Source organism: Pseudomonas sp. LD120 (genome assembly GCF_009861525.1).
Lineage (GTDB): Bacteria > Pseudomonadota > Gammaproteobacteria > Pseudomonadales > Pseudomonadaceae > Aquipseudomonas.
In genome coordinates this window covers 1-226,046 of the sequence record NZ_WVHL01000001.1, presented here as the reverse complement: position 1 = coordinate 226,046, position 226,046 = coordinate 1, and the positions used below count along the sequence as shown (strand labels likewise).

Here is a 226,046-nt window from a genome sequence, read left to right as displayed (position 1 = left end):
CACCAGCCTGACGGTCAACGCGGTCAATGGCGCCGAGTTCGAGCTGACCATCGTGCCGCACACCCTGGCGCAAACCATCATGGCCGACTACCGGCCGGGTCGGCAGGTCAACCTCGAGGTTGACCTGCTGGCGCGTTACCTGGAGCGCCTGCTGTTGGGTGACAAGGCGGCGCAAGCCACCACCGGCGGCACCATTACCGAAAGTTTTCTGGCCGCTAACGGCTATCTCAAATCCTGACTCAAGGGGGTGCCGCGTGGCGCTCAACAGCATCGAAGAACTGGTTGAAGACATCCGCCAAGGCAAGATGGTCATTCTTATGGATGACGAAGACCGCGAGAACGAAGGCGACCTGATCATGGCCGCCGAGTGCTGCAAGGCCGAACACATCAACTTCATGGCCAAGCACGCCCGTGGCCTGATCTGCATGCCCATGAGCCGCGAGCGTTGCGAGTTGCTCAAGCTGCCGCTGATGGCGCCGCGCAACGGTTCCGGCTTCGGCACCAAATTCACCGTCTCCATCGAGGCCACCGAAGGCGTCACCACCGGCATCTCCGCCGCCGACCGTGCGCGTACCGTGCAAGCGGCAGCGGCCAAGGACGCCAAGGCCGAGGACATCGTCAGCCCGGGCCACATCTTCCCGCTGATGGCCCAGCCTGGCGGCACCCTGGCCCGTGCCGGCCACACTGAAGCCGCCTGCGATCTGGCGCGCATGGCCGGTTTCGAGCCAAGCGGGGTGATCTGCGAGGTGATGAACGACGACGGCACCATGTCCCGTCGCACTGAGCTGGAAGCCTTTGCCGCCGAACACAACATCAAGATCGGCACCATCGCCGACCTGATCCACTACCGGATGATCCACGAACGTACCGTTCAGCGGATTGCCGAGCAGCCTCTGGACAGCGAATTGGGCCAGTTCAACCTGGTGACCTATCGTGATTCCGTGGAAGGCGATGTACACATGGCCCTGACCCTGGGGGACATCTGTGCGGATGAGCCGACCCTGGTGCGGGTGCATAACATGGACCCGCTGCGCGACCTGTTGATGGTCAAGCAACCGGGTCGCTGGAGCCTGCGCGCGGCCATGGCCACCGTGGCCGAGGCCGGCAGCGGTGTGGTGCTGTTGCTCGGTCACCCACTGGATGGCGATGTACTGCTGGCGCACATTCGTGAAACCGCGGAACACCAGCCGGTGAAGAAACCCACCACCTACAGCATCGTCGGCGCCGGTTCGCAGATCCTCCGCGATCTGGGCGTACGCAAAATGCGCCTGATGAGTGCGCCGATGAAGTTTAATGCGATATCCGGTTTCGACCTGGAAGTTGTAGAATACGTGCCCTCCGAATAAAAGCCGGTCGTTTCTGGCTTGAAATTCGCGGTTCAAATATCACTGAAGAGCGTGTGCTAGACACGCTCTGGCTCTTTAAGAGATTTGTCGAATGACCCTGAAGACCATCGAAGGTACCTTCATCGCCCCTAAAGGCCGCTATGCCCTGGTGGTCGGCCGTTTCAACAGCTTCGTCGTCGAAAGCCTGGTCAGCGGCGCGGTTGATGCCCTGGTTCGCCACGGCGTGAGCGAAAGCGACATCACCATCATCCGTGCTCCTGGCGCCTTCGAAATTCCGTTGGTGGCACAGAAAGTCGCACAGAAGGGTGAATATGCGGCGATCGTTGCCCTGGGCGCGGTCATTCGTGGCGGTACTCCGCACTTCGAATACGTGGCCGGTGAGTGCACCAAGGGCCTGGCCCAGGTGTCCATGGAGTTCGGCGTGCCGGTGGCCTTCGGTGTGCTGACCGTTGACTCGATTGAACAAGCCATCGAACGTTCCGGCACCAAGGCCGGCAACAAAGGGGCTGAAGCGGCCTTGTCCGCCCTGGAAATGGTCAGCCTGCTGGCGCAGTTGGAGGCCAAGTGATTAGCGACGAAAGCGATCGTTTCAACCCGCGCGATCCCAAGCCTGCCAACGCCGGTAAGCCATCCAAGAGCGCCAAGCGTCGTGAAGCCCGTCAGCTCGCGACCCAGGCGCTGTACCAATGGCACATGGCCAAGCACTCGCTGAACGAGATCGAAGCGCAGTTCCGGGTCGACAACGATTTCACTGACATCGATGGCGCCTACTTCCGGGAGATCCTGCACGGGGTTCCGGCCAACAAGAACGAGATCGACACCGCGCTCGTGCCTTGCCTGGACCTGGCCATCGATGAGCTGGACCCGGTTGAACTGGCGGTTCTGCGCCTGTCCACCTGGGAGCTGCTCAAGCGCGTTGACGTGCCGTACCGCGTGGTGATCAACGAAGGTATCGAGCTGGCCAAGGTCTTCGGTTCCACCGACGGCCACAAGTTCGTCAACGGTGTTCTCGACAAGCTGGCCCCGCGCCTGCGCGAAGCTGAAGTGAAGGCGTTCAAGCGCTGATCCGCGCTTGCAGCTGCCATGGGCGAGTTTGAGCTGATCCGTAACTTCTTCGCTGCCGCGCCCTGTGCGCAAGGTGGCGAGGGCGTTGCCCTGGGGATCGGTGACGACTGTGCCTTGCTGGCGGTTGCTCCTGGCGAGCAGTTGGCGATTTCCACCGACACCCTGGTGGCCGGTGTGCATTTCGCCGATCCCTGCGAGCCCTTTCTTTTAGGCCAACGCTCCCTGGCGGTGGCTGTCAGCGACTTGGCGGCCATGGGCGCCACGCCGCTGGCCTTTACCCTGGCCCTGACCCTGCCGACGGTGAGCACCGATTGGCTGCAGGCCTATGCCCGCGGATTGAACCTCATGGCCCAGGACTGTGGCGTGCGTCTGATCGGCGGCGACACCACCCGTGGTCCGCTGACCTTGACCCTGACCGTGTTCGGCCGGGTTCCCGCCGGCCAGGCCCTGACCCGCAGCGGCGCCCGTGCCGGCGATCTGCTGTGTGTCGGTGGCGAGTTGGGCAATGCGGCTGGCGCCTTGCCGTTGGTGTTGGGGCAGCGCCGCGCTGAGGCGGCGGTGGCCGAGCCATTGCTGGCGCACTACTGGTCGCCGCCGCCACAACTGGCCCTTGGCCAGGCGCTGCGTGGCAAAGCCAGTGCCGCCCTGGATATTTCCGATGGTCTGCTGGCCGATTGTGGGCATATCGCACGGGCCTCGTCGGTCGGCGTGCAGGTGGAGCTGGACAAACTGCCCTTGTCCGCCGCGCTGCTGAGCTTTCTGGGCGAGCAGGGCGCCCGCGCCGCCGCGTTGAGTGGCGGCGATGATTACGTGCTGGCTTTCACCCTGCCGCCTGCCGAGTTGCCGCCGCTGCGGGCTGCGGGCTGGCCGGTGCACGTGGTGGGGCGAGTGGTGGCAGGACAAGGGGTGACGCTGCTGGATGCTGGCGGACAGGACATCACCCCCGGCATCCGGGGTTATCAACACTTTCCGGAGGCACAGTGACAGATCATCCCAAACAGGTTTCGGCGGAGTTCGTACCGCCGTCGGTCTGGCACAATCCTTGGCATTTCCTGGCTTTTGGTTTTGGCTCCGGTACTTTGCCCAAGGCGCCGGGCACCTGGGGTTCACTGGTTGCGCTACCCTTTATCCCGCTGTGGCAGATGTTGCCGGACTGGGGCTACTGGCTGATGCTCGGCGTCACCCTGCTGTTTGGCTTCTGGCTGTGTGGCAAGGTGGCCGATGATCTGCAGGTGCATGACCATGAAGGCATCGTCTGGGATGAAATGGTCGGCATGTGGATCACTTTGTGGCTGGTGCCCGAAGGTTGGTATTGGCTGCTGGCGGGCTTCCTGGCGTTCCGTTTCTTCGACATTCTCAAGCCTTGGCCGATTCGTTGGATCGACCGGCATGTTCATGGTGGTGTCGGCATCATGCTTGATGACGTTCTGGCCGGGATATTTGCCTGGTTGGCGATGCAAGGGCTGGTGTGGTGTTTTAGCTGAGGGGCAAGGTATGGATGTCCGTCGTGGCTTGTTGCCATTGCTGTTGTTGATCATCTGCAACTCTAGTGGCGTCCGAGCCAATGAGCTGTTGGTGCATCCCCAGCAGATCCGCATCGCCAGTGAAGAATGGAGTGGCTACACCGAGGCCAATGGTGAAGGTTTGGCTTGGGACATTCTGCGCGAAATCTTTGAGCCCCAGGGCGTCAAGATCGAGCGCTCCAGCGTGCCTTACACCCGCTCGGTGGGGTTGGTGCAGCGTGGTGAAGTGGACGCTCAGGTGGGTTCTTACCATAACGAGTCCCAGGGCGTTCTCTATCCGCGCTGGAACTACGACACCGATCACATCTACTCACTAGGCCTGGCCAGCGCTCCTGAACTGAGCCTGGCGAACCTTGACCATTACCGCTTGGTTTGGGTACGTGGCTACAAGTACCAGGATTACCTGCCCAATGTTCGCCGCTACAACGAAATCCGCCGCCGAGTGGGCATCTTGCCGATGCTGCTGTACGGCCGCGCGGACTATTACATCGATGCTCAGACCGAGATCCGCTACGTACTCGGGCAAGCCCAGGACCCGAGCCTGTTCAAGTGCACCCACTTGGCCGAGTTACCGCTGTACCTGGGATTTGCCGATAACCCACGGGGCCGAGCGCTGCTTTCTCTGTACGACCGGCGCATGGGGCACCTGGTGAAAACCGGCGCTTTACGGCCGATCTTTCTGCGTTGGAAGCAGCGCTATCCTTTTGATCGGCTAGGGCAGCCGGCAGTCCGTTGATCAGTCTTATCGATCTTTATCGCCGATAATTCAGCCTAAGCGTCCGGTGGAGCCTGCTGTTACAATGCCGCCTCTGCGAATCTCCAGTCCTCATACAGATCAGGAGCACAACAGTGCCCGTCGTTTTCGTTGCCGCTTCCAAGCTGCCTACGCCTTTTGCGCAATTCACCATGCATGGTTTTCTCGATGAAGCCACCGGTCGCGAGCACGTGGTGCTCAGTCTGGGGGACATCGCCGATGGCGCGCCGGTTCTCGGTCGCCTGCACTCCGAATGCCTGACCGGCGATGCGCTGTTCAGTCAGCGTTGTGACTGCGGTTCACAATTGGAAGCCGCTCTGCAGGCTATCGCCCGCGAAGGTCGCGGGGTCTTGCTGTATCTGCGTCAGGAAGGCCGCGGGATTGGCCTGTTGAACAAAATTCGTGCCTATGAGCTGCAAGATGGTGGCGCCGATACCGTGGAGGCCAACGAGCGTCTGGGCTTTGCCGCCGACCAGCGTGACTACGCCATGTGCCTGCCGATGCTTGAGCATCTGGGGGTCAAGGCGCTGCGGCTGATGACCAACAATCCGCGCAAGGTCAAGGCCCTGACCGAGATGGGCATCCAGGTCGCCGAGCGGGTGCCGCTGCACACTGGACACAATCCCCACAACAAACTGTACCTGGCGACCAAGGCCAGCAAGCTCGACCACATGATGGGTAACGAGCACCAGGGCGAGGTTGATCGCGCGTGACTCGGGGTCAAGTGCGGCGGCGCCTGGCCGTGAGTTGGTGGCAGTACCTGGCGCTGGCCTTGATACCGCTGTTTGTGATCAATGCGCTGTTTGGCCAGGGTGACGCGGTCTTGCCGGTGCTGGCCATGCCGCTGTTTATCACCGGCGTGGCCTCGATGTTTGTCAGCCTGCGCTTCTTCGGCGGCTATAAGCATGCCTTGATTGCCACGCAGAAGGCCCTCGACACGCCCGAAGAGCCTGCGGCCTGGATCGCTCTGGCGGCGCGTCGGCGTGTGGCTTTGCTGGTGGCGGCACTGCCGGCATGGGTCGGTGCCCTGGCTGTATTCGTAGGTTTGGAAGCGGTGCCGCTGATGCTGCTGGCTCTTTCTAGCGCGGTGCTGTTCTACCTTTACCGTATTCCTCGCCAGCTCGGCTGATGCTGCGCTGGCTGGCGGTCCTGGCCCTGCTTGTCAGTGGCCCTGCGCTGGCAGCGGAGCGGGTGGTCAGTCTGGCGCCCTCGCTTTCGGAAATTGTCGTTGAGCTGGGCGCCGCCGAGCTGTTGGTGGGTGTGCTGGATGCGGGTGAGCGTGCGCCGCCGTTGAATGGCCTGCCGTCGGTGGGGCGTTACGGCCAACTGGATATGGAGCGGCTGCTGAGTCTCAAGCCAGACCTGCTGTTACTTTGGCCAGGCAGTGTTGGTCCGGCCCAACGCGATCAACTGGTGCGCCTGGGCATTCCCACCTATGTCGCCGAACCCCATGATTTGCGGCAACTGACGGCGCAGATAGCCGAAATTGCCGAGCGTCTTGGCCGGCCAGCGGCTGGCCAGAAGCTGGCGGCAGCGTTGAGTGAGCAATTGGCGCGGTTACGTGAGCGCTATCACCGCGATCCACCCTTGCCAGTGTTCTATCAAGTCTGGGATCAGCCGCTGTACACCGTGGGTGGTGGGCAAATCATCAGTGACGCCTTGAGCGTCTGCGGTGCGCGTAATGTGTTTGCCGATCAACGGTTACCGGCGCCTCAGGTCAGTATCGAGTCAGTGTTGCAGCGCAATCCGCAGGTGATTCTGGCCACTGTCCAGGGGCAGTTGGACGCTTGGAAGGCCTGGCCGCAAGTCGCCGCGGTCCAGCAGGGGCGATTGTTGCTGGTGAGCGATAACGGCCTGGAGCGGCCCAGCGGGCAGATGATTGCGGCGACCGCCAAGCTGTGTGCGTTAATCGCGCCTGAGCGCTGAGCGCTGAGCGCTGGCAAGCGGGTTCCATTGGGGGGGCGGCGTGGCCGGCTTGCCGGCGAAGGCGACGGATCCTACAGCTCAGGCGTCCAGGTCACCCCGAACATCCAGGTGCGGCCTGCTTCGCGGTAGGCATAATCGTTTCCGTTGTACTCATACCGCGCGCGGGAATAGGACTTGTCGAAGGCATTGTCGAGTTTCAGGCCCAGCTTGAGTTCCTGATTGACTGCCCAGCTACTGCGCAGCCCGAATATGCCGTAGCCGCCCACGGGCACCTGTTTTTTCACGCTCAGGTCTTCATAACTCTTGCTCACCTGTTGCCAGCTGGCGCCGAACGCCAGTTTGTCGAACTGCCGATCCAGATCCAGGTTCAAGGTGCGGCGGGCACGGCGCGGCAGCTGATGGCCGTTCTGGCGATTGCGTGGATCAATGATCGCGGTGCCGATGCTGGTCTGCCAGCCGAACAACTCTTGTTTCAGGGCGGCCTCAAAACCATTGATCCTCGCTGCGCCGACGTTTTCCGGGCGTTGCGCTACCCGGTCATAAATAATCGCGTCTTTGAGGTCGGTGCGGTAGATCGAGGCTTCCAGGCGACTGCTGTCGCTCAGTTGGCTGCGCCATTGCAGTTCATAACTCTTGGAGTGTTCCGGCTTGAGTTGGGGGTTGCCGTTTTCCGGGTAGTACAGGTCCGTGAAGGTGGGGGCACGGAAACCTTCGCTGTAGGACAACAGAACATCGTTGTCCGGGTTCAGCGGCAGGGTGAAAGTGCCGCTCCAGGTGTTCTGGCTGCCATATTGCTGGTTCTGGTCGCGACGCAGTCCCAGTTCCGTGGAGAAGCTGTCGCCCTGGAAGCGGTGCTGGATAAAGGCCGCCCGGTTCCAGCGGCTGTTCTCGTCATAGGTGGTGCTGGCGTTGACTCGGTCTTCGTACCAGTCGGCCCCCAGAATCAGGCTGTTGCGTTCATCCAGGGTCAGGTCGTTTTGCCAGTTCAGCGAGTCCCGGTAGGTGTTGAAGATGGCGCGCTCGTCGCTGAGCTTGTCGTGCTTGAAGTCGCGGTTTTCGGCGTGACCCGCTTCCACTCGGGACTGCCAGCGTTCGTTGATTTGTGCGTCGATAAAGCTACCGACACTGCTGACGGTGAAGTCGGTATAGGGCTGCTGTCCGACGCTCTGACCGGTGCTTATGACGTACCGCCCGAATGGGTTGTCATATTCGCTCCGTCCACGGTTATCCAGCAGGTTCAGACCCGCCTCGACCTCCCCATTGAAGGTATGACTCAAGCTCAGGCTCAGGGACTGATTGCGATAGGCATCATGGTCCTGGTCGTTGGGGTAGGACTCCTGGGTCCAATCAATTCCAGCGGTTTCATCCAGGCTGGCGCCGAGGCTGAAACGGGTCTGGGCGTCGCCGCCGGAGAGGCCCAGGCTGCGTTCCCAGGTCTGGTTGCTGCCGACGCCCAGGTGCAGGCGTCCTTGCAGCCCCTGCTGGACGCCACGCCGGGTGAAGATCTGGATCACCCCGCCAATGGCATCGCTGCCGTAGATCACCGAGCGTGAGCCGCGCAATACTTCAACCCGCTCTATCTGCTCGACGCTGATGAATTGCAGGTTGCTGTCGCCGGAGGACGAGCTGCTGATGCGCTGGCCATCCACCAGCACCAGGCTCTGGGCCGAACCGGTGCCGCGTAGGTAAAGACCTGGCAGGCTGCCGCGCCCACCACTTCGCGCGACTTGCACGCCGGGCACCCGTTGCAGCAGGTCGGTCAGGCTGCTGGGTTGCAGGCGGTCGATGTCTTCCCGGGTGAACACGGTGTTGGCGGCGCTGCTGTCGTTACGTGCTTGCACCTGGCGGTTGGCGCTGATCAGCATCTGGGGCAGTTTCAGCGCCTGATCGCGCTCGGAGGTGTCGGCCAGCAGTTCGGCGCAGGGCAGGAGACATAGCGGCAGGGCCAGGCGAGAGAGTTTCATGGCTATTCCGTTAGCGCGGCTCGGCCTTCGCCGCAGTGTGTGAAGCCGGATAAGGAAGGGAGCAAAAGCGACGCCCGCATGGCGGGCGTGCAGCAGCGGCTACAGGTAGCCGCTGTGGATCAAGCCAGGCCCAGCAGTTCCAGGCGCTGGCGCACCGCCGTTTCGATACCGGCTTCGTCGAGGCCGCATTCGGCAAGCATCTGCGCCGGTTTGGCGTGCTCGACGTAGGCGTCGGGCAAGCCCAGGTGCAGGATCGGCTTGAGGATGCTTTCGCGGGCCAAAAACTCGCTGACCGCGCCCCCGGCGCCGCCCATGATGGCGTTCTCTTCGATGGTCACCAGCAGTTCATGGCTACCGGCGATCTCACGCACCAGGGCTTCGTCCAGGGGTTTGACGAAACGCATGTCGAGCACAGTGGCGTCGAGCTTCTCGGCCACTTGCAGGGCTTCGGCCAGTTGCACGCCGAACACCAGCAGCGCGACCTGTTTGCCCTGGCGACGGATCACGCCCTTGCCGATCTCGATCGGTTCCAGGTCCTTGTCGATCGGCGCGTTGGGGCCGGTACCGCGCGGGTAGCGAACGGCGGCGGGGCCGTTGTACAGGTGCCCGGTGCTGAGCATCTTGCGCAACTCGTTCTCGTCGCTCGGAGTCATCACCAGCATGCCAGGGATGCAGCGTAGAAAGGACAGGTCGAAGCTGCCAGCGTGGGTCGGGCCGTCTTCGCCCACCAGGCCGGCGCGGTCGATGGCGAACAGCACGTCGAGATTCTGCACTGCCACGTCGTGGATCAGTTGGTCATAAGCTCGCTGGAGGAAGGTGGAGTAGATCGCCACCACCGGCTTGGCGCCTTCACAGGCCATGCCAGCCGCCAGGGTCACCGCATGTTGTTCGGCAATTGCCACGTCGAAGTAGCGCAGCGGGAAACGCTCGCTGAAGGCCACCAGGTCGGAGCCTTCCTTCATCGCCGGGGTGATGCCCACCAGGCGCGGGTCGACCGCGGCCATGTCGCACAACCATTCGCCGAAGACGCCGGAGTACTTCGGTCCGCCGGCCTTTTTCGGCGCGGTGGCCGGGGCGTCCAGGGGTTCGAGCTTGGTGATGGCGTGGTAGCCGATCGGGTCGACTTCCGCCGGGGCGAAGCCCTTGCCCTTCTTGGTGACCACATGCAGGAACTGCGGGCCCTTGAGGTCACGCATGTTGCGCAGGGTGGCGATCAGGGTCGGCAGGTCGTGGCCATCGATAGGGCCGATGTAGTTCCAGCCCAGTTCCTCGAACAAGGTGCCGGGGACCAGCATGCCTTTGGCATATTCTTCGGTGCGGCGGGCGATTTCCCAGGCACCGGGCAGGCGCGACAGCACTTTCTTGCTGCCTTCGCGCATGCTGGCATAGGTGCGGCTGGAGAGAATCTTGGCCAGGTAGTTGGACAGCCCGCCGACATTGCGCGAGATCGACATGTCGTTGTCGTTGAGGATCACCAGCATATTGGCGTCCACTTCTGGCGCGTGGTTCAGCGCCTCGAAGGCCATGCCCGCGGTCAGGGCTCCGTCGCCGATCACCGCGATGGCCTTGCGCTCGCTGTGCTGCAGGCGGGCGGCGATGGCCATGCCCAGGGCGGCGCTGATGGAGGTGCTGGAGTGGCCGACGCCGAAGGTGTCGTACTCACTCTCGGAACGCCGCGGGAAGGCGGCCAGGCCGTCTTTCTGGCGCAGGGTGGCCATCTGCTCGCGACGCCCGGTAAGGATCTTGTGCGGATACGCCTGATGACCCACGTCCCACACCAGCCGGTCGTCCGGGGTGTCGAACACGTAATGCAACGCGATGGTCAGCTCGATGACGCCAAGGCCGGCACCGAAATGCCCGCCGGTCTGGCCGACCGTGTAGAGCAATTCCAGGCGCAATTCATCGGCCAGGGTTTCCAGCTCGGCTTCACCTAACCGGCGCAGGCCGTCCGGCGTCTGGGCACGGTCCAGCAGCGGCGTGGTCGGGCGTTTGCGGGGAATCTCATGAAACGTCGTGGGCATCAGGCGAATCGTTATAGGTATAGAAAGAGGCGGCAGTTTACCTTATGCATCGCAAGCTGCCCACGCAGAGCACCGAACTTGGCCGATATGCGGTCCGGCTATCGGGGGCTGATCAGTTGCGGCGCTCGACGATATACCGCGCCAGCTCGCGCAAGGGCTCAGCCGCTGCGTCAAACGGACGCAGCGCATGCAGCGCCTGGTCGCGCAGTTCCAGGGCGTAATCCTTGGCCGCGGCCAGCCCCAGCAGCGCCGGGTAGGTTGGTTTGTCCCGGGCGATGTCGGCGCCCTGGCGCTTGCCCAGGGTCGCGGTATCGCTTTCGACGTCGAGGATGTCGTCCTGCACCTGGAACGCCAGGCCGATGGCTCGCGCGTAGACCTGCAAGGACTTCAGTTCGTCTTTTTCTGCGCGGCCGCTGGCCAGGGCACCGAGGATCACGCTGGCTTCGATCAGCGCGCCGGTCTTGTGCCGGTGCATGTACTCCAGGGCCTGTTGGTCGAGCTTGAGGCCCACCGACCCGAGGTCGATGGCCTGACCACCCACCATGCCCGCCGGGCCTGCGGCCTGGGCCAGGGTGGTGACCATGCGCAACCGGACTTCGGCACTGGCGTCGCTCAGTTGCGGGTCCAGCAGGGCACTGAAGGCCAGGCTCTGCAGGCCGTCACCGGCGAGGATCGCGCAGGCTTCATCGAAGGCTTTGTGGGTAGTGGGCTGGCCGCGCCGCAGGTCGTCATCGTCCATGGCTGGCAGGTCATCGTGGACCAGGGAGTAGGCGTGAATCAGCTCCACCGCGCAGGCCGCGCCGTTGGCTTGCTCGGGCCTGCCACCCAGGGCCTCGCAGGCGGCATAGGCCAGTAGCGGGCGCACGCGTTTGCCGCCATTCATCACGCTGTAGCGCATGGCTTCATAAAGGCGGGCTAGTTCGGGGCTTGGCGCGGTGAACAGGGTGTGCATTGCAGCGTCGACGCGGGCCTGGCTGGTGGCCTGATAGGCAGCAATCATTCTGCTTGTTCCGCATCGAAGGGTTGCTCCGCCAGCTCGCCATCGCGTTCCAGAAGGATCTGCACCTTTTGTTCGGCCTGGGCCAGCGCGGCCTGGCAATCACGGGTCAGGCCGATGCCTTGTTCAAAGGCGGTCAATGAGTCTTCCAGCGACAGCTCGCCGTTCTCCAGGCGCTCAACCAGGGTTTGCAGGTCGGCGAGGGACTGTTCGAAATCTAAGGCAGCTTTTTTGCGGGCCATGGCGGCTATCCCGGTTGACGTTAAACCGGCGCGACACTAGCAGACACCAGGGGTTCGGGCAAATGAGAAGCGCTCGCTGGGGTGTGCCTCATCGCCTTTGGCGCAGGGGCTTGAGGGGCTTTTTCAACGACTCAGGCAGGCTCGCTAATGGTGTGTGCTGCGGGTAAGCGGTTGATCTAGCGTTCGACCAGGTATGGCAGGAGGCTCAAGCGCCGGTTTCGTGGGGTAGATGGGTGTGTTCCAGTAGCCAGTGGCGGAAGCGGCGCACGGCGGCTGGGGGATGGCGATGGTGCGGTTGCATCAGGTTCAGGCGCCCGCGGCTGGGCATGCGTTGCGGCAGCGCTCGTTGCAGGCGCCCGGCGGCCAATTCGGCCTGCAACAGGCTCTCCCAGCCCAAGGCTACGCCCTGACCCATCGCCGCCGACTGCATCAGCAGCTGGTAACTGTTGGTGCGCAGGGCGTGCTGCGGGGAGTGGTAGGTGGCGCCTACGGCGCTGAACCAATCGGACCAGGTCAACCAATCATGGTGATGGTCTTCGACGATCAACAACCGGTGTTCCTGCAGCAGATGTTGCGGGTCGCGAATCGGTCCTTTGCGACTCAGATACTCCGGGCTGCAGACGCAGATCACCTGTTCGCTGGGGAATACCGGGGTCAGCTCCAACCCCAGGGGCGGCGGTAGCTCGTCGAGGTGATAGAACAGCCCCAGGTCGTACTCGCTGACATCCAGGTGCAAGGGGCTTTCACTGCACAGGATGCGAATATCCAGGGTCGGGAACCGGCGCTGGAACTCCGGCAGCAAGCGCGCCAGCCAGATCGAGCTGATGCTAGGTGTACTGGCCAGGGTCAGTTGCCGTTCGGCACCGCGACGGCGCAGCTCCGCCGATTCACGGTCGAGTTCCCGCAGCAGGCGCTGGATGGTGCGAAAGTAGCGCTCGCCTGCCGGGGTCAGGCTGATGCCCAGGTTGTGTCGATGGAACAAGGGGCGGGCGAGGTTCTCTTCCAGCCGCTTGATCTGACGGCTCACCGCGCTTTGGGTCAGGTTCAGTTCCTGGGCGGCCCGGGTAAAGCTCAAATGACGGGCCACGGCCTCGAAAGGTTGCAGGCAGTTAAGGGGCGGAAGATCGACGTTTCGATGCGACATGCGGGTTCCAGTCTGCAGGGGGCGGGCGCTGCCTCCAGCCCCGCCGAGTCTTGGAGATTGGCTATCCTGCCACGCTTTACAGCGTGGTTCGGGCAATCCGTCGATGCCATTGGCGTTGATGAATCTGCTGGCCATCGAGTCGCGCTACCTGGGTGGCGTGCAGGTAGAACCACTGAGTGTCGGCGCGCAGCGCCAGGGTGCTGTCCACTTCCGCCCTCCAGGTCCCGCGGCCGACCCGGTAGTGCCATTGGATATCCGCCCGGGTCGACAGCGGGTCCCAGGGCAGGGTGCGGTACTGCTCGGTACAGCGCTGTTCGACCCACAGTCCGTGGTCGAGAAAACGCATGGCTCCAAGATCGTCGTCGATGCGCACGCAGACCTCACCGCTGCCTACATCCTCGCTGAGGGTGCGCAGGGGGGCCGCCTCACGGATGATCTCCAGGTGGGCCGGTGCCGCGCTTTGCGGGGGGGCGAACGGACACTCCACGGCTGCCCCCGTAAACACCGGCAGTTGCACGCTCTGCACTTCGGGCAGCAGGGTCAGGGTGGTCAGTTCCCGAGCCGGCCACAGCAGTGGGAAGCTGGCTGTGCTCAAGGCCAGGCGCAGGCGATAACCGGCTGGCAGGCGATAACCGACGTGGTCCAGGCTGAAGCGCACTTGCAGGGGCGCGCCAGGTTCGGGAGGCGTGGCGACGGCGAAGGGCGCGCGCAGGGAAAGATTCAGGGTGCCGTAGGTGATCTGCGCCACCTGGCCGTCCGGAGCGATGGCATTGAGCCGGGCGACGATCTGCCCGCAGGGTTTGTCCGATGTCAGGCGCAGGTCCAGGCGCACATCCCCCAGCAGGGCCATAGGCTCGCTCAGGGGAGCGCTGTCGAAGCAGAGTGAGTGAGCGTCATCCCGGCGCTGGTCGGTCGGGCCGTCCGGACCCAGCCAGATGGCGCAGTACCTGCCCTGATGCAGGCCGGTGGTCAGGGGAGAGCAGAAGCTGCGTTGCTCGCTCAAGCGCTGCTCGCCCGGGCTGAGCCCGGCATCACCGAGGCTGAAGGTCTGCCACTGGATCTGGGGATCGGGCCAGCCGGCAGTTTGGACCCAGACTCCCGGGCGTTCGCGGTAGCTGCTTTTGGGCGGCATGGCGTCCTGCAGGTAGAAGGTGCAGGCAGGGTCGTCCATCACTCCGTTGTCGATGCCCTTGAGCCAGTGATCCCACCAGCGCTTGGCTTCCTGGAGAAAACCAATGGCCGGTTGCGGCACGGCAAAGTGTGGGTACTTGTGAATCCACGGACCGAGCATGGCCTTCTTCGGGCAGGTCAGGTGCTGCATCAGGCGCGGCACACTGTTCTTGTAGGCATCACCCCAGCCGCCGATGCAATACACCGCGGCTTTGATCGCCGCGTAGTTCTCGCACACCGAGCCCTGGCGCCAGTAGTCGTCACGGGTCTGATGCTGCAGCCAGGTTTCGGCGAGCATCGGCATGGCATCCAGGCGCTGTTGCCAGAGCGCCTGCCAGTCATCCACCAGCAATGGGTCCGGCACGGCGGCGCTGAAATTGAGCATGGTGGCGGCCCAGCCCAGGTTTTCCATCAGCAGGTTGCCGCCTTTGTAGTGAATATCGTCGGCGTAGCGGTCGTCAGTGGAGCACAGGGTAATGATGGCTTTCAGTGCCGGGGGGCGATGGGCCGCCACTTGCAGACCATTGAAGCCGCCCCAGGAGATGCCCATCATCCCCAGGTTGCCGTCGCACCAGGGTTGGGCGCAGAGCCAGTCGAGCACTTCCAGGGCGTCCTGCTGTTCCTGGGGCAGGTATTCATCGGCCATCAACCCCTGGGACTCACCGTTGCCACGCATGTCCACGCGCACGCAGACGTAACCGTGACCGGCCATCCAAGGGTGGGTCAGGGCATCGCGCACCGCCGTGCCATCGCGCTTGCGGTAGGGCAGGTATTCGAGGATCGCCGGGTAGCGCTGGGTGCCGGCATCGGCTGGAAGCCAGATACGTGCGGCCAGATGGGTGCCGTCATGCAGTGGGATCAGGCAGTGCTCGATCTCGCGGATTGGATGGGGAAACTCGCGGATGACGTCCATGGAACACTCCTGTCGATCAAGGAATTGGCGCCGGGAAACTTCAGGAGGGGCGCGGTGACTTGGGCACGGCTGAAGGTGGATTCGTTGCTCAGGCCGATACCCGCGGCTGGGCCTTCGAACGGTGTGTTTGGATAAGGCCCCCGTGCCTGTATCGAGCCGGCGAGCTCCACGCTGGGCAGTCCGGCGCCAGTCTCTGGTTGCCTGAGGTCAACGGCCGCGTGTTCATGGGATGAGCCTTCTGGCCTCTCGGCGCCTTGACGCATGCCCCTTTGGTGTCGGTGGTGTCAGCAGGAGCGGGTTGTTCATCCAGATGATCAGTGCGCTGCTGGAGAGCAGAACGATGATCATCCCCGGCAGGCCGCCCAGGTTGGATAACATTTTGATCCCGTCGATGCCGACGTAGGCCACCATCACCCAGGACACGCAACCGATGATTACGCCCCAGACCACCTTGAGCTGTGGGTTGCCGTCCAGATCGGAGTCAGCGCTAACGTGACGGCTGCACAGGTTGCCGATGACGTCGGTACTGGAATCGGCTGCGGTGACGAAGGAGATGAAGGCGGTGAACAGCAGCAGTGCGATGATCAGACCGCTTGCCGGCAATTGCTGGAACATCCGGTACAGCACATGTTCCACCCCTTGCTCGTTGAGCACCTGGTTGAGCAGGCCGTCGCCCTGGGCGTCGAAGTACAGGCTGCTGCCGGAGAAGATGCAGATCCACAAGGCGGTGAACAGGGCGGGGTAGAGCAGGGTGGTGTGGATGAACTCGCGCACCGTGTAGCCGCGCCCGATCTTGCCGAGGAACATGGCGCTGACCGGGGCCCAGGCGAACCACACCGACCAGTAGAACACCGTCCAGCTTTGGGGCCAGTTGTCGCCACTGGCCGCTCCGGTGAACAGGCTGCGACTGAAGAAGGTCTGCAGGTAGATACCGAGTGATTCGACGCCGAGGCTGAGCATGTACAGGGTCGGTCCGCAGGTCAGTACGAACAGTCCCAGGGCCAGCATGATCCAGGTGTTGAAAGTGGAGAACTTGACGATGCCTTTATGCAGGCCGCTGGCGGCAGAGAAAACGAAGGTGGCGACGATCACGGCGATGATCAGCGCCAGGCGCAGCGGCGTGGTTTCACCGCCGATGTACTGGCTCAGGCCGCCAGACAGGGTCAGCGCGCCCGTGCCCAGGGAGGAGGCCATGCCCGCCACCAGGGCGAACAATGCCAGGGTGTCGATCAGCCCTGCGTAGCGCTTGACCCATTGCCCGCCGAGCAGGGGCTGCAGCATCGCGCCGATGGAGAAGTCGCTCCGCAGGTTGTAGAAGACCAGGGCGAACACCAGGGATGGCACCAGGTAGATGGCGTAGGGCGTCAGGGTCCAGTGCAGGAACATGGTGGACATGGCGAAGCGGGTAGCCTCGCTGCCGCCTGCCTCGAGTTGCAGGCTGGCGGGAGGGCCATACAGGTGGTAAAGCGGCTCGGCGGTGGTCCAGAACAGCACGCCGACCGCCAGCGTGGTGCACAGAGCCACCATGAACCAGCGTGGCTTGCTCAGCAGGGGCTTGGCATCCTCACCCCCGATGCGTATCCGTCCCAGAGGTGAAAAGTAGACGGTCACCGTCAGCATCAGGAGAAAGAAGCTGGCGGTGCTGAACAGCCAGGAAAAATTGTCGAGGATTAGCCGGTTGAGCTGCTTGCTCACGCTCAGGAAGGTTGGCAGGTCAAGGTGGCTGGCAATGACCGCTGCCAGTAGAACCAGAAAGCTTGGCCAGAAGACCAGTGGCCTTAACGGATACTTCATCAGTGAGGTGCTCCCGTTGTTTTTTTAGGCTTCGGTTGGGGCATCAACCACGTTGTGCGGCACACCTTCAGCGTGTCTGAGCAACCCTGCGGTATTCGTAGATAAGCGTTGTGACAGGGGCGAAAGCAATCGACTAATCGGTATGGGGTTATTCCTTGCGGGAATGCGCGATGACCTTGAAATACCGAGCGCCAAGCTCAGCGACGTGGGCTGAGAAGCCCTGTCGCAGGGGCTGCATTGGGGGGCAGGCGAGTGCGGACGGTTCCGGTTAGAGGCCTTGAGAGCGCTGGTGAGTCCGCATCCAGAACGGATTCCTACTAAAATCCAAGACTCTTCTCATCGAGAGGGGGCATTTGGCGAGATGGCTTGTGGCCAATTTTCTGCGCGGTCTGATATTGCGGTGATGGCACTTTTTCTCAGGCTGCTGTCGGCGTTTCGATGTCCGCGCAAAATCCCTGTTCGGCAATTGTGTAACAGGCGCCAAGTCGCTAATCTGCGGCCTTTCCAACGCCCGCCGTCGCTGGGCGACTTTCCGAATATTTGCAGCCGCGTCGAGGATCTGGCGCCGGGGTTTGTCCCATGCATGGCAGGACGCAATACATGCGCGCTCTATCCATCCTCTTGCTGACCTTGCTGCTGGCCGGAACGGTGTTCGCCGAACCTTCCGCCGAACTTCAGGAGCCGCTGGCCGGTTGGCGTTATGCCGGTTTGCTGGACCGTACCGAACAGGATCGGGTGGCTTACCCGACACCGCCCATCGATCGTGGCATTCAGCGCAATCGCACCCTGATCGAAGGTCAGCTCAAGGCCATCGGCCATCTGCGTCAGCCCCACAGTCTGTCGGTCAATGGCAATCCGCTGAACCTCTACACCGACGAGCAGGGCCGCTTCGCTCGTCCCTATGCATTCGGCGCCGGGTCCAACAGCGTTGAAGTGCGCAGTTCCGAAGGCCAATCCCTCAAGCGTGTGCAGTTCTACGAAGCCAACCGGAGCAAGACACCGGCACGCATTCGCGTGGTGCTGGGGTGGGACGATCCCAAGGCCGAGCTGGACATGCACATCGTGACCCCCGACGGTCAGCGAGCGTTCTTCGGCCACCCCGGGTTGAGCAACGGCGGCGGTCTGGATCCGGATGGGGTCGACGGCCCGGGCCCGGAAATGTTCACCATGACCGCGCCGCTGCGGGGCACCTACCTGATTTACGTCAACTACTGGGGCAACTTCGGCAGTGGCGGGTACAACTTCGACGAAGGCAGCAATCAGAACGAGGTGATTACCTCGCAGATCAACCTGATCCTTAACGAAAACACCGTCGATGAGAAACGCGAGACCTTTATCGTGCCCATGCGGGCCATCGGCGACCTGTTGCTGGTCAAGTCTTTCACCTATTGAACATCCCGCACCACGGATGAATTGGGCTTTGTGAATCATGAGCGAAAACAGCGCATCCCCGGCCGCCGGCGTCCCCGGTACTGAACAATCCGCCAGCAAGCGCCGCTGGCCGGCCCTGGTCGTTGGCCTGTGCCTGGTGGCAGCGGCAATCACCGGCGTGGGCTGCAAGCCCAAGACCTCGGTGGAGCAACTGGCGGGCGACAAACTGGGCCTGAGCCGGCCTGATGGCCTGCTGGAAACCCATTCCCTGGCCCAGTTGCCCAAGGACTTGCTGGCGGTGCCTTTTCTCAAGGAAACCCTGACCGAGGACTTCGTCTTCTATTACCAGAACCAGGCCGACCGCCTGGGGCTGATCGGTAGCCTGCGGCGGATCATCTACGAGCACGACCTGAAGCTGCAGGACAACCTGATCGAGCAACTCTTCGACCAACCAGCGGATGTGGCGTTGTGGCGCGGTACCGACGGGCGTCTCAAGGACTTTCTGCTGGTGATGGACCGTGGCGGCTTGGCCAAGCTGCTGGAGCCCTTGGCCAAGGTGGCTCTGGACGATACGCAACTGAGCAAGCTGGCGCAGCTTGAGGTCGGTGGCGATGCCGTGACCCTCTACCAGTTGAACTACAACGCCGGTAAATCCCTGGCGTTTGCCTCTCACGGCGACAAGCTGGTGGTGCTGTCCAACCCAGCCAAGCTGTATGACCCCAGCACCGGCGCGGACGATGAGCACGGCGCGGTTTCCACCAGCGCCCTGCAAGCGCTGTTGAACGGCGACAAGCTGTTCCCCGAGGCTTTTGGTCTGGAGGCACGCAAGCCTGAGGTGCAGCAGCGGTTGACGGTCAACGCCAGCGTCCTGGCCATGGGTTACCAGCGGTTTATCCCTAACTTCGCCGGCCTGCGTTTCGACATGGACGACAAGGGCTGGCACAGCTATCTGGCCATGGACGAGCAGGACAACCAGCCGAACTTCGACTTCCAGCCGATCTGGCAGGCCATGCCCATGGGCGCCAGCGCCTGCGTGGCGCTGCCATTGGCGGCGCAGCAGCAGAAGCCGCTGCTGGCCAAACTCGGCGCCGAAGAAGCGGTGGCCGCCGCCCTGACCGAGCACATGGCCGGCACCGCTGGTCTGTGCTGGTACGCCGATTCGCGGCTGTACACGCCGCTGCTGGTGGCCGGCCTCAAGGACAAGGACAACGCCGGGCTCGATGGGGACCTGGGCACGCTGTTCGGTTCCATGGTCGGGTCCAGGGAAAGCAAAGTGGCGGAGCGCATCTTTCCGGTGGTGGAACAGCACAACGGCGACGTGCACCAATGGCAACGCCAGGTCAGCTCCAACTTCGGCCAGTACCCGGCCAAGCAAGCCCCGGACCCGCAAGCCATCACCGGTCGTGCTTTCATGCAGGTCAGCCTGGCCCGCCACGGCTCGACCCTGGTGTTTTCCCTGGACGACAAGCTGGTGAGCAAGGCCCTGGACACCCTGGACAAGCGCTTCCCGCCCCTGGCTGACGTGGTGCCACAGGAAGCGCTGATGCCGGTGTATTTCGGGCCGCAATCGCTGGCGCAACTGATCCAGCAGGAAACCTTCGACAGCCTGCCCCAGGACATGGAACCGGTGTTCAACAACGCCGCGCAAACCTACCTGGTGCCCAAGCTGCGCAGCCTCGGGGGTTATGGCAAGTACGCCCTGACTTTGCCTGAAGGCAGTCAGCCTAACGGTCAATGGCAATGGTTGCCGCTGCAATGGCGCGCGCTGTGAGTGCATGGCGCAAAAGTCTGTCCAGCCTAGGCCTGTTGGCTTTGTTGCTGAGCAATGCCGTGGGCGCGACCCAGGTGCCGCCGTTGGACGTGCAGCAGTCCCAGGTGTTTCGCGCCTGGTTCGTGCGCATTGCCCAGGAGCAACTGAGTCAGGGCCCGAGCCCGCGCTGGTATCAGCAGGACTGTGCGGGGCTAGTGCGCTTTGCCGCCAACGAAGCGCTCAAGGCCCACGACAGCAAATGGCTGCGGGCCAACGGCTTGTCCAACCGCTACCTGCCGCCGGAGCTGCAACTGAGCGAAGGCCAACGCGGCCTGGCCCAGCAGTGGCAACAGGGCGGTGGCCGGACAGGTCCCTACGTCAATGCCATCAAGCTGATCCAGTTCAACAGCCATCTGGTCGGCCGTGATCTGGGGCAGGCGCGCCCTGGCGACCTGCTGTTCTTCGATCAGGGCGACGACCAGCACCTGATGATCTGGATGGGTCGCAACATTGCTTATCACACCGGCACCACCACCCCCACCGACAACGGCATGCGCTCGGCTAGCGTGCAGCAACTGATGACATGGAAGGACACCCGATGGATCCCCGACTCAGCCAACCCCAACTTCATCGGCATCTATCGACTGAACTTCCTCACCCAATGAGCGAATCGCGTATGTCCTGTTTTCTGTTTCGCCTGACCCTGGCCTTGACCCTGCTGGCCCCGGTGGCTCTGGTCAACGCCGACGATTCGGTACCGTCCAGCGATTATGCGGCGGTCTCCGGTGAGAGTTTCTTCCTCCTGGCCGACAGCAGTTTTGCCAGCGACGAGCAGGCCATGGTGCGCCTTGAAGCCCCGGGCCGTGATTACCGGCGCTTTCGCATGGAGCCTTATGGCGGCGCCGACATCCGGGTGTACCGGATCAACCAGCCGCTGGACTTTCTCAAGCGCCAGAAGAACCTGCACCGCGTGGTCAGCGATGGCCAGTTCAAGGGCGAGGGGTTGTCCAACACCCTGGCCTACCTGTGGGACAACTGGTACCGCAAGTCGCGGCGGGTGATGCAGCGCGCCTTTTCCTACGAGTCGCGCAAGCAGGTCATCGAGGAGGTGCCGGAGCTGAAGATGGGCAACGCCATGCTGGCGCCAACGCCGTACGACGCGCAGCCGCAGTTCGCCTTGATTCCGGGGTTGCCGCTGGTGACGCAGTTCCGTTATCCGCTGTGGCAGGCTAAACCGATCCAGCCGCCGGCCGGGGTTAATCTGTCCGGCTCGTCGAGCCAGTTCATCAGTGTTGCTCCGGGTAACGTCTACATTCCATTGGGGCAACTGAAGCCGGGCCTGTATCTGGTTGAAGCCCTGGTGGGCAAGTACCGCGCCACCACCATGGTTTTTGTTTCCAACACCGTGGCGGTGAGCAAGATCGCCGGCGACGAACTGTTGGTCTGGGCTGCGGGTAAGCATGAAGGCAACTCGGTGTCCAAGGTCAATGTGCTGTGGACCGACGGCCTCGGCGTGATGAACAGCGGCGCCACCGACGAGCAGGGCCTGGTACGCCTGAAACACGTCAGCCCCGAGCGCTCCTATGTGATTGGTGAAGACCAGGAAGGCGGGGTGTTCGTCTCCGAAAACTTCTACTACGACAGCGAAATCTACGACACCAAGCTCTACGCGTTCACCGACCGGCCGCTGTATCGCCCGGGAGACTGGGTGTCGCTGAAAATCGTCGGCCGCGAGTTCAAGAACGCTCGGGATTCGGTGCAGCCAGGCGCCGGTACGGTGAACGTCAGCGTACTGGATGCCGCCGGCACCGCGCTGCAGAACCTGACCCTGAATCTTGATTCCAAGTCCGGTACCCAAGGCCGTTTTCAACTGCCGGAAAACGCCGTTGCGGGCGGTTACGAATTGCGTTTCAGCTACAAGGATCAGGTCTACAGCAGTGCCTTTCGCGTGGCTGAGTACATCAAGCCGCACTTCGAGATCTCTTTGAGCCTGGCCAAGCCGGACTTCAAGACCGGCGAGCCAGTGAAGGGCAATCTGGTGCTGCTGTACCCGGACGGCAAGCCAGTGGCCGACGCGCGTCTGCAACTGAGCCTGCGGGCCCAGCAGTTGTCCATGGTCGATAACGAATTGCAGTACATGGGCCAGTTCCCGGTGGAACTGACCAGCACCGAGCTGACCACTGACGCCAAGGGCAACGCCACCCTCGACCTGCCGGCGGCAGACAAACCGAGCCGCTACATGCTCACCGTGTTCGCCAGCGATGGCGCGGCCTACCGGGTCAAGACCACCAAGGAAATCCTCATCGAGCGCGGCGCGGCCAGTTTCAGCCTCAGTGCCCCGCAGCGCTTCAGCGCCGCCGGCGACAAGGTGCAGTTCAGCTACGCCAACCAGAACACCAGCGGGCAGAGCAAGAACGTCAAACCGAGCCGCTACAGCTGGGTCCGCCTGGAAGACCAATCCACCGGCGATGGCCCGCTGGCTGCTGCCGACCAGGGATTTGCCCTGGCGTTCGAGCGCCCAGGCACCTACAACCTGACCCTGCGCGACGAGCATGATCGGGTATTGGGAGGTACCAGCCACTCGGTCACTGGCGAGGGCGTGAAAGCCGTTCCGGGCACCGTGGAAATCGTCCTCGACAAACCCGAGTACAAGGCCGGTGACGAAGCTCTGGCGTTGATCACCTTCCCCGAGCCGATCAACGATGCGCTGTTGTCGCTGGAGCGCGACAAGGTCGAGGCCACCGCGCTGCTGTCCAAGGGCGGTGACTGGCTGAAGGTGGAAAAACTCAGCCCTACCCAATACCGCGCGCGCGTCCCGGTGAAGGACAGCTTCGCGCCGAACCTGACCTTCTCCGTGCTCTATACCAAGGGCGGGGAATACAGCTTCCAGAATGCCGGGATCAAGGTGCTGACGCCGCAGATCGATGTGGCGATTCACACCGACAAGGACAAATACCAGCCGGGTGATCTGGTCACCGTGGACCTGTCCACCCAGCTCGCCGGCAAGCCGGTGCCGGCGCACCTGACGGTGAGCGTGGTGGACGAGATGGTCTACGCCCTGCAACCGGAAGTGGCGCCGAGCATCGACCAGTTCTTCTATCACCCACGGCGTAACAATGTGCGCACCAGCGCCAGCTTGTCGTTCATCAGCTACGACGTTGCCCTGCCGGGCAGTCCAACGGCGCCGGGCAAGGCCAACCGCAGCGAACGCGGGGTCAAGGTGCTGGAGCGGCCGCGCCGTGAAGACGTCGACACAGCGGCCTGGCAGCCGGAGCTGGTGACCGATGGCGACGGCAAGGCGCGGTTTACCTTCCGCATGCCTGATTCCCTGACCCGCTGGCGGATTACCGCCCGGGCCATCGCCGATGACGGGCACGTCGGGCAGAAGAAGCAGTTCGTTCGTTCCGACAAGCCGCTGTACCTGAAGTGGAGCGGCCCGACTCGCTTGCGCACGGGCGACAAGCCGGACCTGGGGGTGTTTGCCTTCAACCAGTCCGAGTTGCCGACCAAGGCCGAGTTGCTGGTGCATTACGCCGGCGAATCCCAGCGCCTGCCGCTGGCCTTGAACAGCGGTATCAACTACATCGCGCTACCGGCCATGGTCCCGGGCAAGGGTGAGTGGCGCGCTGAGTTGTTACAGGGCGGCAAGACCGTGGATGCGCTGGCCGTGCGCTTGGCGAGCAGCGCGGTCGGTTGGCAAGCGGTGCAGACCCAGAGCCTGGACGTGGTTACCACCAGCACGCCGCTGGGCTTGCCGAGCGATGCCGCGCAAATCCGCCTGCGTCTGGACGACAGCCCGCAAGCGTTGTTCCGTTCTGCCCTGGATGACTTGCTGGAGTACCCGTACGGCGGCGTCGAGCAGACTGCCAGCCAGTTGCTGCCGCTGAGCGTGGCTTACCCGGCGCTGGCCAGTAATCCGCAGATTCGTGATCGGCTGCGCCTGATCATGCAGAACAGCCGCCTGCGCCTGGTGCACATGGCGGGGCCGGACGCGGCGTTTACCTGGTGGGGCGAAGACGCTGAAGCGGATGCGTTCCTTACGGCCTATGCCTATTACGCTGACTGGAACGCGAGCAAAGTGCTGGACCTGAACCTGCCGCCGGAGCACTGGCAGCGGGTGCTGAATGTCTACGCCAAGCAGGCCGGCAATACGCCGCTGTTGCAGCGGGCGCTGATCCTGTCCTTCGCCCGTGAAATGAACCTGCCGATCAACACCCTGGTCAGGGGGCTGATGGAGGATCTGGCCAAGGCTGGTGCAGGTCCTGATGCCAGCATGAATGACAACGGCAGCGACAGCCTGGTGATGGAGGACCCGGATTCGGCCCTCGGCCTGGCCAGCGCCCGAGTGTTGACCGCGGCCCTGGCGCGGGACGCCAAGGTCACGCCTGCGCCTGCATTCGTGAGCCAGTTGGAGGAGGCGCAGCAGCAGTTGGATCTCAGTTCACAGCCGTTCGCCCAGGCGTTGAACCTGTCTTTGAAACCGTTTGACCAGGGTGCTGCACGGGCCTTGCTGCAGCGTTTGTTGCCGTCGCAGTCGACCCTGGAACGGGCCCTGGCCCTGACCTGGCTGCAACACAGCGTGGCGCAATCGGCACCGACCGTGGCCCTGAAACCGGGCCCTGGCTGGCAACAACAGCAAGGTGCCAGTGGCGAGAGCTACTGGCAGTGGCAGGGGCCGCAGATTCCCGCCGTGCTGAGCCTCAACAGCCTGCCGGAGCGTCCACTGCGGGCCTCGGTGAGCTACCTGAGCCAGCTGGATCCAGGCACGCCGTCGCCGGTGACGATCACTCGCCGCCTGCTGCGTCTGGTGCCGGGCGACGAGGCGTTCACCTTCAAGCTGGAGCCAGTGGGCAGCAAACCGATTGCCAGCGATGGCCTGTACCTGGATGAGCTGATCATCGCCAACGAGGGCAATCGACCGCTGCTGTACGGCATGCTTGAGGTGCCGTTGCCGCCGGGGGCTGATGTCGAGCGCACCACGTGGGGAATCAAGCTGGCCGGGGCTGCGGGCATGCAAGCGGCATCGTTGGAAAAGGCCCGCTTCGAGCCGGGGCAGATGAGCTATGCGGTGCCGCTGGATGCCTTGAATGAAGGCAGTGAAGTGCGTCTGCGGCACTTGATCCGCTTCTCGCAAAAAGGCCAGTTCAACTTGCCGCCGGCCCGCTACTACCAGGTCTACGCACCGGAGCATCAGGCTCAGGAGCGTAACCCGGCGCTGGGTCGGGTCTTGGTCAAATAACATGCCGCGGCGTTGGCTCTGGTTGTGCCTGTGTTTGCTACCTGGGTGGGTGATCGCCCAGGACGAGCCGCTGCGTCTGGCCTGGAAAGCCGCCCCGGACAGTGAGTTGGTGAGTCTCTCCAAGACTCAGGTACTGGCTCGCGAGCCGCTGCCGAGTGATCTGCAGGCGCCACTTGGCAGTGTCTGGAAGCTCTTCGTCTATGCCTGGCTGGTGGACACTGGCGCCCAGGAGCCGGCCTACGCCTGCCAGGGCAAGTCCAAAGAAGAGGTCTACTGCTGCTCGGTGGGCGGCAGTATCGCCAGGGACCAGGCGCTGGTGCGTTCCTGTGGTCTGTATTTCGAGCCTCAGCGCTTGCAGGTGTCCGCAGCTGATTGGCGGCAGTACTGGCAGGCCCGCAAGGCTCCGGACTGGTTGCAGGACCTGAACCGGCTGCAACCGCAAACCCGGGTACCGGTGGCGCAACTGTTGCAGACGCTGGCGTTGCTGCCGGCTCAGGACACTGCTCGCCGGGTGTTACTGGACGTGGTGCTCAAGGCCGGCGACGGCGCGGTGGTGGGCGCCCTGGGTTCACGCCTGCGGGTCAAGACCTGGAGCTGGCTGGGTGATCACGACCGACTGTCGCGCCAAGGCGGCTTTGCCGGCTGGCTGGCCGATGGCACGCCGCTGTGGGTGGGCGGCCGTGGCACCAGTCAACGGGTGTTGAAAGACTACGCTGAGGTGCTGAACCAAGTACTGCCGCAGCGTCCTGCGCCGGAAAAAGGCCGTTGCGTGGAAGTCAGCCTGTTCTCGCGTTATCCACTGAAAAGCGTCAGCCACAACGGGCAAATGGCTCAGCCGGGCGCTCTGCAAGGGGATTATCAGGTGGCGTTCGCCAACGGTAATCAGTTGGCTATCCATAGCGCCGGCGAACTCTTTCTGCAACGCGGTGCCTCGGCCCTGCAACTGGTGGCGCGCCTGGACCGTGAGGAATACGTGGCCCGGGTGCTGCAACGCGAAGCCAGGAGCGAGCCGGTGGAGGCAGCCAAGGCTCTGGCCGTGGCCATTCGCACTTACTTGTTGCAGAACGCAGGCCGCAGCGGTGAGTGCCTGAGCATTGATGACAGCAGCAACCGTCAGCGGGTCGCCCCGCGTCCGGCCAGCACCGAAGCCCGAGCCATTGCCGCCTGGACGGATGATCTGGTGCTGGCCGGCACCCAGGTCACTTATCACTCGGACTTGAGTGCGCCGGACAAGCTGTCCTGGCAGCAGGCGGTGGAGCAGGCCCGAGCCGGGCAGCGTTATGACGCCATCCTGCTGCACGCTTATCCCCGTGCCAGCCTCAGTCGCTGGGACAATCCACAGGCGTCATGCGAACCCTTGCCTGCGGCCCAGGACTGGCTGCTCAAACAGCGCCGAGGCTGGCGCCGGCCGTTGCAGCAAGAGGTGGGCTACAACGAAATCAGTCAGTTCGCGGTCTGCCGGCTGGGCTTCGGTCGGCCTTACGTCGACCGCGAGCGACAACGCATCTACGTGCGCGGCGTACTTTCGCTGCAAGACCGTCTCGACCTGACTCACGAATACCTGCACCTGGCCTTTGAAGCGCATCCCAATGGCCAGGATGAAACCTACATCGAAGGGCTCGCCCGCCACCTTATATTGGAATAGGCCATGAAACTTCCTGCTCCCCCGGTCCTCCTGTTCCTTTGCGGAATGTTCAGTCTGCCCGTGGCCCTGGCCGACAGTGGCATCCAGCTCGACACCCCCAAAGGTGGCTGGCGCACCCGCGCCGTTGATGGCGAACAATACCGTCAGACCGTCAACTATCCGGCCTCTTCGGTGAACACGCCCGAGGGCCAGGCCGATACCGCACGGATTCGCGGACAGATCAAAGGCACGCCCAAGGCCGAGAAACAGCCGGGCAAACTGATCGTCAATGGCGTCAGCATGCCGCTCAAGTTCGACCAGCAGGGCGGTTTCGATCGGCCGTATTCCTTCCCCAATGGCAGCAACAGCCTGGAAGTGCGCAGCCCCGATGGTCAATTGCGCAAGCGCGTGCAGTTCCTCAACACCGGTGGTGGCGTGACTCCGCCCAAGCTGCGGGTGCTGCTGTCCTGGGACAGCGATAACACCGACCTCGATTTGCACCTGGTCACCCCGGATGGCGCACGTGTCTGGTACGGCAATCGCGTGGCACCCAATGGTGCGGCCCTGGATGTGGACGTGACCACCGGTTACGGCCCGGAAATCTTCTCCATGCCAGCACCGCTCAAGGGCCAGTACCTGGTGTATGTGAACTACTACGGCGGTGGTTATCGTCGTGACGACGGACAAGAAGACGCTGTGCAAGCCCTGACCACCGCCCAAGTGACGGTGATCACCGAAGAAGGCACGCCGGATGAGAAGATCGAATCGTTCATCGTGCCAATGCGCGCACCGGGAGAACTGACCCTGGTGCGCAGCTTCAGCTATCCATGATCGAATCCGGTGTCTTGCGCCGCCGGGTGTTTGGCCAGATCAAAGATTCAGGACGAACTTCAGGTAGCCCGGATAGGCCTTGCGCCAGTCGCCCTGGAAGGTGTGGCCTTCGGCATGTTCATGGCTCTGGACCTGGTTTCCGGGTTCCAGGGCCTGCTGCGTGGTGGCGGTGAGCTTCTGGTTGCTCTCGTGCTCCTTGGCGCCATGGACAATGACGATGCGCTTGTCCCGGGCCTTGGTTTCGCCGAATGGAATCCGGTAGCCGCCGGGGGACAGCAGCAACGCGCCGCTGTACTGCTGAGGGTACTCGGCGATCAGGTGCGAGGCGTGCTCGGCGCCTTGAGAGAAACCCATCAGAGCAATGCGCGAGCGGTCGATACGAGTCTGTTTTTCCAGTGTCTTCAACGCCGCGTTGACCGCTTTCTGAGTGGGCGCTACAGAATGCTGCTGCCACATGAACTGGTGTTCATCGCGCTTGAGGGTACCGTTGATGCCCACCAGCACGGCCTTCTCGCCCACGAGGTCCGCGCGCATATCGATACCGTCGCTGCCCTCGGTACCGAATCCCGACAGCCAGACCACCACCGGCCAGCCTGCGGCTGGCGCCTTGCCCTGAGGAATGCTGAAGGCCGCCAGGCCCGCATCCTTGGCCTTGGCTGGGTAGTTTTTCTCGGCGGCCTGCAGCAGCTTCTGGTAGGCCGGATCCTGTTGCAGGTGTTGCAGTTCGTCATCCTCCTTGAGGATCACCCACTGCCAGAAACCGCGTTCGCGGGCCTGATCGAGGAATTCGGCGGCGCGTTTGTTCTTGTCCATGGCGGCCAGGCTGCCAGCTGCCTGGTAGGAGGCGTAGGCATTTTTCGGGTCCAGGCGCGCAGCGGTCAGGTAGTAGGCGAGAGCACCGGCATAGTTGTCGTGCTGGCTCTTTTCGTTATCCCCGGCTTCGATGAAATCCGCCGCACTGGCGTCGTCCAGGTACAGGTTGGCCATACCGGCCAGGCCTTGCCAACGGCCCTTGGCGACGTCCTGTTGTGCGTCGGCGTGGGCGCACACGCAGCTCAAGGACAGGGCGCTAAACAGGCAGAATAACGAGAGTGGCAGGCGTACGGCGGCCGGCAGCGGCATGACTGAGCGTCCTTTTTCAGTGAGATAGATCCCGGGCGATGCCCGAAGCGGCGCGCAGCTTAGCATGGGTAGTTCGTTGGTTTAGGCGCGTGCTGGATAGAAACCATGCCACCGCTGGTGATTGACACTCAATGTGCGCTGTTGAATGTCGTATATGCCCATGGGGATACCAGGTGAATTACTGAAACGACCCGCAGATCGCGTTGCCCCGGTAGCTGTGCATGATCGGTCCCAGAAACAGGAAGGGGCCGCAGGCGTAGAAGTCCGATGCCATCTTCTGGCTTGAATGCAGCAGCGGCGTTTCAACCCCGTTGATGTCGTTGCCGTATGCGGTCGCGCTGCTGTACGACTCGCAAACCGGCAGCTTAAGGGGAATGGGAATGATGACCGCCCATAGGGTGGTGCCGCACCAATGGCGCTCGGACGCGGTCTTTTCCGTCCGGGTGATGACGGGAGTCTTGCCACTGTCGATCAATTGCGTGTGAGCCGCGGTTCTCGACACTCGTTTATCGGGCATATCCACCCAGGCGCCGACGCAGCCGCATAGGCTAAGGGCGGTGAGCGTGGAAGCCAAGAGGCTTGTGATGGTCCGGCGCGATGAGCGGATGCATGTCAGGGCATGCGCCTTGCGAACGGGGGTGAAGGGGGTTGCTAGGTAGACTGGGGCGTGCATCCTGCACCTGCTGTCGGAGTGGCTGTGCCTTCCCGCACCCGGGTTTCAGGCATTAAAAAGCCGGCTTGTGGCCGGCTTCTCGGGGACTGGCTTGGTTCATTTTTGGTAAACCGCACCAGCCTTCAAAACGTACACCCAGCTCTTGCGGCTGGCTGTGGGACTGGGCAGGAAAGTCATCCGCTTCGTCGGGCGATCTGACCGCAGAAAGGGTCGATGCGCAAATGTGGGGCGCAGCATACGCATATTCGCCGGCAATTCCCAGTGCGAAGCGCTATCCGGAGGCCCTGGGGACGAAAATAGTGCGTGGGAATTTGTTGCCGGGTGCGTGTTTGGTGCGGCCTTGTTGGCTGGCAAGACGACTGCGATGGGGGGGAACAGGTACGAAAAAGCCCCGATCACTCGGGGCTTTCTCTTGAAGCTTGTCGCTCGAAGCTTAACGCTGCTTCTCAGCCTTTATAGGCGGCAACCGACTTCAGGATCTCGGCGCGGGCTGCATCGGCATTGCCCCAACCGTCGATCTTCACCCACTTGCCTTTTTCGAGGTCTTTGTAGTTCTCGAAGAAGTGCTTGATCTGTTCCAGCAGCAGGGCTGGCAGGTCGGTGTATTCCTTCACGTCGACATACAGCTGGGACAGCTTGTCGTGAGGAACCGCGATCACTTTGGCATCGCCGCCGCCGTCGTCGGTCATGTTCAGGATGCCCACTGGACGGGCACGGATCACCGAGCCTGGCGCTACTGGGTAGGGGGTCACGACCAGCACGTCGAGGGGGTCGCCGTCGTCAGCCAGGGTGTTGGGGATGAAACCGTAGTTGGCCGGGTAGAACATGGGGGTGGCCATGAAACGGTCAACGAACAGGCAGTCGCTGTCTTTGTCGATTTCGTACTTGATCGGCGCGTGGTTGGCCGGGATTTCGATCGCGACGTAGATGTCGTTCGGCAGGTCTTTGCCCGCCGGAATCTTGCTGTAGCTCATTGGGCGTTGCCCCCGTTAGTTGACCAAATGACTTGGTCGGATTGACCAAAAAGTGGCGGCGATTATAGACACACTCCGCTACCGATGCTACGTGCCAAGGGTCGTAGAACCTTGGTTGTACTGTCGCGCAGAGCTGTTCGGGCGGGCCGTGCGACCGGCGGTTTTGCCATCGGTCGGCAGGCGGGACAGTGGTCTTTCAACTGGCCTTCAGATGAACAACTTAAACAGCGCGACAGGACATTAGTGGTGCGTTTGATAGACCGGGTCTTGAGCTTGAAGTTGCTGTAGCCGGGCCAATGGATTCTGCCGATAAAACAACTGCAACTGTTCATAGACTTTCGGATAGGCCGCCACTAACAAGTCTGGTGCACTGAAGAAGTATTCGCTGGTGACGGCGAAGAATTCCGCCGGGTTTTCCGCTGCGTAGGGGTCGATGGCGGTTTCGGCGTTCGGGTCGTGGTCGAGTCGTCGGTTGAGGTCGTCGTAAGCGTGTTGCATGACCTGGGCCCAGTCGCTCACGCGCATGTCGCTGTGCAGCGGCGGCAGGCCATTGGCGTCGCCGTTGAGCATATCCAGCTTGTGGGCCAGTTCGTGGATCACCAGGTTGTAGGCTTCCCAGCCGCCACTGGCCAGCACCCCAGGCCAGGCGAGGATAATCGGGCCCTGCTGCCAGGCTTCACCGCTGTGCTCGCCGTCCCATTCATGCTCGATACCGCTGGCATCGCGGTGGCGCTGGGGGCTGAGGAAGTCGTCGGGGTAAAGAATGATTTCATGGAAACCCTGGTACCAGTTCAGGTCGCCCAGGTGCAGCAATGGCAGTTGCGCCTGGGCGGCCAGCAGCAGGCGTTGCTCCTGATGCAGCTCCACGCCGGGCAGGGCGGTGAGGTGCTTGTCGTCGAGAAACAGCACGCTGGCTTCCCGCAGCCAACGGTCCTCGGCGGCGTTGAGGCCGTCGAGGAAGGGCAGGTGCTGACGCACCCGTTGCCAGGTTTCATCACTGACCGGATGTTTGGCCAGCCGGCGCTTGCGGCGCCAGGCGCTGAGGGACCACATACGGCTTAGTGGGTTTCGGCTTTTTCAGCGCTGCGGCCAAAGCGGCTGCGCAGTACGCCAACGATCATTGGCACCAGGGACAGCAGGATGATGCCCACCACCAGCAGCGAGAGGTTCTTCTTGATGAACGGCACGTTGCCGAAGAAGTAGCCCAGGGTCACCAGGCCGCCGACCCAGAGGATGGTGCCGGCGACGCTAAAGGCGAAGAACCGTGGGTAGGGCATGCGGGCCACGCCGGCGACAAAGGGGGCGAAGGTACGGATGATCGGCAGGAAGCGCGCCAGGGTCACGGTCTTGCCGCCATGCTTTGCATAGAAATCGTGGGTTTTCTGCAGGTAGTCGCGGCGGAAGACCTTCGAGTTGGGGTTGCTGAACAGCCGTTCTCCCGCCGTTCGTCCGATCACGTAGTTGGTGCTGTCACCGAGGATCGCCGCCAGCATCAGCAGGCCTCCCAGCAGTACCGGGTCCATGCCGCCGCCAGCGGCTACCGCGCCGGCGATGAACAACAAGGAGTCGCCCGGGAGGAAAGGCATCACCACCAGGCCGGTTTCGCAGAAAATCACCAGAAACAGGATGGCGTAGATCCAGGGCCCGTAGTTGGTCACCAGCATGTCGAGGTAAACGTCGAGATGAAGGATTAGGTCGATCGGGTTGAAATCCATGGGGCACCTGTGGTGGCAGCCTGGCTCGGCAGGCCTGTGCGATGACTCGGAGAAAGGGACTACAAGGATGTGTAGATTTTCTTACGATTCGAAAGGGTCGGCATTATAAAGGCTGATAGGTGAAATGCGTGTTCAGATTGTAGCGGGGCGTTTCGGCGATTGATCGCGGCAGGCTAGGGGGGGCTACAGCCATGCCCGACAAAATGAAGCGGCCCGCAGGCCGCTGTCTGGCGGCTCAGTCGTCGCTGAGTGGCAGGATGTAGTTCTTGAACTCCGAGTCTTCGCGAAAGCCCATGGACTCATAGGTTTTCTGTGCCACTTCGTTGTTGCTGCTGGTGGATACCCGCAGACGCACGGCGTTGCTTTCCTTGGCCATTTTCTTCGCGGTACGCATCAGGTTATCGGCCACCAGTTGGCGACGGGCGTCTTCGGCGACGTAGATGTCGTTGAGAATCCACACGCGCTTGAGGGACAGGGAAGAGAAGCTTGGGTAGAGCTGGCAAAAGCCCAGCAGTTTGTTGCTGTCGTCATCGGCCAGGGCCAGGTAGATCACTGATTCCTTGCGGCGCAGGCGCTTTTCCAGAAACGCCCGGGACGAGTCCGGGTAAGGCAGGGCGCCATAGAATTCACGGTATTTGACGAATAACGGGGTCAACAGATCCAGGTGCTCGAGGGTTGCTTGAGTAATCCGCATGGGTGGCTCTCAACTTCAAGTGGATGTGACGGCACAGGGTGGATGACTCGGGCAGCCGTGTTGCGATGCTGCCCAAAGCGGCGAAAAAGCGCAATTGTCTTGCAGAATCACGCTTGAGGCGGCCCCAGAAGGAAGTTGCCCTTCATGTCCGCCGTTGTGTCGCTGTCCAGCGTCTGCACTTGCGCTTCATCTTTGAGGTTAACCCCTGACAGTTGTCGACGGCAGGCTTCACGCATCAAGTACAGCAGGCGATGGGCGGCCATGCCATAGCTCAGGCCTTCCAGGCGCACATTGGAGATGCAGTTGCGATAGGCGTCGGTGAGCCCGACTTTCGGCTGGTAGGTGAAGTACAGCCCCAGGCTGTCGGGGGAACTGAGCCCGGGACGCTCACCGATCAGGATCACGGTCATTTTCGCCCCCAGCAGCTCGCCAATCTCGTCGGCCACCGCCACCCGGCCCTGTTCCACCAGGATCACAGGCGACAGCGACCAGCCTTCGGCGGCGGTCTGTTCTTCCATGCGTGCCAGAAAGGGCAAGGTGTGGCGATGCACCGCCAGCGCCGATAGGCCGTCGGCCACCACCACCGCCAGGTCGACGCCGCCAGGATGAGCGCTGGCATAGTCGCGCAGGCTCTGTGCCGACTCATCGCTGAGGCGCCGCCCGAGGTCGGGGCGTTGCAGGTAACTGTGACGATCCGTGGCGGCGCTGTGGACCAGCAGGCTGTCGCGGCCGCGTTCCGCCAGTTGCGCGCTTAGGCTCGCGTGGTCGAAGGGCAGATGCACGGCGTCCCTGGCTTGGGCGTGGGCGAACTGGAAGTCCAGTTGTGCGTCGGTGGGCAGGCTGGTGCCAGTGCGGCCCAGGGCAATGCGTGCCGGGGTCAGGCGGCGCAGTTCCAGCCAGGGGTTTTGCGAGTCGGTCGGGTGTTTTTGCATGAACCTGTTCCTTATCCCAACTGGGCCAGTGCCTGGCGAAAGGCCGGCGGCAGGTTGTTGCCAAAATGCACCTTGCCGTCGGCCTGGGTGAAAATGCCGGTCCTGGCCAGCCATTGCTCGAACTCGGGCGCAGGTTTCAGGCCCAGGGTCTGGCGAGCGTAGAGCGCGTCGTGGAAGGACGTGGTCTGGTAGTTGAGCATGATGTCGTCGGACCCGGGGATGCCCATGATGAAGTTGATCCCGGCCACGCCCAGCAGGGTCAACAGGTTATCCATGTCGTCCTGGTCGGCTTCGGCGTGGTTGGTGTAGCAGATGTCGCAGCCCATGGGCACGCCCAGCAGCTTGCCGCAGAAGTGGTCTTCCAGCCCGGCGCGGATGATCTGCTTGCCGTTGTACAGGTACTCGGGGCCGATGAACCCCACCACGGTGTTCACCAGGAACGGTTTGAAATGCCGGGCCACGGCGTAGGCGCGGGTTTCGCAGGTCTGCTGGTCAATGCCGAAGTGGGCATTGGCCGACAGGGCGCTGCCCTGGCCGGTTTCGAAGTACATCAGGTTCTGCCCGAGGGTGCCGCGGTTCAGGCTCAAGCCGGCCTCGTAGCCTTCCTGGAGCACGTTGAGGTTGATGCCGAAGCTGGCGTTGGCCGCTTCGGTGCCGGCGATCGACTGGAACACCAGGTCCAGGGGCACGCCGCGGTTGATTGCCTCGATGGAGGTGGTGACGTGGGTCAGCACGCAGGCTTGGGTGGGGATCTCGTAGCGCTGGATGATGGCGTCGAGCATTTCCAGCATGGCGCAGATCGAGGCGATGCTGTCGGTGGCCGGGTTGATGCCGATCATCGCGTCGCCGTTGCCGTACAGCAGGCCGTCGAGAATGCTCGCGGCAATGCCCGCCGGCTCGTCGGTGGGGTGGTTGGGTTGCAGGCGGGTGGACAGGCGCCCGCGCAGGCCCAGGGTACCGCGAAACTGTGTCACCACGCGAATTTTCTGCGCCACCAGGATCAGGTCCTGCACGCGCATGATCTTCGACACGGCGGCGGCCATTTCCGGGGTCAGGCCCGGGGCCAGGGCCCGCAGGCTTTGCTCGTCGGCGGCGTCGCTGAGCAGCCAGTCGCGAAAGCCACCCACGGTCAGGTGGCTGACCGTGGCGAAGGCCTCGCGGTCATGGGTGTCGATGATCAGCCGGGTGACTTCGTCGGACTCATAGGGAATCAGCACCTCTTCGAGAAAGTGCTTGAGGGGGATATCCGCCAGGGTCATCTGGGCGGCGACCCGCTCGCCGTCGTTGAGGGCGGCGACCCCGGCCAGAAAGTCCCCGGAGCGGGCCGGGCTGGCCTTGGCCATGACGTCCTTGAGGCTGTCGAAGCGATAGGTCTGAGAACCTACGCTGTGGGAAAATTGGGCCATCTCAGTCTCCGTTTCAACGATGTAGGGGCGTTGCCGAGTGCTGGCGGATCATCAGGATGCCACCTTCTTCAGCAGGTTTTCCAGACGGTTGCCGGCAGCCCGGTGGTGGAGGATGGCAAAGGCCTTTTCCGCCACCAGGCTGCCGCCTTCCAGCGGCGGCAGGCCCCCGCTGTAGATGTTCGAGATCACGGTGTATTCGTAGCGAATGTCCGGGTTGCCGCTGAACTGGGCGGCGGCGCGGCGTGCCTGGTCGTCCGGCAGGCGGTAGCCCAGGTAGGCGGACATGCTGCGCGAGGCCAGGGCATCGCCGCCGGGACGCTCGCCGATCAGCACGATGATCAGTTGCGGTTGCAGGGCTTCGCCCACCGACTCCGCCAGCTTGACCCGGCCATAGGGCGCGAGGATCGGCTGGCCGATGCGCAGCTCGCGACTCTGCAGGCCATCCAGCAGCACCGGCAGCAGTTCGGGAATGTTGTGGTGGATGGCTTCGGCGCTGAGGCCGTCGGAAATCACGATCTGCACGTCGTTGTATTCCGGTTGCAGGCGCCGCAGCACCTCCTCGGTCAGCCGCGCGCCCAACTCCGGGTCTTGCAGGTGAGCCAGCTTGTCCGGGGCGGCGGTGCGCAGCTCGCGCAGGGCAATGGCGCCGATTTCGCTGGGGCGCAGGTCGACGTAGATCGCCTCTCGGGCCACCGCGAGGTTGGCGCGCACGGTGCGCGACACCGCGTTGGCCGGGCGTGGGCCGGCGTTGTCAAAGCCGTAGGTGGCCGGGGTGGACTCCAGCAGGCGCTGGAAGTCGATGTCCGACTCACAGAAAATCCGTGGGTTGCCCCAGTTCGGTCCGCGCTCCACGTTGCCGTGGGCATCCTCCTGGAAAATCCCCTTGCCCAGGGCCCAGCGCAGGTATTCCGGGGCCGGCGCCAGGTCGTGGACTTCGCGCAGGGTCTGGTTGTCGTGGGCGCTGGTGTCGAAGTAGGCGAGCATGCGGTCGGTGCTCAGGTACACGTCCATGAAGAAGTTGGCGCCGGCGGCGGTCAGCAGTTCGGTGGCCATCTGCTGGCCTTCCAGGGTCACCTGGGAATGCAGGGTGTAGCAGGGCGCCATGCCCATGGGCAGCCCCAGCAACTTGCCCATGAACTGGTCCTGCAGGCAGGAATAGGTCATCTCGAAGTTGTCGAGGTGGGTTTCCGGGCCGATGAAGCCGGTGACGTTGTTCACCATGTACGGCCGATAACGCCGGGCCAGCCCGTAGCACAGGGCTTCGCAGGTGGTCATGTCGATGCCTTCGTGCTTGCCGTAGGTCAGCTCGCTGCCCTGGCCGGTCTCGAAGTACATGAAGTTTTCTGCAACATCGCGCAGCGGGCCGCGCTCGGTCATGGTCTGCCAGGCCTGATCCAGCAACTGCACGGTGACGTCGAACTCGTCGGTCAGGGTGCGTTCGGTGCCGGCCAGGCTCTGGAACATGATTTCCACTGGCGCGCCCTGGTCGAGGCAGGCCAGTTGGGTCTTGATGTGAGAGAGCACGCAGATTTGCGTCGGCGCTCCGGTTTCCCTACGCAATTTATCCAGGTGACGCAGGGTGGCGCTGATGTTGTCCACGGTGTCGATGGCCGGGTTAAGGCCGATCAGCGCGTCCCCCGAGCCCATGCTCAGGCCGGTGTAGACCAGCAGCGTGATGCCGCTGAGGTTGTCGGTGGGATGGTTGGGCTGTAGCCGCGACGACAGAGTACCGGGCAGGCCCACCAGGGTCCTGGCCTTGGCCGCCGCGCCGCTCTTGAGCTTTTTCGACAGCAGGATCAGTTCATGCACGTCCAGCAGCTTGGCCAGGGCCGCCACCATCACCCCGGTCAGGGCCGTGCCGATGCGGCGTATTTCAGTGCCATGGCTGCGCAGCAGGCGATCTTTCAGGGCGCCCAGGGTCAGTTGGGCGATCTCGCCGAAGACCTGGTGGTCGATGTCGTAGTTGACCTGCATGACACTGTCGATGCGGCCGTGGCGGTCGGTCAGCGGGTGCTGGAAGTAGTGATCCAGGGTCAGCTCGGAAAGCACCTTGCGCGCCGCCTCGCGGGTGATTTCATCCACCGCCGCCAGTCCCGCTACGCGGTCGCCGGCCTTGCTGATATCGGCGGCGCCAAGCACCGCCTTGAGGCTGGTGAACTGGATCTCGCGGTCCAATACCCGGGTGCCATAGGCCCGTTCGGCAGGCACGTTGGGGAGGCGGATCTGCTGCAGTGCGGTGAGTGACATGGCAAGAAACTCCTTGGCCGACATCGGCATTTAATGCACCCCGTAAAAGGCGACGGGCACGATGTGCTGATGGGGTTTTCCCAGGTTGATGAAGTGCGCCGAACGCTCGCGCACTTCGTCGATGACGATCAGGTTGCAAGAACTGCGCCCCCAATCCGTGGCGTAGTTGCCCAGGACCTTGCCGACGTTGCTTTCCAGCAGCAGCACCAGCGGCCATTGAGGTTCGGGCTGGGCGGCGCCCAGGGCCCGGCACAGCAGGGCGCCCAATTGACGGATTTCCCCCAGGCCCGGCGCCTGGCCGCCGTCGAGCAATTGCAGGCAGGCGCCGTCGCGACTGCTCAAGGCCAGGGCCAGAGCGTCGTCCAGTTGTTGCTGGCTGGCGCTGACAGGCAGGCGAGCGACAATGGGCAGGTCCTTGAGGGGCAGTACCTCGGGCTGGGGTAGAAACAGGGTGCTGCCGGAAATTTCGGTGTTGTGCAGGGTCAGGCCGTAGACCGTGGCCCGGCCGCGGTTTTCCGGCACCAGGCGGCTGGCATCCCGGACCAGTCGCGGGTGGCGGGCGATAGCCAGGGCCAGATCGATGCCCAGGTCGCCGTAATAAGTGGTGCCAGGCATGGGTTCGCCTTGCAGGTGGCGATAGAGCAGTTCGCCCACACCACCGGAAAAGGTCAGGGCCGGGTGGGCCTTGTGTTCGGGAAGAATCAACGGCAGTTGTTCGGTCAGTTGGCCCAACGGGCCGGTAAAGAAGGTGCGATCACCTTCGGCAATGGCGACCAGGGCGTCGACGTACCAGTTGACCACCGCATCCCGCTCCGGGCGGTCGAGCGGGTGCCCAACGGTCTTATGGATCTGCAGGTGATCAAGCAGCGCCCGGCCGAATTCCGACAGCGCGCTGAGGCGATAACCACCCGGTTCGAACTGCAAGTGCCGGGCGCCGATGAAGTGGCAGCCGCTGGCCAGGACATTGCCGTCCAGGCCCCAGGCGGCGTTGGTGGTGCCGCCGCCGATATCCAGGTTGAGCAGCGGTTGCCATGGATGACAGCGGCTCAGGGTCGAACAACTGCCCATGAACGCCAGCCAGGACTCCAGCCCGCCATCGTCGGCGCGGGAGATCAGTACGTTGCCGATCAGTTGCTCCACTCGTCGTGTCAGGGCCTGGGCGTTGTGCCGCCGCGCCGCCAGGCCGGTAATGATCACGCCTGCGGAAAACAGCTGTTGCGCGCACACGCCGGCCTGCTCAAGCCAGCATTCGATCAGGCCCTGGATCGCCGTTTCATCGATGATCCGGTCCTTGAACGGGGTAAACACCGGCTCGCTGCGAAACAGCACCCGGGGCTCGTTGAGGGCCATGCGTCCGGTGACGCAATGGCTGCTCAGGCTGGCCTGGGCGATCAGCGCGCTGCTGGTGGTGGAGCCGAAGTCCAACCCCAGCAGCAAGACCGGTGCGCCGCCCGTAACGGTTTGCATGCAGGCTTCCTCGCCGCGCTGCGGTCAGGCCGTGGCTTTCTGGCCGCCAGGTTCCGGGGTTTCCAGCGTCGTGCCGCCCAGGTACTCACCTTCGGCGATGATTCCGGCGGCCCGATCCTCGGCTTCCAACTGCAAGGCCTTGGGCACCGACAACCAGTAGGCCAGGCCCACTGCGACAAAGCCGGCGCTGATCTTGCCGATCAGTACCGGCAGGATGATGGTGGGCTGGAAGTTGGCGGTGAACGACAGGTGATCCCCCAGCAGGAACGCGGCGCAGACCCCGAAGGCAATGTTGATCACCTTGTCCTTGGGGGCATGAAGCGCACCAGGCGGAACATGGCGAGGATGTTGGCGATGGTGGCCAGCATGCCGGCACTGCCTACGGCGCTGAGGCCGATCTTGCCGCCGAGGTTCTCCAGGGGTTTGCCCAGGTATTTGCGCAGCAGATAGACCATGGGGAAGGCACCGGCCAGCATGATGCCGATGTAGCCGGCGGTTTCCAGGGCGCGGGTCTGGTCTTCGGCGTCGGCAATGATCGGGTGGAAGCCCCAGCCGCCGAACACCGCGGAGAAGGCTCCGGTGAAATACTCGACGATGGAGAACACCAGCACCAGCTTGATCGCCGCATCCATGGCTCGGCCGAAGACGATGAAACCCTTGATCATCATGTCCGGCAAAAAGCGCAGGCCCAGGGCCAGGGCCACGACGAAGGTCAGGATCGGCAGCAGGTTGGCGAAGATGCTGCCCAGGCCCAGGGCCAATTGATAGCTGGCTTCGCCGTTGGTGCTCACCAGTTCGCGTACCACTGGGTTGCTGAAGGCCAGGATCAGGCTGGCGATCATCACCCCGATGGGGATGGTGAGGATGCCGGACATGATCCCCAGGGCCATGTACTTGTGGTCGCGTTTATCGAGCATCGCCAGGCCCATGGGAATCGAGAAGACGATGGTGGCGCCGCCCATGAAGCCGGTGATCAGCGCCATCACCAGGGCTTCCTTGCTGGCGGCCAGGGCCGAGGCCAACTGATAGCCACCCATGTCCGAGGCGATGATCATGGTCGCCGCCAGAGCCGGGTCGGCGCCCAGGGAATTGAAGAATGGCCCGAAGACGGTTTCGATGACCACGGTGAGATAGGGAATGGAAGCCATGATTCCCGCCGCCGGTACGAAGATGTAGCCGGTGGCATGGATGCCTTCCATGAATTCTTTGCCCAATCCTCGTTCGCTGTCATAGATAGCGGCGAAAGCGCCGAGTACCGCGCAGAGCATGATGAGGTAGAGCACGTAGTTGCCGATCTGATCCATTGCGTTGGTCCCTTTTTATTATTGTTCAGGCTCTCTTGAGTGAGCCAGGGGCTGTATGCACGACTGTTTTGGCGCAGAACTTCCGACAGCAGTGTCCCGTCCGGCTGGCCATCGGCAGCGGATCCGAGAAGGTGAGCGGGCGCGGCGCGGGCCGCAAAAGGCCTCCCGACGACCAGGGTCGCCGGGAGGATCGATCAGAAGAAGCCCAGTGGGTTGATGTCGTAGCTCACCAGCAGGTTCTTGGTCTGCTGGTAGTGGTCGAGCATCATCTTGTGGGTTTCACGGCCAACGCCGGACTTCTTGTAGCCACCGAACGCGGCGTGCGCCGGGTACAGGTGGTAGCAGTTGGTCCACACGCGGCCGGCCTTGATCCCGCGGCCCATGCGATAGGCGCGGTTGATGTCGCGGGTCCAGACCCCGGCACCCAGGCCGAACTCGGTGTCGTTGGCAATCGCCAGGGCTTCGGCTTCGTCCTTGAAGGTGGTGACGCTGACCACCGGGCCAAAGATCTCCTCCTGGAACACACGCATCTTGTTGGTGCCTTTGAGCAGGGTCGGCTGGATGTAGTAGCCGCTGGACAGGTCGCCTTCGAGTTTCTCCACCTTGCCGCCGGTGAGCAGCTGCGCGCCTTCGTTCTTGGCGATGTCGAGGTAGGAAAGGATCTTGTCGAACTGCTGCTCAGAGGCCTGGGCGCCGACCATGGTGTCGGTGTCCAGCGGGTCGCCACGCTTGATCTGTTCGATCTTCTTCATCACCACTTGCATGAATTCGTCGTAGATCGATTCCTGTACCAGAGCACGGGATGGGCAGGTGCAGACTTCACCTTGGTTGAAGAACGCCAGGACCAGGCCCTCGGCGGCCTTTTCGATGAACTTGGGTTCGGCCTGCATGATGTCTTCGAAGAAGATGTTCGGCGACTTGCCGCCCAGCTCCACGGTCGATGGAATGATGTTCTCGGCGGCGCATTTCATGATGTGCGAGCCCACCGGGGTCGAGCCGGTGAAGGCGATCTTGGCGATGCGCTTGCTGGTGGCCAGGGCCTCGCCGGCTTCGCGGCCGAAACCTTGCACCACGTTGAGCACGCCCGGTGGCAGCAGGTCGCCGATCACTTCCATCAACACGGTGATGCCCAGCGGGGTCTGTTCGGCGGGCTTGAGCACCACGCAGTTACCCGCGGCCAGGGCCGGGGCGAGTTTCCAGGCGGCCATCAGGATCGGGAAGTTCCACGGGATGATTTGCCCGACCACGCCCAGCGGTTCATGGATGTGGTAGGCGACGGTGTTGCCGTCGATTTCCGCGGCGCTGCCTTCCTGGGCCCGCAGGCAACCGGCGAAGTAGCGGAAGTGGTCGGCGGCCAGGGGGATGTCGGCGTTCAGTGTCTCGCGTACCGCTTTGCCGTTGTCCCAGGTTTCGGTGATGGCCAGCAGTTCCAGGTTCTGTTCGATGCGGTCGGCGATCTTCAGCAGGATCAGCGAGCGGGCCTGCACCGAGGTGGCGCCCCAGGCATCAGCGGCGGCATGGGCGGCGTCCAGCGCCTTGTCGATGTCTTCGGCGGTGGAGCGGGGGAATTCGGCAATGGGCTGGCCGTTGACCGGCGAAGTGTTGGTGAAGTACTGGCCTTTGACTGGCGCGACGAATTCGCCGCCGATGTAGTTACCGTACTGGCTCTTGAACGAAACGATAGCGCCTTCAGTACCGGGGTGTGCGTAACGCATGGTGGGTATCTCCTGGCTTTTATGCTTATGGGGGAGGACGCGCTGTCGCGCATATCAAGCGTAGAGCAAAGGTCGGGCCAGCGTGATGCGAGGCCCGTGTATCAGGGGGTTGCGGATGTTTCGATACCCCGCGGAGCCTGGCCTGTGACGGATCTGGTACAGCGCGTAGTGACAGTTTGTAACCTGGATGGCACAAGCTGTGACTCACGGGTCAAGCCACCATTGCAATGAAACGGCGGCTGGAGGATGCTGGTCCGCATGCCCAATCTGGTCAGATTTATCTGGCGAACTGCCTCCCGCTCTGAGGCGATTGCTGTCCGACAGCGGCGGCGGTGTTCCATCTGAGCGTGACCGCGCAGCAGGAGAATAATAAGAAATGCACAGCAGTAATCACTTGAGTCGGCATGCCCAGCAAGTGCTCACGGTGGCCCAGGGCAAAGCGCACCTGCAAGGGCCCGGCAGCGACCCTTCGATCGCCCGTTCCTGGTTGCGCTGCCTTAAGGACTATCACCTCGACCCGGCCCAGGTCATGGCGCCCACGGTGCTTGAGCATGGTCGTCTGCTGGAGAGCCGCGAACGTCTCAAGGATGTGTTGCAAATCGCCGGCACCGAGATGAACCACCTGCATCAGCAATTGTCTGGCGCCGGGCATGCGGTGCTGCTGACCGACGCCCGAGGGGTGATCCTCAACTGCATCACCGCTCCCAGCGAGCGCAAGATTTTCGAGCATGCCGGGCTGTGGCTTGGCGCCGACTGGAGCGAGGCCCGGGAGGGCACCAATGGCATCGGCACCTGCCTGGTGGAGCGTCAGTCGCTGACCATTCACCAGGGCGAGCACTTCCGTGGCCGGCACACCGGCCTGACCTGTTCCGCCAGCCCGGTGTTCGACCCTCATGGTGAATTGCTGGCGGTGCTGGATGTGTCGTCGGCGCGCCAGGACATGTCCCGCCAGAGTCAGTTCCACACCATGGCTTTGGTCAATCTCTCGGCGAAAATGATCGAGAGCTGTTATTTCCTGCGTTATTTCGAAAACCAATGGCTGCTGCGCTTTCATCTGCAGGCCGAGTCGGTGGGCCTGTTCAGCGAAGGGTTGCTGGCCTTTGACGGCGAGGGACGGATTTGTGCGGTCAACCAGAGTGCCTTGAATCTGCTGGGGCATGTTCGCGGCGGTTTATTGGGGCAACCGGTGGAGCACTTTTTCGACTGTTCCCTGGATGAACTGCTCAGCCGCGCCAGTATCAACGCCAGCGCCAGTTGGCCTTTGCGCACCCGTGATGGGCGGCGCCTGTTTGCCCTGTTGCGGGGGCAGCCGCAGCCGGTCTCGCCGCCAGTGCGGCAAGCGCCGATTGTGGTGGTGCAACCGAAGACCACGGGTATCTGCCTGGGGGATGAAGGGCTGCAGAACGATTTTCGCCGGGCATCCCGGGTGTTCGAGCGCGATGTGCCGCTGTTGATCAATGGCGAAACCGGCTCCGGCAAGGAAGCTTTTGCCAAGGCCGTGCACCAGGGCAGTGCCCGTTCGGATAAAACCTTTGTCGCCCTCAATTGCGCGGCGATTCCGGAGAGCCTGATCGAGAGCGAACTCTTCGGTTATCGCGGTGGCAGCTTTACCGGCGCGCGCAAGGAAGGCATGCGTGGCAAGTTGCAACAGGCCGATGGCGGCACCTTGTTCCTCGATGAAATCGGCGACATGCCCCTGGCCCTGCAGACGCGTTTGCTGCGGGTGCTGGAAGATCGCCTGGTGGTGCCGATTGGCGGTGAGCCGCAATCGGTCAACGTGCGGATCATCAGCGCCACCCACCGGGATCTGCTGGAGCGGGTACGTGATGGCCGTTTCCGCGAGGACTTGTATTACCGGCTCAATGGCCTGGAGATCGCCTTGCCGGCCTTGCGTGAACGCAGTGACAAGTCTCAGTTGCTGGATTTTCTTCTGCTCGAAGAGGCCGGCGGGCAGCAGGTGACGCTGGATGAGGCCGCGCGTCAGGCCCTGCTGGGTTATGAGTGGCCGGGCAATGTGCGGCAATTGCGCAACGTGCTGCGGACCCTCGCGGCGCTGTGCGAAAACGGCCGTATCGGTCTGGAGGATCTGCCGCCCTTGATCCGACAGAGTCGCACGGCGCCGGTTGGCGAGCCGGCTGCCGAAGCGCAGGAGCGCCCCCTGGACGACGCCGAGCGGGTTGCGCTACTGGCAGCCCTGGAGCAACAGCGCTGGCACATGACCCATACCGCCGAACAGTTGGGGGTCAGCCGCAACACCCTCTATAGAAAGCTGCGCAAACACGGTATTGCGCGTTAAACCGCACCTGTGACCGCCGGTACAGGGCCGCTTGCCTTGTGCCAGCAGCGGCAAGCTCAGCAGCCTCCCGGTCAGCTAATGGGTGCGATTTACAGCCCTCTAGGCTAACCTGCGCCGATGTTTTATGAGGTCGACTATGCACATCCATATTCTCGGTATCTGCGGCACTTTCATGGGGTCGATGGCGGTTCTGGCCAAAGAGTTGGGGCACCACGTCACCGGTTCCGACGCCAACGTCTATCCGCCGATGAGCACTCAACTGCAAGCTCAGGGCATCGAGCTGACGCAAGGCTATGATCCTGCTCAGTTGGACCCTGCGCCGGATCTGGTGGTGATCGGCAACGCCATGTCCCGGGGCAATCCAGCCGTGGAATATGTGCTGAACAAAGGGCTGCCTTATGTCTCGGGTCCGCAGTGGCTGGCCGACCATGTGTTGCAAGGGCGCTGGGTGCTGGCAGTGGCCGGAACCCACGGCAAGACCACCACCAGCAGCATGCTGGCCTGGGTGTTGGAACATGCGGGCATGAGCCCGGGCTTCCTGATCGGTGGGGTGCCGCAGAATTTCGCGGTTTCGGCGCGCCTGGGTGGCACGCCGTTTTTTGTGATCGAGGCCGATGAGTACGACAGCGCTTTCTTCGACAAGCGCTCGAAGTTTGTCCATTACCGTCCGCGCACGGCGATCCTCAATAACCTTGAGTTCGACCATGCCGATATCTTCCCTGACCTGGCAGCCATCGAGCGGCAGTTCCACCATCTGGTGCGGACCATCCCCAGCGAAGGCCTGGTGATTCACCCGACGACCGAGCCGGCGTTGCAGCGGGTGATCGAGATGGGCTGCTGGACGCCGGTGCAGACCACCGGTGTCGGTGGCCAGTGGCAGGTCAAGTTGCTCAGCGCGGATGGCTCGGCCTTTGAAGTGATGTTCGAAGGCGTGCGCCAGGGCGTGGTGGAGTGGGAGTTGACTGGCCAGCACAACGTCGCCAATGCCCTGGCAACCCTGGCGGCGGCTCGTCATGTCGGCGTGGTGCCGTCCATGGGGATTGCCGGCCTGAGTGCGTTCAAGAACGTGAAGCGGCGCATGGAGAAAGTCGCCGAAGTGCACGGTGTGACTATTTATGACGACTTCGCCCACCACCCGACGGCCATTGCCACCACCTTGGACGGTCTGCGTAAACGGGTGGGCGATGCGCCGGTGATTGCCATCATCGAGCCGCGCTCCAACTCGATGAAGCTCGGCGCGCACCGTGACGGGCTGCCGGAAAGCGTCAATCAGGCTGATCAGGTGATCTGGTACGCGCCGGCCAATCTGGGCTGGGATTTGGCGGCCACGGCCGCCTTGTGTTCGGTACCCTCGATTGTCAGTGACTCCCTGGAAGGCATCATCGCGCGGGTGAAAAGCCAGGCCAAACCCGGCACCCAGGTGGTGATCATGAGCAACGGCGGTTTCGGCGGACTACACGGCAAACTGGCTGAGGCGCTGCAATGAACAATGGCCCGGACCGCATTACCCTGGCCATGACCGGCGCCTCGGGCGCTCAGTACGGTTTGCGTCTGCTCGATTGCCTGGTGCGCGAGGATCGTGAGGTGCATTTCCTGATTTCCAAGGCCGCACAGTTGGTCATGGCCACGGAAACCGATGTCTCGCTGCCACCCAAACCACAGACGATGCAGGCTTTCCTTACCGAATACACCGGTGCGGCGGCGGGGCAGATCCGCGTTTATGGCAAGGAGGATTGGATGTCGCCGGTGGCTTCGGGCTCCGGCTCGCCAGCGGCGATGGTGGTGGTGCCGTGTTCCACCGGGACCTTGTCGGCGATCGCCACCGGAGCCTGCAACAACCTGATCGAACGCGCTGCGGATGTGACCCTCAAGGAGCGTCGGCAACTGATTCTGGTGCCCCGGGAAGCGCCGTATTCGAGCATCCACCTGGAGCACATGCTCAAGCTGTCAAACATGGGGGTGACCATCCTGCCGGCCTCGCCGGGTTTCTATCACCAGCCGCAAACCATCGATGACCTGGTGGATTTCGTCGTGGCGCGGATTCTCAACCTGCTGAATATTCCTCAGGACATGTTGCCGCGTTGGGGCGAGCATCACTTGAGCTGTGATGAATAAATCCCTGTTGATGCTGCTAGCGGTTCTGCAACTGAGCGGCTGTGCCTCGGTCCGCACCCTGAATGCTGCCAAGCCGGGGGCGCCGTTGGTGTACTCGGGAACGCGTCTGGATTGGTATGCGTTGCAGGGCGGCTGTTGCGCCATGGACCGTTTTGGTGCCGAGGCACCGCGCTATCCGGGGGTGGACCTGCCGGCCAGTGCCTTGCTCGACACGCTGTTACTGCCGTTGTCGGTGCTGACGGTGTTGGGGGTTGGGTTTCAGGCTACGGGCGGGTTGTAGTGCTTCGCCAGGCGGTCACGAGGTGTCTGCCTGGCGAGTTCATCATTTACCCAGTTTGCGCAGTTCGTCGGACTCCACAATCCGCGTACCGCTTTGCTCTTCCAGGGCCAGGCGCCACATGGCACGGGCCAGTTGGCAGGCCTCTATGCCGTGGTATTTACCTGGAATAAGCCGCGATAGCGGGCCGACCAGTTGTTCGCCCAGGCGTGGTTCAATTCGATCCCCCAGCAGCAGCGAAGGGCGGCAAATGGTCAATTGTGGCCAGCCCTGCTGTTTCAGGGCCTCTTCCATTTCGCCTTTGACCCGGTTGTAGAAGATCGACGATTTGGGGTCGGCACCCAGCGCGCTGACCACGATCAGGTGGCGTGCGCCCATCTCCAGTGCACGCTTGCCGAAGGCCACCACCAAGTCCAGGTCTACCGCGCGAAAGGCTGCCTCGGAACCGGCCTGCTTGATGGTCGTGCCCAGGCAGCAGAAGGCGATTTCCACCTCACCGCTCAGTTGCGGCAGAACGTTCGCAGGATCGCCCACGGGGTTTTCCAGGCGCGGATGCTCGCTCAATGGACGTCTGCTGGGTGCGAGGACGCGGACAATGGTAGGCTCGTTGAGCAGGCGGTCGAGCAGTTGTTCCCCGGTCAGCCCAGAGGCCCCGGCGAGCAAGATATGCTGAGGTGTCAAGTACATAGTCATTCCCCCTTGATACAGTTTCAGCTTAGTTGCTCTGTGTTTCCTTGCTGCCTATAGAGACACTTTGCAGCGCTTTTCGTGCCTGCTGCTTACGCAATTGTTGCCAGTGCGCAATGACACCTTTAGGTGCCCATATCTGGGGCTCCGAGGCTTCGAAGTTGTCGGCCTGTTCGCGTTCAGCCACGGTCGCCCTGGCGAGTTTGAATGCATGCTCCAGGTCGTCGGTCTGGTTCAGGGCCTGGGCGAACAGGGCATCGCCAAAGTAGGTGAAGTCGGCTTCTTCCGAGCAACCAAAAGACACTCGGTCGGCCTTGGAGGCGGTCATGATCAGGGTGCGCTGGTCCTTGAGTGCCGGGATGAAGCCTCCGGAATAGCACGACGAGATGACGATGATCTTGTCGCGATTTTTCAGCGGGTCCAGCGCGCTGGCCAGTTGGTCGGTGGGTAGGTCCGCCAGTTCCAGGCGCGGTTGGTCAAGCACCAGTTCGTGGGTGCTGCTGCCATGACTGGTGAGGTAGATGAATACCAGGTCTTCAGGCCCGGTGCGTTCGGCCAGCGTCACCGCAGCGCGATGCAGGTTTTCCCGGGTGGCCATGGGCCGGTTCATCATGTGGTCGCGGTGATTGACCAGGCGGATCTGGCCGTAAGCGCCGAAGCGACTGGCGAGCATATTGCTGACGTAGTCGGCTTCACGCAAGAACACGCTTTGCTTGCCGTCGCCAGCCAGGGTCAGGCTGTACAGCTCGATGGCCGGGGTGGACGCGGGCACGGCATCGAGGGCCTCCTTGAGCAGAGGCCCCTGGACCAGCAAGGCGGTTTCCAGTGGATCGGGTAGCAACCTGCCGTCAGCGTCGCGCACACGCAGGCCGTTCTCCCACTCACCGCTTTGCACAGTGCCGTCACGCAACACCAATACACCGTGGCCCTGATAGTTGTCGCTGTCGAAACCACCGATGTAGAAGCTGCCGTCACTGAGATTCAGACGGCCTTCGCCGCTGAAGCGCCAGTCGCTGAAGGTGCCGACATAATGGCTGCCGTCGGCTCCGATCAACTCGCCTTTGCCGCCCAGGGCGCCGTCCTTGAATTGGCCGATCCATACGTCGCCGTCGGCATTTTCGTAGCGGCCCTTGCCGTTGAGCTGGTTGTGTTTGAAGCCGCCGACGTAGATATCGCCTTCAGCACTGTTGAAGGTGCCAGTGCCTTCCAGTTGGCCGTTGACGAAGTGCCCGGTGAATTGATTGCCGCTGGCATCGCTGCGCTGGCCTTCGCCATTGGGCTTGCCTTTGGCGAACTGCCCCTGGTACTGGCTACCGTCGTCCAGTTCCAGGTGCCCCAAGCCCGAGTAGAGATCGGCCTTGAACTCGCCGCGGTAGAGCATGCCGTCTTCCTTGAGGGTGCCTTCGCCGTCCCGGCGGCCGAATTTGAAGCCGCCGCTGTAGTGGCTGTCCTTGGTGGTCAGGGTGCCCTGTCCGTGGAACAGCCCTTGCTGGAACTGGCCACGATAGGCCTCGCCGTTGCTGCCGTGCCATTCCCCTTGACCATGCCACTGACCCTTGTCGAACTGACCGGCATACCAACTGCCATTGGGGTAATCGATGCGTCCCTGCCCTTGCAGCAGCCCGTCGACCAGATCGCCACGATAACGCCCACCGTCCGGCAGGCGAGCATCGGGCGGCAACAGCGATTCGCCGTCGCCACAGGCGCTGAGTAAGAGGGCCAAAACCAAGGGTGCAAGTGGGCGCATATCAGGTTCCGAATAATTAGGGGACCGAGTATGCCGTAGCGGTGTGACTTATATATAGAGAGGTTGAGCGAAACAGCGTGAGCTGTTTCGCATCAGGGAACATTCAGACGAAGCAGAGCGAAAGAGGCTCGGCGATATAAGCGGGTTTTTCCTGGCCGTCGATTTCCAGGGTGGCGGTGGCCTTGAGCAGCCATTGGCCGGGTTTCTTCTCGGTGACTTCTGTCAGCTCGACTTTGAGACGCACTTTGGAGTCGACTTTCACCGGCTGGATGAAGCGCACGCTGTCCAGTCCATAGTTGACCACCATCTTCAGGCCTTCGGGCAATACGAGGATGTCTTCCATCAGTTTGGGGATCAGCGAGAGGGTCAGGAAACCGTGAGCGATGGTGCTGCCAAAGGGGGTTTTTGCCGCTTTGACCGGGTCGACGTGAATGAACTGAAAGTCGCCGGTGGCTTCGGCAAACAGGTTGATACGCTCCTGGTCAATGGTGAGCCATTCGGAACATCCGAGTTCCTTCCCGACATAATCTTTGAGCTCTGCAACAGGAACATAGGGCATTGAGACTCTCCTTGGTTCAACGATTTTTTAGTATTGGGCGCATTCTTGTGCGATCCGAAACTTCCACTTTAGATCATCATGGTGATCCTTCCCGGTAAACATCCATGCTTATGGCGAATGCCGGTTCATAGCGCCTGCGTGCTTATAATGCGCCATGGGATCTGGCGGGAGAGGCGGTATGTTGTTACGCGGTTTGACTTGGCTGGTGCTGTTCCAATTACTCGGGACGGCACTCAATCACCTGGTGTTGCCCGTGCTTCCCGGCCCGATTATCGGCCTGTTGCTGATGCTGGTTTTTCTGGTGGTGCGCGGTGAGGTCGGCGAACCGTTGAACCTGGCTGCCAGCAGCTTGTTGCGTTACTTGCCGCTGTTGTTGGTGCCGCCGGCTGTTGGGGTAATGGTTTATGCCCGGGATATTGCTGCGGATTTCTGGGCCATCGCTGGTGCGCTGGTGCTGTCGCTGGTGATCTCCATGGCCTTTGTCGGCGTGCTGATGCAGCGCCTGGTGAGGCGTCAGGCGGGTAGGGAGGACAGCCAATGAACTTAGATTGGCAGGGCGCCTGGGCGGCGGTCATTCATCATCCCCTGTTTGGCATTGGCATCACGCTTGGCGCTTATCAACTGGTGCTCGCCGCGTTCGAGAAGACCCGCTGGATGTTCCTGCAGCCGGTGCTGGTGTCCATGTTGTTGGTCATTGGTGTGCTGCTCGGCTGTGGGCTGAGTTACGCCGAGTACCGGAAAAGCACGGAGATCCTGAGCATTCTGTTGGGCCCGGCCACGGTGGCGTTGGCGGTGCCGCTGTACCTCAATCTGCGACGCATCCGCCAATTGTTCTGGCCGATATTGACTACGCTGGTGGTGGGTGGGGGATTGGCCACCAGCCTGGTGGTGCTCTTGGGGTGGTGGTTCGGCGCCGAGCCCATGATGCTCATGACCATGGCGCCCAAGTCGGTGACCTCGCCCATCGCCATGTTGGTGGCCGAGCAGATCGGTGGAGTCGCGGCGCTGGCGGCAGTGTTCGTTTTGATCACCGGTGTGATTGGGGCGATTTTTGGTCCTGGTATTCTCAATCGACTTGGGGTTCATGGACCCGAGGCGCGGGGCATGGCCTTGGGCATGACCGCTCATGCGGTGGGCACTTCGGTGGCGCTTCAGGAAAGTGAGGAGTGCGGCGCTTTCGCGGCGCTGGCAATGAGTCTGATGGGCGTGGCCACGGCGGTACTGCTGCCGTTGGCGGTGTCTTTGCTGGTTTAAGGATAGATGTATGAGCCTGGCGCTTTTCCCTCTTAATACGGTGCTGTTCCCCGATTGCATCCTCGATCTGCAGATTTTCGAGGCGCGTTACCTGGACATGATCGGCCGCTGCATGAAGCAGGGCAGTGGTTTTGGCGTGGTGTGCATTCTTCAGGGCGAGGAAGCTGGCACCGCTGCTACAGCTCACGCGCTGCTGGGCTGCGAGGCGCTGATCACCGACTTTCACCAGCAGGACAACGGGCTGCTGGGAATCAGAGTCAAGGGGGGACGACGTTTTCGTGTACTCAGCAGCGAGGTGCAGAAAGACCTGCTGACGGTGGCTGAGGTCCAGTGGCTGGAAGAGGCAGCCGAGCAACCATTGCAGGACGAGGATGGCGACCTGATTGCACTGCTCAAGGCCCTGGCCGAACACCCGATGGTCGAGGCTCTGGACATGGGCGGCGAGGCCTCAGGGCAGTTGTCCCTGGCCAATCAGCTGGCCTATCTGCTGCCTTTTTCCGAGTTGGATAAGCTCGATCTGTTGCAGTTGAACGATCCGCAGCAGCGCCTGGACGCGATCCAGCAATTACTGGATGAGCTGCAGGGCGAGCTATTCGCCTGAGCCGACAGGTGTGGCTACGCCTTAATAGGCGTAGCGCGTCAGCGCATGTGGCAGATGCCGCATGGCCATGAAGCTGCAAATGAACAGCATCGTCGGCAGTAACAGCCACCATGCCTTGGCGGGCATGGGCTGCAGCGGAGTGTGTCGCTGGATCAAGCTCAGGCTGGCTGCGCAGATACAAGCGGCGAGCATGGCTCCGGCAAGAATGTCAGTGGGCCAGTGAGCCCCCAGGTACACCCGTGATACGGCGATCGATGCCGCGGGCAAGCAGCCCAGCAGCAGCCAGGTCAGGCGCATGCGTAGCGGTTGGCCGCGTCCGGCTAGCACCGCCAGGGTCAGAAACAAAGCAAATGAGCCTGAGGAATGTCCACTGGGCATGCTGAAGCTGGTGAGCGGCTCGGTCAGGACTTCGGGGCGTATCCGGGCGAAAAACCATTTACTGCCAGTGTTGGCCAAGGCTGTGCACATCAGGGTCGTGCCGGCGAACAGAGCATGGCGCCACTGACGCAGTGCCAGCAAGAATAAGGTCAACGCGGCGCTGATGATGAACATGGCGCGAAACTCGCCGATCTGGGTGATCATTACCATGATCCTGTCCAGATCCGGATTTCGATGTTCTTGCACCAGGGCGATCAAGCCCTGGTCGAATTGGCTCAGGTACGGATAGCCGATAAACAGTCCGGACAACATCAGCAGGCTCAAGCCGGACATCAGCAAGGTCGCCTGGCGATGGCCGCGCAGGCTGCTGTTGATACTCAAGCCGATCAGCACTGCCAGGCTGCCCATCACCACGCCGGCCTGGGGCCAGAATCCTTCTGGGAGTGGCAAGCGAATGGCTGCGCCGGTGGCCCAGCCCGGCAAAATATAGGCCAGCGACCAGCCCGCTGCCGCCAGCAGGCTGACGGCGAAGAAGCGCACAAAGGGCATGTCGAACATCCCGGCGACCATGGGCAGCATCGGGCGCAACGGGCCGATGAAACGTCCTACCAACAGGCTGACGATGCCGTAGCGTTGGAAGTAGGTTTCGGCGCCGTTGAGCCATTCCGGATGATGGCGCAGTCCCGGCAGGCGGCGGATATTTTGGTGGAAGCGCCGCCCCAGCAGGTACGACATCACATCCCCCAGCACGCCACCGAAGAAGCCCAGCAGCAGGGTTTCGCCCAGTGATAGCGCGCCATTGCCAGCCAGGACGGCAATGGTGAACAGCAGCACCGTGCCCGGAACGATCAGGCCGGCAATGGCCAGGCATTCCACACACGCCACGACAAATACGGCAGCGGCCAGCCATTGTGGGTGGGTGGTCAGCCAGGCGGTCATGCTGTCGAGCCATGGGCCCATAAATTCAACTCCATCATTGTTTTTCGACGAGGTGTGGGGGTCGCGGTGTCAGTCGAGGATCAGATAGTCGCGGCCTTCGACCTGGCCGCGGCGCAGCGGGTTCCGTGTGCAGTAGGGCGCGTAGGCGGCGTCGACGAAGCGGTACATCAGGTGTTCGTCGCGCCCGTGGGGGATGCCCAGGCGAGTGGTCTGGATTATCTGCGGCACAACGGTGCCAACGTCTTCGACGAACAGGGCCTCATGATCGAAACGTTTTGCATCCCAATTCGGGACTTTAAGGCCCATGGCCTTGCACAGCAGGGTCTGGCCGGCGCAGAGCTTTTGCGGCGGGCGTGGATGGCCGCTGGCGTCCGGGTTGTTCAGCTGCATTTGCGCCAGGCTGGCCGGGCCGGAGAGTTTGTCGGTCCACGGGTAGGCGGACTTGATCAGTACCGCGTTGCCGGGGCCTTGGGCGCTGAAGTTCAGCGAGTCGCCGCCACGGGCGTAGTACATATAGATATGCCCGCCGTCCAGAAACAAAGCCTTACGTTTTTCTGTATAGCCGAGGGAGGCATGGCTGCCTTTTTCCTCGCAGTAATAGGCTTCGGTTTCAATAATCCGCGCGGACAACCACCGCTCGCCTACTTTATGGCGAATGACTTTGCCCAGCAGTTCGCGGGCCAGGCGTTGAGCATCACGGTCGAAAAAGCTGTCAGGCAGGGCGTTAGGCCGTTTCGCGGAGGGCAGAAGGGACATGATGGTGACGGGCGATGGCGGAAAAAGAGACGTAATGGTAACAACTCCAGGCTTAATTCAGGCTGAAGCACGAGTATTTACACTCCATTTCGACCATCCGCCCGTGACCGCTGTCCGTGGGCGGGCGCGACAGCTATAATCAGCCGCTTTCCTCTTTGCCAAGACCACACCAGACCATGACTGAGTCCGTTCTTGACTACATGACCCGTTTGGGTTGCGCTGCCCGCCAAGCTTCCCGGGTGATCGCCCGTGCCACCACCGCGCAGAAGAACCGTGCACTGCTGGCGGCTGCCGATGCGTTGGACGCAGCTCGACCGGAGCTGACTGCGGCCAACGAGCAGGACCTGGCCAACGGCCGGGCCAATGGTCTGGAACCGGCTTTGCTGGATCGTCTGGCGCTGACGCCCGCCCGTATCGACGAGATGATCGAAGGCCTGCGTCAGGTGGCCAAGCTGCCTGACCCCATCGGTGAAATTCGCGATATGCGCTACCTGCCTTCGGGCATCCAGGTGGGCAAGATGCGCGTGCCCCTGGGGGTGATCGGCATCATCTATGAGTCCCGTCCGAACGTGACCATCGATGCCGCCAGCCTGTGCCTGAAGTCGGGCAATGCCACCATCCTGCGCGGCGGCTCCGAGGCGATTCACTCCAACCGTGCCATCGCCACCTGCATTCAGCAGGGCCTGGCGGCGGCCGATCTGCCGCCCCACGTGGTGCAGGTGGTGGAAACCACCGATCGCGCAGCGGTGGGGGCGTTGATCACCATGCCCGAATTCGTCGACGTGATCGTGCCCCGTGGCGGCAAGAGCCTGATCGAGCGGGTCAGCCGTGACGCCAAGGTGCCGGTGATCAAGCACCTGGACGGCGTCTGCCACGTGTATATCGATGTGGCGGCGGACCTGGACAAGGCGATCCGCATTGCCGACAACGCCAAGACCCAGCGCTACGCCCCGTGCAACACCATGGAAACCCTGCTGGTTCATGCCGCCATTGCCGAGCGTGTATTGCCGCCGCTGGCCGCGATCTATCGCGACAAGGGTGTCGAACTGCGCGGCTGCGCGCAAACCCGCGCGATCCTGGGGGGCGACGTGCTGCAAGCCACCGAAGAAGACTGGCGCACCGAATACACCGCGCCGATCCTCTCGATCCGGGTGCTGGACAGCCTGGAGCAGGCCATCGAGCACATCAACACCTACGGTTCGCACCATACCGACTCGATCGTCACCGAGAACTTCAGTGATGCCCGGCGCTTCCTCAACGAAGTGGACTCCAGTTCGGTCATGGTCAATGCCTCGACGCGCTTTGCCGACGGTTTCGAGTACGGTCTTGGCGCTGAGATCGGCATCTCCACCGACAAGCTGCATGCCCGCGGCCCGGTGGGCCTGGAAGGCCTGACCAGCGAGAAGTACGTGGTCTTTGGCGACGGTCACGTGCGCACTTGATGGGTAAACGTATCGGTTTGCTGGGCGGCACCTTCGATCCAGTGCATATCGGCCACTTGCGTGGCGCGCTGGAGGTGGCGGAATCCATGCAACTCGACGAGCTGCGGCTGACCCCCAGTGCCAGGCCGCCGCATCGGGATACACCACAGGTGTCGGCGCTCGATCGTCTGGCGATGGTCGAATGTGCGGTGGCGGGCGTCTCTCCCTTGGTGGTGGATGACCGCGAGCTGAAGCGGGACAAACCGTCCTACACCCTCGACACCCTGGAACAGATGCGGGCCGAGTTGGCCGCGGATGACCAGTTGTTTCTGTTACTGGGCTGGGACGCGTTTTGCGGCCTGCCCACCTGGCATCGTTGGGAAGAATTACTCCAGCATTGCCACATCCTGGTGTTGCAACGCCCGGATGCCGATAGCGAACCGCCGGATGCCTTGCGCAACCTGCTGGCGGCGCGCTCGGTGAGCGACCCGCTGGCCCTGCAAGGGCCGGGGGGACACATTGCATTCGTCTGGCAGACGCCGCTTGCGGTGTCCGCCACCCAGATCCGTCAACTGCTGGCCAGCGGTAAGTCGGTACGTTTCCTGGTGCCTGACGCGGTCCTGGCCTACATCGATGCACACGGGCTTTACCGTGCGCCGAACTGAAGGAACGCTGCCGGCCTGTGCTGAGCGGCGCTCCAAACATACGAGCTGAACGAGTTTTATATGACTAACCAAGTAATGAAAGGCGAAGATCTGGTCAAAGTGGCTGTCGCCGCGCTGGAAGACGTCAAGGCCCTGGACGTCCTGGTGATCGATGTTCGCGACAAGCAGAGCATCACTGACTACATGATCATCGCCACCGGTACCTCCAACCGCCAGATCGGCGCGATGCTGGAAAAGGTCCGCGAAATGGTCAAGGCCCAGGGCGTGCGTCCACTCGGTGAAGAAGGCAAGGGCGACAGCGACTGGGTGCTGTTGGACCTGGACGATGTGATCGTGCACATGATGACCGCCTCGGCTCGTCAGTTCTATGACCTCGAGCGTCTGTGGCAAGGTGCTGAGCAGAGCCGCGCCGCTGATGGCAAGCACCACAGCCCTGAGCACGGTCACGAGCACTTCACCAAGCTCAATAAAGACCAGCAATAAGGGACCGCTGTGCGCCTGCGTCTGATCGCTGTCGGTTCACGCATGCCCAAGTGGGTGGAAGAGGGGTGGCATGAATATGCCAAGCGTCTGCCATCCGAGCTGGCGCTGGAACTGGTGGAAATACCGCTTAACACTCGGGGCAAGAACGCCGATGTGGCTCGCTTCATCCGTCAGGAAGGCGAAGCCATGTTGGCCAAGGTCGGGCACAACGAGCGCATCGTCACCCTTGAGGTGCATGGCAAGCCTTGGAGCACCGAGCAACTGGCGGTGGAGCTGGACCGCTGGCGCCTCGATTCGCGCACGGTGAACTTCATGGTTGGCGGCCCGGAAGGGCTGGCGCCGGAAGTGTGTGCGCGCGCGGATCAGCGCTGGTCGCTATCGCCGTTGACCTTGCCGCACCCGCTGGTGCGGATTCTCATCGGTGAACAGCTGTATCGCGCCTGGACCGTGCTGTCCGGGCACCCTTACCACAAGTAGCCCGCGCCCCTAATGTCCCAGCCGATCCGTATCAAGGACCACGAAAAAGACGCCCGTCTGGTGCGTGGCCGGGTCGTGTTCGGCGTCATTATGGTGGCCTGCATGTTTGGGGTACTGATTGCCCGTCTGTATTACCTGCAGGTGATCCAGTATGAGTATCACTCCACACTCTCGGAAAATAACCGGGTTCACGTGCAGCCGATTCCCCCGACTCGTGGGTTGATTTTCGACCGTAACGGGGTAGTGGTGGCCGACAACCGGCCCAGCTTCAGTCTGAGCATGACCCGTGAGCGCTCCGGCGACTGGCGGCAGGTGCTCGATGTGATTGTCGAGGTGCTGGAGCTGACCCCTGAAGACCGGGCATTGTTCGAAAAACGCATGAGACAGGGGCGGCGGCCATTCGAGCCGGTGCCGATCCTGTTTGAGCTGACGGAAGAGCAGATTGCTCGAATTGCGGTGAATCAGTTCCGTTTGCCCGGGGTGGAAGTGGTCGCGCAGTTGGTCCGACATTACCCTCAGGGTGCGCATTTTGCCCACTCGGTGGGGTACATGGGGCGGATCAACGAGAAAGAGCTGAAGTCCCTGGACCCGGTGAACTACAGCGGTACTCACCATATTGGCAAGACCGGCATCGAGCGTTTCTACGAGCCGGAACTGCATGGCCAGGTCGGTTACGAAGAAGTTGAGACCAACGCCCGCGGCCGCGTGCTGCGCGTGCTCAAGCGTACTGACCCGATTCCGGGCAAGGACATTGTCCTGAGCCTCGATATCAAATTGCAGGAAGCGGCGGAGCTGGCCCTGGGCGGACGCCGTGGAGCGGTGGTGGCGCTGGACCCGAATACCGGTGAGGTCCTGGCAATGGTCAGCCAGCCGAGCTTCGACCCCAACCTGTTTGTTACTGGCATCAGTTTCAAGGCTTATGCCGAGCTGCGTGATTCCATTGATCGGCCGCTGTTCAATCGAGTGCTGCGCGGCCTGTATCCGCCGGGGTCGACCATTAAGCCCGCCGTGGCCATTGCCGGGCTGGACGCTGGTGTGATCACGGCAGCGAGCCGCGTCTATGACCCGGGTTACTACCAATTGCCCAACTACGACCACAAGTACCGTAACTGGAACCGGAGTGGCGACGGTTATGTTGACTTGGACACCGCGATCATGCGTTCCAACGACACCTATTTCTATGACCTGGCCCACAAGCTGGGGATCGACCGGCTCTCGTCTTACATGAGCAAGTTCGGTATCGGTCAAAAAGTCTCCCTGGATATGTTCGAAGAGTCGTCTGGTTTGATGCCGACCCGCGAGTGGAAGCGCGCCACCCGGCGCCAGGCCTGGTTCCCGGGGGAAACCCTGATTCTGGGGATCGGTCAGGGCTACATGCAGGCCACTCCGCTGCAATTGGCCCAAGCGACGGCGTTGGTGGCCAGCAAGGGGCGCTGGAATCGTCCGCACCTGGCCAAGAGCATCGAAGGCGAGAAGCCGGTGGATCACAATCCGATGCCGGACATCGTCCTGCGTGATCCGGCTGACTGGATGAAGGTCAATCACGGTATGCAACAGGTGATGCACGGCGCCCGTGGTACTGCGCGCAAGGCGGCGATCGGCGCGCAATATCGCATCGCCGGCAAGAGCGGTACCGCTCAGGTGGTGGCGATCAAGCAGGGTGAGAGGTACGACCGCTCCAAGGTTCAGGAGCGACACCGCGACCACGCCTTGTTTGTCGCTTTTGCCCCGGCGGAAAACCCGAAGATCGTGGTGTCGGTAATGGTCGAGAACGGTGAGTCGGGCTCCGGTGTCGCGGCCCCAGTGGTGCGTCAGGTGATGGATGCCTGGCTTCTCGGCCCGGATGGCCTGCTCAAACCCGAGTTTGCCAGCCCTACCAGCGCGGAGGCTCCGGCCCGTGAAGAGTAAGTTTGACCGCATCCTCTCCAGCGAGGACGTAATGCGGCGTCGTGCGACGCTATTGCAACGCCTGCATATCGACGGCCCCCTGCTGATCCTGCTGCTGACCCTGGCCGCTGGCAGCCTGTTCGTTTTGTATTCGGCCAGTGGCAAGAGCTGGGATCTGTTGGCCAAGCAGGCGACCTCTTTCGGTATCGGCCTGGTGTCGATGATCGTCATCGCGCAGTTCGAGCCGCGATTCATGGCGCGCTGGGTACCGCTGGCCTATGTGTTTGGCGTGGTACTGCTGGTGGTGGTGGATGTCATGGGGCATAACGCCATGGGGGCGACCCGTTGGATCAACATTCCCGGGGTGGTCCGCTTCCAACCGTCTGAATTCATGAAGATCATCATGCCGGCGACCATCGCTTGGTACCTGTCCAAGCGCACGTTGCCGCCGCATCTCAAGCATGTTGGGATCAGCCTGGTACTGATCGGCATCCCCTTTATCTTGATCGTGCGCCAGCCGGACCTGGGCACGGCGTTGCTGATCCTCGCCGGCGGCACCTTCGTGTTGTTCATGGGCGGGTTGCGCTGGCGCTGGATTCTCAGTGTGCTGGCGGCTGCGGTACCGGTGGCAATCGCCATGTGGTTTTTCATCATGCATGACTATCAGAAGCAGCGGATCCTCACCTTCCTCGACCCGGAAAGCGATCCTTTGGGCACGGGGTGGAACATTATCCAGTCCAAGGCGGCTATCGGCTCGGGCGGGGTCTTTGGCAAAGGCTGGTTGCTGGGTACCCAGTCGCACCTGGACTTTTTGCCGGAGAGCCACACCGACTTCATTATTGCGGTCATGGGCGAAGAGTTCGGTCTGGTGGGTATTTGCGTGTTGCTGTTGATTTATCTGCTGCTGATCGGGCGTGGCTTGGTGATCACTGCTCAGGCCCAGACGCTGTTCGGAAAATTGCTGGCGGGCAGCCTGACCATGACGTTTTTTGTTTACGTTTTCGTCAACATCGGTATGGTCAGTGGCTTGTTGCCGGTGGTGGGGGTGCCGTTGCCGTTTATTAGCTACGGAGGAACTTCGTTGGTGACGCTACTGTCAGCGTTTGGGGTGTTGATGTCGATCCATACCCATCGCAAGTGGATCGCGCAGGTTTGATTAAGGTGAAGAATTCAATGCAATTAATGCGTGGCTGGGCCGCTCGGCAAGCGTCGTGGGTCGGTCTGGTAGGCATCCTGGGTACCGCGCAAGCTGCAGTTGCCGGTGATTACGAAGGTTCGCCCCAAGTGGCGGAGTTCGTCGGCGAAATGACTCGGGATTATGGTTTCGCTGGGGAGCAGCTGATGGGCGTGTTCCGCGAGGCCGAACGCAAGCAGTCGATTCTTGACGCCATTTCGCGGCCCGCCGAGCGGGTCAAGCAATGGAAGGAATACCGTCCGATGTTCATCACCGAGGCGCGGATAGCCCGGGGGGTGGACTTCTGGCGTCAGCACGAGGCAGTGCTGGCCCGGGCTGAGCAAGAGTACGGCGTGCCGGCCGAGGTCATCGTGTCGATTATCGGCGTGGAAACCTTTTTCGGGCGCAATACCGGTAATTATCGGGTGATCGATGCGCTTTCGACCCTGGGTTTCGATTACCCGCCGCGGGCCGAGTTTTTCCGCAAGGAACTGCGTGAGTTTTTGCTGCTGGCCCGTGAAGAACAGCTTGATCCGCTGAGCCTAAAGGGCTCTTACGCCGGTGCCATGGGCTTGCCGCAGTTCATGCCGAGCAGCTTTCGCGCCTACGCGGTGGATTTTGACAATGATGGGCACATCAATATCTGGACCAATCCGGATGATGCCATTGGCAGCGTGGCCAGCTATTTCAAGCGCCATGGCTGGGTTGCGGGCGAAGCGGTGGTCAGTCGCGCCGATGTACGTGGTGATCGGGTCGACGAAGGCTTGACCACGGGGATCGAACCGATCAAGACCGTCGGAGAGTTGCGGGCCTTGGGCTGGTCGAGTCATGATGCGTTGCGCGATGATCTGCCGGTTACCGCATTCCGTCTGGAAGGCGACAAAGGCCCGGAATACTGGCTGGGCCTGAAGAATTTTTACGCGATCACTCGTTATAACCGCAGCGTGATGTACGCCATGGCCGTACATCAGTTGTCTGAACAGTTGGTCCAAGCACGGGGCGTTAATTAATGCTGGTAATGCCAATCCGCAAACCCCTGAAGCTGGTGGCTTTTGCCACGTTGTCCTTATTGGTGGTCAGTTGCTCGACGAGTCGTTCGCCGCAGCAGAAGTCCTCCAGCGCCGTGCGTTCGATGCCCGGGCTGGACGTCAATCGTGCTCACAAGGATGGTGCTCCCTGGTGGGATGTCGACGTTTCGCGCATTCCCGACGCGACCCCGACCCTGCACACCGGCCCGTACAAGGCCAATCCCTATACGGTATTGGGCAAGACTTACTTCCCCATTCAGGATTCCAAGCACTACGTGGCTTCTGGCACGGCGTCTTGGTATGGCACCAAGTTCCATGGCCAGAACACCGCCAACGGCGAGGTCTATGACCTTTACGGCATGAGCGCGGCGCACAAGACCTTGCCTTTGCCCAGCTATGTACGGGTGACTAACCTGGACAACCACCGCAGCGTCATTTTGCGGGTCAACGACCGTGGTCCGTTCTATTCCGACCGGATCATCGATTTGTCCTACGCTGCGGCAAAGAAGCTTGGGTACGCCGAGACCGGCACCGCCCGGGTCAAGGTCGAAGGCATCGACCCGCAGCAATGGTGGGCCGAGCGTGGTCGTCCGGCGCCGTTGATGCTTAACGAGCCGCAAGTGGCGCAGAATAATGCGCCAGTGATCACCGCCTCGACCGGCCGCGTCGAGCAATGGACGCCGCCACCTCAGCAACACGCCGCCGCAGTGGTTCCGGTGCAAGTGGACACGAAAAAGAACACCGCTGCGCCAACCTCTGGTCAGTACCTTCAGGTGGGTGCCTTTGCCAACCCGGACGCTGCCGAGCTGTTGCGGTCGAAACTGAGTGGGATGGTGAGCGCGCCGGTGTTCATCAGCTCAATTGTGCGCAATCAACAGACGCTGCATCGAGTACGCCTGGGGCCGTTTGGCTCGTTGGGTGAGGCTCAGCAAGCGCAGAATAGCCTGCGTCTGGCCAATCTGGGTCAGTCGAGCGTGGTGACTGCCGAGTAAGAAGACTCAAGGATTGAAGGTCCGCTTGCGGTATTGGGGGGTGGATCTTGGTTGTTGGCTCGTCGAACAACAAAAACCCGGCAAGGGTCAGTGAGTGAACAACTGCACACGCGACAGCTCTTTAGAAAGCTGTCTGAAATAGTTTTGCCCTCAAGGGCAAGTTCCCATTAGCAACTTCGAGAGACGGATGAACATCACCACCTTTGCCAAACGCTTGTGCCTGCTTGTCCCGCTGATCATCACGCCCGCCGCCTGGGCGGTCGAAGCGGTGCCGTCGCCACCGCAACTGGCCGCCAAATCCTATGTGCTCATGGATGCCAGCAGTGGTAACGTGCTGGTGGAGAACAATGGTGATCAGCGTCTGCCGCCTGCCAGCTTGACCAAGCTGATGACCGCCTACATCGCGACCCTGGAAATCCGTCGTGGCCAGATCGGCGAGAGCGATCCGGTGACCGTGAGCGAAAACGCTTGGCGCACTGGTGGTTCGCGGATGTTCATCAAAGTGGGGTCGCAGGTCTCTGTCAGTGACCTGCTGCATGGCATCATCATTCAGTCGGGTAATGACGCCAGCGTCGCACTTTCCGAGCACATCGCCGGCAGCGAAGATGCGTTCGCCGACATGATGAACAAGACTGCCGCCGACCTGGGCATGATCAATAGCCACTTCATGAACCCGACGGGTCTGCCGAACCCGGATCATTACTCGTCGGCCCATGACATGGCGGTTTTGGCTCGCGCGATCATTCACGAAGATCCAGCACACTATGCGATCTATTCGCAGAAGGAGTTCTTCTGGAACGGTATCAAGCAACCTAACCGCAACCTGTTGCTGTGGCGCGACAAGACCGTTGATGGTCTGAAAACCGGCCACACCGACGAAGCCGGCTATTGCATGGTGTCCTCGGCGGTACGTGATGGCATGCGTCTGATCGCCGTGGTGTTCGGCACCAATAGCGAGCAGGCCCGCGCCGCTGAAACCCAGAAACTGCTGACCTATGGTTTCCGTTTCTTCGAAACCCAGACCTTCTACCAGAAGGGGGCGGAGCTGGCTCAGGCACCGGTGTGGAAAGGCACCGTTCATCAGGTCAAGGCCGGTCTGGCTGAAGACCTGACCATGACCATGCCTAAAGGCCAATTGAAAAAACTCGCGGCCAGCATGACCATGAATCCGCAACTGATCGCGCCAATCGCCAAAGGCGACGTGATTGGTAAAGTCGAAGTGAAACTGGACGACAAGGTGGTACACAGTGCCGACCTGATCGCCCTGGAAGCGGTCGACGAAGGTGGTATCTTCCGCCGCATGTGGGATAGCATCCGTCTATTCTTCTACGGCTTGTTCAACTGATATTGTCGACCTGCGTGGCCCTTGCTCTTAAGTAGAGTGAGGGTCATGTCCGTCGCCACGGCTTACGAGGCCGTTACTGCCATGACAGACACTGACGTTAAGTCGCACAAGATTGAATTTCCCGTCGATGACTATCCGATCAAGGTGATCGGTGACACGGTCGTCGGCTTCAAGGACACCGTGATCGAGATTCTTGCCAAGTACGCCAAGCTGGACATCAAGTCCCTGGCCGAGCGTCAAAGCAGCAACGGTAAGTACACCACGGTCCAACTGCACATCACCGCCACCGGCGAAGACCAACTGCGTGATATCAATAGTGCCCTGCGTGCTACCGGTGTCGTCCACATGGTGCTGTGATGCCACAAACGCTGGGCTTTCGTGAGCTCGGCCAGATGGCATACGAGCCGGTCTGGCAGGCCATGCAGCGCTTTACCAATGAACGCGGCACCAGCGCACCGGACGAAGTCTGGTTGGTGCAGCACGCTCCGGTCTTTACTCAGGGGCAGGCGGGCAAGGCCGAGCACCTGCTGGTTCCGGGGGATATCCCGGTGGTGCAGGCGGATCGTGGTGGTCAGGTGACCTATCACGGGCCCGGCCAACTGGTTGCCTATCTGCTGTTGGATGTGCGCAGGTTGGGTTTCGGTGTGCGTGATCTGGTCAGCCGCATGGAGCAATGCCTGATCGATCTGCTGGCCAGCTATGGCGTGTCAGCGGCGGCCAAGCCCGATGCACCGGGTGTCTACGTCAATGGGGCGAAAATCGCTTCCCTGGGCCTGCGTATCCGTCACGGATGCTCCTTTCACGGTCTGGCCCTGAATGTGGACATGGATTTGCAGCCGTTTCGACGGATTAACCCCTGCGGCTATGCCGGGTTGGCGATGACCCAACTGCGCGACCATGCAGGGCCGATTGAATTTGCCGAGGTAAGTGCCCGGCTGCGTGCGCAGCTCGTCAAACACCTCGACTATGCTGAGCAGACGACCCTAACGGGCGGAATCGACTGATATGACTACTGCGCAAGACGCTGTTGAAACCCTGATCCCGACGCTGGATGTTTCCGAGCGGGCGGCCCGTCCGAAAGTTGAAACCGGCGTCAAATTGCGCGGCGCGGAGAAGGTCGCGCGTATTCCGGTAAAGATCATTCCGACCACCGAACTGCCAAAGAAACCTGATTGGATTCGCGTGCGAATCCCGGTTTCCCCGGAAGTCGATCGGATCAAGCAGTTGCTGCGCAAGCACAAGCTACACAGCGTCTGCGAAGAAGCCTCCTGCCCGAACCTGGGTGAGTGCTTTTCCGGCGGCACCGCGACCTTCATGATCATGGGGGACATTTGCACCCGTCGTTGCCCGTTCTGTGACGTTGGTCATGGCCGTCCCAAGCCCCTGGATGTCGATGAGCCGATGAACCTGGCGGTGGCCATCGCCGACTTGCGCTTGAAGTATGTGGTGATCACTTCGGTGGACCGCGATGATCTGCGTGACGGTGGCGCCCAGCACTTTGCCGACTGCATCCGCGAGATCCGCAAGCTGTCGCCGAACGTCCAGCTGGAAACCCTGGTTCCCGACTATCGCGGTCGTATGGACGTTGCCCTGGAAATCACTGCCGCCACGCCTCCGGATGTGTTCAACCACAACCTGGAAACCGTGCCGCGCCTGTACAAGGCTGCGCGTCCGGGGTCGGACTACCAGTGGTCGCTGACGCTGTTGCAGACGTTCAAGCAACTGGTGCCTCATGTGCCGACCAAATCCGGCCTGATGCTGGGCCTGGGCGAAACCGACGACGAAGTCATCGAAGTCATGAAGCGTATGCGCGAGCACGACATCGATATGCTGACCCTTGGCCAGTACCTGCAGCCGTCCCGCAACCACTTGCCGGTGCAGCGTTTCGTGCACCCGGATACTTTCGCCTGGTTTGCCGAGGAAGGTTACAAGATGGGCTTCAAGAACGTCGCTTCCGGCCCGCTGGTACGTTCCTCGTACCATGCCGACGAACAAGCCAAACTGGCCAAAGAAGGCCTGGTTTCCTGATTCGCCTGCCCGCAAGGCTTGGGTCTTGCGGGCAACTTTCCGGCTCTTTCGAGCACCTCAGCAGTCTCAGTTGTTTTTTCGCCCATCCGGTCGAGCCATCCTCTTCTGTTTAACGAGATTCATGGCTACTGTGCCTGAGTGAATTCACACAGGGAGACTCTGCATGCCCATCCAACCGACTGCTGCCCTTCATGCTCACCTGCCGGTGCCAGCACTGACAGCGGAAGGCGTCATCGGCCTTATTGCCCCCGCCGGTCCCGCAGCGCTGGAAACCGACAAAGCCTTTCAATGGATGCGTTCCCGTGGCTACACGCTGCGTATTTTTCCCGGTGTCGGGCTGCAGGAGGGGTATCTGGCTGGCAGCGACGAGGTGCGTCTCGATGACTTACACAGCGCGTTTGCCGATAGCGACATCGATGCCATTGTGTGTCTGCGTGGGGGCTATGGCAGCCCGCGTTTGCTGGACAAGATCGACTTTGACTTGCTGCGACACCATCCCAAACCCTTTGTCGGCTACAGCGACATCACGGCCCTGCACCTGGCGATCAACCGCTATGCAGGGTTTGTGAGTTTTCACGGTCCCATGCTCAATGCCGACCTGCTGAGTGGCAAGCAACCGCCAACCGAAGCATCCTTTTTCAACCTGCTCCGGGGCCAGGTAAAGGCGGGCAGTCTGCTGCCTCATCCGGTGGCTTTCCCGTTGACCACTGTCGAGCCGGGCATTGCGTTGGGTGCGCTGTTGGGGGGGAATCTGTCGATGATTGCCTGCACCTTGGGCACGCCTTATGAAATCAATGCCGACGGCATCATCCTGTTCATCGAGGACGTCAACGAGCCGCTATATCGTATTGACCGTCTGCTTAATCACTTGCGGTTGGCCGGTAAGCTCGACAGGTTGCGTGGCGTTTTGGTGGGGGACGTGGCGGGGGTGGATTTCAGCGCGTTGTGCGCGTTGCTCAAGCAGACGTTTGCGCCGCTGCGAATTCCGGTTCTGGCGGGATGGCGCAGCGGTCACTGCGACCCGAACCTGACCTTGCCCATGGGGGCGTTGGTCAGGCTGGATGCCGGGGCCAAGGAGCTGACCCTGGCTCAGGACGTGGTGTTTAGGTAGAGAGAGGCGGGGGCGGCCGTTCACCGCTTAGCGGCTGCGCAGGCTATCCAGCAGTTTGTGGGTGGGATAGCCGTCTGCGGGCCAGCCCAGTGCTTGCTGAGCACTGCGGATAGCCTTGCGAGTATTGGCGCCGATGATGCCGTCAGGGGTGCCTGCGTCATAGTTGTGGGCACTGAGCAAGGTTTGCAACTCGATGCGCTCTGAGCGGCTCAGTGGCAGGTCGTCCGTGGGCCAACTGCCGCTGATCACGCCTGCGCCACTGAAGCGTTCGGACAACAGGTTGACCGCCAGGGCGTAAGACGATGAGTTGTTGTACTTGAGCACTGCCCGGAAGTTATCCAGGATCAGAAAGGCCGGGCCTCGGTAGCCTGCTGGTAGCAGTAATGACGCAGACAGCTGTTCCGAGCCATAAGGCAGCCGCTTGCCATTGGCCGGAGTCATTCCCAGGTGCATCCACTCGGCCACTGTCTTGCGAGTAGAGGCATCGGCCAGGGCGTAGTCGAAACCGCTATTGAGTTGGACTTCAAGGCCCCAGGGTTGGCCCTTCTGCCAGCCTGAGCTCTGCAGATAATGCGCGGTCGAGGCCAGGGCGTCTCCTGGGTTGTTCCAGATATCCCGGCGGCCATCACCGTCGAAATCCACGGCGTGGGTGTTGTAGGTGGTGGGGATGAACTGCGTCTGCCCCATGGCGCCAGCCCACGAACCGAGCATCTTCTCGGGTTGGATATCACCGTGTTGAATGATCTGCAGCGCGGCGATCAATTGGCTGTTGGCGAAGGCTGGGCGTCGACCCTCATAGGCCAGCGTGGCCAGCGAGCGGATCACTGACTTGTTGCCCTGAAAATCGCCGAAGTTGCTTTCCATGCCCCAGACGGCCACCAGGACCTGGCGATCGACGCCGTAGCGTTGTTCGATCCGTTGCAGGATATCGTCGTACTGCGCCAACAGGGCTTTGCCCTTGCGGACCCTTACCGGAGACAGCGCACCATTGAGGTATTCCCACACCGGGCGGGTGAACTCCGGTTGACTGCGGTCGGCTTTGATCACCCCCATATCGGGCGTGACTCCGGCAAAGGCGCGGTCAAATACCTCAGCATGGATGCCTGCGTTCAAGGCTTCGGTACGAAAAGCGCTCAACCATTCGTCAAAAGTTTGAGTGGGTTGGATGTTCAGGTTGTCGACCACCAGCGGGGCAACGGTGGCGGGGGCGGCAAGGGGGGCGGTCTTGAGGCTGGGCAGCGGCTGGGCGTCGGCGGCGGTGGGCTTTTCCGCACAGGCAACAAGCAGAATCAGGCTGGAGGCAGCAATCAGTTGGCGCATGTGCCAACGGCGGGAAAGACAAAAGGGCATGCACGGGTCCAGAGTGAATAACAATCAGGTGCAGACCTTATCATGCCAGTGGGGTTCTGGGCTTTAGGCGGCCAGAAAGTAAGAAGCCTCCCAGCTTTTAGACTGGAAGGCTTCGCGGCGGTAGCTGCCTTTGCCCTTGGCCGGGCGTTCCTGACGGCTGCGGAACAGTGGCTGGGCGATGATGGACTTGGCCTTATTGGGGCCATGCTTGGATGGCTTGCTCATGGTGCGTTCTCGCTTTGGGATAGGAATGTTGCGGCGCAAATCATCGGCCAGAGTGGGGCCGCTGTCCAGTCCTCTGAAGTGCAAGCCTGTAAATCGGTGTAGGCGGGCGGCTTACTCGGCTGGCAGTGTCAGGCGTTGGCCCGCCATCAGTAACGACAGGCGGCTTAGGCTGCTCCATGGCGAGCCGCTGGCCTGGCCCTTGATTTGCGCATCGATTCGTTGTGCATCCAAAAGCAGTTGGCTCCAGCGCTGTGCTGAGTAGCGCTGCAGTGCCTTGCTCATCAAGGGTTTGCGTTTATCCCAGACTGGAGGGCGGGCCTGGCTGAAGACCCTGTCCAGTGGCACTCCCTGGCTGAACTGCAGGGCCAGGTTGGCCAGCAGGCGTAACTCCCGCGACAGCGCCCAGAGAATGACCGGAGGTTCAACGCCTTCGCCCCTGAGTCCTTCAAGCATGCGCAAAGCGTGAGCAGCTTCACCGTTGAGGATGGCATCCACCAGGCCGAACACATCGAATCGGGCGCTGTCAGCCACGGCAGCCTGCACCGTTTCGACGGTAATTTGTCCGCCTTCAGCCATCAGTTTGAGCTTTTCGATTTCCTGGGCCGCGGCCAACAGGTTGCCTTCTACCCGGGCGGCAATCAGCTCCACGGCATCCTGACTGGCGGATAGCCCTGCTTGTGACAGGCGTTGACGAATCCACTGCGGGAGCTGATGGGCATCCACCGGCCAGATCTGCACGAACTGCGTCTGGGCTCCTTCAACCAGTGCCTTGCCCCACTTGGTCTTCTGCGCGCTGCCATCGAGCTTGGGCAGACTGATCAGCAGTACGGTGTCTTCGGCCGGGCGGGAACAGTACTCCATCAGGGCCGCAGCGCCTTTGTCCCCAGGCTTGCCTGAAGGGAGGCGCAGCTCCAGCAAGCGCTTTTGTGCGAACAGCGACATGCTGGCACCGGCTTGCAGCAGGGTGCCCCAGTCAAAACTGGCATCGGCGCTGAACACCTGGCGCTCGTCGAAGCCTTGCTGGCGTGCGGCGGCACGGATGGCGTCGGCGGCTTCCTGGCAGAGTAAAGGGTCATCGCCACTGATCACGTAGACCGGCGCGAGAGTGCCTTGCAGGTGTTTACCAAGTTGGGCAGGAGAAAGTTTCATAGGCGAGGGCCAGCGGGGCGCTAGAGCGCCCCTCAGGGCTTACTGGTTCGGCAGTTCCATAGGCGACTGCTGCGGGATTTGCGCCTCAGCCTTGCGTGCAGCTTCCATGGCGTCGGCTTCTGCCTTGGCTTTGGCTTCAGCGGTGGCCTGGAGTTGAGCGAGCTGTTCCGGGGTCAGCAGTTGCAGACGGATCAGCATGCGCTGGGTCAGGTCACGTTGCATTTCCTTGCGGGTTTCAGACGACTCCTGATCGGAGCCGGTGATGTTGTTGCCGTCGTGCAGGAAAACTCGCTGGACTTGCAGCTTGTCGCCGAGCAAGTGCAGGTTGTCGTGAGTCAGAATTTCATAATTGAGCGTTGTGCTGATTTCATATTCGGCAGAGCTGCCGCCGCCGGTGTAGCTGAGGGTGCGCTGGGATTTCTCTTCATTGAGCAAGACCAGCTTGTAGGGGGCGCCGGCATGAACCCGCACACCGCTGCTTTCCAGTTGTTGCTGGAGCATTTTTACGGTTGTGCCATAGGCATCCCGGGCACTCAGGTCGAGCTCTTTGATGGTCAGCTCTTGGGTCCCGGTGCCGCGCAACTGGAAGCCACAGGCACTCAACAGCACAGCCAGGCCCATCACCAGCAGGTTACGTTTGATCATGTATTGCTCCCCTTGAAACCATATGGGCCAACCTTGTGGCCCTGGAGGTTTTATTCGGCGCCCGATCCCGGATCGGGCGCCTGATCCAATTAGCTGGCGACGATGTTGACCAGTTTGCCCGGCACCACGATGACCTTGCGGATGGTCAGGCCTTCGGTGAAGCGCTGCACGTTTTCGTTGCTGCGTGCTGCGGCTTCGACTTCTTCACGGCTGGCGCTGGCTGGCATTTCGATCTGGCCACGCAGTTTGCCGTTGACTTGAATTACCAGTTGCAGACTGTCCTGAACCAGCGCGCTTTCGTCCAGTACAGGCCAACGGGCGTCGATCACCGGGTCGGCGTGACCCAGGCGACTCCACAGCTCGTGGCTGATGTGCGGGGTGATCGGCGCCAGCAGCAAGGTCACGGTTTCCAGGCCTTCCTGAACCAGTGCGCGATCCTGCTCGGTGCCTTGCGGGGCTTTTTCCAGCACGTTCATCAGCGTCATCACCTGGGCGATGGCAGTGTTGAATTTGTGGTTCTGGCCCACGTCGTGGCTGGCCTGCTTGATGGCCTGGTGGATCGAACGGCGAATGGCTTTCTGCTCGTCGTTGAGGCTGGCGATATCCAGTGTGCGCGGCAGACCCTGGGTGACATGGGCTTGAGCCAGGCGCCAGACGCGCTTGAGGAAACGGTGCGAGCCTTCCACGCCGGAGTCCGACCATTCGGCGCTCATGTCAGGTGGCGAGGCGAACATCATGAACAGGCGGCAGGTGTCCGCGCCGAACTGGTCAATCATCGACTGTGGGTCGACGCCGTTGTTCTTCGACTTGGCCATCTTCTCAGTGCCGCCGATTTCCACCGGCAGGCCGTCCGCGATCAGTTTGGCGCTGATGACCTTGGCCTTGCTATCGCGCTCAAGTTCGACGTCCGCCGGGTTGAACCAGGTGTAGGCACCGTTGGCTTCGCGACGATAGTAGGTCTCGGCGATCACCATGCCTTGGGTCAGCAGGTTCTTGAATGGCTCGTTGGAGCTCACCAGGCCTTCGTCGCGCATCAGCTTGTGGAAGAAGCGCGCGTAGAGCAGGTGCAGGATGGCGTGTTCAATACCGCCAATGTACTGGTCCACCGGCAGCCAATGGTCGGCCGCCGATTTTTCCACCAGGCCGCCTTCAAAGTGCGGTGAGGCGTAGCGGGCGTAGTACCACGACGACTCGACGAAGGTGTCCATGGTGTCGGTTTCACGCTTGGCCGGCTGGCCACATTTCGGGCAGTTGCACTCGTAGAACTCGGGCATGCGGGCCAGGGGTGAGCCGGCGCCATCGGGTACTACGTCTTCTGGCAGTACCACCGGCAGTTGGTTCTCCGGGACAGGAACGTCGCCGCAGTTGTCGCAATGGATGATCGGGATCGGGCAACCCCAGTAGCGCTGACGGCTGATACCCCAGTCGCGCAGACGGAACTGAGTGCGCGATTGGCCGAGGTTCTTCTTCAACAGGGCCACTTCGATGGCGTCGAACGCGCCGGGGAAGTCCAGACCATTGAACTCGCCGGAGTTGATCAACTCGCCGTGTTCGCCGTAGGCGTCCTGCCAGGGAGCGGGAGTCTCATCGCCCGCACTGGTACGGACCACGGCCTTGATCGGCAGGTGGTACTTGGTGGCGAATTCAAAATCCCGCTCATCGTGGGCGGGTACTGCCATGACCGCGCCGTCGCCATAATGCATCAGCACGTAGTTGGCCACCCAGACCGGCAGCTTCTCGCCAGTCAGTGGGTGCTCGACGAACAGCGAGGTCGGCAGGCCTTTCTTTTCCTGGGTCGCCATGTCGGCTTCGGCAACGCTGCCGCCTTTGCATTCAGCGATGAAGGCCTGCAGCTCGGGATCGTTCTGGGCCGCCAGGGTGGCCAGTGGGTGTTCGGCGGCGACGGCGACATAGGTCGCGCCCATCAGGGTGTCCGGACGGGTGGTGAAGACTTTCAGGGTGCCAGTTTCGCCGATCGACGCTTGGTCGTAGGGGAACTGCACTTCCATGCCGCGGGACTTGCCGATCCAGTTGCGTTGCATGGTTTTGACCTGCTCGGGCCAGCCCGGCAGTTCGTCGAGACTCTCCAGCAGTTCATCCGCGTAGGCGGTGATCTTGAAGTAGTACATCGGAATTTCGCGCTTCTCGATCAGCGCGCCGGAGCGCCAGCCGCGACCGTCGATCACCTGCTCGTTGGCCAGTACGGTCTGGTCGATCGGGTCCCAGTTCACAGTGCCGTTTTTACGGTAGATCACGCCTTTTTCGAACAGGCGAGTGAACAGCCATTGTTCCCAGCGGTAGTAATCCGGCTTGCAGGTGGTGACCTCGCGGGACCAGTCCACCGCCAGGCCCAGGCTGCGCAGTTGGGTCTTCATGTAGGCGATGTTTTCGTAGGTCCACTTGGCGGGAGCCACGTTGTTCTTCATCGCGGCGTTCTCCGCCGGCATGCCGAAGGCGTCCCAACCCATGGGTTGCAGGACGTTCTTGCCTTGCATGCGCTGGTAGCGGGAGATCACGTCGCCGATGGTGTAGTTACGCACATGCCCCATGTGTAGCTTGCCGCTGGGGTAAGGGAACATCGACAGGCAGTAGTAAGTCTCCTTGCCTGGTTGTTCACTGACTTCAAAGGACTTTTGCTCATCCCAGAATGATTGGGCGGCGGCTTCGATTTCGCGGGGCTGATAGTGTTCGTGCATGGCTACTTTTGTACTGAATAGGGGTGGCCTAATCCTCTTCAATGCAACGTCGGGTGGTGATGACGCCCAATACGGCGATTTTCAATGCCCGGTGGAGCTGGAAGTGGAGTTACAGGAAGCGCCGTAGCATACATGACCGCGCTCTGCCGAGGGAAACCCTGATTGTTCGGGCGGGCCGTTGGTCGCGGCGACGTATTGCTTTCAGCTGTCCGACTAAGCTCATAAAGGGGATTGAGTCTTATCTTCAATGAGGTGAGTGGATGCTTGAGTCGCAGCGAAAAGTAACCAAACCGCAGGTGTATGAAAGGCTGCTGAATCGACTGGCTCTGGCCCTGGATGTGGCAAAAACTGCAGATCGACTGCGCAATCAGCGCGATGTCGAGTTGGAGTTGCGGGGTTTGAGTCCTGCCGAGTTTGAATTGATCAAGGCTTACCTGGCCCACACTCAGGGTGAAGCGCAGATCAAGGTGTCGGGCCTCCTGCCAGACCAGGATGCCCCCGGTTCGGCCAAGGTTATTTGGCTGAAAGACCGGGTGCCCACCAGGGACTCGTTGAAAACCCGATCCCAGCAGCGCAAGTAGGTTTGAGGGCCCTTTATTGGGTGAATGAGGTCGCTGTCGAGGGCCTCGAAAGCAAAAGTGGCTGGCATCGGTTGTTGCCGCATGGGTATCCCCTTTAGGCTTCGGGCATCTTTTGGAGATGCTCGATGCCTTTTCGTTATTTCATCAAACAATTACTACTGCCTCCCGGCATTCTCTTGCTCCTGCTCTTGCTGGCCTGGGGCTTTAGGCGTTCCAGGCCCCGGCTGGCGGGATGTTGTTTTGCCCTGGGGCTGGGTGGCTTCTGGCTGATGAGCCTGCCGGTGATGGTGGAATGGGGGGCTGGCAGACTCGAACAGTTGCCTGCCTTGCCCCAGAGCCAGTGGGCGAGCCTGGCCCAACAGGCTGATGCGATTGTGGTGCTGGGCTCGGGGCGCGAGCGCGGCGATCCGGCTTGGGGAGCGGATCAACCGACGGGTGTTGGCCTGGAGCGCGAGCGATATGCCGCACGACTGGCCAAAGCCTCCGGCTTGCCAGTCTTGACCAGCGGTGGCCTGCATTACGGTACGCCGCCCACCGAAGCGGCCTTAATGGCTGAGTCAATGCTCAACGACTTTGGCGTGACGGTGCGTTGGCAGGAAGGTCGCAGCCGCACGACTTGGGAGAACGCGCAGTTCAGCGCCGAGGTGTTGCTGCCGTTGGGAATCAAGCGTGTTGTGGTGGTTACCCAGGCCTGGCACATGCCTCGCTCTGTCTGGAGCTTTGAGCACGCAGGGTTTGTCGTGGTGCCGGCGCCGGTCGGCTTTCTGGGGGTGGATAACGCCCGCCCATTGGGTGGCTGGATGCCCGAGTTCAAGGCGATCTGGCAGAGCGGCCAGTTGATCAACGAGGTGGTGGGTCAGTTGGGGTATCGGTTGTTTTATCGCTGATCGCCGGCCAGTCTGCTCCTCTGGGAGCGGGCTGGCCGGCCCAGGCCTTAAACGGTCTTGGCAATACGGCTGGCCAGCAACGCCCAGCCGAACAGCACGAAGCACAGCACTGCCAGCGGCCATGAGCGCCATTGCAAATACGGCGTCAAGTTGTGCATCGGCACCACTTCGCCATACAGGATGCCGCGCTCGAACTGTGGAATCTGCGCGGTGATCTTGCCAAACGGATCGATCAGGCCGGTGACGCCGTTGTTGGTGGCGCGGATCATCCAGCGTCCGGCTTCCAGGGCGCGCATCTGGGCCATTTGCAGGTGCTGCAAGGGGCCGATGGAGGTGCCGAACCAGGTGTCGTTGCTGATGGTCAGCAGCAGCTCGCTGCGGGCCGAGAGGCCGGCGGCGAACTCGGGATAGACCACTTCGTAGCAGATGAACGGTGCGATCTGATAGCCCTTGGCCTGCAGCAACGGCTGATCGGCCGGGCCGCGGGCAAAGTCCGACATTGGCAGGTTGAAGAAGTCGATCAGTCCGCGCAGCACCTCTTGCAGGGGAACGTACTCGCCGAAGGGCACCAGCTTTTGCTTCAGGTAGGTGCCGTCGCCTTCGCCGGTGACGGTGATGCCATTGAAGTAGCGCTTCTCATGGTGCACCTGTTGGCGCACCGGAACCCCGGTAATCAGCGCGGAATGACGGTCGGCGGCAAAATTGCCCATCATCGTCAGGTAGCCTTCGGCCGATTCCTTGAGTACCGGTATCGCGGTTTCCGGCCAGACCAGCAGGTCCACACGTTTGCTGCTGAAGCTCATGTCGCGATACAGAGCCAGTTGCGCGTTGAGCTGGGCCGGGTCCCATTTCATGTTTTGCTCGATGTTGCCCTGAATCGCCGCGACCGACAGTGGTTCACCCGCAGGGCTGGTCCAGGCGTGACCTTTGAGCGCCATGCCCACAACCCACGGTGCAGCCAGCAGCAGGCCGGCGACGATAAACCCCTTGCGTCCGCCTTTGATCAGGCGTGGCAGGTTGTAGAGCAGCGCGGCAGTCAGGGCCAGGGAGAAGGAGATCAGCCAGATGCCGCCCAACGGCGCGAGTCCGGCCAGAGGCGCGTCGAGCTGGCTGTAGCCGGAGTACAGCCAAGGGAAACCAGTGAGAAACCAGCCGCGAAAGGCTTCCTGGCCCAGCCACAGCGCGGCGAATGCCAGGGCGTCGGCCAGCGGTGCTTCGTTGCGCCGCAGCCAGCGTGTCCAGAGCCAGGCGGGCAGGGCGAAGAACCAGGCGATGGCGGCAATAAAGATCAGCAGCAGCAGGCCGGCGAGCAAGGCCGAAGCGCCGCCATAGGTATGGATACTGACGTAGATCCAACTGGTGCCTGCGCCGAACAGGCCGAAACCGAAGCACCAGCCACGGCCCAGAGCCTGGCGTGGTGTCAGCTCTCGCATGCCGGCGTAGAACACCCCCACCGCCAGCAACGCCAGCGGCCAGATGTTGTAAGGCGCCAGGGCCAGGGTGGTGATGGCACCAGCCGCCATGGCCAGCAGGTTGCCGGGCCAGCCGGGGCGGGTTGAGCGCTGCAAGAGGCGTTTCATCAGCTCTTTCCTGTTTCGTGCCGGGCGAGGCGCGAGAAAAATAGTTGGGTGGATGATGCAGCGAAGCGTCGAATCATGCGGCGCCGCGTGCCCCATCCGCAGTCAATCATCGCCTGGGGCCGGGGCGGCTCAAGGCGACAATTTGGTGCGCTGGGAGGGCTGATGACCCCAGTCCTTAGCGGGCGATGGGGGTCAAGCGCAGCAGATGAATCCGCCGGCTGTCGGCATTGAGCACACGGAAGCGATAGGTGCCGATTTCGGTGATTTCGTTGCGTTTTGGCAGGTGGCCGAACGCGCTCATCACCAGGCCTCCGACGGTGTCGAACTCATCATCGGAGAAGTTGCTGTCGAAAAATTCGTTGAAATTCTCGATCGGTGTCAGCGCCTTGATCAGGAAGTCACCGCTGGGCAGGGGCTTGATGTAGCTGTCTTCCTCGACGTCGTGCTCGTCTTCGATGTCGCCGACGATCTGCTCCAGCACGTCTTCGATGGTCACCAGACCGGCCACGCCGCCGTACTCGTCGATGACGATGGCCATGTGGTTGTGGTTGGCACGGAACTCGCGCAGCAGCACGTTCAGGCGCTTGGATTCAGGCACGAAGGTTGCCGGGCGCAGCAGGTCCTTGATGTTGAAACTGTCGCCGTTCTCTTTGAGGATCAGCGGAAGCAAATCCTTGGCCAGTAGGACGCCCATCACATCGTCATGGCTTTCGCCGATCACCGGGTAGCGCGAGTGCGCCGAATCGATGACGGCGGGGAGGAACTCGCGGGGCGTCTGGGTGGCCTTGATGCTGATCATCTGCGAGCGCGGGACCATGATGTCTCGGACTTGCAGGTCAGCGACCTGAATGGCGCCTTCGACGATAGCCAGCGCTTCGCTGTCCAGCAATTTATTCTGATGGGCTTCGCGCAGCAGCTCCAGCAGCTCCTGACGGTTTTTCGGCTCATGGGCAAAAGCCTGGGTCAGTTTACCCAGCCATGACTTTTGCCCGTTGCTCGATCGATCTTCGCTCATAGCGATTGCTCTGAATCCTTGGTGGTTACAGGTGGATGTTGATCAGTTTTCGTCGTCTGCATAAGGGTCAGGATGACCCAGCTCTGCAAGCAACGTTCGTTCCAGTGCTTCCATTTCTTGGGCTTCGTCATCATCTATATGGTCGTAACCCAGTAGATGCAAGCAGCCGTGAATCACCAGATGAGCCCAGTGGGCATTGGGTTCCTTGCCTTGTTCGGCCGCTTCACGTTCGACCACTGCGACGCAGATCACCAGATCCCCCAGCAGCGGGATATCCAGCAGCTCATCCGGCACATCGGCAGGGAATGACAGCACATTGGTGGCGTAATCTTTATGACGCCAGGTGTGATTCAGCTCGCGGCCTTCGTCTTCGTCCACCAGGCGGATGGTCAGTTCCGAGTCGGCAGTGCGCTGGCGCAGGGCCAGCTCGCACCACTGGCGGAATTGCTCATCGCTGGGGGCCGGCTGCTGGCTGGCGCGCTGCAGGTCAAGCTCAAGCATCGCGGCGGCTGCCCCTGTCGGCGGCGGCCTTGGCGGCTTCGTCGTCGGCCCGCTGTTCGAAGCGCTCGTAGGCTTCGACAATGCGTTGCACCAGCGGGTGGCGCACGACGTCCTTGGGCATGAAGTGAGTGAAGCTGATGCCGGGCACATCCTTGAGTACGTTGGTCACGTGAGCCAGCCCGGACTTGGTGCCCTTGGGCAGGTCGACCTGGGTGATATCGCCGGTGATCACCGCGGTGGAGCCGAAGCCAATCCGGGTGAGGAACATCTTCATCTGTTCCACGGTGGTGTTCTGGCTTTCGTCGAGGATGATGAAGCTGTTGTTCAGGGTGCGGCCGCGCATGTAAGCCAGTGGCGCGATCTCGATGACCTGGCGCTCGATCAGTTTGGCCACCTGTTCGAAGCCGAGCATCTCGTACAGTGCGTCATACAGTGGGCGCAAGTAAGGGTCGATCTTCTGGGCCAGGTCGCCGGGCAGGAAACCGAGTTTTTCACCGGCCTCCACGGCCGGGCGCACCAGCAGGATACGTCGTACCTGCTCGCGTTCCAGAGCGTCAACGGCGCAGGCCACGGCCAAGTAGGTCTTGCCTGTACCGGCCGGGCCGATGCCGAAGTTGATGTCGTTGCCGAGAATTTCTTTGACATAGCGCTGCTGATTCAGGCCGCGCGGGCGAATCATGCCTTTTTTGGTGCGCAGGGCCACAGCCGCGTCGGCCACCGATGGGTTGTCCAGCTCTTCCACGGCAGATTCCTGGAGGAACAGATGCACCAGGTCCGGCGACAACTCGGTGCCTTTGGTTTCCCGGTAGAGACGGCGCAGAAGATTTTCTGCGGAGTTGGTGTGCTTGGGTTCGCCGATCAGTTCGAACTGATTGCCGCGATTGCGGATCTCAATCGTCAGGCGCTGTTCGATCAAGCGCAAATGCTCGTCGAATTGCCCGCACAGATTGGCGAAGCGGCGAGCCTCGAAGGGCTCGAGGATGAAGCGATGAGGTTCTATGGGTGCGTTCAAGGTCGTTTTTGGCCGCCCAACGGCAATTAAGAAGAAATCAAGGATAACGCCAGCGGCTTGGGTGCGAAAGCTCTTATATGGAGCAAGGGCCGTTGGGGCTTTTTCTCGCGGAGCCGGCTTGCCGGCGAGGGCGGTGTTACGAGCCCATTTGCTGGCAAGCCTTCATCCGCATCAACCTGTTTTTACGATAGCAGCGAGCCGCGTAGCGAGTGAGGCTGCGCAGAGTCGATGCGCACGTCGGCGAATTGGCCGATCAGCGTGGGATTGTCGCAGCGGAAGTTGACGATACGGTTGTTCTCGGTCCGTCCTTGCAGCTCTCCCGGGTCTTTCTTGGAGTAGTCGGTGACCAGGATGCGTTGAGTGGATCCAACCATTTGTCGGCTGATCTCAAAGCCCTGTTGGTTGAGGCGGTGCTGCAGCGCGTTCAGGCGCTCCTTTTTCAGCGCCTCTGGCGTGTCGTCGGCCAGGTCGGCGGCCGGAGTGCCGGGGCGCTGGCTGTAGACAAACGAGTAGGAAAAGTCGAAGCCGACGTCCTCGATCAACTTCATGGTCTGCTCGAAGTCTTTTTCCGTTTCCCCGGGGAAACCAACGATAAAGTCCGAACTGATGCAGATGCCCGGCACTGCCGCTCGCAGTTTGCGCAGCTTGGACTTGTACTCCAGGGTGGTGTGGTTGCGTTTCATCGCCGCCAGGATGCGATCGGAACCTGACTGCACGGGCAGGTGCAGGTGCTTTACCAGCTCTGGCACTTCGGCATGGGCCTGAATCAGGCTGTCGGAGAACTCCAGCGGGTGCGAGGTGGTGTAGCGAATCCGCTCGATGCCGTCGACGGCCGCGACTACGCGGATCAGGTCGGCCAGGTCCGCCATGCGTCCATCGTGGGTTTGACCGCGGTAACCGTTGACGTTCTGGCCCAGCAGAGTGACTTCACGGACGCCGTTTTCCGCCAGGTGGATAATCTCGGCAAGCACATCGTCAAACGGCCGGCTGACTTCCTCGCCCCGGGTATAGGGCACGACGCAGAAGGTGCAGTACTTGCTGCAGCCTTCCATCACCGAGACGTAGGCGCTGGGGCCTTCGACGCGCGGCTCGGGCAGGTGGTCGAACTTCTCGATTTCCGGGAACGAGACGTCCACCTGCGGCAGTTTGCTGGTGCGTGCGGCGTCGATCATTTCCGGCAGGCGGTGCAAGGTCTGAGGGCCGAAAACCACGTCGACATAAGGCGCCCGATCACGGATCGCCGCGCCTTCCTGGCTCGCCACGCAGCCACCGACGGCGATGACCATTTCCGGGTTGGCCAGCTTCAGCTCACGCCAGCGTCCGAGTTGGGAATAAACCCGATCCTGGGCGCGTTCGCGAATGGAGCAGGTGTTGAGCAGAATGACGTCGGCATCTTCGGCGCGGGCGGTGACTTCCAGGGCCTGATGTTCACCCAGCAGATCGACCATGCGCGAGCTGTCGTACTCGTTCATCTGGCAACCGTGGGTTTCGATATAGAGCTTCTTGGCCATGGACCTCGGTCTCACGTGATTCAAAGAACCGCGCATTATAGGGGCCATGCCTACAGGATCCTAGCGTTGTGCATCGGGTAGCTATGCTATAGTTCGCGCCCTATTTTTGTCCCTCGATGTGTTACCTGCCCACCATGACCAAACGTGAAGCTCCAATCTATAAGGTGATTTTCCTCAACCAGGGGCAGGTGTTCGAAATGTACGCCAAGCAGATCTATCAAAGTGATCTGTGGGGCTTCCTGGAAGTGGAAGAGTTCGTCTTTGGCGAGCGCACGCAGGTGGTCGTCGACCCGAGCGAAGAGAAGCTCAAGGCTCAATTCGAAGGCGTGGTGCGCAGTTTTGTGCCGATGCATTCGATCGTGCGCATCGACGAAGTGGAGCGCCTCGGCACGCCAAAAATCAGCGAAGCCCGCGGCGTCAGCAACGTCATGCCGTTCCCAATGCCGATGCCCGAGAAATAGGCCCGGCTTGGGCTGGCGCCTTCTTGACAGGCGCTGATTTGTGTCTGACGGTGTTGCAAGGGCTGTCAGCGAATGGCGCCAAGGCCTGTCAGGGCAGGGGTGAAAAAGGCGAACGGCCGTCGGCGCTCTGCAGTTCCATCAAGTATTTGCGGAAAATCTGCCCCAACACCTGGGTGGCCACTTCCAGCTCGTCGCGCTGCATGTGTCCGGCAACTTCGTCGGCCGTGTCCAGCGCATCCTCGGCGCCGTTGACCGCAGCCATTTTCAGCACGATATAAGCCTGGACGTTGTTGGCAGGTACGCCTTCGCCGTGAAAGAACATCGTGCCGAGTTTGAACTGCGCCTGAGCATGACCTTGCAGCGAGGCCTTTTCGAAGTAACTCAGGGCTTGGTTGAAGTCGCGCTGCTCGGCTTGGCCTTCGTAGTAGAACTCACCCAGCTCGTATTGCGCCTCGGCATCCCCGTCATCGGCGGCCTTTTGGCAGGCGGCGAGCGCCTCGCCCTGATCGTGTGCCTGTGGGTCGAGGGTGCAGCGACCCTGCGCAGGGATCAACAACGAGTTGCCGCCTGCTTGTGCGTGCGCGAGCAGGGGCTGAAGGAGCAACAGGCAGCCCAATGTCAGGGCGCGGCCGGTGCGGTTCATGGGGATCGACTTACCTCTGAGGGGCGCGCGGACCCTGCGAGGGCCCAATAAGCGCGCATTATGAAATAAGCAGGGGCAACCTTACAAAGTCTTTGCTCGTTTTTCTGCTGCGTGGCTGCGATATCCGCAGATTTTGCCAGCGTTTTCCACTTCGATAGGAGAAAAGTCCGAGTAAAAGACGCGCCGGGCGTGGTTGATCACCACGCCCGGTGGCCTGGGCTCACTTCAACGCGGCAAATGCGCGCTCTGCTGCATCCAGGGTCAGTTGCAGCTCGGCCTCGCCATGGGCGATCGAGGTGAAACCGGCCTCGAAGGCACTGGGCGCCAGGTACACGCCGCCCTCCAGCATCAAGTGGAAGAAGCGCTTGAACAGGTTGGCATCGCTGGCCATCACGTCGTCGAAGGTGACGATGTCATCGGCGCCGCTGAAGTACAGGCCGAACATGCCGCCGGCTTGGGTGGTGACGAACGGAATACCCGCGGCATCCGCGCGTTGTTGCAAGCCTTCGAGCAGGCGGCTGGTGTAGTCGCTCAGTTCGGCATGGAAGCCGGGGCGACTGATCAGGCGCAGGGTGGTCAGGCCGGCGGCCATGGCCAGCGGATTGCCGGACAGTGTGCCAGCCTGGTAGACCGGGCCCAGGGGCGCGATGTGTTCCATGATCGTGCGTTTGCCGCCGAAGCAGCCCACCGGCATGCCGCCGCCGATGATCTTGCCGAAGGTCGACAGGTCCGGTGTCACGCCGTAATGAGCCTGGGCGCCGCCTAAAGCGACACGGAAGCCGGTCATCACTTCGTCGAAGATCAGCACTACGCCATGCTGGTCGCAGAGTCTGCGCAGACCTTCAAGAAAACCCGGTGCCGGCGGTACGCAGTTCATGTTGCCGGCCACCGGCTCGACGATGATGCAGGCCACTTCCTGGCCGACTTCCGCGAGCATTTTCTCCACGGCGGTGATGTCGTTGAAGGGCAGGGTCAGGGTGTGTTTGGCGAAGGCCGCAGGCACCCCGGCGGAGCTGGGAACGCCTTGGGTCAGGGCGCCAGAGCCGGCCTTGACCAGCAGGCTGTCGGAGTGACCGTGGTAGCAGCCCTCGAATTTGATGATGCTGTCGCGGCCGGTGAAACCTCGGGCCAGGCGAATCGCGCTCATGGTGGCTTCAGTGCCGGAGCTGACCATGCGCACCATTTCCATGGACGGCACGATGGCGCACACCAGATCGGCCATTTCGGTTTCCATGGCAGTCGGGGCGCCGTAGGACAGGCCATGCTCCAGCTGCTTGCGCACCGCATCCAGCACGTCTGGATGGCTGTGGCCGAGGATCATCGGGCCCCAGGAGCCGACATAGTCGACATAGCGCTTGTCGTCTTCGTCAGTGACATAGGCACCTTCGGCGTGCTTGAAGAACAGCGGGGTGCCGCCCACGCTTTTGAATGCGCGGACCGGCGAGTTGACGCCGCCTGGGATGTGTTTCTGGGCGTTGGCAAACAGAGTTTCGGAACGAGACATTATTCGGCTCTCAAAAAATCAGCGGTTGACTGTTTAAAGATGAAACATGGCGTTGAAGGCGCGAGCGCGGCGGGTCACTTCCTCGGCACTGTCGGCACCGAACAGGCCATGGACCACGGCCAGTAGATCAGCCCCGTGGCTGATCAGTGGCGCAGCGTTGTCCAGGGTGATACCGCCGATCACGCAAATCGGCAGGTTCAGGCGGGGCCGGGCGCGATCCAGCAGTTCAAGGCTGGCCGTAGGGGCGCCGGGCTTGGTGGTGGAATTGAAAAAACGGCCGAAGGCGACATAGCTTGCGCCTTCTTTTGCCGCTTGTTCGGCCAGGGGCAATTGGTCATGGCAGGTGGAACCAATGATTGCCTCACGACCTAGCAAGGCTCTGGCTGGGGTCAGGGGACCGTCAGTCTGGCCCAGATGCACGCCTGCGCCAATGCGTGCCGCCAGTTCGGCATCGTCATTGATGATCAAGCGGGTCTTGTAGCGCTCGCACAAGGTCAGCAGGGTTTCGGCTTCCCGCAGGCGGCGGGCCTGATCGTCGCTTTTGTCGCGGTACTGCAGCAGCGTGACGCCACCTTCCAGCGCCGCCTCCACGTATTTCAGAAACTTGCCAGCCAACAGTTGGCCGTCGGTGATGGCGTACAGACCACGTAGTTTCATTGAGCGGGCCTCATGACATTACGAGCAAAAGTCCAACGGCAAACGACGCGGGACGAACTGGCCTCGGCCCAGTTGTTCGGCATCGCGCAGGGTGCGCCAGGTGTAATCCAGGGCAGATTTCACCGCACTGTCCAGATGTTCGCCCTGCGCCAGACGACCGGCCAGGGCGCTGGCCAGGGTGCAGCCGGAGCCGTGATAGCTGCCCGGCAGGCGCTGGCAGGTGTAGGTTTCGCGCAGGCCGTCGCGGCTGTACAGGCGATTATGCACTTCGTGTTCATCGCCATGGCCGCCAGTGATCAGCAGGTGCTTGACGAACGGCAAGAGTTTTTCGGCGCATTGGTCGGCGCTGCCTTCGGGTAGTTCCGCAAGAATTTGGGCTTCGGGAAGGTTGGGAGTGGCAATGGTGGCCAGGGGCAGCAGGCGTTCGCGCATGGCGTAGCCCACGTCATCCTTGCCCAGACGGCCACCGCCGCCGGCGCGTAGCACCGGGTCGCAGACCAGGGGCAGGTGTGGGTGCGCCTGGAGCAGTTCGACCACGGTGTCGACCATCTCCAGGGAGCCGAGCATGCCCAGCTTGACTGCGGCGACTCTGGAGTCGTTGAGCACGGCATTGGCCTGGGCCAACACCCACTCGCGATCCAGGACGCGAAAGTCGCTGACATTGACCGTGTCTTGCACGGTCAGGGCGGTGACAGTCGGAGCTGCGTGACAACCCTGAGCCAGCAGGGCTTCGATATCTGCCTGCAAGCCGGCGCCACCACTGGGGTCGTGGCCGGAGAGACAGAGGACAACGGGGCGAGAGCTGTAGATATTCATGGGCGGCGAGCTTACCACCAAACGCTTTTTTACGCGGCGCTCGGCGTGGAATGGCGAGCTTTGCTTTTGAGTGGTCGACGGTCTTATTCGATGCAACCGCTCTAGCTCGCAGGATTGCGCTGAAAGGCCCGATCTAGAGCCTTTAGACTAAAATTTTCAATGGTGCTCAATGGCCATCAGCGGCTATGCTAGAGTGCACTCAAACCAATAACAGGCTATGCCGGTTTGACGTCTGCTCAACGGAAATGGGGGGACTTCCTGACACCGCCGGACAGGTCACGCTGGGGCTTTAATGCACTATTTGCTGATGTTGCTGTTGAGCTTGCCGCTGCTGGCTGGCGCCGCCGAGTTCGACGAGTTCACTCAACGCCTGCCCTTGGGCCGAGTGATGCAAGTCCTCGAAGACGTGAGTGGGCAGGCGACAATTGCCGATGTCAGTTCGGGGCCTTTGGCTCAGCACTTCAAGCGCCACGATAAAGATACCCTCAATGCCGGCTACTCTCGTTCGGCGTTCTGGCTGAAGATCGATCTTGAATACCGCCCCGGCAACCCTGCTGCGCAGCGCAACTGGCTGCTGGAGTTGGCCTATCCGCCGCTGGATCACCTGGATCTGTATGTCGCTGATGAAGCAGGTGGTTATCGGTTGGCAGAGCGCACTGGCGATGCCTTGCCGTTCGACAGTCGGCAGATCCGCCAGAACAACTACCTGTTCAATCTGAATTTCTCCCCTCACGAACACAAGACCATCTATCTGCGTCTGGCCAGCGAAGGTTCGATCCAGGCGCCGGTGAGCCTTTGGTCCAGCCAGGCGTACCTTGAAGCCCAGCCAGTGCGGCTTTATGTGTTGGGGCTGATCTACGGAGTGTTGCTGGGGATGCTGGTGTACAACCTGTTCATCTACCTCAGCGTGCGTGATACCAGCTACCTCTACTACATCTTCTATATTGCCTCCTTTGGCCTTTATCAGTTGTCGGTCAATGGTGCTGCGGTTGAGTACTTCTGGCCCAGCCACCCCTGGTGGGCCAATGCCGCGACGCCATTTTTCATTGGCTCGGCGGGCCTGTTCGGCAGCCAGTTCGCTCGTAGCTTCTTGCAGACGGCTCGCCACAGTCCCTGGGTTGACCGGATGTTGCTGGCACTGATGGCGTTCGGCGTCGTGGTCATGGTGTTATCACTGATGACCAGCTATGCCCTGGCACTGCGGCTGGCCACCGCGTTGGCGTTACTGTTCACCGTGGTGATCTACGTGGCGGGGATAGTGGCTTGGTGTCGTGGCTTGCGCGTGGCGCGCTATTTCATCATTGCCTGGTCGGCCTTTCTGTTTGGCGGGGTGATCAACACGCTGATGGTGCTGGGTTACCTGCCGAATGTATTCCTGACCATGTACGCCAGCCAGATCGGCTCGGCGATCGAGGTGGCGTTGCTGTCGCTGGCGCTGGCTGACCGGATCAACGCGATGCGCGAGCAGCAGGCCCAGACCCTGCAGGAGGCCGGGCAGAAGCTTGAAGTGCTGAACCAGCAACTGGCCCATAGCAACCGGCTCAAGGACGAGTTCCTGGCCACCTTGACCCATGAACTGCGAACCCCGATGAACGGCGTTATCGGCTCGCTGGAATTGATGCAGACCCTGGACCTGGACCCGGAACTGCAGCAGTACCAGCAAACGGCCGCCGGCTCGGCGCGGGACATGATGCGCATGGTCAACGGCATTCTTACGTTGACCGAGTTGCAGGCGGGCAAGCTCAGCGCGCAACGTCAGCCGTTCAGCCTGCGCTCGCTGTTGATCACGTTACAGAGCCAATTCGGCGCCAGTGCCGCAGCCAAGTCGCTGTCTTTCCAGGTCGATCTCGCTGCCGGATTGCCCGATCGCCTGCTGGGGGATCGCTGCAAACTCAGTCATTGCCTGGAGTGCCTGCTGGAAAACGCCATCAAGTTCACACACTCCGGCGCGGTGGTGTTGCGTGTCGTCACCCGCTCTGCGTCGGCCGAGCGCGTGAGCCTCAGCTTCGAAGTGATCGACAGCGGAGTCGGTTTCATCAATCTGGAGGAGTCGGCGGTGTATCAGCGTTTCTTCCAGCTCGATGGCTCCATGACCCGTGAATATGGCGGACTGGGTATCGGCCTGGCGATTTGCCGACAGTTGGTGGATTTGTTGGGTGGCCAATTGACCCATGAGTCCACGCTTGGCCAGGGCAGTTGCTTCCGCCTGCAGGTGGGGTTCGATCTTCAGGAGTCGCTTCAGCGTTCACCGGCAGCCCTTGATCGACGCTTGCCACAGGATTGCACCGTGCTGCTGGTCGATGACAACGACGTCAATCAGTTGGTGCTGCGGGGCATGCTGCTCAAGCTCGGCTATCGGGTACTTACTGCGCCAAGCCCCACCGATGCGCTGCAACTGCTGGGGCGTGAGTCCATCAGTGCGGTGCTGGTCGATGACGACATGTCCACCGCTCAATCAGAGGCTTTTCGCCTGCAGGCCCATGCATTACCGGGCTATGCGCGCTTGCCGATTTTTCAGGCGTGTGCACCCGGTGCCGAATGGGGCGTGGGGGCTGATGCACTGGGCAAGCCGGTTAAATTCGAGGCGTTGCAAGCGGTGCTGGCAAGGCGGGTGCTGCATGCGGAGCAGGGTGAAAGCGCCGACATTTAGGCGCGTATACCACTTTGTTCGAGGTGGGGTGGGTGATTAACTGGCGGCTTGGCATACCCTGAAGGAGCCCCGCGATGAACCTCCACCAGTTCGCTGAAACGCACGAAGTGACCAACCAGCCGCCCGCCCTGGACGGTACCAACCTTTATCGGATCGACCTGCCGTTGCAGCAGTGGATGCAGCGCTTCGATGCCGGCTGGGCCGAGTCCCGAGTCGATGCCTATGGCGCGTTGGCCGGTGGCCCGTTGATGGCGGCGGGATTTCTGGCCAATCAGAACAAGCCGGTATTTTCCAGTCATGACCGCTTTGGCCATCGGGTCGACCTGGTGGAGTTTCACCCGGCTTATCACCAGTTGATGCACGCTGCGATCGAAGGTGGCCTGACTTCGCTGCCCTGGACCGATCCGCAAGCAGGCGCTCACGTGGCCCGCGCCGCCATGACCTATCTGCACAGTCAGGCCGAGGCAGGCAGCGGCTGTCCATTGACCATGACGTTCGCCTGCGTTCCGGCGTTGAAGCGCCAGCCGGATATCGCGCAGTTGTGGCTGCCGAAGATCCTCTGCACTCAATACGATCCGCGCAATGTCGGCATGCAGCACAAGGCCGGGTTGACCATCGGTATGGCCATGACCGAGAAGCAGGGCGGCACAGATGTGCGCGCCAACACCACTCGGGCTTATCCGGTGGGCGCCACGGGACCGGGGCAGGCCTATGAGTTGGTGGGGCACAAATGGTTCTGCTCGGCACCGATGTGCGATGCCTTTCTGACCCTGGCCCAGACCGATAAAGGCCTGACCTGTTTCCTCCTGCCTCGCCACCGTCCCGATGACACGCGCAATCAGTTCTATATCCAGCGCTTGAAGAACAAGCTGGGCAACGTATCCAACGCTTCCAGTGAAGTGGAGTTTCGTGGCGCCCTGGCGTGGATGATCGGTGAAGAAGGGCGCGGTGTTCCCACCATCATCGAGATGGTGGCCATGACCCGCTTCGACTGCATGGTCGGCTCCAGCGCACTTATGCGCCAAGCCCTGACTCAGGCCAGCCATCATTGTGCCCATCGCTGCGTGGGCGCACGGCTGCTCAGCGAGCAGCCGCTGATGCAGAACGTATTGGCTGACCTGGCCCTGGAAAGCGAGGCGGCTCTGGCCCTGAGCATGCGCATGGGGCGTGCCCTGGACCATCAGGATGATGCCCAGGAAGCCAAGTTCAGTCGCCTGGTGACCGCAGTGGGCAAGTACTGGATCTGCAAACGCGCGCCGGCAATGATCAATGAGGCCGCTGAGTGCATGGGGGGCGCCGGTTATGTTGAAGACAGCATTTTGCCGCGGCTGTACCGCGAAGCGCCGGTGAATTCCACCTGGGAAGGTTCCGGCAATGTGCAGTGCCTGGACGTGCTGCGGGCCCTCTCGAAAGAGCCCGGTGTGCTGGATGCGCTGTTTGCCGAGCTTGGGGACGGGCATGGCGATCAGCGTCTGGCGGCGCATATCGCGACGCTTAAAGACAGCTTCAAGGACACTGCCGACATTCAGTACCGCGCCCGTCAGTTGACCGAGGACATTGCGCTGGGGTTGCAGGCCAAGCTGTTGCTGGAGGCCGGTAATGAGGTGGTCAGTGACGCCTTTATCGCCAGTCGCCTGGACGGCCAGGGCGGGCGAGTCTATGGCACCTTGCCCCGAGGACTGGATGTGGCGGCCATCGTCGCCCGCTCCACCCCGGGCATCTGAGTCGGCATGATTCCGCTGTTCCCGTCGGGCGGTGTTGCAGGCAAGATGAACCCCTGCAAGATCAGAACACAGGATGCTTATCGTGACCGAAGCTTTTATTGTCGTTCAAACCGCCGAGCAAGCCGTGGATCGGCTTGCTGCGTTGCATGAGCGGGCTACCACGGCGTTGAGCCAGGCGCTCAAGCGCTACCTCAAGGACCGGGTCGAACCGGATGCCGAGCAACGAGCGTTGTTTCGTTACCCCGAACTGCGTTTGACCTACCACTGCCACGGCGAAGTCCCACAAACCACCCGCGCTTATGCCAAGGTCCAGTTACCGGGCACCTACAGCGTCACCGTCACTCATCCCGCCGCTTTTCGTAATTATCTGCTCGAACAACTGGTGCCCCTGATGCACGACTTCACCGTCACGGTGGAGGTGGGCGTGAGCGAGCAGAACATTCCTTACCCCTACGTGGTGGAGCAGGGTGACGAACTGGCGGGCTCGGGAGTGACTGCCGCGGCTCTGGCCCGGGTTTTCCCCAGCACCGACCTGTCGGCTGCCACCGACGGCATCGCCGACGGGCTCTACGACTGGGAAAATACTCATCCGCTGCCTTTGGCGCTGTTCGATGCCGCGCGGGTGGATTTCTCTCTGCGTCGCCTGGTGCATTACACCGGCAGTGACTGGCGCCATGTACAGCCGTGGATCCTGCTGACCAACTATCACCGTTATGTTGACCAGTTCATCTTCCATGGTCTGGAGCAACTGCGCAGCGACCCGCGTTTTGTGCGCATGGTTTTGCCGGGCAACGTGATCATTGAAAAGAGCATGGATCATGGCGAAGCCTCGGCGATTGCCGCTGGCGTGGTCTGGCATCGTTACCAGATGCCGGCCTATCACCTGCAGGCCAGTGACGGTCATGGCGTGACGTTGGTGAACATCGGTGTCGGCCCGTCCAACGCCAAGAACATCACCGATCACCTGGCGGTACTGCGTCCTCATTGCTGGCTGATGATCGGTCACTGCGGTGGACTGCGCCAATCCCAGACCATTGGCGATTATGTGCTGGCCCACGCCTACATGCGCCGCGACGGCATTCTCGACCGTGTGGTGCCGCCGAACATTCCGATCCCGGCCCTGGCCGAGGTCCAGTTGGCGCTGCAACAGGCCGCGGCCAATGTCACTGGAGAAAAGGGCGAACAATTGAAGAAACGCCTGCGCACCGGCACCGTCCTGACGTATGACGATCGCAACTGGGAGCTGCGTTGGGCCGAGGAGCGGCCGCTCATCAACCTGTCCCGGGCTGTAGCGGTGGATATGGAAAGCGGCACCATTGCCGCACAGGGTTATCGCTTGCGCGTGCCTTACGGCACCTTGCTGTGTGTTTCGGACAAACCCCTGCACAGTGAAATCAAGTTGCCAGGGGCGGCCAATGCCTTCTATGAGCGTGCAGTCAGCCAGCATTTGAAGATCGGTATCGAAGCCGTGGACCTGATGCGCAGCGAACTCAACTCGCTGCACTCGCGCAAACTGCGCAGTTTCGACGAGCCGCCTTTCCGCTAAGCGTTTAATCCATGGTCATTTGGCGATCAGGCCACTAGCATTGTCGGTCCTGATCGCTGAATGTTCCTGACCTTATGTCCCGTCCGCCTCGTCCCGCTTCTCGTCGCCCCGGCGCGAAGCCGTTTTCCACTGCTCCCGCCAAGCGTGTGGCCAAGGCGCCACCGGCCGAGCCCAAGTTGATCTTGTTCAACAAACCATTCGACGTGCTGACTCAGTTCAGCGATGGCGAAGGGCGGGCGACGCTCAAGGACTTCATCGCGATCCCCGGGGTTTACCCGGCCGGGCGTCTTGACCGTGACAGCGAAGGGCTGCTGTTGTTGACCAATGATGGGCAACTGCAAGCGCGTATCGCCGATCCCAAGCACAAGCTGGCCAAGACCTACTGGGTGCAAGTCGAAGGTGAACCCAGCGCGGAGCAGTTGCAGCGTCTGCGCGATGGTGTGCAACTCAACGATGGCATGACCTTGCCGGCCCAGGCGCGCGAGCTCGATGAGCCGCCGTTGTGGCCGCGCAATCCACCGGTGCGGTTTCGCAAAAACGTGCCCACCCGTTGGCTGGAATTGGTCATTCGCGAAGGGCGCAACCGGCAAGTGCGGCGCATGACCGCCGCGGTGGGCTTGCCGACCTTGCGTCTGGTGCGGGTGAGAATTGGCGACTGGACCCTGGAAGGCCTGGATCAGGGGCAGTGGAAGGAAGTGCCAGCGCGTCTATAAGACGCCGGACTCGATCAAGCCGATGACCACGCTTTTGATGATGAACGCGGCCACGCCCAGGCCCAGCACGAAAAACAGGATGAACGAGCCGAAACGTCCGGCCTTGGACTTTTTGGCCAGGTCCCAAACGATGAAACCCATGAATATGATCAGGATGCTGACCAGGCCGGTCATCATCCACTCTTCTAATACGGCTGGGTCCATCGTTCATCTCCGGTGCAGGCAGGGCAAAAAATGCCGGGCGAGTATACGCCAAGGGATCAGGGGCGGGCATTGATCTGCATGCGTTACGTCGCCACAGCAGGCCTGTGGATCAACTGCGCAGGTGGGTCAGGGGCAGCTCAGTGCTGTTGAGCACCTGATTGAGCACGAAGCTTGAGCGCACGCTGGTCACGCCATCGATGCGGGTCAGGTGACCGAGCAGCAGCTTCTGGTAGTGGTCCATGTCCGGCACCACCACCTTGAGTTGGTAGTCGGCGTCGACCCCCGTCACCAGGCTGCACTCCAGCACTTGTGGCAGGCTGCGGATCGCGGCTTCGAAATTCTCAAAACGCTCCGGTGTGTGTCGATCCATGCCGATCAGCACGTAGGCGGTCAGGCTCAGGCCGAGCAGCTTGCGGTCCAGCAAGGCGACCTGGCGGGAAATGTAGCCGTCGTCTTCCAATTGCTTGACCCGGCGCGAGCAGGGTGAGGGGGACAGGCCGATGCGCTCGGCCAGTTCCTGGTTGGAGATGCGGGCGTCGCGTTGCAATTCCGCCAAAATACTCAGGTCATAGCGGTCGAGTTTGCTCATTGGTCAGGCCTTTGTCGTAACTATTGCGCAGGATTATCCGGCTTTAGTTAAAAATTGCGCAAGAGGTGTTTTTTCAAGCAATCTTCGCAATCCGCTGCCGGCGCCCCCGGCCTATTCTTATCACCAGAATCACTGCCCGGACATAGAGTCCACTGCGGCCCGCCGAATCAGGCCTGCCGCGGCCACCAATCCCACAGGGTTGAGTTGGCCCCCGGGCTACACACTGTCCAGAAGACGGCGTGAGGTGAGCCGGCGTCAAAAGCGTCGAGCACGGACAAAATCTCAAAGGGTGGCCGACGGGCCGCCTTTTTTTATTGCCTGCGAAATTAGTCTTGTGACTGATAATCTGCTGCAGAACCGCCCCGGGCTTTTTCAGTCTTAAGTACAGGCCCCCATCTGCAGTGAGGAATAGCATGAAGTCGCGCATCTGGCGTTTGGCAGGTGTTGGTGTGTTGTGCGTCAGCGTCACCGCGCAGGTGCTCGCCGATGAGCAGGGCGAGAGACGCCCACCCCAGCAGGGAGCGCCTTCGGGCGGGCAGCGTGAGCATGCCCCCGAAGGGCGTGGCGAGAGCAATCAGGGCCGCCCGGCGACCCCGCCCGAACGTGTACAGCCTGCCCCGCAGCAGCGTCCGCAGACTGAAATCATCCGTGGCGACAACAGCCGCCAGTTCGAGCACAACGGCCAGAATCCCGGCGGACAGTGGCAGAACCGTCCGCAGCACGATCCCAATCAGCAGCGTCGGCCGACTCCGCGACCGCCGCAGGCGGCGCCCGAGCTGCCGATCCAGGGGCGCCCTGATACTGTTCGCCAGACCCAGGAGCCCCAGCGCGGCTACTATCAGGACATTCCTCGGCGCAACGATTACAACCGGCATTGGCAAGCCGGTGGACCGGGCTCGCGTCCCGATAATGGTCGTCCCAATGATCATCGCTGGCCGGGTCGCCCGGATGGGCATGGCAATGGCTGGGGTTCAGCGCCGCACTATCGTCCCGGCTATGTGATCGACCGATTCCCCGAGCGCCATTACCGGGTTCCGTATCGGGGCCAGGATTACTTCTTTTCGGGCGGCTACTGGTATCGCCCGCAAGGCGCCCGCTATGTAGTGGTGCGGCCGCCATATGGGATACGGGTGGCTTATCTACCCGACTACGCGCGTGAAGTGTGGATCGGCAGCGCGCTGTTTTTTCTCGCCGCGGGCGCCTACTACGCCTACGAAGCGAGCACCCAGCAGTACGTGGTCGTCGAGCCACCGGTGGGGGGGCTGCCGCAGCAGCAGGGTGGCGCGGGTTATGACGTGTTGGCGTATCCGGTCAATGGCCAATCGCCACAGCAGATTGATCAGGATCGCTACGACTGTTATCGCTGGGCGGTGCAGCAAAGTGGCTTCGACCCGGCGAGCGCAACTTACGCGCCGGCCCCCGAAGTGGTCCAGGCTTACCGCCAGACTCAGGGCAGTTGCCTGAGCTCGCGGGGTTATCAGGTGACTGACTGAGCCCTGGCGGCCTTGACCACTTCTTGCGGGTCGGCGTGCACCAGCACTTCGGCCCGTGGATAGGCCTGGTGGATGGCATCGGCGGCTTGGTCGCTGATTTCGTGGGCCACCGATAGGGTCAAATCACCGGGTAGTTCCAGGTGCAACTGGACGAACCAGTGACTACCGGAAATGCGCGTGCGCAGATCATGCGCGCCCAGTACGCCCGGCACATTGCAGGCCAGCTCCAGCATGTGCTGGCTGACATCAGCAGGCAGTTCCTCATCCATCAGCACCGAGAAGCTTTCCCGGGCGATCTGGATTGCGCTCCAGAGGATGTAGGCAGCAATCCCCAGGCCGAACCAGGCATCCACTTGGTGCCAGCCAAAGGCGGCCAGCACCAGAGCCAGCAGAATACTGCCGTTGAGCAACAGGTCGGAGCGGTAGTGCAGCGAATCGGCGCGCACTGCATTTGAGCCGGTAACGCGGATTACCCGATGCTGCAGCACCAGCAGCGCCACAGTCAGGGCCAACGACAGTACGATCACGCCGATGCTCAGCCAGGGCGCACCCACCGGTTCCGGGTTGTGCAAGCGCTCGCTCGCCTGGAAGGCAATCAGAGTCGCACTGCCGGCGATGAACAGCGCCTGAGCCATGCCTGCCAGGGATTCTGCCTTGCCATGACCGTAGCGGTGGTCTTCATCGGCCGGGCGCAAGGCGTAATGCACTGCCAGCAGGTTGAGCAAGGATGTGAAACCGTCGAGCACCGAGTCGGTGAGCCCCGCCAGCATGCTCACCGAGCCGCTGAACCACCAGGCAATGGCCTTGGTCACAATCAGGATGCTTGCCACCGTGACCGAGGCGCGGGTGGCCAGGCGCAGCAGGCGAGCGTGTTCCGGGTGGGCGATCATCGACGGTGGTTTCCTTGAACGGGTTTATCAGGCCGCAGGTTGCAGGCCGTACAGCGCCAGTTGTTGCACGCTGCCCTTGTGCTGGATCAGGCGCGGGTCGTCCAGGGGGAAGCGGCCCCCCAGTTCGCTTTCCAGAATGGCCTGCAGTTTGCGGTTGTCGACTTTACCGTCAGCGCCTATGGCCTGCTGGAGTTTTTCTGGCGCGATTTGCGCGGTCTTGCCCGGTTCCAGGTAAATCGCTCCGGTGGCAAAGTCGACGCCAAAGGCGATCAGGCCGGGAATCACATAGAACAGCAGGCCCACGGCATTCAACGCTACGACCACAGGATCGATCTTGCCGTCGATCTGGCCGCGCCGATCGGGGAAGAAGATCGAACCGCAGGCGGTGAGTTGGCTCAGCAGTGTGGTCACCAGAATGCCGCCAATGACACGGTGGGGAATACGCATGGATATCTCCTAGCAAGCACGAAAGCAAAGGGGAGCGGGGCGGGGTGTTGAGGCTTGTCGATCAGCACTCAGACCATGATTAACCCCAGGCAGTTCGCCGTTATACTCGCGCCTCTGTTTTGGAGCCAGCATGAATTCTTTGCCAATTGATGAAGTTTTACCTGCACTGCGTGAAGCCCTGGCGGCCCGCCATGAAGCAGTGCTCGAAGCACCACCCGGTGCCGGTAAGACCACCCGTGTGCCCTTGGCGCTTTTGGATCAGGACTGGCTGGCCGGACAAACCATACTCATGCTCGAACCCCGGCGTTTGGCCGCTCGGGCCGCCGCAGAGCGCCTGGCCAGCGAACTGGGGGAAACAGTCGGTGAAACCGTGGGCTACCGCATCCGCCTGGACAGCAAGGTCGGCCCGCGTACCCGCATCGAAGTGGTGACCGAAGGCATCCTTACCCGACGCCTGCAGGATGACCCGGCCCTGGAAGGCGTCGGCTTGCTGATCTTCGATGAGTTCCACGAACGCAGCCTGGACGCTGATCTGGCCCTGGCCCTGAGCCTCAATGGCCGCGAGTTGTTCCGTGACGAACAGCCGTTGAAGATCCTCCTGATGTCAGCGACCCTGGAGGGCGAGCGTTTGTCTGCGCTGTTGGGCGAGGCGCCGATCGTGCGCAGCGAGGGTCGCATGTTCCCGGTGACTCAGCGCTGGGGACGGCCGTTTCAGCCCGGTGAGTTCATCGAGCCCAGGGTGGTCAATACCGTGTTGGAGGCCATCAACGATGAAAGCGGCAGCCTGTTGGTGTTCCTGCCCGGGCAGGCGGAGATTCGTCGGGTTCATCAGCAGTTGGCCGAATCCCTGGGCGAGCACAGCGAGATCCTGCTCTGTCCGTTGCACGGTGAGCTGGATCTGACGGCCCAGCGCGCCGCCATCGATCCGGCCCCCGCGGGCACGCGCAAAGTGGTACTGGCCACCAACATTGCCGAAACCAGCCTGACCATCGATGGCGTGCGAGTGGTGGTGGACGCGGGTCTGGCCCGTGTACCGCGCTTCGATCCCGGCAGCGGCATGACCCGGCTGGACACCCAGCGCATCTCCCGGGCCAGCGCCACCCAGCGTGCTGGCCGGGCCGGGCGTCTGGAACCCGGCGTTTGTTATCGCTTGTGGTCGGCCGATCAACAGGAACAACTGGCGGCCTATGCCAGCGCGGAGATCCTCCAAGCTGATCTGGCTGGCCTGGCCCTGCAACTGGCGCGCTGGGGCGTGACCCCGAACCAACTGGTCTGGCTGGACCCGCCGCCCAGCGCCGCTTATGCCCAGGCCCAGGATCTGCTGATGCGCCTTGGCGCGCTCAACGACGACGGCACGTTGACCCGTCACGGGCAGGCCATGGCCGAGCTGCCGGCCCATCCGCGGATTGCTCACCTGTTGCTGCGCGGCCAGTCCCTGGGGCTGGCGCAAATGGCCTGTGATGTTGCGGCCTTGCTCGGCGAGCGGGACATCCTGCGCGGCGCTGGCGCCGATCTGCACAGCCGCCTGGTACTGCTCTCGGGAGCTGAGCGCGCGGCCCGTGGCGCCCAGGGTGGCGTGCAACGAGCGCGACACCTGGCGCGCCAATACCGTGGCTATTTGCGCGGGCAGCCCGAGGCCGCCGTGGCCGATCCGGAACATCCTCGCTGGCTTGGGGCCTTGCTGGCCCTGGCTTATCCCGACCGCGTCGCCCAGCAGCGGCGCCCTGGCGGCGCTGAGTATCGTTTGGCCAACGGTCGTGCGGCACTGTTCAGCGAGACCGATAATTTGATGAAGCAGCCCTGGCTAGTGATTGCTGATCTCGGCAGTCGGCAGGGGCAGCGTGAGGAACGCATCTATCTGGCGGTGGATTTTGATCCGGGGTTGTTCGATACGGTACTGGCCGAACAGGTGCGTAGCGTCGACCAGTTGGATTGGGATGAGCGTGAAGGCGTGTTGCGCGCCGAGCGCCAGCGCAAGGTTGGTGAACTGGTGCTCAGCCGCGAGCCGCTCAGCGGCCTGGACGAATCCGCCCGCAGCCAGGCTCTGGTCAATCTGGTGCGGCGCAAGGGCCTGGAGCTGTTGCCCTGGACCCCGGAGCTGCGCCAGTGGCAGGCCCGGGTGATGTTGTTGCGGCAGCTCGATCTGGCGGACAAGGGCGAGAGCCAATGGCCGGATGTCAGCGATGCCGCCTTGCTCGAAAACCTGGAGCAGTGGTTGCAGCCGTACCTGGGCAAGGTCTCGCGCCTCAGCCACTTTGCCAACCTGGAGCTGGCCAGCATGGTCCACAACCTGCTGCCCTGGCCGTTGCCCCAGCGCCTGGATGAACTGGCCCCGCATCACCTGAGCGTGCCTTCGGGGTCTTCGATCCGCCTGGACTACAGCGAGCAACCGCCGATTCTGGCGGTGCGCCTGCAAGAGCTGTTCGGCCTGTCGGACACCCCGCGCATCGCCGGCGGTCGGCAGGTGGTCAAACTGCACCTGTTGTCCCCGGCGCGGCGTCCGGTGCAAGTCACCCAGGACCTGGCCAACTTCTGGCGCAGCACCTATGCCGAGGTGAAGAAAGACCTCAAGGGCCGTTATCCCAAGCATTACTGGCCGGATGACCCACTGATCGCGCAAGCCACGGCGCGGGTCAAACCGCGCAAATAATCGCGAATCCCGGTACTGCGCGGCAGCGGTTACTGGTTATGCGCCACTGGCGTGCGGTTTACAGCGCCGGCAACAGGAACCGCGCGAGCACCGGCAGATGGTCGGAGATGCGCAGGGTGTCATCCTGGCGCACCCGGGATTCGACGCGCTTCAAGCGCGGACTGTAGAACAGGTAGTCGACGGTGCGATCCGGGCCATTGAGGTTCGGGTCGTTGGGGTAGTGGGTCAGCCAGTGGGCGCGGTTGACCCCGCTGGCCTGGGTGTTGCTGGGGATCATCGGGTACTTCTCCCACAGCAAGTGCAGCGGGCTATCGGCGCCGTAGGGCGTGCGCTGCAGCTCGTCCAGGCGTTGGTACTGGCCCAGGGGCAGCAGGTTGAAATCGCCACCGATCAGCCAGGGCGTGCCTCGGCCCTCCAGTTTGTCCAACACTTTGCTAATGGCGGCCAACTGCTTGGGCTGGGTCTCATCGGGTTGGCGTGCGAGCTCTAAGTGTGTGTTCAGCACCACCAGTTGGCCGCCGTCGCTCAGCGGTAGGTAACTGAGCAGCAGGGCGTTCTGGGGTTGGAACCGACGGCTGATGAAGTTACCGGGGGCTACGGGCAGTTGCAGGCGTTCGGCGTGTTCGATGCGGTAGCGGCTGAGGGTCGCCAGTTGTCGGCCGACGCTGCCAAAAATGTGCGGGGAGGGAATGAAATCGGCTTTCCAGTCGTAAGCCTGGGTGCTGCAGCTATAGAGATCGGCGACCCGCTCTTGCAGCAGTTTGAGTTGATCCTGATAGGCACTGGCCTTGGCGCCGTTGTCCACTTCTTGCAGCAGCACCAGGTCCGGTTGCTCGTCGCGGATGACTCGGGCCACTTCGTCGAGGCTGAAGGCCATGTCTTCGAGCGTCGGGCGTTCATCCTCGCCCCGGGCTTGGTCGTTCCAGAACACGTAGCGTTTGCCCGCCAGGTACTGCAGGTTCCAGGTCATCACTTTCAGGGCCTGTCCGGGCACCAGCGGCAAGGCCTGGGCGTTGCAATTGACGGCCTGGGTCTGCTTGGCCGGCGCACGCCAGGTCAGGCTGTAGATCAGGCCGATCAGCAGGGCGCCGATCAGCAACAGGCTCAACAGGGTGACGCGAAGTAGACGGATCATCGGCTCGGCTTATGGCGTTGCAGGAGTGCGTCGGAGCATAACCGAGCGTGCGGCCGTTACCCAAGGGGCAGAGCGGCCGCGGGACGCATCAGCGCCGGTCCGGTTGTTCGCTGATAAGCATGAACAGGCGGAACAGCACCACACTGGTGAACAGTTGCAGGAAGTTGTAGGCGCTGTCGATGGTCAGGGACAGGATCGGGTTCAGTGGCTCGGGATAGGCCGTTTCGCTGGCGCCCTTGAGCAACCACAGCGGGGCCATCACCGCCAGGATGCACAGCAAAATCCGCAGGAAATGCCCACGGCTCAGACGCAGGCTTTCGCTGATGGCCGCCAGCGGCGTCATGCCCTTGAGCACCAGCAAGTACTCAGCGAAGGCCAGCACCACCATCAGCCACAGCCCGGGGATGAAATACAGCGACAGCCCCAGCAGGATCAGCAGCGTGCTGACGGCCGTCAGCAGGGCAAAACGCGGCCACAGGCTCAGGGACATGGCCAGCAGGTCGCGGGTGCGGGGCGACTCACCCCGGGTACGGGCATCGAGAAACAGAATCAGCGCGCCGGTGTACAGCGGATACAGCAACAGGCCTACCACCACGCCATAGCCAGGGAAGGCGTCCGCGCCCAAGGCGCTGCTCACACCCTGCTGCAGTAGCGCCTCAAGAACCACAAGGGGCAGGCACAACTGGGCGATCTGACCGAGATTACGGCGGAAGAAATAGAAGGCGTCGCGCAGAACATCTAACGGATTCATCGAAGGGGTCGCAGTGACGAAGCGGTTGCACACTTTAACCGATGCGGGCCCCTTCGGAGCAAACGTAAACCTTGGGTAAAGAGCATTGAAAGTTATGACCCCTGCCCCATTACTGGTGCGTACCGCAGCCCTGTGGCCGCGGAGCGGATTTTTACCGGCAATCTAAAGAGGTCGCCATGAACAGCGAAGAACAAACCCTGATCGATGGACTGTTTTCACGGTTGCAGCAAGCCGAAACGGATTCAGCCCCGCGTGATGCCCAGGCCGAAGCGCGGATCAAGGAACATCTGAACCGCCAGCCTGCGGCCGGGTATTTCATGACCCAGGCGATCCTGGTGCAGGAGGCTGCCCTCAAGAGCCTCGATGAGCAGAACAAACAATTGAGCCAGCACGTGCAGCAGTTGCAGGCCGAACTGCAGCAGGCTCGATCCCAGGCCGCCGCTCCGGCTCCGGCGGCCAGTGGTGGTTTTCTGTCGAGCATCTTCGGCGGTTCCCGCGAGTCGCAAGCGGCTCCCGCGCAGGCCCCGAGCGTGGCGCCATCCTCCGGCGGTGGCTGGCGTGAACCGTCCCGTTCTTCTTTCGGAGCGGCTCCCCAGCAGAACTTCGGCGCCCCGCAGCAGAACTATGCGCCGCAATCGGCACCGGCCGCCGGCAGCTTCCTCGCTGGCGCTTTGAAAACCGCCGCCGGCGTGGCCGGCGGGGTGATGCTGGCCCAGGGCATCAGCAGCCTGTTCCACAGCAACCAGCAACCGCAGGAAATCGTTGAAGTCATTCAGGAAGAACCAGCGCCGGTCAGCGATAACAGCGGTTGGGGCAATGACGATCAACGCCTGGCCAACAACGACGCCTGGGGCAACAACGACCAGGGCGGCTTGAGCAACGCCGACTACGACAACGACGACAGCTCGTTCTTTTCCGACGACGATTCCTTCGTCTGACGCTCCGTCGGTCCCGGGCAGACGTCTGCCCCGGACCGATAATTCGCGGAACATTCCTTGTGGCTGGCATACTGGGCGACTTTTTTCGGGTCTTGAGCCCCGTTCCAGCCCCCGCGCTGCTGCGCCATGAGGATTAGCGGTGAAAAAAATCGCGGTGTTCGCCGATGTCCAGAACCTCTATTACACCGTCCGCCAAGCCTACGGTTGTCACTTCAATTACGCGGCGCTGTGGGCAGACATCAGTAAAGAGGGGCAGATTGTCGAAGCCTATGCCTATGCCATCGATCGCGGTGACAGCAAGCAGCAGCAGTTTCAGCAGATCCTGCGCAACCTGGGCTTCACGGTAAAACTCAAACCCTACATCCAGCGCAGCGATGGCTCGGCCAAGGGCGACTGGGACGTGGGCATCACCATCGACATCATGGACGCTGCCGCCCAGGTCGACGAAGTGGTGCTGGCCTCCGGCGACGGCGACTTCGACCTGTTGCTTGAGCGTATCATCCACAAGCACGGGGTCAGTGCGGTGGCTTATGGTGTGCCGGGGTTGACCGCCAACTCGCTGATTCGCGCAGCCACGCGTTATGTGCCGATTGAAGGCGCCTTGCTGTTGAAAAACTGATCATTTTTTATACGGAGCTGCACAGGTTTGGAACGTATTGCGGTCATCGACTTTGAAACCACTGGGATCTCCCCAAGCAGCAGCTGCCGGGCCACGGAAATCGCCGTGGTGATCCTTGAGCAGGGGCGCATCGTCGAGCGTTACCAGAGCCTGATGAACGGCGGGGTGCGGGTGCCGGGCTTTATCGAACAACTGACCGGCATCAGCAACGCCATGCTGCGCAGTGCCCCGCCAGCGGAGCAGGTGATGAACGAGGTCAACGAGTTCGTCGGCACCACGCCGTTGCTGGCCCACAACGCGGCGTTCGACCAGAAATTCTGGGATTTCGAGCTGGGGCGGATCAAGCGTACCCGCCTGCAGAATTTTGCCTGTTCGCTGCTGTTGGCCCGGCGCCTGATGCCGGCGGCGCCCAATCACAAACTGGGTACCCTGACTCAGTACGCCGGCCTGCCCCACACTGGTCAGGCGCACCGGGCCATGGCCGACGCGGAAATGGCCGCCAACCTGGTGGCACACCTGGCCGGCGAGTTACGGCAGAAGCATGGCTTGCGCGAGCTGTCCCACGACTTTTTGTGCAAATTGCAGAAAGTCCCCGCCGCGAAAATTTCCGAGCACCTCAAGCGTCAGCGCGGTTTCTGACTGGGCGGGTGTTTAGCGTGACGCCTTTAGGGAGGGCGTGCACCGCTCTTGAATGTCGGGTGGTGGAAAGTGTACTGGCGTTAAAGACAGCTTTTGTAACTTAAGTTATCCGCAGCGGATTTCTAGAATGGCGCTTCCTCCCTGCCTGTTTTCGAGCTGCTCCCCATGCCTGGCCAAAGCCGTTTTCCCTTGCCGTTGATCGCTGCTTTTTTTGCCCTGTACGTAATCTGGGGCTCGACCTATCTAGTGATTCGCATTGGGGTTCAATACTGGCCGCCGCTGATGCTCGGCGGCGTGCGTTTCATCATCGCCGGCTGCCTGATGTACGGCTTTCTGCGCTGGCGTGGCGTACCGGCGCCGACCTGGGCGCAATGGAAGGCCGCCGGGATCATTGGCGTCTTGCTGCTCAGTTGCGGCAATGGAGCGGTGACGTTGGCCGAACACTCTGGGGTGACCTCCGGCGTGGCGGCGCTGGCGGTGGCCACGGTGCCCCTGTTCACCTTGCTTTGCGGCTATTTCTGGGGCGCTCGCAATACGCGCCTGGAGTGGGCCGGGATCATCCTCGGAATGATTGGCATTGGCATGCTCAATCTGGGGTCCAACCTGCAGTCCAGCCCGCTGGGGGCTGCGCTGTTGCTGTTCGCCGCGGCGGCTTGGGCCTTTGGCTCGGTGTGGAGCAGACATTTGCCGCTGCCCCAAGGCGCCATGGCCAGCGCTGCGGAAATGCTCGTCGGTGGTGTGGTGCTGATGATTGGCAGCGTCTTGAGCGGCGAACACCTGGAGGCCTTGCCGCCCCTGGAAGGCTGGCTGGCCCTGGCCTACTTGGCCGGCTTTGGCTCGATCATCGCTTTCAACGCCTATATGTACCTGCTCAAGCACGTGCGGCCGGCAGCGGCCACCAGCTATGCCTACGTCAATCCAGCGGTGGCGGTGCTGCTGGGGATTGTCTTTGTTGGCGAAACCATCGGTATCGAAGAAGCCCTGGCGATGCTGGTGATCATCAGCGCGGTGGTGCTGATCGGCCTGCCCCAGTGGCGCAAGCCGAAAGTCGCCCCTCAGCAAGAGGTGGCTTGATCAGTCGGCCGCTGGTTGGCCGGTAAGCCACTGATCCAGAAAGTCGCCGATCAGCTTTGCCACCTGCCGGTGGATGGCCTGACGATCACCAGCCTCGCCATCGCGGCAGATAATTTCATCCCCGGGTGCCTCTTTCTTGAGCAGGGCCACGGCGCCTGGCTTGCAGACTTGCATGAAGCTGAAGTGGCTGGCATCGGCCAGGACCTGAAAGCGCGAAGGCGGGGACGCCAGATGGGCGTTCAGATAGCCCGACTCCTCTTCCAGGGGCATGTCCGCGATGTTCTCCCCGGCTCCCAGGACCAGGATCGGTGTCTTCAGCGTCGACAAACTCTCGGGGGTGAACCCTTGGGCGAACCCCAGGTCCAGCGAGATGACCGCCTTGACCCGCGGGTCCCGCAGGTCTGCGCCGAGAGGGCCTTGGTGCTCCGGGGTGATCCCCAGCTCTGGCGCCAGTGCGCACAGGCGCGGGTTGGGATGCAGCCGACATTCCTCAAGGTAGCGTTGTGCGCTGTAGCGGGCACCGGCCAGCGCGGTAACCGTCCAACCGCCCAGGGAATGGCCAATGGCGGCAATGCGTTGCGAGTCGACGGTGCCGGCCAATGTGTGGTCGCTGGTGAGCCTGTCGATGACCCGGCTCAAGTCGTGCGGGCGCTCCCAGAGCTTGGCGGCTTCTACGGGGCGTTGGTCGAATGTGGTGGTGCCCGGATGGTCGGGAGCCGCGACTATGTAGCCTTGCTCCACCAGGCTCGATACCAGCCAGTTGAGATTGCGCCAGTTGCCGCGATAGCCATGGGACAGCAGCACCAGCGGATGGGCGGAGCCGGTTGGGGAGGCATCCTTGATGGTCGCGATACCCTGGAAAACCGGGTTTTCAGCAGATGTCTGGAGGGGGGCGGTGGCGGTAGTGGGGTACCAGAGCGCGACATGTAGAGGGCGTTGCTGACTGGTGTCCGTCAACGTTACTTCACGAAAGCCGATGAACTCGGCGGCCTGGGCCGGGGGCAGGAACAGGGCGAGTGGAAGGCCCGCTAGCATCCATGCGGACAGGACAAATTTGCGCATTGAGGTCTCCATTGGCAATGCATCGGTATTCTGCCAGTGGGGGCGCGCAATGGGGGATCGAACGGCGATCAATGGCAGCAGGTTGGCAACGGCGGATGGCCGTCGCCGCCAACCCTTTTAACTGAAATTGCCGGCAAAGGGTGACCGAGTCGCGATGTGATCGGTCACCCACTGGCATCAGTTACAGGCGCCGGCGTCGCGCCAGATCTTGCCGCTGCCATCTACGCCGACCGTAGCGGCGCTGGGTTCATTGCCTCGGGTCCACCAGCGGGCGATGTAGTAGCGACCCTTGTGGCTAACCCTGTCATTGGCCACGTAGGTGCCTTGACGGCTCCAGGCGCCCTGGCAGCTGGCCGGCGTTTCCACAGTGTCGGCCTGCACGGTCACGCGATGGTCACGGCTGACCGTGTGGCTGCCATTGCCCAGGCTCAGGGTGAAGCGGTAGCTGATGTCCTTGTCGCTTTTGGGGGCGACAAAACTCAGTTTCGAGCCCGAGGCCTGGAAGGCGACGCTGGGGATAACGCTCCACTTGTAACTCAGGGGCAGACCAGCGGGGTCGCTGGAGCCGGCGGCGTCCAGGGTGACCGACTCGCCGCCTTTGGCCTGAGTCGCGCCGCCAATGACGGCCACAGGCGGTTTGACTTCTTCCACTGGCGGCTCGGTTGGAGTCTCGCCTGCACCTTGGCATGGCCCCTGATCACGCCAGACCTTGCCGGCACCGTCTGCTCCGGTGGTGCTGGCCAGGCCAGGTTCTGCCCCTGAGGTCCACCAGCGGGCCTGGTACTGACGACCTTTCCACTGCACCACATCGTTGCCGACGTAAGTGCCCCTGACTGTCCATTCCGGCTTGCAGCTGACGTTGGCGGCCTTGCCCTTGATCAGCACTTCGTGGGTCTGGGTGGTGCTCTGCTTGCCGTTGCTCAGGAGCAGGGTAAAGCGGTAGCGGGTGTCTTCCTGCCGCTCGGGAGCGATGAAGCTGATGCGCGCGCCGTCAAAGTCGAAGTCCAGGCGCGGCGAGGCTTCCCAGGCGAAGGTCAAGGCATTGCCCTGGGGATCGCTGGAGCCTGCGGCATCCAGGACGATCTTGTCGCCAGCGTTGGCTTCGGTCTTGCCGCTGATCACCGCTACGGGAGGTTTTACGGTCTCCTGGGGTTTGAGGGAGGCCGACTTGACCTGGTTGTCGGCGCTGAATTCGCCGTCAGCGAGCAGGGTCCAAGAACCGCTCGGGCTGTTGCTGCCATACACCTGATAACCCTTGATAATGCCGCTCAGGCCGGCGTCCTGGCGAGGCAGGTAGTGCAGTTGCGAAAAGCGGCTGTCGGTGCCTAGATCAAGCACGATTTCATGGGGATAGCGCGCACCTGTGGCGGAGCTCCAATAGGAGTTGGGGTTGCCATCGATGGCGTGGGGCCCCGCGGCGGAGCCGGCTACGGCGCTGCTGGTGGAGTGGACCTTCCAGCTGTCGCGGGGCAGGGGCGTGCCCTTGGCATCCACCAGCTTCAGTTCGGCGATGCTGGCGTTGTCCTTGCCATCCACCGAGGAAGTCGCCACGAGCTTCAGGTAACGTCCCTGGGCTGTCTCCTGGGAGATGTTGTAGGCGTGGCCTTCAAGAGACAAGTCCTGCGTGGCGCGGTTGTCGGTGTTGATCGCCAGGTACCAACGTCCAGGCCGCGGGTCGTTCACGCCCAGGGACACGGCGTGGTTGCGTATCGAGCGGTAGTCGTAGCTGGAATCGGTAGGTTGGGCACCGTACTTGAGCCACAGTTGGACCTTGCCCGACTTTTCGCTCCATTGGCCGTCCAGTGCGCTGAATACCAGACGTTGAGCGCCTTCGGGCACGTCGATCGGGTAGTAGCGTGTCTGGTTTTTTTCCAAGCTGACCTTCTGGTCAAGAATCGAGGTTGCTTGTTCTTCTTCTAGGGGCACCACGGAAGGTCTGTAGGCCGACATCCGGGCGGCGTTCTCGCGCCACACCCTGGCCATGTTCGCAGTGGTGGCGTCGCCCAGTGGAACTCCGAGCTTGTCGTTAACGTCCGGGTTTGAGTAGTAGTTCACCTGGTCGCCGCAGAGGATGGTCCCGACCCGGCCGTTTTTGTAGCCGAAGCGATAGCTGCTGCCGTCCGAGCAGTGACTGCCACCGATGTTATGCCCCAGTTCGTGACGGAAGGTGGTCACTGAGTTGATGTAGTTGATCGAGTAGCGGCCGTTGACGTAACCCCAACCCACTGCTGTATCGACCCCCGGGGTGCCCATGATGAAGCCGGCTACCACGTCTGGGCTATAGCGACGCATGCCGTCGGCGAACAGGGTGCTCACTTGGCTCAAGGTGCCGCTGGTGATGGGGTAGTCGGCGGCGATCACCTGGGTCCCCACCAGGCGCAGGCGCACGCCCTGAACCTTGGATTGTTGCAAGGCGCGGTTGACTAGTGTGACCTGGATCATGGCGTAGGCTTCGTGGTCACCGATGTAGTTGGCCGCCTTTTGCGAAAAACCGGCCAGCAGGTCGATCACGATCTCACCTTGAGCGTTGCGGTTGGCCTGGAAGCTGCGTTGGCCGCTGCGTGACTCTTGCTGCCCCGGGACTTCAGCGCTTTCGTCGATCAGGTAGTCGAGGCCTTCGGGGGAGGGAGCCGGACTGGCGTCGATACGGATCAACGACTGCTCGCCCTGAGCATTGCCGCGAATCATCACGTTGGCATCCGGCAACAAGGCGATGAAGCTGCCGTCGGACCGTGCGGCGAGGGCCATTTCACCCGGAGCGCTCAGAGAGCGAGCACGGCCTTCCAGTTGCCCGGTCATGACTTTGATGTCTTTGAAGGTGTCTTGGTGTTGCGGCACCAGACTGCGGATACGCATGCCGGTTTCCTGCATCAGCAGGTCGGTTCCGACCTCGACGGCGCTGCGTTGCTGCGGGTTGGCGGTCAGTGCCTGCAGGTTGATGAAATGACCGTTGAGTACGCTTTCCATCGGGACCTGTGGCGTTTGGCTGGGCACCTCGTTGGCCAGCGCCATAGCGCTGAGCGGGAGCAATACCGCGCTGCTCAGACTGGCCACCCAAAGGCGGCTGGCACGGGACAGGGCGTTTAATCTGAAGGTCGGCATAACCATTCCTGGATATACACAGCGCGGCGCAGAACCTGGCGAACAGGACCGTATGAGCGTCCGCGCTGATGAAGTGGATAAGGAGTTGTGCCGGCGCGGGCATCATAGGCAGCGGTGCGGGTGGGCGTATATCCACCGTCAGGTTTTTAGTACCCGTCCGAGGGGGGCTTGCGCGGCGGAGGGCAAGCTCGTGGTGGTCATTGTTTGCCGGTGGGTTGGCGCTGCTGGCGCAGGACGCCGCAGAGCAGGTGTCTGATGGCAACGCCAGACAATGCCCGGCGTTGTGGGTGCAACCTGAAGGATCACTCGACCCCGATCATCAGCACGAGGGAGACCACCACGATTGTCATGCCTAGGAAAAACAGCAGGCTGACCCCTGCCACTTGCCAAAGTGAGATGAAACGCCCGTTGCCGGTCTTGTGCTCCTTCACTTGGGGGCCGAACAGTTGGCGTGCGTAGGCGTTCATCCCGTAGATCGGTGGCAGTACGAAAATCACCGCTGGGATACTGTCCGGCAGCAAAAAGCCCAACACGTTCATGGCGATGAACAGGCCGATGCCCATGGCCCAGGCTTTGTTTACTTCACTCTCGCGCCCCAGTGCCTTGAGGTTCTGGCTGATGAAGTAGGCGCCCGCTACGGAGGTGCCGATGAAGGTGCTCAAGGCGATGGCCGCGATGCTGTAGAGGCTCAGATTCTGATCAGCGGACTTGTGGGCGAGCAGCTCGGCGGCGGGGGCCTGGAAAGGGTTTGGATGATCCATGTGGGGCGGGACTCCTGAGGGGGGAGAGCAAAGTGAGCGAGTCGCTGCCCAGTCGGTTCTTGCGCCGTTTGCGCTGGCGGCCCGTGGCAATCTGCGCGCAGGATACACTCACCGGGGCGGGCTGCGCATGCCTGGGGCCGTCCACAAGCAGGCCTCTGAATTAGGGTAAACTGCCGCCCATTCAGGCTGTGTGAAAACGTCGCGAGTGAAGGCAAGACAAGGCAAAAACAGGCGAGGAGCGGCCGGGGTCGCGTTCGACTTTAGGGGCCTAAATGAGCATTCTGAGCCTGTTTTTAACGCAGTATTGCCACACGCAGTAGTTTTTACACAGCCTGCATTGTCTCCCTGTGCTGACTTTTTCCTACGGTACCCCCATGACATTCGCCACTCTTGGCCTGATCGATCCTTTGTTGCGCGCCCTTGAAACCCTCGGCTACCAGACCCCGACCCCGGTGCAGGCGCAAGCCATTCCGGCGGTCCTGGGTGGGCGTGACCTGATGGCCGCGGCCCAGACCGGCACCGGCAAAACCGCCGGTTTCGCCTTGCCGCTGCTGCAGTTGCTGACCATGGAAGGGCCGAAGGTCGACAGCAACTCGGTGCGCGCGCTGATCCTGGTGCCGACCCGCGAGTTGGCCGAGCAGGTCCACGAAAGCGTGCGCCAGTACGCCGAGTACCTGCCGCTACGCACTTACGCGGTATACGGCGGGGTCAGCATCAACCCGCAAATGATGAAGTTGCGCAAAGGCGTTGATCTGCTGGTGGCGACCCCGGGGCGCTTGCTGGACCTGTTCCGCCAGAACGCGGTGAAGTTCAGCCAGTTGCAGACCCTGGTGCTGGACGAAGCCGACCGCATGCTCGACCTGGGCTTCTCCGAAGAGCTCAAGAGCATCTACGCGGCGCTACCGAAAAAACGCCAGACCCTGCTGTTTTCCGCAACGTTCTCCGACGCCATCCGTCAGTTGGCCGGGCAGATGCTCAACGATCCGCTGAGCATTGAAGTCAGCCCGCGTAACGTCGCCGCCAACACGGTCAAGCAATGGGTGGTGCCGGTGGACAAGAAGCGCAAGCCGGAGCTGTTCAGCCATCTGCTGCGCAAGAACCGCTGGAAGCAGGTGCTGGTGTTCGCCAAGACCCGCAACGGCGTGGATGCGCTGGTGGAAAAGCTGCAGGGCCAGGGCGTGAACGCCGACGGCATCCACGGTGACAAGCCCCAGGCCACGCGTCAGCGCGCCCTGGACCGGTTCAAGGCCAGCGAGATCCAGATCCTGGTGGCCACCGACGTGGCGGCCCGTGGCCTGGACATCGAAGACTTGCCGTTGGTGGTCAACTTCGACCTGCCGATCGTCGCCGAGGATTACATCCACCGCATCGGTCGTACCGGGCGTGCCGGCTCTACCGGCGAGGCGATCTCCCTAGTGTGCGCCGACGAGGTCAACCTGTTGTCGGCGATCGAGATGCTCACTCGCCAGACCCTCAAGCGCCATGAAGAGCAGGATTTTGAGCCCGAGCACCGGGTACCGGAAACCGACGCCAGCGGCCAGGTGGTGAAGAAACCGAAAAAGCCCAAAAAGCCGAAAACCTCCAGCGGTGGTGGCAAGCGCAACCTGGGCAAGTGGGTGGACAGTGGCGAAGTGGCTGAAGCCCCGGCGGTGAAACCGGTGCGCAAGGTCCCGGCGTTCAACACCGGGCCGCGCAAGCGCAAACCTTAACCGCGGCAGCAAACTACAAGCCTTAAGCGGCAAGTCTTGCAGCTTGCAGCTCGTGGCTTGTCGCTTGAAATGTGTGGCTTAAGGCTTGCCGCTGCTTTTCAGCCACTCGAGCATTCCCAGCCCGGCCCGACGGCCACTGGCAAAGCAGGCGGTCAGCAGATAACCGCCGGTGGGGGCTTCCCAGTCGAGCATTTCCCCGGCGCAGAACACGCCGGGTAGTTGCTCCAGCATCAGTCGTTCATCCAGCGCTTGGAAGGCGACGCCGCCGGCGCTGCTGATGGCCTCGTCCAGTGGCCGCGGGCGCACCAGCGTCAGAGGCAGCGCCTTGATCGCCGCCGCCAGGCGCGCCGGATCGTTGAAGGTGTCGGCGCCCGTCAGCTCCCGCAGCAACCCCGCTTTCACCCCCTCGATCCCCAATTGGCTCTGCAAGTGCTTGGCCATGGAGCGCGAGCCGCGAGGCTTGGTCAGGGCCGCCTGGATGTTGTCCAACGCCTTGCTCGGCAGCAGATCGATATGAACAGTGGCTTGGCCGTACTGGTTGATGGCCTCGCGGATCGGCGCTGACAGGGCATAGATCAGGCTGCCCTCGATGCCGCTGGCGGTGATGACGCATTCACCCAGGCGCGGGCGGTCGTCGTTGAGGCCGATGGCCACGTTCTTCAGCGGCGCCCCGGCGAATTTGCTGCGCAGCAACTCGCTCCAGGCGTTGACCTCAAACCCGCAATTGCTCGGTTGCAGGAGGGCTACCTGCACGCCGCGCTGTTGCAGCAGGGGCAGCCACGCACCGTCTGAACCCAGGCGCGACCAACTGCCTCCGCCCAACGCCAGTAGGGTGGCATCCGCCTTTACCGCGAGCTCGCCTGCGGGGTGCTGGATGCGCAGGCTGGCGTCGACATTCCAGCCCAGCCAGCGGTGCCGGGTGTGGATAACCACCCCGGCGTCCCGCAGGCGCTTGAGCCAGGCGCGCAGTAGCGGAGCGGCCTTCATGTCGCTGGGAAACACCCGTCCCGAGCTGCCGACGAAGGTGTCGATACCCAGGCCGTGAATCCATTGGCACAAGGCCTCGGCGCCGAATTCGCGCAGCAGCGGGGCGATGTACGGGGCCCGCTCGGCATAACGCGAGAGGAAGGCCGGATAGGCTTCGGAGTGGGTGATGTTCATGCCGCCAACCCCGGCCAGGAGGAACTTGCGGCCCACCGATGGCATGGCGTCGTACAGATCGACCCGAACGCCGGCCTGGCTCAGTACCTCGGCCGCCATCAGGCCGGCGGGACCGCCGCCAATGATCGCGACGTGGTGGAGCGTGGAAGAGTGCGATGCAGTCATGGCAGAGGCGGGGCTGAGGGAATAGGGCGGGCATTCTACCCGAGGTGCTGCTGGCTTGCTGGATCGATGCAGCCTGGTCAAAAACTGAGCATCGGGCTGCGTGCCTTGTATAACGTGGGCTGGAGCGACTTTCGCGCAGGTTGTCCACAGGCGGCTCCACAGGGATTGGGGGTAAGCGGCCCACGCCAGGATGACAGCCTGATGAAACTGATCAAAAACTAGTCGATTGTTTGCAGGCCTTACGCAGCGTGGGCTATGGCGACTTTCACGCAGGTTGTCCACAGGCGGTTCCACAGCGATTGGGGGTAAGCGCTACGGCGTCGCCGAGCGCCCGATGCAACTGATCAAAAAACAGGCGCCGCGCTGCAAGCCTTGCCGATAGGGGGCTGCAGCGTGTTTCACGCAGCTTATCCACAGGCGGCTCCACAGGGGTTGGGGGTAAGCGACCCATAACACTGTGACCGTCTGATGGCCTTGATCAAAAAACAGGCGATTGCTCGCAGCCCTCGGAAAACAAGGGTTGGCGGGGCTTTCTCCCAGGTTATCCACAAGCGGCTCCACAGCGGATGTGGGTAAGGCCGCCGGATTCAGGAGCAGCCTGAGGACTCCCAGACCCGCTGTGCGCTGTGGTGAAGAATGCCGTGGCGCCTGGCCAGGGCCTGGCGGTCCTTGCTGTAGCCGCCGCCGATCACGCCGACCACCGGGATGTCGCGGCCCAGGCAGTGGCGCATCACCCGTTCGTCGCGTTCGGCCACGCCGGCATCGGTGAGCTTGAGGTAGCCCAGGGCGTCGTCCTGGTGTACATCGACCCCGGCGTCGTACAGCACCAGGTCGGGTTGATACAGCGGCAGCAGGTAATTGAGGGTGTCGTCCACCACCTTGAGGTAGTCGGCGTCGCCCATGCCCATGGGCAGCGGGATATCCCAGTCGCTCTGGGCCTTGCGTGCGGGGAAGTTCTTTTCACAATGCAGCGAGACGGTCACCGCGTCGGGGGTATGTTGCAGGATCCGCGCAGTGCCATCGCCCTGGTGCACGTCGCAGTCGAAGATCAGCACTCGCCCCACGCGCCCGCTTTGCAGCAGGTAATGGCTGATCACCGCCAGGTCATTGAAGATGCAGAACCCCGCCGGGTAGTCGTAATGGGCGTGGTGGGTGCCGCCGGCCAAGTGGCAAGCCAGGCCATGTTGCAGTGCCTGCTCGGCGGCCAGCAGCGAGCCGCCGACAGCGCGCACCGTGCGCCGGGCCAGGGCTTCGCTCCAGGGCAGGCCAAGGCGCCGCTGGTCTTCCCGGGACAACTCGCCGCTCATGTAGCGTTCGATATAGGCGAGGTCGTGGGCCAGGGCGAGGATGTCGGCCGGGCACAGTTCGGGGCGCAGCAGGTCGGCGTCCCGGGTCAGGCCGCTGTCCACCAGGTGATCGCGCAGCAGGCGGAATTTGTCCATGGGGAAGCGGTGCTCCGCTGGAAACTCGGGGCTGTAGTCGTCGTGATAAATCAGTGGCAATGACATGGCATTTTCTTGGAGGAACCCGTGAAGGATCCTACCAGCGATGTAGACTTGCACCCATGAAAACGGAGGGCACCGATGGAGCCGATACTGCAACTCGACAGCGCGCGCTTGTTGCTACGTCAGTGGCGCGACGATGATTTGCCGGCATTTGCCGCGATGTGCGCCGATCCGCAGGTGATGCGCTATTTTCCGGCGCCCCTGAGTCGCTTGGAAAGCGCCGCGCTGATCGGGCGCATACGCGGGCATTTTGCCGAGCACGGTTTTGGTCTCTGGGCGCTTGAGCGCAAGGACAGCGGCGCCTTTATCGGCTTTACCGGGCTGCTGGAGGTGGGCTTTGACGCGCCCTTTACCCCGGCGGTGGAGATCGGCTGGCGCCTGGCCCGGGAGCACTGGGGCCTGGGTTATGCCAGCGAAGCGGCCTGGACCGCCTTGCGTTGCGCTTTTGATCGTCTGGACCTGGACGAAGTCGTGGCCTTTACCACCCGCCACAACCTGCCGTCGCAGAAAGTCATGCAGGCCATTGGCATGCATCACGCGGCCCAGGAGGATTTCGAACACCCGAAACTCGCCGCCGATCATCCGCTGCGCGAGCATGTGCTGTACCGCATTACCCGCGAACAATGGCTGGAAACCTTGCATGGATAGCAGGCGCGCACGTTTAGAATGTGCCGACGAGGTACCTGGCCCCAATTGATATCACCGCCGCAGCCGAGATTGCGCGGTGTTGCCCTGTGTGAGGAGAGTCTGAATGAGTCATGTGCTGGATGATCTGGTCGATCTGTTGACCTTGGAAGCCATCGAGGAAAACCTGTTTCGCGGTCGCAGCCAGGACCTGGGTTTTCGCCAGCTGTTTGGTGGTCAGGTGCTCGGCCAGTCGCTGTCTGCGGCCAGTCAGACGGTAGAGGAAGCACGCCACGTGCATTCCATGCACGGCTACTTCCTGCGTCCCGGCGACGCCGCCTTGCCGGTGGTCTACCAGGTGGATCGGGTGCGCGACGGCGGCAGCTTCAGCACCCGGCGGGTGACGGCGATCCAGAAGGGCAACCCGATCTTCACTTGCAGTGCTTCCTTCCAGTACGACGAAGAAGGCTTCGAGCACCAGAACAGCATGCCCCAGGTGGTCGGGCCGGAAAACCTGCCGTCGGAGCTGGAGATCACCACCCAGCGTGCGCACCTGATTCCCGAGCACATGCGCGAGAAACTGCTGTGCCCCAAGCCCATCGAAGTGCGCCCGGTGACCGAGAAGGACCCCTACAACCCGCAGCCGATGGACCCGGTGAAGTACGTCTGGTTCCGCGCCGACGGCGCCCTGGCGGACAGCCCGGCGCTGCACAAGTACCTGCTGGCCTACGCCTCGGACTTCGGCCTGCTGACCACCTCGATGCTGCCCCACGGCAAGTCGGTGTGGCAGAAGGACATGCAGGTCGCCAGCCTCGATCACGCCCTGTGGTTCCACGCCGACCTGCGGGCCGACGACTGGCTGCTGTACGCCATGGACAGCCCCTGGGCCGGTAACTCCCGGGGCTTCTCCCGGGGCAGCGTGTTCAACCGTGCCGGGCAACTGGTAGCCTCGGTGACTCAGGAAGGGTTGATCCGTCATCGCAAGGATTGGGCATGAGTCTTTCAGAGATAAAACACTGGGTGTTCGACATGGACGGCACCCTGACCATCGCCGTGCATGACTTCGCGGCGATCCGCGAGGCGCTGTCGATTCCTGCCGAAGACGACATCCTCACACACCTGGCGGCCTTGCCGGCGGACGAGTCCGCGGTCAAGCATGCCTGGCTGCTGGAGCACGAGCGCGACCTGGCCCTGGGGTCGCGCCCGGCGCCAGGCGCGGTGGAACTGGTGCGGGAGCTGGCCGGGCGCGGTTACCGCCTGGGCATCCTCACCCGCAATGCCCGGGAACTGGCCCACGTGACTCTGGAGGCCATCGGTCTGGCGGACTGCTTTGCCAAGGAGGATGTACTGGGGCGCGACGAAGCACCGCCCAAGCCCCACCCGGGTGGTTTGCTCAAGCTGGCCGAGGCCTGGGATGTGGCGCCGCAACGCATGGTGATGGTCGGTGATTACCGCTTCGACCTGGATTGCGGGCGGGCGGCGGGGACGCGCACGGTGCTGGTGAACTTGCCGGACAATCCCTGGCCGCAACTGTCCGACTGGCATGCGCGTGATTGTCTGCAGTTACGCCAATTGCTCTTGGCTTGATGGCCGTTGACTGGGCGCTCCGGCGCCCGTCCGAGCTCAGGGCCATTGCCGGTTGCCGGCTATCCAACGGCCGGCCTGATGCCATTTACCCCGTGTACCGGTGTCGGGGCGCCGAGGCCGCTCAGGCACCGCAGCGCCAGCCGTAGTCGCGGGGGTTACAGGTTCTTGGCGGCGAAGGTGTCGCACTGGCCGACCTGGCCCTGGTTGAAGCCGGTCTTGAACCAACGCACCCGTTGCGCCGAGGTGCCGTGGGTGAAGGAGTCCGGCACTACTCGGCCCTGGCCTTGCTGCTGCAGGCGGTCGTCGCCGATGGCGTTGGCGGCGTTCAGGGCTTCTTCCACATCCCCCGGTTCCAGCCAGTTCAGGCGTTTTTGCGCGTGGTAAGCCCAGACCCCGGCCAGGCAATCGGCCTGGAGTTCCTGGCGCACCAGCAAGCCACCATCGCCTTCCATCTGCCGCCCTTGCTGACGTGCGGCCTGCATTTTCGCCGAGACCCCGAGCAGGGTCTGCACGTGGTGCCCGACTTCGTGGGCGATCACATAGGCCTGGGCGAAGTCACCCGCGGCGGAAAAGCGCTGAGCCATTTCCCGGAAGAAATCCATGTCCAGGTACACCTGGCGGTCGGCGGGACAATAGAAGGGCCCGCTGGCGGAGGTCGCCGCGCCGCAGGCGGAGTTGACCCGGCCACGGAACAGAATCAGTTTGGGCGCCTGATACTGGCGGCCGGCCTGCTGGAAAATCGGGCCCCAGGTGTCTTCGGTGTCGCCCAGAATGGCGCGGACAAACTCGGCCTGTTCATCACTGGCCGGCGGCGCCTTGCGCGTTTGGGGGGTGACCGGGGCCGAGGTCTGGCCGCTCTGGTCCATCAGTTGGCCGAGGATCTGCAGCGGGTCCTGGCCGGTGGCCCAGCCGATGCCGACGATCAAAATGATCGCCGTCAGGCTCAAGCCCTTGCCGCCGCCAAAACGCAGGCCGCCACCGCCGCCGCTGTCATCTCGTGCATCCACGACGTTGTCGCTGCGCCGGCCTTTTTTCCAAAGCATGGGGGAGTCCTCGTTTTTTCTGCTGGTCAGTGTTGCTGCTGGCTCAGACCGGCGCCAGTCCGGTCGTCAGGGATTTTTGCGCACGCTACCATGGCTCGGCGCCGGATTGATCCGGTCCAGAGACATTCGGGGCCCCCTATTGAACATCGATACCCGCATCAAATTCCGTCACCTGGTGTGTTTTCTTGAAATGGCCCGCCAGGGCAGCCTGGCTCGGGCCGCCGACGTGCTGGCGGTGAGCCCGCCGGCGATGTCGAAAACCCTCAAGGAACTGGAGGAACTGCTGGAAACCCGGCTGTTTGCCCGCAGCAAATCCGGGCTCAGCCTGACCGAAGCGGGGCGGGCGTTTTTGCGGTATGCCGGGCCTTCGGTGCAAGCGTTGCGCGAGGGCGTCAGTAGCTTGCGCGGCGGCGAGTATGCCGCCGGGCTGGTGCGCATCGGCGTGCTGTCCACCGTGGAAAGCCTGCTGCTGCCGGAGGTGATGCGCCGCCTGCACCAGCGACATTCGGCGCTGACGGTCAGTGTGCTGACCGGCCCCAGCGCCCATCTGCTGTCGCAACTGCGGGTCGGCGATCTGGATCTGGTGGTGGGGCGCATGACCGAAAGCCCGGAGATCCAGGGCCTGAGCTTCGAGCACCTGTACAGCGAATCCATGACCCTGGTGGCTCGCCCCGAGCATCCGCTGGTGGTGGGGCCCTTGCGCCGTGACGCGGTGAGCGACTATCCCCTGGTGTTACCCCTGGCCGGCACCAGCATCCGCAAGCATGCCGACAGCCTGTTCGTGCAGTGCGGTATCGCCCAGTCCGCGCAGCGCCTGGAAACCCTGTCGGTGGCCCTGAGCCGGCGCTACACCCTGTCCAGCGATGCGCTGTGGATCGCGCCGCTGGATGCGGTGCGTCTGGACCTGGCCAACGGCGAATTGCAGGAACTGGATTTGGGGTTGCGCGAGCCTGGCGGTTCGGTGGGCATCTCCAGCAATGCCAGCCTGCCGCTATCGCTGGCGGCGCAATGGGCGGTGGATGTGCTCCGGGAAGTGGGGCGGGCCTATCACGAGGGCAGTTATCCATAACCTTTTGGTTATGGATGGTGGGTGGTTTTTCAATGTTCCCCACTCCTGGTTTGTTTGAAACTGCGCCGGCTGCGCTCCATAAATCAAACAACAGGAGAACGACATGTCTGATGCAGACAGCCGTCGCTTCGTGATCCGCGACCGTAACTGGCACCCCAAGGCCCTGACCCCCGACTACAAGACCTCCGTCGCCCGCTCGCCGCGCCAGGCACTGGTGAGCATTCCGCAATCGGCCAGCGAAACCAGCGGCCCGGACTTCTCCCACTTGCGCACCGGGCGTTTCGATAACGACTTGCTGCTCAACTTCAACCACGGCGGCTTGCCGGTGGGCGAGCGGATCATCGTGTCCGGGCGAGTCTGCGACCAGTACGGCAAACCGATTCCCCACACCCTGGTGGAGATGTGGCAGGCCAATGCCGGTGGCCGTTACCGGCACAAGAACGACCGCTACCTGGCGCCCCTCGATCCGAACTTCGGCGGCGTCGGCAGGGCCCTCACCGACCGTGACGGCTACTACAGCTTCCGCACCATCAAGCCCGGGCCTTACCCCTGGCGCAACGGCCCCAACGACTGGCGCCCGGCGCATATCCACTTCTCCATCAGCGGTCCGTCGATTGCCACGCGCTTGATCACCCAGCTGTATTTCGAAGGCGACCCGTTGATCCCGCTGTGCCCGATCGTCAAGTCCATTGCCAACCCGGACGCGGTGCAGAGCCTGATCGCGCGCCTGGACATGGGCAACGCCAACCCCATGGATTGCCTGGCCTACCGCTTCGACATCGTGCTGCGCGGCCAGCGCAAGACCCACTTCGAAAACTGCTGAGGAGCCTGCCATGCCTGTTCAACTGCTGCCTGAAACCCCCTCGCAAACGGCCGGCCCTTACGTGCACATCGGCCTGGCCCTGGCGGCGGCGGGAAATCCGACCCGTCCCGAGGAAATCTGGAACCAGATGGCCAAGCCTGATGCGCCGGGCGAGCGGATTCTGCTGATCGGCCATGTGTACGACGGCAATGGCCACCTGGTGCGCGACTCCTTCCTGGAGTTCTGGCAGGCCGATTCTGCCGGGGTCTATGACCCGCTGTTCGATACGGAAAAGCCCTTCAACTGCTTTGGCCGCACCGCCACCACCTTCGATGCCGGGGAATGGACCCTGCATACCGTCAAGCCCGGGGTGGTGAACAACGCCGCCGGCGTGCCCATGGCGCCACACATCAACCTGTCGCTGTTTGCCCGGGGAATCAACATCCACCTGCATACCCGGCTGTACTTTGCCGACGAGCCGGAGGCTAACGCCCAGTGCCCGGTGTTGAACCTGATCGAGCAGCCGCAACGTCGGGAAACCCTGCTGGCCCACCCCTGTGAAGTGAACGGCCAGCGCGCCTACCGCTTCGATATCCGCATTCAGGGTGAGGGCGAGACGGTGTTCTTCGATTTTTGACCCAGCGTCCGCCACGGATGGCAAGCGTCGGTCCTGACTGGTTTATGGAAGGCTGTTCCAAAAAATAGCCGGGTTCGGCTAATCTGCGCACAAGGCGTTGTGCCGGGCCCCAAGGTCCGGCCTCGTCGCTTCTGGCGGTCATCGAACCCTGCCGCGCAGTTCCCCAACCGGCCCGTTGTCACTAGAATCGGCCAAATTTTGTCGGGACCCGACCATGGCTGGCAGTCAAATCGAACGCGTCTTCAGCGTTCTCGAACGTCTTACCGGTGATCCCCGTGGCCTGCCGTTGCAGACCCTGGCCGAGCAACTGGAAATCCCCAAAAGTGCAACCCATCGCCTGCTGGCGGAGTTGATTCGCCTGGGCTACGTGCGCCAGAACCCGGACAACCTGCGTTACCAACTGTCCACCCGGCTGGTGGCCATGGGCTTTCGCTACCTTTCGGTCAGCGGCGCCGACATTGTCCAGCCGGTGCTCGACCGGCTGGCGATGGAATCCGGCGAGTTGGTGCGCCTGGGGGTGATCGAAGGCGAGCGCCAGACCTGGATCGCCAAGTCCCAGGGTGCCCGTTCCGGGCTGCGCTACGACCCGGACATGGGCCGCGAGGCGCCGTTGTTCTACACCGCTTCCGGGCATGCGTGGCTGGCCACCCTGAGCGACGCCGAGGCCTTGTCCCTGGTGGAGCGCCAGGGCGTGGAACCCCCGGCGGACCTGGGGCCCAATGCGCCGCGCTCGAACATCGAGTTGCTCGAGCGCTTGCGCCTGGCCCGCGCGCAGGGCTATGCCTGGGTCGAGGAAAGCTCGGCGGTCGGCACCTCGGCGCTTGCCGCGGTGGTGCGCCATCCCATCGATGGCCGGGTGGTGGGGGTGCTCAGCATCGCCGGTCCCAGCGCGCGCCTACCGTTGGCGCGGCTGCATGAACTGGCGCCGTTGCTGCTGCGCTTTGCCGAAGAGCTGTCGGCCGCCAGCCAGGCTTCCGAACTGTTCAACTTGTAGTCGCTGCCGAGCCTGCGAGGCTGCGCAAAGGCCCGCTGGGCCTTGCTTGGCGATCTAGCGTCGGGCGGGTAGTGGCCTTGATATCGCCGCGTCTGTTGCACAGCCGTTCGCAGCCTGCGGCAGCGGCTACACAGGCTTCTGTGTGGCCTTGTCTTCTGTCGCTGCTGCCGAGCTTGCGAGGCTGCGCAAAGGCGCGTAGGTCCTTGCTTGGCGATCTAGCGTCGGGCGGGTAGTGGCCTTGATATCGCCGCGTCTGTTGCACAGCCGTTCGCAGCCTGCGGCAGCGGCTACACAGGCTTCTGTGTGGCCTTGTCTTCTGTCGCTGCTGCCGAGCTTGCGAGGCTGCGCAAAGGCGCGTAGGGCTTTGCTTGGCGATCTAGCGTCGGGCGGGTAGTGGCCTTGATATCGCCGCGTCTGTTGCACGGCCGTTCGCAGCCTGCGGCAGCGGCTTACCGGGCCTCGACTCGGAACAAAGCTGTTCGATAATCGGACAGTATTTTTTATCCCTCTTGTATGAAAATGGAACTGAGTTCTAAATATTTGGAATTCATTGTCCCTATAACAATCACAAGAGGATCTTCCATTGAACCCGCCACTGCGCATTGCCCTGATCGGCGTCGGCAATATGGGGCAGCAGCACTATCAGCACCTCAAGACCCTGGCCGAGGTCAGGCTGTGCGCCGTGGCCGATCCCGGGCCCCAGGCGCAAACCATCGCGGGGCAATGGCAGGTGCCGCATTTCAGCGATCACCGGACCTTGCTCAAGGACGAGCGCCCGGATGCGGTGATCGTCGCCAATCCCAACAACCTCCACGTCAACACGGCCCTGGATTGCCTGGCCGCAGGCGTGCCGGTGCTGCTGGAAAAACCCGTGGGTGTGCACCTGGATGAAGTGCGCGAGCTGGTGGCGGCCTCGCGCAACATTGGCGTACCGGTGCTGGTGGGCCATCACCGGCGACACAACCCGTTGATCGCCCGTGCCCATGAGCTGGTGCACAGCGGTGCCCTGGGCCGGCTGACCACGGTCACCGCGCTCTGGCAGTTGCAAAAGCCCGAAAGCTACTTCGACATCCCCTGGCGCCGCGAGCCCGGCGCCGGCATGTTGCTGACCAACCTGATCCACGACCTCGACCTGCTGCGCCACCTGTGCGGCGAAGTGCGACAAGTGCAGGCCATCACCAGCAACCAGGTGCGTGGTTACGCCAATGAAGATTGCGCCGCGGTGCTGTTGCAGTTCGACAACGGCGCCCTGGGTAGTCTCACCGGTTCCGACGCGGTGGCCGCGCCCTGGAGCTGGGAACTGAATTCCGGGGAGAACCCGCTGTACCCGCGTCACGCCGATCAGCCTTGCTACCTGCTGGCCGGCACCGAGGGCGCGCTGAGCATTCCCCAGCTCAAGCGCTGGCATTACGCCCAAGCCGGGGCCGGCTGGCATCAGCCCTTGCTGATGCAGCAGGAAGCCTTTGATCCGGGCGAGGCCCTGCGCTTGCAATTGCAGCACTTCGTCCAAGTCGCCCGTGGCGAAGTCGCGCCGCTGGTCAGCGCCGCCGATGCCGCGCGCACCTTGGCGCTGATTGAAGCGATTCGCCAGGCCGCCGCCACGGGCCGCGCCTGCACCCCCACCCCTATTGAGTGAACAACGGATGAGTGAGCGGATTTTTTCCCTGGCCAGCCTGACCGTGCTGGAGCTGTCGCCACCGGAGATGGTGGAGGTGGCGGCCCGTGCCGGCTACAGCCATGTGGGCCTGCGGTTGGAACCGGCGACCCCGGAGGAACATCACTTTCCGCTGGTGGCCGATGCCGGCTTGCGGCGGCAAACCCAGGATCGCCTGCGTGATACCGGCGTGCGGGTGCTGGATGTGGAGATCCTGCGGCTTAAGCCACAGACCCGGGTTGGCGACTTCGAAGCGCTGCTGGCGGTGGGCGCCGAGTTCGCCGCCAGCGAGTTGCTGGTGGCGGGCAATGACCCGGATGAGGCGCGCATGACCGACAACTTCGCCGCCTTGTGCGATCTGGCGCGGCAGTACGGGCTGCATCCCCACCTGGAGTTCATGCCCTGGACCGACGCGCGCAACCTGGAACAGGCCGTGCGCGTGGTGGAAAACGCCGGTCGTGACAATGGCTGTGTACTGGTGGACGCCTTCCATTTAGACCGTTCGGGTTCGCGTCTGGCGGACTTGGCCAAGGTTGATCCGGCGCGCTTGCGTTACGCGCAGTTGTGCGACGTTGCCGGACCACGTCCGGACGATATGCAGGAGATCCTGCGTCAGGCCCGCAACGAGCGGCGCTTTCCGGGACTGGGTGAATGCGATCTGCCGGGGTTGCTCCAGTGTCTGCCGCAGCACCTGCCCCTGAGCCTGGAAATTCCCACGGTGCAGTTGCTGGAGCAGGGCGTGAGCGCTTTGCAGCGGGCGCAGATGGCGTTGGATGCAACCCGAGCGCTGCTGGCCAGGACCTGAGTTGGCGGGAGGGCTTTCGCCGGCCAGCCGGCTCCCACACCTATCCGCTAGGCGCCGGCTGTTCGCGAAGCTGTGTCTTCAATCACCCCCCAAGGAATGCCCATGACCCGCAGCACGCCCCTCTCCGGGACCAACCACCCCTTCAAGGGTATCCTGCTGATCGTCCTGGCGACCTTCCTGTTCGCCAGCCACGATGCCCTGTCCAAATACCTCTCGGGGTACTTCCCGGTGATCATGGTGGTCTGGGCCCGTTACCTGGTCCACACCTTGCTGATGGCCGGGATCTTCCTGCCGCAATCGGGCCTGCGGGTGCTGCGCAGCAAGCGACCGTTGCTGCAATTGCTGCGGGCCTTGTGCCTGCTGAGCACCAGTTTGCTGTTCACCTCGGCACTGCTGTTCATTCCCCTGGCCGAGGCCACGGCGGTCAACTTTCTCGCCCCGGTACTGGTCACCGCATTGTCGGTGCCCTTGCTCGGCGAGCAGGTGACCCGCGGCCAGTGGCTGGCGGTCATCTGCGGGTTTTTCGGGGTGCTGATCATCGTGCATCCGGGGGGCGAGCTGTTCACCCCGGCGGTGTTGCTGCCGTTCTGCTCGGCGCTGTTCTTCTGTTTCTATCAACTGCTGACCCGCAAGCTGGCCGAGCATGACAGCCCGACCACCAGCAACTTCTTTGCCGGGCTGTGCAACACCCTGGTGATGAGTGCGCTGGTGCCGTTCTTCTGGCAGACCCCGGGCGTTGTCCATGGCCTGTTGATGCTGGCGCTGGGCGCTTGCGGCATGAGTGCCCACCTGTTCCTGACCCAGGCCTTTCGCCACGCGGCGCCGGCCCTGCTGGCGCCCTTTGGTTACTGCCAGATTGTCTTCGCCGGGCTGCTGGGCTGGCTGCTGTTCAACCACACGCCGGATGCGATTACCCAAGTGGGCATCGCCGTGATCTGCCTCAGTGGGCTGGCGGCGGCCTGGCAGCAGCGCGGCCGCTGAGACGACTCAGAAACGGAAGCGCACCACCAGGTTCTGCAGGCCGACCGCCAAGTGCGACAGCGCCTGGCTGGTGGCGTTGGTGCGCGTGGCGGCGTCGGCGCTTTCCAGGGACAGGTCGCGGATGTTCAGCAGGTTGCGGTCCACTTCACGGGCCACCTGGGCCTGTTCTTCCGAGGCACTGGCGATCACCAGGTTGCGCTCGTGGATCTGCTCCATGGCCCGGGTGATCTCCCCCAGGGCCAGCCCGGCCTGTTCGGCGATGGACAAGGTCTGGGCCACCCGCTGATTGTTGCCGTGCATGGCCTGCACCACGCTGTCGGTGTCGCCCTGGACCCGGCCGATCATCTGTTCGATTTCCTCGGTCGACTGCTGGGTGCGATGGGCCAGGGCCCGCACTTCATCTGCCACTACGGCAAAGCCGCGGCCGGCTTCCCCGGCCCGCGCGGCCTCGATGGCGGCGTTCAGGGCCAGCAGGTTGGTCTGTTCGGCAATGGCGCGGATCACGTCCAGCACCTTGCCGATTTCCCGTGACTGCTCGGCCAGGGTCTGCACTTGCTGCAAGGCGGTGCCGACATCGCAGCTCATGGCCTGGATCGAGTCCAGGGTCTGGATCACCCGGGCCTGCCCCTGGGTGGCCTGGGTGGTGGACTGGCGGGTGGTGTCGGAGGTGGACACCGCGTTGCGCGCCACTTCCTCGACGGCCACGGTCATCTCGTTGACGGCGGTGGCGGCTTGCTCGATTTCGTTGTGTTGCTGCTGCAGGCGGCTGGAATCCTGGTGGGTGCTCTGGCTCATCTGTTGCGCGGCGGCGGCCAGCTGGGTCGAGGTGCTGCTGATCAGTTGCAGGGTTTCACGCAGGCTGGCCTGCATGCTGGCCAGGGCCTTGAGCAGGCGCGCGGTTTCATCGCGGCCCGCGCTGTGGATCGGTCGGCTGAGATCGCCGGCGGCCACTTGCTCGGCCACGCCCACGGCCTGGCGGATGGGTACCACGATGCTGCGAATCAACAGCCAGGCCAGGCACAGGGTCAGCAGGGCGACGGCGATCAGGGCGCTGATCACCGTGACCTTGACCTGGGTGTACAGCGCGTCGGCATGCTGGGCCGACTGGCTGACTTCCTCGGCAGTCAGGTTCATCAGTTCGGCGAACTGGTCGCCGGTCTGGGTCGAGTAATCCTGGATCTTGCCGTTGAGCAGGGCCGTCATCTCGCTGCTGCGATTGTCCTGGGACAGGGCTTCGTACTCGGTCAGGGCCTGTTGGTAGCGCTTGACCGTGGCGAGGAATGTCTCGTACTGCCCCCGGTTGTGATCGCCCACCAGCGGCGCGAACCTGGCCAGGGCCTGGTCGAGCCAGGCTTGTACCTGATGCAGGCGGGCAATGGTGCTTTCCAGCACTTTGGGTTCACGGTTGAGGGCCATGCGCAGGCTCAGCACGCGGATGCTCAACACGTAGTCGCGCACTTCTCCCAGGTAGCGGGTGCTGGGCAGGGAAATGTTTTCGGTGTGCTGGCCGGTGGCGCGGACTTCGGCCACTTGCTTGAGGGCGAACAGCCCCTGCAGCAGGACCAGCAGGGCAATCACGCCGAAGCTGATCACGGCGCGTTTGGCGATGCTCAGGTGACCCAGCGTCATGGGACGATCTCCGAGTGTGGAAAAACCAAAGGGGGGAGGGGGAGCCGATAAAAAAACGCAGGCCCTGAGCGGGCCCGCGTGAAAGGAGCATCAGTCTTCTACGTGGGGAATCTTGCGCGGGGCCATGAAGTACAACCAGATCAGGGCAATGAAGTACATGGCCGGGATCAGGGTGAACAGCACGGTGTAGTTGTTGTGGGTGGCGGTGAGGATGTGGCCGACGATCTGGGTCATGAACATGCCGCCGATGGCCGCGCACATGCCACCGAAGCCGAACACGGTGCTCATCATGTGTTTGGGTGTGTAGTCCATCACCAGGCTCCAGATGTTGGCGGTCCAAGCCTGGTGGGCGCCGATCCCCAGGGAGATGGCGAACACCGCCAGCCACAGGTGGGCGGTGCCGGCGGCCAGGATCACGCCGATGATGCAGCAGGCGAACAGGAACATCGACAGCAGCCGCGCCTTGATCGGGTTCATCCCGCGTCCGATGAGGAACGAGGAGAGGATGCCGCCACCGACGCTGCCGAAGTCGGCGGTCAAGTAGATGATGATCAGCGGGATGCCCATCTGGGTCACGCTGATCCCCAGGTTGTACTGCTGGTTGAGGAACGGCGGCAGCCAGTACAGGTAGAACCAGAACACCGGCGCGGTCAGCGAGTAGGCCAGGGCGAAGGCCCAGGTGCCGCGCATGCGCAGGATGCGGCTGAAGGGCACGCGGGTCGGCTCGGGTTCCACCTGTTGCTGGATGTAGGCCAGTTCCGAGGCTTTGACGCTGGGGTGATCTTCCGGATTGAAGTACTTCAGGCCCCAGAACAACAGCCACACACCGCCCAGCGCGGCCATGCACAGGAATGCTGCCTGCCAGCCCCAGGCGTGGAGGATCAAGGGCAGCAGCATCGGGGTGAACATCGCACCGACGTTGGTCCCGGCATTGAAGATGCCGGTGGCCACCGCACGTTCACCGGCCGGGAACCACAGGCGCGTGGTCTTCACGCAGGCCGGGTAGTTGGCCGCTTCAGTCAGCCCGAGAATGAACCGGCAGACCATGAAGCCTGCCGCCGAAGTGGCCAGACCATGGGCGCCGGTGGCCAGGCTCCAGAGCAGCACGGCGAAGAAGAACACCCGCTTGACCCCGACTCGGTCGATCAGTCGCCCTTGCAGCACGAAGCCCACGGCGTAACCGACCTGGAACCAGAAGTTGATGTTGGCGTAGTCCATCGCCGTCCAGTTCATTTCCTTGGCCAGGATCGGCTGCATCACGCCCAGTGCGGCGCGATCGATGTAGTTCAGGGTGGTGGCGAAGAACACCAGGGCGAGCATGCCCCAGCGGGTCTTGCCGACGGCCATGGCGCCGCGGATCTTGTCGCCGATGCCGCCGGCAACACTGAGGCTCGGGGCAATGCGAGAGCTTTGGGAAGGAATCATATAAGCCATCCGTTCAGTGACTGACGAGCCAGGGCTCGTCGGAACTCTAAGGCGCGCGATCAATCGTCAGCGAGGGCATGAACGCCGGGGACTGGGTGATTGATCGACTGGTTTGGTTCGTCGAGCCGTTGATTGCGGACCGGCGAACGCCATCGGTACGACGATCTGCTCAGGGCAGTAGCGGGTCGTGATCCAGGGTGCCGATTGAGGCCGTTCCAGGCACGGGCCAAAGGGATGAGCAGCAGGGCGGGGCGTTGAGTGCAAGCATGAGGATGTACCCGATTTTTAAAATTTTTATGGTGTGTTCTGGGTCTGGGTGATTGAAGCCACGGTTTTTTGGGGCGGCTCAATGTGCTGTCGATGGTGCGCAGTGGCTGAAAAATCGTCAATTCGCCAAGCGGCTTTTTGTTCGATAATCGAACACAAAACTAACTGGTTCGTACACTTTAAATCATGCTGTGGAATAATCCGCAACATCGAATAAAAGGCTCGGGTGCCACCGGCCGTTATCCCCGGGAGTTCAACCATGCAGCGTTCCATTGCCACCGTATCCTTGAGCGGTACCTTGCCGGAAAAACTCGAAGCCATCGCCGCCGCCGGCTTCGATGGGGTGGAGATTTTCGAGAACGACCTTCTCTATTACGACGGTAGCCCTCGGGAAATCAGGCAGATGTGCGCCGACCTGGGGATCGCCATCACCCTGTTCCAGCCATTTCGCGATTTTGAGGGCTGCCGCCGCGATCGCCTGGCGCGCAACCTGGAACGTGCCGAACGCAAGTTCGACTTGATGCAGGAGCTGGGCACCGACCTGGTGCTGGTATGCAGCAACGCCCAGGCCGACAGCCTCGGGGACCGGCAGATTCTCATCGATGATTTGCACCTGTTGGCCGAACGGGCCGCGCTGCGCGGCTTGCGCATCGGCTACGAAGCCCTGGCCTGGGGCCGTCACGTGAATACCTATCAACAGGCCTGGGACATCGTGCACAGCGCCGATCACCCCAGCCTCGGGGTGTTGCTGGACAGCTTCCACACCCTGTCGCTCAAGGGCGACCCGGCAGCGATTGCCGAGATTCCCGGGGACAAGATCTTCTTCGTGCAGATGGCCGATGCGCCGATCCTGGCCATGGATGTGCTGGAGTGGAGCCGACATTTCCGTTGCTTCCCCGGCCAGGGCGAATTCGACCTGCCGGGCTTTCTGGCGCCGATCATCAAGAGCGGCTACACCGGGCCGCTGTCCCTGGAAATCTTCAACGATGGCTTTCGCGCCGCGCCGCCGCGGGCCAACGCCGCCGACGGCCTGCGCTCCTTGCTGTACCTGGAGGAGAAGACCCGCGAGCGCCTGTTGCAGGAGGCGCAACCGGTGGCCAACCTGGATATTCTGTTCGCCCCGCCAGCGGTTGACGCCTATGGCGGCACCGAGTTTCTTGAGTTCGCGGTGGACGACGCCCTGGGCGCCAAGCTGGGGAACTGGCTGGAGCGCCTGGGGTTTGCCAGGGCCGGACAGCATCGCTCCAAGAACGTGAGCCTGATGCGTCAGGGCGATATCAACCTGATCCTCAACGCCGAGCCCTATTCCTTCGCCCACAGCTTCTTCGAGGCCCATGGTCCTTCGGTGTGTGCCACGGCCATTCGGGTCAAGGACAGCGCCAAGGCTCTGGAGCGGGCGGTGGCCTACAAGGGCCAGCCTTATCGCGGCCTGGTGGGCCCCAACGAGCTGGAACTGGCGGCGGTGCGCGAGCCCGATGGCAGCCTGATCTATCTGGTGGACCCGCAGCAGGGCGGCCAGCACCTGTACGACACCGACTTCAACATGCATGACGATGTGCAAGCCAAGGGCGGCCTCAAGCGTATCGACCACATGGCCATGGCCCTGCCGGCGGACAGCCTCGACAGCTGGGCGCTGTTCTACAAGAGCCTGCTGGATTTCGAGGCCGATGACGAAGTGGTGCTGCCCGATCCTTATGGCCTGGTGAAAAGCCGCGCCCTGCGCAGCCGTTGCAGCTCGATCCGCTTGCCGTTGAACATCTCGGAGAACCGCAACACCGCGATTTCCCACGCGCTGTCCAGTTATCGTGGCAGCGGGGTGCATCACATTGCCTTCGACTGCGACGACCTTTTCGCCGAGGTCAGCCGGGCCAAGCAGGCCGGGGTACCGCTGCTGGATATTCCGCTCAATTACTACGACGACCTGGCCGCGCGCTTCGACTTCGACGATGAGTTCCTCAGCGAGCTGGCGTATTACAACGTTCTGTATGACCGCGATGCCCAGGGCGGCGAGCTGTTCCATGTCTACAGCGAACCCTTCGAGGGGCGCTTTTTCTTCGAGATCATCCAGCGCAAGAACGGCTACGCCGGCTATGGCGCGGCCAACGTTGCGGTGCGTCTGGCGGCCATGGCCAAATCCCGCAGTGGCGCGGTGCGCCAGGCCAAGTTGTAGCGCATTGGTAACCGGAGGCGGTAATCCACCGCCTCTGTACTTTCTTTCGCGACAGGACGCGGCCCATAATCGCCCGCGTGTGCAGTGATGGCCGTGAGCCCAGAATGACAATGACCAGTGAACGCTCGATGGCGCCCGATGAGCCTACTCTCGAACCGCGCAAGAGTCGTAAGAACAACCCGGAAAAGACCCGCGAGAACATCCTTCAAGAAGCCATTGTCGAGTTCGTCCAGCAGGGCCTGTCCGGCGCGCGGGTGGATGCGATCGCCGAGCGCATCCACACCTCCAAGCGCATGATCTACTACTACTTCGGCAGCAAGGAGCAGCTGTACGTCGAGGTATTGGAGAAGCTCTACGGTGACATCCGCAACACCGAGAGCCGCCTGCACCTGGCGGAGCTTGCGCCGCCTGAAGCGATCCGTCGCTTGGTGGAGTTCACCTTCGATCACCACGACCGCAACGTCGATTTCGTGCGCATCGTCAGCATCGAAAATATCCACAAGGGTGAGTACGTCAAGCAGTCCGGCGTGATCAAGGCGATGAACAACACCATCCTCCATGCCCTGGGCGAGATCCTTGAGCGCGGCGCGCAGGAAGGCGTGTTCCGCAGTGGCCTGGACCCGCTGGACGTGCACTTGCTGATCAGCTCGTTCTGCTTTTATCGGGTGTCGAACCGTCACACCTTTGGCGAGATCTTCCAGATCGACCTGCCGGACGAAAGCATCAAGCAGCGGCACCGGGAAATGATCTGCGAATCGGTGCTGCGCTACCTGCAGACCTGACCCGGAGCTTTAGGGCCGGGTTGGCTTGTCAGGCGCTGGCTTGCTGGCGAAAGCGTCCGTAAGATCGCCTCGCCACCCCGGCTCTCGCATCATCCCCCACGACAAGGAAGGCACCATGGGTAACCCCGTCCCAACGCTTAAAATCATCCTGATCCTGATGATCGTCGTTGACTCATTCTGGTTCGGTGAGCGCCTGCTGTCCCTGACCGGTTTCAGCGTGTTCGACTGGATGCCGAGCGCGGTGATCAATCTGCTGGGCCTGTTCGGCAGTCTGCTGATGATTCTCTTCAACGTGCTGTTGATCGGCCTGCTCGCGCGCCTGCAGCTCAAGCCCGAGTAAACGCTGTACCTGTCGCCGCTGCCGCAGGCTCGCCAGCGTCCTGACGGATGCCGAGGCCCCTGCGGGGCCTGTCGCAGCCTGCGGCGGCAACCGGCGTATTTCAGCCATTCATGCTGTGGAAGTGCGCCAGCATCCGTTGCGGGTTGGCGCTCTGACCGCTGAACAGCTCGAACGCCTTGACCGCCTGGAACACCGCCATGGTGCCGCCGTCCAGGGTTCGGCAACCCAGGGCGCGGGCATTGCGTAGTAGCTCGGTTTCCAGCGGGAAGTAGACGATCTCGGCCACCCACAGCTGCGCCCGCAGCAGTTCCACCGGCACCGGCGTGCCCGGCAGCTTGGCCATGCCCATGGGCGTGGTGTTCACCAGGCCGTCGGCGCTCGCCAGGGTGCTGGGCAGGTCGCCACCGGCCTTAGCCCGAGCGGCGCCGAAATGCTGGTTGAGGTTGTCCGCCAGGCTCTGCGCCCGCTGGTTTTCCACATCGAAAATGCTCAGTTGCTCCACACCCTCACTGAGCAGGGCGTGGGCCACTGCCGCGCCGGCGCCGCCGGCCCCCATCTGCACCACGCGCCGTCTGCTCACGCCATGCAGGCCACGCCGGAACCCTTCGGCAAACCCCAGGCAGTCGGTGTTGTGGCCGATCCGCTTGCCGTCCTTGAGCACCACGGTGTTGACCGCGCCAATGCCGCGAGCTTCCGGGGACAACTCGTCCAGCAGCGGCAAGATGCTCTGCTTGCAGGGAAAGGTGATGTTCAGGCCGGTGAAGTTCATCCGTTCGGCGGCTTGGAGCAGGTCGGGCAGGGCGCTGCTGTCGAGCCCCAACTGGTCCAGGTCGATCAGCCGGTACAGGTAGCGCAGGTTTTGCGCGTCGCCTTCGTGTTCATGCAGGGCCGGGGTGCGTGAAGCCTGGATGCCGGCGCCGATCAGTCCGGCGAGTACGCCTGTATGGCCTGTCATAGACCTTGCTCCTTGAACCGCAGGCTGAAGTGTTCCAGCGCCAGGCGATAGCCGTGGCTGCCAAAGCCGCACATCACCGCCAGGGCAATACCCGAGACAAAGGAGTGATGGCGGAACGGTTCGCGGGCGTGGACGTTGGACAGGTGCACTTCGATCACCGGCAGTTCACTGGCCACCAGCGCATCGCGGATCGCCACCGAGGTGTGGGTCCAGGCGGCGGGGTTGATCACGATGCCGGCGCAGCGCCCGCGGGCGGCGTGGATCCAGTCGAGCAATTCGCCTTCGTGGTTGGTCTGGCGAAACTCCACGACCAGGCCCAATTCCTCGGCGGCACGGCCGCACAAGGCCGAGACATCGGCCAGGGTCTCGTGGCCGTAAGTGGCCGGTTCACGGCTGCCGAGCAGGTTCAGGTTCGGGCCGTTAAGCACCAGAACGATAGGACGCATGGGGGTAGATCTCCGTTGTTATTGTCAGCCTCGGGAGAGGGTACGAGGCACTGGGGAGGTAAATTGTACTAACTGGTTAATTTGGTCAATTGATGGCCGAGAGCGGAACCCGGGAAGGCTGATTAAGTGTTCGATAACCGAACGCTGTTATTGGCGATGGCCGTGGCGAGGCCTTGTCCGGCAATAAATGCTGACGACTTGGCGGCTGCCCGGAGGCCTTCCTGACCTTCTCCGGGACTAACCTCAAGCAGGTCACCTCACTGCTGCCCTTTCAGGCCGGTGGTCGGATTAATCATGGAAACATGAGTCTTTGGACTCAATAACCTAACGGATGGGTTAGCATGAAAGTGTTCGTTTACAAGGGCTATGCGGTCGTCGTCATGTTGCGTGACGAACATTGCCCACCCCATGTGCATGTGGATGGCGGTCGTTGGAGTGCCCGTTTTCGCTTCAGCTTCTGGCACAACGGTGTCGAGCTCTGGGACGTTGTCCCCCATGGCCGTCGCCCGGCACTGGCAGTCCTTGAAGGCTTGCGCCAGGCCTTGAAGCAACGGGTGCATCTGGCTCGGCGTATCTGGTGGAGCAAACTGCGCACCTTGTGTCTTGAGCAGCAGTTGTGGGATTGGCAAGCGAACGCTGTGGTGGAAGGTTCAAGCGCCGGCTGCAGGGTGTACCTGATCGAGTCAGCGCACTACGAGGAACAACGAAACCTGACTCGCCTGACCCTGGTGGGTGCGGCGCAAGGAGTGGAGATCGAACTATGAAAGTCGTCAAGGCAGCGGTGCCCGTCGATGTGCCCTTGACCCAGGAGCAGCTGGATCAAGCGGTCGAACGCGGTGAGGCGCGTCACGACGCGGGTTTGCCAGTCAGTACCTTGAGCTATGCGGCCGGGTGCCTGTGCCTGGGCTTTGCCGATGGCAGCTCGATTCATTTGCCGGTGGACAACTATCCGGAGCTGGCGGCGCTGAGCGACACCCCATTGCAGCAACTGCAGTTGGGCTTTTCCGCCACGGCGGTGTGTCATGAGGCCCTGGACCTGCAGGTGTCGATTGTCGGGCTGCTGTCCGCCAGCGAGCCGCTGATGAAACTGGCGACCCAGTTGGTCGCCTCCCGTAACGGTCGGCAAAGCAGCGCGGCCAAGGCTCGGGCGGCACGCCTGAACGGCAAGAAGGGCGGCCGGCCGCGCAAGGTCGAGGTGCCAGCCTAGGTCCTGGAAAGCGGCTGGCAGCCGGTGCAAGCGATCGCTAATGAATACTGATATCAATTGAAAGTCATTCTCGACTGGCCGTAAGATGCCGGCAATTTCCTTCATGTTCCAGGGAGTCGGTTTGTCGGATGTGGATCTCAAGGGACTGTTTCTCAAGCATGCCGCGACCTTGCGTGGGTACCTGGCGCGCAAGGTACGGGACCCGCAGTTGGCCGCAGATCTGGTGCAGGAGAGTTTTCTGCGGCTGGCCGAGCAAACGCGCGGTGAGCGGATCGACAACTCCCAGGGCTATCTCTACCGCACGGCGAACAACCTGCTGATCGACCATGTACGTCAGGAGGCGCGGCGCAAGACACAGACCGTGCCCCATGAAGTACTGACCGACATCGAGGATGAGGCGGCCGGGTTGGAGGCTCAGGCGATGGCGCAACAACAGCGCAAGGCACTGAAACAGGCGATCACGGAGCTGCCTGCGCGCACTCAGGAAATCTTCCGCCTGAACCGTATCGAAGGCATGACCCACGCCGAGGTGGCCCGGCACCTGAACATTTCCGATAGCTCGGTGCAAAAGCACCTGTCCCGGGCGCTGGCTTATGTGATGCAACGCCTGCAGGCTACCGACGGTCGGCCGGTTGACCAGTGAGTTACGGTAAAAGTCGGGGCCAGACGTCACTGCTTATATATAACGAGAAATCGAGATTCACACGTGAATAGCCAGGGTCCGCAAGAGCGCAGTATCACCGAGGCCGCCGCCGATTGGGCGGTGCGTTTGCACGCGGGAGGCCTGAGCGCCACCGAGCAGGCGCAGCTTGCCCAGTGGCAGGCCGCCGACCCGCGTCATCCCCAGGCCCTGGTGTTTGCCCGGCAGACCTGGGAGGCCCTGGGCGAGCTGCGCCTGGACCCCGAGCTGGCGGCCACTGCCCCACCACGACGCCAGGTGGAACGGCCTGCGGCGACAATACAGCGCCCGCGCCGTCGACGCCGGCTGGTGCGGGTCGCCAGTGCGGCCATGCTGGTTCTGGCGGTGGCCCTGGGCTGGCTGCAAGGGCCGCAGGCACTGCTGTACCTGCAGGCTGACTACCAGACCGGCAAGGGCGAGGTGCGCACCGTGCAACTGGCCGATGGCAGCCAAGTGGAGCTGGATTCGGGCAGCGCCATTCGCCTGGACTACAGCGGCGACAAGCGCCAGATCCAATTGCTGGCCGGCTCCGCCGTGTTTGATGTGGCGCCCATGGTCGGTGAAGAGAAACGACCTTTCATCGTGCACAGCGCCAGCGGCCAGACCCGAGCCCTGGGCACCCGTTTTGTGGTCGGGCGCGAGAGCGATCAACAAGCCTGGGTTGGGGTGTTGCAGCACAGTGTCGCCGTGAGCCTGGATGCCCCGGCGCAACGCGGCGTTTCCGAGCGGGTTCTGCAAGAGGGGCAGAGCGTGCGCTATGACTCGCAGTCGGGGGTGGTGGCACTTGATGGGCTCGATCTGCAGCGCGCCACCAGTTGGCGGCGCGGGGTCCTGGTGTTCGACCGCCAGCCCCTGAGCGCGGTAGTGGAGCGCCTCAATCGCTATCGATCCGGGCGAGTGGTGCTGGCCAACAGTGCCCTGGCCCAGCGTCAGGTCAGCGGTGTATTCCGTCTGGATATGCTCGATGCGGCCCTGGCCACTCTCACCCAGGAGTTGCAGGTGCAGCGTTTCGACCTGGCCGGCGTCAGCCTGATTTATTGAGGCCGGTGGGCCTTTTTTACCTTCGGCGAAAAATAATCGGAAAAACCTTACTGAGTTTTCCTGCCTGGCACGTCTAGCTAATTGAGATGCATTCGCATGCACTAAAAGTAGCCAGCGCAGGAATCAGGAACATGAGGGTAGGCAGTCGCACTGGAATTCACGCCGCAAGTCGTCTGGCCCTGGCCATTCACTTGGGCGTAGTAGGGCTGTTGGCGGGAGGTGGTTTGTTGCACGCGGCAGAGCCCGTGGGCGTAGCCCAGCAGAGCGCTGAGCAACCACCTGAACAGGATTTCGATATTCCCGCCCAGGCCCTCGGCAGTGCGGTGTTGGCTTTTGCCGAGCAGGCCGGAGTACAGGTGCTGTTCGACAGCTTGCGCCTGCATGGCCTGCACAGCTCGCCACTCAAGGGCCGCTACAGCGCCGAGGAAGGACTGGCCCGGCTGCTGGGCAATGCGCCGGTGGAGTACCGCTTTAACGGCGAGCGCCAGGTGACCCTGAGTCGGGTGGAAACCGGACGTGATGGCGCCCTGGCCCTGGCCCCCACCACGATTTCCGGCGACCTCGAAGGCCGGCAGAGCGATTGGGTATACAACGCGCCACGCTCGGTGAGCGTGGTCGGCCGCGAGCAACTGGATCGCAATCCACCGCGGCATGCCGCCGAAATGCTGGAGGAAACTTCTGGCGTGTATTCGGCGCTCAGCCAGCAGGACCCAGGGGTGTCGGTGAACATCCGCGGCATCCAGGACTATGGTCGGGTCAACATGTCGGTGGACGGCATGCGCCAGAACTACCAGCAAAGCGGCCACCAGCAGCGCAACGGCACCCTCTATGTCGACCCCGAACTGCTCTCCGAAGTGGTGGTGGAGAAGGGCGCGACCTCGACCATGGGCGGCGCTGGGGTGATCGGCGGGGTCGCCAACTTTCGCACCGTCGAGGCCCGCGACCTGCTCAAGCCCGGCCAGGAAATCGGCGGCCGGATCCGCCTGACCACCGGCCTGGGCGGGCGCAGCAACGGCACTCACTTCATCGGCAGTTCCGCCTTCGCCGTCGGCACCGAAGTCTGGGACATGCTGCTGGCCGCCAGTGAACGCCACCTGGGCGACTACAAACCGGGGACCCGTGGCGGCATCGGCGAACTGCGCACCGGCAGTTGGATGGACCCGTCGATCAATGACCGGGTGAAGCGCTCCAAGGTGGCCTACTCCGCTTCGGTGATGCGCTCGCGTCTGGCCAAACTGGGGCTCAATCTGCCCCAGGACCAGCGCCTGCAACTGAGCTACCTGACCACCCAGGTGTCCTACGACGACGCCAACATGATGAACACCGAGAATAAGGATCGGCTCTGGGAGAAGCTCGGTAGCAGCGATGTGCAATCGCAGAACTTCAGCCTCGACTACAGCTACACCCCGGACGACCCGTTGATCGACTTCACGGCCAAGCTCTATTACGTCGACAACCGCAATCACCAGAGCACCCTCAAGCGCAGGAGCAGTCCCGGCTACTCGATCACCTACCAGACCGACACCTATGGCGTCCAGGCACAGAACACCTCGACCTTCAGCCTGGGCGAGCTGTCCACGCTCAAGGCCAATTACGGCCTGGAGTTCTTCTACGACAAGGTCCGCCCCGACGCCAGCCAGCCGGTGCCCAAGGGCTCGGCGCTCAAGGCTTCGCCGGCGGCGAGCATGACTCCCGAGGGCGACCGGGCCCTGGGCAGCCTGTTCACGCGGCTGGACTTCGACTACGACGGTTGGCTGAACCTCAATGCCGGGTTGCGTTATGACCGCTACCGCCTGCGCGGCGAGACCGGGATCAACACCCGAACCTTCGTGATCGGCAAGACGCCGCAGCAGGTCTCGGTGCCGGTGGCCTATGACATCGATAACCAGGAAGGGCGCTTCTCGCCGACCTTCGGCCTGTCGGTCAAGCCCGGGGTCGAGTGGCTGCAACTGTTCGCCAGCTATGGCAAGGGCTGGCGGCCACCGGCGGTGACCGAAACCATGATCAGCGGCCGGCCCCACGGTGGCGGCTCGGAGAGCACCTTCCCCAACCCTTTTCTCAAGCCGGAGCGCTCCACCACCTGGGAAGCGGGGGTCAACGTATTCAAGGAAAACCTCTGGTTCAACGATGACCGCCTGGGCATCAAGGTGGCCTATTTCGACACCCGTATCGACGACTTCATCTACATGGCCATGGGCGTGCAGCCCCCCGGCTACGGTTCGCCCGGCATCGGCAACAGCGCCTACGTCAACGACCTCAGCAGCACCCGTTTCAAGGGCGTGGAGTACCAGCTCGACTATGACGCCGGCCGCGCCTACGGCCAGTTGAACTACACCCGCATGATCGGTGACAACGATTTCTGCACCAAGATCGCCTGGCTGGGAGGGGTGACCCAACCGGTGAAGACCGGCACAGGGCGTGGCGCGATTGTCACCGGCATGCGCGCCGATGAGGCCGCCAACAACGCGAGCCGCTGCAACGCCGCGATCCTCGGCTCGGCCGAACACATGCCCATGGACCGCGGCACGCTGACCCTGGGCGCGCGCTTTTTCGAACGCAAGCTGGATATCGGTGCCCGGGCCCGCTACAGCGCCGGCTACTCGATCGCCGGTTCGGGGACCGGGACCGTGAGCCAGACCGGCGTCTACCCGGCCGACTGGAAGCCCTACACCGTCTACGACCTGTATGGCAGCTACCGGGCCACTGAAGAGCTGACCCTGCGCCTGGCCATGGAAAACGTCACCGACCGCGCCTACCTGGTGCCCCTCGGCGATGTCCTGGCCTTCACCCTCGGCCGCGGGCGGACCCTGCAAGGCAGTGTGGAATATCAGTTCTGAGCGCTTTTGCCCGTTGATGGGCAAAACCGCAGCAGGCACTGGCGTGCTGCGGCCATGACCCACCTATGTATTGGAGTTTTGCATGAGCATTTCGATCTCTTACAGCGCTACCTACGGCGGTAACACTGTTGCGCAATACCTGACTGACTGGTCGGCCTACTTCGGTGATGTCAACCACCGTCCAGGCGAAGTGGTGGATGGCAGCAACACCGGTGGTTTCAACCCGGGCCCGTTCGACGGCACCCAGTACGCGATCAAGAGCACCGCCAGCGACGCGGCCTTCGTGGCCGATGGCGATCTGCACTACACCCTGTTCAGCCAGCCAAGCCACACCCTGTGGGGCTCGGTGGACACCATCGCCCTGGGCGACACCCTCGCCGGTGGTTCGGGCAGTGCCTACACCCTGGTCAGCCAGGAAGTCAGCTTCAGCAACCTGGGCCTCGACAGCCTGAAGGAAGAAGGCCGCGCAGGCGAAGTGCACAAGGTGGTCTATGGCCTGATGAGTGGCGACAGCTCGGCCCTGGCCGGCGAGATCGATGCCCTGCTCAAGGCGATCGACCCCAGCCTGTCGCTGAACTCGACCTTCGACGACCTGGCCGCCGCCGGCGTTGCCCACGCCACCCCGGCTGCCGCAATCGCGGCCGATATCAGCCTGGTGGGCGTACCGGGCATGGCCTTGGATTGGGCTCTGGCCGCCTGAGTGTCGGCGTGACTCACCGCCGTCGCCCGAGTTTTACACAGCCAGGGCGGCGGCGCTGACCCATTCTGGAGCGCGTCGGGCCTGGCCTTGTAGGCGCTGGCGTGCCAGCGAGCAGCCGCCAGATCGACGCATGTCTCAAGGGCCCCATCGCCGGCAGGCCGGCTCCTACGCAGGGGCGGGCGGCAGAATGCAAACAGCCGTCGCGAGGACGGCTGTTGGTTGACGCAGGGCAGATCAGCGGCGGCTCAGCAGGACCCCGGACTCCATGTGGTGAGTCCAGGGGAACTGGTCGAACAGCGCGCAGCGGGTGATGCGGTGGGTGTCGTGCAACTGGGCGATGTTGGCCGCCAGGGTTTCCGGGTTGCAGGAGATGTACAGGATGTTGTCGAAGCGCCGGGTCAGTTCGCAGGTGTCCGGGTCCATGCCGGCCCGGGGCGGGTCGACGAACACGCTGCCGAATTCGTAGCTCTTCAAGTCCACGCCCTGCAGGCGGCGGAACGGCCGCACTTCGTTCAGGGCTTCGGTCAACTCTTCGGCGGACAGACGCACCAGGGTGACGTTATCCACAGCGTTTTCGCTGAGGTTGCTCAAGGCGGCGTTGACCGAGGTCTTGCTGATCTCGGTGGCCAGTACCTTGCGCACCCGGGTGGCCAGGGGCAGGGTAAAGTTGCCGTTGCCGCAGTACAGTTCCAGCAGGTCGTCCGGGCGCTCGCCCAGGGCTTCATAGGCCCAGTTGAGCATCTTCTGGTTCACCGTGCCGTTGGGCTGGGTGAAGGCGCCTTCCGGTTGGCGGTAGCTGAAGGTACGCCCGCCGACTTCGAGCTGTTCCACCACGTAGTCCTGGCCGATGACTTCGCGCTTGCCCTTGGAGCGACCGATCACGCTGACCTTGAGGTCGGCGGCCAGTTGGCTCGCCGCCTTGTGCCAGTGCTCGTCCAGCGGGCGGTGGTAGCACAGGGTGATCATCGCGTCCCCGGCCAGGGTGGTGAGGAACTCCACCTGGAACAGCTTGTGGCTCAGGGCGCTGCTGGCTTGCCAGGCGGCCTTGAGCCGGGGCATCAACTGGTTGATGCGCTGGCTGGCGATGGGGAACTCCTCGATGAGGATCGGCGTGCGCTTGTCGTCCTGGGAGAACATCGCGTAATGACGTTCTCCGGCTTCGCGCCACAGGCGGAACTCGGCCCGCAGGCGAAAGTTCTGCAGGGGCGAATCGAAGACCTGGGGCTCGGGGGCCGCGAAGGGCGCCAGCAGGTCACGCAGGCGCGTGACCTTATCGTTCAACTGGACGGTGTAGCTTGCGGGGTCAAAAGTCATGCGGCGAACCAACCCAGCTTGATCACGAACAATATCGACAGGATCACCAGCGGTGCGTTCAGCTCGCGGGCGCGGCCCGACAGCAGCTTGATCACGGTCCAGGCGATAAAGCCGAAGGCAATGCCGTTGGCGATGGAATAGGTAAAAGGCATGGCCAGGGCGGTGACCACCACCGGGGCGGCGACGGTAATGTCGTCCCAGTCGATTTCCGCCAGGCCCGAAGTCATCAGCACGGCGACGAACAGCAAGGCCGGCGCGGTGGCAAAGGCCGGAACGCTGGCCGCCAGCGGCGAGAAGAACAGCGCCAGCAGGAACATGATCGCCACCACAATGGCGGTCAGGCCGGTGCGCCCACCGGCGCTGACGCCCGCCGCGGATTCGATGTAACTGGTGGTGGTCGAGGTGCCCAGCAGGGAGCCGGCCATGGCGGCGGTGCTGTCAGCGATCAGCGCCCGGCCCATTTTCGGCATGTGGCCGTCCTTGCCCATCAGGCCAGCGCGCTTGGCCACGCCGATCAGGGTGCCGGAGTTGTCGAACAGATCAACGAACAGGAAGGCGAAGATCACGCTGACCAGGCCGATATCCAGGGCGCCCTTGATGTCCAACTGCAGGAAGGTCGGGGCCAGGGACGGTGGCATCGAGGTCACGCCGCCGAACGGGGTAATGCCCAGCAGGATGGAGACGATGGTTACCGCAAGAATGCCGATCAAGACCGCGCCACGGACCTTCAGGGCCTCCAGGGCCACGATCAGGGCAAAGCCCAGGGCGGCGAGGATAGGTGCTGGCTTGCTCAGATCGCCAAGACCGACCAGGGTCGACTTGTTGGCGATCACGATCTCGGCGTTGTGCAAGGCGATCAGCGCCAGGAACAGGCCGATACCGGCAGCAATGGCCGAGCGCAGCGGCAGCGGGATGCTGTTGATGATCCATTCGCGGATTCTGAAGATCGACAGCAGGAAGAACAGCACCGCCGAGATGAACACCGCACCCAGCGCCACTTGCCAGGTGTGGCCCATGTGCAAGACCACGGTGTAGGTGAAGAAGGCGTTCAACCCCATGCCCGGGGCCAGGGCGATCGGGTAGTTGGCGATCAGGCCCATGATGGTCGAGCCGATGGCGGCAGCCAGACAGGTGGCGACGAACAGGGCGCCCTTGTCCATGCCCGTCTCGCCGAGAATGCTCGGGTTGACGAAAAGGATATAGGCCATGGCCAGGAAGGTGGTGACGCCCGCAAGAATCTCGGTGCGCACGTTGGTGTTGTGTGCCTTGAGTTGAAACAGCCTTTCCAGCATGTCTGCTCCCCGTGGCGCCGCCGGGCGCCGTGAATGTATCGACTCCAACAGCAAAGCACAGACTTTATAAGGTGCCTGTGGATTTGCTCTGGGTCGGAAAAAGCCGCGCATCATACCAGCAGCGTGGGCCAATGGCTGCGATCGTCGGCGATGTTTTGCACTGCTGGCAAGTAGCGCATACTGCGCCCTGCCTTTAAGGGGGGATTTATGCGCAGCACAGTGAAAATGATCGCGTTGGCGTTGGTGGGAGCCGCGACCTGCTGGCTGACGACTCCGGCCCTGGCGCGTTCGGCGCCGCCGTTGAGCCAGGTGGAAATTCTCAAGGTGTTGTCGCCGTCCTGCGGGCTGGAAGATGTCTCCGATGGCCGCGCGCGGACCGAGTGCGATCACAGCGGGCCGAACATCAAGGTCTATGTACTGGAGATCGGCTACGGTCGTGAGCCGAATGTGACCCTGGACGGCTTCGAGGTCGATGGCACCCGCTCGCCGGTGTGCGAGGACGGCTCGGCCTATGTGCCCTGCGGCAACTCGGGAATCACCGTGGGCTACATCTATGTCTTCGACCTGGCGGGCAAGCAGGAAGGCACTTTCAGTTTCCGCAACACTTCGCTCAACGCCCCGGGCAACAGCCTGGGCGCGCAGATCTATATCAAGTAGCAACCCTCGGACAGCGTTTTGAACGGCGGCCGGCAAAGCTGACTAAGCTCTACAGACCTCCAGGTGGAGTCATCCCCATGACCTTCAGAGCCTTGGTCACCCTTGCCGAAGGCATTGATGACCTGCAAAGCGTGACCCTGATCGACGTACTGCGCCGTGCCGAAATCGAGGTGTTGGCGGCCAGCGTCGAAAACCGGCGCATGCTCACCTGCGCCCGCGGCACCCGGCTGACCGCCGACGCCATGCTGGTGGATGTGCTGGCCCAGCGTTTCGACCTGATTGTGCTGCCCGGCGGCGCGGTGGGGGCCCAGCATTTGGCGGGCCATCAACCCTTGATGCAGTTGCTCAAGGATCAGGCGGCCGCCGGCAGGTTCTTCGCCGGCATCGCCGACGCACCGGCCCTGGCCTTGCAAGCGTATGGGGTGCTGCGCCAGCGGCGCATGACCTGCTTGCCCAGCGCCAGCCATCAGCTGTTGGGCTGTACCTTTGTCGACCAGCCGGTGGTGGTGGATGGCAACTGCATCACCGCCCAGGGCTCCGGCGCGGCCCTGACGTTTGCCCTGGCCCTGGTGGAGGCGCTGTGTGGTCGCGGCAAGCGCGCCCAGGTGGCAGCAGAATTGCTGGTATAGGGCTCAGCCGACATGGGCCGCGATAGGCTCGATCACCGGTTGCAACTCCTGCTCGGTGTGCCAGATGTCGTAATCGGCCTGCACCGCCAGCCAGACCTTGGCCTTGCCGATTCCGGCACGTTCCAGGCGGACCGCCAGTTCCGCGCGGATCGGCGCATGGCCGTTCAACACCTTGGACAGATGCGGGCGGGCATAGCCGATATGCCGGGCCAGCTCCGTCACGCTGATGCCCAGTTCGGGCAAGATATCCAGGCGCAAGGTGTCACCGGGGTGGGGCGGGTTGTGGATGGGCATGCTCCTGCCTCCTGTTCAGTGGTAGTCCAGATAACCGACCAGTTCGATATCCGAACCTACGAAACGAAAGACCACTCGCCAGTTGCCGGACACCACCAAAGACCAATAGCCGCGCAGGTCGCCCTTGAGTGGGGGCAGCCGCCAACCCGGCAGGTTGAGGTCTGCCGGTTCGCTGGCGTGATCCATGAACGACAGCTGGCGTGCATGCTCAGCCCGTATTCCACGAGTCGATCCGGTTTCATAGAAGGCGCGCAGGCCTTTGTGCTGAAAGGGCTTGATGATGGGTAGCGAGTGTAAGGCGATACCTTACACACATCGTAGCGGTTTTGTATTGCAGAGAATGATCAACAAGCTGTTACGAGGCCCCCGCGGGGAGCTTCTCTGTCGCAGCTCTGTTCGGCAAGGCGTCGGGCAGGAGGGGCTTGTGAGCGGGTAACAAAGGCTAACCAGCCGCTCCTTGCACCCCCCGTCCTATCCCCCCTATAGTTCGCGCCGTCGCTGCCAATTCAGCGGCCGGGTTTGGTCACCCGAAATTAGAAGGCGCACGCGCCACCCTGGTTTGCAGGCACTTTTTCGTGCCCGCACGCTTAATGGTGGGCTGTGCGCGGGACACCTTCGGGTGTGCCGGGTGCCTTCTTCCCGGTTGACCAACCTGTGCACAGTCCGCCACCCATCGTTTGGTCACGATTGGGGCGGTCATTCATAAAGAAGGATCTAATGATGAATACCCCGAAAACTGCTGCCCGCTATGTGCCGCTTAAATCCAACATAAGCCGCCCCGGTGTGTTTTTTATCAACGCCAATGCGTCCCCTGAGGCGCTTTACGAGGCGGCCGAGCAACGTATGCGTACCGCTGCCAACCTGTTGGAAACCCTGTGCTGCCTGAACTTCAGCCACGGCGATGTGAAGGACATCCCGCACATCATCGATGTGCTCTATGTACTGACCCAGGATGGTTGCGACCTGCTGGAGGCGGCGAAGTGGCGAGCCTGTGCTGAGGCTCAGCCCAGTCACTGATAGCTGAACCTGGCCGCGCCCGTCCGGCGCGGTTTCACACCTTGGCTTCTTCCACGTGCTCGATCATCCGATCGCGCTGGGCCAGGGTCGGGAACAGCTTGATCCAGATCCCGGTCACCAGCAGCGTGCCGACCCCGCCCAGCACCACCGCCGGCACGGTGCCGAACCAGTGGGCGGTCAGCCCGGATTCAAATTCCCCCAGTTGGTTCGAAGCGCCGATGAACAGGCCGTTCACCGCGCTGACCCGGCCACGCATGTCGTCCGGGGTTTCCAGTTGCACGAAGGAGGCGCGGATCACCATGCTGATCATGTCCGCCGCCCCCAGCACCACCAACACCGCCAGGGAAAACCAGAACGACGTCGAGAGGCCGAAGGCGATGGTGGCCACGCCAAACACCCCGACCGCGGTGAACATCACCCGCCCGACCTTGCGCTCGACGCTAAAACGCGCCAGCCACAGCGACATCAGCAAGGCGCCCACCGCTGGCGCCGAACGCAGCAGGCCCAGGCCCCAGGGGCCGGTGAGCAGGATGTCCTTGGCGAACACCGGCAACAGCGCGGTGGCGCCGCCCAGCAATACCGCGAACAGGTCCAGGGAGATGGCGCCGAGGATGTCCGGGCGGCTGCGGATGAAGCGAATGCCCGCCAGCAGCGAATCGAGGGTGGCCTTGCCCTTGTTCAGCGGCGTCTGCCGGGCCGGCAGGTTGAGCATCAGCAGGCAGGCGATCAGGTACAGAACCACGGTGGGGCCGTAGACCCAGACGCTGCCAAAGGCATACAGCAACCCACCCAGGGCCGGGGCGACGATGGTCGCCGACTGTTGCGCCGATTGCGCGGCGGCCACCGCCCGGGGAAACAGCGCCGCGGGCACGATGCTCGGCAGCAGGGCCTGGGTGGTGGGCATCTCGAAGGAACGGGCGCCGCCGAGGAGGAAGGCCAGGATGAAGATCATTTCCCGAGTCACGCTGTCGGTCAGGCTGCCGACGGCCAGGGCCAGGGCGATCAAGGCTTGCAGCGACTGACAGATCGCCGCCACCCGGCGTCGGTCGTAGCGGTCGGCCACATGCCCGGTGTGCAGCATGAACAGCACGCGGGGGGCGAACTCCACCAGCCCCACCAGGCCCAGGTCGAGCACATTGCCGGTCAGCTGGTAGAGGTTCCAGCCGATGGCCACGGTGAGCATCTGAAAACCACTGGCGGTGAAGATCCGGGCCAGCCAGAACGCAATGAACGGACGATGGTGACGGAGCAGCAGAGGAGGGTGGCTGGGCATCGGGCGGTCAATCTGAGCAGGAAGTGCGACGAGGTTATCATCAAGGTGTAACCAATAGTTGCGGGGCGCGGGAACATCGTTAGCTGCGCATCTATCTCGTTTTTCATTCGAACACCGGGTCGCCAACCCTATAGCCGCTGCTGCAGGCTGCGAACGGCTGCGGAGGAGACGCCAGGGGCTTGAATACGCCGCGGGTTCGACGGGAAATTGCCAGGCAAGGCCCTGCGTACCGAACGCGGCCCGGCCTTTCGCAGCTTCGCAGGCTCAGCAGCGGCTACAGGGATTGGGCTAGGAAAATGCCGGGAAAGCCCCGGGCTTGAGAGGGTGAGGCAAGCTGTCACGCGGCAAATAACCACAGAGTTGCGCGCTGAAAATAGGACTACTCTTTTAACGTTGCTTGATCCAGATCAAAACCTTTCCCAAAGGATGATGTGGTGGCCAATAGGCCTGAATCCCTGCGTTGCGATGGTTTAAAAAAGAACGAATCCGAATTCGCCGTACTCCATATCCGTGGGGGCAGTGGGTGCAGGCCTCTGGCCGGCAGCCGGTATTACCTGACAGAGGAAAGCTTATGTTCGGTTTAGAGGCGCTTGATCTCGCCCGAATTCAATTCGCGTTCACCATCTCGTTTCACATCCTGTTCCCGGCCATCACCATTGGCCTGGCGAGTTACCTGGCGGTACTCGAAGGCCTGTGGCTGAAAACCCGCGACGACACCTACCGCGATCTCTACCACTTCTGGTCGAAGATCTTCGCCGTCAACTTCGGCATGGGCGTGGTTTCCGGCCTGGTGATGGCTTACCAGTTCGGCACCAACTGGAGCCGCTTCTCGGATTTTGCCGGCTCGGTCACCGGCCCCTTGCTCACCTATGAAGTGCTCACGGCCTTCTTCCTCGAAGCCGGTTTCCTCGGCGTGATGCTGTTTGGCTGGAACAAGGTCGGCCGCAAGCTGCACTTCTTCTCCACGGTGATGGTGGCCATCGGTACCCTGATCTCGACCTTCTGGATCCTCTCGTCCAACAGCTGGATGCAGACCCCGCAAGGCTATGAAATCGTCAACGGCCAGGTGATCCCGGTGGATTGGCTGGCGGTGATTTTCAACCCCTCATTCCCCTATCGTCTGGCGCACATGGCGGTCGCTGCGTTCGTCGCCACGGCGTTCTTCGTCGGCTCGTCGGCAGCCTGGCACTTGCTGCGGGGGCGCGACAACCCGGCCATTCGTCGCATGCTGTCGATGGCCATGTGGATGGCCCTGATCGTGGCGCCGGTGCAGGCAGTGATCGGCGACTTCCACGGCCTCAATACCCTCAAGCATCAGCCGGCGAAAATCGCCGCGATCGAAGGCCACTGGGAAAACATCGGCAACGAGCCAACCCCGCTGATCCTGTTCGGCTGGCCGGACATGAAGGCTGAAAAAACCAAGTTCGCGGTGGAAATCCCCTACCTGGGCAGCTTGATCCTCACCCACTCGCTGGACAAGCAGGTGCCGGCGCTCAAGGAGTTCCCGCCCGAGGACCGGCCCAACTCGACCATCGTCTTCTGGTCGTTCCGGATCATGGTCGGCCTGGGCATGTTGATGATCTTCACCGGGCTGTGGAGCGTCTGGCTGCGCAAGCGCGACACCCTCTATACCTCGCGTCCATTCCTGTACCTGGCGTTGTGGATGGGCCCATCCGGGCTGATCGCGATCCTCGCGGGCTGGTTCACCACCGAGATCGGCCGCCAGCCGTGGGTGGTCTATGGTCTGATGCGCACGGCGGATGCCTCGTCCGGCCACAGCTTTGTGCAGATGAGCATCACCCTGGCGCTGTTCGTGGTGGTGTACTTCTCGCTGTTCGGCGTGGGTATCGGCTACATGATGCGCCTGGTGCGCAAAGGCCCGGTCACCAACGAAGGTGCCGAAACCAGCCACGGTGGTCCCGGGCAGAAACGTACCCCGGCCCGTCCGCTGTCCGCAGCCGACGATGATCACGACGCCGACCACGGCACCCGCCTGAACAAGGGGAACTGAGTCATGGGTATTGATCTTCCGCTGCTCTGGGCCGTGATTATCATCTTCGGCATCATGATGTACGTGGTCATGGACGGCTTCGACCTGGGGATCGGGATTCTCTTCCCGTTCGTCAAGGATGACCGCGATCGTGACGTAATGATGAACACCGTCGCCCCGGTCTGGGACGGCAACGAAACCTGGCTGGTACTCGGGGGCGCGGCCTTGTTTGGCGCCTTCCCGCTGGCCTACTCGGTGGTGCTCTCGGCGCTCTACCTGCCGCTGATCCTGATGCTGGTGGGGTTGATCTTCCGCGGCGTGGCTTTTGAGTTCCGCTTCAAGGCCAAGGAACACAAGCGTCACATCTGGGACAAGGCCTTCATCGGCGGCTCGCTGGCGGCGACTTTCTTCCAGGGCGTGGCGCTGGGGGCATTCATCGATGGCTTGCCGGTGGTCAATCGGCAGTTTGCCGGCGGTTCGCTGGACTGGCTGACGCCCTTCACCCTGTTCTGTGGCCTGGCGCTGGTGGTGGCCTATGCCTTGCTCGGCTGCACCTGGCTGATCATGAAGACCGAAGGCAAGCTGCAGCAGCAGATGCATGACATTGCTCGGCCCCTGGCCTATGTAGTGCTGGCAGTGATCGGCATCGTCAGTATCTGGACGCCGCTGGCCCACGCCGAGATTGCCGCGCGCTGGTTCACCCTGCCGAACCTGTTCTGGTTCCTGCCGGTGCCGATCCTGGTGCTGGTGACCATGTACGGCCTGCTGCGCGCCGTGGCCCGCAACGCCCACTACACGCCGTTCCTGCTGACCCTGGTGCTGATCTTCCTCGGCTACAGCGGCCTGGGCATCAGCCTGTGGCCGAACATCGTGCCGCCGTCGATCTCCATCTGGGACGCCGCGGCGCCGCCGCAAAGCCAGGGCTTCATGCTAGTGGGCACCTTGTTCATCATTCCGTTCATCCTGGGTTACACCTTCTGGAGCTACTACGTGTTCCGCGGCAAGGTGACTCATGAAGACGGTTATCACTAGGTAGGCGCCGGCTTGCCGGCGAACAGGCCCTTGAGCCCGGCTGGCCGGCGTTTTCGCTGGCCAGCCAGCGCCGACGAGGGTTTGGGTTAAGCAGGAGTCGAGATCATGAGCGGTAAACACTCTTTGCAGGAAATCGAACAGGCGGAAAAGAAGCCGCTCTGGCAGCGCCTGGGCTGGCTGGCGGCGATCTGGGGCGGCAGTGTCCTGGCGCTCTTCGTGGTGGCCAGTCTGATGCGCATGTTTATGAACGCTGCGGGCCTGACCACCCACTGATCATCCCATCCCGTTGCCTTGCGGCACGGTTTCAACCCTCCGCTCGCGGAGGGTTTTTTTTCCTGTTATTTACGCGCCTTGAGGATCACGAACTTGGGCGTCGCCGCCACTTGCTCCACGCCGCGGAACAGGCGCGCCAGCTTGCTGTGATAGCCCAGGTGGCGGTTGCCGACTATATAGAGCGCACCGCCCACCACCAGGGCTTCACGGGCCTGCTGGAACATGCGCCAGGCGAGAAAATCGCCGACCACTTGCTGCTGGTGGAACGGTGGGTTGCACAGCACCACGTCCAGGGACTGGGGTTCCTGGCCGGCCAGACCGTCGCCGGCGCGCATTTCGGCTTCGCGCTCGCCCAGCACGGCCTGCCAGTTCTCCCGGGCCGATTGCACAGCCATGAAGGATTCGTCCACCAGGGTGTAATGGGCCTGGGGGTTGTCCAGGGCGCTGGCGATGGCCAGTATGCCGTTGCCGCAGCCCAGGTCCGCGACCCGGGCGCTGCCAAGGTTCTGCGGCAGGTGCGGAAGGAACGCGCGGGTGCCGATGTCCAGGCCTTCGCGACAGAACACATTGGCGTGGTTGAGCAGCTCGATGGCCGGTTGTTCCAGGCGATAGCGGGTTGGGTAGGGCGACACGGCCGCCGGCCTGGCTTCTGGCGTGGCGATCAGCAGGCGAGCCTTTTTCACCGCCAGCGAAGCCTGTACCGGGCCGATGTAGCGCTCCAGCAAGTCGCCGGCGGCGCGGGGCAGGTGCTTGACCATGGCCGCCGCGACCACCTGGGCGCCTGGAGCCAGTTGCCCTTGCAGGCGGATCAGCTGTTCTTCCAGCAGGGCCAGGGTCTTGGGCACGCGGATCAGCACCCGGTCGAATGGACCGTTCAAGGGCTCGCTGGCCGGTATCACCCGCAGGGCGTCGAACGGCAGGCCGTTGCGCATCAGGTTCTTTTCCAGGGCCAGGGCGCCCAGGTACGAATCACCGCTGCTGCTGACCTGGACCTTGCCCAACAGGCTCGCGGCCAGGGCGCCGAAGCTGTCGTTGAGAATCAGCACCCGGGTATCGCTGGTCGGTTGCTGCTCGGCCAGATGGTTGAGCAGGTATTCGTCCGCCGCGTCGAAGGCTTGCAGCGGCTCGTTTTGCTGTTCGGGCTGGCGGATCAGGTCGAGCTGGGCGAAGGGGCTTGCAAGCAGGGGCATGGGGCGGACTCTAGGTAATCGGTGAATGTCCTGGCGGTGTGCAACAACAAGCCGGCAGGAACCCTGGAACAGCCGCGCAATGGGCCGCAGGCAGGGCGGTACACAGTGGGGCTGAATGGTACGTTTTTTTGCCCGCGATTACCCGCGATCTATGCCACTACAAACCACCGGTGTTTCTGCGCGGCGCTTTGCGTGACACTAAGGCATCGCCTTTATGGAGTCCGTCATGACTGCCAGTGAAGAAAAGTACAGCCGCCAGACCCTGCTCGACGTCCAGCCCCTGACGCCGAGCCTGTTCACCTTGCGCACCACCCGTGATGCCGGTTTTCGCTTTCGGGCCGGGCAGTTTGCTCGTCTCGGCGTGGTCAAGGCCGATGGCAGCACGGTGTGGCGCGCCTATTCCATGGTGTCGTCGCCGTTCGATGAGTTTCTCGAGTTCTTCTCCATTGTCGTGCCCGGTGGCGAGTTCACCAGCGAGCTCAGCCGCCTGCAGGTGGGCGACAGCCTGCTGGTGGATCGACAGGCGTTCGGTTATCTGACGCTGGACCGTTTCGTCGACGGGCGCGATCTTTGGCTGTTATCCACAGGCACCGGGATTGCGCCGTTCCTGTCGATTCTTCAGGACTTTGAAGTGTGGGAGAAATTCGACCGCATCATGCTGGTTTACAGCGTGCGCGAGGCCAAAGAGCTGGCCTATCAGCAGTTGCTGGCCGAGTTGCCGCAACGTGAGTACCTGGCGGAGGTTGCACACAAGTTGCAGTTCATCAGCACTGTGACCCGGGAACAGCACCCGGGCAGCCTCCATGGGCGCATCACCCAACTGATCGAGAACGGCGAGTTAGAGCGTGCCGCCGGCGTGGAACTGAGCCCCGAGCATTCGCGGGTGATGCTCTGCGGCAATCCGCAGATGATCGATGATACCCGCGCGCTGCTCAAGCAGCGAGGCATGAACCTGAGCCTGAGCCGGCGGCCGGGGCAGGTGGCGGTGGAGACTTACTGGTAAGCAAAACGGCGCCTCAAGGGCGCCGTCTTTGTATGGTTGAAGCTGTTTTCAGGGCTTGTTCTGCGCCTTGAGCAGGTCGCGTATCTCCCCCAGCAGCTCTTCTTCCTTGCTCGGTACCGGCGGCAGGCTCGGGGCCACGGCCTCTTCGCGCTTCAGGCGGTTGATGACCTTCACGCCCATGAAGATGGCGAAGGCGATGATGATGAAATCAATGATGCTTTGCAGGAACTTGCCGTAGGCCAAGACCACCGCCGGCGCATCCCCCACCGCTTCTTTCAGCGTGAAGGCCAGGTCGCCGAAGTTCACCCCACCGATCAGCAGGCCAATCGGTGGCATGACCACGTCGCCGACAAAGGACGAGACGATCTTGCCGAACGCGGCACCGATGATAATACCCACGGCCATGTCGACCACATTACCTTTGACCGCGAAGGCCTTGAACTCACTTAGCACGCCCATAGGTTATTCCTTGTTACAGATGAGGTTGGTTGTAGCAGTGTAATTCAGCAAAAAGCATTTTGCCGACACAACTTTTTACAGCTCGCGGGGTTATCGACCGATAAACAGGCCAATAGTTTATTAAAGTGCCATCAAATCGCGCGCGATATACCTCGCCGTCGCCGATATAACCAGAATATTTTGTCAATCAGATGGGTACGGCCTTTCTATTTATCTTTCAAATATTTAGCCACTAGCCTCTAGCGGCGCATTGAGCTGCGCCTTATATAACTAGAGGAATTGAACATGACTGCTTCTCTTGGCTTTGGGAGTCTTTCCCCGCGAGGCGTACTGGGAGTGCTTGCTGCCAGTATGCTTGCTCTTTCCGTGCAGGCTGCCACGCTGACCCGCGATAATGGTGCGGCCGTGGGTGATAACCAGAACTCACAAACGGCAGGTGCTACCGGACCGGTGTTGCTGCAAGACGTGCAACTGATCCAGAAGCTCCAGCGTTTTGATCGCGAGCGTATTCCAGAGCGCGTGGTACATGCCCGCGGCACTGGTGCCCACGGTACGTTCACCGTCACCGACAGCCTCAGCGACTTGACCCGTGCCAAGGTGTTTGCCGCCGGTGAAGTGACCCCGGTGTTCGTGCGTTTCTCGGCGGTGGTGCATGGCAACCATTCCCCGGAAACCCTGCGTGACCCCCGCGGCTTTGCCACCAAGTTCTACACCGCGGACGGTAACTGGGACCTGGTGGGCAACAACTTCCCGACCTTCTTTATTCGCGATGCCATCAAGTTCCCGGACATGGTGCACGCATTCAAACCGGACCCGCGTACCAACCTCGACGACGATGCGCGGCGTTTCGACTTCTTCTCCCATGTTCCCGAAGCCACCCGTACGTTGACCGAGTTGTATTCCAACGCCGGTACCCCGGCCAGTTACCGGCAAATGGACGGTAACAGTGTGCACGCCTACAAGTTGATCAATGCCAAGGGCGAAGTGCACTACGTGAAGTTTCACTGGAAGAGCCTGCAAGGTCTGAAGAATCTCGACCCGAAACAAGTGGTCGAGGTTCAGGGGCGTGATTACAGCCATATGACCAACGACTTGGTAACCCACATTAATAGAGGGGACTTTCCCAAGTGGGACTTGTATGTCCAGGTACTGAAACCCGAAGACTTGGCCAAGTTTGATTTCGACCCGCTGGACGCCACCAAGATCTGGCCGAATGTACCTGAGCGCAAAGTCGGGCAGATGGTGTTGGACCGCAACCCGGCCAACGTCTTCCAGGAAACCGAGCAGGTGGCCATGGCCCCGGCCAACCTGGTGCCGGGGATCGAGCCGTCGGAAGACCGTCTGCTGCAAGGTCGGGTGTTCTCCTACGCCGATACCCAGATGTACCGCATTGGCGCCAATGCCCTGCAACTGCCGATCAACGCGCCGAAGAACCCGGTGAACAACGGCAATCAGGACGGCGCCATGAACCTGGGCCACACCAGCACTGGGGTCAACTATCAGCCGAGCCGCTTGATGCCTCGTGAAGAGCCGCAGGCCGCGCGCTACAGCCAGATGGCACTTTCGGGCAGCACCCAGCAGGCGAAGATCCAGCGTGAGCAGAACTTCAAGCAGGCCGGGGATCTGTACCGCTCCTTCAGCAAGAAGGAACGTCAGGACCTGATCGACAGCTTTGGCGGCTCCCTGGCCACCACCGATGACGAGAGCAAGCACATCATGCTGTCGTTTCTCTACAAGGCCGACCCTGAGTACGGCACCGGCGTGACCAAGGTCGCCAAGGGTGATCTGGCACGGGTCAAGGCCTTGGCCGCCAAGCTAAGCGACTGATCGTTCACCGCGTCACGCCTGAATACGTGACGCGCCTTGCTGGGGGGCCGCTCAGCGAACACGGGGCCGTCGCTGTTTCAGGCGGCCTCCTTCGCCGCCACGCCGGCTCCTATGCTTCTCAGAAAAAATGGAGGTGCGCCATGCGCCTGTTCATCGCCTTGCTGACGTTGACTTGCTCCCTGGCTATCCACGCCCAGTCGCCGGACCCGGTGGCGGTCAAGGTCCAGTTGGAACACTACTATTTCGATGCCGCCCGCCGGGGCGATGTGGAAATGCTCGACACCTTTATCGAGGCCGGTTACTCCCTCGATACCCAGGATGAAAAGGGCTACACGGCACTGATCCTCGCCGCTTATCACGGCCAGGGGCCGGCAGTGGAGCGCCTGCTGGCCGCCGGCGCCAATGCCTGTGCCCAGGACAAACGCGGCAACACGGCGTTGATGGGGGCAATCTTCAAGGGCGAGGTGCAGATCGCTCGGCGTTTGCTGGCGACCGATTGCAGTCCCGATCAGCGCAATGGCGCCGGGCAGACGGCGGCCATGTACGCCGGGTTGTTCAAGCGGGTCGAACTGTTGGACGCCTTGGCCGCCAAGGGCGCGGACCTGAATGCCGAGGACCCGCTGGGCAATAGCGCCACGCGGCTGGCCAGCGGGCAGATACGCACCTCGCCGTCGCGCTGATCGGTTCCAGCTGAGCTATCATCGCGGTTTTTGCCGGGGGGTTCAGATGGCCAAGGCCAAGCGCATGTACGGCTGCACCGAGTGCGGCTCCACCTTTCCCAAATGGGCCGGGCAGTGCGGCGAGTGTGGGGCCTGGAACACCCTGACCGAGACCATGATCGAAAGTGGTGGTGCCGCAGCGCCTGCCGGGCGCACTGGCTGGGCTGGGCAACAGGCACAGATCAAGACCCTGGCAGAAGTCAGCGTCGAGGAAATTCCACGTTTCTCCACCGCTTCCGGCGAACTCGACCGAGTGCTGGGCGGCGGCCTGGTGGATGGCTCGGTGGTGCTGATCGGCGGCGATCCGGGGATCGGCAAGTCGACCATCCTGCTGCAGACCCTGTGCAACATCGCCACGCGCATGCCGGCGCTCTACGTCACTGGCGAGGAATCCCAGCAGCAGGTGGCGATGCGCGCCCGACGCTTGGGCCTGCCCCAGGATCAACTGCGGGTGATGACCGAAACCTGTATCGAAACCATCATTGCCACGGCCCGGGTGGAAAAACCCAAGGTCATGGTGATCGACTCGATCCAGACCATTTTCACCGAACAGCTGCAATCGGCCCCGGGCGGCGTGTCCCAGGTGCGCGAGAGCGCGGCGTTGCTGGTGCGCTACGCCAAGCAGAGCGGCACGGCGATTTTCCTGGTGGGCCACGTGACCAAGGAAGGCGCCCTGGCCGGGCCGCGGGTGCTGGAGCACATGGTCGATACCGTGCTGTATTTCGAGGGCGAGTCCGACGGTCGCCTGCGGTTGCTGCGGGCAGTGAAGAACCGTTTTGGCGCGGTCAACGAGTTGGGTGTATTCGGCATGACCGACCGTGGTCTGAAGGAGGTGTCCAACCCTTCGGCGATTTTCCTCACTCGGGCCCAGGAAGAAGTGCCAGGCAGCGTGGTGATGGCGACCTGGGAAGGCACCCGGCCGATGCTGGTGGAAGTTCAGGCGTTGGTGGATGACAGCCATTTGGCCAACCCGCGCCGGGTCACCCTGGGCCTGGATCAGAACCGCCTGGCCATGTTGCTGGCAGTGCTGCACCGCCACGGCGGGATTCCGACCCATGATCAAGACGTGTTCCTCAACGTGGTGGGCGGGGTCAAGGTGCTGGAGACCGCATCCGACCTGGCGCTGATGGCGGCGGTGATGTCGAGTTTGCGCAACCGGCCGTTGCCCCATGATCTGCTGGTGTTTGGCGAGGTGGGCTTGTCGGGCGAAGTGCGTCCGGTGCCCAGCGGCCAGGAGCGCTTGAAAGAGGCCGCCAAGCACGGCTTCAAACGGGCCATCGTGCCTAAGGGCAACGCTCCCAAGGAGTCGCCGCCGGGGCTGACGATCATTGCCGTGACCCGTCTGGAGCAGGCGCTGGACGCGCTGTTTGAGTAGCAGGGAATCAGCGCTGATCAAATATTGATCAGTGCTCCCAATTCGCGCTCCAGTTCCTCGGGGTCGCCCAGGTTCAGCTCGATCAGCCTTCTGAGGTGTTCGATGGATTCCAGGCCGATGTGCAGGCAGACGAAACCCAACTGGCCCCGCTGGTCGTGGGCCAGTTGCACATCCATGCAGACATCGGCATCGGGGCTGAGGTGGACATAGGCTTCAAAGGGCCGGTTGGGGTCGCCCAGCCAGGGATCGGGGCGTTCGATCAGCAAGCCCTTGAGCGACAGGTCCAGTAACTGCACCGGCCAGCGGTGCGTACCTTGACTCAGTTCGGTCCTGGCATCAAAGGCGATGCGTTTGAAGCGTCGACGGTCGGCGTGTTGCTCGCTCATGGGCTGGCCCTCTACGTGGAGTCCTGACTATAGACCCCGGTTTATGACTGTCGCTACACAGCGAGTCGTTCCTTGAGCGCCAGTCATCGCCGCCGTGGGTGAGCCTGGCGCGGCAATGCATGGATTGCCGTGCGCCGAGGCCGATTGTCGGTGCCTGAAAAGCGCAGAAAAAACACCGCACATTCGTCAGAAGAAGGCTCTAGACCAACGTGGGGGCTGGCCTTTGAGAGCAGTAGCGCTACACTCGCAAACGCTGTCTTTCTGTCCACCCTGGCTGGAATATAAACATGAAAAATAATAATAGCCTGCTGCGCCATGTTCCCTGGCTGCTGCTGGCGATCGTAGGAGCGTGCGCCCTTGGCGTTGTTGCATTGCGTCGCGGCGAGGCGATCAACGCCTTGTGGATCGTGGTCGCCGCGGTGGCCATCTATCTGGTGGCGTACCGGTATTACAGTCTGTTTATCGCCAACACCGTGATGCAGTTGGACCCGCGTCGGGCAACGCCAGCGGTGGTCAATAATGACGGTCTGGACTATGTGCCGACCAACAAACACATTCTCTTCGGTCACCATTTTGCGGCCATTGCCGGCGCAGGCCCGCTGGTGGGTCCGGTCCTGGCGGCGCAGATGGGCTATCTGCCTGGCACCTTGTGGCTGATTGCCGGGGTGGTGCTGGCCGGTGCGGTGCAGGACTTCATGGTGCTGTTCCTCTCCACCCGGCGCGACGGTCGTTCCCTGGGCGACATGGTCCGCGAAGAAATGGGCCGTATTCCCGGGACCATCGCCCTGTTCGGCTGCTTCCTGATCATGATCATCATCCTCGCGGTGCTGGCGCTGATCGTGGTCAAGGCCCTGGCCGAGAGCCCGTGGGGCATCTTCACGGTGATGGCGACCATCCCGATCGCGGTGTTCATGGGCGTGTACATGCGCTACATCCGCCCGGGGCGCATCGGTGAGATCTCGCTGATCGGCGTGGTGCTGCTGCTCGGCTCCATTTGGCTGGGTGGCCAAGTGGCGGCCGATCCGCTCTGGAGCAAGGTGTTCTCGTTCACCGGTATCCAGATCACCTGGATGCTGATCGGCTACGGTTTCGTTGCGGCGGTGCTGCCGGTGTGGCTGATCCTGGCGCCCCGTGACTACCTGTCGACCTTCCTCAAGATCGGTACCATCGTCGCCCTGGCGATCGGCATCCTGATCACCATGCCTGAGTTGAAGATGCCGGCCCTGACCCAATTCACCGATGGCACAGGCCCGGTGTGGAAGGGCGGTCTGTTCCCGTTCCTGTTCATCACCATTGCCTGTGGCGCGGTGTCCGGCTTCCATGCGCTGATTTCCTCGGGAACCACGCCCAAGCTGCTGGATAACGAAACCAACGCCCGCTACATCGGTTACGGCGGCATGCTCATGGAGTCCTTCGTGGCGATCATGGCCATGGTGGCGGCTTCGGTGATCGAACCGGGTGTGTACTTCGCCATGAACAGCCCGGCGGCCATTGTTGGCGGTGACGTGGTCAGTGTGGCGCAGACCGTCAGCAGTTGGGGCTTTGTCATCAGTCCTGAACAACTGCAGGCGGTGGCCAAGGACATTGGTGAAAACACCATCCTGGCGCGTGCCGGTGGCGCACCGACCCTGGCGGTGGGGATCGCGCAGATCCTTCATCACGTACTGCCGGGTGAAAACACCATGGCATTCTGGTACCACTTCGCGATCCTGTTCGAGGCGCTATTCATCCTCACCGCGGTGGACGCTGGCACCCGTGCCGGGCGCTTCATGCTTCAGGACCTGTTGGGCTCGTTCGTTCCGGCGCTCAAGCGCACAGAGTCCTGGGCCGCCAACCTGATTGCCACTGCCGGCTGCGTGGCGTTCTGGGGCTACTTGCTGTACCAGGGGGTGATCGATCCACTGGGCGGCATCAACACCTTGTGGCCGCTGTTCGGTATCTCTAACCAGATGCTGGCCGGTATCGCCCTGATGCTCGGCACCGTGGTGCTGATCAAGATGAAGCGCCAGCGTTACATCTGGGTCACCCTGCTACCGGCCGTCTGGCTGCTGATCTGCACCACCACCGCGGGCCTCATCAAGCTGTTCGACGCCAACCCGGCGATTGGCTTCCTGGCGCTGGCGAAGAAATACAGCGATGCCCTGGCCGATGGTCAGATCGTCGCGCCGGCCAAGGACATCACCCAGATGCAGCACGTGATCTTCAACGCCTACACCAACGCGACCCTGACCGCCCTGTTCCTGCTGGTAGTGTTCAGCATCCTGTTCTACGCACTCAAGGTCGGCATCGCCGCCTGGGGCAGGAAAGAGCGTACGGATAAAGAAGCGCCCTATCAGGCGGTGCCGGATGCGTAATCGAGGATTGCAACCATGTTCAATGACCTGAGTCGCCTCGGTAAATACCTCGGCCAGGCCGCGCGCCTGATGGTCGGCATGCCCGACTACGACAACTACGTCGAGCATATGCAAACCAAGCACCCGGACAAGCCGGTGATGTCGTACGAGGCGTTCTTCCGGGAACGCCAGGAGGCCCGCTACGGCGGCAAGGGCGGTCCGAAGTGCTGTTGAAACATAGCGTTTGAGCCACACCCATGCAGGAGCCGGCTGATCGACGATAGCGATCTCTTTGACGCCATCGCCGGCCAGTCGGCTCCTGCGTTTTTATGCGTGGGAGATCCTGTTTTGCAAAATCCTATTCCCGTCACCGTGCTCAGCGGCTTTCTCGGCGCCGGCAAGACCACTTTGCTGCGGCACCTGCTCAAGGTCGAGCACGGCTTGAAGATCGCCGTGATCGAGAACGAGTTCAGCGAGGCTGGTATCGACACCCAGTTGCTGGGAGAGCAGCCGGTCCAGGTCATGACCCTGTCCAACGGCTGCGTCTGCTGCACCATCCACACCGACCTGACCAAGGCCCTGTATCTGTTGCTGGAGCGTCTGGACAGCGGCGAGATCGCCTTCGACCGGCTGGTGATCGAGTGCACCGGACTGGCCGACCCGGCGCCGGTAGCGCAAACCTTCTTCATCGATGAAGAGCTACGTGAGCGCTACATTCTCGACGGCATCATCACCCTGGTGGACGCCAAGCATGCCGAGTTCCACCTGACCCAGACCATTGCCCAGGCACAGATCGGCTTTGCCGACCGGTTGCTGGTGAGCAAGCGCGACCTGGTGGATGAGGCAACCTTCGACGCCCTGAGCCAGCGCCTGACGCGGATCAACCGCCGGGCGCCGATCCGGGTGGTGGAGCATGGCCGGATCGACCTGGCGGAACTGCTGGATGTGCGCGGCTTCAATTTGAATGCTGATCTGGGTGGCGGCATCAGCCTGCGCCCGGTGAGCCAGGCTCCTGCGATGGACCGGATCTCCAGCCTGGTGCTGCGCACCGAGCAGGCCCTGGACCTGGATCGCCTGAGCGAATTCATGAATCAACTGCTGGAAGATCACGGCAAGCAACTGCTGCGTTACAAGGGTGTGCTGAATGTGATCGACGAGCCGCGGCGCATGGTGTTCCAGGGCGTGCTCAAGCTGTATGGCTTCGATTGGGACACTGAATGGGCCGAGGGCGAAGCACGGGAGAGTGTGATGGTGTTCATTGCCGATGATCTGCCGGAAGAGAAGATCCGGCAGGGCTTCGAGAAGCTGCTGGGCAGCTGAGGTGTTCGCCGGCAAGCCGGTATCTACAACTCGGCGTCGGCGGCTGTGCCAAGCAGGCGTCGCTCCAGGTGGTACAGGTGTTGGTTCATCAGGGCTTCGGCGGTTGCCACATCCGCTTCTTGTAGCGCGTCAAGGATCCTTGAGTGTTCCTGCCAGGCGCAGTAGTTGCGGGCCTGGCCTTCAAACTGGGCGATGGCCAGGGAGGTCAGCGGCACCAGGCTGCCGAGAAACTGCGCCAGTGGGGCGTTGCCGGCCACTTCAGCCAGTTGCAGGTGGAACTCCCCGGACAGGCGGATGGCCGGGCCGCGTTGGTCACGCTCAATGGCTTCACGTTCCCGGGCGATCAACTGTCGCAGGGACTGCAACTGGCGCCGGGGTTGCTGGCAGGCCAGGCGCACCAGGGTCATTTCCGTCAGGCGCCGGGCGTGCAGGATCTGCCGGGTCTGTTCCCGGTCAGGAGCCGCGACCTGGGGGCGGTAGTTGGGTCGCAGGATCACCACTTGCTGGTGGGACAAACGCGCCAGGACCTGGCGGATGATGCTGCGGCTGACGCCGAAGGCCTGCCCGAGGCTGTCTTCGGTGAAGCGGCTGCCGGGGGCGATACGCTGTTCGAGAATGGCGTCGAAGATCTGCGGATAGACATCATCGACCAGCAGTTTTTTTTCGCCGCACTGACGCCGGGGCAGGCTGGCCACCAGGGTGAAGGGGTTGTTTTTCAGGGCGTAGCTGACCATGGCCTGTCTCCAGTCCAGTTGCTGAATCGGGGGTTGATTACGAGGCGTTTGGGCCCAGGTGATCGTCCGGAATATTCAGTTCGATGCCCATGCGCTGGCCTTCCTGGAGGATGTGCCGACGCATCTCGGCGCTGGCCAGGGCGCTGTTCTTGTTGCGGATGGCCCGTACCACCGCTTCATTTTCTTCCAGGCGTTCAGCCAGGTGCTCGGGCGAATTGCGCAGGATCTGCGCGCTTTGCTTGAGGGCATTGCTGGTTTGTTGCACCACGTTCTGGAAGATCGGGTTGCTGGTCAGGGTGAACAGTTCCTCGTGGAAGGCGATGTAGGCGTTGACCCCGGCTTCGCTGTCGCCGGCTTCCAGGGCTTCGCGCATGTCCATCAGGGTCAGGCGCAACTGGCCAACTTCCTTGCTGCTGATGGATTGCGCCACCAGCCCGACGATGAACGGCTCCAGGGTGTAGCGCAGTTGCAGCACGTCCTCCAGGCTGGCGCCGGCCACGCTGCGCTCGGCACCTTGGGCCTCGTCCAGTGGCGCGTCCAATACCACCACGCCCTTGCCGGGCATGGAGCGCACCAGGCCCAGGGTTTCCAGGACAATCACCGCCTCGCGCAGGCTGGGGCGGCTGATGCCCAGTTGCTCGGCCAATTCACGTTGCCCGGGCAGCATGTCGCCGGAGCGCCACTGGCCACGGGCCAGGGCGGCCCGGAGCTTTTCTACCACTGAATTCACAACCGTTGACGAGCTGATCACTGTTGACTCCATGAGCTATCGGTAGCGCGCTGTTGCCGCGCTGATTGTTGTGCCTGCCGGCGGCAGGCACAAGGTTGGATCAAAATTCCTGCTGGTGGGCAGCGGCCGCCGGCTTGCGCGCCTGGAAGGAATAGCCCTGTTGACCGCTCAGGACCTTGTTGGCCCGTTGTATGTCGATGTCCTTTTCCCAGCGGGCGATGGCCACGGTGGCCACGCAGTTGCCGATCAGGTTGGTCAGGGCCCGGCCGATGCCCATGAACCAGTCCACCGCCAGCACCAGCACCAGCCCCACTACCGGGATCGCCGGGATCGCGGTCAGGGTCGCGGCCAGGATCACCAGGGCTGAACCGGGAATCCCATGGGCGCCCTTGGAAGTGATCAGCGACACCAGGAGGATGGTTAACAGGTCCGACATGGACAACGGCGTGCCGGTGGCGTTGGCGATGAAGACGATGGCTAGGGTCAGGTAGATGGAGAAGCCGTCCAGGTTGAACGAGTAGCCAGTGGGAATCACCAGGCCCACGGTGGAGCTGCCAATGCCCAAGTGTTCCAGCTTACGCATGATCTGTGGCAAGACGGCGTCGGAGGAGGCGGTGCCGAGCACGATCAGCAATTCTTCGCGCAGGTACTTGAGGAAGGGCAGCATGCGCAGGCCCGACAGGCGCATGACCAGGCCGAGGATCACCGCGACGAAGGCCAGGCAGGTCAGGTAGAACAGGCCCACTAGGCTGCCCAGGTGCTGCAGTGAATCCAGGCCGTATTTGCTGGTGGTGAAGGCGATGGCGCCGAACACGCCGATGGGCGCCAGGCGCACGATCATGCCCATGATGCGGAAGATCACGTGACTCAGTTCATTGATCAGCCGCGAGATGCCCGAGGCCGCTTCGCCCACCAGGTTCAGGGCGCTGCCGAACAACACCGAGAACAACAGCACTTGAAGGATGTTGTTTTCGGCGAAGGCGCCGATTACCGAGCCTGGGATCAGGTCCATGAGGAACTGGGTGGTGCTGTGCAGGTGCTGGCCGCGTTGAGCGATATCGCCCATGTCGGCGCTAGACAGTTGCTCCAGGTGAATGTTGGCGCCGCTGCCGATGCCGGTGCTGAAGGCCAGGACCAGGCCGATCACCAGGGCGATGCTGGTGAGTATTTCGAAGTAGATCACTGATTTGAGGCCGATGCGTCCGACCTTCTTCAGGTCGCCGGCGCCGGAGATGCCGCTGACCACTACGCAGAACACGATCAGGCCGATGAGCATCTTGATCAGTTTGATGAAGCCATCGCCCAGCGGTTTGAGTTGTGAGGAGTATTCGGGGAGGGTGAGTCCGCACACGATGCCGAGCATCAGTCCGAGCACAACCTGGAGGAAAATCGAACGCGAGCACCATCTGAGCATGGGGAGGAATCCTGGTCGGTGTCCTGTCTGCCGTGCGCGTTGGGGCGCAGCGGATGGAGGACTTAATTATTGTGGTCTTACCGGTATGTCCAGTGCAGGCGCAGTCTACGCCCGGTTTTTGTGGGTTTACAAGAGGAGAAACGAAAATTGGCTTTACCGGTCTGACCAGTGGTTTCCGTTGGCCACAAAAGCCGCTGCCGTAGGCTGTGCTCGGCCGGAACGGCCGCCGGGGTATCGCATGTTCGCAAGACCTGGGGCCTCTTTTCACCGCCTGGCGCAGCGGCTATCCAGGCACAAAAAAACCCGACGCTGGGTCGGGTTTTTTCGTGCTGCGGTCTGCCGGCTGATTAAGCGCCGTACACCGGCAGTTTCTTGCAGATGGCCTTGACCTTCTCACGCACGGTGTCGATCACCGCTTCGTTGTTCAGGTCCGCCAGGATGTCGCAGATCCAGCCGGCCAGTTCCTTGCACTCGGCTTCCTTGAAGCCGCGAGTGGTCACGGCCGGAGTACCGAAGCGCAGGCCGGAGGTGACGAACGGGGAGCGTGGGTCGTTTGGCACGGAGTTCTTGTTCACGGTGATGAACGCTTTGCCCAGAGCGGCGTCGGCGTCTTTACCGGAGATGTCTTGCTTGATCAGCGACAGCAGGAACAGGTGGTTCTTGGTGCCGCCGGAAACCACGTCGAAACCGCGCGCGATGAACACTTCGGCCATGGCCTGGGCGTTCTTCACCACTTGTTCCTGGTAGGCCTTGAACTCAGGCTGCAGGGCTTCCTTGAAGCAGATGGCCTTGGCCGCGATCACGTGCTCAAGCGGGCCGCCTTGGGCGCCCGGGAATACCGCGGAGTTCAGCTTCTTCTCGATGTCGGCGTTGGCGCGCGCCAGGATCAGGCCGCCACGTGGACCGCGCAGGGTCTTGTGGGTGGTGGTGGTCACCACGTCAGCGAATGGCACTGGGTTCGGGTAGACGCCAGCGGCGACCAGACCGGCCACGTGGGCCATGTCGACGAACAGGTAGGCACCGACTTTGTCCGCGATTTCGCGAAAGCGCGGGAAGTCGAGGATCTGCGAGTAGGCGGAGAAACCGGCCACGATCATTTTTGGCTTGTGCTCGAGGGCCAGGCGCTCGACTTCGTCGTAGTCGATCAGGCCGTTGGCGTCGATGCCGTATTGAACAGCGTTGTACAGCTTGCCGGAGGAGGAAACGGCAGCGCCGTGGGTCAGGTGACCACCGTGGGCCAGGCTCATGCCCAGGATGGTGTCGCCGCCTTGCAGCAGGGCCAGGTAGACCGCAGCGTTGGCTTGGGAACCGGCGTGTGGCTGGACGTTGGCGTAGTCGGCGCCGAACAGTTCCTTGGCGCGATCGATGGCCAGCTGTTCAACCACGTCGACGTATTCGCAGCCGCCGTAGTAACGCTTGCCCGGGTAGCCTTCGGCGTACTTGTTGGTCAATACCGAGCCTTGAGCTTCCATCACCGCTGGGCTGGTGTAGTTTTCCGAAGCGATCAGCTCAATGTGCTCTTCCTGGCGCTGAGCTTCTTGCTCCATGGCGGCAAAGAGATCGGCGTCGTACTTGGCAATAGTCAAATCACGGCTGAACATGGCGGTCCTCAAGGATCGGGGGCAGAAAAGGGAGGCATTCTAACCCAATGGGTTTTAGATGGCATATGAAAGGACATCATGTCGCACAGAAGCAGTGTTCAAGTGACGAAATGCAAGTCATAAGCTCCAAGCTCCGAGCCGCAAGCTGGCAGCGGATCGCTTTTCTCTTGCAGCTTGCCACTGCTGTTAGTCGAACATGAACAGCGCGTCGTTGCTGAACTGCGCTTCGAAGCGGTTGGCCGGCATCGGTCGGCCGAACAGGTAGCCCTGGACCTCGTCGCAGCCGTGCTCACGCAGGAAATCCAACTGCTCGTGGGTTTCCACGCCCTCGGCGATCACTGCCAGGTTCAGGCTGTGGGCCATGGCGATGATGGCGCGGGCGATTTGCGCGTCCTGCTCGCCCGATGGCAGGCCGTCGACGAAGGTGCGGTCGATCTTCAGCACGTCGATGGGGAACTGCTTGAGGTAGTTCAATGAGGAATAACCAGTGCCGAAGTCGTCCACTGCAATGCTCAGACCCAGGTTCTTCAGGCCGTCGAGGATCTGCATCGCCTCGCTGACTTCGCGCATCAGGATACTTTCGGTGAGTTCCAGCTCCAGGCACGCCGGCGGCAGGCCGGTGTCCTTGAGGATGGTGGCGATGCGCATGCCCAACTGGCCGTCGGAGAACTGCCGCGCGGAAATGTTCACCGAAACCTTGGGCACCCGTACTTTGGCCTGGTGCCAGGTCTTGAGCTGGCGGCAAGCTTCACTGATCACCCAGTCGCCGACGTCCACCACCAGCCCCAGCTCTTCCAGCACCGGAATGAAATCTCCCGGTGGCACCAGGCCGCGCCGCGGATGCCGCCAGCGCAGCAGCGCCTCGGCACCGGTCAGGCGTTTACCGTCGCCGCTGAACTGCGGTTGGTAATAAAGCACGAACTCTTCCTGCTCCAGGGCGTGGCGCAAGTCACTTTCCAGCTCCAGGCGCTCCAGAGCGCTGGCGTTCATGTCGGCCTGGTAGAACTGGAAGTTGTTTTTGCCGCGCTCCTTGGCGTGGTACATCGCGGTGTCGGCGTTCTTCATCAACTGGCTCAGTTCGTTGCCGTCCTGAGGGCTCAGGGCGATACCGATGCTGGCGGTGACGAAGAACTCCCGGCCTTCCAGGACGAAGGGCTTGACCAGGCTGGCGAGGATCTGTTCGGCCACGCTAATGGCTCGGTTAAGGGCCATTTCCCGGCTGGCGCGCGGTTGCAGGAGCAGGGTGAATTCGTCGCCGCCCATGCGTGCCACGGTGTCGTCATCGTCGACGCAAGCCAGCAGACGGGTCGCCATCTCCTTGAGCATGCGGTCGCCGGCGGCGTGGCCCAGGGAGTCGTTGATCGGCTTGAAGCGGTCCAGGTCGAGGAACATCAGCACCACCCAGGACTTTTGTCGTTCCGCCGATTGCAGCGCAGTGTGCAGGCGGTCCTGGAACAGTGTGCGGTTGGGCAGGTGGGTCAGGGCGTCATAGTAGGCCAGGCGGTGAATCCGCTGCTCGCTGGCCTTGCGTTCGCTGATGTCGCTGAAGAAGCACACGTAGCTGGCCAGGTCGCCTTCATCGTCGAGCACGGCGGTGATGCCGACCCAGGCCGGGTAGTGCTCGCCATTGCGACGCTTGAGCCAGACTTCACCTTCCCAACTGCTGTGCTGATGCAGCTGTTTGAGCACGTAGCGCAGATGGGCTTCCTGCTGCTCGTCGACAGTGAGCATGTTGGGTAGTTGGTCGAGTACCTGGGACACCGCGTAGCCGCTGACTCGGCTGAAGGCTTCGTTGGCCTGGACGATGTAGCCGGCCGGGTCGGTGATCAGGATCGCCGAGGTCGAGTGCTCGAATACCGTGGCCGCCATGCGCAGGTCTTTTTCCGCCCGGCGTTGCTGGCTGATGTCGCGACCGACACCGAGCACCCCCTCGAAGGTCCCGTGTTCGTCCCACACCAGCACCAGGCGCAATTCGATGGGGATCTTGCGACCATCGCCGCGCAGACAGTCGAACAGGAACAGTTGGGTCTGCACCTGGCTGCGCAATTGCGCCAGTTGTTCGGGTTTGTCCAGGGCCTTGCTGACCCGGTCCATCAACGCGTAGATGCCGCTCAACTGTTGCGGGTTGGCAATGGTCGACTGCCAGCCGTTCTGGAAAATCCACTCCACTTCATAACCCAGCACTGCATGGACCGAGGGGCTGACGTAGTTCAGCGAGAGCTTGCTGTCGGTGGAGAAAATCACGTCGCTGATGCTTTCAGCGAGCATGCGGTAGCGCTGCTCGCTGTCGCGCAGCGATTCGCTGGCTTCGATCTGATCGGTGATGTCCTTGGCCACGCCGACGATCCGCGTCACCTGGTCGTAGCGATCGCGGGCCAGGGCCTGCTCGCGGATCTCGAAGCGTCGCCATTGGCCGCTGCGATGGCGAAAACGCAACTGGCACTGCAGCAATTGCGCATAAGCGGTGTGGCGCTGTTCCTGGCGTTGGCGGTGATAGAGGTCGGCGTCTTCCGGGTGCAGGAGGATTTCCCAGAAGTACTCGCCCATCTGGTGCAGCTCGGTCTTGTTGTAGCCGAGGGTCTGTCCCAGGTGGTGGTTGCTGAAGATCATCCGCTGGCTCATCACATCCTGTACATACAGATGATCGGGCACGGTGCGCACCACGTCCGACCAGAACCCCTCGCGCTCCAGCAGCGACAGTTCGATCAGCTTGCGGCTGGTGATGTCGCTGATGCTGAGGATTACCGCGCTGTAATCCTCGGGCTGTTCCGGCAGGCGCAGCACCAGCCATAGATGCTGGTCATTGCCTTGGGCGTCGCTGAGCTTGATCTCCAGTTCCAGCTGTTTTTGCTGGTTGACCACGGCTTCCAGCAACTGGCTGCCGATGGCATTGCCGTTTTGGGGACCGCCTTCGATCAGCAGTTGCCAAGCTTGCTCGCTGGAGTCGACATTGAGCAGTCGCAGGGCAACTTGGTTGACCTCGGTGATGCGCAATTCCTGGAGCAATTGGCGACGGTGCTGCGGATCTCGGCTCTGCCAGCGGTTGAGCTGCTCGCTGTTGTGCAAGTGGTGTTTGTTGAGCAATCCCGAAAGCCCGGAGATATCCAAGACACACAGGGCCACGCCCGTGCCTTCGAAAATATCCTGATAACGGCGACGGCCTTCGTGCAACTGGCGCTGGCGCCGCCGCATGTTCAGCAGAACGATCACCGGCAGCAGGGAGAACGCCAGACCCAGCAGGCACTTGCCGATAAAGGCCGGTAGCAGCTCTTCGATCACGGCGCGCTGATCGAGCAGGCCACGCAGTTGCCAGTCGCTGTTGCTCAGCGGGACTAGCAGGACGCTGCTGGTTATTTCGTCGGGCGTCAGCATGCCCGGGGTCGGGTTGCTGCGTTCATCGCGCTTGATCACCTGGTGACTCAGGCGGTTCTCGATGGCCCAGGTGGGTTTGAAGCCTTCCTCGCTTTGCTTGACCAGTCTCTGGAGGAAGTTTGGGGTCATGCGCAGAACCCAGAAACCACGAGTCGAACCGCTGGCTTGATGCAGCAGTACATGGATCACTGAGCCGTCGTTGGTGTTGCTGTAGTAATACGCTTGCCCGCGACTGCGTTGCACCAGTTCAGCCAGCCACGGTCCATCCTGGCTGTCGGAGGCGCTGTCGTTGAGGATCCGGCCCTGGGCGTCCAGCAGGGCAAAACTGCGCACATCCGGCAGGGAGCGTTGGAGTGTGTGCAGCAGTTGCTGTTGTTGCGGGCTGTCTTGCGGGGCCTCGACGATCGGTAGCAGGTTGAGGGCGATCTGCGCATTGAGCGCCAGGTTCAGGCTCAAGTGGTCGGCAAGGTCGGCACTGTAGTCGATGGCGTGCTGATGCTGGTCCTTGCGGGTCTGTTGCAGTTGATCGAGCAACTGCCAAAACAACAGGGCCAGGAGGAGGAGCACCAGCGTCGCCAGTACGCCTTTGAGTGTGCCACGCAAAGGATAGGCCGACGCGGAGGCTTTAGCGCGCGCGTGCTGTGGCGAAATGACATTGGACAAGCTGTGATCCTGGGGTTTGGCTGGGCTGGCGCGACGTGCACTATAAGCCGGACGCCCGAAGGGCGGCTAGCATGCCTTGAGTTGTGGCAAAGTGCCAGTCCCGTCTGGCTGGACCTGGATCGTGCATTGAGGTAGTTTTGCCGGTTACGCGGGAGCGTTCCAGCTCCGAACAATCAGGCTTTTTCCGCCCGCCGGTATTGATCACGGTCAATGCCGGCGCAGCGCATGGCCTGGCACGGGCCTGGCCCGTTCTATTCACAGTCACTGACGCTAGGTTCACCATGGCTCAATACGTCTTCACCATGCATCGGCTGGGCAAAGTTGTTCCGCCGAAGCGGGAAATCCTGAAAAACATCTCCCTGTCTTTTTTTCCCGGCGCCAAGATCGGCGTACTGGGCCTCAACGGTTCGGGCAAGTCCACGCTGCTGAAAATCATGGCTGGCGTCGATACCGAGTTCGAAGGCGAAGCCCGTCCGATGCCGGACCTGAACATCGGCTATCTGCCTCAGGAACCCCAGCTTGACCCAGCCAAGACCGTGCGTGAAGTGGTCGAGGAAGCGGTCAGCGTGATCAAGGATGCCCAGGCGCGCCTGGACGAAGTCTACGCCGCTTACGCCGAGCCAGACGCCGACTTCGACAAACTGGCTGCCGAGCAGGCCAAGCTGGAGGCCATCCTGCAGGCCAGTGATGGTCACAACCTGGAGCGTCAGCTGGAAGTGGCCGCCGACGCCCTGCGCCTGCCAGCCTGGGACGCCAAGGTCGAGCACTTGTCGGGTGGTGAAAAGCGTCGCGTGGCCCTGTGCCGCCTGCTGCTGTCCGCCCCCGACATGCTGCTGCTGGACGAACCGACCAACCACTTGGACGCCGACTCCGTGGCCTGGCTGGAGCATTTCCTGCACGACTTCCCGGGCACTGTGGTCGCGATCACGCACGACCGTTACTTCCTCGACAACGTCGCCGGCTGGATTCTCGAACTCGACCGCGGCGCGGGCATTCCTTACGAGGGCAACTATTCGGGTTGGCTGGAAGCCAAGTCCGACCGTCTGGCCCAGGAATCCAAGCAGCAGTCGGCCCATGAAAAGGCCATGAAGGAAGAGCTGGAGTGGGTGCGCAAAGGCGCCAAGGCCCGCCAGTCGAAATCCAAGGCTCGCCTGCAGCGCTTCGAGGAAATGCAGTCCCAGGAATTCCAGAAGCGCAGTGAAACCAACGAGATCTACATCCCGGCCGGTCCGCGCCTGGGCGACAAGGTCATCGAGTTCAAGAACGTCACCAAGGGCTACGGCGATCGCGTGTTGATCGACAACCTGTCGTTCAGCATGCCCAAAGGCGCCATCGTTGGCGTGATTGGTGGTAACGGGGCCGGTAAGTCGACGCTGTTCCGCATGTTGATGGGCAAGGAAACGCCTGATTCGGGCAGCATCGAGATCGGTGAAACCGTGCAACTGGCCTGCGTTGATCAGAGCCGCGAGGACCTGGACGGCAGCAAGACCGTGTTCCAGCAGATCTCCGATGGTTCTGACCAGATCCGCATCGGCAACTACGAGATCCCGTCGCGCACTTACGTCGGTCGTTTCAACTTCAAGGGCGGCGACCAGCAGAAGTTCGTCAAGGACCTGTCCGGTGGTGAGCGTGGTCGTCTGCACCTGGCCCTGACCCTGAAAGAGGGCGGCAACGTCCTGTTGCTCGACGAACCGTCCAACGACCTCGACGTTGAAACCCTGCGTTCCCTGGAAGAAGCCCTGCTGGACTTCCCGGGCGCCGCCATTGTGATCTCTCACGATCGGTGGTTCCTGGACCGGGTGGCCACTCACATCCTGGCGTACGAGGACGACTCCCAAGCCGTGTTCTTCGAAGGCAACTACACCGAGTACGAAGCCGATCGCAAGAAGCGCCTGGGCGAAGCCGCAGCGCAACCGCACCGCGTGCGGCACAAGAAGCTGGCCTGACCGGCTCGCTGCTTGAAACAAACGGAGCCTTGGCAGACTGTGTGAAAACCTAGCAATCTGTCCGGCCCTTTATAGAGAATGCTCCGTATCGAAAGATACGGAGCATTTTTCGTTATGGCCTACATACAAGGAGAGTCCCGTAGCCAGACCAGCCTTGTTCCCGGTCTCGCTGGAGGAGCTGATCCCTGAAGATCACCTCGTACGGGTCATCGACCTGTATGTCGCCAAGCTCGATCTGGGCCAGCTCGGTTTTGAGAACGCTCAGCCCAAGGCCACTGGGCGCCCTGCTTACGACCCCGCCGATCAGCTCTATCTCTGTGGCTATGGCTATGGCTATGGCTATTTTCAGCGCATTCGCTCGTGGCGGCGCCTGGAAGCTGAGTGCCAGCGCAACATCGAAGTGATGTGGTTGATCAACCGGCTTAAACCCGACTTCAAGACCATCGCCGACTTTCGCAAGAACAACAAAGTAGCTTTCGTTACGACGTGCCGAGCTTTTGTGCAGTTCTGCCGATCCGTCGGCTTGATTGCGGGTGATCTGGTTGCGATCGACGGCAGTAAGTTTCAGGCAGTCGCTTCCTCGCGACGCCACCTGAATTTGAATCAGCTCAAGCGTCAGGAGGAGACGCTGGATAAGCGGATCGCCCAATACCTGGCTGACCTGGATGCCGCTGATAAAGCAGAGGGCGAGCAAGTGGTCGATCGCACTGCGATCAAGGCGGCACTGGCGAAGCTTGAGGCCAAGCAGCAAGACAACCGTAGTTGCCAAGCTTTGATGAAGTCGATGGGGCTGGAGCAATTCAACACGCACGAAAGCGATGCCCGAATGATGCGCACGCCAAAGGGGGCGCGTGTTGCCTATAACGTGCAAACAGCCGTGGACGCAGGGCACGGTCTGATTTTGCACCATGAGGTGACGCAAGATGGTGACGACCGCAAACAGCTTGAACCCATAGCTAAAGCTGCCAAGGCCGAACTGGGGCAGGACACGCTGACCGTGACAGCCGATATGGGCTACTCAAATGGTCAGCAATTCCAGGCGTGCGAGGAGGCCTCCATTACCGTGTACGTGCCGCCAAACAGAACTTCGAACCCTGGCGGAGAGACATTATTCGAGCGCCAGGACTTTAGCTATGACGCTGAAGAGGATCGATACCAGTGCGCGGCAGGTCAATGGCTAACCCTGAAGCAGCGTTACAAAGGCGACCGGATCTACCAGGCGGCAGTCAGCGACTGCGCTGGATGTGCGCTGAAAGCCCAATGTACAACGGCTCAGCGCCGCTATGTCTCACGTCACGCACAAGAGGAAGCCTTTGAGCGTATGGCACAGCGGATGCAACTGCATCCAGAGATGATGGAGCGACGCAGATCCATCGTGGAGCCCCCGTTTGGCAATCTCAAACAATGGCTATTTGGGAACGGGCGGTTCTTGCTACGACAACTTGAAGGCACGAAAGCTGAAATGGCCCTGGCTGTGACCGCGTACAACCTCAAGCGGGCGCTCAGTGTCCTGGGAGCCAGGAAAATGATGCAACTGATGGGCTGAAGAGCCTTTTTCAGCACAAAAACAAACGCGCCGAACAAGTCGGGGCGTTTGGTCTAAGGCCTGTCAGTGTGTTTTCACACGGTCTGTTAGGGCTCCGTTTTTTGTTCGTCGGCAAGCCGGTCCCTACAAAAAAACGGCCGTTGCGCTGCGCGTCGACTGGCCGGTGAAGCGTTTTCTATGGCTCCCCAAAAACGTGCAAGCTCTGCAATTCTTGCCACTAAACCAGTGCACAAAACCCCTGAAAATCGTCGTCACTTATATTTATTGCACCATTTAAATTCAGATCTGCGACATTTTGCGCTGTCACGGTGCGGGTTGAATTGTTAAAGTCCCGGGCAAATCTCCCCTTAACGACAATAAATTTGCCGAGACTTTCCATGATCGAATCCGTCGAAGAATTCCTCGCCCGCCTGAAAAAGCGCGACCCGGACCAACCTGAATTTCACCAGGCGGTGGAAGAAGTACTGCGCAGTCTCTGGCCGTTTCTCGAAGCCAACCCGCACTATTTAAGCTCTGGCGTTCTTGAGCGGATCTGCGAGCCTGAGCGCACTGTGGTGTTTCGGGTGTCCTGGGTCGACGATCAAGGCAAGGTAAGGGTCAATCGCGGCTTCCGCATCCAGATGAACAGTGCGATCGGTCCCTACAAAGGTGGCCTGCGCTTCCATCCGTCGGTCAACATGGGCGTGCTGAAATTCCTCGCCTTCGAGCAAACCTTCAAGAACTCTCTGACCTCCTTGCCCATGGGCGGCGGCAAGGGCGGCTCGGACTTCAACCCCAAAGGCAAGAGTGACGCTGAGGTGATGCGCTTTTGCCAGGCGTTCATGACCGAGCTGTACCGGCATATCGGTGCCGATGTAGATGTGCCAGCAGGCGATATCGGTGTTGGCGCCCGGGAAATCGGTTTCCTGTTTGGGCAATACAAGCGTCTGAGCAACCAGTTCACGTCGGTGTTCACCGGCAAGGGCATCAGCTACGGCGGCAGCCTGATCCGCCCTGAAGCTACCGGGTTTGGTTGCGTGTACTTCGCCGAGGAAATGCTCAAGCGTCGCGGCGACCGGGTCGAAGGCAAGCGCGTGGCGATTTCCGGTTCCGGCAACGTCGCGCAATATGCGGCTCGCAAGGTCATGGACCTGGGGGGCAAGGTGATCTCCCTGTCTGACTCCGAAGGCACCTTGTACTGCGAGTCCGGCCTGAGCGAAGAACAGTGGCTGGCGGTGCTGGAATTGAAGAACGTCAAGCGTGGCCGGATCAGCGAGCTGGCGAGCCAGTTTGGCCTGGAGTTCCGTGCCGGCAAGACACCGTGGAGCCTGGCCTGCGATATCGCCCTGCCGTGTGCCACGCAGAACGAGCTGGACGTGGAGGGGGCCCAGGCGCTGCTGCGCAATGGCTGCATCTGTGTCGCCGAAGGCGCCAACATGCCGACGACCCTGGAAGCTGTGGATATCTTTATCGACGCCGGTATTCTCTTCGCCCCGGGCAAGGCCTCCAACGCTGGCGGCGTCGCGGTGAGCGGGCTGGAGATGTCGCAGAACGCCATGCGCCTGTTGTGGACTGCGGGCGAAGTGGACAGCAAGCTGCACAACATCATGCAGTCGATCCACCATGCCTGCGTGCATTACGGCGAAGAGAACGGTCGGATCAATTACGTCAAAGGGGCGAATATTGCCGGCTTCGTCAAAGTTGCCGATGCGATGCTCGCCCAAGGCGTGGTGTGAGTGGTTTCAGGCCGGTTCGATACGGATGACTTCGATCATCTGGTCGCCCACCGGCCGCTGCCACAGGACTTCGTCACCCGGTTGTGCTCCCAGCAAGGCACGACCCAGTGGCGAGGCCCAGTTGATCAAGCCCTTGGCCGCATCCGCTTGATCCTCCCCGACCAACTGCATGCTGTGCTGTTGATCCTGTTCATCGACGAAGGTCACCCGGCTGCCGATCTGCACCTTGTCGCGGGAGGTGGCGGCCGTCACTACCTGCGCGCTGTGCAGTCGCGAAGAGAAGTAGCGCAGGTCCCGTTCCAGCTCCGCCACCCGTTGCGGGTCGGCCTCATCGCCCAACTCGGCTTGCTCCGCGTGCTGGTTGTGCAGTTGCGCGACCTTGGCCTGCAACTCGGAAAAACCAAGCGGCGTGACGTAATTGGGTTGAGCGCTGATCTGACGCTCCACGGGTTGCTCGGCCTGGGCGGCGGCCTGATCTTCGTTGACGAAAGCGCGGCTCATGGTGGTTCTCCTTGAAGGGAGGGAGGGTCCATGGTTGCAGGCTTTTAACCTGGGCGGTTACCTGAAAACGACCTACTGCGAACGATAGGCCCGGGCCGCGTCGCGATCCTTTTCCTGCTGCCAGGCGCGCTCGCGTTCGTCCCAATGCCGGTTCCGGTCGTTGTTGCGGTCCCGGTTCTCCAGCATGGCCTGGCATTGTCGGAAGCCATCGCTCCAGCCCTCGGCGTATTGCGGGTCTTTGAGGTAGCGTGCAACGTTCTTGCGAAATTCCCCGCTGATCGACCCCGCCGCCTGACGACCGCTGACGCAGCCGTCATCGAAACCATCGGCAAATGCCGGCGGATAGCCTTGCTTGAGCAAGTACTCGTGGTTCGATTCACAACCACCGATCAGTGCCAGCGCCAGCACTGCCCAACCATAACGCCACATCCAGGGACTCCCAGGCTTCGCATGAGTGAAGTCTAGAAGGTGGATTGTCGGTGCCGCGTGAAAACCTTGTCGCTTGAAGCTCGCTGCTGCCGTTAGCTGCTGCCGTTAATAGTGATACCACTTGAGTTCAAGCATGACTTCGCTGACGGGACTGGCCAGTTGGCTGAACTCCCGTTGTGCGCTAAGCCGCAGGCCCAGGTTGCGCGAAAACTCCCATTGTTGGTTGAGGCTCAGGCTGCGCCTGACTTCACCGTTGGTGAAGTAGTCGCCCTTGGCCTCGAGGCTGAAATTGCCCAGTGGGTTTCTCCATAGCAACCCGGAGTTGAAGCCCGCGGCCGGGGCAAAAAAACCGGCAAAGTCGGCGTTATGCTCGACACGCACCGTACCCAGGATAAAGCCCAGGGTGTCCTCGCCCAACTGCCAGGTGCCACCGGCCCCGCCGTTGACGTGACTGACCAGGGTTTCATCGTCGTGCTTGCCCGGTACCCGTTCCAGGCCGCCAGTGACCTGCCAGGACCAGGGTTGCAGCAGTTCGTTACGTGGGGTCAGGGAGCGGATGGTCGCCAGGTCCAGCTGTTGCAGTTGCCATTGATTGCCTTCGTATTGGCGCAGCTTCATCTGCAGGATTTCGATCTGCGCCCCCAGGGGGAACCCTTCGGCGTTGTCGTTGAGATCGTGATAGGCCATGCGCAGGCCATACTCGGCGAATGCCTTGTCGTCGCGGGTGCCGACGCCCAGTTGCCAGGTGCGTGACTGGTGGCCGTTTTCCGGCAATCCCGGACGTTCGATCTGCAGTGTCGGCGCGGGGTTCTGGTTGATCGCCCGTAGCAGTTCGAAGCTGCGCTGGGAGCGCTCGGTGTCGCGCTCCAGGCCATTGGCCCGGTAACGTTCAAGACGGTACGCCGCGTCAACGATCAAGGCCTGGCGATCACCGGCCAGGGCCTTGAACTGTGCGTTCTGCAGTTGTTTCTGGTCGGCGCTGACCTTGAGTACCCATTGCTGTTCTTCGGGGTCCAGAGGTTGGGCGCGACTGAGCAGCTCGCGTTCTCGGGATGGGCGGTAGTCGATCCGTTCCACCAAGCCTGCGTCCTTGACCGCCTTGACGGTGTCGGTGGGGATCGCTGTCAGGGGGAATTGTCCGGTCAGACGCAGGCTGGGCCGGGCGACTTGCAGCAGTTCCAACAGGCGATAAGAGCAGTTTTCGTCGAAGAAGAAGTAGTCGAACTTGATCTGCTTCAGTTCCCAGACGTGCTCCACCATGCGTTCGGTTTCAGCTTGCGTGAGGTTCAGCCGGTATTCCCACAGGTCGCGGTTTTCCAGGCTGCGGTACTCCGAGAGTTTTTCCTGATAGGGCACCAGGGCGAACAGGCCCGGATAGCCGCCCATCAAGCCTTTCCAGGCATACAGGATGCTGTTGTCGGAGCCTTCGATATAAGCGCCGAAATTAATGGCGTAGCTCAGCAGTGCGGTGTGATTGCTTTGTACGTCGGCCTGGTCGATGCGCAGCAGGGTGTGACCGAACATCGACGATGGGCTGTTCAGGTACGCCGCCGGGAAGATCATCACCGTGCTGTGGGGCGAAACATCCTTGAACCACTGCTTGAATTCGCGGCATTCGACCTGCGGCAAATCGTTCAGGCCCAGTTGAGCCTTGAGCCAGCGGGTACGCGCCGGGTAGACGCATTGGGCATGTCGCTCGCCGGCACTGGTCGGGGCATAGAGTGCATCGAGGGTTGCGGTCAACTCAGCGTCGGGCTGATGGGCGCCATCGCTGGCGAGGAAAAACTTCGGATCGCTGACGTAGCTGCGCCAGCCGCCTAACTTGGCGGTTTCATAGTGACCGATGGAAAGCCAGAACGGATCGTTGGCCAGTTGCTGCAAACGTTGGGGATCGATAGGGGGCGCAGCGTACAGCGGGGCGCAGACACAGAGCGCCAGATAGGCAAGGCGTTTGAGCATGGTGGGCAACTTAAGTCGGAAATACAAAGACCCAAGATGGGCAAGGTCGAGAGAATAAAACCCGCTCCCCGAGGGGAACGGGCGGATCGAGCTTAAGCGGGAGTGGCGTATTTCGCCAGGCGCGCATCGTTCTTCAACACGGCCAGGGTATTGGTGTGCACATCTTCAGCGGTCACGTCAGCCTTGCTGAAGATCTGCTGGAAGTGTTCGTGGGTGACCGCTGCAAAGTGTTCACGGTCTTCAGGTGCTACCCCCAGGACTACGGCGTAGGTGGTCAGGGCTTCGCCTTGACCTTTGGCCATGTCTTCGGAGAGCTCGTTCATCATGCCGTTCATGGCGAACCAGGATTTACCGCCATAAGTCAGCGAGGCATTGGTGGAGCAGCCGTTGGTGCCGGAGGTCATGCCGAAGGTTGCGTTGCCAGAGGTGCCGTTGGTGGTGGATGCCAGGAAGTGCGCTGGGGTGCCACGCTGGCCTTCAAACAGCATGTTGCCCCAGCCGCAATCCGGACCACCGGGCGCCTGAGCCATGGCGTTGAGGGATACAGCGGTGAAAAGAGTACCGAGAAGGATCCGTTTCATAGCGTTGTTCTCTTTGTGTGCATACCAATGGACAGGAAGACTGGCCCGAGTCGGCACCAGTGGGCCGGTTATCTATCCAGCCGCGCAGTTTGGAGTTTAGGCACGTTCCATGGGTTCCGTATTTTTTTACAAGCCGGTTTTACTCCGCTAGGTGGGGGGGCGCCTGGTTTGTCTACGCTTTCCCCTGAGGCGCGCCTTGCCAGCCGGGCATACCCGGCGCCAGAATGCCGCCATCTGCCCCGCCTGATGTAAGGAAGCCCGATGCCTGATCCTGTTGCTGCCAGCTTGCGTCTAGCGCCTGATGCGCTGACACGTCCTTTCTCTGCTGAACAGTTCAGCTTCTCGACCACCAATGATTTGGAGCCCTTTCGCGGTGTGCTAGGCCAGGAACGTGCGGTTGAGGCCCTGCAGTTTGGCGTGGCCATGCCGCGTCCCGGTTACAACGTATTTGTCATGGGCGAGCCGGGTACTGGCCGCTTTTCTTTCGTCAAGCGCTACCTGAAAGCCGAAGGCAAGCGCCTGCAAACCCCGTCCGACTGGGTCTACGTCAACAACTTCGACGAGCCTCGCGAGCCCCGTGCGCTGGAGCTGCCGGCCGGTGCTGCGGGTCATTTCATCACCGATATCAATGCGCTGATCGATAACCTGCTGGCGACCTTTCCGGCGGTCTTCGAACATCCCTCCTACCAGCAGAAGAAGAGCGCTATCGATCGCGCCTTCAACCAGCGTTACGACCGCGCCCTGGATGTGATTGAACGCCTGGCCCTGGAAAAGGGCGTGGCGCTGTACCGTGACAGCAGCAATATCGCCTTTACCCCGATGTTCGAAGGCAAGGCGCTGGATGAGGCCGAATTCGCACAACTGCCCGAGTCTGATCGTGAGCGCTTTCACGAGGACATTTCCGCCCTGGAAGAGCGGCTCAACGAGGAGTTGGCGAGCCTGCCGCAGTGGAAGCGCGAATCCAACAATCAACTGCGTCAGCTCAATGAAGAAACCATCACGCTCGCCTTGCAGCCATTGCTCGCCCCTCTGTCCGAGAAATATGCCGAGAACGCCGGTGTCTGCGGTTACTTGCAGGCCATGCAGGTGTACCTGCTGAAGACCGTGGTCGAGCAACTGGTGGACGACAGCAAGACCGATGCCGCGGCCCGCAAGCTGCTGGAAGAACAGTACTGCCCAAGCCTGGTGGTGGGCCACCCGGCCAGTGGCGGCGCGCCGGTGGTGTTCGAGCCGCATCCGACCTACGACAACCTGTTCGGCCGGATCGAGTACAGCACCGATCAGGGCGCGCTCTACACCACGTATCGGCAACTGCGTCCAGGGGCCTTGCACCGGGCCAATGGTGGCTTCCTGATTCTGGAAGCCGAGAAAATGCTCAGCGAGCCCTTTGTCTGGGACGCCCTCAAGCGTGCCTTGCAGTCGCGCAAGCTGAAGATGGAGTCGCCTCTGGGCGAGATGGGCCGTCTGGCCACAGTGACCCTGACGCCGGAGATGATCCCGCTGCAGGTCAAGGTCGTCATCATTGGCGCGCGCCAGCTTTACTACACGCTGCAGGACCTGGATCCAGACTTCCAGGAGATGTTCCGGGTGCTGGTGGACTTCGACGAAGACATTCCGATGGTGGATGAAAGCCTGGAGCAGTTTGCCCAGTTGCTGAAAACCCGTACCTCGGAGGAGGGGATGGCGCCGCTGACCGCTGATGCGGTGGCGCGTCTGGCTACCTACAGTGCGCGACTGGCGGAACACCAGGGGCGTCTGTCGGCGCGGATCGGTGACTTGTTCCAGTTGGTCAGCGAGGCGGACTTCATCCGGCACCTGGCGTCGGACGAGATGACCGACGCGGGGCACATCGAGCGTGCGCTCAAGGCCAAGGCCACCCGCACCGGTCGGGTATCGGCGCGAATCCTGGATGACATGCTGGCCGGCATTATCCTGATCGACACCGACGGCGCTGCCGTGGGCAAGTGCAACGGCCTGACGGTACTGGAAGTGGGGGATTCGGCGTTCGGCGTGCCGGCGCGGATTTCCGCCACGGTCTATCCCGGAGGCAGCGGTATCGTCGACATCGAGCGAGAGGTCAATCTGGGCCAGCCGATTCACTCCAAGGGGGTGATGATCCTCACGGGTTACCTGGGCAGTCGTTATGCCCAGGAATTCCCTCTGGCAATTTCCGCGAGCATTGCCCTGGAGCAGTCCTACGGTTATGTGGACGGTGACAGTGCTTCGCTGGGTGAGGCCTGCACGCTGATTTCGGCATTGTCGAAAACGCCGCTCAAGCAGTGTTTTGCGATCACCGGCTCGATCAATCAGTTCGGTGAAGTGCAGGCGGTGGGCGGGGTCAACGAGAAGATTGAAGGTTTCTTCCGCCTGTGCGAAGCCCGTGGGTTGACGGGAGAGCAAGGGGCGATCATTCCTCAGGCCAACGTTGCCACCTTGATGCTCGATGAGAAGGTGCTGCAGGCGGTGCGTGCCGGGCAGTTCCACGTCTACGCCGTGCGTCAGGCCGATGAAGCCCTGAGTCTGCTGGTGGGGGAGCCAGCCGGTGAGCCGGATGCCGAAGGACAGTTTCCCGAGGGCAGCGTTAACGCCCGGGTGGTGGAACGTCTGCGAGTGATTGCCGAGATGATCAGCGAAGAGGATCTGAAAGAGGCGGAAAAGGAACAGGCGCAAGAGGCGCTGACAGAAACTAAACCGGCTTGAGTTTTGCCAATAGCGGGGGCCCTGGCCCTCGCTGTTGGGTGTCAGTGAGCCGGCGCCAATTTTTAAAAGTAGACCATTCAGCGCTTGTTGGTGGGGGCAACTTTGTTTCTCGAGCTTTTCTTCTATTCTCAGGGCAAGGAGAACGACAGACGTCGCGGGATCGAAACAGCCTCCTACTGAAGGCTGAATAGTGGATTTACCGAGGGTCGCCGCCATGTTGCGCAACCTTTGCCTCACTCGCCAATGCCTTGGCCTGGTCACCCGTATCGAATGCAGCGTCCGCCCACTGGCGGGGGACAACGGTATGTGGACCCTTCTCTTCGCCGCCGGAATGGCCGGTGAACAACCTTCAGCCGTCAAGTCCCAGGGACCGTTCTGTGGCCCGGTGGCCGCAGAGTCGATCCTTGACTCGATTGTCGAAAGCCTGACCACTCACGGCTATCAACTGGCCGATGATCCGCAGATCTGGTGCCTGCATCTGCAAGCCCAACTGCGTCAGATCAACGGTGAGCGGGTGCACAGCACCGGTCACTTTCAGTACTGATTCCGATCAGAGGGTGAGCGCGGGGCCAGCTTCGTCGAGTCTGACCTCGAAACCGTGTTCGACGGTGTTCAGCGCTCTGCGCTCGTGGCTCTGCAATGGGCTGGGCTGGCCATAGAAATCGTGCGCATTGAACAACGCGGGCCGTGGCTCGGGGGCTGCGGCTACCGACAGAGTCTCTTTTCAGGTACTGAGCGCTGTCGTCCTTGGCATAGACGCGCTTTGGGGTGAGCGCCAGTCCTTCGGCAAAGGGGGAGGCCAGGGGCAAATCGTCCGCGTTGTTCCGGTTGCGAGGAGCTGTCGTCCCCGCGAGTCGGGCGCTTGCCTTTGGTTTATGGGCGTTTGGCACGCTGATATACTCGCCGCCGTTTTTTATCCGAGTGCGAGATTCAATGGAACGTTTTATCGAAAATACGATGTATGCCTCGCGCTGGCTGCTGGCGCCGATCTACTTCGGTTTGTCCCTGGGTCTACTGGCGCTGGCACTGAAGTTCTTCCAGGAAGTCTTTCACGTTATCCCCAATGTGTTTTCCATGGCCGAGTCCGACCTGATCCTGGTCCTGCTGTCGTTGATTGACATGGCGCTGGTGGGCGGCTTGCTGGTGATGGTGATGATTTCCGGCTACGAGAACTTTGTGTCTCAACTGGACATCGATGAGGACAAGGAGAAGCTCAGCTGGCTGGGAAAAATGGACTCCTCGTCACTGAAGATGAAGGTGGCGGCGTCGATCGTGGCGATCTCATCGATTCACTTGTTGCGGGTGTTCATGGACGCTAAGAACACCCCTACCGAATACCTGTTGTGGTATGTGGTGATTCACATGACCTTTGTGCTGTCGGCGTTTGCCATGGGTTACCTGGACAAACTGACCAAACATTGATGCGCCTTGCGGGTTGAATGATTGCCGCCCGCCGTTGCGAAACGGACGGGCGGCGTTGCTTGTGTCTTGTGCTTTTCTCGGACTAGGAATATCCCTTTAGGGGGCGCTGGTTCTAACGCATAAGGTGCACGTATGAATCTGCAGGAAATGAATGCTCACGCCATTGCCGGAAAAGTCGACGAACTGAATCTGATTTCCCTGGAAGGCGGAATCTATCTGCTTGAGGCCCGAATGCACGGCGCGGCTTATCCCTTGAGCGATGCCCAGGGGCAGATGTTTCACCTGCGTTCGGTGGAGCATGCCCGTGAGGTGCTGCAATCCTTTCCCAAGCTGCCATTCCATCTGATTCACACCTCGGTGCATGACGAGATGTGTGGTTTGTCCGCCAGTGCCGAAGAAAGCCTGAAAGTGCCGATCACCATGCACTCCAGCTGGTAGTGCCGGGGTTGCGCTGATTATCGCCGAACTTCTGTGCTAGTCTGCTCGCCCTTTTGATTCCGGGCGCTCCGGAAGGCGCTGTGTTGCTACGGCCTTTCCCGGGCCGTTCGCACAGCGGAGCAGTGTCATGTCCGAAGTAAATCTGTCCACCGACGAAACCCGCGTCAGCTACGGTATTGGCCGTCAGCTGGGTGACCAACTGCGCGACAACCCGCCACCGGGTGTCAGCCTGGACGCGATCCTGGCCGGTCTGACCGACGCATTCGCCGGTAAGCCAAGCCGTGTGGGCCAGGAAGAGATGTCCGCCAGCTTCAAAGTCATCCGCGAAATCATGCAGGCTGAAGCCGCCGCCAAAGCCGAAGCGGCTGCCGGTGCCGGCCTGGCATTCCTGGCGGAAAACGCTAAGCGCGAAGGTATTACCACGCTGGCTTCGGGCCTGCAGTTTGAAGTGCTGACTCAGGGCGAGGGCGCCAAGCCTTCCCGTGAAGACAGCGTGCGTACTCACTACCACGGCACCCTGATCGACGGCACTGTGTTCGACAGCTCCTACGAGCGCGGTCAGCCGGCTGAATTCCCGGTTGGCGGCGTGATCGCAGGCTGGACCGAAGCACTGCAGCTGATGAATGCCGGTAGCAAATGGCGTCTGTATGTGCCGAGCGAACTGGCCTACGGCGCGCAGGGCGTGGGCAGCATTCCACCGCACAGTGTTCTGGTGTTCGACGTCGAGTTGCTGGACGTTCTGTAACCCGTAAGGAGCCAGCGGGCTCGCGAAGTACATATTGCGTTCGCGGTTTGTCATCGCCAGTCCGCTTGCCCCTTGATCGGTTTTGCTTTCATAGACGGATCTTTGCGCTCAGGCTTTGGCCATCGGTGCCGGTCGGCCGCAAGGCTCTGGCGTAGCAGAACAAAAACAAGTTGCGCACCAACTCCTTGAGCACCAGCGGTTCGCTGGAGCTCAGACCGTTCAGGTCGAGATCTCCCTGGTCCTGCAGCTCGTTCAGGGCTTCTTCTTCCAATACGGCGCAGACTTCCCCGGTTTCCCTATGCAGGATTCGCAGGTAAGGGTGTGGGCGGTCCAGCCAGGCATCAATCAAATAAGTCATGGTCGTCATCTCCTTGAATAGGGGTTCAATGAGAATAATTCTTATTCAATGAATAGCAAGTGCCTATTGGCGGATTCTGCTTTTTTCTGTGTGGAAATTGTTTTCGATCAAATCGGCTGGCTTTTTGCTAGCCAGTGTTTGGATCAGGCGGGGCGGGAGGTGCAGACCCTCTCGCGGCGGGCGCGAGAGGGTGCAGGCGTCAGACCTTGCGGACGAACTCGGATTTGAGTTTCATCGGGCCGATGCCATCGATCTTGCAGTCGATATCGTGGTCGCCATCGCACAGGCGGATGTTCTTGACCTTGGTGCCAACCTTGACCACCAGCGACGTGCCCTTGACCTTGAGGTCCTTGATCACGGTGATGGTGTCGCCGTCTTGCAGCACGTTGCCGACGGAGTCTTTTTTCACGGCTTCATCGGATGCGGCTTCGGCTTCGCCGCTGGCGGACCACTCGTGGGCGCACTCAGGGCAGATCAGCTGGGTGCCGTCCTCGTAGGTGTATTCGGAATTGCATTTTGGGCAGGGTGGCAAAGTGCTCACTTAAGCTCCTCAAAGTCAGGATGGCTAAAAGTCGCACATTGTATAGGGTTTTGTTGGGCAGGTGGCGGCGAGGCGCGTTGTCGGCAAAACGGCTCCTGCAGTCAGCAGGAGCCGGAGCGTTTAGTGGGTGCGAGCGACGGCGAATTCGCTCAGCTCAACCAGAGCATCACGGTATTCGCTGGGTGGCAGGGCTTCCAGGCAGGTGATGGCGCGAGCGACATAGTCGCGTGCCAGTTGCGCGGTGTACTCCAGGGAGCCTGAAGCTTCAACCGCGGCGCGGATGCTTTCCAGGTCTTCGATACCGCCTTTCTGGATGGCCTGGCGAACCAGTGCAGCCTGTTCCGCAGTGCCTTCGCGCATGGTGTAGATCAGCGGCAGGGTAGGCTTGCCTTCGGCCAGATCGTCACCGACGTTCTTGCCCAGGGTCTCGGCGTCGCCACGGTAGTCCAGCAGGTCGTCCACCAGTTGGAAGGCCACGCCCAGATGATCACCAAAGGTGCGCAGGGCCTCGGCCTGTTCCGGCGTCGCGCCGGCCAGGGCGGCGGCGCTGTGGGTCGAGGCCTCGAAGAGCATCGCAGTTTTGCCGCGAATGACTTCCATGTAGGTTTCTTCGGTGGTGCTGGCATCACGTACTTTGGACAGCTGCAGGACTTCGCCTTCAGCGATGATTCGTGTGGCCTGGGACAGGATGCGCATAACTTGCATCGAGCCCAGTTCAACCATCATTTCGAAGGAGCGCGAATACAGGAAGTCGCCCACTAGCACGCTGGGCGCATTGCCCCACATGGCGTTGGCGGTGGAGCGGCCCCGGCGCATGCCGGACATGTCCACCACGTCGTCGTGCAGCAGGGTGGCGGTGTGCAGAAACTCGATGGTGGCGGCCAGCAGGCGCAGGTCGTCGCCTTCGCGCCCCAGTGCCTTGCCGCATAGCAACACCAGCAGCGGGCGCAGGCGCTTGCCTCCAGCCGAGGTGATGTAGTCGCCGATTTTCGAAACCAGCGGCACTCGGGAAGTCAACTGTTTCTTGATGATGCCGTCGACGGCGCTAAAGTCGTCCGCCACCGCGCGGTAGAAAGCTTGGGGTTGCATCAGCGACAGGTGCTCCAGAAGGGTTGCGCGGCATGCTAGGACCCGCGTCCGCAGGTGTCAAGGCGCGGCCCCGGCGGGACTCTGCGCCGCCTGAACGGCACTTGCATCGCTATTGTGCCTTGCGTACAATCGCGCACCCTGAACTTCCTGGGCAGCACCTGCCTTACGCAATTGCACTTGGGCCGTTCCAGCCCCATGCAGCCATGCCAGCCAATACCTCTTCTTATAAAGAGCTGGGTGAGCAGGATTATCGGAGAAATACCATGTACGCAGTAATCGTTACCGGCGGTAAGCAATACAAGGTCGCTGAAGGTGAATACCTGAAGATCGAAAAACTGGAAGTCGCTACTGGCGAATCCGTGACTTTTGACCGCGTTCTGTTGGTCGCCAACGGCGACGACGTGAACATCGGTGCACCTGTTGTTGCTGGCGCAACCGTCAAGGCTGAAGTGATCTCCCAAGGTCGTCACGATAAAGTCCGCATCATCAAGTTCCGTCGCCGTAAGCACCACATGAAGCGTATGGGCCACCGCCAGTGGTTCACCGAGATCAAAATCACCGGTATTCAGGCTTAATTTCAGCCTAATTCCTCACTAGGAGAATTGAACTCATGGCACACAAAAAAGCTGGTGGTAGTACCCGTAACGGTCGCGACTCAGAAGCCAAACGCCTTGGCGTGAAGATGTATGGCGGCCAGGTCATCAAGGCCGGCAACATCATCGTGCGTCAGCGCGGCACCCAATTCCACGCTGGTTACGGCGTTGGCATGGGTAAAGATCACACCCTCTTCGCGAAAATCGAAGGCGTGATCAAGTTTGAAGTAAAAGGCGCCTTTGGTCGTCGTTACGTGAGCGTCGTCGCAGCTTAATTGCGCGGTCGCTGGAAAAGCCCTGTCTCGCGACGGGGCTTTTTCGTTTGTGGGATGAGTCTCTTGCAAAACTGTTTGTACGAGCTGCCAGCGTTGGATGTTTCGGTCGTTGATTGAGGTCGCTGCGCTCATTTTTGCAAGAGTCTTATGTCTTAGTGTTTTTCAGCTCGCCCATGCGGTGAGAGGCGTTTGAACATGAAGTTTGTTGATGAAGTTTCGATTCGAGTAAAAGCTGGCGACGGTGGTAATGGCTGCATGAGTTTCCGTCGGGAAAAGTTCATTGAAAACGGTGGTCCCAATGGGGGGGATGGGGGCGATGGCGGCTCGATCTATATGATCGCTGACGAGAACCTCAATACCTTGGTGGACTACCGTTACACTCGGCACTTCGATGCTGAGCGCGGTTCCAACGGCGGCAGCACCGACTGCACCGGCAAGAAGGGTGAAGATCTGGAGCTGCGGGTTCCGGTTGGCACCACCATCATTGATGCCAGCACTCAGGAGGTCATTGGTGATCTGACCAAGGCAGGGCAGCGTTTGATGGTGGTGCAGGGTGGCTGGCACGGTCTGGGTAACACCCGGTTCAAATCCAGTACCAACCGTGCGCCGCGTCAGACCACGCCAGGTAAGCCGGGCGAGCAGCGTGACCTCAAGCTGGAGCTTAAAGTGCTGGCGGACGTTGGGTTGCTGGGCTTGCCGAATGCGGGCAAAAGCACCTTTATCCGTTCGGTTTCTGCGGCCAAGCCGAAAGTGGCTGATTACCCGTTTACGACCCTGGTGCCGAATCTGGGGGTGGTCAGTGTTGATCGCTGGAAGAGCTTTGTGGTTGCCGATATTCCGGGGCTGATCGAAGGTGCTTCCGATGGTGCGGGTCTGGGGATTCGCTTCCTCAAGCACTTGGCGCGCACGCGCATCCTGCTGCACCTGGTGGACATGGCGCCGTTGGATGAAAGCAGTCCAGCGGACGCAGCGGAAGTCATTGTCAATGAGCTGGTCAAGTTCAGTCCGTCTCTGGCGGAGCGTGAGCGTTGGCTGGTGTTGAACAAAAGTGACCAGATCCTTGAGGAGGAGCGCGAAGAGCGCGTCAAGGAGATCGTTGATCGCCTGGAGTGGACTGGTCCGGTGTACGTGATTTCGGCCATTTCCAAGGACGGCACCGAGCGCCTGAGCCGCGACATCATGCGTTATCTGGAAGATCGTGCTGATCGTCTGGCGGCCGACCCGGCCTATGCTGACGAACTGGCCGAGCTGGATCAGCGCATCGAAGATGAGGCGCGCGCCCAGTTGCAGGCGCTGGACGATCAGCGCGCCCTGCGTCGCAGTGGTGTGAAGAGTGTCCATGACATCGGCGACGATGACTGGGATGAGGAGGATGTGGATGATGAGGATGGACCGGAAATCATTTACGTCCGCGACTGATTCGTTGCAGTAAACTACAAGCGCCGCTCAATGAGCGGCGTTTTAGTATCTGGAAAACTCGCAGTTCAAGAAACGTAGCCAGGAATAACGTTATGGGCGCGCTCGGTCGCGCGTCCTCAAGCCAGGGTTGAATAAGATGCGGAGCAAGGTGACGGGGGCGCAACGCTGGGTCGTGAAGATCGGCAGTGCACTGCTGACGGCGGATGGCAAGGGGCTGGATCGCGCGGCGATGGGTGTGTGGGTCGAGCAGATGGTGGCCTTGCATGAGGCGGGGGTCGAGTTGGTATTGGTTTCCTCTGGTGCTGTGGCGGCGGGTATGAGTCGTTTGGGGTGGACCGCACGACCGAGTGCGATGCATGAATTGCAGGCGGCCGCAGCCATTGGCCAGATGGGTTTGGTGCAGGCTTGGGAGTCGAGCTTTGCTGAGCATGACCGGCACACTGCGCAGATCCTTTTGACGCATGACGACCTGTCGGATCGCAAGCGTTACCTTAATGCGCGCAGTACGTTGCGGGCGCTGGTGGAGCTCAAGGTGATCCCGGTGATCAATGAGAACGACACCGTGGTGACCGATGAGATCCGTTTCGGTGATAACGATACTCTGGCGGCGCTGGTGGCCAATCTGGTGGAGGCCGACTTGTTGGTGATTCTGACCGATCGCGACGGTATGTTCGATGCTGATCCGCGTAACAATCCCAATGCTCAGTTGATATATGAAGCGCGGGCTGATGATCCGGCGCTGGATGCGGTGGCCGGTGGCACGGGTGGTGCGTTGGGGCGTGGCGGCATGCAGACCAAGCTGCGAGCGGCGCGCCTGGCGGCGCGTTCCGGGGCGCATACGATTATTGTCGGCGGGCGTCTGGAGCGGGTGTTGGATCGCCTGAAGGCAGGCGAGCGCATTGGTACTTTGCTGTCGCCGGAGCGTGGCATGTTGGCGGCTCGCAAGCAGTGGCTGGCTGGGCATTTGCAGACGCGAGGCACTTTGGTGCTGGATGCTGGTGCGGTGTCAGCCTTGTCACAGGGCAACAAAAGCTTGTTGCCGGTGGGTGTCAAGCAGGTCCAGGGGGGGTTCCGGCGGGGCGAGATGGTGGTGTGCGTGGCTCCGGATGGGCGTGAGATCGCTCGTGGGTTGGCCAACTACAGTGCCCTTGAGGCGCAGAAGATCATCGGTCAGTCCTCTGATGCGATTGTCAGTGTGCTGGGTTATATGGCTGAGCCGGAGCTCGTTCACCGCGACAATCTGATTCTGGTGTAAGTGGCTTAAGGAAAAACGAATGCGTTTAGTGAAAGGGTTGTTGGGTTTGCTTGTTGCGATGCCGATGATGGTGTCGGCCGAGGAGATCGGCCAGGTGTCCACGGTATTCAAGTTTGTCGGGCCGAACGACCGCATTGTGGTCGAGGCTTTCGACGACCCCAAGGTTAGTGGCGTGACCTGTTATCTGTCTCGGGCCAAGACGGGTGGTCTCAAGGGTGGGCTGGGTTTGGCGGAAGATCGTGCCGAGGCCTCCATTGCTTGTCGTCAGGTGGGGCCGATTGAGTTCAAGAGTGAGCTCAAGGATGGTGATGAGGTGTTCAAGGAGCGCACGTCGTTGGTGTTCAAGACCATGCAGGTGGTGCGTTTTCTTGATAAGAGGCGCAACACCTTGGTGTATCTGGTCTATAGCGATCGCTTGATCGAGGGGAGTCCGCAGAATGCGGTAACGGCTATTCCGATTCTGCCTTGGCCGCACCAGTAATGTGCTGAGCATCGGCGAGCTGGTGTCTGTTGAGGCTGGCTTGTCGAGGTGTAAATCGCAGGCAATAAAAAACCGACCCTTGGGTCGGTTTTTTAACAAGCGTGTCGCTTAGGCTGCAGCAGCAAGGTTCAGCGCCTTGATGTGGCCATTCAGACGACCTTTATGGCGAGCAGCTTTGTTCTTGTGGATGATGCCTTTATCGGCCATGCGGTCGATAACTGGCACGGCCAGAACATAAGCAGCTTGCGCTTTTTCAGCGTCTTTGGCGTCGATGGCTTTAACTACATTCTTGATGTAGGTACGAACCATGGAACGCAGGCTGGCGTTGTGGCTGCGACGCTTCTCAGCCTGTTTTGCACGTTTTTTGGCGGAAGGTGTGTTGGCCACCGTCGAGCTCCTCGAAAGACTTTTTGGGAAATAGCAAACAAAATAGGCCGCGAATCATGCCGATGAGTTGAAGTCTTGTCAAGGGCAGGTGATGCGTTCCGCTGAGTGGTCGATCTGAAGAGGCGGGATATTTATTTCCGGCGCTTGACCTGTAAACTCGCGAGCTTTGGCTCTGTGCTGTTGCGGCGCGGAGTATCGCATAAGTGGGTGTCTGTTCGCCTGCTGTTTATCTACAAGGCGCAAAACCTTTTCATGAACCTGCTCAAATCGTTGGCTGCCGTTAGCTCCATCACCATGCTTTCCCGGGTGTTGGGGTTTGTGCGTGACACCATCATCGCGCGCACTTTCGGTGCTGGAATGGCCACGGATGCCTTCTTCATTGCCTTCAAGTTGCCTAATCTGTTGCGGCGGATCTTTGCTGAAGGTGCGTTCTCTCAGGCCTTTGTGCCGATCCTGGCCGAGTACAAGAGCCAGCAGGGAGAAGAGGCGACGCGTACCTTTATTGCCTATGTCTCAGGCTTGCTGACTCTGGTTCTGGCGCTGGTCACGACCTTGGGTATTCTTTTCGCGCCTTGGGTGATCTGGGCTACGGCTCCGGGGTTCGTCGACTCCCCGGAAAAGTTCGCCCTGACCTCTGACCTGCTGCGGGTGACCTTTCCTTATATATTGCTGATTTCGCTGTCCTCGCTGGCCGGGGCGATTCTCAATACCTGGAACCGATTCTCGGTGCCAGCCTTCGTGCCGACCCTGCTTAACGTCAGCATGATTATCTTTGCACTGTTCCTGACACCGTATTTCGATCCGCCAGTGATGGCGCTGGGATGGGCGGTGCTGGCCGGTGGTCTGGCGCAATTGCTTTATCAGCTGCCGCACCTGAAGAAGGTTGGCATGCTGGTGCTGCCACGTTTGAATCTGCGGGACACCGGCGTCTGGCGCGTGATGAAACAGATGTTGCCGGCAATCCTTGGGGTCTCTGTCAGCCAGATTTCGCTGATCATCAACACTATCTTCGCTTCGTTCCTGGTGGCCGGGTCGGTGTCCTGGATGTACTACGCCGACCGCTTGATGGAGTTGCCGTCCGGCGTGCTGGGGGTGGCGTTGGGCACTATTTTGTTGCCGACTCTGGCCAAGACCTACGCCAGCAAGGATCGCCACGAGTACTCGCGAATTCTCGACTGGGGGCTGCGTTTGTGTTTCATCCTGGTGCTGCCGTGCTCCCTGGCGCTGGGGATCCTTGCCGAGCCGCTGACAGTCTCGCTGTTTCAATACGGTGAATTCAGCGCCTTTGACGCAGCCATGACTCAGCGTGCGCTGGTGGCTTATGCCGTGGGCTTGCTGGGGATTATTGTGATCAAGGTCTTGGCGCCGGGCTTTTATGCCCAGCAAAACATTCGCACGCCGGTGAAAATCGCCATCTTTACGCTGATCGTCACTCAACTGCTCAACCTGGCATTCATCGGGGCCTTGAAGCATGCGGGGCTGGCTTTGGCCATCAGCGTCGGAGCTTGTATCAATGCGGGCTTACTGTTTTATCAACTGCGTAAGCAGGAGATGTTTCAGCCGCAACCGGGCTGGGGGCTGTTTGCGCTGAAGCTGTTGGTGGCGGTGGCGGTGATGTCGGCGGTGCTGCTGGGGTTGATGCAGTTCATGCCCGCCTGGGATCAGGGGCACATGCTCCAGCGCTTCTTGCGTTTAGGGGCTCTGGTGGTGGCTGGCGTGGTGGTGTATTTCGGCATGTTGGCGCTATTGGGTTTCCGTTTGCATCACTTCAATCGCAAAGCCTTGAGCTGACGACATTTTAGTCATCGGCACGGGGCGGACATCGGTTTTGTCGGTTCGATCACTTTGGGTTATGGTGCTGCCTGTCGTCGGCCGCCGGGTGTGGTTATAATCGGCCACTTTATGAGCAAGAAGCGCGTTATGCAGCTGGTTCGAGGCCTCCACAATCTGCGCCCCCAGCATCGGGGCTGCGTCGCCACTATTGGCAACTTTGACGGTGTTCACCGTGGTCACCAGGCCATCCTGGGTCGTCTACGTGAGCGTGCGCTCGAGTTGGGCGTGCCCAGCTGCGTGGTGATTTTCGAGCCGCAGCCTCGGGAGTTCTTCGCTCCGCAAACCGCTCCGGCGCGTTTGGCTCGCCTGCGTGACAAGCTGCAGTTGCTGGCGCAAGAGGGCGTCGATCGAGTGTTGTGTCTGGCCTTCAACCAGCGCCTGAGCAAGCTCAGTGCCAGTGAGTTCGTCGAGCGAATCCTGGTCGACGGCCTGGGGGTGCAGCATTTGGAAGTCGGTGATGACTTCCGTTTCGGTTGTGATCGGCTCGGTGACTTCGAGTTTCTTGAGCAAGCCGGTGCCCGTCGCGGGTTTACCGTCGAGGCTGCACAGACGGTTGAACTGGATGGTTTGCGGGTTAGCAGCACCCAGGTCCGTAACGCCTTGGCTGCGGCCGACTTTGCGTTGGCTGAGCGTCTGCTCGGCCGCCCGTACCGAATTGCCGGGCGGGTCCTGCATGGACAGAAACTGGCGCGCCAGTTGGGTACACCCACTGCCAATGTGCAATTGAAACGCCGTCGCGTGCCGCTTTCCGGGGTGTACCTGGTGAGCGTCGAAATCGACGGCAAGACCTGGCCGGGCGTTGCCAATATTGGTGTCCGCCCCACGGTCGCAGGTGACGGCAAAGCCCACCTTGAAGTTCATCTTTTAGATTTTGCCGGCGATCTGTATGACCGGCGTTTGACGGTGGTTTTCCACCACAAGCTGCGAGAAGAGCAGCGTTTCGCCTCCCTGGAGGCGTTGAAGACGGCGATCAATGCGGATGTTGCCGCCGCCCGTGCCCAAGTGGCACGTATCCATAGCGCCAATCGCTAATGAAGAGCCTTAAATGACCGACTATAAAGCCACGTTAAACCTTCCGGACACCGCCTTCCCAATGAAGGCCGGCCTGCCTCAGCGCGAACCACAGATTCTGCAGCGTTGGGACAGCATTGGCCTGTACGGAAAGTTGCGCGAGATTGGCAAGGATCGTCCGAAGTTCGTCCTGCACGACGGCCCTCCTTATGCCAACGGCACGATTCATATCGGTCATGCGCTGAACAAGATTCTCAAGGACATGATCCTGCGCTCGAAAACCCTGTCGGGTTTCGACGCACCTTATGTTCCGGGCTGGGACTGCCACGGCCTGCCGATCGAGCACAAAGTCGAAGTGACCTACGGCAAGAACCTGGGCGCGGATAAAACCCGCGAACTGTGCCGTACCTACGCCACCGAGCAGATCGAGGGGCAGAAGGCCGAGTTCATCCGTCTGGGCGTGTTGGGCGAATGGGACAACCCCTACAAGACTATGAACTTCAAGAACGAGGCCGGTGAAATCCGTGCCTTGGCCGAAATCGTCAAGGGCGGTTTCGTGTTCAAGGGCCTCAAGCCTGTGAACTGGTGCTTCGACTGCGGTTCGGCCCTGGCCGAAGCGGAAGTCGAGTACGAAGACAAGAAGTCTTCGACCATCGATGTGGCCTTCCCGGTCGCCGACGACGTCAAGCTGGCGGAGGCCTTTGGCATGGCAAGCCTGCCCAAACCGGCGGCCATCGTGATCTGGACCACCACCCCATGGACCATCCCGGCCAACCAGGCGCTGAACGTGCACCCGGAGTTCACCTACGCGCTGGTGGACGTTGGTGATCGCCTGCTGGTGCTGGCAGAAGAAATGGTCGAGGCGTGCCTGGCTCGCTACGAACTGCAAGGCTCGGTGATCGCTACCACCACCGGCACCGCGTTGGAACTGATCAACTTCCGTCACCCGTTCTATGACCGTCTGTCGCCGGTGTACCTGGCCGACTACGTGGAACTGGGTTCGGGTACCGGCATTGTTCACTGCTCGCCTGCCTACGGTGTGGACGACTTTGTCATCTGCAAGCAGTACGGCATGGTGAATGACGACATCATCAACCCGGTGCAGAGCAATGGTGTTTACGTGCCATCGCTGGAGTTCTTCGGCGGCCAGTTCATCTTCAAGGCCGACCCGTCGATCATCGAGAAGCTGCGCGAAGTCGGCGCACTGGTGCAATCGGAGACGATCAAGCACAGCTACATGCACTGCTGGCGGCACAAGAGTCCGTTGATTTACCGTGCCACCGCGCAGTGGTTCATCGGCATGGATAAAGAGCCGGTCAGCGGCGACACCCTGCGTGCGCGCTCGCTCAAAGCGATCGAAGACACCAAGTTCGTCCCGGCCTGGGGCCAGGCGCGCCTGCATTCGATGATTGCCAACCGTCCGGACTGGTGCATTTCCCGCCAGCGCAACTGGGGCGTGCCGATCCCGTTCTTCCTGAGCAAGGAAAGCGGGGAACTGCACCCACGCACCGTCGAGCTGATGGAAGAAGTGGCCCAGCGTGTTGAACAGGAAGGCATCGAAGCCTGGTTCAAGCTGGACGCCGCCGAGCTGCTGGGCGACGAAGCGCCGCAGTACGACAAGATCAGCGACACCCTTGACGTGTGGTTCGACTCCGGCACCACTCACTGGCACGTGCTGCGCGGGTCGCACCCGATGGGCCACGTGGACGGCCCGCGTGCCGACCTGTACCTGGAAGGCTCGGACCAACACCGCGGCTGGTTCCACTCGTCGTTGCTGACCGGTTGTGCCATCGACAACCACGCGCCGTACCGTGAACTGCTGACCCACGGTTTCACCGTCGACGAGACGGGCCGCAAGATGTCCAAGTCGCTGAAGAACGTGATCGAGCCGAAAAAGATCAACGACACCTTGGGCGCCGACATCATGCGTCTGTGGGTGGCTTCGACCGATTACTCGGGCGAAATCGCCGTGTCGGACCAGATCCTGGCACGCAGCGCCGACGCCTACCGGCGTATCCGCAATACCGCACGCTTCCTGCTGTCTAACCTGACCGGTTTCAACCCGGCCACCGACATCCTGCCGGCCGAGGACATGCTCGCCCTGGATCGTTGGGCCGTGGACCGTACCCTGTTGCTGCAGCGCGAGTTGCAGGAACACTACGGCGAATACCGCTTCTGGAACGTGTACTCGAAGATCCACAACTTCTGTGTGCAGGAGCTGGGCGGTTTCTACCTCGACATCATCAAGGACCGCCAGTACACCACCGGCGCCAACAGCAAGGCGCGCCGCTCGGCGCAGACCGCGCTGTACCACATCTCCGAGGCGCTGGTGCGCTGGATCGCGCCGATCCTGGCCTTCACCGCCGATGAACTGTGGGAATACCTGCCGGGCGAGCGTAACGAGTCTGTAATGCTCAACACCTGGTACGAAGGCCTGACCGAATTGCCAGCCGACTTCGAATTGGGCCGCGAGTACTGGGAAGGCGTGATGGCGGTCAAAGTTGCAGTGAACAAGGAACTGGAAGTTCAGCGTGCGGCCAAGGCCGTCGGTGGCAACCTGCAAGCCGAGGTCACCCTGTTTGCCGAGGATGGTCTGAGCGCCGACCTGGCCAAGCTGAGCAACGAACTGCGTTTCGTGCTGATCACCTCGACCGCCAGCCTGGCACCGTTTGCCCAGGCGCCAGCGGACGCCGTGGTTACCGAGGTACCGGGTCTGAAGCTCAAAGTCGTCAAGTCGGCCTTCCCCAAGTGCGCCCGTTGCTGGCACTGCCGTGAAGACGTCGGGGTGAACCCTGAGCACCCGGAAATCTGCGGTCGTTGTGTCGACAACATCAGCGGCGTAGGCGAGGTCCGTCACTATGCCTAACGCCGCAGGCCGTTTCGGCCGTCTGGGCTGGCTGTGGTTGAGCGTGCTGGTTCTGGTCATTGACCAGGCCAGCAAGCTGCACTTTGAAAACGCGCTGAGCATGTACCAGCAGATTGTGGTGATCCCGGATTACTTCAGCTGGACCCTGGCCTACAACACCGGCGCCGCCTTCAGCTTCCTCGCCGACAGCTCCGGCTGGCAGCGTTGGCTGTTCGCCCTGATCGCAATTGCGGTCAGCGCCGTGCTGGTGGTCTGGCTCAAGCGCCTGGGGCGCAATGAAACCTGGTTGGCCATCGCCTTGGCCCTGGTGCTGGGCGGGGCTCTGGGTAACCTGTATGACCGCATCGCCCTGGGGCATGTGATCGATTTCATTCTGGTGCACTGGCAGAACCGCTGGTACTTCCCGGCATTCAACTTCGCCGACAGCGCCATTAGCGTTGGGGCGGTGATGCTGGCCCTGGATATGTTCAAGAGCAAGAAAACCGGAGAAACCGTTCATGACTGAGCAGGTATTGACTGAGCAACGCATCGGTCAGAACACGGAAGTCACGTTGCACTTCGCATTGCGCCTGGAGAACGGCGATACGGTAGACAGTACTTTCGACAAGGCCCCGGCGACCTTCAAAGTCGGCGATGGCAACCTGCTTCCAGGGTTCGAGGCGGCGCTGTTCGGATTCAAGGCCGGTGACAAGCGTCACTTGACCGTCGAGCCGGAAAACGCTTTTGGTCAACCTAACCCGCAGAATGTGCAGGTCATCCCGCGTTCGCAGTTCCAGGACATGGAGCTGTCGGAAGGCTTGCTGGTGATCTTCAATGACGCGGCGAATACTGAGTTGCCGGGTGTGGTCAAAGCCTTCGATGATGCTCAAGTCACCGTCGACTTCAACCACCCGCTGGCTGGCAAGACCTTGACCTTCGACGTGGAAATCATCGACGTCAAAGCGCTTTAACAGCATCGCCGGCAGGCCGTGCGCTACTTTGTAGAAGCCGGCTCGCCGGCGATCCTGTCTACAACGATCTAACTTCTTGCGCGCAAGACACGAGGCACAGCATGCAAATCAAACTCGCCAACCCCCGTGGCTTCTGCGCCGGTGTGGACCGGGCGATCGAAATCGTCAATCGCGCCCTGGAAGTCTTCGGGCCGCCGATCTACGTCCGGCATGAAGTAGTGCACAACAAATTTGTCGTGGAAGACCTGCGCAATCGCGGAGCGATCTTCGTCGAAGAGCTGGAGCAGGTGCCGGATGATGTCATTGTCATCTTCAGCGCCCACGGTGTCTCCCAGGCCGTACGCAGTGAGGCGGCCGGTCGCGGTCTTAAAGTGTTCGATGCCACTTGCCCGCTGGTGACCAAGGTGCATATCGAAGTGGCGCGCTACAGCCGTGATGGTCGTGAGTGCATCCTCATCGGACACGCCGGCCACCCTGAAGTCGAAGGCACCATGGGTCAGTACGACGCCAGCAACGGCGGTGCCATCTACCTGGTGGAAGATGAAAAGGATGTAGCCGAGCTGCAGGTGCAGAACCCTGAACGCCTGGCCTTCGTGACCCAGACCACCTTGTCCATGGACGATACCAGCCGGGTGATCGATGCCTTGCGCACGCGTTTCCCGGCCATTGGCGGGCCGCGCAAGGACGATATCTGCTACGCCACGCAAAACCGTCAGGACGCGGTCAAACAACTGGCTGACGAGTGCGATGTAGTGCTGGTGGTGGGCAGTCCCAATAGCTCGAACTCCAACCGCCTGCGCGAGCTGGCCGAGCGCATGGCTACCCCGGCCTACTTGATTGACGGTGCCGAAGACCTGCAACGCAGCTGGTTCGAGGGTGTCGAGCGCATCGGCATCACCGCCGGCGCCTCGGCGCCGGAAGTCCTGGTGCGTGGCGTGATCCAGCAACTGCAGGCCTGGGGTGCCACTGGCGCCGATGAGCTGGCCGGCCGCGAAGAGAACATTACCTTCTCCATGCCCAAGGAGCTGCGGGTTCGTTCGCTGCTCTGATCAGCCGAGGCCTGCGCACAAGGCCTGCTCGGCGTTTTCGCTGCGCAGGCTGACCCGCCCGCTGCGTGACAGCACCACTTGATGGCGACTGTGGGTCTGGTTGGTCTGGCAGATATGCAGGGTGCCCGCCTGGAAGGCGCCACTGGGCAGCAGCGGGTTGCCCAGGGCGCTGAAACGCACGAAGTGCTGTACCGGGCGGTTGCCCACAATCAGCACCTGTCCACCGCTCTGGCGTTCGATCAGCAGCGGATTCTCAGGGTCTTCCGAGCCCTTGCCGCTGACATCCAGAATGATTCGCCAACCCCGGCTCCAGTCGTCCTCCAGGCCGTGGATCAATGCCGTGCGCTGATGCAGGATCGCGGCGGCTCGGGCGTTGCGCAGGCCGCTGGCAAGCATTTGCGCCGCGTCCTGTTGTCGATTGGAGCGTAAAAGTTCACTGAAGGCGGTGCTGGAAAGCGGCAGTAGCAGGGCCACTAAGGCCAGTGTGGTCAGCAGCTCAATCAGACTGAATCCTTTTTGATGCATGCGTCTCCCTCCCTGGAGATAAGTGGTTCACGCAGTCCGTGCGTGTAGGTAAACAGGCGGTCATTCGCCGATCTCGCGTGGATCGAGGCGCTTGCTTGTTATAGCCGATGACTCCTCCTGATCCCTCCATGTATTTGCGTACAAAGGGTTTCGCCTCTGTGCAAAGTGCCTGTTGTGCAGGCCGTTGCGGCGCGGTTTTTATTCTGACGCTGCCGGTTGAGTGAGCCCTTTGCCCGTCCTCCTTGGCGCGAACACCTGTGTCGGGTCGTGGATCAAGCGTGCGCTGATCGATGAGAGGCGCAGAGCCGGGAGGGTGTCGTGGCGATCAAGGTGCGGTCTGGGCGCAGCACTCAGGTGTTGGCTGGCCATGGGGCGGTGGGCAATGTATTGCCGGTTGTTCCGGTTAGCCCTCCGGGCTCGAGGTTGAGGCTAACCTCAGAAATCGACGGCACTGATTTTCAACTGCGGCGAATGTTCAGCAACGGTCGCGATGGACAGAGCACTGTAGTGGAGAGCTGCGGATGAACGAGCGGCAGGCACAGGATGGCATGACCCTGATCGAGGTGTTGGTGGCGCTGTTGATTCTCACACTGGGGCTGTTGGGGGCTGCGGTCGTGCAGATCAAGGCGTTGCAGTACAGCGATAGCTCGCGGATGAGCACCCAGGCCAGTTTTATTGCTTACGACATGCTGGATCGGATTCGCGCCAATGTCGCGGCCGACTACACACTGGCCACGTCTGCCTCTGGCGGTGCGAGCGATGTGCGACATCAGGACCTGCATGAGTTCGCCAGCAACGTCGAGAGCTTTGCCGGGCCCAGCGCCAAGGGCAGCATCAGCGTCAACCGACAGGTCTACACCATTCGCATCACCTGGGATGACGCCCGCGCCGAGGGGCAAGCGGTGAGTCTGCGCAGCCTGGAGCTGAGCAGTCGCGTGGCGCCAGCCCTGGGAGATGGGGCATGAGTCGTGGTTTTGGTTTGGTGGAAGCGCTTCTGGCGCTGTCTTTGAGCCTGATTCTGGTGTTGGGGGCGGCTCAAGTATTTATCGCGGCGAAGGGCACCTACCTCAGCCAGAATGCGTCCGCCTATCTGCAGGAGGACGCGCGTTTCGTTCTGAGCAAGATGCTTCAGGAAATGCGCATGGTGGGCATGTTCGGTTGCCTGCGAACCCTCACCGACGCCAGTGTGGCCCGCTCTTTCTCTCACTACGCGTCGACACCGATTCAGTGGGACGCCGCCGAGCAGAAGCTGACCCTGATCACCGCTGACGTTGGTGAGCAGGATGGGGCGCCGACCTGGAGTGTGGTGACAGACTGTCAGCGTAGCGCGGTGGTGTATTCGGGTGCCCATCAAGGCGCCGCCGGTCAGCAGGTGTTTGCCTTGCGCCGCTTGTTCTACAGCTTTAAGGACCATCAGTTGTTGCTGGGTAGCGGTTTAGGCAGGCAGCAGGCGGTGCTGCTGGATAACGTCGAGGCTTTTGAGCTGAGCTTCGGCGTGGCCGCTTCCGCCACGAACAGCGCCGTTGTTCGCTACAGTCGCAACCCGGAAGATCCGGCGCGGATTCGTAGTGTGCGGGTGGGCTTGGTCCTGGCCGACCCCGATGGTCGAGTGCGTCCACAGCGCTTTAGTGTGGTTGCCGCCTTGCGCAACAGGTTGCCCTGATGAAGCGTGTCTCGGGGGGTGGCACCGCGCAGGAGCGTGGCATGGCGCTGTTGCTTTGCCTGGTGTTTCTGTTGTTGTTGACGATGATCGGTCTCTCTTCAGTACAGAACGCCACCTTGCAGGAAAAGATGGCCGCCAGCCTGAGCTTGCATAATCGCGCCTTCCAGGCCGCCGAAACGGCGCTGCGGCAGGGGGAAAGCCTGGTCCGGCGGCATGACTATCATTTGCCAGTGTGTGCTGGGCCGGCCCAATGCGCGCCGCCCGCCGAGTCGGCGGTGCTAAGCGCCGCGCTCATCAATGGGGTATCGGGTGTGAGCTGGATCGCCACGGGCAATGGCTTCTATGGCGTGCAGAACATTGGTACCTCGCTGGATGCGGTCAATCTGCCGAGTCATACCCGCGCCACTTTGTATCGAGTGACCGCCATCGGCCTGGTCGGTCCTGCACGCAGCGTACTGGAGAGTATTTATGCCAAGTACTGAAGATTGCGTAGGCTTTTTGCGGTGCTTATACAAGGGGAGTGGCATGCTGCTGGTCAGCCTGTGTCTGGTGTTGCCGGGCCTGGCTTTCGATTTCGTTAGCGCGTTACCTGTCCGACCTTCTGCGGCAGTATCGGGCGGGATGCAGGCGCCTGACAGTGGGAAATTGATCGAGGCACACGCGTTCAGCGGTAAGATGCTCGGCGCCGAGGTGCCCGATCCGCTTGGGGCAGGCGACGCCAATGGCGGTATCAGCCTTCAGATGGAAAGGCCCGGCAGCGGTAGCCGGCGCATCCTGTGGCGACAAATTCAGTAAACGAGATTCTTGACCATGCGCAGATCCAACCAAGGTTTTACCCTGATCGAAATCATGATCGTGATTGCGATCATCGGTCTGGTCCTTACCTTGACCCTCCCCAGCATCACTGAGTACATGAAGAAGCCTCACCGCAGCGAGATTGCACTATTGCTCACCGAGCAGGCGCAGCAGCTTGAGCGCCATCACGCCAAGTTCGGGGTCTATAGCGACGCCCCGGACCTGAGTTCCGGCAATGACTACTACAGCATCACCGCCACGCTGACCGACAATGCGTTCTCGCTGACCGCGACGCCGAAAGCCGATGGCCTGATGGCAGCGGATAAATGTGGCAGTTTTAGTATCGACCAGGCCGGCGCTGCCCGCATCGGTGGTCAGGCCGAAGGGCTGACCGCGAAGGATTGCTGGGGTCGCTGAGTATTCTCGGGTGCCAGAGCGCCCACTGTTTTTCCCATGACTGGATCGGACTATGGCTAAACAACAGCAAGTGCTGGTGGTCGGTGGCGGGGTGATCGGCCTGCTCACCGCTTTCAATCTGGCAGCTCAAGGCCAGCAGGTGCGCCTTGTGGAGCGCTCGGACCTGGGGCGTGAGGCGTCCTGGGCCGGTGGCGGTATTGTCTCGCCGCTTTATCCCTGGCGTTACAGCCCGGCGGTTACCGCACTGGCCCACTGGTCCCAGGATTTTTATCCACAGCTGGCAGAGCACCTGTTCAGCACCACGGGCGTTGATCCTGAGGTGCATACCACCGGGCTGTATTGGTTGGACCTGGATGATGAAGCCCTTGCTCTGGACTGGGCGCGGCGCGAGGGGCGCCCGCTGAGCACCGTGGATATCTCGACGGTGCATGACGCGGTGCCGGTGTTGGGGAGTGGCTATCAGCAGGCGATCTACATGGCCGATGTGGCTAATGTGCGTAATCCGCGTTTGGTCAAATCCCTCAAGGCGGCGTTGCAGGCCTTGCCCAATGTGCAGATCGATGAGCAGTGCAGCGTCACAGGCTTTATTCGTGACGGGCAACAGGTGCAAGGCGTATACAGCTCGGCGGGGGATATACACGCCGATCAGGTGGTGCTCTGCGCTGGTGCCTGGAGCGGCGAGTTGCTGGGGAGCCTGGGGGTGGCGTTGCCGGTTGAGCCGGTCAAGGGGCAGATGATTTTGTACAAGTGCGCCGCCAGTTTCCTGTCTTGCATGGTCTTGGCCAAGGGGCGTTATGCCATTCCTCGGCGCGACGGCCATATTCTGGTGGGCAGTACCCTGGAGCATGAAGGGTTCGACAAAACGCCGACCGCTTGCGCTCTGGAAAGCCTCAAGGCGTCTGCGGTCGAGCTGATTCCAGCGTTGGCCGAGGCCGAGGTCGTGGGGCATTGGGCCGGCCTGCGTCCGGGCTCTCCAGAAGGTATTCCCTACATCGGGCCGGTTCCTGGGTTTGATGGTTTGTGGCTCAACTGTGGGCACTACCGTAACGGCTTGGTGTTGGCCCCGGCCTCTTGCCGGCTGTTCTGCGATTTGCTGCTGGGGAACCCGCCGATCATCGATCCGGCGCCTTACGCCCCGGCAGGTCGAATCTAATCCAGTCCGAGCTTCTTCATGCGATAGCGCATCGAGCGAAATGACAGGCTCAACCGCTGCGCCGCCGCCGTGCGGTTCCAGCGGGTTTGTTCCAGGGCTTGCAGCAGCAATTGGCGCTCCACGTGTTGCAGGTGCAGCGTCAGGTCGAGGCTCGTTGAGGTTGAGGTTGAGGCTGCGCGGTTGCCGACGGTTTCTGCGGGTGGCAGGTGCAGGTCGGCCAGTTCTATCCACTGACCTTCGCAGAAGGTCTGAGCGCGCTCCAGCAGGTTCTCCAGTTCGCGTACATTGCCGGGGAAATCGTAACGCTCCAAGGCGTGTAGTGCTTCGGGACGCAATTGAAGTACGGGCCTGCCATTATCCCTGGCCAGGTGCTGGAGGCGGTGTTGCGCCAGCATCTGGATATCGCCACGGCGCTCGCGTAACGCAGGAACGTGCAGTTCGATGACGTTCAAGCGGTAATAGAGATCCTGGCGAAAGCGTCCGGCTTTAACCTCGGATTTCAGGTCTTTGTGAGTGGCTGAAAGAATCCGCACGTCCACGGCTTTTTCCTGGGGGCTGCCTACCGGGCGCACTGACTTTTCCTGCAATGCGCGGAGCAGCTTCACCTGCATGGTTAGAGGCAGGTCGGCGACTTCGTCAAGAAACAGCGTGCCACCGTTTGCGGCGAGGAACAGCCCGGACTGATCCGCTGTGGCGCCGCTGAAGCTGCCTTTGCAATGCCCGAAAAATTCACTTTCCATCAGTTCGGTAGGAATTGCCCCACAGTTGACCGGAACAAAGGGCTGTCGCGACCTGGGGCCCAAGTGATGGATCAGACGGGCGACGCGCTCTTTACCGCAGCCCGACTCACCGCTGATGTAGACCGCCGTCAGGCTAGGGGCCAGTTTGTCGATGTCGCGACGCAAGCGGGCCATGGGAGGCGAACTCCCGAGCAGGGGAGGCGCGTTGCTGTCCCCCGTAGTCCCCGGTTGCTGTTTCAGGGCATTGCCTACCCAGGCCCTCAGGTGGTCGAGGTCCAAGGGCTTGCGCAGCAGGTCGCAAGCGCCGGCTTTCAACACATTGGCAGTCGCCTGCGTGCTGCTGGCGCTGCTCAGGACCGCCACCGGTAGCTCGGGGTGCATCCGGCGGATATGCCGCAGCAACTCCAGAGCGTTGCCGTCGGGCAGTTGCAGGTCGGTCAGGCACAGGTCGAAGCTGTCTTTGGCCAGTCGAGCGCGGGCTTCGCTCAGGGTGCGGGCGCTTTGGGTGTGCAGGCGCATCCGTCCGAGGGTGATTTCTACCTGAGCGCGGATTTCCGTGGCCTCGTCGACCACTAACACCCGGGGCAGTGGGTTCATGACGGCAGTTGTTTTCATCCATGAGTTAAGAGCGAGATACCGCGCCCGTCCTGTGGGCGTGAGTTCAAGTCTAGGTCCGCAAGACGGGCAGTGCTGTGGCGTCGAGGGCGGTTATTTTGTCGCCAATTGTGCGGGCGTGGACCTGTGCCTGGAGGCGGCGGACGTTAAGCAGGGAGGAGATGAGACGGTTCAGGCGCTGACCAAGGCTTTGAATCGTCGGTGTCAGGCGCCTGTTCGGTGTTCTGGAGCAGTCAGTGATCCTGACTGCCTGGACCCTGTTCCAAATGCGTCTGGCTGCAATACCAGTGTTGCGACAGGCTCAGTGCCCGGTCTTGTGGCAGGTGCACGCCACAATGGGCGCAACGCACCATGGGGGTGCTGATGGGCTCGTTCGACGAGCGTGGGGTCGAGATCGAGCGCTTGAACTTGCGCCAGAACCATACCGCGGCGGCAATCAGAGCAATCCAGAACAGTAAACGAACCATGGTGACCAGCTTTGTCGGGAAAGGTCTGGCAGTTTAGCCAAGCGACCGCCAGACGCACAGGCCCATAAAGCTCCAGGCATGAAAAAGGGAGACTCGAAGTCTCCCTTTTTTACCTGCAGTGGCTGTCAGTCGAAGACACCGAAGGTCATGTAGCTGAACCAGGAGCGGTCACTGTTGTTACCAGCAGCTTCGTGCTCTTCTTCATCAACCACGTCGCCATTGTTGTCTTTAGGCTTGAGCTCTGACGGAATGGCATCCTTGGCATCCTGATACTGCTTCATCACGTCCTGGTTGGCGCGAGTTTCTCCCGGTGGCAGTGGAGGACGCGACTCGATCAGGCCCAGGGTGGCCTTGCTCAGCCAGGAGCGGTTGTCGGCTTCGGCGACGCGAGGCACGAACTGACCGTCTACCAGGCTTGGATGATCCGGGTAGTTGAGCTTCAGGGTTTCCAGGCTGGTGGCTGCCAACTCATCCAGGTGCAAGCGCTGGTAAGCCTCAGTCATCACTGCCAGGCCGTCACCCACGGAAGGGGTTTCCTGGAAGTTTTCCACGACATAACGGCCACGGTTAGCAGCGGCGACATAGGCCTGGCGAGTCAGGTAGTAGTCCGCTACGTGGATTTCGTAGGCCGCCAGCAAATTGCGCAGGTAGATCATGCGCTGCTTGGCGTCCGGGGCGTAGCGGCTGTTGGGGAAGCGGCTGGTGAGCTGGGCGAACTCGTTGTAGGAGTCGCGGGCGGCACCCGGGTCACGCTTGGTCATGTCCAGTGGCAAAAAACGCGCCAGCAGGCCGACGTCCTGGTCGAATGAGGTCAGACCCTTGAGGTAGTAGGCGTAGTCAACGTTGGGGTGCTGGGGATGCAGGCGGATGAAGCGCTCAGCGGCCGACTTGGCGGCTTCCGGCTCGGCATTCTTATAGTTGGCGTAGATCAGCTCGAGCTGGGCCTGATCGGCGTAGCGACCAAAGGGATAGCGCGATTCCAGTGCCTTGAGCTTGGCGGTGGCGCTGGTATAGCTGTTGTTGTCCAGGTCGGTCTGCGCCTGCTGGTACAACTCGACTTCGCTCAGGTTTTCGTCAACGACTTCCTTCGATGAGCAAGCAGCGGTCAGTGCGAGGATGGCGATCAGCAGCAGGTGTTTCACTTGCATGGCGGCTTGCGTCCCTATGACGGCCGCTGTCTTGGGCGGGGCCGTCCTGTTATGATGAGCGCCCCGGTGAAAAGCCTCGGGGCAAAAGACGCCGTATTTAACCACAAGCGCGCAGCCGAAACCAAAGGCTGTGCCGACGCCCAGTCCGAGCATGTCCGATAAAATTGAACTTCGCGCAGAGGTGCCGTCCGAACTGGGCGGTCAACGCCTCGATCAAGTCGCCGCCCAACTATTCGCTGAGCATTCGCGCTCGCGCCTTTCCGCCTGGATCAAAGACGGCCGCCTGACGGTGGATGGAGCGGTCATTCGTCCCCGAGACATCGTGCACGGCGGTGCGGTTCTTGAGCTGACCGCCGAGCAGGAAGCCCAGGGCGAGTGGATCGCCCAGGACATCGAGCTGGACATCGTCTACGAAGACGACGACATCCTGGTGATCAACAAGCCCGCGGGCCTGGTGGTGCATCCGGCTGCCGGCCACGCTGATGGCACCCTGCTCAATGCGCTGCTGCACCACATTCCCGACATTATCAATGTGCCGCGTGCCGGTATCGTTCACCGTCTGGACAAGGACACCACCGGTTTGATGGTGGTGGCCAAGACGATTCAGGCGCAGACCCAGCTGGTAGCTCAGTTGCAGAGCCGCAGTGTCAGCCGTATCTATGAATGCATCGTGATCGGTGTGGTGACGGCAGGGGGCAAGATCAACGCCCCGATCGGTCGCCACGGCCAGCAGCGCCAGCGGATGGCGGTGATGGAAGGCGGCAAGCAGGCGGTCAGTCACTATCGGGTGCTGGAGCGCTTCCGCTCTCACACCCACGTGCGGGTCAAGCTGGAAACCGGTCGTACCCACCAGATCCGGGTGCACATGGCCCACATCAACTTCCCATTGGTGGGCGATCCGGCCTACGGCGGTCGCTTCCGTATCCCGCCGGCGGCGAGCCCGACCATGGTCGAGTCGCTGAAAAACTTCCCGCGCCAGGCGCTGCACGCACGTTTCCTGGAGCTGGAGCATCCGACCACCGGTGAGCGCATGAGCTGGGAGTCGCCATTGCCGGATGACTTCGTCTGGCTGTTGTCGCTGCTCAAGCAAGACCGTGAGGCATTCGTCGGATGAGTGACTGGCTGATGCCGGACTGGCCCGCGCCGGCCGGGGTCAAAGCCTGTGTCACCACCCGCAGCGGCGGCGTCAGCCTGGCGCCGTTCGACAGCCTCAACCTGGGTGACCACGTTGAGGACCTTCCTGAAGCCGTGGCCGAGAATCGGCGGCGCTTGACTGAACATTTCGGTATTGCTCCGGCCTGGTTGCAACAGGTGCATGGGGTCGCCGTCGCTCACGCCGATCCCTCCGTCATTGCTACCGCTGATGCCAGCTGGTCCGCCACCCCGGGCGTGGCTTGTGTGGTGATGACGGCTGACTGTTTGCCCGCCTTGTTCTGCAATCGCGGCGGGACCCGGGTCGCGGCCGCTCATGCTGGCTGGCGCGGTATGGCCGCCGGGGTGCTGGAAGCCACGCTCGACAGCCTGGATACCACGCCCTCCGAGGTGTTGGTGTGGTTGGGACCGGCCATTGGGCCGCAGTGCTTTGAAGTCGGGGCCGAAGTGCGTGAAGCCTTTGTGGCTCAGTTGGCGCAAGCCGAACAAGCCTTTGTTCCAAGCGTCAATGCCGGACGCTATATGGCCGACATCTATCAATTGGCACGCCTGCGCTTGGCAGCTCGTGGCGTCACCGCGGTTTATGGTGGTATTGACTGCACGGTGACAGACCCGCGCTTCTTTTCTTATCGACGCAGTCCACGCACCGGACGCTTCGCCTCCCTTATCTGGCTCGAGCGCTAGACTAATCTGACCTGCGTCAAGCCGCTGGTGCTTGAATCTCCCAGAATCGACCGCATCTAGAGATGCATCTGGCAGGTTTCTCTATTTAGGTGTGTCCATCGCTCCGGCCTGCTCAAAAGGAAGGTGACTAATGCGTATAGACCGATTAACCAGCAAGTTACAGCTGGCCTTATCCGATTCTCAATCCTTGGCGGTTGGCCTCGATCATCCGGCCATTGAGCCTGCGCACCTGATGCAGGCCCTGCTTGAACAGCAAGGTGGTTCGATCAAGCCCTTGTTGATGCAAGTGGGGTTCGACGTCAACAGCCTGCGTAAGGAACTGAGCAAAGAGCTCGACCAACTGCCGAAAATCCAGAACCCCACCGGCGACGTCAACATGTCCCAGGATCTGGCGCGCTTGCTCAATCAGGCCGATCGCCTGGCTCAGCAGAAGGGCGACCAGTTCATCTCCAGCGAGTTGGTATTGCTGGCGGCCATGGATGAAAACAGCAAACTCGGCAAGTTGTTGCTGGGGCAGGGGGTAAGCAAGAAAGCTCTGGAGAACGCCATCAACAACCTGCGCGGCGGCGAGGCGGTGAATGACGCCAACGTCGAGGAGTCGCGCCAGGCGCTGGATAAATACACCGTCGACCTGACCAAGCGCGCCGAAGAAGGCAAGCTGGATCCGGTGATTGGCCGTGACGATGAAATTCGTCGGACCATCCAGGTGCTGCAACGCCGTACCAAGAACAACCCGGTACTCATTGGTGAGCCTGGCGTGGGTAAAACGGCCATCGCTGAAGGCCTGGCCCAGCGGATCATCAATGGTGAAGTGCCCGACGGCTTGAAAGGCAAGCGCTTGCTGTCTCTGGACATGGGCGCGCTGATTGCAGGGGCCAAATACCGTGGTGAGTTCGAGGAGCGCCTGAAGTCCTTGCTCAACGAGCTGTCGAAGCAGGAAGGTCAGATCATCCTGTTCATCGACGAGCTGCACACCATGGTCGGCGCCGGTAAAGGCGAAGGCTCTATGGATGCGGGCAACATGCTCAAGCCGGCCCTGGCGCGAGGTGAACTGCATTGTGTGGGGGCCACCACGCTCAACGAGTACCGCCAATATATAGAGAAGGACGCTGCCCTCGAACGGCGCTTCCAGAAAGTGCTGGTGGACGAACCGAGCGAGGAGGACACCATCGCCATCCTTCGTGGCCTGAAAGAGCGCTACGAAGTGCACCACAAGGTGGCGATCACCGACGGCGCGATCATTGCCGCGGCCAAGCTCAGTCATCGTTACATCACCGATCGGCAATTGCCGGACAAGGCCATTGACCTGATCGACGAGGCGGCTAGTCGCATCCGTATGGAAATCGACTCCAAGCCGGAAGTGTTGGACCGTTTGGAGCGGCGCTTGATTCAACTGAAGGTTGAAGCCCAGGCCCTGAAGAAAGAGGACGATGAGGCGGCGATCAAGCGCCTGGATAAACTCCAGGGAGAGATCATTCGCCTGGAACGCGAATACGCGGATCTTGAAGAAGTCTGGACCTCGGAAAAAGCCGAAGTGCAGGGCTCCGCACAGATCCAGCAGAAGATCGAGCAGTCGCGTCAGGAACTGGAAGCGGCACGTCGTAAAGGTGATCTCAATCGCATGGCGGAGTTGCAGTACGGGGTGATTCCCGACCTGGAGCGCAGCCTGCAGATGGTCGATCAGCACGGGCATAGCGAGAACCAGTTGCTGCGCAGTAAGGTCACCGAGGAAGAAATTGCCGAGGTGGTGTCCAAGTGGACTGGCATTCCGGTGTCGAAAATGCTCGAAGGCGAGCGCGACAAGCTGCTGAAGATGGAAAGCCTGCTGCATCAACGAGTGATTGGCCAGAACGAGGCTGTGGTGGCGGTATCCAACGCAGTGCGCCGTTCCCGTGCCGGATTATCCGACCCGAACCGGCCCAGCGGCTCGTTCATGTTCCTCGGTCCGACCGGTGTGGGTAAGACCGAACTGTGCAAGGCTTTGGCGGAGTTCCTCTTTGATACCGAAGAGGCCATGGTGCGGATCGATATGTCCGAATTCATGGAAAAACACTCCGTGGCCCGTCTGATTGGCGCGCCACCGGGCTATGTCGGTTATGAAGAGGGCGGCTACCTGACCGAAGCGGTGCGTCGCAAGCCGTACTCGGTGATCCTGCTGGATGAGGTCGAGAAGGCGCATCCGGATGTGTTCAACATCCTGCTGCAGGTCCTGGAAGATGGCCGTTTGACGGACAGCCACGGACGTACCGTGGACTTTCGCAACACGGTGATCGTCATGACCTCGAACCTTGGGTCGGCGCAGATCCAGGAGTTGGTTGGCGATCGTGAGGCGCAACGTGCGGCAGTCATGGACGCGGTGTCCACCCACTTCCGGCCGGAGTTCATCAACCGGGTTGACGAAGTGGTGATTTTCGAGCCCCTGGCCCGGGACCAGATCGCGGGTATTACGCAAATCCAGCTGGGTCGTTTGCGCAGCCGTCTGGCTGAACGCGAACTGCATCTGGAATTGAGCGACGAGGCTTTGGACAAGCTGATCGCCGTAGGTTACGACCCGGTGTACGGTGCACGGCCACTGAAACGGGCCATTCAGCGCTGGATCGAAAACCCTTTGGCGCAGATGATCCTGTCCGGCGGATTCTTGCCAGGTGCCACGATCACGGCCTCGGTACAGGACGACGAAATCGTCTTTGCCTGATCTTCCAGCAATGTGTTGAGAGAAGGCCTCGCATTGCGAGGCCTTTTTTTTACTAGGGTGTTGAACTGTAAGGAAAAGGCTTGTAAAGTGCGCCCCGCAGTCAGTCACACCCAGGTTTTTTCTGAGCAAGAGGAAACCGGCAATGAAGTCGCAAATCATTGTCTTAAAAGCAATTTAAGGGGTTGACAGGGTTTTTTAAGATTGTAAAATAGCGCGCCTCAGAGGCATGAACGTAGCGATACGGGAAGGTCAAAGAGGATGTAAGTAAGAAGTTGTAAATTGAAATGTGTAGTTCCGTGATAGCTCAGTCGGTAGAGCAAATGACTGTTAATCATTGGGTCCCAGGTTCGAGTCCTGGTCACGGAGCCAATTTCAAACCGGGGTATAGCGCAGTCCGGTAGCGCGCCTGCTTTGGGAGCAGGATGTCAGGAGTTCGAATCCCCTTACCCCGACCATTTTTGGGTCGTTAGCTCAGTTGGTAGAGCAGTTGGCTTTTAACCAATTGGTCGTAGGTTCGAATCCCACACGACCCACCATTTTTGAGACCAGTTCGCTGGAATCGAATCTTAAGATCAGACGCCAAAAGCGCTGTTCGCAGAAGGCGCCTTTTAAAGGTGCCTTTTTTTTACCGGGGTATAGCGCAGTCCGGTAGCGCGCCTGCTTTGGGAGCAGGATGTCAGGAGTTCGAATCCCCTTACCCCGACCATATTCACGAAAAAAGGCACCTCTTGAGGTGCCTTTTTTCGTTTGTCTGCAAGAAACACGCTGAAGTCGAGGGGGCCGGGAGGCGGCCCCCTTGTTGTCACTCGATAGGCAGTTCTTCCCAGGCCCTGCGTTGTTCAAGCAGGCGTTTTTCGAGGGTGACGATGGCCTGCCTCGCGCAACCAGGCTGGCGGCTCTGGTTGCGGGGCTCTGATAGGTCAGTTCTTGACGGTTTCTTCCAGGGAGAAACGGCCCATTGGGCTTTGCTGGAAGTTTTCGATGTTCTTGCGCGAAATGTTGATGTACGGGCTGTAGTAGAGGTCGATCCAGTTCACGTCCTGCTTAGCGGTCTTTTGCAGATCCACATACATCTGCTCGCGCTTGGAGGCGTCCATTTCCACCCGTGCGGCAGCCACCAACTCCTTGACCTGTGGGTTTCTGTAGCGGGTCATGTAGTTCATGTTGGTGTCATGCCCCAGAACAAAGGTGGTTTTCTGGTCGGGGTCGAGGATGTCAGCAGTCCAATACATGACAGAAAGATCGTAGTCGCCGTCCACTAGCATCTGCCAGCTTTGGCTTGGGTCGACTTTCTGGAGATTGGTCTTTACCCCGACAGCCGCTAACTGATTCTGTACGAGCACTGCGATCTGCTCGTCGGCCTCATTACCGGCGTTGACCACGTAATTGAGTTGCAGTCCTTTGGCTCCGGCCTGCTCTAACAGCTTTTTGGCTTTTTCAGGGTCGTAGGGGCGCTGCAGGTTATTAGCGTAATGGTACATGGCGCCTTTGGGAATGTACGAATAGGCTACTTCGCCATGTCCGAAGGTCACGGTATCCACCAGAGACTTCTTGTTGATGGCCAGATCCAGGGCCTCACGTACTTGCGGCTTGCCCAGCAGGCCGTGTTCGTGGTTGATCAATAGGTGATCTTCTCGTGTGGAAGGATCCAGGTGCACGACTAGATTTGGATCCTTTCTCAGGGCATCGACTCGTGAGAAGGGCACGAAGAGGGCGGTGTCTAGCTCCCCCGCCTGGACTTTCAGCATCCGTGTGTTGTCGTCGGGAATGGAGATCCACTCCACGCCATCCAGGCTCACAGTACCGGCTTGCCAGAAGTGCGGGTTCTTTTCCAGGATCACCCGATCGCCGCGTAACCACTCCTTGACCACAAAGGCTCCAGATGAAACGGGTTGCTGGGCGTAGGCTTCGTCACCCATTCTGGCCATTGCTTGTTGCGAAAGGATCGACGCGTTAGGTGAGGCCAACTGCGAGAGAAAGGGCACCGAAGGGCTTTTCAAGGTCAGCACCAAGGTCTGGGAGTCTGGCGCTTCGGCCTTGTCGAGAATGGCGTAGGTATCAGTCCACAGCGAGGTTTTATCGTCGCGGATACGTAACAGGCTGAAGACCGCATCCTGGGCGCTGATAGATGAGCCGTCGGAAAATTTGGCGGGGCGCAGTTTGAAGGTGTAGGTCAGGCCGTCGTCGGAAATTTTCCAGCTTTCTGCCAGCCCGGGGAGTAGTTGGGTCCCGGCTTTGTCGACTCGTACCAGCACGTCATACACGTTGGTGAATACCCAGCTGTCGCGATTTTGTGCGCTTTTGATCGGGTCGAAGGTAGTGCTTTCCTCCCGGCAGCCTATCGTCAGGACTCCTGCCGCGTGCGAAACGCTTGCGGTCAATGCGCAGGCCAGAAATGATGCGGTTGCCAATATCTTTCGATGTCTTGCCTTCATGATCAAACTCCCTGTTGATATGGGTTTTTTAGTTTTTGAACTGCGTTTCTTCTAATACGCAGCTGTAGCGCCGGCTCTTCAGATACCGGGTAGGGGGTTGGGTGTTGGCGCAAACGGACTGCGCGTAACGACAGCGTGAGTGAAAGGTGCAGCCTGCGGGTAGCTGCATTGGGCTAGGTGGCTCGCCAGGTAAGGGGTGTGGTGGTAAGGCCTGGCTTGGGTCCAGTTGTGGAATGGCGCTGATCAAGGCGGCCGTGTAGGGGTGGAGTGGATGATTGAAGATGGCCTCTACTGGTCCCTCTTCGATGATCTGTCCCATGTACATAACGGCAACTCGATCGCAGATTCGACGAATGACTGACAGGTCGTGGCTGATAAACAGCAGTGTCAAATTGATCCGCTGACGTAACTCCAGTAGCAGGTTAATGATCTGTCCCTGGATAGAGACGTCCAAGGCCGAGATGCATTCATCAGCGACAATTAACCGTGGCTCGACCGCAAGCGCCCGTGCGATTCCCACTCGTTGGCATTGGCCTCCACTGAGGGATTGAGGTTTGCGAGACGCTATCTCTACTGGCAGTCCTACCAGTCTGAGCAACTCTTCCACCCGCTCGACGATTCGCTCGGGAGGACATTTACGCTGTATTTGCAGAACCTCTCTTAGTGTCTCGCCAACACTCAGTCTTGGATTGAGTGCCGTGTACGGGTCCTGGAAAATCATTGCGGTTTCGTGTCGCAGACGTTGGATATCGCCCCTCTTGCCGGCAGTGACGTCCGTGCCGTCGAAAACGATCTTTCCTCCATGAGTCTCGTTTAAACACAGAATTGCTTTGCCAAGGCTGCTCTTGCCACTCCCCGATTCGCCCACTAACCCCAAAATCTCTCCCTGCTCCAGATTCAGGGAGACGCCATTGACGGCTTTCAGCCAACGGCTACGCATGCCTAACCAGGAGGTGCTGGCGGGAAAATGTACGTGCAGTTCACTAACGTTCAGCAAGCTCAAGGTAAAACTCCTGGCTTGAGTGGGAAGTGGCAGGCGATACGTGGCGCTGCAAGGGATGGCTGTGGTTCCGGTTGTGTGTTGACGCACAGGTCCACGGATTGTGGGCAGCGGGGAGCGAATCGACAGCCTTGAGGAAGGGCATCGAATGAAGGCGGCTGGCCGGCTATTGTTTTCAAACGGCCATATCCTGTGCCGTACGCTGGTTGGCAACTAATCAAACCCGCTGTGTATGGGTGCTGTGGAGACTTCAGAACGTCATGTCTCGTGCCACGCTCACAAAGCCTGCCTGCGTACATCACTGCAATCGAATCACAGGTTTGGGCCACAACGCCCAAGTCGTGGCTGATTAGGATCAGTGACAAGCCTCGTTCATCTCGTAAAGTCAGCAACAGGCGCAGAATTTGTGCTTGGACCGTCACATCCAGGGCTGTAGTCGGTTCGTCGGCTATCAGTATTTTCGGATTGCAGCCTAGGGCTACAGCGATCATTGCCCGTTGTCGCATACCGCCTGAGAACTCATGTGGGTAGTGTTCTGCTCGGGCTCGTGGGTCGGGAATGCCCACTTGTCTCAGCAGGTCGATAGCCAGTGCACGCGCTTCTCGTCTGGTTACTGCATGGTGCAGCTGAATACCTTCACTGATTTGTTCGCCGATGCGCATCAGTGGGTCGAGGTGACTCGTGGGGTTTTGGAACACCATGCCTAGCTGACGACCTCGCACTTTGCGTATTTCACTCTCGCTCAGTTGCAGCAGGTTGGTATCGCCAAGTCTCACGGCGCGCCCCTGAACATGCAGGTTGTGCGCTGGCAACAAGCGCATGAGCGCGCGACAGGCGAGGGTTTTGCCGCTGCCGCTTTCGCCCACGAGGCCAAGTATTTCTCCCTCCGCGAGTGTGAACGAGAGGCGGTCCACCAAAGTGGTTTCACGCTCGGCTGAGCGGGCAATAACGCTAAGTTCTTCGACCTGCAGGAGAGGCGGCTTCACGAGCGCTTTCCGAGTAGATCGGCGATGCCGTCGGCCATCAGACTGAAGCCCATTGCCAAGGAAATGATCGCCAACCCGGGAAATGTGCAGATCCACCAGGCTGAAGTAATAAAACTCTGGCCTTCGGCAATCATTGTTCCCCACTCAGCTGTAGGTGGCTGAACACCCAGACCGAGATAACTGACGGCCGCACCGTTGAGCAGGATCAGCACTGCATCGGACATGAAAAACACAATGGAGCTGAAAAGTGCATTAGGTAGTAGATGTCGGAACAGGATTCGCGTGTGGCTGAAGCCCATGCTTTTCGCTGCCAGGGCGAAGTCGCTTTTTTTGAGAACCAGAATTTGTGAGCGCGTCAGGCGTGCGTAGGAGACCCATCCTACTAATGCAATGGCAATGTAGAAGCTGCCTAATCCGGGACCGATCAGCATCATGATCGCCAACATCAGCACAAGAAAGGGAAACGCTAAGATGATATCGATCAGTCGCATGCACAGGGTGTCGAAGTATCCACCTATGTAGCCTGACAACGCTCCTACTGAGGTACCAATCAAAAATGGCAGGATGACGCCTAACAGCGAAAGCTGAAGGTCTACCCGAGCTCCCCAGATGACTCGGGAAAGGATGTCGCGACCGAAGTTGTCGGTACCAAGCAGGTGGGCGAGGCTTGGGGCGTTTAAACGCAACTCGATATTGTGCTCGAGCGGGTCGAACGGTGCGGCCCATGGCGCCAGTATCGCCAGCAAAAGCCAGGCACAAAGAATGGCCAACCCTAGAGTCAGGTTCAGTTGGCCCCTATTGATCCCCAGGTGTTGTCGCTCATTTGCAACCGTGGTGATGCTGCTCATTGGAGTTTGACTCGAGGATCAATTGCGACTGTCAGAAGGTCAGCAAGGAAGTTCACTGCCACGGTTGAGCAGGCCAGCGCCATCGTTACCCCCTGCACCACCATGTAATCGCGGGTGAATATTCCACGCACCAGCAGCTGACCCACGCCAGGGATTGCGAACAGGCTTTCAATCACGACGGTGCCACTGATCAGCCAGCCAATGTTCACGGCTAGCAGGTTTACGGTGGGGATCAATGCGTTGGGCAAGACATGGCGCCGGAAGATGACTCTCTCATCAAGGCCTCGCGCTCGGGCGGCAGCGATATGCTCGGCTTGCATTTCATCAATAAGGCTTGCGCGCAGATTTCGAATCAGTAATGACGACAAGGCCAGAGCAACAGTCAAGCAAGGGAGTACCAGATGGTGCAGCTTTTCTAGCCAGGTGCGGCCGTAACCGGATACCGGGAACAGGCCCCATTGCACGCTGAATAATAGAATCAGCATGATGCCCAACCAGAATGCCGGCATGCCCAGACCTGCGGTGCTCAGCAGTCGGACCAATCGATCAAGCCAACCGCCTTGGTTGCGTGCTGCCAAAGTGGCCAGAGGCAGTGCAATCAACAACGCCAGCATTACGCTTCCTGATACGAGCAGCAGCGTAGGTTCGATACGGGTACTGATGAGTTTCAGCGTATCGACTTTGTACAGCAAAGACTGGCCCAGTTCGCCGTTGAAAAGATTCTTAAGGAAATAGAGATACTGTTGCCATAGAGGTTGATCCAGACCGTACTGGGTTCTGATTTTCAACAAGGCATCCGGGGTGCTGCGGCTGCCCAGCAGTATTCGGGCTGGATCTCCCGGAATTGAACGCACCATCACAAAAGTCATCAGGCTGATACCGAAGAGCACCGGCAGCAATTGCAACGGACGGGAAAGCACAAAACGGTATCGTCCGAGGCTCATGACTCAGCCCCGAAGGTGTTGTAGATAAACACGTGGTGTTTGGAAGAGCGTGGGCCTTTTTGTAGGCGGGGGGAGTTCTTGGTCGGAGCGGGGAGTGTATTCAACACCTTGGAGGCACTGGTCACCTGATCTGGTCGCAGGGCCGTCGCCATTTCCTGCTGCATCACTAACATCCTGTCAGTTGCTACTTGATGAACAAACTTAATGGGGGCGTTGCGTCACCGTAAGCTAGCAAATCTTATAGGTTCGCTCTGGCTGTCCCTCGCCGAGGCATGGCATTCTACTGATTGGTTGCCAAGAATGAAAACCATAAGGGAGCTGAGGGGATGCAGATCAAGCTGTCTGAGTACAAGGGCTGTCTTTTAGCTGGAGGGAATCTGGAGGCGCAGTTGGATGAGGCTATGCTGCTGGCCTCCAACCTGGGCTTTGATGCGTTGGTATACGACTACAGTCCAGTGCCATTTGATCATGATGGTTTGCTGATTACCCCGCAGGTGCTTCTGCGTAAGACGCCGGCAGAATGGCAAGAGCTCTGGTGCACTGAGGGCTATTATCAGATTGACCCAGTCCAGCACGTGGCACTTAACTCTATTTCACCTTTCCTCTGGTCCTATCAACCAGAGGCAGAGACCGTTCTGAAAGAAGTAATCGGCTTACGCCATGCACCGGTGGTGAGCTACCTGCAAAATGCTCAGATGGCCCATGGTGTCTCAGTCCCCATCCATCTCCCGAAAGGCGGTTTTGCCAGCCTTGCTGGGTTACGCTCCGGTCGCACTCAGAGTGCGCTTAAGGATATGCGTCATGTTCTCGGGGAGTTCAGTCTGATTGCCTATGCCCTGCAAGAGGCGGCCTATCCAGTACTGAGTCAGAAAGAAGGACATCATCCATCGACACCTCTGACCAAACGCGAACGCGAGTGCATGAAGTGGGCTGCAGAGGGTTATACGGCTTTAGAAATAGCTGCTCGATTACAGCGGTCTGTGGCGACCGTGACTCTCCATTTGAACTCGGCCATGCACAAGCTGGGGGCCAGGAACCGGGTCCAAGCCGTTGCCCGAGCGGTTCATTACCGATTATTGGATAGCTGAGGTGATGTAAAACCTATCTTTTCTTCTAGTTACATTGACCTTGCCCTGTCGATAGTCTGAGTCGTGTGTAATACAGGGAGTGGCACATAATGGACTCGAACAAGATAACACTCGAAGGCTATGCCTCCTTTGGTGCTTATAGAACGTGGTACCGCGTTACCGGCGATTTACGCAATGGCAATACGCCCTTGGTGATTCTGCATGGCGGTCCAGGTTGCACCTATGATTATGTCGATACTTTCAAGGATGTAGCAGCCAGTGGTCGCGCGGTCATTCACTATGATCAGATTGGTAATGGCTTTTCTACTCACCTGCCAGACAAGCCCCCTTCATTCTGGACAGTTGAACTGTTTCTTGAGGAGTTGGACAACCTTCTGGATCACCTTGGTATCAGCGATAACTATGCACTGCTGGGACAATCCTGGGGCGGGATGCTGGCCAGTGAACATGCCGTGCTGCGCCCCGCAGGTTTACGGGCATTGATTATTGCCAACTCTCCGGCCGATATGCGCACTTGGGTCGCGGAGGCCAATCGCTTGCGTGATGCTTTGCCTGAGGAGGTGCAGCAGACTCTGCTGCGGCATGAGCAAGCAGGGACAACCGGCTCTGCAGAGTATGTTGCAGCTTCGCGAGTCTTTTATGATCGCCATGTATGTCGCATCAAGCCCTGGCCCGATGATGTTGCTCGTACCTTTGCCAAGGTTGACGCCAATCCCACAGTCTATCGGGCGATGAATGGCCCCAACGAATTCCATATTATTGCCAGCTTGAAGGACTGGACCATCGTCGAGCGCTTGAAATACATCAACGTACCAGCGCTACTGATCTCCGGCCGTTACGACGAGGCCACGCCGACAGTGGTCAAGCCCTACCTGGAGCAGATTCCTGACATCCGCTGGGCCTTGTTCGAAAACTCCAGCCACATGCCTCACGTCGAAGAGCGGGTCGCCTGCATGGGCACCGTGGTGAGCTTTCTCGACGAGTGCCTTTAGGCGTACCGGCTTGCCCGATTGCCCCGCTACCTTGCGTAGCGGGGCTTATGTTCAGGCGCTTAGTGCAACTTCAGGCGGGGGTCGGTGCCGCGTCCGATTCGGCTACCGAGCATCAACATCGCGGTGCGGAAGACACCATACAGCGCCATCTGGTGCATGCGGTAGAGCGATATGTAGAACATTCTCGCCAGCCAGCCTTCGAGCATCACGCTGCCGGTGAGATTGCCCATCAGGTTGCCCACCGCCGAAAAGCGTGACAGCGAGATCAGCGAGCCATAGTCGGTGTATTTGTAAGTCGGCAGGTCCTTGCCTTCGATGCGCAGCTTCAGCGACTTGGCCAGCAAGGACGCTTGCTGGTGCGCAGCCTGGGCCCGTGGCGGTACGTTGCGGTCACTGCCCGGTTGCGGGCAGGCGGCGCAGTCGCCGAAGGCAAAGATGTTTTCGTCACGGGTGGTCTGCAGGGTTGGCAGCACTTGGAGTTGGTGGATGCGGTTGGTTTCCAGGCCGTCGATCTCCTTGAGGAACGCCGGTGCGCGGATTCCGGCCGCCCACACCTTGAGGCTGGCGGGAATCCTCTGGCCATCAGCAGTGATCAAACTGTCGGCGGTCACTTCGCTGACTGACGCGTTGGTCAGCACCTTGACCCCGAGTTTTTCCAGGGTCTTGTGCACCGGTCCGCTGATGCGCTCGGGCAAGGCCGGCAACACCCGTGGTCCAGCCTCAATCAGGGTGATGTGCATGTTTTCTGGCTGGATACGATCCAGGCCATAGGCTGCCAGCTCATGGGCCGCGTTATGCAGTTCGGCGGCCAGTTCCACACCGGTGGCTCCGGCGCCGACGATGGCCACGCTGATCTGTTCCACGGCATCGGTCTGCCCGGCGTGAGCCCGCAGGTAGTGGTTGAGCAACTGCTGGTGGAAGCGTTCGGCCTGCTTGCGCGTGTCGAGGAACAGGCAGTGTTGGGCCGCACCTTGGGTGCCGAAGTCGTTGGTGGTGCTGCCCACTGCGATCACCAGGGTGTCGTAGCCCAGTTCCCGGGCCGGTAGCAGTTCCACGCCCGCTTCGTCGTAGGTGGCGGCTAACTGGATTCTCTTGCGTTGACGATCAAGCCCGCTCATACGTCCCAGCTGGAACTCGAAGTGGTTCCATTTGGCTTGGGCGACGTAGTTGAGTTCGTCTTCGGAGGAGTTCAGGGAACCGGCGGCCACTTCGTGCAGCAGTGGTTTCCAGATATGGGTCAGGTTGGCGTCGACCAGCATCACGCTGGCGGTGCCGCGCTTGCCCAGAGTCTTACCCAGGCGGGTCGCCAACTCCAGGCCGCCGGCGCCGCCGCCAACGATGACAATACGATGAGTCATGGGGATATCTCGCAAGGCTAAAAGAAATCGGTGCAGTCAACCGAGCGAGCGCGATGCAGCTCATAGCGTCAGGTAACTGATAAAACGGCTCAACAGGCCCAGGGCGATCGTTACCACAACCACCACGATGAGAAGCATCCACGGCCGGAAGGGCCGGCGCTCGACTCGGTGTTGGGGCAGTTGCAGGTATTCTTCGACATGGCGTTGGTCGTCGGGGTTCAGGCGGCTGCTCATAAAGGCCTCGTAGGTAGACGTCGCAACTCGGAGGAATGTTACAGCGCGGTGTAGTCCGCACCTGTAACGGAGCATAGCCGTTGCCGCATGAGGGCTTTGGCGAGGTCCTGTCGGCGCCAGGCAGGGTACTTTTTTACCACTGCCGGGTAGATTGCGCCATGCCCACACAAGGCGTATTGACTGGGTTTACAAGCTGATGCCGACGTCGAAAACGATACTGCGGCCCAGGTTGCTACGCAGAAACTCCGGCGCATCCGGATGAGCGAACAGCACGCGGGCGAAGGTGGGCCCTACCAGGGACAGCGAGCGCCAGCCCTGGCGCAAGTATTCGGTGGGCGGCGGAAAGTGGCTGTTCAGGTCCAGTACTTCGCGTTTCAGGGTTGCGAAGGCAATGATGTCCAGTTCCCCGAGGTCCATTCCGCGTTCTTTGTAGTTATGGGCCTTCTTGCGCAAGGTCGGTGCCAGGCGCAGCAATAACTCATTGGCTGGGATACGTTTGGGTTTGGCTTCGCGGCGTACCAACTGGCTCAGGGAGAACGCGCTGCGTCGGCGTTGCAATTCATCGCGCCACTCATCGTTGAGGCGCCGGCCTTCGTCGAGGACAAAAAACACCTCAAAGCTGGCATCGCGAAACAGCACATCCGGTGGTTCTTGCCCGGCGGCAGTGAATTCGTCATTGCGGTAGGAAATATTCAGACCTTGCAGCAGGCGCTGGCAGACCCAACGCTCACGCTCCCATTTGCGGGCATTGGACAGAAACGCGTTGGCTTGTTCGGCCTGGATGGTAAGCAGGCGCAAGAAATCTGAGTCATCCATGTTCTCAAGCTTAGCGCCCAAATGTGACCTTAAAAACCATGCTTTGGGAAAAACCTCGGCACACCGGTCCTCACGCCCTGCTGGAGCCTGTCGAGGGGCGGTGTAGACTGTTTCCCGTCCAACCCATCGATGAGGAGTGTGCCGTGAAGCGCTGGTCAATTCTGTTGCTGTGCTTGTTGCCGTTGTGGGCTCAGGCGGTTGAAGTCGGTGAGCGCCTGGCGCCCTGGACCTTGCTCGATCAATTCGATCAAGCCTATAGCCTTGATTCACAGGCCCGTATTCTGCTGGTGGCACGCAGCATGGATGCCGCCAAGATGGTGAATGCGGCGCTCAAGGACAAACCCCAGGGCTATTTGCAGGCGCGTCATGGAGTCTTTGTCGCGGATATCCAACGCATGCCTAGGTTGATCGCGACGATGTTCGCGGTGCCGGCCATGCGCGATTATCCCTACCGGGTGATGCTCGATCGGGAAGGGCGCGTGGCTGCGCGTTACTCTGCCACCGAGGGCAAGGTTCTATGGCTGCAACTGCAAGACGGTCAGTTGGTGTCTCGTCAGGAATATGCCACGGCTGAGCAATTGGCCGAGGCGCTGGAGCAGGTTCAGCCATGATCAGTTCGGCACTGCTGTCGCCGCAGACCCTGGTTCTGGGGTGGCTGCTGTATGTGCCGGTGCTGGTCTGGGCGGTGTTGCGTGCGCCCTGGGTTGAGCTGTTTACCGATACCCGCCGCCAGCATTTGCTGTTCGGAACGGTGTTCGGGTTATTTCTGCTGTGGCTGGTGCGACGTGACTTCGATACTGGCGTCTCCTATCACTTCATTGGCCTGACTGCGGTGACCCTGCTGCTGGATTGGCCGTTGGCGATTATCGGTGGCTTGATCGCGCAACTGGGATTGCTCGCCCTGGGCCGCCAGGATCTAGCGGCGCTGGGGGTCAATGGCTCGCTGCTGATCCTGTTGCCGGCGGCGGTAACCGAGGCCTGCGCTTTGCTGGTAGAGCGTGCCCAGCCGCGTAATCCCTTCGTGTACATTTTCTGCTCCGGGTTCTTTGCCGCCGCGCTGTCAGCACTGTTGTGCCTGCTGTGCGCCCTGGTCTTGCTGTGGCTCGATGAGCGTTTTGCCATGCCTGAGTGGCTGGAGGACTTTGTCGGCTATCTATGGTTGATCATCTTTCCCGAGGCATTCATCAACGGCATGCTGATCAGCGCGCTGGTGGTGTTTTGTCCGGAATGGCTGGAAACCTTCAACCGCACCCGCTACCTCTCGGCGCCCTGGAAAGATGACGATTCACGCTCTTGATCCACGTCAACGTTGAGCTTGTGGACGCGCTGCATGCTCGGCAAAAATTTCAGGAGCGCGGTCATGAGTGTCTACCAATGGGCTCGGCAGGAAGTGCACGACAGTCTGCAAAGTGCCCAGCAGGAAGGGTTCGAGCCGGGCTTGAGCTTGCGTGCCTTGCTCAGTGCGGTGGTGCAGCAAAGCAAGGGCGTGCGTAGCCTCGAGGATCTGGCGGACGAACTGCAGTTCCTCGCGGAAAACCTCGACGACGACCAGGACTACAGCTTCATGCGGCCCTGAGGGGGGGCGCTTAGTGAGCGCGGGGTGGTAGTTCTTCGGAGAACAGCTCGTCCTCGGCATCAGGGCTTACCGGAATCTTGTGTTCTTCGGCCGCCCAGGCCCCAAGGTCAATCAGTTTGCAACGGTCGGAACAGAACGGTCGGTTGACGTTGGCCGTGGTCCATTCCACGGGGGCGCCACAGGTTGGGCATTCGACGGTCAAGGGTTGGCTCATGACTGGCCTCCACGCAAGGTTAGGTAAAAATGATGCAGGCGTTCGACCTCGCTGCGTAACCAGGCCTGGTCGCGGTCGTTGACCAGCACATCGTCGGCGTGACGCAGGCGTTCTTCGCGGCTGGCCTGGGCCTGGAGAATCGCCTGGACTTGTTGCTCGCTGATCTGGTCCCGCTGCAGGGTGCGTTCGATCTGCAGTTGTTGCGGCACGTCGATCACCAGAATCCGTTGGGTCATGCGCGACTGGCCGGACTCGATCAGCAAAGGCGACACCAGGATCGCGTAGGGCGATGTGGCACGCGCCAGATGGCTGACAATCTCTTCGGCGATCAGCGGGTGCAGCAGGGCTTCCAGCCAGCGGCGCTGCTCGGGAACCTCGAAGATCAGCTTGCGCAGGGCCGCGCGGTCCAGTTGGCCGTCGGCCTGCAGCACATCGTCGCCAAAGTGCCGGGCGATGTGTTCAAGGGCCGGCCGGCCGGGCTCAACCACCCAACGAGCGGCATGATCGGCGTCGATCACATGCACGCCCAGATCAATGAAATACTGGGCGGCGGCGCTTTTGCCGCTGCCGATACCGCCGGTCAGGCCGAGGGTCCAGGGTGGGTTTACGGAACGAGTCATTGGAAGCCGACAATCTGCAAATAGAAGTCGGTTATTTGACCACCCCAGAGCAAGGCAATCCAGCCGGCAATGGCCAGAAAGGGGCCAAAGGGGATTGGCGTCGAGGTCTTGGCGCGGTTCAAACGCAACATGAGCGTGCCGAGAATCGCTCCCACCAAGGAGGACAGTAGCAAGGTCAGCGGCAATATTTGCCAGCCGCCCCAAGCGCCGAGCATCGCCAGTAGCTTGAAATCACCATGGCCCATACCGTCCTTACCGGTCAGCAGTTTGAACAGCCAGAACACCGACCACAGGCACAGATAGCCCAGCACGGTGCCCCACAGGGCATCCTGCAGACTAACCAGCAAGCCGAAGCTGTTGACGATCAGCCCCAGCCACAACAGCGGCAACACCAGTACGTCCGGCAGCAACTGGTGGTCAGCGTCGATCAAGCTCATGGCCAGCAGCCCCCAGCTCAATATCAGCAACAGGCCTGCGCTCCAGCCGAAACCGAAGTGCCAGGCGACAAACGCCGAGATCAGGCCGCAGCTCAGTTCGGTCAGGGGGTAGCGCGGGCTGATGCGGGTCTTGCAGTGTGCGCAGCGACCCCGTAGCCACAGGTAGCTGAGCAAGGGGATGTTTTCCCAGGGACGTATCGGCTGTCTGCAGTGAGGGCACTGGGAGTGAGGTCGCATCAGGTTGTAAGGCGCGGCTGCCGGTTCAGGCTCAAGTCCCAATACCTCAAGGGCTTGGGCTCTCCAATCGCGCTCGAGCATTGTCGGCAGGCGCCATACCAGCACGTTGAGAAAGCTGCCGACGATCAATCCCAGTACCAGCGCCGACACCACGAATGCCAGGGGGTAAAGGGTCAGGGCTTGAGTCAGGGACATGTTCAGATCGCTGTACCGAGTTGAAAGATAGGCAGGTACATGGCAACCACCAGGGCACCGACAATACTGCCCAGAACCACCATGATCAACGGCTCCATGAGGCGGGACAGGCTGTCTACCAGGTTGTCCACCTCATCCTCATAATGCGCCGCGACTTTTTCCAGCAGATGATCCAGGGTTCCGGACTCCTCACCGATAGCCGTCATTTGGACTGCCATAGTAGGGAAGACGCCGCTGGTTCGCATGGCAAAGTTCAATTGCATGCCACTGGCCACTTGATGGCGGATGCGTTCCACCGCGCGCTTGAAGACGCTGTTGCCACTGGCGCCGGCCACGGAGTCCAGCGCCTGCACCAGGGGCACGCCGGCGGCGAAGGTGGTGGCGAGGGTGCGAGCATAGCGGGCTACCGCTGACTTGTGCAGTAATGGACCGCTCAGTGGCAGCCGAAACAGGCTGATGTCCAGGCCATCCCGTAGGCGCGCGGAGCGTCGATAGACCACGGGCATTGCGATTCCGGTCGCCAGGCTTGCGGCCAGCAGCAATCCGCCGTGATTCTGGAGAAGCTGCGAGAGCGTGATGACTCGTCGAGTCAGCCATGGCAACTCTGCGTCAAAGCTGGCGAACAGGCTCTGAAACTGTGGCACCACTTTGAGCAGCAGGATGCTGCTGACGATGATCGCCACGCCGACTACCGCCAAGGGATAGATCATGGCCTTTTTCAGTCGCGCTTTGAGGTTCTCGCTTTTTTCCTTATAGGTGGCGACTCGCTCCAGCAAAGTGTCCAGTGCACCGGCCTGTTCACCAGCGTCCACCAGGTTGCAGTACAACTCGTCAAAGTGGCGTGGATGCCGACGTAGTGCTGTCGCCAGGCTGGCCCCGGCTTCTACGTCGCGTTTGAGGCTGGCCAGCAGTTGGCGCATCTGCTGATGATCGAAGCTCTCGGCGATGATCTCGAAGGATTGCAACAGCGGAACTCCGGCCTGTATCAGCGTCGCCAACTGCCGGCTGAACAGGGCAATCTCCTGCGTCCTGATTCGCTGGGTCAGTCGGGGCCAGCCCCTGGGTTTACGTCGAACCCGTGTTGCGGTGATGCCTTGCTTGCGTAATTGCGCGCGGATCAATCTCGGGTTCGCGGCGCTCAGTTCCCCGCTCATTGCCTGGCCCTGGCTGTCAGTGCCTTGCCAGACATAGGTACTGGCCGTGGGAGCTTTTACCACCATGATTCGATCCTTGATGAGCGGTGGCTTCAAGACGAGCACGTGCCACCTGCAACTCATGTCATGTCGGCTCGCCATGTACCTGATAAAGCCTAGCTGCCGGGTGCCTGCCGAATAGGGGTTGGGGGTGACGAAATTTGTCAGTTTGTGCGACTCCTTGTGCTCAAGGCTATGGGCTATCACTGCTACAGGCCCCGTATTCCAAGGGGGAGAGTCCTGGCATAGGGCATGCTTCGAGTCTGACTCTTATGCAACATTCGTTCATGCCAGGAGGCAGCTCATGAAAAAACAAGCCGGTTTTACACTGATCGAATTGCTGGTGGTGGTCGCGATCATCGGCATTCTCGCCATGGTAGCGATGCCGATGTACTCCAAATATCAGGCGCGGGCCAAGGTGATGGCTGCGCTGGCGGAAGCCTCGGCGTTGAAAGTCAACGTCGAGGACCTGTTGAACCAGGGAGCCGATCCGACTCTGATGCTGGCGGGTGGCACGGCGCAGACCTCGAACTGCCAGATGAGCATCGAGGGTACAGCAGCCACTGGTGAAGGGAATATTGGCTGCACCCTTCTCAACGCCCCAGGAGCGGTATTGAACAAGACCTTGACCCTGACGCGTTCGGCAACCGCTGGGTGGGCCTGCACCACCACGGTGGACGCCGATTATGCGCCCAAGGGTTGCAACGTGGATGCCGCGTGACTTGTTTCGGGAGCCCTGATGCGAGTTTTTCAGGCGCTTGGGTAAAAACCGCAACTTGCATGCACATTGGCGATGCTTCATGCATTTTGCATGGTTGCGGTTTTTTGAGTTATTGATAACTTATTGATTTATATGGGCTTATCTCTTTTTTGTGACTTGGCACAGCACCTGCAATATCCCTGATAACCCTGTTGCCAGGACACGGCGCAGGCTTTTCCAAAGAACAGGAGTTACTCGTATGAAGAAGTTCGCGATCACTGCCGCAGCTGCTACCGCTCTGACACTGACCATGGCCAACGCAGCTTTTGCGCAGACCACTCAAAGCACCCAGTCACCTATGGTCTTGGCTGCTGGTGAAATGACCAAGGCCAAAGAGGCCACCTCTGATACCTGGATCACCACCAAAGTGAAAAGCGATCTGGTCACCGAGAAAGGCATTCCTGGCACCGACATCAAAGTCGAAACCAATAAGGGCGTAGTGTCGTTGTCGTCCACTGTCGCCGTCACCGAAGCGCAGAAAGCCACCGCTGTGGCGATCACCAAGAAAATCGACGGCGTGAAGGCGGTCTCCGCCGATGGCCTGAAAGTCGAGTAAGCCGCTAGTTTTTTGCCTGGGCAGGGAGAAGACGCGATAGACGACATCGGGTGATGCGTCTGCGGTTTATTTCAAGGTTCATGTACCCGATCACAGGGACGTGATCATTACAGGCCCCGACATACTCTGTCGGGGCCTGTTTTATGCACTGCGGAAAGGAACTACTGGCTGGGCTCGGGTGAGCACGGTGCAGGGGTTACTCGCTGTCCAGATGCAGCGGCGTGATGACCTTGCCATCACTTTCGGCCTGGCCCAGGTTGGCATCGATAAAGTAGACGCGGTCATCGGCCAACTGACCTTTGTCCACCAGAAAGTCCTTGATGCTACTGGCTCGCTGCTGGCCCAGTTGGCGCAACAACACATCGCTGCCGCTCCAGAACTTGATCAGACCGTCGCGTAGCTTGGCAGTGCGCTCGTCGCGGCTGAGCTGGGTCCATTCGGCGGGAGGCTGCTGTTTCAGGCGGGTGCGGTAGATGCCTTCCAGCAATGGCGCTTTTTCATCCTCGGGCACCTTCAACAATGACGCTTGGGCCGGAACCTTGTCGCCGCGGCGCTGGAGAATCTTGTAGTAGTTGTATTGGTATTCCCGCTCCAGGCGTTGCTCGGCGATCAGTGGGCCGTCGCTGCTCTGGGCGCTGGTGCCTTCGATCTCCAGGCGCAGGGTCGGACGCTCCTTGAGGGCTTTGGCCAATGTGCTCAGGGCCGACTCGGAGTCTTTGCTCAAGTCGCTTGAGCCGGGGGCGAAGGATACGCTGCTCAGGTCTTGCGAACTGCCGCCGCTGACCAGGCCGCCAATGAACTTGAACGGTGCCTGGGCGGCTCGCAGCACCAGGTTGCGCAGGGTCTGCCAGACGATGGGCATGACGCTGAACTGCGGGTTGTTCAAGTCGCCGGAAATAGGCAGCTCGATGGAGATCTTGCCGTCGGCGTCTTTCAACAGTGCCACTGCCAAGCGGATCGGCAGGTCCACGGCGTCCGGACTGTCGACTTTTTCCCCCAACTGCAGTTGCTCGACCACCAGTTTGTTTTCTGCCTTGAGCTGGCCCTTGGTGATCATGTAGTGCAGGTCGAGATTGAGCCGGCCCTTGCGAATGCGCAAGCCGGCGAACTTCCCGGAATAAGGCGTCAGGGTGGTCAGTTCCACACGTTTGAAGCTGGTGGCGATGTCCAGCGCGGCCATTGGGTCGAATGGGTTCACGCTGCCCTTGATGGTCACTGGAGCATAGCGGTCAACCTTGCCCTTGACGTCGACTTCCGCGGGTTTGGCCTGGCGGCTGTCGATGGTCCCGACATGCCCGTTGAGCTGCTGGATGGCGGTGGCAAAGTTCGGCGTCAAGCTCAGGTCGGCAAAGTTGGCCGAGCCATCATTGATGGCGATTTCACCAATGTGAATGGCCAATGGCTTGCTGGCGCTGGGGGCCGACTTTGCCGAGGACTTGCTGCTGCTCGCAGGCTGTGGAATCAGCAGGTCGTCGATGTTGGTGGTTCGGTCATCGTTGATGATGAAGCGCGCATAGGGTTGCATCAGGTTGATCCGGCTGATGCTCAGGCTATCGCCATGCTGATAGTCCAGCCCCTCGACGACGACTTGCTTCCACTTCACGAAGTCGCGGCTCTTGAGGGTGTCCAGGGTGTGCAACTGGTTCACTTCGGCGCGACCGGCGACGCTGAACGTCAGAGGCTCTACTTTCTTCAAGTCTACCGCCAGATCACTGCCGAGCATGCCGCTGCGCAGCTCCAGGCGAATGAACGGGCTGATATAGGACTGGGCGACACGCAGGTCGATGTCCTTGGTCTGCACTTTGAGCTTGGCAGTAACCGGGTTGAGATTGACCTCGCCGCTGGCGCTGATCTTGCCTTGTTTCCCCAGACCTGTATCGAGTTTGAGGGAGAAGGGCGATTGATTGAGGCTGTCGAAATTGTTCAGGTCCAGGTTTAGCGGCCCCAGTTCCAGGGCGACCGCCGGTTTCGCCTGACGATCGGCCAGATGCACTTGGTAATTACGCAGTTGCACATCCTTGAGCAGTACTTGCCAAGGCTTGCTCGGTGCCGCTGGTTCTTTGGCGGTATCGGCAGTGGCCGGCTCGGGTTTTGGGGCGGGTTTGGCTGGTTGGCTGGCGAAGAGTTTCTGCCAGTCCAGTTGGCCATCGGCTTCGAGGGCCGCCCAGGTTTCCAGTTTTTGGCTGTTGATCTTGCCGACAATCACCTGCTGCTTGGCCAGGTCCACCGAGGCTTGGCTGACGTCCAGGCGTTCCAGTCGCGCCAGCGGGCGTCCATCCGGTGCCTTGATCGCGAACGGCGCGACGCTGATCGAGGTGTTGTCCAGCAGCAGCTCGGTTTCCTTGGCCAGGCTGAACCTGTAGTGGGTGCTGAGGTTCACCACGCCCTCTTCCAGTACCAGTGGTACCGCGTCGCGCACATAAGGCCACCAGGCTTTCATTTGGCCGTCGGTGACTTTCAAGGTGCCCTCTGAGGTCAGTGGGGTGATGCTGAAATTGCCGGACCAGTCGATCTTTCCGCCCTCGGGGCCGCTGGCCACCAGCGTCAGATCGGCTTTGTCGTCGGGCAGCGTGCTCAGATGCTTGAGCTCGAAATCGAGTGTGTTGTAGAGGAAATCAATCGGTTCGCTGGGGCGCAGGTCCAGGAAGTGCAGGTAACCGCCCGCCAGCTTGATGCGCTCGATACGTACCGGGAAAGGCTTGGCATCGGGATCGCTCGGAGTCGGTTCGCTGGCAGGGAGCTTGAACAAGGTCAGGAGGTTGAGCTTGCCTTCCTTGTCAAAGAGGATTTCGGTCTTGGGCTGGTCCAGTTCGATGTCGGCCAGGTGCAGCGCGCCGGTCCACAGGCTGTCCAGTTGCAGATTGGCATAGAGGCGTTCGAACGCCACCTGTTCCTTGCCCGGCTCCCCGATGTTCAGGCCCCAGAGGGTCAGTTCCAGGCTGAAGGGATTGAGCTCTATGCGCTGCAGATGAGCCGGGGTCGTCGCGTAGTTGGCCAGTTGCTGATTGGCCACCCGCAAGGCGATGCCGGGCAAAATCAGAAAGCCCAACAGACTGTAAAGGGCGAGAGCGGTCAACAAGGCGCTGAGAGCGCGAATCAATCCTTTGGTCATGCGAGGCTTCATCTATCTGAATCGGAAGTGTGTTGGAGTATGGCACGCGTTTTCGGTTCCGAAACCATCACAGTCTTCAGGATTGTTCAGATTTCTTGCGGTTGATCAGAGTTGCAGGATCAGGGTTTTCAGCGGTGGTTGTCCGTCCTGGGAGGGGAAATCCGCCGCAGGTGCCAGGACCTGGCAATCGCGCACCGGTCGCCCGGCTTTCTCGGCGCAACGCAGTACCTGCTCGCGCCAGTCCGGCAGCGACACCTTGGCCAGATTGTTACAGCAGATCAGTACGCCGTCCTCGGCGGTGGCCAGCAACGCCGGTTTCAGCAGGCTCTGGTAGTCGCGCAGCAGGTCGACGGTACCGAACGCGCTTTTGGCCCAGGCGGGCGGGTCCAGCAGCACCAGATCGTATTGGCGTTGCTCAAGACGGGGATAGCTGGGCAGTTTTTGCCCGCGCCGCTGGCTGATGGGCAGGCCCGCCAGTTGGCGGATCGCCGGGAAATAGTCCGACTGCACGAACTGCATGGCGGGTAGTTGCGGGTTGAGCTGAGCGTTTTCTCGTCCTACCGCCAGGTTGCCCTCGGCGAAGTCCAGGTTGCATACCTCTCGGGCGCCACCGGCGGCGGCGCTGAGGCCAACACCGCAGGTATAGGCGAAGAGGTTGAGGACGCTCTTTCCGCTGCTGTGTTGTTTGACCCAGCCGCGGGCGTTGCGCAAATCGAGAAACAGCAATGGATCTTGCCCGGCGTGACGGCCTCGAACCCGGTAGTTCAGGCCCCACTCTCGGCCAATGAGGTCGTCCAGGGCACGCTCTTCAGCGCGGTAGACGGAGTCTTCACGGTCGATGCGTGAATTGCCCCGTGAGCGATCGTTGTAGACCAGCAGGGTCGAGAGGTTCAGTTGTTGATCGAGGGTCTCGTGCAGTTGCAGCAGGGCATCGCGGTCCAGCGTCTGGTGAAAACTCTGCACCAGCAGTTGCGGCCCATAGCGGTCGACGGTCAAGCCGCTTGCACCTTCCTGGCTACCATGGAACAGGCGGTAGCAGTCGGTGCCTTGTTGATGCAGCTCGGAGAGCAAGTCTTGACGGTGATCGAGGGCGGCGCGCAGCGCCTGATTCAAGGAAGACATGCAGGGCGCCTTGGAGAAGAGGAATAAGGCGCCGCAGTCTACCAGCCTCCTGCCCGTTGTAGGAGTCAAGTGCTGGCGAAGGCGATCTCTCGGACTCTATGGCCAATGCCACGCCCTGGCCGCCGCCAATGATTACCTTGGCATCGTCGCAGCCAATGGCCTGGGCGCTCAGGTGCAAGGCCTTGAGGGTGGAGCCGCAGACTTTGTTCAGGGTCATGGTGGATACGGCGTGGGGCTGGTCGGCCAATTGCGAACTGTCTGGGCGTGTTGTGCATGAGCGGTTGTCTTCTACAGACCCATGCGTCGTTTCGCTCGATGCACCGAACTGTCACGCACCGCCCAGCGCAGCATCGGCGTACTGCGTTTGACGCTGGCTCGAATCAGCTGGCGTTGCAGCGGGGTCTGATTGACATCAAGCATGGAGCTGGCCCAGTCCGGCAGCAGGTCGATACCTGCCTGCATCATCAATGAGCCAAAAGGTTTGGCCAGGCGACTGGGGGCGGGAGCGGCCAGTAGCAGGCGCAGGACTTCGCGGCTGCGCTCATCGCAGAGCAATTGGGGGCGCATGCTGCGCAGATAAGCGGCCACTGCTTGCCGCGAACGGGGCACGTCGCGGGCGCCGAGGCGTTCGGCAACCAAGGCAATCTCGTCGTAGTAGCGATCCTGGTCGGCTTCCGACAGGCGAGGATTGAGGTAACGCAGGTGG

At 61.4% G+C, this 226,046-nt stretch carries 209 protein-coding genes, 4 tRNA genes and 3 pseudogenes (1 of these 216 running past the window's edge); 121 read left to right on the top strand and 95 right to left on the bottom strand.

Going from position 1 to position 226,046, the window contains the following annotated elements; translation table 11 throughout:
* From PLD_RS01080 to PLD_RS01035, 10 genes are all read left to right on the top strand, one after another.
* On the top strand, positions 1 to 238 hold the 3' end of the coding sequence (locus PLD_RS01080) for a riboflavin synthase (RefSeq protein WP_159889071.1). It extends 428 nt beyond the left edge of the window; the window shows 238 of its 666 coding nt (coding positions 429-666); its start codon lies off the left edge, out of view; its stop codon occupies positions 236 to 238.
* Positions 239 to 254: 16 nt separating this feature from the next.
* On the top strand, positions 255 to 1,346 hold the full coding sequence (gene ribBA, locus PLD_RS01075; protein ID WP_159889069.1) for a bifunctional 3,4-dihydroxy-2-butanone-4-phosphate synthase/GTP cyclohydrolase II: 1,092 nt from the start codon (positions 255 to 257) through the stop codon (positions 1,344 to 1,346).
* A 91-nt stretch (positions 1,347 to 1,437) separates the two neighbouring features.
* Entirely contained in the window at positions 1,438 to 1,914 is a 477-nt protein-coding gene (gene ribE, locus PLD_RS01070) for a 6,7-dimethyl-8-ribityllumazine synthase (RefSeq protein ID WP_016968455.1), read from the top strand.
* Entirely contained in the window at positions 1,911 to 2,411 is a 501-nt protein-coding gene (gene nusB / locus PLD_RS01065; RefSeq protein WP_047306286.1) for a transcription antitermination factor NusB, read from the top strand. Before ribE ends, nusB begins: the two co-directional genes overlap by 4 nt.
* Positions 2,412 to 2,429: 18 nt before the next feature.
* Positions 2,430 to 3,395 carry a thiamine-phosphate kinase gene (gene thiL, locus PLD_RS01060; RefSeq protein ID WP_159889067.1) on the top strand — a complete coding sequence of 322 codons (966 nt, stop codon included), beginning with the start codon at positions 2,430 to 2,432 and terminating at the stop codon, positions 3,393 to 3,395.
* Positions 3,392 to 3,895 carry a phosphatidylglycerophosphatase A gene (locus tag PLD_RS01055; RefSeq protein WP_159889065.1) on the top strand — a complete coding sequence of 168 codons (504 nt, stop codon included), beginning with the start codon at positions 3,392 to 3,394 and terminating at the stop codon, positions 3,893 to 3,895. Before thiL ends, PLD_RS01055 begins: the two co-directional genes overlap by 4 nt.
* A 10-nt stretch (positions 3,896 to 3,905) precedes the next feature.
* Positions 3,906 to 4,670: an ABC transporter substrate-binding protein gene (locus PLD_RS01050; RefSeq protein ID WP_159889063.1), complete on the top strand. Its 765-nt coding sequence runs from the start codon at positions 3,906 to 3,908 to the stop codon at positions 4,668 to 4,670.
* Between the two features lie 113 nt (positions 4,671 to 4,783).
* Positions 4,784 to 5,401, top strand: coding sequence for a GTP cyclohydrolase II (ribA, locus tag PLD_RS01045; RefSeq protein ID WP_159889061.1), 618 nt, complete (start codon positions 4,784 to 4,786; stop codon positions 5,399 to 5,401).
* Positions 5,398 to 5,817, top strand: coding sequence for an MFS transporter (locus PLD_RS01040; protein ID WP_159889059.1), 420 nt, complete (start codon positions 5,398 to 5,400; stop codon positions 5,815 to 5,817). The genes ribA and PLD_RS01040 overlap by 4 nt, the downstream gene beginning before the upstream one ends.
* Complete coding sequence (locus PLD_RS01035; RefSeq protein ID WP_159889057.1) at positions 5,817 to 6,614, top strand: cobalamin-binding protein; 798 nt, start codon at positions 5,817 to 5,819, stop codon at positions 6,612 to 6,614. The genes PLD_RS01040 and PLD_RS01035 overlap by 1 nt, the downstream gene beginning before the upstream one ends.
* A 71-nt stretch (positions 6,615 to 6,685) precedes the next feature.
* Here the strand turns inward: PLD_RS01035 and PLD_RS01030 are convergent, their stop codons facing one another.
* The 7 genes from PLD_RS01030 to PLD_RS01000 all read right to left on the bottom strand — a co-directional run bounded on the left by PLD_RS01030 (position 6,686) and on the right by PLD_RS01000 (position 16,859).
* Complete coding sequence (locus tag PLD_RS01030) at positions 6,686 to 8,578, bottom strand: TonB-dependent receptor domain-containing protein (protein ID WP_159889055.1); 1,893 nt, start codon at positions 8,576 to 8,578, stop codon at positions 6,686 to 6,688.
* A gap of 119 nt (positions 8,579 to 8,697) precedes the next feature.
* On the bottom strand, positions 8,698 to 10,599 hold the full coding sequence (gene dxs, locus PLD_RS01025; protein ID WP_159889053.1) for a 1-deoxy-D-xylulose-5-phosphate synthase: 1,902 nt from the start codon (positions 10,597 to 10,599) through the stop codon (positions 8,698 to 8,700).
* A 112-nt stretch (positions 10,600 to 10,711) separates the two neighbouring features.
* Entirely contained in the window at positions 10,712 to 11,599 is an 888-nt protein-coding gene (gene ispA, locus PLD_RS01020) for a (2E,6E)-farnesyl diphosphate synthase (RefSeq protein ID WP_159889051.1), read from the bottom strand.
* Positions 11,596 to 11,838: an exodeoxyribonuclease VII small subunit gene (locus PLD_RS01015; protein ID WP_025129353.1), complete on the bottom strand. Its 243-nt coding sequence runs from the start codon at positions 11,836 to 11,838 to the stop codon at positions 11,596 to 11,598. The genes ispA and PLD_RS01015 overlap by 4 nt, the downstream gene beginning before the upstream one ends.
* Positions 11,839 to 12,043: 205 nt before the next feature.
* Positions 12,044 to 12,982, bottom strand: coding sequence for a LysR substrate-binding domain-containing protein (locus tag PLD_RS01010; protein WP_159889049.1), 939 nt, complete (start codon positions 12,980 to 12,982; stop codon positions 12,044 to 12,046).
* Between the two features lie 76 nt (positions 12,983 to 13,058).
* On the bottom strand, positions 13,059 to 15,065 hold the full coding sequence (locus PLD_RS01005; RefSeq protein WP_159889047.1) for a CocE/NonD family hydrolase: 2,007 nt from the start codon (positions 15,063 to 15,065) through the stop codon (positions 13,059 to 13,061).
* 222 nt (positions 15,066 to 15,287) lie between these two features.
* On the bottom strand, positions 15,288 to 16,859 hold the full coding sequence (locus PLD_RS01000) for a BCCT family transporter (protein ID WP_159889045.1): 1,572 nt from the start codon (positions 16,857 to 16,859) through the stop codon (positions 15,288 to 15,290).
* A 600-nt stretch (positions 16,860 to 17,459) separates the two neighbouring features.
* Here PLD_RS01000 and PLD_RS00995 point away from each other — a divergent pair.
* Genes PLD_RS00995 through PLD_RS00970 form a run of 6 tightly spaced genes read left to right on the top strand, consistent with a single transcriptional unit; the run spans position 17,460 to position 27,674 of the window.
* Positions 17,460 to 18,251 (top strand): YfaP family protein, encoded by a 792-nt coding sequence (locus tag PLD_RS00995; protein ID WP_159889043.1) that lies wholly within the window; start codon positions 17,460 to 17,462, stop codon positions 18,249 to 18,251.
* 37 nt (positions 18,252 to 18,288) lie between these two features.
* Positions 18,289 to 20,001: a DUF2138 domain-containing protein gene (locus tag PLD_RS00990; RefSeq protein ID WP_159889041.1), complete on the top strand. Its 1,713-nt coding sequence runs from the start codon at positions 18,289 to 18,291 to the stop codon at positions 19,999 to 20,001.
* Positions 19,986 to 20,645 carry a DUF1175 domain-containing protein gene (locus PLD_RS00985; RefSeq protein ID WP_159889039.1) on the top strand — a complete coding sequence of 220 codons (660 nt, stop codon included), beginning with the start codon at positions 19,986 to 19,988 and terminating at the stop codon, positions 20,643 to 20,645. Before PLD_RS00990 ends, PLD_RS00985 begins: the two co-directional genes overlap by 16 nt.
* A complete protein-coding gene (locus PLD_RS00980) occupies positions 20,642 to 25,219 on the top strand; it encodes an alpha-2-macroglobulin (protein WP_159889037.1) in 4,578 nt (1,525 codons plus the stop codon). Before PLD_RS00985 ends, PLD_RS00980 begins: the two co-directional genes overlap by 4 nt.
* Position 25,220: 1 nt before the next feature.
* The gene (locus PLD_RS00975; RefSeq protein ID WP_159889035.1) at positions 25,221 to 26,864 is read left to right on the top strand and encodes a DUF2300 domain-containing protein; all 1,644 of its coding nucleotides are present in this window, start codon (positions 25,221 to 25,223) and stop codon (positions 26,862 to 26,864) included.
* Between the two features lie 3 nt (positions 26,865 to 26,867).
* Positions 26,868 to 27,674, top strand: a complete 807-nt coding sequence (locus PLD_RS00970) for a YfaP family protein (protein WP_159889033.1) — start codon at positions 26,868 to 26,870, stop codon at positions 27,672 to 27,674.
* A gap of 39 nt (positions 27,675 to 27,713) precedes the next feature.
* Here PLD_RS00970 and PLD_RS00965 read toward each other — a convergent pair whose 3' ends face one another.
* The 12 genes and pseudogenes from PLD_RS00965 to PLD_RS00910 form a co-directional block, all read right to left on the bottom strand.
* Positions 27,714 to 28,796, bottom strand: a complete 1,083-nt coding sequence (locus tag PLD_RS00965; RefSeq protein WP_159889031.1) for a dienelactone hydrolase family protein — start codon at positions 28,794 to 28,796, stop codon at positions 27,714 to 27,716.
* Between the two features lie 178 nt (positions 28,797 to 28,974).
* Positions 28,975 to 29,313, bottom strand: coding sequence for a hypothetical protein (locus PLD_RS00960; protein ID WP_256674526.1), 339 nt, complete (start codon positions 29,311 to 29,313; stop codon positions 28,975 to 28,977).
* 602 nt (positions 29,314 to 29,915) lie between these two features.
* Entirely contained in the window at positions 29,916 to 30,443 is a 528-nt protein-coding gene (gene ppa, locus PLD_RS00955; protein ID WP_011063696.1) for an inorganic diphosphatase, read from the bottom strand.
* 240 nt (positions 30,444 to 30,683) lie between these two features.
* A complete protein-coding gene (locus PLD_RS00950; RefSeq protein ID WP_159889029.1) occupies positions 30,684 to 31,496 on the bottom strand; it encodes a zinc-dependent peptidase in 813 nt (270 codons plus the stop codon).
* A 5-nt stretch (positions 31,497 to 31,501) separates the two neighbouring features.
* Positions 31,502 to 32,158: a DedA family protein gene (locus PLD_RS00945; RefSeq protein WP_159889027.1), complete on the bottom strand. Its 657-nt coding sequence runs from the start codon at positions 32,156 to 32,158 to the stop codon at positions 31,502 to 31,504.
* Between the two features lie 235 nt (positions 32,159 to 32,393).
* On the bottom strand, positions 32,394 to 32,852 hold the full coding sequence (locus PLD_RS00940) for an N-acetyltransferase (RefSeq protein WP_159889025.1): 459 nt from the start codon (positions 32,850 to 32,852) through the stop codon (positions 32,394 to 32,396).
* 107 nt (positions 32,853 to 32,959) lie between these two features.
* Complete coding sequence (gene eutC / locus PLD_RS00935; protein ID WP_159889023.1) at positions 32,960 to 33,784, bottom strand: ethanolamine ammonia-lyase subunit EutC; 825 nt, start codon at positions 33,782 to 33,784, stop codon at positions 32,960 to 32,962.
* An 11-nt stretch (positions 33,785 to 33,795) separates the two neighbouring features.
* Positions 33,796 to 35,190 (bottom strand): ethanolamine ammonia-lyase subunit EutB, encoded by a 1,395-nt coding sequence (locus PLD_RS00930; RefSeq protein ID WP_159889021.1) that lies wholly within the window; start codon positions 35,188 to 35,190, stop codon positions 33,796 to 33,798.
* A gap of 51 nt (positions 35,191 to 35,241) precedes the next feature.
* Positions 35,242 to 37,437 carry an ethanolamine ammonia-lyase gene (locus PLD_RS00925; RefSeq protein ID WP_159889019.1) on the bottom strand — a complete coding sequence of 732 codons (2,196 nt, stop codon included), beginning with the start codon at positions 37,435 to 37,437 and terminating at the stop codon, positions 35,242 to 35,244.
* A gap of 30 nt (positions 37,438 to 37,467) precedes the next feature.
* Positions 37,468 to 38,904: an ethanolamine ammonia-lyase reactivating factor EutA gene (locus PLD_RS00920; protein ID WP_159889017.1), complete on the bottom strand. Its 1,437-nt coding sequence runs from the start codon at positions 38,902 to 38,904 to the stop codon at positions 37,468 to 37,470.
* Between the two features lie 24 nt (positions 38,905 to 38,928).
* Positions 38,929 to 40,208: pseudogene (gene eutH / locus PLD_RS00915) on the bottom strand (ethanolamine utilization protein EutH).
* A gap of 194 nt (positions 40,209 to 40,402) precedes the next feature.
* Positions 40,403 to 41,923: an aldehyde dehydrogenase family protein gene (locus PLD_RS00910; protein ID WP_159889015.1), complete on the bottom strand. Its 1,521-nt coding sequence runs from the start codon at positions 41,921 to 41,923 to the stop codon at positions 40,403 to 40,405.
* A gap of 376 nt (positions 41,924 to 42,299) precedes the next feature.
* On the opposite strand from PLD_RS00910, the gene PLD_RS00905 reads away from it, so the two are divergent.
* The 4 genes from PLD_RS00905 (at position 42,300) to PLD_RS00890 (ending at position 46,614) form a co-directional block, all read left to right on the top strand.
* On the top strand, positions 42,300 to 44,219 hold the full coding sequence (locus PLD_RS00905; protein WP_159889013.1) for a sigma-54-dependent Fis family transcriptional regulator: 1,920 nt from the start codon (positions 42,300 to 42,302) through the stop codon (positions 44,217 to 44,219).
* Positions 44,220 to 44,355: 136 nt separating this feature from the next.
* Entirely contained in the window at positions 44,356 to 45,705 is a 1,350-nt protein-coding gene (gene mpl / locus PLD_RS00900) for a UDP-N-acetylmuramate:L-alanyl-gamma-D-glutamyl-meso-diaminopimelate ligase (protein ID WP_159889011.1), read from the top strand.
* A complete protein-coding gene (gene ubiX, locus PLD_RS00895) occupies positions 45,702 to 46,334 on the top strand; it encodes a flavin prenyltransferase UbiX (RefSeq protein WP_159889009.1) in 633 nt (210 codons plus the stop codon). Before mpl ends, ubiX begins: the two co-directional genes overlap by 4 nt.
* Positions 46,327 to 46,614: a YceK/YidQ family lipoprotein gene (locus PLD_RS00890; RefSeq protein ID WP_159889007.1), complete on the top strand. Its 288-nt coding sequence runs from the start codon at positions 46,327 to 46,329 to the stop codon at positions 46,612 to 46,614. The genes ubiX and PLD_RS00890 overlap by 8 nt, the downstream gene beginning before the upstream one ends.
* A gap of 42 nt (positions 46,615 to 46,656) precedes the next feature.
* On the opposite strand, the gene PLD_RS00885 is transcribed toward PLD_RS00890, so the two are convergent.
* The 3 genes from PLD_RS00885 to PLD_RS00875 form a co-directional block, all read right to left on the bottom strand.
* Positions 46,657 to 47,298, bottom strand: coding sequence for an oxidoreductase (locus tag PLD_RS00885; RefSeq protein WP_159889005.1), 642 nt, complete (start codon positions 47,296 to 47,298; stop codon positions 46,657 to 46,659).
* 28 nt (positions 47,299 to 47,326) lie between these two features.
* Positions 47,327 to 49,045 (bottom strand): C13 family peptidase, encoded by a 1,719-nt coding sequence (locus PLD_RS00880; protein ID WP_159889003.1) that lies wholly within the window; start codon positions 49,043 to 49,045, stop codon positions 47,327 to 47,329.
* 103 nt (positions 49,046 to 49,148) lie between these two features.
* Entirely contained in the window at positions 49,149 to 49,604 is a 456-nt protein-coding gene (locus PLD_RS00875; protein WP_159889001.1) for a MaoC family dehydratase, read from the bottom strand.
* A gap of 178 nt (positions 49,605 to 49,782) precedes the next feature.
* On the opposite strand from PLD_RS00875, the gene PLD_RS00870 reads away from it, so the two are divergent.
* From PLD_RS00870 to PLD_RS00860, 3 genes are read left to right on the top strand one after another with little or no spacing between them, the layout of a single operon-like run.
* On the top strand, positions 49,783 to 50,145 hold the full coding sequence (locus tag PLD_RS00870) for a CidA/LrgA family protein (RefSeq protein WP_159888999.1): 363 nt from the start codon (positions 49,783 to 49,785) through the stop codon (positions 50,143 to 50,145).
* Positions 50,142 to 50,858, top strand: a complete 717-nt coding sequence (locus PLD_RS00865; protein ID WP_159888997.1) for an LrgB family protein — start codon at positions 50,142 to 50,144, stop codon at positions 50,856 to 50,858. The genes PLD_RS00870 and PLD_RS00865 overlap by 4 nt, the downstream gene beginning before the upstream one ends.
* Before the next feature lie 10 nt (positions 50,859 to 50,868).
* On the top strand, positions 50,869 to 51,459 hold the full coding sequence (locus PLD_RS00860) for an LON peptidase substrate-binding domain-containing protein (RefSeq protein WP_159888995.1): 591 nt from the start codon (positions 50,869 to 50,871) through the stop codon (positions 51,457 to 51,459).
* A gap of 21 nt (positions 51,460 to 51,480) precedes the next feature.
* Here the strand turns inward: PLD_RS00860 and PLD_RS00855 are convergent, their stop codons facing one another.
* Both PLD_RS00855 and PLD_RS00850 read right to left on the bottom strand, forming a co-directional pair.
* A complete protein-coding gene (locus tag PLD_RS00855) occupies positions 51,481 to 52,797 on the bottom strand; it encodes a bifunctional DedA family/phosphatase PAP2 family protein (protein WP_159888993.1) in 1,317 nt (438 codons plus the stop codon).
* Positions 52,798 to 52,845: 48 nt separating this feature from the next.
* Positions 52,846 to 53,532 (bottom strand): DNA-3-methyladenine glycosylase, encoded by a 687-nt coding sequence (locus tag PLD_RS00850; protein WP_159888991.1) that lies wholly within the window; start codon positions 53,530 to 53,532, stop codon positions 52,846 to 52,848.
* 176 nt (positions 53,533 to 53,708) lie between these two features.
* Here PLD_RS00850 and PLD_RS00845 point away from each other — a divergent pair, with 176 nt between their 5' ends.
* From PLD_RS00845 to PLD_RS00785, 13 genes are all read left to right on the top strand, one after another.
* Complete coding sequence (locus PLD_RS00845) at positions 53,709 to 54,974, top strand: glutamate-5-semialdehyde dehydrogenase (protein WP_159888989.1); 1,266 nt, start codon at positions 53,709 to 53,711, stop codon at positions 54,972 to 54,974.
* Entirely contained in the window at positions 54,974 to 55,618 is a 645-nt protein-coding gene (gene nadD, locus PLD_RS00840) for a nicotinate-nucleotide adenylyltransferase (protein ID WP_159888987.1), read from the top strand. Before PLD_RS00845 ends, nadD begins: the two co-directional genes overlap by 1 nt.
* Positions 55,619 to 55,678: 60 nt before the next feature.
* A complete protein-coding gene (gene rsfS / locus PLD_RS00835; RefSeq protein ID WP_159888985.1) occupies positions 55,679 to 56,101 on the top strand; it encodes a ribosome silencing factor in 423 nt (140 codons plus the stop codon).
* Between the two features lie 9 nt (positions 56,102 to 56,110).
* Positions 56,111 to 56,578 carry a 23S rRNA (pseudouridine(1915)-N(3))-methyltransferase RlmH gene (rlmH, locus tag PLD_RS00830; RefSeq protein ID WP_011063671.1) on the top strand — a complete coding sequence of 156 codons (468 nt, stop codon included), beginning with the start codon at positions 56,111 to 56,113 and terminating at the stop codon, positions 56,576 to 56,578.
* A gap of 12 nt (positions 56,579 to 56,590) precedes the next feature.
* Positions 56,591 to 58,486: a penicillin-binding protein 2 gene (gene mrdA, locus PLD_RS00825; RefSeq protein ID WP_159888984.1), complete on the top strand. Its 1,896-nt coding sequence runs from the start codon at positions 56,591 to 56,593 to the stop codon at positions 58,484 to 58,486.
* Positions 58,487 to 58,517: 31 nt separating this feature from the next.
* A complete protein-coding gene (rodA, locus tag PLD_RS00820; protein WP_178116108.1) occupies positions 58,518 to 59,621 on the top strand; it encodes a rod shape-determining protein RodA in 1,104 nt (367 codons plus the stop codon).
* A 17-nt stretch (positions 59,622 to 59,638) separates the two neighbouring features.
* A complete protein-coding gene (gene mltB, locus PLD_RS00815) occupies positions 59,639 to 60,649 on the top strand; it encodes a lytic murein transglycosylase B (protein ID WP_159888980.1) in 1,011 nt (336 codons plus the stop codon).
* A complete protein-coding gene (locus tag PLD_RS00810) occupies positions 60,649 to 61,659 on the top strand; it encodes a septal ring lytic transglycosylase RlpA family protein (RefSeq protein ID WP_159888978.1) in 1,011 nt (336 codons plus the stop codon). Before mltB ends, PLD_RS00810 begins: the two co-directional genes overlap by 1 nt.
* A gap of 187 nt (positions 61,660 to 61,846) precedes the next feature.
* The gene (locus PLD_RS00805; RefSeq protein WP_159888976.1) at positions 61,847 to 63,004 is read left to right on the top strand and encodes a D-alanyl-D-alanine carboxypeptidase family protein; all 1,158 of its coding nucleotides are present in this window, start codon (positions 61,847 to 61,849) and stop codon (positions 63,002 to 63,004) included.
* An 81-nt stretch (positions 63,005 to 63,085) separates the two neighbouring features.
* A complete protein-coding gene (locus tag PLD_RS00800; RefSeq protein ID WP_011063665.1) occupies positions 63,086 to 63,361 on the top strand; it encodes a DUF493 domain-containing protein in 276 nt (91 codons plus the stop codon).
* A complete protein-coding gene (gene lipB, locus PLD_RS00795) occupies positions 63,361 to 64,008 on the top strand; it encodes a lipoyl(octanoyl) transferase LipB (RefSeq protein WP_159888974.1) in 648 nt (215 codons plus the stop codon). Before PLD_RS00800 ends, lipB begins: the two co-directional genes overlap by 1 nt.
* A 1-nt stretch (position 64,009) precedes the next feature.
* A complete protein-coding gene (gene lipA / locus PLD_RS00790; RefSeq protein ID WP_159888972.1) occupies positions 64,010 to 65,032 on the top strand; it encodes a lipoyl synthase in 1,023 nt (340 codons plus the stop codon).
* A 163-nt stretch (positions 65,033 to 65,195) separates the two neighbouring features.
* Positions 65,196 to 66,143: an LD-carboxypeptidase gene (locus PLD_RS00785; protein WP_159888970.1), complete on the top strand. Its 948-nt coding sequence runs from the start codon at positions 65,196 to 65,198 to the stop codon at positions 66,141 to 66,143.
* 27 nt (positions 66,144 to 66,170) lie between these two features.
* Here the strand turns inward: PLD_RS00785 and PLD_RS00780 are convergent, their stop codons facing one another.
* The 5 genes from PLD_RS00780 to leuS form a co-directional block, all read right to left on the bottom strand.
* The gene (locus PLD_RS00780; RefSeq protein ID WP_159888968.1) at positions 66,171 to 67,493 is read right to left on the bottom strand and encodes a lytic murein transglycosylase; all 1,323 of its coding nucleotides are present in this window, start codon (positions 67,491 to 67,493) and stop codon (positions 66,171 to 66,173) included.
* Positions 67,494 to 67,556: 63 nt separating this feature from the next.
* The gene (gene arfA, locus PLD_RS00775) at positions 67,557 to 67,718 is read right to left on the bottom strand and encodes an alternative ribosome rescue factor ArfA (RefSeq protein WP_007927093.1); all 162 of its coding nucleotides are present in this window, start codon (positions 67,716 to 67,718) and stop codon (positions 67,557 to 67,559) included.
* A gap of 111 nt (positions 67,719 to 67,829) precedes the next feature.
* Complete coding sequence (holA, locus tag PLD_RS00770) at positions 67,830 to 68,867, bottom strand: DNA polymerase III subunit delta (RefSeq protein ID WP_159888966.1); 1,038 nt, start codon at positions 68,865 to 68,867, stop codon at positions 67,830 to 67,832.
* Positions 68,868 to 68,906: 39 nt separating this feature from the next.
* Complete coding sequence (gene lptE / locus PLD_RS00765) at positions 68,907 to 69,512, bottom strand: LPS assembly lipoprotein LptE (RefSeq protein ID WP_159888964.1); 606 nt, start codon at positions 69,510 to 69,512, stop codon at positions 68,907 to 68,909.
* A gap of 89 nt (positions 69,513 to 69,601) precedes the next feature.
* Positions 69,602 to 72,208: a leucine--tRNA ligase gene (leuS, locus tag PLD_RS00760; protein ID WP_159888962.1), complete on the bottom strand. Its 2,607-nt coding sequence runs from the start codon at positions 72,206 to 72,208 to the stop codon at positions 69,602 to 69,604.
* 260 nt (positions 72,209 to 72,468) lie between these two features.
* On the opposite strand from leuS, the gene PLD_RS00755 reads away from it, so the two are divergent.
* A complete protein-coding gene (locus PLD_RS00755; protein ID WP_159888960.1) occupies positions 72,469 to 72,789 on the top strand; it encodes a hypothetical protein in 321 nt (106 codons plus the stop codon).
* Between the two features lie 125 nt (positions 72,790 to 72,914).
* The gene (locus PLD_RS00750; protein WP_159888958.1) at positions 72,915 to 73,676 is read left to right on the top strand and encodes a YdcF family protein; all 762 of its coding nucleotides are present in this window, start codon (positions 72,915 to 72,917) and stop codon (positions 73,674 to 73,676) included.
* A 47-nt stretch (positions 73,677 to 73,723) separates the two neighbouring features.
* Here the strand turns inward: PLD_RS00750 and lnt are convergent, their stop codons facing one another.
* The 5 genes from lnt to miaB form a co-directional block, all read right to left on the bottom strand.
* Positions 73,724 to 75,244: an apolipoprotein N-acyltransferase gene (gene lnt, locus PLD_RS00745; protein ID WP_159889730.1), complete on the bottom strand. Its 1,521-nt coding sequence runs from the start codon at positions 75,242 to 75,244 to the stop codon at positions 73,724 to 73,726.
* A 187-nt stretch (positions 75,245 to 75,431) separates the two neighbouring features.
* The gene (locus PLD_RS00740) at positions 75,432 to 76,271 is read right to left on the bottom strand and encodes an HlyC/CorC family transporter (RefSeq protein WP_159888956.1); all 840 of its coding nucleotides are present in this window, start codon (positions 76,269 to 76,271) and stop codon (positions 75,432 to 75,434) included.
* A gap of 42 nt (positions 76,272 to 76,313) precedes the next feature.
* Positions 76,314 to 76,772: an rRNA maturation RNase YbeY gene (ybeY, locus tag PLD_RS00735; RefSeq protein WP_159888954.1), complete on the bottom strand. Its 459-nt coding sequence runs from the start codon at positions 76,770 to 76,772 to the stop codon at positions 76,314 to 76,316.
* A complete protein-coding gene (locus PLD_RS00730) occupies positions 76,765 to 77,784 on the bottom strand; it encodes a PhoH family protein (protein WP_159888952.1) in 1,020 nt (339 codons plus the stop codon). The genes ybeY and PLD_RS00730 overlap by 8 nt, the downstream gene beginning before the upstream one ends.
* A 182-nt stretch (positions 77,785 to 77,966) precedes the next feature.
* A complete protein-coding gene (gene miaB, locus PLD_RS00725) occupies positions 77,967 to 79,295 on the bottom strand; it encodes a tRNA (N6-isopentenyl adenosine(37)-C2)-methylthiotransferase MiaB (RefSeq protein ID WP_178116099.1) in 1,329 nt (442 codons plus the stop codon).
* A 134-nt stretch (positions 79,296 to 79,429) separates the two neighbouring features.
* On the opposite strand from miaB, the gene PLD_RS00720 reads away from it, so the two are divergent.
* Positions 79,430 to 79,756, top strand: a complete 327-nt coding sequence (locus PLD_RS00720) for a DUF1820 family protein (protein WP_007927079.1) — start codon at positions 79,430 to 79,432, stop codon at positions 79,754 to 79,756.
* An 88-nt stretch (positions 79,757 to 79,844) separates the two neighbouring features.
* On the opposite strand, the gene PLD_RS00715 is transcribed toward PLD_RS00720, so the two are convergent.
* The 4 genes from PLD_RS00715 to PLD_RS00700 all read right to left on the bottom strand — a co-directional run bounded on the left by PLD_RS00715 (position 79,845) and on the right by PLD_RS00700 (position 83,376).
* Positions 79,845 to 80,399 carry a tetratricopeptide repeat protein gene (locus PLD_RS00715; RefSeq protein ID WP_159888948.1) on the bottom strand — a complete coding sequence of 185 codons (555 nt, stop codon included), beginning with the start codon at positions 80,397 to 80,399 and terminating at the stop codon, positions 79,845 to 79,847.
* 220 nt (positions 80,400 to 80,619) lie between these two features.
* Positions 80,620 to 81,903, bottom strand: coding sequence for a glutamate-1-semialdehyde 2,1-aminomutase (gene hemL, locus PLD_RS00710; RefSeq protein WP_159888946.1), 1,284 nt, complete (start codon positions 81,901 to 81,903; stop codon positions 80,620 to 80,622).
* A gap of 33 nt (positions 81,904 to 81,936) precedes the next feature.
* Complete coding sequence (gene thiE / locus PLD_RS00705) at positions 81,937 to 82,560, bottom strand: thiamine phosphate synthase (RefSeq protein WP_159888944.1); 624 nt, start codon at positions 82,558 to 82,560, stop codon at positions 81,937 to 81,939.
* 18 nt (positions 82,561 to 82,578) lie between these two features.
* The gene (locus PLD_RS00700) at positions 82,579 to 83,376 is read right to left on the bottom strand and encodes a hydroxymethylpyrimidine/phosphomethylpyrimidine kinase (RefSeq protein ID WP_159888942.1); all 798 of its coding nucleotides are present in this window, start codon (positions 83,374 to 83,376) and stop codon (positions 82,579 to 82,581) included.
* 292 nt (positions 83,377 to 83,668) lie between these two features.
* On the opposite strand from PLD_RS00700, the gene PLD_RS00695 reads away from it, so the two are divergent.
* The 4 genes from PLD_RS00695 (at position 83,669) to PLD_RS00680 (ending at position 90,009) form a co-directional block, all read left to right on the top strand.
* Entirely contained in the window at positions 83,669 to 86,026 is a 2,358-nt protein-coding gene (locus PLD_RS00695) for a hybrid sensor histidine kinase/response regulator (protein WP_159888940.1), read from the top strand.
* A 74-nt stretch (positions 86,027 to 86,100) separates the two neighbouring features.
* Positions 86,101 to 87,750: an acyl-CoA dehydrogenase family protein gene (locus PLD_RS00690; protein WP_159888938.1), complete on the top strand. Its 1,650-nt coding sequence runs from the start codon at positions 86,101 to 86,103 to the stop codon at positions 87,748 to 87,750.
* A gap of 73 nt (positions 87,751 to 87,823) precedes the next feature.
* Entirely contained in the window at positions 87,824 to 89,296 is a 1,473-nt protein-coding gene (gene amn, locus PLD_RS00685; protein ID WP_178116098.1) for an AMP nucleosidase, read from the top strand.
* Positions 89,297 to 89,442: 146 nt separating this feature from the next.
* Positions 89,443 to 90,009 (top strand): pseudouridine synthase, encoded by a 567-nt coding sequence (locus PLD_RS00680; protein WP_178116106.1) that lies wholly within the window; start codon positions 89,443 to 89,445, stop codon positions 90,007 to 90,009.
* Here PLD_RS00680 and PLD_RS00675 read toward each other — a convergent pair.
* On the bottom strand, positions 90,004 to 90,213 hold the full coding sequence (locus tag PLD_RS00675) for a DUF2788 domain-containing protein (RefSeq protein ID WP_159888932.1): 210 nt from the start codon (positions 90,211 to 90,213) through the stop codon (positions 90,004 to 90,006). The genes PLD_RS00680 and PLD_RS00675 overlap by 6 nt on opposite strands.
* Positions 90,214 to 90,322: 109 nt before the next feature.
* A complete protein-coding gene (locus PLD_RS00670) occupies positions 90,323 to 90,802 on the bottom strand; it encodes an Lrp/AsnC family transcriptional regulator (RefSeq protein ID WP_159888930.1) in 480 nt (159 codons plus the stop codon).
* 413 nt (positions 90,803 to 91,215) lie between these two features.
* Here PLD_RS00670 and PLD_RS00665 point away from each other — a divergent pair, with 413 nt between their 5' ends.
* Positions 91,216 to 92,295 carry a DUF6515 family protein gene (locus PLD_RS00665; protein ID WP_159888928.1) on the top strand — a complete coding sequence of 360 codons (1,080 nt, stop codon included), beginning with the start codon at positions 91,216 to 91,218 and terminating at the stop codon, positions 92,293 to 92,295.
* Here the strand turns inward: PLD_RS00665 and PLD_RS00660 are convergent.
* Both PLD_RS00660 and PLD_RS00655 read right to left on the bottom strand, forming a co-directional pair.
* Positions 92,280 to 93,185, bottom strand: coding sequence for a cation diffusion facilitator family transporter (locus PLD_RS00660; RefSeq protein ID WP_159888926.1), 906 nt, complete (start codon positions 93,183 to 93,185; stop codon positions 92,280 to 92,282). The genes PLD_RS00665 and PLD_RS00660 overlap by 16 nt on opposite strands.
* 27 nt (positions 93,186 to 93,212) lie before the next feature.
* On the bottom strand, positions 93,213 to 93,632 hold the full coding sequence (locus PLD_RS00655; protein WP_159888924.1) for a polyribonucleotide nucleotidyltransferase: 420 nt from the start codon (positions 93,630 to 93,632) through the stop codon (positions 93,213 to 93,215).
* 130 nt (positions 93,633 to 93,762) lie between these two features.
* On the opposite strand from PLD_RS00655, the gene hrpB reads away from it, so the two are divergent.
* Complete coding sequence (gene hrpB, locus PLD_RS00650) at positions 93,763 to 96,282, top strand: ATP-dependent helicase HrpB (protein ID WP_159888922.1); 2,520 nt, start codon at positions 93,763 to 93,765, stop codon at positions 96,280 to 96,282.
* A 58-nt stretch (positions 96,283 to 96,340) separates the two neighbouring features.
* On the opposite strand, the gene PLD_RS00645 is transcribed toward hrpB, so the two are convergent.
* Both PLD_RS00645 and PLD_RS00640 read right to left on the bottom strand, forming a co-directional pair.
* Positions 96,341 to 97,417, bottom strand: a complete 1,077-nt coding sequence (locus PLD_RS00645) for an endonuclease/exonuclease/phosphatase family protein (RefSeq protein ID WP_159888921.1) — start codon at positions 97,415 to 97,417, stop codon at positions 96,341 to 96,343.
* Positions 97,418 to 97,505: 88 nt separating this feature from the next.
* Positions 97,506 to 98,168, bottom strand: coding sequence for a YciC family protein (locus PLD_RS00640; protein WP_159888919.1), 663 nt, complete (start codon positions 98,166 to 98,168; stop codon positions 97,506 to 97,508).
* Positions 98,169 to 98,344: 176 nt separating this feature from the next.
* Between PLD_RS00640 and PLD_RS00635 the strand changes: the two genes are divergently transcribed.
* The 4 genes from PLD_RS00635 (at position 98,345) to yedA (ending at position 101,438) form a co-directional block, all read left to right on the top strand.
* Positions 98,345 to 99,106 carry a DUF2076 domain-containing protein gene (locus PLD_RS00635; protein ID WP_159888917.1) on the top strand — a complete coding sequence of 254 codons (762 nt, stop codon included), beginning with the start codon at positions 98,345 to 98,347 and terminating at the stop codon, positions 99,104 to 99,106.
* Between the two features lie 139 nt (positions 99,107 to 99,245).
* Complete coding sequence (locus PLD_RS00630) at positions 99,246 to 99,725, top strand: NYN domain-containing protein (RefSeq protein WP_159888915.1); 480 nt, start codon at positions 99,246 to 99,248, stop codon at positions 99,723 to 99,725.
* Positions 99,726 to 99,752: 27 nt separating this feature from the next.
* The gene (locus PLD_RS00625) at positions 99,753 to 100,364 is read left to right on the top strand and encodes a PolC-type DNA polymerase III (protein WP_159888913.1); all 612 of its coding nucleotides are present in this window, start codon (positions 99,753 to 99,755) and stop codon (positions 100,362 to 100,364) included.
* 165 nt (positions 100,365 to 100,529) lie between these two features.
* Positions 100,530 to 101,438 carry a drug/metabolite exporter YedA gene (yedA, locus tag PLD_RS00620; RefSeq protein WP_159888911.1) on the top strand — a complete coding sequence of 303 codons (909 nt, stop codon included), beginning with the start codon at positions 100,530 to 100,532 and terminating at the stop codon, positions 101,436 to 101,438.
* Here yedA and PLD_RS00615 read toward each other — a convergent pair whose 3' ends face one another.
* The 3 genes from PLD_RS00615 to PLD_RS00605 form a co-directional block, all read right to left on the bottom strand.
* Positions 101,439 to 102,500 (bottom strand): alpha/beta fold hydrolase, encoded by a 1,062-nt coding sequence (locus PLD_RS00615; RefSeq protein ID WP_159888909.1) that lies wholly within the window; start codon positions 102,498 to 102,500, stop codon positions 101,439 to 101,441.
* A 177-nt stretch (positions 102,501 to 102,677) separates the two neighbouring features.
* Positions 102,678 to 105,602, bottom strand: a complete 2,925-nt coding sequence (locus tag PLD_RS00610; protein WP_159888907.1) for a discoidin domain-containing protein — start codon at positions 105,600 to 105,602, stop codon at positions 102,678 to 102,680.
* Between the two features lie 302 nt (positions 105,603 to 105,904).
* Entirely contained in the window at positions 105,905 to 106,363 is a 459-nt protein-coding gene (locus PLD_RS00605) for a hypothetical protein (protein WP_159888905.1), read from the bottom strand.
* Positions 106,364 to 106,737: 374 nt separating this feature from the next.
* On the opposite strand from PLD_RS00605, the gene PLD_RS00600 reads away from it, so the two are divergent.
* Positions 106,738 to 108,072 (top strand): DEAD/DEAH box helicase, encoded by a 1,335-nt coding sequence (locus tag PLD_RS00600; protein ID WP_159888903.1) that lies wholly within the window; start codon positions 106,738 to 106,740, stop codon positions 108,070 to 108,072.
* Positions 108,073 to 108,150: 78 nt separating this feature from the next.
* Here the strand turns inward: PLD_RS00600 and PLD_RS00595 are convergent, their stop codons facing one another.
* A complete protein-coding gene (locus PLD_RS00595; protein ID WP_159888901.1) occupies positions 108,151 to 109,398 on the bottom strand; it encodes a TIGR03862 family flavoprotein in 1,248 nt (415 codons plus the stop codon).
* Between the two features lie 587 nt (positions 109,399 to 109,985).
* A complete protein-coding gene (locus PLD_RS00590) occupies positions 109,986 to 110,906 on the bottom strand; it encodes a histone deacetylase (protein ID WP_159888899.1) in 921 nt (306 codons plus the stop codon).
* A gap of 75 nt (positions 110,907 to 110,981) precedes the next feature.
* Here PLD_RS00590 and PLD_RS00585 point away from each other — a divergent pair, with 75 nt between their 5' ends.
* From PLD_RS00585 to PLD_RS00575, 3 genes are all read left to right on the top strand, one after another.
* Positions 110,982 to 111,551, top strand: a complete 570-nt coding sequence (locus PLD_RS00585; protein ID WP_159888897.1) for a GNAT family N-acetyltransferase — start codon at positions 110,982 to 110,984, stop codon at positions 111,549 to 111,551.
* Positions 111,552 to 111,654: 103 nt separating this feature from the next.
* On the top strand, positions 111,655 to 112,524 hold the full coding sequence (tesB, locus tag PLD_RS00580) for an acyl-CoA thioesterase II (RefSeq protein WP_015637141.1): 870 nt from the start codon (positions 111,655 to 111,657) through the stop codon (positions 112,522 to 112,524).
* Complete coding sequence (locus PLD_RS00575; RefSeq protein ID WP_159888895.1) at positions 112,521 to 113,114, top strand: HAD family hydrolase; 594 nt, start codon at positions 112,521 to 112,523, stop codon at positions 113,112 to 113,114. Before tesB ends, PLD_RS00575 begins: the two co-directional genes overlap by 4 nt.
* 155 nt (positions 113,115 to 113,269) lie before the next feature.
* Here PLD_RS00575 and PLD_RS00570 read toward each other — a convergent pair whose 3' ends face one another.
* Positions 113,270 to 114,157, bottom strand: a complete 888-nt coding sequence (locus tag PLD_RS00570; RefSeq protein ID WP_159888893.1) for a neutral zinc metallopeptidase — start codon at positions 114,155 to 114,157, stop codon at positions 113,270 to 113,272.
* A gap of 139 nt (positions 114,158 to 114,296) precedes the next feature.
* Between PLD_RS00570 and pcaQ the strand changes: the two genes are divergently transcribed.
* The 7 genes from pcaQ (at position 114,297) to PLD_RS00535 (ending at position 121,099) form a co-directional block, all read left to right on the top strand.
* Complete coding sequence (gene pcaQ, locus PLD_RS00565; RefSeq protein ID WP_159888891.1) at positions 114,297 to 115,226, top strand: pca operon transcription factor PcaQ; 930 nt, start codon at positions 114,297 to 114,299, stop codon at positions 115,224 to 115,226.
* A 103-nt stretch (positions 115,227 to 115,329) separates the two neighbouring features.
* A complete protein-coding gene (gene pcaH / locus PLD_RS00560; protein ID WP_159888889.1) occupies positions 115,330 to 116,049 on the top strand; it encodes a protocatechuate 3,4-dioxygenase subunit beta in 720 nt (239 codons plus the stop codon).
* Between the two features lie 10 nt (positions 116,050 to 116,059).
* The gene (gene pcaG, locus PLD_RS00555) at positions 116,060 to 116,665 is read left to right on the top strand and encodes a protocatechuate 3,4-dioxygenase subunit alpha (RefSeq protein WP_159888887.1); all 606 of its coding nucleotides are present in this window, start codon (positions 116,060 to 116,062) and stop codon (positions 116,663 to 116,665) included.
* A gap of 214 nt (positions 116,666 to 116,879) precedes the next feature.
* Positions 116,880 to 117,659: an IclR family transcriptional regulator gene (locus tag PLD_RS00550; RefSeq protein ID WP_159888886.1), complete on the top strand. Its 780-nt coding sequence runs from the start codon at positions 116,880 to 116,882 to the stop codon at positions 117,657 to 117,659.
* A gap of 583 nt (positions 117,660 to 118,242) precedes the next feature.
* Positions 118,243 to 119,295 carry a Gfo/Idh/MocA family protein gene (locus PLD_RS00545; RefSeq protein WP_159888884.1) on the top strand — a complete coding sequence of 351 codons (1,053 nt, stop codon included), beginning with the start codon at positions 118,243 to 118,245 and terminating at the stop codon, positions 119,293 to 119,295.
* Positions 119,296 to 119,302: 7 nt separating this feature from the next.
* A complete protein-coding gene (locus PLD_RS00540) occupies positions 119,303 to 120,118 on the top strand; it encodes a sugar phosphate isomerase/epimerase (protein ID WP_159888882.1) in 816 nt (271 codons plus the stop codon).
* A gap of 102 nt (positions 120,119 to 120,220) precedes the next feature.
* Positions 120,221 to 121,099, top strand: coding sequence for a DMT family transporter (locus PLD_RS00535; protein WP_159888880.1), 879 nt, complete (start codon positions 120,221 to 120,223; stop codon positions 121,097 to 121,099).
* Positions 121,100 to 121,105: 6 nt separating this feature from the next.
* On the opposite strand, the gene PLD_RS00530 is transcribed toward PLD_RS00535, so the two are convergent.
* Positions 121,106 to 122,728 carry a methyl-accepting chemotaxis protein gene (locus PLD_RS00530; RefSeq protein WP_159888878.1) on the bottom strand — a complete coding sequence of 541 codons (1,623 nt, stop codon included), beginning with the start codon at positions 122,726 to 122,728 and terminating at the stop codon, positions 121,106 to 121,108.
* Between the two features lie 90 nt (positions 122,729 to 122,818).
* A complete protein-coding gene (locus PLD_RS00525) occupies positions 122,819 to 124,153 on the bottom strand; it encodes an MFS transporter (RefSeq protein ID WP_159888876.1) in 1,335 nt (444 codons plus the stop codon).
* Between the two features lie 526 nt (positions 124,154 to 124,679).
* On the opposite strand from PLD_RS00525, the gene quiC reads away from it, so the two are divergent.
* From quiC to PLD_RS00510, 3 genes are all read left to right on the top strand, one after another.
* On the top strand, positions 124,680 to 126,590 hold the full coding sequence (gene quiC, locus PLD_RS00520) for a 3-dehydroshikimate dehydratase QuiC (RefSeq protein WP_159888874.1): 1,911 nt from the start codon (positions 124,680 to 124,682) through the stop codon (positions 126,588 to 126,590).
* 104 nt (positions 126,591 to 126,694) lie between these two features.
* Complete coding sequence (locus PLD_RS00515) at positions 126,695 to 127,372, top strand: TetR/AcrR family transcriptional regulator (protein WP_159888872.1); 678 nt, start codon at positions 126,695 to 126,697, stop codon at positions 127,370 to 127,372.
* Positions 127,373 to 127,487: 115 nt separating this feature from the next.
* Positions 127,488 to 127,712, top strand: coding sequence for a hypothetical protein (locus tag PLD_RS00510; protein ID WP_159888870.1), 225 nt, complete (start codon positions 127,488 to 127,490; stop codon positions 127,710 to 127,712).
* Between the two features lie 100 nt (positions 127,713 to 127,812).
* Here the strand turns inward: PLD_RS00510 and PLD_RS00505 are convergent, their stop codons facing one another.
* Together PLD_RS00505 and aroQ are read right to left on the bottom strand one after the other, a co-directional pair.
* Entirely contained in the window at positions 127,813 to 128,667 is an 855-nt protein-coding gene (locus PLD_RS00505) for a shikimate dehydrogenase (protein ID WP_159888868.1), read from the bottom strand.
* Positions 128,664 to 129,113, bottom strand: coding sequence for a type II 3-dehydroquinate dehydratase (gene aroQ, locus PLD_RS00500; RefSeq protein ID WP_159888866.1), 450 nt, complete (start codon positions 129,111 to 129,113; stop codon positions 128,664 to 128,666). Before aroQ ends, PLD_RS00505 begins: the two co-directional genes overlap by 4 nt.
* Before the next feature lie 341 nt (positions 129,114 to 129,454).
* On the opposite strand from aroQ, the gene PLD_RS00495 reads away from it, so the two are divergent.
* From PLD_RS00495 to PLD_RS00470, 6 genes are all read left to right on the top strand, one after another.
* On the top strand, positions 129,455 to 129,877 hold the full coding sequence (locus PLD_RS00495) for a DUF4160 domain-containing protein (protein WP_102882290.1): 423 nt from the start codon (positions 129,455 to 129,457) through the stop codon (positions 129,875 to 129,877).
* Complete coding sequence (locus tag PLD_RS00490; protein ID WP_159888864.1) at positions 129,874 to 130,320, top strand: DUF2442 domain-containing protein; 447 nt, start codon at positions 129,874 to 129,876, stop codon at positions 130,318 to 130,320. Before PLD_RS00495 ends, PLD_RS00490 begins: the two co-directional genes overlap by 4 nt.
* Before the next feature lie 121 nt (positions 130,321 to 130,441).
* Positions 130,442 to 130,963, top strand: coding sequence for an RNA polymerase sigma factor (locus PLD_RS00485; protein WP_159889728.1), 522 nt, complete (start codon positions 130,442 to 130,444; stop codon positions 130,961 to 130,963).
* Positions 130,964 to 131,026: 63 nt separating this feature from the next.
* Positions 131,027 to 132,040, top strand: coding sequence for a FecR family protein (locus PLD_RS00480; RefSeq protein ID WP_159888862.1), 1,014 nt, complete (start codon positions 131,027 to 131,029; stop codon positions 132,038 to 132,040).
* Between the two features lie 131 nt (positions 132,041 to 132,171).
* On the top strand, positions 132,172 to 134,877 hold the full coding sequence (locus PLD_RS00475) for a TonB-dependent receptor (protein WP_159888860.1): 2,706 nt from the start codon (positions 132,172 to 132,174) through the stop codon (positions 134,875 to 134,877).
* 82 nt (positions 134,878 to 134,959) lie between these two features.
* Positions 134,960 to 135,577 carry a heme acquisition protein HasA gene (locus PLD_RS00470; RefSeq protein ID WP_159888858.1) on the top strand — a complete coding sequence of 206 codons (618 nt, stop codon included), beginning with the start codon at positions 134,960 to 134,962 and terminating at the stop codon, positions 135,575 to 135,577.
* A gap of 234 nt (positions 135,578 to 135,811) precedes the next feature.
* Here the strand turns inward: PLD_RS00470 and trmA are convergent, their stop codons facing one another.
* Together trmA and PLD_RS00460 are read right to left on the bottom strand one after the other, a co-directional pair.
* A complete protein-coding gene (gene trmA, locus PLD_RS00465) occupies positions 135,812 to 136,891 on the bottom strand; it encodes a tRNA (uridine(54)-C5)-methyltransferase TrmA (protein ID WP_159888857.1) in 1,080 nt (359 codons plus the stop codon).
* Positions 136,888 to 138,183: an NCS2 family permease gene (locus PLD_RS00460; RefSeq protein WP_159888856.1), complete on the bottom strand. Its 1,296-nt coding sequence runs from the start codon at positions 138,181 to 138,183 to the stop codon at positions 136,888 to 136,890. Before PLD_RS00460 ends, trmA begins: the two co-directional genes overlap by 4 nt.
* A gap of 207 nt (positions 138,184 to 138,390) precedes the next feature.
* Here PLD_RS00460 and PLD_RS00455 point away from each other — a divergent pair, with 207 nt between their 5' ends.
* Positions 138,391 to 138,840, top strand: a complete 450-nt coding sequence (locus tag PLD_RS00455) for a DUF4879 domain-containing protein (RefSeq protein WP_159888855.1) — start codon at positions 138,391 to 138,393, stop codon at positions 138,838 to 138,840.
* A 77-nt stretch (positions 138,841 to 138,917) separates the two neighbouring features.
* On the top strand, positions 138,918 to 139,469 hold the full coding sequence (locus PLD_RS00450; RefSeq protein ID WP_159888854.1) for a DJ-1 family glyoxalase III: 552 nt from the start codon (positions 138,918 to 138,920) through the stop codon (positions 139,467 to 139,469).
* Positions 139,470 to 139,472: 3 nt separating this feature from the next.
* On the opposite strand, the gene PLD_RS00445 is transcribed toward PLD_RS00450, so the two are convergent.
* Together PLD_RS00445 and PLD_RS00440 are read right to left on the bottom strand one after the other, a co-directional pair.
* On the bottom strand, positions 139,473 to 139,763 hold the full coding sequence (locus PLD_RS00445; protein WP_159888853.1) for a HigA family addiction module antitoxin: 291 nt from the start codon (positions 139,761 to 139,763) through the stop codon (positions 139,473 to 139,475).
* Between the two features lie 15 nt (positions 139,764 to 139,778).
* Entirely contained in the window at positions 139,779 to 140,045 is a 267-nt protein-coding gene (locus PLD_RS00440; RefSeq protein WP_159889726.1) for a type II toxin-antitoxin system RelE/ParE family toxin, read from the bottom strand.
* A gap of 438 nt (positions 140,046 to 140,483) precedes the next feature.
* Between PLD_RS00440 and PLD_RS00435 the strand changes: the two genes are divergently transcribed.
* Positions 140,484 to 140,780, top strand: coding sequence for a hypothetical protein (locus PLD_RS00435; protein WP_178116097.1), 297 nt, complete (start codon positions 140,484 to 140,486; stop codon positions 140,778 to 140,780).
* A 34-nt stretch (positions 140,781 to 140,814) separates the two neighbouring features.
* Here the strand turns inward: PLD_RS00435 and PLD_RS00430 are convergent, their stop codons facing one another.
* Positions 140,815 to 142,053 carry an MFS transporter gene (locus PLD_RS00430; protein WP_159888850.1) on the bottom strand — a complete coding sequence of 413 codons (1,239 nt, stop codon included), beginning with the start codon at positions 142,051 to 142,053 and terminating at the stop codon, positions 140,815 to 140,817.
* Between the two features lie 571 nt (positions 142,054 to 142,624).
* Here PLD_RS00430 and PLD_RS00425 point away from each other — a divergent pair.
* From PLD_RS00425 to PLD_RS00415, 3 genes are all read left to right on the top strand, one after another.
* Entirely contained in the window at positions 142,625 to 144,064 is a 1,440-nt protein-coding gene (locus PLD_RS00425) for a cytochrome ubiquinol oxidase subunit I (protein ID WP_159888849.1), read from the top strand.
* A 3-nt stretch (positions 144,065 to 144,067) separates the two neighbouring features.
* Positions 144,068 to 145,075 carry a cytochrome d ubiquinol oxidase subunit II gene (cydB, locus tag PLD_RS00420; RefSeq protein ID WP_159888848.1) on the top strand — a complete coding sequence of 336 codons (1,008 nt, stop codon included), beginning with the start codon at positions 144,068 to 144,070 and terminating at the stop codon, positions 145,073 to 145,075.
* Positions 145,076 to 145,180: 105 nt separating this feature from the next.
* Positions 145,181 to 145,348: a DUF2474 domain-containing protein gene (locus PLD_RS00415; protein WP_159888847.1), complete on the top strand. Its 168-nt coding sequence runs from the start codon at positions 145,181 to 145,183 to the stop codon at positions 145,346 to 145,348.
* A gap of 65 nt (positions 145,349 to 145,413) precedes the next feature.
* Here the strand turns inward: PLD_RS00415 and PLD_RS00410 are convergent, their stop codons facing one another.
* Positions 145,414 to 146,538 (bottom strand): methyltransferase, encoded by a 1,125-nt coding sequence (locus PLD_RS00410; RefSeq protein WP_159888846.1) that lies wholly within the window; start codon positions 146,536 to 146,538, stop codon positions 145,414 to 145,416.
* Positions 146,539 to 146,764: 226 nt separating this feature from the next.
* On the opposite strand from PLD_RS00410, the gene PLD_RS00405 reads away from it, so the two are divergent.
* On the top strand, positions 146,765 to 147,541 hold the full coding sequence (locus tag PLD_RS00405; RefSeq protein WP_159888844.1) for a ferredoxin--NADP reductase: 777 nt from the start codon (positions 146,765 to 146,767) through the stop codon (positions 147,539 to 147,541).
* Positions 147,542 to 147,589: 48 nt separating this feature from the next.
* Here PLD_RS00405 and mscL read toward each other — a convergent pair whose 3' ends face one another.
* Positions 147,590 to 148,000, bottom strand: a complete 411-nt coding sequence (mscL, locus tag PLD_RS00400; protein WP_159888843.1) for a large-conductance mechanosensitive channel protein MscL — start codon at positions 147,998 to 148,000, stop codon at positions 147,590 to 147,592.
* A gap of 285 nt (positions 148,001 to 148,285) precedes the next feature.
* Here mscL and katB point away from each other — a divergent pair, with 285 nt between their 5' ends.
* From katB to radA, 3 genes are all read left to right on the top strand, one after another.
* The gene (gene katB / locus PLD_RS00395; RefSeq protein WP_159888842.1) at positions 148,286 to 149,827 is read left to right on the top strand and encodes a catalase KatB; all 1,542 of its coding nucleotides are present in this window, start codon (positions 148,286 to 148,288) and stop codon (positions 149,825 to 149,827) included.
* Between the two features lie 140 nt (positions 149,828 to 149,967).
* On the top strand, positions 149,968 to 150,507 hold the full coding sequence (locus PLD_RS00390) for an ankyrin repeat domain-containing protein (RefSeq protein WP_159888841.1): 540 nt from the start codon (positions 149,968 to 149,970) through the stop codon (positions 150,505 to 150,507).
* Between the two features lie 46 nt (positions 150,508 to 150,553).
* Positions 150,554 to 151,921 (top strand): DNA repair protein RadA, encoded by a 1,368-nt coding sequence (gene radA, locus PLD_RS00385; RefSeq protein WP_159888840.1) that lies wholly within the window; start codon positions 150,554 to 150,556, stop codon positions 151,919 to 151,921.
* Between the two features lie 17 nt (positions 151,922 to 151,938).
* On the opposite strand, the gene PLD_RS00380 is transcribed toward radA, so the two are convergent.
* Positions 151,939 to 152,307 carry a PilZ domain-containing protein gene (locus PLD_RS00380; protein WP_159888839.1) on the bottom strand — a complete coding sequence of 123 codons (369 nt, stop codon included), beginning with the start codon at positions 152,305 to 152,307 and terminating at the stop codon, positions 151,939 to 151,941.
* A gap of 287 nt (positions 152,308 to 152,594) precedes the next feature.
* Between PLD_RS00380 and PLD_RS00375 the strand changes: the two genes are divergently transcribed.
* The 3 genes from PLD_RS00375 (at position 152,595) to yjiA (ending at position 155,960) form a co-directional block, all read left to right on the top strand.
* Entirely contained in the window at positions 152,595 to 154,661 is a 2,067-nt protein-coding gene (locus PLD_RS00375) for a carbon starvation CstA family protein (protein ID WP_159888837.1), read from the top strand.
* 15 nt (positions 154,662 to 154,676) lie between these two features.
* Entirely contained in the window at positions 154,677 to 154,874 is a 198-nt protein-coding gene (locus tag PLD_RS00370) for a YbdD/YjiX family protein (RefSeq protein ID WP_007937254.1), read from the top strand.
* Positions 154,875 to 154,988: 114 nt separating this feature from the next.
* Positions 154,989 to 155,960, top strand: a complete 972-nt coding sequence (gene yjiA / locus PLD_RS00365; RefSeq protein WP_159888836.1) for a GTPase — start codon at positions 154,989 to 154,991, stop codon at positions 155,958 to 155,960.
* A 23-nt stretch (positions 155,961 to 155,983) separates the two neighbouring features.
* Here yjiA and PLD_RS00360 read toward each other — a convergent pair whose 3' ends face one another.
* From PLD_RS00360 to PLD_RS00340, 5 genes are all read right to left on the bottom strand, one after another.
* Positions 155,984 to 156,694, bottom strand: coding sequence for a GntR family transcriptional regulator (locus tag PLD_RS00360; protein ID WP_159888835.1), 711 nt, complete (start codon positions 156,692 to 156,694; stop codon positions 155,984 to 155,986).
* Between the two features lie 37 nt (positions 156,695 to 156,731).
* Positions 156,732 to 157,445 carry a FadR/GntR family transcriptional regulator gene (locus PLD_RS00355; protein ID WP_159888834.1) on the bottom strand — a complete coding sequence of 238 codons (714 nt, stop codon included), beginning with the start codon at positions 157,443 to 157,445 and terminating at the stop codon, positions 156,732 to 156,734.
* Positions 157,446 to 157,524: 79 nt separating this feature from the next.
* Complete coding sequence (locus PLD_RS00350; RefSeq protein ID WP_159888833.1) at positions 157,525 to 158,838, bottom strand: C4-dicarboxylate transporter DctA; 1,314 nt, start codon at positions 158,836 to 158,838, stop codon at positions 157,525 to 157,527.
* 347 nt (positions 158,839 to 159,185) lie between these two features.
* Positions 159,186 to 160,439 carry a serine hydroxymethyltransferase gene (gene glyA, locus PLD_RS00345; protein WP_159888831.1) on the bottom strand — a complete coding sequence of 418 codons (1,254 nt, stop codon included), beginning with the start codon at positions 160,437 to 160,439 and terminating at the stop codon, positions 159,186 to 159,188.
* Positions 160,440 to 160,625: 186 nt separating this feature from the next.
* A complete protein-coding gene (locus PLD_RS00340) occupies positions 160,626 to 164,474 on the bottom strand; it encodes an EAL domain-containing protein (protein ID WP_159888830.1) in 3,849 nt (1,282 codons plus the stop codon).
* Positions 164,475 to 164,755: 281 nt separating this feature from the next.
* Between PLD_RS00340 and ettA the strand changes: the two genes are divergently transcribed.
* From ettA to gdhA, 3 genes and pseudogenes are all read left to right on the top strand, one after another.
* A complete protein-coding gene (ettA, locus tag PLD_RS00335; RefSeq protein WP_011063569.1) occupies positions 164,756 to 166,420 on the top strand; it encodes an energy-dependent translational throttle protein EttA in 1,665 nt (554 codons plus the stop codon).
* 114 nt (positions 166,421 to 166,534) lie between these two features.
* Positions 166,535 to 167,966: pseudogene (locus PLD_RS00330) on the top strand (IS1182 family transposase).
* Positions 167,967 to 168,343: 377 nt separating this feature from the next.
* Positions 168,344 to 169,681, top strand: coding sequence for an NADP-specific glutamate dehydrogenase (gene gdhA / locus PLD_RS00325; RefSeq protein ID WP_159888829.1), 1,338 nt, complete (start codon positions 168,344 to 168,346; stop codon positions 169,679 to 169,681).
* Between the two features lie 6 nt (positions 169,682 to 169,687).
* On the opposite strand, the gene PLD_RS00320 is transcribed toward gdhA, so the two are convergent.
* From PLD_RS00320 to PLD_RS00305, 4 genes are all read right to left on the bottom strand, one after another.
* The gene (locus PLD_RS00320; protein WP_159888828.1) at positions 169,688 to 170,182 is read right to left on the bottom strand and encodes a GreA/GreB family elongation factor; all 495 of its coding nucleotides are present in this window, start codon (positions 170,180 to 170,182) and stop codon (positions 169,688 to 169,690) included.
* A 72-nt stretch (positions 170,183 to 170,254) separates the two neighbouring features.
* A complete protein-coding gene (locus PLD_RS00315) occupies positions 170,255 to 170,611 on the bottom strand; it encodes a hypothetical protein (RefSeq protein WP_159888827.1) in 357 nt (118 codons plus the stop codon).
* 105 nt (positions 170,612 to 170,716) lie between these two features.
* On the bottom strand, positions 170,717 to 172,570 hold the full coding sequence (locus PLD_RS00310) for a DUF4105 domain-containing protein (protein WP_159888826.1): 1,854 nt from the start codon (positions 172,568 to 172,570) through the stop codon (positions 170,717 to 170,719).
* A gap of 92 nt (positions 172,571 to 172,662) precedes the next feature.
* Entirely contained in the window at positions 172,663 to 173,151 is a 489-nt protein-coding gene (locus PLD_RS00305; protein WP_159888825.1) for a DUF3015 domain-containing protein, read from the bottom strand.
* A gap of 261 nt (positions 173,152 to 173,412) precedes the next feature.
* Here PLD_RS00305 and PLD_RS00300 point away from each other — a divergent pair, with 261 nt between their 5' ends.
* From PLD_RS00300 to PLD_RS00280, 5 genes are all read left to right on the top strand, one after another.
* Complete coding sequence (locus PLD_RS00300) at positions 173,413 to 175,851, top strand: Lon protease family protein (protein ID WP_159888823.1); 2,439 nt, start codon at positions 173,413 to 173,415, stop codon at positions 175,849 to 175,851.
* Between the two features lie 214 nt (positions 175,852 to 176,065).
* Positions 176,066 to 176,395 (top strand): hypothetical protein, encoded by a 330-nt coding sequence (locus tag PLD_RS00295; protein WP_159888822.1) that lies wholly within the window; start codon positions 176,066 to 176,068, stop codon positions 176,393 to 176,395.
* 389 nt (positions 176,396 to 176,784) lie between these two features.
* On the top strand, positions 176,785 to 177,273 hold the full coding sequence (locus tag PLD_RS00290) for a TIGR00645 family protein (protein WP_159888821.1): 489 nt from the start codon (positions 176,785 to 176,787) through the stop codon (positions 177,271 to 177,273).
* Between the two features lie 132 nt (positions 177,274 to 177,405).
* The gene (locus tag PLD_RS00285) at positions 177,406 to 177,711 is read left to right on the top strand and encodes a DUF6482 family protein (RefSeq protein WP_159888820.1); all 306 of its coding nucleotides are present in this window, start codon (positions 177,406 to 177,408) and stop codon (positions 177,709 to 177,711) included.
* Positions 177,712 to 177,838: 127 nt separating this feature from the next.
* Complete coding sequence (locus PLD_RS00280) at positions 177,839 to 178,456, top strand: FKBP-type peptidyl-prolyl cis-trans isomerase (RefSeq protein WP_007924751.1); 618 nt, start codon at positions 177,839 to 177,841, stop codon at positions 178,454 to 178,456.
* 88 nt (positions 178,457 to 178,544) lie between these two features.
* Here the strand turns inward: PLD_RS00280 and PLD_RS00275 are convergent, their stop codons facing one another.
* The 3 genes from PLD_RS00275 to PLD_RS00265 all read right to left on the bottom strand — a co-directional run bounded on the left by PLD_RS00275 (position 178,545) and on the right by PLD_RS00265 (position 180,444).
* A complete protein-coding gene (locus PLD_RS00275; protein ID WP_015637094.1) occupies positions 178,545 to 178,814 on the bottom strand; it encodes a hypothetical protein in 270 nt (89 codons plus the stop codon).
* A gap of 199 nt (positions 178,815 to 179,013) precedes the next feature.
* Positions 179,014 to 179,355 (bottom strand): zinc ribbon domain-containing protein YjdM, encoded by a 342-nt coding sequence (locus tag PLD_RS00270; RefSeq protein ID WP_016967028.1) that lies wholly within the window; start codon positions 179,353 to 179,355, stop codon positions 179,014 to 179,016.
* A gap of 120 nt (positions 179,356 to 179,475) precedes the next feature.
* Complete coding sequence (locus tag PLD_RS00265; RefSeq protein WP_159888819.1) at positions 179,476 to 180,444, bottom strand: polyprenyl synthetase family protein; 969 nt, start codon at positions 180,442 to 180,444, stop codon at positions 179,476 to 179,478.
* Positions 180,445 to 180,707: 263 nt separating this feature from the next.
* On the opposite strand from PLD_RS00265, the gene rplU reads away from it, so the two are divergent.
* The 5 genes from rplU (at position 180,708) to PLD_RS00240 (ending at position 184,467) form a co-directional block, all read left to right on the top strand.
* A complete protein-coding gene (gene rplU / locus PLD_RS00260) occupies positions 180,708 to 181,019 on the top strand; it encodes a 50S ribosomal protein L21 (protein ID WP_003228361.1) in 312 nt (103 codons plus the stop codon).
* Between the two features lie 35 nt (positions 181,020 to 181,054).
* Positions 181,055 to 181,312 carry a 50S ribosomal protein L27 gene (gene rpmA / locus PLD_RS00255; protein WP_003228360.1) on the top strand — a complete coding sequence of 86 codons (258 nt, stop codon included), beginning with the start codon at positions 181,055 to 181,057 and terminating at the stop codon, positions 181,310 to 181,312.
* Positions 181,313 to 181,507: 195 nt separating this feature from the next.
* Entirely contained in the window at positions 181,508 to 182,731 is a 1,224-nt protein-coding gene (gene cgtA, locus PLD_RS00250) for an Obg family GTPase CgtA (protein WP_159888817.1), read from the top strand.
* A gap of 136 nt (positions 182,732 to 182,867) precedes the next feature.
* Complete coding sequence (gene proB, locus PLD_RS00245; RefSeq protein ID WP_159888816.1) at positions 182,868 to 183,986, top strand: glutamate 5-kinase; 1,119 nt, start codon at positions 182,868 to 182,870, stop codon at positions 183,984 to 183,986.
* A gap of 19 nt (positions 183,987 to 184,005) precedes the next feature.
* Positions 184,006 to 184,467 carry a CreA family protein gene (locus PLD_RS00240; protein WP_159888814.1) on the top strand — a complete coding sequence of 154 codons (462 nt, stop codon included), beginning with the start codon at positions 184,006 to 184,008 and terminating at the stop codon, positions 184,465 to 184,467.
* 108 nt (positions 184,468 to 184,575) lie between these two features.
* On the opposite strand, the gene rpsT is transcribed toward PLD_RS00240, so the two are convergent.
* Entirely contained in the window at positions 184,576 to 184,854 is a 279-nt protein-coding gene (rpsT, locus tag PLD_RS00235; RefSeq protein ID WP_003215870.1) for a 30S ribosomal protein S20, read from the bottom strand.
* Positions 184,855 to 185,106: 252 nt separating this feature from the next.
* Here rpsT and murJ point away from each other — a divergent pair, with 252 nt between their 5' ends.
* The 6 genes from murJ (at position 185,107) to ispH (ending at position 192,563) form a co-directional block, all read left to right on the top strand.
* Positions 185,107 to 186,645: a murein biosynthesis integral membrane protein MurJ gene (murJ, locus tag PLD_RS00230; RefSeq protein WP_159888813.1), complete on the top strand. Its 1,539-nt coding sequence runs from the start codon at positions 185,107 to 185,109 to the stop codon at positions 186,643 to 186,645.
* 129 nt (positions 186,646 to 186,774) lie between these two features.
* Complete coding sequence (gene ribF / locus PLD_RS00225; protein WP_178116096.1) at positions 186,775 to 187,719, top strand: bifunctional riboflavin kinase/FAD synthetase; 945 nt, start codon at positions 186,775 to 186,777, stop codon at positions 187,717 to 187,719.
* Positions 187,720 to 187,732: 13 nt separating this feature from the next.
* On the top strand, positions 187,733 to 190,564 hold the full coding sequence (gene ileS, locus PLD_RS00220) for an isoleucine--tRNA ligase (protein ID WP_159888811.1): 2,832 nt from the start codon (positions 187,733 to 187,735) through the stop codon (positions 190,562 to 190,564).
* Positions 190,557 to 191,069: a signal peptidase II gene (gene lspA, locus PLD_RS00215; protein ID WP_159888810.1), complete on the top strand. Its 513-nt coding sequence runs from the start codon at positions 190,557 to 190,559 to the stop codon at positions 191,067 to 191,069. Before ileS ends, lspA begins: the two co-directional genes overlap by 8 nt.
* Complete coding sequence (gene fkpB, locus PLD_RS00210; protein WP_159888809.1) at positions 191,062 to 191,514, top strand: FKBP-type peptidyl-prolyl cis-trans isomerase; 453 nt, start codon at positions 191,062 to 191,064, stop codon at positions 191,512 to 191,514. The genes lspA and fkpB overlap by 8 nt, the downstream gene beginning before the upstream one ends.
* Before the next feature lie 101 nt (positions 191,515 to 191,615).
* On the top strand, positions 191,616 to 192,563 hold the full coding sequence (gene ispH / locus PLD_RS00205; protein ID WP_159888808.1) for a 4-hydroxy-3-methylbut-2-enyl diphosphate reductase: 948 nt from the start codon (positions 191,616 to 191,618) through the stop codon (positions 192,561 to 192,563).
* Here ispH and PLD_RS00200 read toward each other — a convergent pair whose 3' ends face one another.
* The gene (locus tag PLD_RS00200; RefSeq protein WP_159888807.1) at positions 192,564 to 193,088 is read right to left on the bottom strand and encodes a GspH/FimT family protein; all 525 of its coding nucleotides are present in this window, start codon (positions 193,086 to 193,088) and stop codon (positions 192,564 to 192,566) included.
* Positions 193,089 to 193,609: 521 nt separating this feature from the next.
* On the opposite strand from PLD_RS00200, the gene pilV reads away from it, so the two are divergent.
* From pilV to thiO, 6 genes are read left to right on the top strand one after another with little or no spacing between them, the layout of a single operon-like run.
* The gene (gene pilV, locus PLD_RS00195) at positions 193,610 to 194,053 is read left to right on the top strand and encodes a type IV pilus modification protein PilV (protein ID WP_159888806.1); all 444 of its coding nucleotides are present in this window, start codon (positions 193,610 to 193,612) and stop codon (positions 194,051 to 194,053) included.
* On the top strand, positions 194,050 to 194,751 hold the full coding sequence (locus PLD_RS00190; protein WP_159888805.1) for a PilW family protein: 702 nt from the start codon (positions 194,050 to 194,052) through the stop codon (positions 194,749 to 194,751). Before pilV ends, PLD_RS00190 begins: the two co-directional genes overlap by 4 nt.
* Entirely contained in the window at positions 194,751 to 195,233 is a 483-nt protein-coding gene (locus PLD_RS00185) for a PilX N-terminal domain-containing pilus assembly protein (protein ID WP_256674519.1), read from the top strand. The genes PLD_RS00190 and PLD_RS00185 overlap by 1 nt, the downstream gene beginning before the upstream one ends.
* A 43-nt stretch (positions 195,234 to 195,276) precedes the next feature.
* A complete protein-coding gene (locus PLD_RS00180; RefSeq protein ID WP_159888804.1) occupies positions 195,277 to 195,546 on the top strand; it encodes a hypothetical protein in 270 nt (89 codons plus the stop codon).
* 15 nt (positions 195,547 to 195,561) lie between these two features.
* A complete protein-coding gene (locus PLD_RS00175; protein WP_159888803.1) occupies positions 195,562 to 195,963 on the top strand; it encodes a type IV pilin protein in 402 nt (133 codons plus the stop codon).
* 52 nt (positions 195,964 to 196,015) lie between these two features.
* Positions 196,016 to 197,116 carry a glycine oxidase ThiO gene (gene thiO / locus PLD_RS00170; protein WP_159888802.1) on the top strand — a complete coding sequence of 367 codons (1,101 nt, stop codon included), beginning with the start codon at positions 196,016 to 196,018 and terminating at the stop codon, positions 197,114 to 197,116.
* Here the strand turns inward: thiO and PLD_RS00165 are convergent.
* From PLD_RS00165 to PLD_RS00155, 3 genes are all read right to left on the bottom strand, one after another.
* Positions 197,113 to 198,453, bottom strand: coding sequence for a sigma-54 dependent transcriptional regulator (locus PLD_RS00165; RefSeq protein WP_159888801.1), 1,341 nt, complete (start codon positions 198,451 to 198,453; stop codon positions 197,113 to 197,115). The genes thiO and PLD_RS00165 overlap by 4 nt on opposite strands.
* 251 nt (positions 198,454 to 198,704) lie before the next feature.
* Positions 198,705 to 198,938: a PP0621 family protein gene (locus tag PLD_RS00160; RefSeq protein WP_159888800.1), complete on the bottom strand. Its 234-nt coding sequence runs from the start codon at positions 198,936 to 198,938 to the stop codon at positions 198,705 to 198,707.
* A gap of 125 nt (positions 198,939 to 199,063) precedes the next feature.
* The gene (locus tag PLD_RS00155) at positions 199,064 to 200,086 is read right to left on the bottom strand and encodes an outer membrane protein assembly factor BamD (protein ID WP_159888799.1); all 1,023 of its coding nucleotides are present in this window, start codon (positions 200,084 to 200,086) and stop codon (positions 199,064 to 199,066) included.
* A gap of 151 nt (positions 200,087 to 200,237) precedes the next feature.
* Here PLD_RS00155 and rluD point away from each other — a divergent pair, with 151 nt between their 5' ends.
* The 7 genes from rluD (at position 200,238) to PLD_RS00120 (ending at position 205,323) form a co-directional block, all read left to right on the top strand.
* The gene (gene rluD / locus PLD_RS00150) at positions 200,238 to 201,200 is read left to right on the top strand and encodes a 23S rRNA pseudouridine(1911/1915/1917) synthase RluD (protein WP_159888798.1); all 963 of its coding nucleotides are present in this window, start codon (positions 200,238 to 200,240) and stop codon (positions 201,198 to 201,200) included.
* Positions 201,197 to 201,922 (top strand): peptidoglycan editing factor PgeF, encoded by a 726-nt coding sequence (gene pgeF / locus PLD_RS00145; RefSeq protein WP_159888797.1) that lies wholly within the window; start codon positions 201,197 to 201,199, stop codon positions 201,920 to 201,922. Before rluD ends, pgeF begins: the two co-directional genes overlap by 4 nt.
* Before the next feature lie 130 nt (positions 201,923 to 202,052).
* Positions 202,053 to 204,617, top strand: a complete 2,565-nt coding sequence (clpB, locus tag PLD_RS00140) for an ATP-dependent chaperone ClpB (RefSeq protein WP_159888796.1) — start codon at positions 202,053 to 202,055, stop codon at positions 204,615 to 204,617.
* Positions 204,618 to 204,910: 293 nt separating this feature from the next.
* Positions 204,911 to 204,986 (top strand) — tRNA-Asn (locus tag PLD_RS00135).
* 9 nt (positions 204,987 to 204,995) lie between these two features.
* Positions 204,996 to 205,072 (top strand) — tRNA-Pro (locus tag PLD_RS00130).
* Between the two features lie 5 nt (positions 205,073 to 205,077).
* Positions 205,078 to 205,153, top strand: a tRNA-Lys gene (locus PLD_RS00125).
* A gap of 93 nt (positions 205,154 to 205,246) precedes the next feature.
* Positions 205,247 to 205,323, top strand: a tRNA-Pro gene (locus PLD_RS00120).
* 214 nt (positions 205,324 to 205,537) lie between these two features.
* On the opposite strand, the gene PLD_RS00115 is transcribed toward PLD_RS00120, so the two are convergent.
* The 5 genes from PLD_RS00115 to PLD_RS00095 are packed head-to-tail and all read right to left on the bottom strand — an operon-like array spanning position 205,538 to position 210,830.
* Complete coding sequence (locus PLD_RS00115; protein ID WP_159888795.1) at positions 205,538 to 207,052, bottom strand: ABC transporter substrate-binding protein; 1,515 nt, start codon at positions 207,050 to 207,052, stop codon at positions 205,538 to 205,540.
* Positions 207,053 to 207,080: 28 nt separating this feature from the next.
* The gene (locus tag PLD_RS00110; protein WP_159888794.1) at positions 207,081 to 208,055 is read right to left on the bottom strand and encodes an oligopeptide/dipeptide ABC transporter ATP-binding protein; all 975 of its coding nucleotides are present in this window, start codon (positions 208,053 to 208,055) and stop codon (positions 207,081 to 207,083) included.
* Complete coding sequence (locus PLD_RS00105) at positions 208,052 to 209,038, bottom strand: ABC transporter ATP-binding protein (protein ID WP_159888793.1); 987 nt, start codon at positions 209,036 to 209,038, stop codon at positions 208,052 to 208,054. The genes PLD_RS00110 and PLD_RS00105 overlap by 4 nt, the downstream gene beginning before the upstream one ends.
* Positions 209,035 to 209,886, bottom strand: a complete 852-nt coding sequence (locus PLD_RS00100; protein ID WP_159888792.1) for an ABC transporter permease — start codon at positions 209,884 to 209,886, stop codon at positions 209,035 to 209,037. The genes PLD_RS00105 and PLD_RS00100 overlap by 4 nt, the downstream gene beginning before the upstream one ends.
* Positions 209,883 to 210,830 carry an ABC transporter permease gene (locus PLD_RS00095; protein WP_159888791.1) on the bottom strand — a complete coding sequence of 316 codons (948 nt, stop codon included), beginning with the start codon at positions 210,828 to 210,830 and terminating at the stop codon, positions 209,883 to 209,885. Before PLD_RS00095 ends, PLD_RS00100 begins: the two co-directional genes overlap by 4 nt.
* A 326-nt stretch (positions 210,831 to 211,156) precedes the next feature.
* On the opposite strand from PLD_RS00095, the gene PLD_RS00090 reads away from it, so the two are divergent.
* Complete coding sequence (locus PLD_RS00090) at positions 211,157 to 211,918, top strand: LuxR family transcriptional regulator (protein WP_159888790.1); 762 nt, start codon at positions 211,157 to 211,159, stop codon at positions 211,916 to 211,918.
* A gap of 89 nt (positions 211,919 to 212,007) precedes the next feature.
* Positions 212,008 to 212,910: a proline iminopeptidase-family hydrolase gene (locus tag PLD_RS00085; protein ID WP_159888789.1), complete on the top strand. Its 903-nt coding sequence runs from the start codon at positions 212,008 to 212,010 to the stop codon at positions 212,908 to 212,910.
* 59 nt (positions 212,911 to 212,969) lie between these two features.
* On the opposite strand, the gene PLD_RS00080 is transcribed toward PLD_RS00085, so the two are convergent.
* The 3 genes from PLD_RS00080 to PLD_RS00070 all read right to left on the bottom strand — a co-directional run bounded on the left by PLD_RS00080 (position 212,970) and on the right by PLD_RS00070 (position 215,318).
* Positions 212,970 to 214,268 (bottom strand): NAD(P)/FAD-dependent oxidoreductase, encoded by a 1,299-nt coding sequence (locus PLD_RS00080; RefSeq protein ID WP_159888788.1) that lies wholly within the window; start codon positions 214,266 to 214,268, stop codon positions 212,970 to 212,972.
* Between the two features lie 60 nt (positions 214,269 to 214,328).
* A complete protein-coding gene (locus PLD_RS00075) occupies positions 214,329 to 214,502 on the bottom strand; it encodes a DUF3094 family protein (RefSeq protein ID WP_159888787.1) in 174 nt (57 codons plus the stop codon).
* Positions 214,503 to 214,688: 186 nt separating this feature from the next.
* On the bottom strand, positions 214,689 to 215,318 hold the full coding sequence (locus PLD_RS00070; protein WP_159888786.1) for a DUF1780 domain-containing protein: 630 nt from the start codon (positions 215,316 to 215,318) through the stop codon (positions 214,689 to 214,691).
* Positions 215,319 to 215,461: 143 nt separating this feature from the next.
* Here PLD_RS00070 and PLD_RS00065 point away from each other — a divergent pair, with 143 nt between their 5' ends.
* The 3 genes from PLD_RS00065 to PLD_RS00055 all read left to right on the top strand — a co-directional run bounded on the left by PLD_RS00065 (position 215,462) and on the right by PLD_RS00055 (position 216,894).
* Entirely contained in the window at positions 215,462 to 215,929 is a 468-nt protein-coding gene (locus PLD_RS00065) for an FAD/FMN-containing dehydrogenase (RefSeq protein WP_159888785.1), read from the top strand.
* Positions 215,926 to 216,615, top strand: a complete 690-nt coding sequence (locus tag PLD_RS00060) for an energy-coupling factor ABC transporter permease (RefSeq protein WP_159888784.1) — start codon at positions 215,926 to 215,928, stop codon at positions 216,613 to 216,615. The genes PLD_RS00065 and PLD_RS00060 overlap by 4 nt, the downstream gene beginning before the upstream one ends.
* 63 nt (positions 216,616 to 216,678) lie before the next feature.
* Positions 216,679 to 216,894: a hypothetical protein gene (locus PLD_RS00055; RefSeq protein ID WP_159888783.1), complete on the top strand. Its 216-nt coding sequence runs from the start codon at positions 216,679 to 216,681 to the stop codon at positions 216,892 to 216,894.
* Positions 216,895 to 216,904: 10 nt separating this feature from the next.
* Here the strand turns inward: PLD_RS00055 and yacG are convergent, their stop codons facing one another.
* From yacG to PLD_RS00035, 4 genes are read right to left on the bottom strand one after another with little or no spacing between them, the layout of a single operon-like run.
* Positions 216,905 to 217,108 (bottom strand): DNA gyrase inhibitor YacG, encoded by a 204-nt coding sequence (gene yacG / locus PLD_RS00050; protein ID WP_159888782.1) that lies wholly within the window; start codon positions 217,106 to 217,108, stop codon positions 216,905 to 216,907.
* Positions 217,105 to 217,728: a dephospho-CoA kinase gene (gene coaE / locus PLD_RS00045; protein WP_159888781.1), complete on the bottom strand. Its 624-nt coding sequence runs from the start codon at positions 217,726 to 217,728 to the stop codon at positions 217,105 to 217,107. The genes yacG and coaE overlap by 4 nt, the downstream gene beginning before the upstream one ends.
* Positions 217,725 to 218,597, bottom strand: a complete 873-nt coding sequence (locus tag PLD_RS00040) for an A24 family peptidase (RefSeq protein ID WP_159888780.1) — start codon at positions 218,595 to 218,597, stop codon at positions 217,725 to 217,727. The genes coaE and PLD_RS00040 overlap by 4 nt, the downstream gene beginning before the upstream one ends.
* Positions 218,598 to 218,599: 2 nt before the next feature.
* Positions 218,600 to 219,817 carry a type II secretion system F family protein gene (locus PLD_RS00035; protein ID WP_159888779.1) on the bottom strand — a complete coding sequence of 406 codons (1,218 nt, stop codon included), beginning with the start codon at positions 219,815 to 219,817 and terminating at the stop codon, positions 218,600 to 218,602.
* A gap of 277 nt (positions 219,818 to 220,094) precedes the next feature.
* Between PLD_RS00035 and PLD_RS00030 the strand changes: the two genes are divergently transcribed.
* Together PLD_RS00030 and PLD_RS00025 are read left to right on the top strand one after the other, a co-directional pair.
* On the top strand, positions 220,095 to 220,511 hold the full coding sequence (locus PLD_RS00030) for a pilin (protein WP_159888778.1): 417 nt from the start codon (positions 220,095 to 220,097) through the stop codon (positions 220,509 to 220,511).
* Between the two features lie 238 nt (positions 220,512 to 220,749).
* Positions 220,750 to 221,106, top strand: a complete 357-nt coding sequence (locus PLD_RS00025; protein ID WP_159888777.1) for a BON domain-containing protein — start codon at positions 220,750 to 220,752, stop codon at positions 221,104 to 221,106.
* A 196-nt stretch (positions 221,107 to 221,302) separates the two neighbouring features.
* Here PLD_RS00025 and PLD_RS00020 read toward each other — a convergent pair whose 3' ends face one another.
* From PLD_RS00020 to PLD_RS00005, 4 genes and pseudogenes are all read right to left on the bottom strand, one after another.
* Positions 221,303 to 224,218 (bottom strand): DUF748 domain-containing protein, encoded by a 2,916-nt coding sequence (locus tag PLD_RS00020; protein ID WP_159888776.1) that lies wholly within the window; start codon positions 224,216 to 224,218, stop codon positions 221,303 to 221,305.
* A 105-nt stretch (positions 224,219 to 224,323) separates the two neighbouring features.
* Positions 224,324 to 225,340, bottom strand: a complete 1,017-nt coding sequence (locus PLD_RS00015) for a class I SAM-dependent rRNA methyltransferase (protein WP_159888775.1) — start codon at positions 225,338 to 225,340, stop codon at positions 224,324 to 224,326.
* Between the two features lie 115 nt (positions 225,341 to 225,455).
* Positions 225,456 to 225,584, bottom strand: a pseudogene (locus PLD_RS00010) (acetyl-CoA C-acetyltransferase); the annotation flags it as partial.
* Between the two features lie 44 nt (positions 225,585 to 225,628).
* Positions 225,629 to 226,046 (bottom strand): oxygenase MpaB family protein (locus PLD_RS00005; protein WP_159888774.1); only part of this gene is annotated, 418 nt, incomplete at its 5' end.

Bases quoted from the DNA above. Each gene is read 5' to 3' on its own strand.
- rsfS (WP_159888985.1), top strand. From the start codon at position 55,679: ATGACTAACCAAGTAATGAAAGGCGAAGATCTGGTCAAAGTGGCTGTC.
- PLD_RS00890 (WP_159889007.1), top strand. From the start codon at position 46,327: ATGAATAAATCCCTGTTGATGCTGCTAGCGGTTCTGCAACTGAGCGGC.
- quiC (WP_159888874.1), top strand. From the start codon at position 124,680: ATGCAGCGTTCCATTGCCACCGTATCCTTGAGCGGTACCTTGCCGGAA.
- mrdA (WP_159888984.1), top strand. From the start codon at position 56,591: ATGTCCCAGCCGATCCGTATCAAGGACCACGAAAAAGACGCCCGTCTG.
- PLD_RS00755 (WP_159888960.1), top strand. From the start codon at position 72,469: ATGCTTGAGTCGCAGCGAAAAGTAACCAAACCGCAGGTGTATGAAAGG.
- ybeY (WP_159888954.1), bottom strand. From the start codon at position 76,772: ATGCTTGAGCTTGACCTGCAGCGCGCCAGCCAGCAGCCGGCCCCCAGC.
- PLD_RS00445 (WP_159888853.1), bottom strand. From the start codon at position 139,763: ATGCCCATCCACAACCCGCCCCACCCCGGTGACACCTTGCGCCTGGAT.
- PLD_RS00380 (WP_159888839.1), bottom strand. From the start codon at position 152,307: ATGAGCGAGCAACACGCCGACCGTCGACGCTTCAAACGCATCGCCTTT.
- lptE (WP_159888964.1), bottom strand. From the start codon at position 69,512: ATGATCAAACGTAACCTGCTGGTGATGGGCCTGGCTGTGCTGTTGAGT.
- yacG (WP_159888782.1), bottom strand. From the start codon at position 217,108: ATGAGCCAACCCTTGACCGTCGAATGCCCAACCTGTGGCGCCCCCGTG.
- PLD_RS00885 (WP_159889005.1), bottom strand. From the start codon at position 47,298: ATGTACTTGACACCTCAGCATATCTTGCTCGCCGGGGCCTCTGGGCTG.
- PLD_RS00185 (WP_256674519.1), top strand. From the start codon at position 194,751: ATGAAGCGTGTCTCGGGGGGTGGCACCGCGCAGGAGCGTGGCATGGCG.
- PLD_RS00995 (WP_159889043.1), top strand. From the start codon at position 17,460: ATGCGCGCTCTATCCATCCTCTTGCTGACCTTGCTGCTGGCCGGAACG.
- PLD_RS00155 (WP_159888799.1), bottom strand. From the start codon at position 200,086: ATGCAAGTGAAACACCTGCTGCTGATCGCCATCCTCGCACTGACCGCT.
- PLD_RS01010 (WP_159889049.1), bottom strand. From the start codon at position 12,982: ATGTCGCATCGAAACGTCGATCTTCCGCCCCTTAACTGCCTGCAACCT.
- glyA (WP_159888831.1), bottom strand. From the start codon at position 160,439: ATGTTCAGCCGTGATTTGACTATTGCCAAGTACGACGCCGATCTCTTT.
- cgtA (WP_159888817.1), top strand. From the start codon at position 181,508: ATGAAGTTTGTTGATGAAGTTTCGATTCGAGTAAAAGCTGGCGACGGT.
- PLD_RS00670 (WP_159888930.1), bottom strand. From the start codon at position 90,802: ATGAGCAAACTCGACCGCTATGACCTGAGTATTTTGGCGGAATTGCAA.
- PLD_RS00315 (WP_159888827.1), bottom strand. From the start codon at position 170,611: ATGTGGCGTTATGGTTGGGCAGTGCTGGCGCTGGCACTGATCGGTGGT.
- PLD_RS00290 (WP_159888821.1), top strand. From the start codon at position 176,785: ATGGAACGTTTTATCGAAAATACGATGTATGCCTCGCGCTGGCTGCTG.
- thiO (WP_159888802.1), top strand. From the start codon at position 196,016: ATGGCTAAACAACAGCAAGTGCTGGTGGTCGGTGGCGGGGTGATCGGC.
- dxs (WP_159889053.1), bottom strand. From the start codon at position 10,599: ATGCCCACGACGTTTCATGAGATTCCCCGCAAACGCCCGACCACGCCG.
- PLD_RS00665 (WP_159888928.1), top strand. From the start codon at position 91,216: ATGAAGTCGCGCATCTGGCGTTTGGCAGGTGTTGGTGTGTTGTGCGTC.
- PLD_RS00910 (WP_159889015.1), bottom strand. From the start codon at position 41,923: ATGCGTTACGCACACCCCGGTACTGAAGGCGCTATCGTTTCGTTCAAG.
- leuS (WP_159888962.1), bottom strand. From the start codon at position 72,208: ATGCACGAACACTATCAGCCCCGCGAAATCGAAGCCGCCGCCCAATCA.
- pcaG (WP_159888887.1), top strand. From the start codon at position 116,060: ATGCCTGTTCAACTGCTGCCTGAAACCCCCTCGCAAACGGCCGGCCCT.
- PLD_RS00720 (WP_007927079.1), top strand. From the start codon at position 79,430: ATGACCAAACGTGAAGCTCCAATCTATAAGGTGATTTTCCTCAACCAG.
- PLD_RS00310 (WP_159888826.1), bottom strand. From the start codon at position 172,570: ATGCTCAAACGCCTTGCCTATCTGGCGCTCTGTGTCTGCGCCCCGCTG.
- PLD_RS01015 (WP_025129353.1), bottom strand. From the start codon at position 11,838: ATGGCCCGCAAAAAAGCTGCCTTAGATTTCGAACAGTCCCTCGCCGAC.
- PLD_RS00940 (WP_159889025.1), bottom strand. From the start codon at position 32,852: ATGCGGATTACTCAAGCAACCCTCGAGCACCTGGATCTGTTGACCCCG.
- PLD_RS00295 (WP_159888822.1), top strand. From the start codon at position 176,066: ATGTTGCGCAACCTTTGCCTCACTCGCCAATGCCTTGGCCTGGTCACC.
- PLD_RS00475 (WP_159888860.1), top strand. From the start codon at position 132,172: ATGAGGGTAGGCAGTCGCACTGGAATTCACGCCGCAAGTCGTCTGGCC.
- yedA (WP_159888911.1), top strand. From the start codon at position 100,530: ATGCCTGGCCAAAGCCGTTTTCCCTTGCCGTTGATCGCTGCTTTTTTT.
- PLD_RS00535 (WP_159888880.1), top strand. From the start codon at position 120,221: ATGACCCGCAGCACGCCCCTCTCCGGGACCAACCACCCCTTCAAGGGT.
- PLD_RS00975 (WP_159889035.1), top strand. From the start codon at position 25,221: ATGCCGCGGCGTTGGCTCTGGTTGTGCCTGTGTTTGCTACCTGGGTGG.
- PLD_RS00695 (WP_159888940.1), top strand. From the start codon at position 83,669: ATGCACTATTTGCTGATGTTGCTGTTGAGCTTGCCGCTGCTGGCTGGC.
- PLD_RS00600 (WP_159888903.1), top strand. From the start codon at position 106,738: ATGACATTCGCCACTCTTGGCCTGATCGATCCTTTGTTGCGCGCCCTT.
- PLD_RS00350 (WP_159888833.1), bottom strand. From the start codon at position 158,838: ATGCTCAGATGGTGCTCGCGTTCGATTTTCCTCCAGGTTGTGCTCGGA.
- PLD_RS00075 (WP_159888787.1), bottom strand. From the start codon at position 214,502: ATGAGCAGCCGCCTGAACCCCGACGACCAACGCCATGTCGAAGAATAC.
- PLD_RS01050 (WP_159889063.1), top strand. From the start codon at position 3,906: ATGGATGTCCGTCGTGGCTTGTTGCCATTGCTGTTGTTGATCATCTGC.
- PLD_RS00690 (WP_159888938.1), top strand. From the start codon at position 86,101: ATGAACCTCCACCAGTTCGCTGAAACGCACGAAGTGACCAACCAGCCG.
- PLD_RS00920 (WP_159889017.1), bottom strand. From the start codon at position 38,904: ATGCAAACCGTTACGGGCGGCGCACCGGTCTTGCTGCTGGGGTTGGAC.
- PLD_RS00610 (WP_159888907.1), bottom strand. From the start codon at position 105,602: ATGCCGACCTTCAGATTAAACGCCCTGTCCCGTGCCAGCCGCCTTTGG.
- PLD_RS00950 (WP_159889029.1), bottom strand. From the start codon at position 31,496: ATGTGGTCCCTCAGCGCCTGGCGCCGCAAGCGCCGGCTGGCCAAACAT.
- PLD_RS00100 (WP_159888792.1), bottom strand. From the start codon at position 209,886: ATGAGCAGCATCACCACGGTTGCAAATGAGCGACAACACCTGGGGATC.
- mscL (WP_159888843.1), bottom strand. From the start codon at position 148,000: ATGGGCGTGCTAAGTGAGTTCAAGGCCTTCGCGGTCAAAGGTAATGTG.
- PLD_RS00905 (WP_159889013.1), top strand. From the start codon at position 42,300: ATGCACAGCAGTAATCACTTGAGTCGGCATGCCCAGCAAGTGCTCACG.
- PLD_RS00285 (WP_159888820.1), top strand. From the start codon at position 177,406: ATGAATCTGCAGGAAATGAATGCTCACGCCATTGCCGGAAAAGTCGAC.
- amn (WP_178116098.1), top strand. From the start codon at position 87,824: ATGCTTATCGTGACCGAAGCTTTTATTGTCGTTCAAACCGCCGAGCAA.
- PLD_RS00320 (WP_159888828.1), bottom strand. From the start codon at position 170,182: ATGAGCCGCGCTTTCGTCAACGAAGATCAGGCCGCCGCCCAGGCCGAG.
- fkpB (WP_159888809.1), top strand. From the start codon at position 191,062: ATGACTGAGCAGGTATTGACTGAGCAACGCATCGGTCAGAACACGGAA.
- lspA (WP_159888810.1), top strand. From the start codon at position 190,557: ATGCCTAACGCCGCAGGCCGTTTCGGCCGTCTGGGCTGGCTGTGGTTG.
- coaE (WP_159888781.1), bottom strand. From the start codon at position 217,728: ATGACTCGTTCCGTAAACCCACCCTGGACCCTCGGCCTGACCGGCGGT.
- pilV (WP_159888806.1), top strand. From the start codon at position 193,610: ATGAACGAGCGGCAGGCACAGGATGGCATGACCCTGATCGAGGTGTTG.
- PLD_RS01000 (WP_159889045.1), bottom strand. From the start codon at position 16,859: ATGAAGTATCCGTTAAGGCCACTGGTCTTCTGGCCAAGCTTTCTGGTT.
- PLD_RS00945 (WP_159889027.1), bottom strand. From the start codon at position 32,158: ATGGATTTCAACCCGATCGACCTAATCCTTCATCTCGACGTTTACCTC.
- PLD_RS00455 (WP_159888855.1), top strand. From the start codon at position 138,391: ATGCGCAGCACAGTGAAAATGATCGCGTTGGCGTTGGTGGGAGCCGCG.
- mltB (WP_159888980.1), top strand. From the start codon at position 59,639: ATGCAATTAATGCGTGGCTGGGCCGCTCGGCAAGCGTCGTGGGTCGGT.
- PLD_RS00925 (WP_159889019.1), bottom strand. From the start codon at position 37,437: ATGTCACTCACCGCACTGCAGCAGATCCGCCTCCCCAACGTGCCTGCC.
- PLD_RS01005 (WP_159889047.1), bottom strand. From the start codon at position 15,065: ATGGACGTCATCCGCGAGTTTCCCCATCCAATCCGCGAGATCGAGCAC.
- PLD_RS00780 (WP_159888968.1), bottom strand. From the start codon at position 67,493: ATGCCCTTTTGTCTTTCCCGCCGTTGGCACATGCGCCAACTGATTGCT.
- PLD_RS00530 (WP_159888878.1), bottom strand. From the start codon at position 122,728: ATGACGCTGGGTCACCTGAGCATCGCCAAACGCGCCGTGATCAGCTTC.
- ispH (WP_159888808.1), top strand. From the start codon at position 191,616: ATGCAAATCAAACTCGCCAACCCCCGTGGCTTCTGCGCCGGTGTGGAC.
- PLD_RS00070 (WP_159888786.1), bottom strand. From the start codon at position 215,318: ATGGATGACTCAGATTTCTTGCGCCTGCTTACCATCCAGGCCGAACAA.
- arfA (WP_007927093.1), bottom strand. From the start codon at position 67,718: ATGAGCAAGCCATCCAAGCATGGCCCCAATAAGGCCAAGTCCATCATC.
- PLD_RS00700 (WP_159888942.1), bottom strand. From the start codon at position 83,376: ATGAATATCTACAGCTCTCGCCCCGTTGTCCTCTGTCTCTCCGGCCAC.
- lipA (WP_159888972.1), top strand. From the start codon at position 64,010: ATGACTACTGCGCAAGACGCTGTTGAAACCCTGATCCCGACGCTGGAT.
- PLD_RS00510 (WP_159888870.1), top strand. From the start codon at position 127,488: ATGGGTAACCCCGTCCCAACGCTTAAAATCATCCTGATCCTGATGATC.
- ribF (WP_178116096.1), top strand. From the start codon at position 186,775: ATGCAGCTGGTTCGAGGCCTCCACAATCTGCGCCCCCAGCATCGGGGC.
- ubiX (WP_159889009.1), top strand. From the start codon at position 45,702: ATGAACAATGGCCCGGACCGCATTACCCTGGCCATGACCGGCGCCTCG.
- PLD_RS00715 (WP_159888948.1), bottom strand. From the start codon at position 80,399: ATGAACCGCACCGGCCGCGCCCTGACATTGGGCTGCCTGTTGCTCCTT.
- miaB (WP_178116099.1), bottom strand. From the start codon at position 79,295: ATGGCCAAGAAGCTCTATATCGAAACCCACGGTTGCCAGATGAACGAG.
- PLD_RS00880 (WP_159889003.1), bottom strand. From the start codon at position 49,045: ATGCGCCCACTTGCACCCTTGGTTTTGGCCCTCTTACTCAGCGCCTGT.
- PLD_RS00875 (WP_159889001.1), bottom strand. From the start codon at position 49,604: ATGCCCTATGTTCCTGTTGCAGAGCTCAAAGATTATGTCGGGAAGGAA.
- PLD_RS01030 (WP_159889055.1), bottom strand. From the start codon at position 8,578: ATGAAACTCTCTCGCCTGGCCCTGCCGCTATGTCTCCTGCCCTGCGCC.
- ileS (WP_159888811.1), top strand. From the start codon at position 187,733: ATGACCGACTATAAAGCCACGTTAAACCTTCCGGACACCGCCTTCCCA.
- PLD_RS00450 (WP_159888854.1), top strand. From the start codon at position 138,918: ATGACCTTCAGAGCCTTGGTCACCCTTGCCGAAGGCATTGATGACCTG.
- holA (WP_159888966.1), bottom strand. From the start codon at position 68,867: ATGAAACTTTCTCCTGCCCAACTTGGTAAACACCTGCAAGGCACTCTC.
- PLD_RS00095 (WP_159888791.1), bottom strand. From the start codon at position 210,830: ATGAGCCTCGGACGATACCGTTTTGTGCTTTCCCGTCCGTTGCAATTG.
- PLD_RS00090 (WP_159888790.1), top strand. From the start codon at position 211,157: ATGCAGATCAAGCTGTCTGAGTACAAGGGCTGTCTTTTAGCTGGAGGG.
- PLD_RS00425 (WP_159888849.1), top strand. From the start codon at position 142,625: ATGTTCGGTTTAGAGGCGCTTGATCTCGCCCGAATTCAATTCGCGTTC.
- PLD_RS00175 (WP_159888803.1), top strand. From the start codon at position 195,562: ATGCGCAGATCCAACCAAGGTTTTACCCTGATCGAAATCATGATCGTG.
- PLD_RS00660 (WP_159888926.1), bottom strand. From the start codon at position 93,185: ATGATCGCCCACCCGGAACACGCTCGCCTGCTGCGCCTGGCCACCCGC.
- PLD_RS00810 (WP_159888978.1), top strand. From the start codon at position 60,649: ATGCTGGTAATGCCAATCCGCAAACCCCTGAAGCTGGTGGCTTTTGCC.
- PLD_RS00055 (WP_159888783.1), top strand. From the start codon at position 216,679: ATGAGTGTCTACCAATGGGCTCGGCAGGAAGTGCACGACAGTCTGCAA.
- PLD_RS00930 (WP_159889021.1), bottom strand. From the start codon at position 35,190: ATGGCCCAATTTTCCCACAGCGTAGGTTCTCAGACCTATCGCTTCGAC.
- lipB (WP_159888974.1), top strand. From the start codon at position 63,361: ATGCCACAAACGCTGGGCTTTCGTGAGCTCGGCCAGATGGCATACGAG.
- PLD_RS00060 (WP_159888784.1), top strand. From the start codon at position 215,926: ATGATCAGTTCGGCACTGCTGTCGCCGCAGACCCTGGTTCTGGGGTGG.
- aroQ (WP_159888866.1), bottom strand. From the start codon at position 129,113: ATGCGTCCTATCGTTCTGGTGCTTAACGGCCCGAACCTGAACCTGCTC.
- mpl (WP_159889011.1), top strand. From the start codon at position 44,356: ATGCACATCCATATTCTCGGTATCTGCGGCACTTTCATGGGGTCGATG.
- PLD_RS00410 (WP_159888846.1), bottom strand. From the start codon at position 146,538: ATGCCCCTGCTTGCAAGCCCCTTCGCCCAGCTCGACCTGATCCGCCAG.
- PLD_RS00180 (WP_159888804.1), top strand. From the start codon at position 195,277: ATGCTGCTGGTCAGCCTGTGTCTGGTGTTGCCGGGCCTGGCTTTCGAT.
- PLD_RS00495 (WP_102882290.1), top strand. From the start codon at position 129,455: ATGAAAGTGTTCGTTTACAAGGGCTATGCGGTCGTCGTCATGTTGCGT.
- pgeF (WP_159888797.1), top strand. From the start codon at position 201,197: ATGAGTGACTGGCTGATGCCGGACTGGCCCGCGCCGGCCGGGGTCAAA.
- PLD_RS00240 (WP_159888814.1), top strand. From the start codon at position 184,006: ATGCGTTTAGTGAAAGGGTTGTTGGGTTTGCTTGTTGCGATGCCGATG.
- PLD_RS00645 (WP_159888921.1), bottom strand. From the start codon at position 97,417: ATGATCCGTCTACTTCGCGTCACCCTGTTGAGCCTGTTGCTGATCGGC.
- PLD_RS00865 (WP_159888997.1), top strand. From the start codon at position 50,142: ATGAACTTAGATTGGCAGGGCGCCTGGGCGGCGGTCATTCATCATCCC.
- hemL (WP_159888946.1), bottom strand. From the start codon at position 81,903: ATGTCTCGTTCCGAAACTCTGTTTGCCAACGCCCAGAAACACATCCCA.
- eutC (WP_159889023.1), bottom strand. From the start codon at position 33,784: ATGCAAAAACACCCGACCGACTCGCAAAACCCCTGGCTGGAACTGCGC.
- radA (WP_159888840.1), top strand. From the start codon at position 150,554: ATGGCCAAGGCCAAGCGCATGTACGGCTGCACCGAGTGCGGCTCCACC.
- PLD_RS00800 (WP_011063665.1), top strand. From the start codon at position 63,086: ATGACAGACACTGACGTTAAGTCGCACAAGATTGAATTTCCCGTCGAT.
- PLD_RS00435 (WP_178116097.1), top strand. From the start codon at position 140,484: ATGAATACCCCGAAAACTGCTGCCCGCTATGTGCCGCTTAAATCCAAC.
- PLD_RS00845 (WP_159888989.1), top strand. From the start codon at position 53,709: ATGACTGAGTCCGTTCTTGACTACATGACCCGTTTGGGTTGCGCTGCC.
- PLD_RS00540 (WP_159888882.1), top strand. From the start codon at position 119,303: ATGAGTGAGCGGATTTTTTCCCTGGCCAGCCTGACCGTGCTGGAGCTG.
- PLD_RS00675 (WP_159888932.1), bottom strand. From the start codon at position 90,213: ATGGACCCAGCCGTATTAGAAGAGTGGATGATGACCGGCCTGGTCAGC.
- PLD_RS00525 (WP_159888876.1), bottom strand. From the start codon at position 124,153: ATGATTCCTTCCCAAAGCTCTCGCATTGCCCCGAGCCTCAGTGTTGCC.
- PLD_RS00860 (WP_159888995.1), top strand. From the start codon at position 50,869: ATGAGCCTGGCGCTTTTCCCTCTTAATACGGTGCTGTTCCCCGATTGC.
- PLD_RS00430 (WP_159888850.1), bottom strand. From the start codon at position 142,053: ATGCCCAGCCACCCTCCTCTGCTGCTCCGTCACCATCGTCCGTTCATT.
- rplU (WP_003228361.1), top strand. From the start codon at position 180,708: ATGTACGCAGTAATCGTTACCGGCGGTAAGCAATACAAGGTCGCTGAA.
- PLD_RS00025 (WP_159888777.1), top strand. From the start codon at position 220,750: ATGAAGAAGTTCGCGATCACTGCCGCAGCTGCTACCGCTCTGACACTG.
- PLD_RS00035 (WP_159888779.1), bottom strand. From the start codon at position 219,817: ATGGTGGTAAAAGCTCCCACGGCCAGTACCTATGTCTGGCAAGGCACT.
- PLD_RS00855 (WP_159888993.1), bottom strand. From the start codon at position 52,797: ATGGGCCCATGGCTCGACAGCATGACCGCCTGGCTGACCACCCACCCA.
- PLD_RS00305 (WP_159888825.1), bottom strand. From the start codon at position 173,151: ATGAAACGGATCCTTCTCGGTACTCTTTTCACCGCTGTATCCCTCAAC.
- PLD_RS00740 (WP_159888956.1), bottom strand. From the start codon at position 76,271: ATGAGCGAAGATCGATCGAGCAACGGGCAAAAGTCATGGCTGGGTAAA.
- gdhA (WP_159888829.1), top strand. From the start codon at position 168,344: ATGATCGAATCCGTCGAAGAATTCCTCGCCCGCCTGAAAAAGCGCGAC.
- PLD_RS00360 (WP_159888835.1), bottom strand. From the start codon at position 156,694: ATGGTCAGCTACGCCCTGAAAAACAACCCCTTCACCCTGGTGGCCAGC.
- rodA (WP_178116108.1), top strand. From the start codon at position 58,518: ATGCGGCGTCGTGCGACGCTATTGCAACGCCTGCATATCGACGGCCCC.
- hrpB (WP_159888922.1), top strand. From the start codon at position 93,763: ATGAATTCTTTGCCAATTGATGAAGTTTTACCTGCACTGCGTGAAGCC.
- murJ (WP_159888813.1), top strand. From the start codon at position 185,107: ATGAACCTGCTCAAATCGTTGGCTGCCGTTAGCTCCATCACCATGCTT.
- PLD_RS00415 (WP_159888847.1), top strand. From the start codon at position 145,181: ATGAGCGGTAAACACTCTTTGCAGGAAATCGAACAGGCGGAAAAGAAG.
- PLD_RS00505 (WP_159888868.1), bottom strand. From the start codon at position 128,667: ATGACAGGCCATACAGGCGTACTCGCCGGACTGATCGGCGCCGGCATC.
- PLD_RS00965 (WP_159889031.1), bottom strand. From the start codon at position 28,796: ATGCCGCTGCCGGCCGCCGTACGCCTGCCACTCTCGTTATTCTGCCTG.
- PLD_RS00850 (WP_159888991.1), bottom strand. From the start codon at position 53,532: ATGTCCCTTCTGCCCTCCGCGAAACGGCCTAACGCCCTGCCTGACAGC.
- PLD_RS00615 (WP_159888909.1), bottom strand. From the start codon at position 102,500: ATGCGCAAATTTGTCCTGTCCGCATGGATGCTAGCGGGCCTTCCACTC.
- PLD_RS00165 (WP_159888801.1), bottom strand. From the start codon at position 198,453: ATGAACCCACTGCCCCGGGTGTTAGTGGTCGACGAGGCCACGGAAATC.
- PLD_RS00870 (WP_159888999.1), top strand. From the start codon at position 49,783: ATGTTGTTACGCGGTTTGACTTGGCTGGTGCTGTTCCAATTACTCGGG.
- PLD_RS00960 (WP_256674526.1), bottom strand. From the start codon at position 29,313: ATGCCCGATAAACGAGTGTCGAGAACCGCGGCTCACACGCAATTGATC.
- PLD_RS00015 (WP_159888775.1), bottom strand. From the start codon at position 225,340: ATGTCTTCCTTGAATCAGGCGCTGCGCGCCGCCCTCGATCACCGTCAA.
- PLD_RS00280 (WP_007924751.1), top strand. From the start codon at position 177,839: ATGTCCGAAGTAAATCTGTCCACCGACGAAACCCGCGTCAGCTACGGT.
- PLD_RS00490 (WP_159888864.1), top strand. From the start codon at position 129,874: ATGAAAGTCGTCAAGGCAGCGGTGCCCGTCGATGTGCCCTTGACCCAG.
- thiL (WP_159889067.1), top strand. From the start codon at position 2,430: ATGGGCGAGTTTGAGCTGATCCGTAACTTCTTCGCTGCCGCGCCCTGT.
- PLD_RS00750 (WP_159888958.1), top strand. From the start codon at position 72,915: ATGCCTTTTCGTTATTTCATCAAACAATTACTACTGCCTCCCGGCATT.
- PLD_RS00460 (WP_159888856.1), bottom strand. From the start codon at position 138,183: ATGCTGGAAAGGCTGTTTCAACTCAAGGCACACAACACCAACGTGCGC.
- PLD_RS00785 (WP_159888970.1), top strand. From the start codon at position 65,196: ATGCCCATCCAACCGACTGCTGCCCTTCATGCTCACCTGCCGGTGCCA.
- PLD_RS00635 (WP_159888917.1), top strand. From the start codon at position 98,345: ATGAACAGCGAAGAACAAACCCTGATCGATGGACTGTTTTCACGGTTG.
- PLD_RS00980 (WP_159889037.1), top strand. From the start codon at position 20,642: ATGAGCGAATCGCGTATGTCCTGTTTTCTGTTTCGCCTGACCCTGGCC.
- PLD_RS00970 (WP_159889033.1), top strand. From the start codon at position 26,868: ATGAAACTTCCTGCTCCCCCGGTCCTCCTGTTCCTTTGCGGAATGTTC.
- PLD_RS00265 (WP_159888819.1), bottom strand. From the start codon at position 180,444: ATGCAACCCCAAGCTTTCTACCGCGCGGTGGCGGACGACTTTAGCGCC.
- ribE (WP_016968455.1), top strand. From the start codon at position 1,438: ATGACCCTGAAGACCATCGAAGGTACCTTCATCGCCCCTAAAGGCCGC.
- PLD_RS00805 (WP_159888976.1), top strand. From the start codon at position 61,847: ATGAACATCACCACCTTTGCCAAACGCTTGTGCCTGCTTGTCCCGCTG.
- PLD_RS00375 (WP_159888837.1), top strand. From the start codon at position 152,595: ATGAAAAATAATAATAGCCTGCTGCGCCATGTTCCCTGGCTGCTGCTG.
- rpmA (WP_003228360.1), top strand. From the start codon at position 181,055: ATGGCACACAAAAAAGCTGGTGGTAGTACCCGTAACGGTCGCGACTCA.
- PLD_RS00080 (WP_159888788.1), bottom strand. From the start codon at position 214,268: ATGACTCATCGTATTGTCATCGTTGGCGGCGGCGCCGGCGGCCTGGAG.
- PLD_RS00575 (WP_159888895.1), top strand. From the start codon at position 112,521: ATGAGTCTTTCAGAGATAAAACACTGGGTGTTCGACATGGACGGCACC.
- PLD_RS00160 (WP_159888800.1), bottom strand. From the start codon at position 198,938: ATGGTTCGTTTACTGTTCTGGATTGCTCTGATTGCCGCCGCGGTATGG.
- PLD_RS00275 (WP_015637094.1), bottom strand. From the start codon at position 178,814: ATGACTTATTTGATTGATGCCTGGCTGGACCGCCCACACCCTTACCTG.
- PLD_RS00515 (WP_159888872.1), top strand. From the start codon at position 126,695: ATGACAATGACCAGTGAACGCTCGATGGCGCCCGATGAGCCTACTCTC.
- PLD_RS00115 (WP_159888795.1), bottom strand. From the start codon at position 207,052: ATGAAGGCAAGACATCGAAAGATATTGGCAACCGCATCATTTCTGGCC.
- PLD_RS00390 (WP_159888841.1), top strand. From the start codon at position 149,968: ATGCGCCTGTTCATCGCCTTGCTGACGTTGACTTGCTCCCTGGCTATC.
- PLD_RS00190 (WP_159888805.1), top strand. From the start codon at position 194,050: ATGAGTCGTGGTTTTGGTTTGGTGGAAGCGCTTCTGGCGCTGTCTTTG.
- PLD_RS00405 (WP_159888844.1), top strand. From the start codon at position 146,765: ATGACTGCCAGTGAAGAAAAGTACAGCCGCCAGACCCTGCTCGACGTC.
- katB (WP_159888842.1), top strand. From the start codon at position 148,286: ATGACTGCTTCTCTTGGCTTTGGGAGTCTTTCCCCGCGAGGCGTACTG.
- PLD_RS00590 (WP_159888899.1), bottom strand. From the start codon at position 110,906: ATGTCATTGCCACTGATTTATCACGACGACTACAGCCCCGAGTTTCCA.
- tesB (WP_015637141.1), top strand. From the start codon at position 111,655: ATGAGTCATGTGCTGGATGATCTGGTCGATCTGTTGACCTTGGAAGCC.
- rluD (WP_159888798.1), top strand. From the start codon at position 200,238: ATGTCCGATAAAATTGAACTTCGCGCAGAGGTGCCGTCCGAACTGGGC.
- clpB (WP_159888796.1), top strand. From the start codon at position 202,053: ATGCGTATAGACCGATTAACCAGCAAGTTACAGCTGGCCTTATCCGAT.
- PLD_RS00370 (WP_007937254.1), top strand. From the start codon at position 154,677: ATGTTCAATGACCTGAGTCGCCTCGGTAAATACCTCGGCCAGGCCGCG.
- PLD_RS00605 (WP_159888905.1), bottom strand. From the start codon at position 106,363: ATGGATCATCCAAACCCTTTCCAGGCCCCCGCCGCCGAGCTGCTCGCC.
- PLD_RS00585 (WP_159888897.1), top strand. From the start codon at position 110,982: ATGGAGCCGATACTGCAACTCGACAGCGCGCGCTTGTTGCTACGTCAG.
- PLD_RS00470 (WP_159888858.1), top strand. From the start codon at position 134,960: ATGAGCATTTCGATCTCTTACAGCGCTACCTACGGCGGTAACACTGTT.
- trmA (WP_159888857.1), bottom strand. From the start codon at position 136,891: ATGACTTTTGACCCCGCAAGCTACACCGTCCAGTTGAACGATAAGGTC.
- nadD (WP_159888987.1), top strand. From the start codon at position 54,974: ATGGGTAAACGTATCGGTTTGCTGGGCGGCACCTTCGATCCAGTGCAT.
- ppa (WP_011063696.1), bottom strand. From the start codon at position 30,443: ATGAGCTACAGCAAGATTCCGGCGGGCAAAGACCTGCCGAACGACATC.
- PLD_RS00990 (WP_159889041.1), top strand. From the start codon at position 18,289: ATGAGCGAAAACAGCGCATCCCCGGCCGCCGGCGTCCCCGGTACTGAA.
- ispA (WP_159889051.1), bottom strand. From the start codon at position 11,599: ATGATTGCTGCCTATCAGGCCACCAGCCAGGCCCGCGTCGACGCTGCA.
- PLD_RS00595 (WP_159888901.1), bottom strand. From the start codon at position 109,398: ATGACTGCATCGCACTCTTCCACGCTCCACCACGTCGCGATCATTGGC.
- PLD_RS00200 (WP_159888807.1), bottom strand. From the start codon at position 193,088: ATGCATCAAAAAGGATTCAGTCTGATTGAGCTGCTGACCACACTGGCC.
- PLD_RS00655 (WP_159888924.1), bottom strand. From the start codon at position 93,632: ATGCGTATTCCCCACCGTGTCATTGGCGGCATTCTGGTGACCACACTG.
- PLD_RS00640 (WP_159888919.1), bottom strand. From the start codon at position 98,168: ATGAATCCGTTAGATGTTCTGCGCGACGCCTTCTATTTCTTCCGCCGT.
- PLD_RS00030 (WP_159888778.1), top strand. From the start codon at position 220,095: ATGAAAAAACAAGCCGGTTTTACACTGATCGAATTGCTGGTGGTGGTC.
- PLD_RS00040 (WP_159888780.1), bottom strand. From the start codon at position 218,597: ATGTCCCTGACTCAAGCCCTGACCCTTTACCCCCTGGCATTCGTGGTG.
- PLD_RS00020 (WP_159888776.1), bottom strand. From the start codon at position 224,218: ATGACCAAAGGATTGATTCGCGCTCTCAGCGCCTTGTTGACCGCTCTC.
- PLD_RS00570 (WP_159888893.1), bottom strand. From the start codon at position 114,157: ATGCTTTGGAAAAAAGGCCGGCGCAGCGACAACGTCGTGGATGCACGA.
- PLD_RS00085 (WP_159888789.1), top strand. From the start codon at position 212,008: ATGGACTCGAACAAGATAACACTCGAAGGCTATGCCTCCTTTGGTGCT.
- PLD_RS00985 (WP_159889039.1), top strand. From the start codon at position 19,986: ATGGCGCGCGCTGTGAGTGCATGGCGCAAAAGTCTGTCCAGCCTAGGC.
- thiE (WP_159888944.1), bottom strand. From the start codon at position 82,560: ATGAAACTACGTGGTCTGTACGCCATCACCGACGGCCAACTGTTGGCT.
- PLD_RS00300 (WP_159888823.1), top strand. From the start codon at position 173,413: ATGCCTGATCCTGTTGCTGCCAGCTTGCGTCTAGCGCCTGATGCGCTG.
- cydB (WP_159888848.1), top strand. From the start codon at position 144,068: ATGGGTATTGATCTTCCGCTGCTCTGGGCCGTGATTATCATCTTCGGC.
- PLD_RS00550 (WP_159888886.1), top strand. From the start codon at position 116,880: ATGGCTGGCAGTCAAATCGAACGCGTCTTCAGCGTTCTCGAACGTCTT.
- PLD_RS01035 (WP_159889057.1), top strand. From the start codon at position 5,817: ATGCTGCGCTGGCTGGCGGTCCTGGCCCTGCTTGTCAGTGGCCCTGCG.
- ettA (WP_011063569.1), top strand. From the start codon at position 164,756: ATGGCTCAATACGTCTTCACCATGCATCGGCTGGGCAAAGTTGTTCCG.
- pcaH (WP_159888889.1), top strand. From the start codon at position 115,330: ATGTCTGATGCAGACAGCCGTCGCTTCGTGATCCGCGACCGTAACTGG.
- proB (WP_159888816.1), top strand. From the start codon at position 182,868: ATGCGGAGCAAGGTGACGGGGGCGCAACGCTGGGTCGTGAAGATCGGC.